The 230686-nt window shown below is 55.0% G+C and carries 212 protein-coding genes and 8 tRNA genes (1 of these 220 cut by a window edge); 110 read left to right on the top strand and 110 right to left on the bottom strand.

Annotated features, from left to right (window positions below; translation table 11 throughout):
* The 3 genes from KF784_15315 to KF784_15305 all read left to right on the top strand — a co-directional run.
* Positions 1-1133, top strand: partial view of a GAF domain-containing protein gene (locus KF784_15315; GenBank protein MBX3120428.1) — the 3' portion only. It extends 412 nt beyond the left edge of the window; the window shows 1133 of its 1545 coding nt (coding positions 413-1545); its start codon lies off the left edge, out of view; the stop codon is at positions 1131-1133.
* A complete protein-coding gene (locus KF784_15310) occupies positions 1130-2317 on the top strand; it encodes a sigma-54-dependent Fis family transcriptional regulator (protein MBX3120427.1) in 1188 nt (395 codons plus the stop codon). Before KF784_15315 ends, KF784_15310 begins: the two co-directional genes overlap by 4 nt.
* Positions 2318-2503: 186 nt before the next feature.
* The gene (locus tag KF784_15305; protein MBX3120426.1) at positions 2504-2698 is read left to right on the top strand and encodes a hypothetical protein; all 195 of its coding nucleotides are present in this window, start codon (positions 2504-2506) and stop codon (positions 2696-2698) included.
* Between the two features lie 44 nt (positions 2699-2742).
* On the opposite strand, the gene mtnA is transcribed toward KF784_15305, so the two are convergent.
* On the bottom strand, positions 2743-3714 hold the full coding sequence (gene mtnA / locus KF784_15300; GenBank protein MBX3120425.1) for an S-methyl-5-thioribose-1-phosphate isomerase: 972 nt from the start codon (positions 3712-3714) through the stop codon (positions 2743-2745).
* A 99-nt stretch (positions 3715-3813) separates the two neighbouring features.
* Here mtnA and KF784_15295 point away from each other — a divergent pair, with 99 nt between their 5' ends.
* Positions 3814-4146 carry a hypothetical protein gene (locus tag KF784_15295; GenBank protein ID MBX3120424.1) on the top strand — a complete coding sequence of 111 codons (333 nt, stop codon included), beginning with the start codon at positions 3814-3816 and terminating at the stop codon, positions 4144-4146.
* A 206-nt stretch (positions 4147-4352) separates the two neighbouring features.
* On the top strand, positions 4353-5054 hold the full coding sequence (locus KF784_15290; protein ID MBX3120423.1) for a CoA transferase subunit A: 702 nt from the start codon (positions 4353-4355) through the stop codon (positions 5052-5054).
* A gap of 2 nt (positions 5055-5056) precedes the next feature.
* Here the strand turns inward: KF784_15290 and KF784_15285 are convergent, their stop codons facing one another.
* Positions 5057-5755: a L,D-transpeptidase family protein gene (locus tag KF784_15285; GenBank protein MBX3120422.1), complete on the bottom strand. Its 699-nt coding sequence runs from the start codon at positions 5753-5755 to the stop codon at positions 5057-5059.
* A 172-nt stretch (positions 5756-5927) separates the two neighbouring features.
* Here KF784_15285 and KF784_15280 point away from each other — a divergent pair, with 172 nt between their 5' ends.
* A complete protein-coding gene (locus KF784_15280; GenBank protein ID MBX3120421.1) occupies positions 5928-6587 on the top strand; it encodes a CoA transferase subunit B in 660 nt (219 codons plus the stop codon).
* A 5-nt stretch (positions 6588-6592) separates the two neighbouring features.
* Here KF784_15280 and KF784_15275 read toward each other — a convergent pair whose 3' ends face one another.
* From KF784_15275 to KF784_15235, 9 genes are all read right to left on the bottom strand, one after another.
* Positions 6593-6958 (bottom strand): DUF3276 family protein, encoded by a 366-nt coding sequence (locus KF784_15275; protein MBX3120420.1) that lies wholly within the window; start codon positions 6956-6958, stop codon positions 6593-6595.
* 191 nt (positions 6959-7149) lie between these two features.
* On the bottom strand, positions 7150-7986 hold the full coding sequence (ispE, locus tag KF784_15270) for a 4-(cytidine 5'-diphospho)-2-C-methyl-D-erythritol kinase (GenBank protein ID MBX3120419.1): 837 nt from the start codon (positions 7984-7986) through the stop codon (positions 7150-7152).
* The gene (locus KF784_15265; GenBank protein ID MBX3120418.1) at positions 7983-8933 is read right to left on the bottom strand and encodes a hypothetical protein; all 951 of its coding nucleotides are present in this window, start codon (positions 8931-8933) and stop codon (positions 7983-7985) included. Before KF784_15265 ends, ispE begins: the two co-directional genes overlap by 4 nt.
* Positions 8934-8941: 8 nt before the next feature.
* On the bottom strand, positions 8942-10390 hold the full coding sequence (gene gatA / locus KF784_15260) for an Asp-tRNA(Asn)/Glu-tRNA(Gln) amidotransferase subunit GatA (protein MBX3120417.1): 1449 nt from the start codon (positions 10388-10390) through the stop codon (positions 8942-8944).
* A 6-nt stretch (positions 10391-10396) separates the two neighbouring features.
* On the bottom strand, positions 10397-10687 hold the full coding sequence (gene gatC, locus KF784_15255) for an Asp-tRNA(Asn)/Glu-tRNA(Gln) amidotransferase subunit GatC (GenBank protein ID MBX3120416.1): 291 nt from the start codon (positions 10685-10687) through the stop codon (positions 10397-10399).
* 339 nt (positions 10688-11026) lie between these two features.
* A complete protein-coding gene (locus KF784_15250; GenBank protein ID MBX3120415.1) occupies positions 11027-11497 on the bottom strand; it encodes a hypothetical protein in 471 nt (156 codons plus the stop codon).
* Positions 11498-11628: 131 nt separating this feature from the next.
* Positions 11629-12144, bottom strand: coding sequence for a hypothetical protein (locus KF784_15245; protein ID MBX3120414.1), 516 nt, complete (start codon positions 12142-12144; stop codon positions 11629-11631).
* Positions 12145-12608: 464 nt separating this feature from the next.
* Positions 12609-13022, bottom strand: coding sequence for a hypothetical protein (locus KF784_15240; protein ID MBX3120413.1), 414 nt, complete (start codon positions 13020-13022; stop codon positions 12609-12611).
* Positions 13019-13849 (bottom strand): hypothetical protein, encoded by an 831-nt coding sequence (locus KF784_15235; GenBank protein MBX3120412.1) that lies wholly within the window; start codon positions 13847-13849, stop codon positions 13019-13021. The genes KF784_15240 and KF784_15235 overlap by 4 nt, the downstream gene beginning before the upstream one ends.
* A 157-nt stretch (positions 13850-14006) precedes the next feature.
* On the opposite strand from KF784_15235, the gene KF784_15230 reads away from it, so the two are divergent.
* Positions 14007-15245, top strand: coding sequence for a PQQ-dependent sugar dehydrogenase (locus KF784_15230; protein MBX3120411.1), 1239 nt, complete (start codon positions 14007-14009; stop codon positions 15243-15245).
* 110 nt (positions 15246-15355) lie between these two features.
* On the opposite strand, the gene KF784_15225 is transcribed toward KF784_15230, so the two are convergent.
* The 3 genes from KF784_15225 to rmuC form a co-directional block, all read right to left on the bottom strand.
* Entirely contained in the window at positions 15356-17323 is a 1968-nt protein-coding gene (locus tag KF784_15225) for an MCP four helix bundle domain-containing protein (protein MBX3120410.1), read from the bottom strand.
* Positions 17324-17501: 178 nt separating this feature from the next.
* Positions 17502-18890 carry a hypothetical protein gene (locus KF784_15220; GenBank protein MBX3120409.1) on the bottom strand — a complete coding sequence of 463 codons (1389 nt, stop codon included), beginning with the start codon at positions 18888-18890 and terminating at the stop codon, positions 17502-17504.
* Positions 18891-19052: 162 nt separating this feature from the next.
* Positions 19053-20681 (bottom strand): DNA recombination protein RmuC, encoded by a 1629-nt coding sequence (gene rmuC, locus KF784_15215; protein MBX3120408.1) that lies wholly within the window; start codon positions 20679-20681, stop codon positions 19053-19055.
* Positions 20682-20903: 222 nt separating this feature from the next.
* On the opposite strand from rmuC, the gene KF784_15210 reads away from it, so the two are divergent.
* The 7 genes from KF784_15210 to KF784_15180 all read left to right on the top strand — a co-directional run bounded on the left by KF784_15210 (position 20904) and on the right by KF784_15180 (position 33381).
* On the top strand, positions 20904-22973 hold the full coding sequence (locus KF784_15210; GenBank protein MBX3120407.1) for a bifunctional rhamnulose-1-phosphate aldolase/short-chain dehydrogenase: 2070 nt from the start codon (positions 20904-20906) through the stop codon (positions 22971-22973).
* A gap of 247 nt (positions 22974-23220) precedes the next feature.
* Positions 23221-24723: a hypothetical protein gene (locus KF784_15205; GenBank protein MBX3120406.1), complete on the top strand. Its 1503-nt coding sequence runs from the start codon at positions 23221-23223 to the stop codon at positions 24721-24723.
* A gap of 174 nt (positions 24724-24897) precedes the next feature.
* Positions 24898-25719: a (Fe-S)-binding protein gene (locus tag KF784_15200; protein MBX3120405.1), complete on the top strand. Its 822-nt coding sequence runs from the start codon at positions 24898-24900 to the stop codon at positions 25717-25719.
* Positions 25720-25861: 142 nt separating this feature from the next.
* Positions 25862-27229: an iron-sulfur cluster-binding protein gene (locus tag KF784_15195; protein MBX3120404.1), complete on the top strand. Its 1368-nt coding sequence runs from the start codon at positions 25862-25864 to the stop codon at positions 27227-27229.
* The gene (locus KF784_15190) at positions 27216-27908 is read left to right on the top strand and encodes an LUD domain-containing protein (protein ID MBX3120403.1); all 693 of its coding nucleotides are present in this window, start codon (positions 27216-27218) and stop codon (positions 27906-27908) included. Before KF784_15195 ends, KF784_15190 begins: the two co-directional genes overlap by 14 nt.
* 80 nt (positions 27909-27988) lie before the next feature.
* A complete protein-coding gene (locus KF784_15185) occupies positions 27989-32089 on the top strand; it encodes an amidohydrolase family protein (GenBank protein MBX3120402.1) in 4101 nt (1366 codons plus the stop codon).
* 188 nt (positions 32090-32277) lie between these two features.
* On the top strand, positions 32278-33381 hold the full coding sequence (locus KF784_15180) for an aminopeptidase P family protein (protein ID MBX3120401.1): 1104 nt from the start codon (positions 32278-32280) through the stop codon (positions 33379-33381).
* A gap of 58 nt (positions 33382-33439) precedes the next feature.
* On the opposite strand, the gene KF784_15175 is transcribed toward KF784_15180, so the two are convergent.
* From KF784_15175 to KF784_15165, 3 genes are all read right to left on the bottom strand, one after another.
* Complete coding sequence (locus tag KF784_15175) at positions 33440-34096, bottom strand: PEP-CTERM sorting domain-containing protein (protein ID MBX3120400.1); 657 nt, start codon at positions 34094-34096, stop codon at positions 33440-33442.
* A gap of 260 nt (positions 34097-34356) precedes the next feature.
* A complete protein-coding gene (gene rnc / locus KF784_15170; GenBank protein MBX3120399.1) occupies positions 34357-35070 on the bottom strand; it encodes a ribonuclease III in 714 nt (237 codons plus the stop codon).
* Positions 35061-36248, bottom strand: a complete 1188-nt coding sequence (locus KF784_15165) for a pyridoxal phosphate-dependent aminotransferase (GenBank protein MBX3120398.1) — start codon at positions 36246-36248, stop codon at positions 35061-35063. Before KF784_15165 ends, rnc begins: the two co-directional genes overlap by 10 nt.
* Before the next feature lie 32 nt (positions 36249-36280).
* Between KF784_15165 and KF784_15160 the strand changes: the two genes are divergently transcribed.
* On the top strand, positions 36281-37327 hold the full coding sequence (locus KF784_15160) for an iron ABC transporter permease (protein MBX3120397.1): 1047 nt from the start codon (positions 36281-36283) through the stop codon (positions 37325-37327).
* Positions 37328-37468: 141 nt separating this feature from the next.
* Here the strand turns inward: KF784_15160 and KF784_15155 are convergent, their stop codons facing one another.
* Together KF784_15155 and KF784_15150 are read right to left on the bottom strand one after the other, a co-directional pair.
* Entirely contained in the window at positions 37469-38632 is a 1164-nt protein-coding gene (locus KF784_15155; protein ID MBX3120396.1) for a TIGR03790 family protein, read from the bottom strand.
* Between the two features lie 44 nt (positions 38633-38676).
* Entirely contained in the window at positions 38677-39765 is a 1089-nt protein-coding gene (locus tag KF784_15150) for a GNAT family N-acetyltransferase (GenBank protein ID MBX3120395.1), read from the bottom strand.
* A gap of 104 nt (positions 39766-39869) precedes the next feature.
* Between KF784_15150 and KF784_15145 the strand changes: the two genes are divergently transcribed.
* Positions 39870-40850, top strand: a complete 981-nt coding sequence (locus KF784_15145; protein ID MBX3120394.1) for a beta-propeller fold lactonase family protein — start codon at positions 39870-39872, stop codon at positions 40848-40850.
* Between the two features lie 123 nt (positions 40851-40973).
* On the opposite strand, the gene KF784_15140 is transcribed toward KF784_15145, so the two are convergent.
* The 6 genes from KF784_15140 to KF784_15115 all read right to left on the bottom strand — a co-directional run bounded on the left by KF784_15140 (position 40974) and on the right by KF784_15115 (position 42800).
* A tRNA-Pro gene (locus KF784_15140) sits at positions 40974-41050 on the bottom strand.
* 47 nt (positions 41051-41097) lie between these two features.
* Positions 41098-41172 (bottom strand) — tRNA-Thr (locus tag KF784_15135).
* Between the two features lie 4 nt (positions 41173-41176).
* Positions 41177-41262, bottom strand: a tRNA-Tyr gene (locus KF784_15130).
* Between the two features lie 135 nt (positions 41263-41397).
* Positions 41398-41736 carry a tRNA-binding protein gene (locus KF784_15125; protein MBX3120393.1) on the bottom strand — a complete coding sequence of 113 codons (339 nt, stop codon included), beginning with the start codon at positions 41734-41736 and terminating at the stop codon, positions 41398-41400.
* Between the two features lie 24 nt (positions 41737-41760).
* Positions 41761-42255, bottom strand: coding sequence for a hypothetical protein (locus KF784_15120; protein ID MBX3120392.1), 495 nt, complete (start codon positions 42253-42255; stop codon positions 41761-41763).
* A 38-nt stretch (positions 42256-42293) separates the two neighbouring features.
* Positions 42294-42800 carry a MarR family transcriptional regulator gene (locus KF784_15115; GenBank protein ID MBX3120391.1) on the bottom strand — a complete coding sequence of 169 codons (507 nt, stop codon included), beginning with the start codon at positions 42798-42800 and terminating at the stop codon, positions 42294-42296.
* Positions 42801-42980: 180 nt separating this feature from the next.
* Between KF784_15115 and KF784_15110 the strand changes: the two genes are divergently transcribed.
* Entirely contained in the window at positions 42981-43760 is a 780-nt protein-coding gene (locus tag KF784_15110) for a rhomboid family intramembrane serine protease (protein ID MBX3120390.1), read from the top strand.
* A 47-nt stretch (positions 43761-43807) separates the two neighbouring features.
* Here the strand turns inward: KF784_15110 and KF784_15105 are convergent, their stop codons facing one another.
* From KF784_15105 to KF784_15050, 12 genes are all read right to left on the bottom strand, one after another.
* Positions 43808-44638 carry a Stp1/IreP family PP2C-type Ser/Thr phosphatase gene (locus tag KF784_15105; GenBank protein ID MBX3120389.1) on the bottom strand — a complete coding sequence of 277 codons (831 nt, stop codon included), beginning with the start codon at positions 44636-44638 and terminating at the stop codon, positions 43808-43810.
* An 8-nt stretch (positions 44639-44646) separates the two neighbouring features.
* Positions 44647-45549 carry an FHA domain-containing protein gene (locus KF784_15100; GenBank protein MBX3120388.1) on the bottom strand — a complete coding sequence of 301 codons (903 nt, stop codon included), beginning with the start codon at positions 45547-45549 and terminating at the stop codon, positions 44647-44649.
* 77 nt (positions 45550-45626) lie between these two features.
* On the bottom strand, positions 45627-46454 hold the full coding sequence (locus tag KF784_15095) for a hypothetical protein (GenBank protein ID MBX3120387.1): 828 nt from the start codon (positions 46452-46454) through the stop codon (positions 45627-45629).
* A 36-nt stretch (positions 46455-46490) separates the two neighbouring features.
* Positions 46491-48338 carry a selenocysteine-specific translation elongation factor gene (gene selB / locus KF784_15090; GenBank protein MBX3120386.1) on the bottom strand — a complete coding sequence of 616 codons (1848 nt, stop codon included), beginning with the start codon at positions 48336-48338 and terminating at the stop codon, positions 46491-46493.
* A 165-nt stretch (positions 48339-48503) separates the two neighbouring features.
* Entirely contained in the window at positions 48504-49394 is an 891-nt protein-coding gene (locus KF784_15085; protein ID MBX3120385.1) for a N(4)-(beta-N-acetylglucosaminyl)-L-asparaginase, read from the bottom strand.
* Positions 49395-49422: 28 nt separating this feature from the next.
* Positions 49423-50706: an MFS transporter gene (locus KF784_15080; GenBank protein ID MBX3120384.1), complete on the bottom strand. Its 1284-nt coding sequence runs from the start codon at positions 50704-50706 to the stop codon at positions 49423-49425.
* Between the two features lie 101 nt (positions 50707-50807).
* A complete protein-coding gene (gene fabG, locus KF784_15075) occupies positions 50808-51548 on the bottom strand; it encodes a 3-oxoacyl-[acyl-carrier-protein] reductase (protein ID MBX3120383.1) in 741 nt (246 codons plus the stop codon).
* Positions 51545-52498 carry an ACP S-malonyltransferase gene (gene fabD, locus KF784_15070; GenBank protein MBX3120382.1) on the bottom strand — a complete coding sequence of 318 codons (954 nt, stop codon included), beginning with the start codon at positions 52496-52498 and terminating at the stop codon, positions 51545-51547. The genes fabG and fabD overlap by 4 nt, the downstream gene beginning before the upstream one ends.
* Before the next feature lie 62 nt (positions 52499-52560).
* Positions 52561-54243, bottom strand: coding sequence for an STAS domain-containing protein (locus tag KF784_15065; GenBank protein MBX3120381.1), 1683 nt, complete (start codon positions 54241-54243; stop codon positions 52561-52563).
* A gap of 42 nt (positions 54244-54285) precedes the next feature.
* Positions 54286-54615 (bottom strand): PilZ domain-containing protein, encoded by a 330-nt coding sequence (locus tag KF784_15060; protein MBX3120380.1) that lies wholly within the window; start codon positions 54613-54615, stop codon positions 54286-54288.
* A gap of 65 nt (positions 54616-54680) precedes the next feature.
* Complete coding sequence (locus KF784_15055; GenBank protein ID MBX3120379.1) at positions 54681-56621, bottom strand: HD domain-containing protein; 1941 nt, start codon at positions 56619-56621, stop codon at positions 54681-54683.
* A 108-nt stretch (positions 56622-56729) separates the two neighbouring features.
* Positions 56730-58127 (bottom strand): hypothetical protein, encoded by a 1398-nt coding sequence (locus KF784_15050; protein ID MBX3120378.1) that lies wholly within the window; start codon positions 58125-58127, stop codon positions 56730-56732.
* A gap of 129 nt (positions 58128-58256) precedes the next feature.
* Here KF784_15050 and KF784_15045 point away from each other — a divergent pair, with 129 nt between their 5' ends.
* The gene (locus KF784_15045) at positions 58257-59537 is read left to right on the top strand and encodes a hypothetical protein (GenBank protein MBX3120377.1); all 1281 of its coding nucleotides are present in this window, start codon (positions 58257-58259) and stop codon (positions 59535-59537) included.
* Between the two features lie 157 nt (positions 59538-59694).
* On the opposite strand, the gene KF784_15040 is transcribed toward KF784_15045, so the two are convergent.
* Together KF784_15040 and KF784_15035 are read right to left on the bottom strand one after the other, a co-directional pair.
* Positions 59695-60555 (bottom strand): DUF2231 domain-containing protein, encoded by an 861-nt coding sequence (locus tag KF784_15040; protein MBX3120376.1) that lies wholly within the window; start codon positions 60553-60555, stop codon positions 59695-59697.
* Between the two features lie 5 nt (positions 60556-60560).
* A complete protein-coding gene (locus KF784_15035) occupies positions 60561-60995 on the bottom strand; it encodes a hypothetical protein (protein MBX3120375.1) in 435 nt (144 codons plus the stop codon).
* A 74-nt stretch (positions 60996-61069) separates the two neighbouring features.
* On the opposite strand from KF784_15035, the gene prpB reads away from it, so the two are divergent.
* Complete coding sequence (gene prpB, locus KF784_15030; protein MBX3120374.1) at positions 61070-61948, top strand: methylisocitrate lyase; 879 nt, start codon at positions 61070-61072, stop codon at positions 61946-61948.
* 51 nt (positions 61949-61999) lie between these two features.
* Here the strand turns inward: prpB and KF784_15025 are convergent, their stop codons facing one another.
* The 3 genes from KF784_15025 to KF784_15015 form a co-directional block, all read right to left on the bottom strand.
* Positions 62000-62662, bottom strand: a complete 663-nt coding sequence (locus tag KF784_15025; GenBank protein MBX3120373.1) for a hypothetical protein — start codon at positions 62660-62662, stop codon at positions 62000-62002.
* Positions 62649-64016: a B12-binding domain-containing radical SAM protein gene (locus KF784_15020; protein MBX3120372.1), complete on the bottom strand. Its 1368-nt coding sequence runs from the start codon at positions 64014-64016 to the stop codon at positions 62649-62651. Before KF784_15020 ends, KF784_15025 begins: the two co-directional genes overlap by 14 nt.
* Before the next feature lie 123 nt (positions 64017-64139).
* Positions 64140-65309 carry an ATP-binding protein gene (locus KF784_15015; protein MBX3120371.1) on the bottom strand — a complete coding sequence of 390 codons (1170 nt, stop codon included), beginning with the start codon at positions 65307-65309 and terminating at the stop codon, positions 64140-64142.
* A gap of 405 nt (positions 65310-65714) precedes the next feature.
* On the opposite strand from KF784_15015, the gene KF784_15010 reads away from it, so the two are divergent.
* From KF784_15010 to KF784_14945, 14 genes are all read left to right on the top strand, one after another.
* The gene (locus KF784_15010) at positions 65715-66233 is read left to right on the top strand and encodes a hypothetical protein (protein MBX3120370.1); all 519 of its coding nucleotides are present in this window, start codon (positions 65715-65717) and stop codon (positions 66231-66233) included.
* Between the two features lie 82 nt (positions 66234-66315).
* Positions 66316-66879: a hypothetical protein gene (locus KF784_15005; GenBank protein ID MBX3120369.1), complete on the top strand. Its 564-nt coding sequence runs from the start codon at positions 66316-66318 to the stop codon at positions 66877-66879.
* Positions 66880-67129: 250 nt separating this feature from the next.
* Positions 67130-68275, top strand: a complete 1146-nt coding sequence (locus KF784_15000; GenBank protein ID MBX3120368.1) for a citrate synthase — start codon at positions 67130-67132, stop codon at positions 68273-68275.
* A gap of 219 nt (positions 68276-68494) precedes the next feature.
* Positions 68495-68686, top strand: coding sequence for a hypothetical protein (locus KF784_14995; protein MBX3120367.1), 192 nt, complete (start codon positions 68495-68497; stop codon positions 68684-68686).
* 116 nt (positions 68687-68802) lie between these two features.
* Complete coding sequence (locus tag KF784_14990) at positions 68803-69327, top strand: TlpA family protein disulfide reductase (GenBank protein ID MBX3120366.1); 525 nt, start codon at positions 68803-68805, stop codon at positions 69325-69327.
* Positions 69328-69493: 166 nt separating this feature from the next.
* Entirely contained in the window at positions 69494-70132 is a 639-nt protein-coding gene (locus tag KF784_14985; GenBank protein MBX3120365.1) for a flagellar basal body-associated FliL family protein, read from the top strand.
* Positions 70133-70557: 425 nt separating this feature from the next.
* Entirely contained in the window at positions 70558-71646 is a 1089-nt protein-coding gene (gene fliM, locus KF784_14980) for a flagellar motor switch protein FliM (GenBank protein MBX3120364.1), read from the top strand.
* Between the two features lie 9 nt (positions 71647-71655).
* Positions 71656-72570 carry a flagellar motor switch protein FliN gene (gene fliN, locus KF784_14975; GenBank protein ID MBX3120363.1) on the top strand — a complete coding sequence of 305 codons (915 nt, stop codon included), beginning with the start codon at positions 71656-71658 and terminating at the stop codon, positions 72568-72570.
* Complete coding sequence (locus KF784_14970; GenBank protein MBX3120362.1) at positions 72567-73139, top strand: hypothetical protein; 573 nt, start codon at positions 72567-72569, stop codon at positions 73137-73139. The genes fliN and KF784_14970 overlap by 4 nt, the downstream gene beginning before the upstream one ends.
* A 72-nt stretch (positions 73140-73211) precedes the next feature.
* Positions 73212-73907 carry a flagellar type III secretion system pore protein FliP gene (fliP, locus tag KF784_14965; protein ID MBX3120361.1) on the top strand — a complete coding sequence of 232 codons (696 nt, stop codon included), beginning with the start codon at positions 73212-73214 and terminating at the stop codon, positions 73905-73907.
* Complete coding sequence (locus KF784_14960) at positions 73908-74177, top strand: flagellar biosynthetic protein FliQ (GenBank protein MBX3120360.1); 270 nt, start codon at positions 73908-73910, stop codon at positions 74175-74177.
* Complete coding sequence (fliR, locus tag KF784_14955) at positions 74174-74944, top strand: flagellar biosynthetic protein FliR (protein ID MBX3120359.1); 771 nt, start codon at positions 74174-74176, stop codon at positions 74942-74944. The genes KF784_14960 and fliR overlap by 4 nt, the downstream gene beginning before the upstream one ends.
* A gap of 3 nt (positions 74945-74947) precedes the next feature.
* Positions 74948-76021, top strand: coding sequence for a flagellar biosynthesis protein FlhB (gene flhB / locus KF784_14950; protein ID MBX3120358.1), 1074 nt, complete (start codon positions 74948-74950; stop codon positions 76019-76021).
* 145 nt (positions 76022-76166) lie between these two features.
* Complete coding sequence (locus KF784_14945; protein ID MBX3120357.1) at positions 76167-77234, top strand: hypothetical protein; 1068 nt, start codon at positions 76167-76169, stop codon at positions 77232-77234.
* Positions 77235-77440: 206 nt separating this feature from the next.
* Here the strand turns inward: KF784_14945 and KF784_14940 are convergent, their stop codons facing one another.
* Positions 77441-77725 (bottom strand): hypothetical protein, encoded by a 285-nt coding sequence (locus KF784_14940; GenBank protein MBX3120356.1) that lies wholly within the window; start codon positions 77723-77725, stop codon positions 77441-77443.
* A 325-nt stretch (positions 77726-78050) separates the two neighbouring features.
* Between KF784_14940 and nrdR the strand changes: the two genes are divergently transcribed.
* Complete coding sequence (gene nrdR, locus KF784_14935) at positions 78051-78560, top strand: transcriptional regulator NrdR (protein MBX3120355.1); 510 nt, start codon at positions 78051-78053, stop codon at positions 78558-78560.
* 30 nt (positions 78561-78590) lie between these two features.
* Positions 78591-82394 (top strand): vitamin B12-dependent ribonucleotide reductase, encoded by a 3804-nt coding sequence (locus tag KF784_14930; GenBank protein ID MBX3120354.1) that lies wholly within the window; start codon positions 78591-78593, stop codon positions 82392-82394.
* Positions 82395-82578: 184 nt separating this feature from the next.
* Here the strand turns inward: KF784_14930 and KF784_14925 are convergent, their stop codons facing one another.
* Complete coding sequence (locus KF784_14925; GenBank protein ID MBX3120353.1) at positions 82579-83079, bottom strand: transposase; 501 nt, start codon at positions 83077-83079, stop codon at positions 82579-82581.
* A 303-nt stretch (positions 83080-83382) separates the two neighbouring features.
* Here KF784_14925 and KF784_14920 point away from each other — a divergent pair, with 303 nt between their 5' ends.
* Positions 83383-83733 (top strand): hypothetical protein, encoded by a 351-nt coding sequence (locus KF784_14920; GenBank protein MBX3120352.1) that lies wholly within the window; start codon positions 83383-83385, stop codon positions 83731-83733.
* Between the two features lie 5 nt (positions 83734-83738).
* Here the strand turns inward: KF784_14920 and KF784_14915 are convergent, their stop codons facing one another.
* Positions 83739-84458 (bottom strand): hypothetical protein, encoded by a 720-nt coding sequence (locus KF784_14915; GenBank protein ID MBX3120351.1) that lies wholly within the window; start codon positions 84456-84458, stop codon positions 83739-83741.
* A gap of 170 nt (positions 84459-84628) precedes the next feature.
* On the opposite strand from KF784_14915, the gene KF784_14910 reads away from it, so the two are divergent.
* From KF784_14910 to KF784_14880, 7 genes are all read left to right on the top strand, one after another.
* Complete coding sequence (locus KF784_14910) at positions 84629-85105, top strand: hypothetical protein (protein ID MBX3120350.1); 477 nt, start codon at positions 84629-84631, stop codon at positions 85103-85105.
* Positions 85105-85365 carry a hypothetical protein gene (locus tag KF784_14905; GenBank protein ID MBX3120349.1) on the top strand — a complete coding sequence of 87 codons (261 nt, stop codon included), beginning with the start codon at positions 85105-85107 and terminating at the stop codon, positions 85363-85365. Before KF784_14910 ends, KF784_14905 begins: the two co-directional genes overlap by 1 nt.
* Positions 85366-85409: 44 nt before the next feature.
* The gene (locus KF784_14900) at positions 85410-85748 is read left to right on the top strand and encodes a hypothetical protein (protein ID MBX3120348.1); all 339 of its coding nucleotides are present in this window, start codon (positions 85410-85412) and stop codon (positions 85746-85748) included.
* Between the two features lie 66 nt (positions 85749-85814).
* Positions 85815-86282: a hypothetical protein gene (locus tag KF784_14895; protein MBX3120347.1), complete on the top strand. Its 468-nt coding sequence runs from the start codon at positions 85815-85817 to the stop codon at positions 86280-86282.
* 124 nt (positions 86283-86406) lie between these two features.
* A complete protein-coding gene (locus tag KF784_14890; GenBank protein MBX3120346.1) occupies positions 86407-87213 on the top strand; it encodes an alpha/beta hydrolase in 807 nt (268 codons plus the stop codon).
* 71 nt (positions 87214-87284) lie between these two features.
* A complete protein-coding gene (locus tag KF784_14885; GenBank protein MBX3120345.1) occupies positions 87285-89036 on the top strand; it encodes a DUF885 family protein in 1752 nt (583 codons plus the stop codon).
* A gap of 9 nt (positions 89037-89045) precedes the next feature.
* Positions 89046-89453 (top strand): hypothetical protein, encoded by a 408-nt coding sequence (locus KF784_14880; GenBank protein MBX3120344.1) that lies wholly within the window; start codon positions 89046-89048, stop codon positions 89451-89453.
* Between the two features lie 22 nt (positions 89454-89475).
* Here the strand turns inward: KF784_14880 and KF784_14875 are convergent, their stop codons facing one another.
* Complete coding sequence (locus tag KF784_14875; GenBank protein ID MBX3120343.1) at positions 89476-89928, bottom strand: hypothetical protein; 453 nt, start codon at positions 89926-89928, stop codon at positions 89476-89478.
* A gap of 94 nt (positions 89929-90022) precedes the next feature.
* On the opposite strand from KF784_14875, the gene KF784_14870 reads away from it, so the two are divergent.
* From KF784_14870 to KF784_14850, 5 genes are all read left to right on the top strand, one after another.
* Positions 90023-91243 carry a D-alanyl-D-alanine carboxypeptidase gene (locus KF784_14870; protein ID MBX3120342.1) on the top strand — a complete coding sequence of 407 codons (1221 nt, stop codon included), beginning with the start codon at positions 90023-90025 and terminating at the stop codon, positions 91241-91243.
* Positions 91236-92045: an rRNA pseudouridine synthase gene (locus tag KF784_14865; protein ID MBX3120341.1), complete on the top strand. Its 810-nt coding sequence runs from the start codon at positions 91236-91238 to the stop codon at positions 92043-92045. The genes KF784_14870 and KF784_14865 overlap by 8 nt, the downstream gene beginning before the upstream one ends.
* Positions 92046-92218: 173 nt before the next feature.
* Positions 92219-93634, top strand: coding sequence for a hypothetical protein (locus tag KF784_14860; protein MBX3120340.1), 1416 nt, complete (start codon positions 92219-92221; stop codon positions 93632-93634).
* 2 nt (positions 93635-93636) lie between these two features.
* The gene (locus tag KF784_14855) at positions 93637-98400 is read left to right on the top strand and encodes a carboxypeptidase regulatory-like domain-containing protein (protein ID MBX3120339.1); all 4764 of its coding nucleotides are present in this window, start codon (positions 93637-93639) and stop codon (positions 98398-98400) included.
* Positions 98397-99131, top strand: coding sequence for a VanW family protein (locus KF784_14850; protein MBX3120338.1), 735 nt, complete (start codon positions 98397-98399; stop codon positions 99129-99131). Before KF784_14855 ends, KF784_14850 begins: the two co-directional genes overlap by 4 nt.
* Before the next feature lie 71 nt (positions 99132-99202).
* Here KF784_14850 and KF784_14845 read toward each other — a convergent pair whose 3' ends face one another.
* Together KF784_14845 and KF784_14840 are read right to left on the bottom strand one after the other, a co-directional pair.
* Positions 99203-100198 carry an NAD-dependent epimerase/dehydratase family protein gene (locus tag KF784_14845; GenBank protein ID MBX3120337.1) on the bottom strand — a complete coding sequence of 332 codons (996 nt, stop codon included), beginning with the start codon at positions 100196-100198 and terminating at the stop codon, positions 99203-99205.
* Between the two features lie 52 nt (positions 100199-100250).
* A complete protein-coding gene (locus tag KF784_14840; protein MBX3120336.1) occupies positions 100251-100922 on the bottom strand; it encodes a TIGR00266 family protein in 672 nt (223 codons plus the stop codon).
* 198 nt (positions 100923-101120) lie between these two features.
* Between KF784_14840 and KF784_14835 the strand changes: the two genes are divergently transcribed.
* Entirely contained in the window at positions 101121-102416 is a 1296-nt protein-coding gene (locus KF784_14835) for an MATE family efflux transporter (protein MBX3120335.1), read from the top strand.
* A 183-nt stretch (positions 102417-102599) separates the two neighbouring features.
* Here KF784_14835 and KF784_14830 read toward each other — a convergent pair whose 3' ends face one another.
* Both KF784_14830 and trxB read right to left on the bottom strand, forming a co-directional pair.
* Positions 102600-103706, bottom strand: a complete 1107-nt coding sequence (locus tag KF784_14830) for a hypothetical protein (GenBank protein ID MBX3120334.1) — start codon at positions 103704-103706, stop codon at positions 102600-102602.
* A 2-nt stretch (positions 103707-103708) separates the two neighbouring features.
* On the bottom strand, positions 103709-104653 hold the full coding sequence (trxB, locus tag KF784_14825; protein ID MBX3120333.1) for a thioredoxin-disulfide reductase: 945 nt from the start codon (positions 104651-104653) through the stop codon (positions 103709-103711).
* Between the two features lie 171 nt (positions 104654-104824).
* On the opposite strand from trxB, the gene KF784_14820 reads away from it, so the two are divergent.
* The 4 genes from KF784_14820 (at position 104825) to gyrA (ending at position 109265) form a co-directional block, all read left to right on the top strand.
* Positions 104825-105121: a DUF1844 domain-containing protein gene (locus tag KF784_14820; protein MBX3120332.1), complete on the top strand. Its 297-nt coding sequence runs from the start codon at positions 104825-104827 to the stop codon at positions 105119-105121.
* Positions 105118-105660, top strand: a complete 543-nt coding sequence (locus KF784_14815; protein ID MBX3120331.1) for a hypothetical protein — start codon at positions 105118-105120, stop codon at positions 105658-105660. Before KF784_14820 ends, KF784_14815 begins: the two co-directional genes overlap by 4 nt.
* Complete coding sequence (locus tag KF784_14810; protein ID MBX3120330.1) at positions 105651-106604, top strand: GNAT family N-acetyltransferase; 954 nt, start codon at positions 105651-105653, stop codon at positions 106602-106604. Before KF784_14815 ends, KF784_14810 begins: the two co-directional genes overlap by 10 nt.
* A gap of 183 nt (positions 106605-106787) precedes the next feature.
* Complete coding sequence (gyrA, locus tag KF784_14805) at positions 106788-109265, top strand: DNA gyrase subunit A (protein MBX3120329.1); 2478 nt, start codon at positions 106788-106790, stop codon at positions 109263-109265.
* A 201-nt stretch (positions 109266-109466) separates the two neighbouring features.
* Here gyrA and KF784_14800 read toward each other — a convergent pair whose 3' ends face one another.
* The 4 genes from KF784_14800 to KF784_14785 form a co-directional block, all read right to left on the bottom strand.
* Positions 109467-109868, bottom strand: coding sequence for a hypothetical protein (locus KF784_14800; GenBank protein ID MBX3120328.1), 402 nt, complete (start codon positions 109866-109868; stop codon positions 109467-109469).
* A 7-nt stretch (positions 109869-109875) separates the two neighbouring features.
* Positions 109876-109965: transfer RNA gene (locus tag KF784_14795), tRNA-Ser, on the bottom strand.
* Between the two features lie 223 nt (positions 109966-110188).
* The gene (locus tag KF784_14790) at positions 110189-111043 is read right to left on the bottom strand and encodes a DNA-processing protein DprA (protein ID MBX3120327.1); all 855 of its coding nucleotides are present in this window, start codon (positions 111041-111043) and stop codon (positions 110189-110191) included.
* 29 nt (positions 111044-111072) lie between these two features.
* A complete protein-coding gene (locus tag KF784_14785; protein MBX3120326.1) occupies positions 111073-111804 on the bottom strand; it encodes an MTAP family purine nucleoside phosphorylase in 732 nt (243 codons plus the stop codon).
* Between the two features lie 60 nt (positions 111805-111864).
* Here KF784_14785 and KF784_14780 point away from each other — a divergent pair, with 60 nt between their 5' ends.
* The 6 genes from KF784_14780 (at position 111865) to KF784_14755 (ending at position 115102) form a co-directional block, all read left to right on the top strand.
* Positions 111865-112263 (top strand): CBS domain-containing protein, encoded by a 399-nt coding sequence (locus KF784_14780; protein ID MBX3120325.1) that lies wholly within the window; start codon positions 111865-111867, stop codon positions 112261-112263.
* Positions 112264-112323: 60 nt separating this feature from the next.
* Positions 112324-112773, top strand: a complete 450-nt coding sequence (gene bcp / locus KF784_14775; GenBank protein MBX3120324.1) for a thioredoxin-dependent thiol peroxidase — start codon at positions 112324-112326, stop codon at positions 112771-112773.
* A gap of 51 nt (positions 112774-112824) precedes the next feature.
* Complete coding sequence (gene panB, locus KF784_14770) at positions 112825-113580, top strand: 3-methyl-2-oxobutanoate hydroxymethyltransferase (protein ID MBX3120323.1); 756 nt, start codon at positions 112825-112827, stop codon at positions 113578-113580.
* A 13-nt stretch (positions 113581-113593) separates the two neighbouring features.
* On the top strand, positions 113594-114424 hold the full coding sequence (panC, locus tag KF784_14765; protein ID MBX3120322.1) for a pantoate--beta-alanine ligase: 831 nt from the start codon (positions 113594-113596) through the stop codon (positions 114422-114424).
* A gap of 85 nt (positions 114425-114509) precedes the next feature.
* The gene (locus KF784_14760; GenBank protein MBX3120321.1) at positions 114510-114914 is read left to right on the top strand and encodes a hypothetical protein; all 405 of its coding nucleotides are present in this window, start codon (positions 114510-114512) and stop codon (positions 114912-114914) included.
* Between the two features lie 113 nt (positions 114915-115027).
* Positions 115028-115102, top strand: a tRNA-Thr gene (locus KF784_14755).
* Between the two features lie 20 nt (positions 115103-115122).
* Here KF784_14755 and KF784_14750 read toward each other — a convergent pair.
* Both KF784_14750 and KF784_14745 read right to left on the bottom strand, forming a co-directional pair.
* Positions 115123-117351: a hypothetical protein gene (locus KF784_14750; GenBank protein ID MBX3120320.1), complete on the bottom strand. Its 2229-nt coding sequence runs from the start codon at positions 117349-117351 to the stop codon at positions 115123-115125.
* A gap of 236 nt (positions 117352-117587) precedes the next feature.
* Entirely contained in the window at positions 117588-119366 is a 1779-nt protein-coding gene (locus KF784_14745; protein MBX3120319.1) for a hypothetical protein, read from the bottom strand.
* Positions 119367-119522: 156 nt separating this feature from the next.
* Between KF784_14745 and KF784_14740 the strand changes: the two genes are divergently transcribed.
* The 3 genes from KF784_14740 to rpmA all read left to right on the top strand — a co-directional run bounded on the left by KF784_14740 (position 119523) and on the right by rpmA (position 122340).
* Positions 119523-121466, top strand: coding sequence for a diguanylate cyclase (locus tag KF784_14740; protein MBX3120318.1), 1944 nt, complete (start codon positions 119523-119525; stop codon positions 121464-121466).
* A gap of 293 nt (positions 121467-121759) precedes the next feature.
* Complete coding sequence (gene rplU / locus KF784_14735; GenBank protein ID MBX3120317.1) at positions 121760-122077, top strand: 50S ribosomal protein L21; 318 nt, start codon at positions 121760-121762, stop codon at positions 122075-122077.
* Positions 122078-122079: 2 nt separating this feature from the next.
* Positions 122080-122340, top strand: a complete 261-nt coding sequence (gene rpmA, locus KF784_14730; protein ID MBX3120316.1) for a 50S ribosomal protein L27 — start codon at positions 122080-122082, stop codon at positions 122338-122340.
* A 57-nt stretch (positions 122341-122397) separates the two neighbouring features.
* Here the strand turns inward: rpmA and KF784_14725 are convergent, their stop codons facing one another.
* Positions 122398-123375: a DUF3187 family protein gene (locus KF784_14725; GenBank protein ID MBX3120315.1), complete on the bottom strand. Its 978-nt coding sequence runs from the start codon at positions 123373-123375 to the stop codon at positions 122398-122400.
* A gap of 118 nt (positions 123376-123493) precedes the next feature.
* Here KF784_14725 and KF784_14720 point away from each other — a divergent pair, with 118 nt between their 5' ends.
* Positions 123494-124153, top strand: coding sequence for a PilZ domain-containing protein (locus KF784_14720; protein MBX3120314.1), 660 nt, complete (start codon positions 123494-123496; stop codon positions 124151-124153).
* Positions 124154-124184: 31 nt separating this feature from the next.
* A complete protein-coding gene (locus KF784_14715) occupies positions 124185-124769 on the top strand; it encodes a PilZ domain-containing protein (GenBank protein MBX3120313.1) in 585 nt (194 codons plus the stop codon).
* Here KF784_14715 and KF784_14710 read toward each other — a convergent pair.
* Both KF784_14710 and KF784_14705 read right to left on the bottom strand, forming a co-directional pair.
* Positions 124766-125014 carry a 4Fe-4S binding protein gene (locus KF784_14710; GenBank protein ID MBX3120312.1) on the bottom strand — a complete coding sequence of 83 codons (249 nt, stop codon included), beginning with the start codon at positions 125012-125014 and terminating at the stop codon, positions 124766-124768. The genes KF784_14715 and KF784_14710 overlap by 4 nt on opposite strands.
* Positions 125015-125076: 62 nt before the next feature.
* Positions 125077-125664, bottom strand: coding sequence for a TetR/AcrR family transcriptional regulator (locus KF784_14705; protein MBX3120311.1), 588 nt, complete (start codon positions 125662-125664; stop codon positions 125077-125079).
* A 142-nt stretch (positions 125665-125806) separates the two neighbouring features.
* On the opposite strand from KF784_14705, the gene KF784_14700 reads away from it, so the two are divergent.
* Positions 125807-126190: an iron-sulfur cluster assembly accessory protein gene (locus KF784_14700; GenBank protein ID MBX3120310.1), complete on the top strand. Its 384-nt coding sequence runs from the start codon at positions 125807-125809 to the stop codon at positions 126188-126190.
* A gap of 81 nt (positions 126191-126271) precedes the next feature.
* Here KF784_14700 and KF784_14695 read toward each other — a convergent pair whose 3' ends face one another.
* The 9 genes from KF784_14695 to KF784_14655 all read right to left on the bottom strand — a co-directional run bounded on the left by KF784_14695 (position 126272) and on the right by KF784_14655 (position 135533).
* Positions 126272-127582, bottom strand: coding sequence for a S41 family peptidase (locus KF784_14695; GenBank protein ID MBX3120309.1), 1311 nt, complete (start codon positions 127580-127582; stop codon positions 126272-126274).
* Entirely contained in the window at positions 127579-128805 is a 1227-nt protein-coding gene (locus tag KF784_14690; protein MBX3120308.1) for a hypothetical protein, read from the bottom strand. The genes KF784_14695 and KF784_14690 overlap by 4 nt, the downstream gene beginning before the upstream one ends.
* A 132-nt stretch (positions 128806-128937) precedes the next feature.
* A complete protein-coding gene (locus tag KF784_14685) occupies positions 128938-131751 on the bottom strand; it encodes a HEAT repeat domain-containing protein (GenBank protein MBX3120307.1) in 2814 nt (937 codons plus the stop codon).
* Positions 131752-131756: 5 nt separating this feature from the next.
* A complete protein-coding gene (locus KF784_14680; protein MBX3120306.1) occupies positions 131757-132602 on the bottom strand; it encodes an S-methyl-5'-thioadenosine phosphorylase in 846 nt (281 codons plus the stop codon).
* 19 nt (positions 132603-132621) lie between these two features.
* Positions 132622-133485, bottom strand: coding sequence for an ABC transporter substrate-binding protein (locus KF784_14675; GenBank protein MBX3120305.1), 864 nt, complete (start codon positions 133483-133485; stop codon positions 132622-132624).
* A gap of 94 nt (positions 133486-133579) precedes the next feature.
* Positions 133580-133655, bottom strand: a tRNA-Trp gene (locus KF784_14670).
* Between the two features lie 40 nt (positions 133656-133695).
* Positions 133696-134139, bottom strand: a complete 444-nt coding sequence (locus KF784_14665) for a hypothetical protein (GenBank protein ID MBX3120304.1) — start codon at positions 134137-134139, stop codon at positions 133696-133698.
* 41 nt (positions 134140-134180) lie between these two features.
* Complete coding sequence (locus tag KF784_14660) at positions 134181-134768, bottom strand: GNAT family N-acetyltransferase (GenBank protein MBX3120303.1); 588 nt, start codon at positions 134766-134768, stop codon at positions 134181-134183.
* Between the two features lie 51 nt (positions 134769-134819).
* Entirely contained in the window at positions 134820-135533 is a 714-nt protein-coding gene (locus KF784_14655; protein MBX3120302.1) for a redoxin domain-containing protein, read from the bottom strand.
* Positions 135534-135660: 127 nt separating this feature from the next.
* On the opposite strand from KF784_14655, the gene KF784_14650 reads away from it, so the two are divergent.
* The 6 genes from KF784_14650 to KF784_14625 all read left to right on the top strand — a co-directional run bounded on the left by KF784_14650 (position 135661) and on the right by KF784_14625 (position 140375).
* Positions 135661-135734: transfer RNA gene (locus KF784_14650), tRNA-Gly, on the top strand.
* Positions 135735-135848: 114 nt separating this feature from the next.
* Entirely contained in the window at positions 135849-136424 is a 576-nt protein-coding gene (rpsR, locus tag KF784_14645; GenBank protein MBX3120301.1) for a 30S ribosomal protein S18, read from the top strand.
* A 188-nt stretch (positions 136425-136612) separates the two neighbouring features.
* Positions 136613-137302 carry a 4-hydroxy-tetrahydrodipicolinate reductase gene (gene dapB / locus KF784_14640; GenBank protein ID MBX3120300.1) on the top strand — a complete coding sequence of 230 codons (690 nt, stop codon included), beginning with the start codon at positions 136613-136615 and terminating at the stop codon, positions 137300-137302.
* 184 nt (positions 137303-137486) lie between these two features.
* Complete coding sequence (gene dapA / locus KF784_14635) at positions 137487-138368, top strand: 4-hydroxy-tetrahydrodipicolinate synthase (GenBank protein ID MBX3120299.1); 882 nt, start codon at positions 137487-137489, stop codon at positions 138366-138368.
* On the top strand, positions 138368-139195 hold the full coding sequence (locus KF784_14630; GenBank protein MBX3120298.1) for a 2,3,4,5-tetrahydropyridine-2,6-dicarboxylate N-succinyltransferase: 828 nt from the start codon (positions 138368-138370) through the stop codon (positions 139193-139195). Before dapA ends, KF784_14630 begins: the two co-directional genes overlap by 1 nt.
* 208 nt (positions 139196-139403) lie before the next feature.
* Positions 139404-140375, top strand: a complete 972-nt coding sequence (locus KF784_14625; protein MBX3120297.1) for an ADP-ribosylglycohydrolase family protein — start codon at positions 139404-139406, stop codon at positions 140373-140375.
* A 166-nt stretch (positions 140376-140541) separates the two neighbouring features.
* Here KF784_14625 and KF784_14620 read toward each other — a convergent pair whose 3' ends face one another.
* Complete coding sequence (locus KF784_14620) at positions 140542-142233, bottom strand: SdpI family protein (protein ID MBX3120296.1); 1692 nt, start codon at positions 142231-142233, stop codon at positions 140542-140544.
* On the bottom strand, positions 142230-142475 hold the full coding sequence (locus KF784_14615; GenBank protein ID MBX3120295.1) for a helix-turn-helix transcriptional regulator: 246 nt from the start codon (positions 142473-142475) through the stop codon (positions 142230-142232). Before KF784_14615 ends, KF784_14620 begins: the two co-directional genes overlap by 4 nt.
* 298 nt (positions 142476-142773) lie before the next feature.
* Between KF784_14615 and KF784_14610 the strand changes: the two genes are divergently transcribed.
* The 4 genes from KF784_14610 to KF784_14595 all read left to right on the top strand — a co-directional run bounded on the left by KF784_14610 (position 142774) and on the right by KF784_14595 (position 145827).
* Positions 142774-143073: a hypothetical protein gene (locus tag KF784_14610; protein ID MBX3120294.1), complete on the top strand. Its 300-nt coding sequence runs from the start codon at positions 142774-142776 to the stop codon at positions 143071-143073.
* Positions 143074-143117: 44 nt separating this feature from the next.
* The gene (locus KF784_14605) at positions 143118-143531 is read left to right on the top strand and encodes a four helix bundle protein (GenBank protein ID MBX3120293.1); all 414 of its coding nucleotides are present in this window, start codon (positions 143118-143120) and stop codon (positions 143529-143531) included.
* Between the two features lie 62 nt (positions 143532-143593).
* Complete coding sequence (locus KF784_14600; protein MBX3120292.1) at positions 143594-144595, top strand: isocitrate/isopropylmalate dehydrogenase family protein; 1002 nt, start codon at positions 143594-143596, stop codon at positions 144593-144595.
* A gap of 242 nt (positions 144596-144837) precedes the next feature.
* A complete protein-coding gene (locus KF784_14595) occupies positions 144838-145827 on the top strand; it encodes an HD domain-containing protein (protein ID MBX3120291.1) in 990 nt (329 codons plus the stop codon).
* Here KF784_14595 and KF784_14590 read toward each other — a convergent pair.
* From KF784_14590 to KF784_14580, 3 genes are all read right to left on the bottom strand, one after another.
* Positions 145814-147490, bottom strand: a complete 1677-nt coding sequence (locus tag KF784_14590) for a B12-binding domain-containing protein (GenBank protein MBX3120290.1) — start codon at positions 147488-147490, stop codon at positions 145814-145816. The two genes, KF784_14595 and KF784_14590, sit on opposite strands and share 14 nt — an antisense overlap.
* A 345-nt stretch (positions 147491-147835) precedes the next feature.
* A complete protein-coding gene (locus KF784_14585) occupies positions 147836-148924 on the bottom strand; it encodes a serine hydrolase (GenBank protein ID MBX3120289.1) in 1089 nt (362 codons plus the stop codon).
* A complete protein-coding gene (locus KF784_14580) occupies positions 148924-150786 on the bottom strand; it encodes a hypothetical protein (GenBank protein MBX3120288.1) in 1863 nt (620 codons plus the stop codon). Before KF784_14580 ends, KF784_14585 begins: the two co-directional genes overlap by 1 nt.
* A 508-nt stretch (positions 150787-151294) precedes the next feature.
* On the opposite strand from KF784_14580, the gene KF784_14575 reads away from it, so the two are divergent.
* The 4 genes from KF784_14575 to ubiA all read left to right on the top strand — a co-directional run bounded on the left by KF784_14575 (position 151295) and on the right by ubiA (position 155854).
* Entirely contained in the window at positions 151295-153439 is a 2145-nt protein-coding gene (locus KF784_14575; GenBank protein MBX3120287.1) for a glycoside hydrolase family 65 protein, read from the top strand.
* Between the two features lie 3 nt (positions 153440-153442).
* Complete coding sequence (locus tag KF784_14570) at positions 153443-154198, top strand: hypothetical protein (GenBank protein ID MBX3120286.1); 756 nt, start codon at positions 153443-153445, stop codon at positions 154196-154198.
* A 160-nt stretch (positions 154199-154358) separates the two neighbouring features.
* Positions 154359-154847 (top strand): hypothetical protein, encoded by a 489-nt coding sequence (locus tag KF784_14565; protein MBX3120285.1) that lies wholly within the window; start codon positions 154359-154361, stop codon positions 154845-154847.
* A gap of 122 nt (positions 154848-154969) precedes the next feature.
* Complete coding sequence (ubiA, locus tag KF784_14560) at positions 154970-155854, top strand: putative 4-hydroxybenzoate polyprenyltransferase (protein ID MBX3120284.1); 885 nt, start codon at positions 154970-154972, stop codon at positions 155852-155854.
* Between the two features lie 66 nt (positions 155855-155920).
* On the opposite strand, the gene KF784_14555 is transcribed toward ubiA, so the two are convergent.
* Together KF784_14555 and KF784_14550 are read right to left on the bottom strand one after the other, a co-directional pair.
* A complete protein-coding gene (locus KF784_14555; GenBank protein MBX3120283.1) occupies positions 155921-156661 on the bottom strand; it encodes a Bax inhibitor-1/YccA family protein in 741 nt (246 codons plus the stop codon).
* Between the two features lie 68 nt (positions 156662-156729).
* Positions 156730-157425 (bottom strand): hypothetical protein, encoded by a 696-nt coding sequence (locus KF784_14550; GenBank protein MBX3120282.1) that lies wholly within the window; start codon positions 157423-157425, stop codon positions 156730-156732.
* A 99-nt stretch (positions 157426-157524) separates the two neighbouring features.
* On the opposite strand from KF784_14550, the gene KF784_14545 reads away from it, so the two are divergent.
* On the top strand, positions 157525-159867 hold the full coding sequence (locus KF784_14545) for an endonuclease MutS2 (protein ID MBX3120281.1): 2343 nt from the start codon (positions 157525-157527) through the stop codon (positions 159865-159867).
* Positions 159868-160062: 195 nt separating this feature from the next.
* On the opposite strand, the gene KF784_14540 is transcribed toward KF784_14545, so the two are convergent.
* Genes KF784_14540 through hisS form a run of 4 tightly spaced genes read right to left on the bottom strand, consistent with a single transcriptional unit; the run spans position 160063 to position 163313 of the window.
* Positions 160063-160488 carry a J domain-containing protein gene (locus tag KF784_14540; protein MBX3120280.1) on the bottom strand — a complete coding sequence of 142 codons (426 nt, stop codon included), beginning with the start codon at positions 160486-160488 and terminating at the stop codon, positions 160063-160065.
* Entirely contained in the window at positions 160485-161180 is a 696-nt protein-coding gene (locus KF784_14535) for a hypothetical protein (protein ID MBX3120279.1), read from the bottom strand. The genes KF784_14540 and KF784_14535 overlap by 4 nt, the downstream gene beginning before the upstream one ends.
* A gap of 2 nt (positions 161181-161182) precedes the next feature.
* The gene (locus tag KF784_14530; protein MBX3120278.1) at positions 161183-162055 is read right to left on the bottom strand and encodes a hypothetical protein; all 873 of its coding nucleotides are present in this window, start codon (positions 162053-162055) and stop codon (positions 161183-161185) included.
* A gap of 1 nt (position 162056) precedes the next feature.
* Positions 162057-163313: a histidine--tRNA ligase gene (gene hisS, locus KF784_14525; GenBank protein MBX3120277.1), complete on the bottom strand. Its 1257-nt coding sequence runs from the start codon at positions 163311-163313 to the stop codon at positions 162057-162059.
* A 641-nt stretch (positions 163314-163954) separates the two neighbouring features.
* On the opposite strand from hisS, the gene KF784_14520 reads away from it, so the two are divergent.
* Complete coding sequence (locus KF784_14520; GenBank protein MBX3120276.1) at positions 163955-164668, top strand: slipin family protein; 714 nt, start codon at positions 163955-163957, stop codon at positions 164666-164668.
* Positions 164669-165056: 388 nt separating this feature from the next.
* Here KF784_14520 and KF784_14515 read toward each other — a convergent pair whose 3' ends face one another.
* The 13 genes from KF784_14515 to KF784_14455 all read right to left on the bottom strand — a co-directional run bounded on the left by KF784_14515 (position 165057) and on the right by KF784_14455 (position 180826).
* Positions 165057-165695 carry a class II aldolase/adducin family protein gene (locus KF784_14515; GenBank protein ID MBX3120275.1) on the bottom strand — a complete coding sequence of 213 codons (639 nt, stop codon included), beginning with the start codon at positions 165693-165695 and terminating at the stop codon, positions 165057-165059.
* Between the two features lie 174 nt (positions 165696-165869).
* Positions 165870-166355 (bottom strand): hypothetical protein, encoded by a 486-nt coding sequence (locus KF784_14510; GenBank protein MBX3120274.1) that lies wholly within the window; start codon positions 166353-166355, stop codon positions 165870-165872.
* Between the two features lie 47 nt (positions 166356-166402).
* Positions 166403-166870 carry a hypothetical protein gene (locus tag KF784_14505; protein MBX3120273.1) on the bottom strand — a complete coding sequence of 156 codons (468 nt, stop codon included), beginning with the start codon at positions 166868-166870 and terminating at the stop codon, positions 166403-166405.
* A 141-nt stretch (positions 166871-167011) separates the two neighbouring features.
* Positions 167012-168490, bottom strand: a complete 1479-nt coding sequence (guaB, locus tag KF784_14500; protein ID MBX3120272.1) for an IMP dehydrogenase — start codon at positions 168488-168490, stop codon at positions 167012-167014.
* A 134-nt stretch (positions 168491-168624) separates the two neighbouring features.
* The gene (locus tag KF784_14495) at positions 168625-170103 is read right to left on the bottom strand and encodes a DUF4139 domain-containing protein (GenBank protein MBX3120271.1); all 1479 of its coding nucleotides are present in this window, start codon (positions 170101-170103) and stop codon (positions 168625-168627) included.
* Positions 170104-170251: 148 nt separating this feature from the next.
* Positions 170252-170995: a hypothetical protein gene (locus KF784_14490; protein ID MBX3120270.1), complete on the bottom strand. Its 744-nt coding sequence runs from the start codon at positions 170993-170995 to the stop codon at positions 170252-170254.
* A gap of 81 nt (positions 170996-171076) precedes the next feature.
* A complete protein-coding gene (locus tag KF784_14485) occupies positions 171077-171511 on the bottom strand; it encodes a hypothetical protein (GenBank protein ID MBX3120269.1) in 435 nt (144 codons plus the stop codon).
* 36 nt (positions 171512-171547) lie between these two features.
* Positions 171548-172834 carry a hypothetical protein gene (locus KF784_14480; protein ID MBX3120268.1) on the bottom strand — a complete coding sequence of 429 codons (1287 nt, stop codon included), beginning with the start codon at positions 172832-172834 and terminating at the stop codon, positions 171548-171550.
* A gap of 101 nt (positions 172835-172935) precedes the next feature.
* On the bottom strand, positions 172936-174612 hold the full coding sequence (locus KF784_14475; protein ID MBX3120267.1) for a DUF4382 domain-containing protein: 1677 nt from the start codon (positions 174610-174612) through the stop codon (positions 172936-172938).
* Positions 174613-174776: 164 nt separating this feature from the next.
* Positions 174777-175457, bottom strand: a complete 681-nt coding sequence (gene cmk / locus KF784_14470) for a (d)CMP kinase (GenBank protein MBX3120266.1) — start codon at positions 175455-175457, stop codon at positions 174777-174779.
* Positions 175458-175596: 139 nt separating this feature from the next.
* The gene (gene aroA / locus KF784_14465; GenBank protein ID MBX3120265.1) at positions 175597-176874 is read right to left on the bottom strand and encodes a 3-phosphoshikimate 1-carboxyvinyltransferase; all 1278 of its coding nucleotides are present in this window, start codon (positions 176872-176874) and stop codon (positions 175597-175599) included.
* A 15-nt stretch (positions 176875-176889) separates the two neighbouring features.
* On the bottom strand, positions 176890-179700 hold the full coding sequence (locus KF784_14460) for a UPF0182 family protein (protein ID MBX3120264.1): 2811 nt from the start codon (positions 179698-179700) through the stop codon (positions 176890-176892).
* Positions 179701-179740: 40 nt separating this feature from the next.
* Positions 179741-180826, bottom strand: coding sequence for a hypothetical protein (locus KF784_14455; GenBank protein ID MBX3120263.1), 1086 nt, complete (start codon positions 180824-180826; stop codon positions 179741-179743).
* Positions 180827-181010: 184 nt separating this feature from the next.
* Between KF784_14455 and KF784_14450 the strand changes: the two genes are divergently transcribed.
* From KF784_14450 to KF784_14440, 3 genes are read left to right on the top strand one after another with little or no spacing between them, the layout of a single operon-like run.
* A complete protein-coding gene (locus KF784_14450; GenBank protein ID MBX3120262.1) occupies positions 181011-181982 on the top strand; it encodes a hypothetical protein in 972 nt (323 codons plus the stop codon).
* 47 nt (positions 181983-182029) lie between these two features.
* Positions 182030-183151, top strand: coding sequence for a chorismate synthase (aroC, locus tag KF784_14445; protein ID MBX3120261.1), 1122 nt, complete (start codon positions 182030-182032; stop codon positions 183149-183151).
* The gene (locus tag KF784_14440; protein MBX3120260.1) at positions 183148-183939 is read left to right on the top strand and encodes a phosphate ABC transporter ATP-binding protein; all 792 of its coding nucleotides are present in this window, start codon (positions 183148-183150) and stop codon (positions 183937-183939) included. Before aroC ends, KF784_14440 begins: the two co-directional genes overlap by 4 nt.
* 167 nt (positions 183940-184106) lie before the next feature.
* Here the strand turns inward: KF784_14440 and KF784_14435 are convergent, their stop codons facing one another.
* The gene (locus KF784_14435; GenBank protein MBX3120259.1) at positions 184107-185333 is read right to left on the bottom strand and encodes an MFS transporter; all 1227 of its coding nucleotides are present in this window, start codon (positions 185331-185333) and stop codon (positions 184107-184109) included.
* A gap of 135 nt (positions 185334-185468) precedes the next feature.
* Between KF784_14435 and KF784_14430 the strand changes: the two genes are divergently transcribed.
* From KF784_14430 to KF784_14415, 4 genes are all read left to right on the top strand, one after another.
* On the top strand, positions 185469-186557 hold the full coding sequence (locus KF784_14430; protein ID MBX3120258.1) for a glycosyltransferase family 4 protein: 1089 nt from the start codon (positions 185469-185471) through the stop codon (positions 186555-186557).
* Positions 186558-186640: 83 nt separating this feature from the next.
* Positions 186641-187000 (top strand): DUF393 domain-containing protein, encoded by a 360-nt coding sequence (locus tag KF784_14425; protein ID MBX3120257.1) that lies wholly within the window; start codon positions 186641-186643, stop codon positions 186998-187000.
* 248 nt (positions 187001-187248) lie between these two features.
* A tRNA-Cys gene (locus KF784_14420) sits at positions 187249-187324 on the top strand.
* Positions 187325-187524: 200 nt separating this feature from the next.
* The gene (locus KF784_14415; GenBank protein ID MBX3120256.1) at positions 187525-187794 is read left to right on the top strand and encodes a hypothetical protein; all 270 of its coding nucleotides are present in this window, start codon (positions 187525-187527) and stop codon (positions 187792-187794) included.
* Between the two features lie 160 nt (positions 187795-187954).
* Here KF784_14415 and KF784_14410 read toward each other — a convergent pair whose 3' ends face one another.
* Entirely contained in the window at positions 187955-188143 is a 189-nt protein-coding gene (locus KF784_14410) for a hypothetical protein (GenBank protein MBX3120255.1), read from the bottom strand.
* Between KF784_14410 and KF784_14405 the strand changes: the two genes are divergently transcribed.
* The 3 genes from KF784_14405 to KF784_14395 are packed head-to-tail and all read left to right on the top strand — an operon-like array spanning position 188126 to position 193376.
* The gene (locus KF784_14405) at positions 188126-189607 is read left to right on the top strand and encodes an amidophosphoribosyltransferase (protein MBX3120254.1); all 1482 of its coding nucleotides are present in this window, start codon (positions 188126-188128) and stop codon (positions 189605-189607) included. The two genes, KF784_14410 and KF784_14405, sit on opposite strands and share 18 nt — an antisense overlap.
* Complete coding sequence (locus KF784_14400; protein MBX3120253.1) at positions 189607-190746, top strand: hypothetical protein; 1140 nt, start codon at positions 189607-189609, stop codon at positions 190744-190746. The genes KF784_14405 and KF784_14400 overlap by 1 nt, the downstream gene beginning before the upstream one ends.
* Entirely contained in the window at positions 190716-193376 is a 2661-nt protein-coding gene (locus KF784_14395; GenBank protein MBX3120252.1) for a hypothetical protein, read from the top strand. Before KF784_14400 ends, KF784_14395 begins: the two co-directional genes overlap by 31 nt.
* A 371-nt stretch (positions 193377-193747) precedes the next feature.
* Here KF784_14395 and KF784_14390 read toward each other — a convergent pair whose 3' ends face one another.
* Positions 193748-194158 (bottom strand): response regulator transcription factor, encoded by a 411-nt coding sequence (locus KF784_14390; GenBank protein MBX3120251.1) that lies wholly within the window; start codon positions 194156-194158, stop codon positions 193748-193750.
* A gap of 46 nt (positions 194159-194204) precedes the next feature.
* Between KF784_14390 and KF784_14385 the strand changes: the two genes are divergently transcribed.
* The 4 genes from KF784_14385 (at position 194205) to KF784_14370 (ending at position 197873) form a co-directional block, all read left to right on the top strand.
* Positions 194205-194591, top strand: coding sequence for a nuclear transport factor 2 family protein (locus KF784_14385; GenBank protein MBX3120250.1), 387 nt, complete (start codon positions 194205-194207; stop codon positions 194589-194591).
* A 15-nt stretch (positions 194592-194606) separates the two neighbouring features.
* Positions 194607-195137, top strand: coding sequence for a hypothetical protein (locus KF784_14380; GenBank protein MBX3120249.1), 531 nt, complete (start codon positions 194607-194609; stop codon positions 195135-195137).
* Positions 195138-195617: 480 nt separating this feature from the next.
* Complete coding sequence (locus tag KF784_14375) at positions 195618-196505, top strand: hypothetical protein (GenBank protein ID MBX3120248.1); 888 nt, start codon at positions 195618-195620, stop codon at positions 196503-196505.
* A gap of 120 nt (positions 196506-196625) precedes the next feature.
* Entirely contained in the window at positions 196626-197873 is a 1248-nt protein-coding gene (locus KF784_14370; protein ID MBX3120247.1) for a hypothetical protein, read from the top strand.
* Between the two features lie 90 nt (positions 197874-197963).
* On the opposite strand, the gene flhA is transcribed toward KF784_14370, so the two are convergent.
* Both flhA and KF784_14360 read right to left on the bottom strand, forming a co-directional pair.
* Positions 197964-200048, bottom strand: a complete 2085-nt coding sequence (gene flhA, locus KF784_14365) for a flagellar biosynthesis protein FlhA (GenBank protein ID MBX3120246.1) — start codon at positions 200046-200048, stop codon at positions 197964-197966.
* Between the two features lie 415 nt (positions 200049-200463).
* Positions 200464-200964, bottom strand: a complete 501-nt coding sequence (locus KF784_14360) for a hypothetical protein (protein MBX3120245.1) — start codon at positions 200962-200964, stop codon at positions 200464-200466.
* A 36-nt stretch (positions 200965-201000) separates the two neighbouring features.
* Between KF784_14360 and KF784_14355 the strand changes: the two genes are divergently transcribed.
* From KF784_14355 to KF784_14345, 3 genes are all read left to right on the top strand, one after another.
* On the top strand, positions 201001-201342 hold the full coding sequence (locus KF784_14355) for a YbjQ family protein (protein MBX3120244.1): 342 nt from the start codon (positions 201001-201003) through the stop codon (positions 201340-201342).
* Between the two features lie 294 nt (positions 201343-201636).
* A complete protein-coding gene (locus KF784_14350) occupies positions 201637-202641 on the top strand; it encodes an aldo/keto reductase (GenBank protein MBX3120243.1) in 1005 nt (334 codons plus the stop codon).
* Between the two features lie 890 nt (positions 202642-203531).
* On the top strand, positions 203532-204353 hold the full coding sequence (locus KF784_14345; GenBank protein MBX3120242.1) for an N-acetylmuramoyl-L-alanine amidase: 822 nt from the start codon (positions 203532-203534) through the stop codon (positions 204351-204353).
* Here KF784_14345 and KF784_14340 read toward each other — a convergent pair.
* Positions 204350-205114: a hypothetical protein gene (locus KF784_14340; protein MBX3120241.1), complete on the bottom strand. Its 765-nt coding sequence runs from the start codon at positions 205112-205114 to the stop codon at positions 204350-204352. The genes KF784_14345 and KF784_14340 overlap by 4 nt on opposite strands.
* Positions 205115-205411: 297 nt before the next feature.
* On the opposite strand from KF784_14340, the gene KF784_14335 reads away from it, so the two are divergent.
* Complete coding sequence (locus KF784_14335; GenBank protein ID MBX3120240.1) at positions 205412-206032, top strand: hypothetical protein; 621 nt, start codon at positions 205412-205414, stop codon at positions 206030-206032.
* A 131-nt stretch (positions 206033-206163) separates the two neighbouring features.
* Here KF784_14335 and KF784_14330 read toward each other — a convergent pair whose 3' ends face one another.
* Positions 206164-206586 carry a DinB family protein gene (locus KF784_14330; GenBank protein MBX3120239.1) on the bottom strand — a complete coding sequence of 141 codons (423 nt, stop codon included), beginning with the start codon at positions 206584-206586 and terminating at the stop codon, positions 206164-206166.
* A gap of 113 nt (positions 206587-206699) precedes the next feature.
* On the opposite strand from KF784_14330, the gene aat reads away from it, so the two are divergent.
* The 3 genes from aat to sucC all read left to right on the top strand — a co-directional run bounded on the left by aat (position 206700) and on the right by sucC (position 210049).
* Positions 206700-207332 carry a leucyl/phenylalanyl-tRNA--protein transferase gene (gene aat / locus KF784_14325; GenBank protein MBX3120238.1) on the top strand — a complete coding sequence of 211 codons (633 nt, stop codon included), beginning with the start codon at positions 206700-206702 and terminating at the stop codon, positions 207330-207332.
* A gap of 28 nt (positions 207333-207360) precedes the next feature.
* The gene (locus tag KF784_14320) at positions 207361-208674 is read left to right on the top strand and encodes an MFS transporter (GenBank protein ID MBX3120237.1); all 1314 of its coding nucleotides are present in this window, start codon (positions 207361-207363) and stop codon (positions 208672-208674) included.
* 223 nt (positions 208675-208897) lie between these two features.
* A complete protein-coding gene (gene sucC, locus KF784_14315; protein ID MBX3120236.1) occupies positions 208898-210049 on the top strand; it encodes an ADP-forming succinate--CoA ligase subunit beta in 1152 nt (383 codons plus the stop codon).
* Between the two features lie 115 nt (positions 210050-210164).
* On the opposite strand, the gene KF784_14310 is transcribed toward sucC, so the two are convergent.
* The 3 genes from KF784_14310 to KF784_14300 all read right to left on the bottom strand — a co-directional run bounded on the left by KF784_14310 (position 210165) and on the right by KF784_14300 (position 213626).
* Positions 210165-211628 (bottom strand): glycogen synthase, encoded by a 1464-nt coding sequence (locus KF784_14310; GenBank protein ID MBX3120235.1) that lies wholly within the window; start codon positions 211626-211628, stop codon positions 210165-210167.
* A gap of 250 nt (positions 211629-211878) precedes the next feature.
* Positions 211879-212967, bottom strand: coding sequence for an ankyrin repeat domain-containing protein (locus KF784_14305; protein MBX3120234.1), 1089 nt, complete (start codon positions 212965-212967; stop codon positions 211879-211881).
* 188 nt (positions 212968-213155) lie between these two features.
* On the bottom strand, positions 213156-213626 hold the full coding sequence (locus KF784_14300) for a hypothetical protein (protein MBX3120233.1): 471 nt from the start codon (positions 213624-213626) through the stop codon (positions 213156-213158).
* 110 nt (positions 213627-213736) lie between these two features.
* Here KF784_14300 and KF784_14295 point away from each other — a divergent pair, with 110 nt between their 5' ends.
* Entirely contained in the window at positions 213737-215386 is a 1650-nt protein-coding gene (locus KF784_14295; protein ID MBX3120232.1) for a 5'-nucleotidase C-terminal domain-containing protein, read from the top strand.
* Here KF784_14295 and KF784_14290 read toward each other — a convergent pair.
* Together KF784_14290 and KF784_14285 are read right to left on the bottom strand one after the other, a co-directional pair.
* A complete protein-coding gene (locus KF784_14290; GenBank protein MBX3120231.1) occupies positions 215326-216096 on the bottom strand; it encodes a ribonuclease H-like domain-containing protein in 771 nt (256 codons plus the stop codon). The genes KF784_14295 and KF784_14290 overlap by 61 nt on opposite strands.
* 15 nt (positions 216097-216111) lie before the next feature.
* The gene (locus tag KF784_14285; GenBank protein ID MBX3120230.1) at positions 216112-216702 is read right to left on the bottom strand and encodes a hypothetical protein; all 591 of its coding nucleotides are present in this window, start codon (positions 216700-216702) and stop codon (positions 216112-216114) included.
* Positions 216703-216975: 273 nt separating this feature from the next.
* On the opposite strand from KF784_14285, the gene KF784_14280 reads away from it, so the two are divergent.
* From KF784_14280 to KF784_14260, 5 genes are all read left to right on the top strand, one after another.
* Complete coding sequence (locus tag KF784_14280) at positions 216976-218694, top strand: type II/IV secretion system protein (GenBank protein MBX3120229.1); 1719 nt, start codon at positions 216976-216978, stop codon at positions 218692-218694.
* Between the two features lie 63 nt (positions 218695-218757).
* The gene (locus KF784_14275) at positions 218758-219624 is read left to right on the top strand and encodes an HDOD domain-containing protein (protein ID MBX3120228.1); all 867 of its coding nucleotides are present in this window, start codon (positions 218758-218760) and stop codon (positions 219622-219624) included.
* Between the two features lie 22 nt (positions 219625-219646).
* Positions 219647-221158: a type IV pilus twitching motility protein PilT gene (locus tag KF784_14270; GenBank protein MBX3120227.1), complete on the top strand. Its 1512-nt coding sequence runs from the start codon at positions 219647-219649 to the stop codon at positions 221156-221158.
* Between the two features lie 125 nt (positions 221159-221283).
* Complete coding sequence (locus tag KF784_14265) at positions 221284-221457, top strand: hypothetical protein (protein ID MBX3120226.1); 174 nt, start codon at positions 221284-221286, stop codon at positions 221455-221457.
* 27 nt (positions 221458-221484) lie between these two features.
* Positions 221485-221847, top strand: a complete 363-nt coding sequence (locus KF784_14260) for a hypothetical protein (protein MBX3120225.1) — start codon at positions 221485-221487, stop codon at positions 221845-221847.
* 46 nt (positions 221848-221893) lie between these two features.
* Here the strand turns inward: KF784_14260 and KF784_14255 are convergent, their stop codons facing one another.
* The 6 genes from KF784_14255 to KF784_14230 form a co-directional block, all read right to left on the bottom strand.
* Positions 221894-222253, bottom strand: coding sequence for a hypothetical protein (locus tag KF784_14255; protein ID MBX3120224.1), 360 nt, complete (start codon positions 222251-222253; stop codon positions 221894-221896).
* A 60-nt stretch (positions 222254-222313) separates the two neighbouring features.
* A complete protein-coding gene (pyrE, locus tag KF784_14250) occupies positions 222314-222877 on the bottom strand; it encodes an orotate phosphoribosyltransferase (GenBank protein MBX3120223.1) in 564 nt (187 codons plus the stop codon).
* Between the two features lie 99 nt (positions 222878-222976).
* The gene (locus tag KF784_14245; protein MBX3120222.1) at positions 222977-223339 is read right to left on the bottom strand and encodes an aspartate 1-decarboxylase; all 363 of its coding nucleotides are present in this window, start codon (positions 223337-223339) and stop codon (positions 222977-222979) included.
* 5 nt (positions 223340-223344) lie between these two features.
* On the bottom strand, positions 223345-225744 hold the full coding sequence (gene ccsA, locus KF784_14240) for a cytochrome c biogenesis protein CcsA (protein MBX3120221.1): 2400 nt from the start codon (positions 225742-225744) through the stop codon (positions 223345-223347).
* A gap of 24 nt (positions 225745-225768) precedes the next feature.
* Positions 225769-226191, bottom strand: coding sequence for a cytochrome c maturation protein CcmE (locus tag KF784_14235; protein MBX3120220.1), 423 nt, complete (start codon positions 226189-226191; stop codon positions 225769-225771).
* 138 nt (positions 226192-226329) lie between these two features.
* Positions 226330-227388, bottom strand: a complete 1059-nt coding sequence (locus tag KF784_14230) for a fatty acid desaturase (GenBank protein MBX3120219.1) — start codon at positions 227386-227388, stop codon at positions 226330-226332.
* 164 nt (positions 227389-227552) lie between these two features.
* On the opposite strand from KF784_14230, the gene aspS reads away from it, so the two are divergent.
* A complete protein-coding gene (aspS, locus tag KF784_14225) occupies positions 227553-229367 on the top strand; it encodes an aspartate--tRNA ligase (protein ID MBX3120218.1) in 1815 nt (604 codons plus the stop codon).
* A gap of 142 nt (positions 229368-229509) precedes the next feature.
* Complete coding sequence (gene carA / locus KF784_14220; protein ID MBX3120217.1) at positions 229510-230619, top strand: glutamine-hydrolyzing carbamoyl-phosphate synthase small subunit; 1110 nt, start codon at positions 229510-229512, stop codon at positions 230617-230619.
* Positions 230620-230686: the final 67 nt, after the last annotated feature.

The following is a 230686-nucleotide window of genomic DNA, read 5'->3' as shown; positions in this document are numbered from 1 at the left end:
AGTGCGGGGAGGAGCCCTTTGTCCAGGAGGATTTGCGCCACGCCGAATCGGTGGCCCATTACGTTGCCTTAGCCGTCGGCAATGCCAAGCTTATCAACCGTCTCAATGAGGCGCTAGGGGAGTCGACGGCGTTGCACGAAAAACTGGAAGCGGTGGTTTCTTGCCTCGGCGTCGGTGTCATCGTCGTAAATGCGCAGGGCCGCATCGAAGAGGTGAACCCCGAAGCCCGCAGTTTGATAGGATGGTCGCCCGACGATGGAATGGAGTGGGAAGGCTATATTGCCAACGCCTCAAAAGCGCTCGCAGGCCCCCTTCAGGAATCCTTTGAAGCCGCTCTCGAAGGCCGTCGCGCGCCTCGCCGAGCTTATGACCCAGACACTCAGCGTGCTTGGTCCATCATCGCGACCCCGATGCCTTCTGGCGGCGCGGCTGTCTCGATCGAAGACGTCAGCGAGTATGACCAGACGCTCAAGGAGCTCGACCGTGTTCGGCGTCTTGCCGAGATCGGTCAGATGACCGCCGCAATTGCTCACGAGATACGGAACCCGCTCGCCAGCATCCGCGGATCGGCGCAAATGGTGCGACAGTCGGAGGAGCATGTAAAGGAGTTTGCAAACATCATCGAAGAGGAAGCGATGAAGCTGAATTCATTGTGTGATGACTTCCTCGATTTTGCCCGCCCTCTTGAGCTCAGAGAGTCCAGAATCCGACTGAATGAGCTTGCTAGCCAACTGATTGATCAACATCAAAAAGAATTTGATGACGCAAACGTACGATTGAGCCTGGAAATCTCGGCGCAAGAGCCGAAAATATGGGGTGACCCGTTCCGGCTTGAACAGGCGGTCCGCAACTTATTGTTGAATGCGCTCCAGGCATGTGAGCCAGGCGGAACAGTGGAATTGACGGTAGGGAACGGTTGGCTAAGCGTTGAAGACGACGGTTGTGGAATGACGGAAGAACAACAGTCGAAACTTTTCACACCGTTCTTTACGACGAAGCCAAAGGGAACAGGATTGGGCTTAAGCAATGTGAGAAAAGTGATCGATGCACACGGCGGCAGCATCGAAGTGAAGTCCACAGAAGGAAGCGGAACAAGGTTTACCATCCAGCTAAAACCTAGGGGAGATCGTTGAACGAACGCATTGGGATCTTAATAGTTGACGACGAGCCGCATATTCGGCGAATCCTGCAAGTAGCCTTTGAGAAAGAGGGCTACTCGGTTTGGATTGCTGAAGATGCTCATAAGGCGATGGGCGCGGTGAAGGAACACAGCCCCCACGTCGTGCTTACCGATGTCACCATGCCCGGCAAGACCGGCTATGAACTGCTTCGTGAGATTAAAGATTTTGCTCCCGATATCCAAGTCGTCATCATGACGGCCTACGGAACGATCCCTGCTGCCGTGCAATCCATCCGCGAGGGTGCGTTTGAGTACGTCACCAAGCCTTTCGACATCGAATCCCTCAAACGTGTCGTTGCCAGCGCACTCGAAGAAGCGGCTACTCCCATGTCTGCGCCAACCGCGACAAAGCGTCTGCCGAAAAAGAAGGGCAAAACCTTTATCGCCGAATCTCCTGCGATGCTGGAGATTCTGGAGACGATTGAGCAGGTCGCCGATTCCCGCGCCACAGTTCTCATTACCGGAGAAAGCGGCACTGGAAAAGAGGTGATCGCTCGTGCCCTGCATGATTTGAGCGTGCGAAAAGACCATGCCTTTGTTGCCGTTTCGTGTGCGGCTCTGCCCGAAACACTGCTTGAAAGCGAGCTGTTCGGCTATGAAAAGGGTGCGTTTACGGGCGCCAATGGATCGAAAGCAGGACGCTTTGAACTTGCGGATAACGGAACTTTGTTTATGGACGAGATCGGAGAGATTCCGCTCGCCACTCAAGTCAAACTTCTTCGCGTCTTGCAGGAACGGGAGTTCGAACGCCTGGGTGGATCAAAGCCAACTCGAGTCGACGTTCGACTGCTTGCAGCCACAAACCGCGAACTGATGGAGGCAGTGGATCAGGGCGTCTTCCGGCTTGACCTTTACTACCGACTGCAAGTCGTTGAGATTTTCATCCCACCCTTGCGCGAGCGCGAGCAGGATATCCTGCCCCTCGCTCGGCACTTCTTGGAAAAATTCTGCGCCGAGAACGAACGTACGAAGCTGGATGTGAGCATTGAGGCCGAGCGTGTTTTGACGGATTATCGCTGGCCTGGAAACGTGCGCGAGCTGGAGAATATGATGGAACGCGTGGTCGTCTTGGCCCCTCGTGAGGCCGAAGAGATTAGCCTAAAGATGCTCCCGCCTACGCTTAAAAAGGCCGCATAAACATCTGTGAGTCCTAGGGATTAAGAAATCTTAACTGGGCAAGTCGCCTTATAGCTTATGGTTGGGAAAAACCCAGCCAGTACACTCACATTTCATTGGGTTCAATGTTGAACTCCGACCATAGCGGACCTATACTCGGTCCGGCCGTGGCACGGGTAGACGTGTCGCCTTGAAAGGAGGCCAGACATGAGTATCAGAACCCAGGCACGCCCTACAGTGGGCTATCCCCTGATTACAAGAGCATCCTCTTTCATCAAGAAAGCTGTTCAGTCTTTGCAAGGAAGCAAGATTGAACGGAAGGTATCTGACGAGGGTTTCTTCCAGCAGTACGAAAGAATGTTTGCAGAAGTGGTTCGACTCACGATTCCGAAAGACTATTAAGTCTTTTGGAATGCAGACCTCCGTCGAGAAATCCTCGGCGGGGGTTATTTTGTGAAAGCAAACGGCTGTGTATAAACTCCTTCTTCGGTGATGATGCCGGAAACGATCTCTCCGGGCGTGACATCAAACCCTGGATTGTAAACCGGACAGCCTTCCGGCGCAACGGCAACACCTTCGATATGCGTCAACTCTGAAGCGTCGCGCTCTTCGATCGGGATGCCACCGCCGTCCTCTAACTCAAGGTCGAACGTCGACGACGGCGCCGCGATATAGAACGGAATGGCGTGGTGGTTTGCACAGACCGCAAGCATATAGGTGCCGATCTTGTTTGCGGTGTCGCCGTTCCGCGCAATGCGGTCGGCCCCCGCAATGACCAAATCCACTTTGCCCGCGCGCATCAGGGAAGCGGCAGCGCCGTCAGCGATGCTCTCAAAGGGAATGCCTTCCTGCACCAGTTCGTAGGCGGTCAGCCGCAGGCCCTGCTGTCGGGGGCGCGTCTCACACGAATAGACGAAGATGCCCTTGCCGTCGGCGTGGGCGGTGCGGATGACCCCAAGCGCGGTTCCGTGTCCTGCCGTTGCAAGCCCACCTGTGTTGCAAATGGTGAGGATGCGGGCATTGTTCGGTATCAGTTCGGCCCCATTGCGCCCAATCTTCAGGTTCATCTCCAGGTCTTCACGCTCGATGGATTGTGCCTCGGCAAGCACGCTGTCAAAGGAGTGGTTGGGCAGGGAGGCGATTCGGTCGAGCGCCCAAAAGAGATTCACCGCTGTTGGGCGGGAGCTTGCTAAACCCGCACGAGCTTCTTCAAAGTCCGCGCCTTGAGCCACAGCCAGCGCCATGCCATATGCGGCAGCAACGCCGATCGCAGGAGCGCCACGCACAGCCATGTCCTTAATCGCGTCGTGTACCTCCTGCCAAGTTGTCAGTTCTATCCAAACAGTCGTTTGGGGCAAGAGCCGCTGGTCGAGCATCAAAAGCTTGCCGGAATCCCAGCGCATCGGTACGACGGACATGGGGGATAGAATACTTTGTCGTGAGTCGTGAGTCGTGAGTCGTGAGTTGCAGAGAGCGATCATTGAAATCCCACGTCGAAGTAAACTTCACCTCATCTCATGCAAGTTCTCATCTTCGAAGACAACCTTATCTGGAGCGGACGCTTTACACACTCTTTGAAGGGCCTTGGACACGATCCGGTTGTTGCATCAGCCGTTCCTGAAACCACCGAAGCAAAAGTCGCCATCGTCAATCTCGGTTCCACAACTCTGTGCCCGTCCGAAATCGTCCCTCTTCTTCGCGAAAAGGGAATTTACGTGATCGGTCATGCGGGGCACAAGGAGAAAGAGCTTCATGCCCTTGGCGCGGAGATTGGCTGCGACCGCTTGGCGACCAACAGCGAGATCACTTTTAAGATCGAGACCCTGATTTCGACAGCATTTTCAAAATAACTCTCTACAGATTGGAACGTTTTCGTTTCATTTGCGTCTATATAAGTGGCTTCGTCAAGAGTAGAAGCCATTCTCTACAATCATTGAACTTATATTGGGAGCGGGATTCCGCTCCCATTTTTGCGTTTGGACCCTCCATATCTCCGAACCCACGCCCGCCCTCAAACCAAGTAGAATCTAAGGGACACCGAAGGCGGGATTCAACGATGAACAAGGTATACGGCAGCGCCACTGAAGCGCTCGATGGTTTGCTTTTTGATGGAATGACGATCATGGCAGGGGGATTTGGCCTGTGCGGAATTCCCGAGAATCTGATTCTCGCGTTGCGTGAATCGGGTGTGAAAGACATCACCGTCATCAGCAACAACTGCGGAGTGGACGATTTTGGCCTTGGCATCCTCCTGCAAACCCGCCAGATCAAGAAGATGCTTTCGAGCTATGTGGGTGAGAACGCCGAGTTTGAGCGGCAATTCCTCAGCGGGGAACTCGAGCTTGAATTCAATCCTCAGGGCACTCTTGCCGAGCGCATTCGCGCTGGAGGCGCAGGAATCCCCGCCTTCTACACCAAGACCGGCTATGGCACCATGATCGCCGAAGGCAAGGAAACCCGCCAGTTCAACGGTGAATGGTATGTGATGGAATCGGGGTTGGTTGCCGACCTGAGCATCGTCAAAGCTTGGAAAGCCGACACCACCGGAAATCTGCTCTATCGGAAGACTGCGCGAAACTTCAACCCGATGATGGCGACCGCGGGCAAAGTCACGATCGCCGAAGTAGAAGAGATCGTGGAGCCGGGAGAGTTGGGGGCTGACGACATTCATACGCCTGGTATTTTCGTTCAGCGGCTGTTAAAGGGTCCTGTCTACGAAAAGCGGATCGAGCGCGAGACGACCCGACCCCGTGAGTAGCCTTAGCCTGAACTCGGCTGTACCTTCGTGACGCGATAAGCTCCATCGGCGCTGACTGCAATCTTGGGCGGGCGCTTGGTAGCTTCAAAAGCATCGTAACCCTTTTGAAGCTGTGCCCATAGTTTGCTTAATGCCGGATCGGACACCGAGTGCTCGGCGAGTATTTTCGCATTGGCACGTGTCATTCGCATGGGATAGATATGGACTGGAATTCTTGCCTGTCCAGCTTTGCGAGCGCCATAGGCGATCAGATAGATCTCCTGGATTTTGTCATCGGTCATCGCCAGGCAACCAATACTCTTTTGATCTCCGTGGATGAAGATGTCGCCACCGGGCTTCTCCTTGTCAGAGAGCTTTTGGTCAGAGCCGTTTGGATAGTTCAGGCCGAGGGACAGTAAAAACCGGCTTTGAGGATTGAAGCGTTCGATGTGATAGAAGCCTTCAGGCACCTGCCTGTCCCCTTGCTTTCGCTTCGGTCCAAGCTCTCCCGACTGTGCGGCGATCTTGTAACTTGTGAGGAGCTTCATGGCAGCCCCTTTCTTGGGCGCGGCCCAAATCTCTAACTCGCTCTCTCCCTTGAATGCTCGAATAAGAATCTCAGGAGCAGGATAGGGGATGCCGATCTTGCGGCTCATCTCTGTAAGCTTCTTTTCTTTCGCCCTACGCGCTTCGGCAACTCGTGGAGGATCGGATGCTTGCATGGTTGAGCCATCTCCTCGGGAATTCAGGATAAGGGAAGCGATACAGAGTGCGGACCCAGTGAGCAACAGAACGAGGGTTTTACTACGCATGACATCCAATTCATCACGGTCGGGCTAAGGCTGAATACGCTATCCTTATGAGTAACGTTACGATCAACGAGGACGATTCAAAATGCCCCTGACTCGCGAGCAATTGGCACAAAGAGCGGCGAAAGAGCTGCACGACGGATTCTATGTGAACCTGGGAATCGGTATCCCCACTCTCGTGGCAAACTACATTCCCGACGGCATGGATGTGGTGTTCCAGTCGGAGAATGGGATGCTGGGTATGGGGCCGTTCCCTTATGAGGGGGAAGCCGATCCCGACCTGATCAATGCAGGCAAACAGACCATTACGGAACTTCCCGGCTCGGTTTACTTTTCCTCATCCGACTCTTTTGGAATGATCCGCGGCGGACACATCGACCTAACGATTCTTGGAGCGATGGAGGTGAGCGGCAGCGGCGACCTCGCGAACTGGATGATCCCTGGAAAGATGGTGAAGGGAATGGGCGGGGCGATGGACCTCGTCGCTGGCGTACGACGTGTGGTCGTCGTGATGGAGCATACAAACAAAGCCGGCGAGAGTAAGGTGCTTAAGGAGTGCAAACTCCCGCTCACAGGCAAAGAATGCGTCGACCTCATCATCACCGATCTTTGTGTCTTTGAGGTTGCCCGAGGAAAGGGCTTAACTTTGGTGGAGCTTGCGCCGGATGTCACGGTAGACGAGGTCAAAGCCAAAACCGAAGCGGACTTCAACGTCAGCCCGAACCTCGCCACCGTCGCCGTTTAGGAGGGTCAGGCCACGTTTGCCGTCCCGACAGAGCGGGATTGGGCGGGCGGTTGCTTCGACGTAGCCTTTCGCGAAGGGGTCTTCGCTGGCGACCGTTGCTCGACTTCCTCTAATGCGGCTTGCTCTAGTGCCATCGCCTGGCGCATCTCTTTGATCGTCGCGCACAAACCGTCGTAGAACGCGCGGGCGTGCTCGGCGGGAATGAGCACGGTGCTTCGGGTCCACGTATTCCCCTCGGGTACGAGCTGACTGATCGTGAAATACACCTCGCCGAAGCCCGACTTCTTCAAATCGAAGAAGTAACTTCGCTTTCCGGCTTGGACATATTGTGAGCTGAGCTTCACAGACTTGGTCGTAGTAACAGTAGACATGTCACTACTATATCCGGCATTTGTCCGCGTTGCAAGAGGTAAGCAGAAAAATGTCTACATTTTCTTTGGGAACGTTGACAAGTGGTTGGCAGGTAGTCGGCAAGTGGCGGGCATTGTTGTCTCTTGTGCGAGCAGGCGCGTCCTGCTTGGTACGTGACACGTATAGCCACCTCCTGCTGACAACCCACCAACTACTTGCCAACCGTTTCCAGAGCCAACGATTCCTCTCTTCCCAAGGTTCTCGCAGCCATCACAAACGAAGCTGAGCCTTCCGCCTTTAATTTCTCACAGGCCCCAAAGGCCGCCTCTGAAGACTCAACCTCCCCGAAAACCGCCGACCCCGAGCCCGTCATCATCGCCCCCGACGCTCCCAAAACCTGTAGACGCTCGCTGAGGTCCAGCGATCCGCACGGGGCGACTCGCTCAAAGTCGTTGTAAAGCTCGTCGCCTTCGGGAAACTCTCGCCACGGACGCACCTTTGCATCAAGCTGTTCATAGGCCTCTTTGGTTGAGCACCCTTCAAAGGGTCGTGCAATCACGATCCAAGTCGTTGGCTTGTCCGGCAAGGGTGTCAGTATCTCCCCATAGCCCTCCGCTTGCGCACGACCTCCAACCAGAAAGAACGGAACATCGGCTCCAACCGCAAAAGCGATGTCCTTCAGCAACGAATCCCCGATTGGATTTCCAAGCAACTCCTGGATACCTCGCAATAGCCCGGCTGCATCAGAGCTCCCCCCACCCAAGCCGCTCTCGGAGGGTATCCGCTTGGTCAGATGGATATGGAGTGGAGGCACATTGACGTACTCACGAACAAGGCTCAAGACCTTGGTCATTGTGTTCGATTCGGGCAGTTCTGACCAGTCCGATTCGATGCGTGTCGTCCCGTCAGTTGAAGGAGCAAGCAGCAACTCATCAAAGAGGGATACGGCCTGAAAGATTGTCCGGATCGGATGGTAGCCGATGGAATCCTTCGGCCCTACGGCGAGAAACGTGTTGATTTTGGCTGGGCAGAGGACCCGCAACGTCAAAGCGTTTGCTCCTCCTGATCAGAAACCGGCGGTTGGGGCGGAGGAGCCGCTTGCAATTTGGCAGCAATATCTGGCGGCAAGGGCGGAGGGGACATATTTCCGTCCGGGTGTGAATCGATGGGGCGGTGAGGGGGCGGGGCATCCAACTCCTCAATCTGCTCGGCAATGTCCGCGGGCAGGTGGGGTGGCGGCATTACAGAGATTGTTTTTGGGAACGGGGTCAACTCCAGCTCTTCGAGGGCACGGTCGATCGAATCAAGCTGCATCTTCGTTTCGGTGATTGCTTCCAGGAAGTCCTGACTCGACATCTCGGGAGCTTTGCCCACCAAGCGATACCCGATCATCTTCATACGCAAAGAATCGACCGTGGTCATGAAAACAGCCGCCTGAGCCTCCGTTCGCTCTACCCCTCCCATCACCCCCGCGTAATGGGCTCGGTATTCGGCAACATTCTTGTCGGCAATGCGATAAAGCTCCTTGGCCTGAGCGTCCAGCGCTGCGGGAGCCCACGATGTTGGGCGGCTATAAAACCCCTTCTCGGTCTTTCGAATCTCATCGCAGATCATGTCGGCCCGGCGCAGGGCCATGTAAAGGGATTGGGAGATGCGATAGATCGTGCGGGGCATCTCTTGAAGGTCGGCGACGCGCTCCTTACGGAGCTTTTTCAGCACTTCCTCAAACAGCTTCAACCGTTCCTGACATCCGTTCCATAGGATTTCATAGCGCTTGTCGATAAACCGGCGGCCCAGACTGGCGTTGTAGGAAGCGAGCCCGTGTCCTATGAAGATGGCAAAGATTCCCGCAAGCTGAAATTGAAGGGCAAAATCGGTCGCTAAACCGACAAAGAACCATGCCGCAGGCAGCAACAGAATGCTTAGAAAGATGCGCGCCGGAGACAAGAGTTCCCGCACAAACAGCTTTCGATCTTGTCTCTGGATGTCATCCATCAATACTCCTACGCCGTAGGCGGGCGCGGAGATGCGCCTAAAACTTGCTCAAAGCAGTAAGCAAGCTGGAACACTCTCTCATCTTCTAACGCGGGGCCGATGATCTGAATTCCCACGGGCAGACCTTCAGTAAGGCCACAGTTCAAAGAGATCGCCGGAAAACCGCCCATGTTTGCCGGGATGGTGCAGTAATCGAGAATCTTGAGCGCCATGGGGTCGTCGTTCATCGAACCGATCTTGAAGGCGGGTGACGGACTCGTCGGCGTGACGATGCCATCGAACCTGGCAAACTCACGATTGAACCCAGCAGTCATCATGCTGCGTACCTGCTGCGCCCTTGTGTAATAAGCATCGTAATAGCCCGCTGAGAGCGTGTAGGTGCCGATGAGGATACGCGTCTTGACCTCATGCCCAAAGCCCATGGCTCGCGTTTTTTCTGCGGTCCCCACATGCCCCACACCTTCATGCCTCGGACCGTAACGAACGCCGTCAAACCGCGCCAGGTTACTGCTGGCTTCGGCGGGGGCGATGATGTAGTAGGTGGTCACTCCCAGACGGATTTCCGGAATGCTGATCTCTTCAAACTCCGCCCCTTCCGCCTTCAGCGCGTCGATAGCTTTGTGCACACTCTCAAGCACTCCGGCGTCGATGGAAGGATCGAACATCTCTTTGGGCAGACCAAACCGTTTCCCTTTGAGGGAGCCGTCTTTAAGACCTTCTGTGCTGATGGGGGCATGGGGCAGGGATGTGCTGTCGTGATGGTCGTGCCCGCTGATCACGCTGCTGAGTAGGGCGGCGTCTTCCACCGATCGAGCGAATGGTCCGATCTGGTCGAGGCTGGAGCCAAAAGCGATAAGGCCGTACCGGGAGACGCGGCCATAAGTCGGCTTAAATCCAACCACTCCGCACAGTCCCGCGGGCTGACGTATCGACCCACCCGTATCAGAGCCGAGCGACAGCGGAGCCAAATCCCCAGCCACAGCCGCCGCCGAACCACCGGAGCTTCCCCCCGGTGAGCATTCAAGATTCCAAGGGTTGTGGGTGAACTGATAGGCGCTGGTCTCGGTGGAGCTGCCCATCGCAAACTCGTCGAGATTTGTCTTGCCGAGCATCACCATGCCAGCCTGCTCGACCTTTTCGACAACGGTCGCATTGTAAGGGGGGATGTAGCCTTCAAGAATTTTGGATGCGGCGGTGGTGGGGATGTCCAACGTGGACATGTTGTCCTTGATCGCGATGGGGACACCGGTAAGCGGTCCGCCTTCGCCCTTGGCGAGAGCCTCATCGGCCTTCGCAGCTTGGGCCATCGCTTTCTCTTCGGCAACGTGTAAGAAAGCGCCGATCTTGCCATCGTGCGCACGAATGGCTTCAAGGTGGGCTTGGGCGACTTCGACCGCCGAAACCTCTCTGGCGCGAAGTTTGGCAGCCAGTTCGGATGCAGTCAGTCGGGTGAGCAAAGCTTATTAGTCCTCAATGATCGTGGGAACGACGAAGAGGCCCGCTTTTGAAAGCGGCGCGTTGCGAAGAACGGCTTCGCGGGCAAGACCCTCGATGGGGAAGTCGTCAGCCCAAACCGAATGCAGCGCAACGGCGTGAGATTGGGGCTCGATTCCCGTGACGTCGATAGCTTGGATATCGGCAAAATGTCCGAGGAGGGCGTTCAACTCACCTTGAAGCGCAAGAACTTCCGAGTCATCCAGTTCAAGGCGGGCGAGACGAGCGACGTGCCGCACCTCATCCAACGAAATCGACATGAGTGCATTTTAGCATAGGGACAGCTTGCCGATGCAGATTCTTCGCAGGACTTTTTTGCGGGGGTTGGGGGTTGTCCTCTCGATGTTGCAGCGATGCTTGGCGGCTGTTCAGCGTGAGTCTGGGCAAGCTTCCGACCGATATCGAACATCCAGTTCCACCTGGCCTGTATAGTCCGTTTATGTCCCCCTCCCCCTCGACGGGGGAGGGACGGGGTGGGGGTGGCCCGTCTACTCGGGGATATAGCCCTTGTATGGTTGTCAATAGCTCAGGACTTTGGCTTAAGGATGCACCGTAACACGAGTCCTACGCATCCTGAGGCATCAAGATAATTCTAACAATCATATACTACTGTAACTATTTTGAACTATGGATGCAGTAATCAATCCTCCGAAAATAATCAACGCCGCAATACCCCAATGATCAAACCTTTTGGCAAAGATTTTCAGCACCACCTCAAGGCATACGATGATGGCAATGTTTAGGGCAAGCAAGTTCACCGAAAATCGATTGAAACCACAAAAGAGAAAACTAACTGATAAAGTAGACACAAACAAGCATGAAGTTACAAGCTCTATCCTTGACCTCTGGCATCTGCTTAATAGCCAAAATAGCAATCCAATGGTTGACAGTATTGCTGCACCACCAAAAGCAACGAGTTCTAACTTGAGCATATAGGTCAGTAAGGCAGACACCGCAAGCGACATGCTGCAAATTGCGCGTTGGAATAACTTTGATGCCTCAGGGTGCGAACTTCTCATCCTCGCTCCAGTCCCGGCCTGCAGCCCTGAGGCTAAGACCGCCGAATCCACGCCCTCAGTATACGATAGACAAGCCAATCAAAGATTTCAGAAAGCAGCCACGCTGTGTGTCCTGAGGCGTCAAACTGCGTGTCTGAGTGCGCGTTTTGAGGCATCAAAGCCATATGTATCCGTTATCAACTTTACCGAACCATATATGAACCGTCGGGTGACCTTACCAATGTCAACTCGTGATACAGATCAGGCTTTGCCGGAAACGGCGTAATGACGCCAAACCAGCACTGCTGAACCTCTGAGTAATAGACATGCAGCTCAAATTGTTCAACTTGTGGATGTGTTTCAATCATCCATTGGCAAGATGCGGCTGTAGCCAAGCAGTCGTCAGTGCTTGCAAACATGGAATCGCACACGGATGGATCCACAATAGTTACAATGGCTTTACCCTCGCTTTGCTTTTCGACCTCCGCCATCGGTGTCGCTGGATAGGCCCCATGGCGGTCAATGATGTTCGATAACTGTCGACACAATTTCATTTTCGTAGGATCAGACTTGTCAATAATGATCGGTGAATCAAAGATAGTTGTCTTTGAAAGTTTTAGAAACCCATCAGTAATATAACTGTGTGTTCGTATCTTCTGTGTTTGGGAGTGCGAATAATGATTTAACACTACGCTAGTGGTAATGATTACTGTTGTCATTGCAAGTAAGATTAGGATATGAGGTAGTCTCATTTTTGATGCGTCAAGGTGCGTACTCCGCCCTCCTTCTCCTGTCCCTGTCCGCAGCCCTGAGGCTGAGACTGCCGACTCCTAATTCACCCTCTCAGTATACGACGGACACGCCCGGTCAGAGATATTAGAAGGTAGCCGCGCTGCGTTTCTTGCAGTTGGCAGGCCCTGTTCTTAGCCTCAAGACTGTATGCCTGCATGGGTGGACTGAGGAGGTAAGTGCGTCCTGAGGCATCCAAGTGTCGTCATCATCTCGCCTTGGATCAGGGTGGTATTCCTTCCGGCAAGGTCATAGACCATGGTCATGGGAGCCTTGGCCTGATGCTGTTTCCCTAGGATGTTCCCAACTTCATCATGGACGAATGCGTCGCCCACGCATTCGCAATCTGCTGCCCAATCAGGCGATCCCCCAATCGTACACATAGGTGGTGAGATCAAGGTCCTTCTTGGCCGAGGTCTTCACTACTATTTTTCGCAGCTATCAGCGCTCGATAGTAGTGTATGATTATCACATGAACTATACTTACTATCATTATTATGAATAAACTATACAAAAGTCCAGCTGTGAATTTTGATCTCAAACTGATTTCAGTCAGGAATGCTGCAATAACACTAGTAATAAAATATAATAGAGGGAATGCAAGCAGCAAGGACGCTTCAGCTTTCCTTGATCGGCGGTATTTGCCCTCCATGTTGATGGATTTAGGATAGAGAATTGCATGGCCAAGGATAATAAAGGCTGTAACAAAGAGGAGTACACCACGAACATTGTTAGGCGTGCCCATGCTTGGGAGCAAAAATCCTAGCCCAATCGCCAGTAGCAACAGAACGCCGCGAAATGCCCTCATTTTGATGCCTCAGGGTGCGCACTTCTCATCCTCTCTCCGGCTACGGCCTGCAGCCCTGAGGCATCAAAAGTTGCGGCACCACACATCATTTGTTTTGAAGCAACTCCGGTAACACGGAAAAAGCTATCTAACTGAAGCGCAAAAAAAAGTCCATCGTAACATGAATATAGTATCTTGGATTGCGGATCTATTGCGACTTCGCTACTTACTTTTCTTTCTATATGCAGGGGTTTTTTACGTAGCCGTAAAACTTCCTTTGCTGTCTCTTCTTTACTATCTACAAGCAAGATGATGTAGCTCACTTCATCATCTTTCTCAATTAAGTCATCTGTTAGATAAAGTCGATAGCTACCTTCGCTGTCTCTTCGAACTTCAGGTACTTTTGATTGACCTATAGTTCGATCTTTGGTAACCCACACTGACAAGTTGTCGGTGATGCGCGAACAGCACTTGTAACGATTTTGAAACGCATAGCCTTGCCGCTCAATAAGCTTAACGCATTTTCTCTCAGGCTCACTGTATTCATTGGGTGTCAAAGCCGTCGCCATTTCAAAGTAATTTGCGACGGTGATGCGAGACAGATCGCTTTTGATAACCATGTAACCTGATGTGCTAATGTACTCTTCGCTGACAAAAGGACTCAAATTCTTAACAATTCCTATAGAAGTTCGACTATTACTTTTTTCAGAATGTGCCACATCTTGGGTAACCAAGACACCACTGAGCGAAGTTGAATATGATACGGAAGTGACTCTTGCGTCCACAACGGGAAGCTTAAATGCGTCAGATTGCAGGTAAATTAGAGAAATAATGCTAACAATTAGCACGTAGCACCTCCTTAAACAGGTCGAAGATCATCGCATATTTAACCAGATGTTTGATGCCTCAGGACGCGCATAGCTTAACGCGCATCCTGTCTCATCCTACAGTCCTGAGGCTAAGAACTCCCCCTCACAGTATACGACGGACTCCCCCAATCTCAGCTTGAAAAGTCGGCAAGCCACCGCCCACCAAACAGCCGCAACATCAAATGCCCGCACGGAGCGCCCTGCCGCAAGCGTCTGGAAATATATGGCCGCAAGACTCTATATGATCGCAGGCTTGGCGGCTGGCGTGGGAATCCTTGCCTTTGGATGCGGCGGTTCGGGAGGATCGGGCGGCACCGGATCCGTGGAGGGAACGGTCTACACCAGCAGCACAGGCCAAAAGTTTCGCCTTGAAACCATCGCCACCGGACTGAATACGATCTGGGACATCCAGCCGATGCCCGACGGGCGCATCTTCATCACCGAGCGCGCCGGAAGGCTGAGGGTGTGGCAGAGCGGACAGCTGAACACGGGCAGCTACGGCGCCTTCCCCGGCATTGCGACAGGCGGGCAGAAGGGGCTTTTCGACATTCAGCCGCACCCAAACTATGCCTCCAACAAATTCCAGTACGTCGCCTACTCAGCTTCCAAAAGCGGCAAATTCGTCACCCGGGTCGCCCGCTTTACCGACACTGGATCGGGCTTGTCGAACTACACCGTCATTTACGACGCCGACACCGACGGGCACGACAAACACTACGGCGGGCGGCTTGCCTTTGGCTCCGACGGCAAGCTTTATCTCACTCTGGGCGAGCGCGGCGAACTGACCCCAGCCCAAGACCTTGACCGCGTCGAGGGAAAATTCCTGCGCCTGAATGACGACGGAAGCATCCCTGGCGACAACCCGTTTGTGGGCGTGGGCGGGGCCAAGCCAGAGATTTTCAGCTATGGGCATCGCAACCCGCAGTCGCTGGCCTTCCACCCCATTACCGGAAAGATCTACTCCGCCGAGCACGGCCCCAGCGGCAACGACGCTCCTGGGGGAGGCGACGAAATCAACATGGTCGAAGCGGGGAAGAACTACGGCTGGCCCGTGATCCACCACGACCAGACCCAGGCCGGGATGGAATCGCCCATGATCCAGTTCACGCCGGCGACGGCCCCCGGAGGGTGTGCGTTCTACTCGGGCAACCGCTACGCCACCTGGCAAAACCACCTCTTTGTGTGCAATCTGGCAGGGCAGTCGCTCCAGCGGTTTTCGGTGAATGGAAGCCAGGTGGTGGAGTTTGAGACGCTGCTGCTTGGGAAGGTTGGGCGGCTAAGGGGGATCGGGATCGACAAGGACGGCTACCTGCTGATCGGAACGTCGGAGAGAGGGGATGGGGATAGGGTTTATCGGATCGTGCCTGTGCCCTAACTTGAGTCCGGTGTTTTAGAGAGTAATGCGATGCCGGATGTCTTTCTCGAACATCCAAAAGCAAAGGCCCCCCGATCTCTCGGAGGGCTCATTGATCTCAGCGTTGGGCATCAAGCGGCGAGCTTCGTGTCGTGCTCTGCTTGGGGATGAGCAGGAGTCGACTTCTCGATCTTGAACTGTGCAACAAGGCCCTGAAGACTTTTGGCCATTGAACTGAGGTGGGCGAGAGAGGAATTGATCTCCTCAAGGCCCGCGCTCTGCTCTTCTGTTGCAGCTGAAACATCTTGCGCCGAGGCAGAGACTTGCTGAGCGGTCGCGCTAAGCTCCTCTGCGGTCGCGGCAGATTCTTCACTCACGGACGCGGCGGCGCTGATCGCTTCTGCGGCATCGCGAGAATCCGAAACCATCGATTCGATGTGTTCCAGGTTCGCACGTCCATGCTCGCCGACGGACTCGGCGGCGGTCGTAATCTTCTTGAGCGACAAGCCAGCGCTTGCGCTCAACTCGGAGCCCTGCTTCACTTCATCGCTGCAGATCTCCATCGAACTGACGGCGCTATGAACACCGGTCTTGACGGCGTCGATAAGCTCTGAGATTTCGTGGGTTGCGGACGCAGCTCGCTCGGCAAGCTTGCGCACCTCTTCCGCGACGACGGCAAAGCCTTTGCCCTGGTCGCCGGCTCTTGCCGCTTCGATGGCAGCGTTGAGCGCGAGAAGATTTGTTTGTTGAGCGATCTCTTCAATCGTCACCACAATGGAGCCGATCTGCTCACCCTTTTGCCCAAGTTCAGCAACTGTATCGGACGAGACTTCAACCTGATGTCGGATACGGTCCATGCTCTTGACGGTCATCTCGACGGCTTTGTTGCCCTCTTGCACTGCGGCAAGAGCATCCTCGACCGCGCCCTGCTGCTTCTTTGCCCCCGATGCAACTTCGCCCGCGCCGTTTTGGAGCTTCTCCATTGAAACAGCTGCGTTTGTGGCGATGTTGGCGAGGTGCTCACTGCCTTGAGCGATCTGTGAACTGCCCTGGGCGGCGTTGTCTGATGCCGTCGCGACTTGCTGAATCGACATGGCGATGTTGTTTGCCGCCAAGGTGGCTTGCTCAGAGGATGCCGCTGCACCGGTACAACCCTCCGTAACGTTTTGCGCAGCACCGGAGACTTCGCGCACCATTGTTCGCAGGTTTTCGCTCATCTCCTTGAAGGCTACGCCGAGAGTATCTTTCTCCGACTTAGGATGAATCTGCTGGGTGAGGTCGCCCGAAGCAATCGCTTTGGCGGCATCGGCCATCTCTTGTTGGTAGGCGATAAGGTCTCGGAATGAGCGAGCCATCTGCCCAATCTCTTCTTTGGTGTCAATGTCAATGGTTTCGCTTGTGTCGCCAACAGCGCACTTGCCCATAACGTCGACCACCTTGGCGATGGGCTTGGAGAGGCTTCTGGCTGTAACCAAGGCGATGCCCACACCTGCAAGGAGGCAGCTTAGCAAACTGAAGATGACGATGCTTCGATTGCGGTCATACGTTTTGGCTGCTTCCATTGCCGAATTGACCGACTCGTCCGAGTTCATCTTGACGATGCTCTCAACGGCATCGTTGGCCTCTTCCCAATGATCGCGAGCCTTAGCCGAGTTGAGTGCGTTCGCTTCTGTGATTTTGCCCTGCTTGATGAGGGCTTTCACGCCTTCGATCTCTTTCTCATACCCTGCCCAGGCCTCTTTGAACTTTGCGAAAGCTGCCTTCTCTTGGCTGCTCGATTTCTGCTTTTCGTAGGTTGATGCGATTTGGTTGACCTCTTCTTCGGTAGAGGTTAGTTTCTTATTGATGTCGTTGATCCCTTTTTCACCAGTAGTGGTCATAGCCTGGAAAATTCTGGATCTGTGTCGAGCAACTTGGTAGCTTAGGTCTTTCGCCGTTTCGATTCCAGGAAGGACATCCTGGGTGATCAACGCGTAGTCCTGTTTCATCGAAAGCAGAGCCCGAATGGAGTTAAAACCAAGTACAGACGTAATGGTGACGACGATTGCAAACCCAAGCAAAAGCTTTTGTGAAATACGCAAGTTTCTAAATAGTTTCAAGTGGTTCTCCCGACGGCATAGGAACATGCCAAAGTGCGACTCCCCGATGACGCAAAAACAATTATTGAAACGTGAGATTCCGATCATCAGGAGGTCCTGACTTCGGAATTTGCGTATTCTTAAGCAATATATTTTAATCAGGCGCCGATTTTTGTAAATGTTTAGAGGAGCGCCTCGATCAGAACCCAGGCAGCCACTGCGCCTCGGCCTCAAACATCTTCAGCGTCATCTCTTTAATCTCTGCTGGGCAGAGGCATGCCGCCGTCAGCGGGTCCAGCATCAGTGCCTGAACGGCAAGCTCCTTCGACTTGTGGATGCACGCATCCACGCCGATATCGAAGAACCGCATATTCCAGTCGCAGATCGCTGCCATTTGTTTGGGCAAGCGTCCAAACCGCGTCGGCTGAATGCCGTTGTGGTTGACCAGACAAGCCACCTCTACACAGCCATCTTGAGGAAGGTTCTCGATGCAACCGTCGTTCGCCACGTTGCCGTGGACCATGATCGGCACGTTCTTCTCGATCGACTCGATGATCCATGCACCGTATTCATACGACCGCTCCAGCTTGATCTCCGTTTCACCGCTGATCTGCTTCAATCGTGACTCGTCTTGGCCCTTGCGCCATGTCGGCCAGTTGTTGGCGTAAAAGCTCTCTTCACCTCGATAGCCAGTGTCGGTGTACTTGTCCATCAGGTCTTTGCGCTTGCGATAGTAGGGAAGGTATTCGCTCAGGTGCCCGCTAGATTCGGTGATGAACGCGCCAAAGTGAAGCATCATGTCCGAGCGCACCGGCTCGTTCTTCGCGAACTCGCTTTCGCGGTCGCGGGCCATCTCCATCAGCTTGGGATAAAGCGATGCCCCGTCCGGACCGTTGAACTCCGTGAACCACGCCAGATGGTTGATACCCGCGCACTTCCACTGCACCTGCTCATACTCCACATCCGCATAGCGTGCCAGCATCCGCGACGTTCCTTGAACGCTGTGGCAGAGCCCGACCGTGTGGATGTTGCTGGTCCGCGCCGCCGCAAGACACATCGTGTTCATCGGGTTGGTGTAGTTCAGCAAGACGGCTTTGGGGGCCAGCTTCTCGACGTCCTTGAGAATTTCGATATAAACAGGAATCGTTCGTAAACTTTTAAATAATCCGCCAGGACCAATCGTGTCGCCGATGTTCTGACTGACGCCGTATTGAAGCGGGATGTCGTTGTCGAACCGCACACAGTCCACGCCGCTCACCTCGATCGCGTTGACGATGTAATCCGTGCCGGGAAGCAGCTCCGTCCGATCCGTGCTCGCCACAACCGACCACTTATGCGTGACCTCAAGCTTTTCCAGGGTCTTGACCATCAGCTGCCGGCTCAGTTCCAGCCGCTCACCGTCGATATCGACCAGACGCAGTTCGCCGCCTTGGTTGCCGGGAATCAGCACGACGTCCTTCAGTACGGAGGTCGTAAAGAAGCTGCCCGCGCCGATCATCATGACGTTGATCTTTCGGCGCATCTGGCCTGGCAGGCCGAGCTTTTCGTCGGGGCGAACGTGGTCGAGGTGGGAGGTTGCGGTGGACATCGCTTGAAAGGTTACCGGGCGCGGGTCGGGCAGGAAAAGGGCTGTGGAAAAGAAGATAATACTCTTCTCGCCTATCTGTCCAACCGCAATCTGAGTCGGCTTCTGAATCTCAGAGTCGCTACATGACGGTAATAAGTTCCGGCTTACCTACGCGAAAAATGCCTATCTATCCTTCTTTTCGGCAGATTTAACTTCTGATGTTTTCTCATCCCGTACGATCGCCATTGAGCCAGCCAACTCCTTTGTGACTCTATCTTTAAATTCCCTTCGTAGCGGCTCTCTAATGGGTATGTCCTTGTGTGCCGCTCCACGTTGAATACCTAGCTCACGGAGTTGCCGAGCTTTAGGTAACACGTTACCTTCAAAGCTAGCTATGACTCCATTGTACGCTTCCATGCTAGCTTCCATCCTGTCGCCAAGTGTATTTATTTTGCCAAGAATGACCCCAAGAGATTCATAAAGGGCACGTCCAGCGTCGACGATAGTTTGTGTATCTCGATTCTGTTTTTCGAGACCAAGAATGTAAGCTACAGATTTGAGGATCGGTAACAGGGAGACAGGACTTACAGTGAAAACCCGTTGCTCGAACATAGTTGCTATGAGTTGGCGATCTGACTCAATAGCTGCCATGTACATTCCTTCGTCAGGTAGAAACATTATTACAGCATCTATACCCTCCCAGTGCTTTGCATAATCTTTAATGCTAAGAGCTTTGAGAGTAGTTCGAAAGGCTCTTTGGAAGTCTAATAGACGCGCTTCACGCTGATCTTCAGGTGCATTTGCGTATTCGACGAATGGCAACAAAAGATTCTTGCTATCAATTACTAACTTCTTGCCCTGAGCCATATCCACCAATGCGTCTACAGTGCGCTGTTGGTCACCGTCCTTCACAGGTACTTGTAATTCGAAGTTCTCGCCGCGAACTAACCCGGCGGCTTCTAGAAGTGACTCAAGCTTGGTTTCAGCAAATGATCCCCGAATGACTGGCTTGTTGAGCGCATTTGCTAACTTTTCGTTGGCGCCTGCAAAATCTTTGATCTTCTCCATTAGTACAGCCTCGGCTTCGCCTCGCTTTTCATTGGTGTCCTTGACAAGCTGGTTGAGTTGATCCAAAGTCAAGCCAACAGGCTGCAGCAGTTTTTCTATCTGTTCTTTGTGGAGCTTTACATTCTGCGCCGTCGTCTCTGAGTTTTGCTCGATGACCTGCTTGGCGGCTTTCTCAAATTGTGCTGACACGTCTTTGAGCGTTTCATGTGAAAGAGCCTTAAAATGTGTTCCAAGGGTTTCACTCGCCTTATCGATGAACAGCTTCAAATTTTCAATTTGGATATCTTTGGCTTTGATCTCCTGGTCCTTTGCCAAAAGGATGTCTTGACATGCTTCTTTTTCTCTTTGGATAAGTTCTGCGCATGTCGATTTTTCACGCTCGATCGTCGTGGCGCAAGTCTCTCTTTCTGCCTGGATCTGTTGTTCAGAGTTTCTTTGTGCGCTGTCTCGTTCTGTTCGAGCGATTGAAAGCTCCTCTGTAAGTCGATTGACTTCTTCCAGAACTGTTTGTAACTTGTCGTCAATTGTTGTCCTGTCTTGCCTCACAGAGTCCAGCGTCCGATTTAACTCCTCAGCCTTGCCAACACTTTTTGCAGCCTCCGTTAGTTTGTCGTTTAGAGTGTCAATCTCTTGCTTGTGTACTTTTGCGGACTCAGTTTTCGCTTTAATGAGCCAAACAACTGTTGCACATGAGAACAGCGCGACAACTGCGAGAAGAATTGTTGTTAATGTTGTAGCGTCCAAATTACACCTTCAATTTCAAACTTCATTCGTAACGTCTGAGAGGAAAGGTGAAGAGACCAGGTCTAGCTTGCGCCTGAATCTCTACGAGATTCCCAATCATTAATATAGTACTCATCAAAGAGCGAGATTTAGCAAGATTTCATGGCGTGGCATTTTCGACCGTGTTTGAGAGAAACAGAAACTGTGCGGGCATCCCTATTCACATCCGCGCCAGAATAACGCATGGCTTCGTCGATGATCGAAAGCGTTTGGGATTCCGCCAAAGCCGCCGCGATGGACCCGGTAGAACAGCTCGTCTACGCATCCAACCTTCTCGGCTCCGACCCCCGCATCACCAACTTCGGCGGCGGCAACACCAGCGCCAAGCTCACTGCGACCGACCCCCTCACCGGCGAATCCGTTCGCGTGATGTGGGTGAAAGGCTCGGGCGGCGACCTTGGTTCGGCGAAGATGCAGAACTTCGCCTCGCTCTATCTCGACCGTGTCCTCAAGCTGGAGTACAAGCAGAAAGCCGAAGGGCTCCCCGAGGACGCCATAGTTGCGCTTTACAACCACTGCACTTTTAACCTCAATCCCACGGCTTGCAGCATCGACACTCCACTCCACGCTTTCGTCCCCGCCGACGCCGTTTCGCACATGCACAGCGACGCCGTCATCGCCATCGCCGCTTGCGAAGATTGCGAAGCGATCACCAAGGAGATTTGGGGCGACGAGATGGGCATCCTGCCGTGGAAGCGTCCCGGTTTTGATCTTGGTCTGATGCTCCGCGACCTGATCGCCTCCAACCCCAAAGCCAAGGGCGCGATCATGCAGTCGCACGGCTTTATCTGCTGGGCCGACACTTGGCAGGAGTGCTACGAACTGACCCTCCGCATGATCAACCAAGCGCAGACCTATCTAAACGAGCGCACCCGTCAACACCCCTTTGGCAACCCGGTGGTAGAGGCTCACCCCGACCCCAAAGGCGTCATGGCTGAACTCCTTCCACGACTGCGTGGACGCATCGCTTACAACGGCCAGCGGCTGATCGCCCATGTCGACGGCTCGCCCGAGGTCATGGATTTCCTTTCCCGGTCGAAAATGCCCGAACTGGCAAAGCTGGGCACAAGCTGCCCGGATCACTTTTTGCGAACGAAGATTCGCCCACTCGTTTTGACGGCAACAGATGACGACTCCCTGGATAGCGCTCTAAGTCAATTCCGGGAAGTGTACAAAGCCTACTATGAGCGGTGCAAACACTCTGATTCCCCAGCCATGCGCAACCCCAACCCGAGCGTTGTTCTGGTCCCCGGCGTGGGCATGGTGAGTTTTGGCAAGAACCCCCAAGAGGCCAAGGTCACCGGGCAGTTCTATAAAAACGCGATCGCGGTCATGCGCGGAGCCGAGGCCGTCAGCAAGTATGTGGCCCTGCCGGAGCAGGAGGCATTCAACATCGAATATTGGCTTTTGGAAGAAGCAAAGCTTAAGCGCATGCCACCGGAAAAAGAGTTTGCGCGGCAGATCGCCGTCATCACGGGTGGAGCCCAGGGCATCGGGTTTGCCACAGCAAAGCGGCTTGCCAGCGAGGGCGCGTGTGTTGTGCTGCTCGATATCAATGACGAAAAGCTGGAAGCGGCGGCGCATGACATCGACCAGACCGCTGCTAACGCTGGCTCCGTTTTGACGTGCCGTTGCGATGTGACCGACGGTAAGTCGCTAGTCGAAGCTTTTGAGAAGACGATTCGCAAGTTCGGAGGGGTAGATGTGGTTGTGGCCTGCGCCGGGAACGCCCGGCGAGGAACGATTGCCGATACCGATGACGCCAATTACGAATTCCTGAGCGATCTGCTGATGAAGGGCTACTTCTTGACCATGCGCGAAGCCGCAAGACTGATGATCAAGCAGGGCACGGGCGGGTCGTTGATCGTGGTGGGATCAAAGAATGCGGTTGCCGTGGGTCAGAACGCGGCGATCTATTCGGCGGCCAAGGCGTTCGAGCTTCACCTGATGCGAACGTCTGCTAGCGACCTTGCCAAGTATAACATTCGCTGCAACGCAGTGAACCCAGACGCGGTTCTTCAGGGCTCGGCGATTTGGCAGGGAGCTTGGCGTGAAGAGTCGGCTCGAAGTCTGGGCATCCAGCCGGACGAACTCGAAGAGCACTATCGAAAGCGCTCGATGCTGGGGGTAATTGTCAGTACCGACGACATCGCCGAGGCGATCGCATGGCTGAGCAGCGAAAAGCGCAGCAGCCGCACCACCGGGTGCGTGATACCCGTCGACGGAGGGGTCCGTGAAGCGTTCGTGCGGTAACTCGGAGGGCAACTCTTTGTCGTTGCCTGAACGGGATTTCTCACGGAGTCACAGAGAACCACAGAGGCACAGAGTTTGGGCTTTGCGTCTTTGCGCCTTTGCGAGAAACTAAAAGTACACAGTGATCGGTAATCTGTGATGCGCACGGATCGGGAGGGCAATCCTTCGCTAGTTTTAAGTTCCTCCCCCTTGATGGGGGAGGCTGTGAGCGTAGCGAACAGGGAGAGGGTGACGCATACGAAATCCTATGGTGATTCCAAAAATAAACTCTAAATCCCAAGCCGTCGCCATCGACCTTGGCGCGAGCAGCATTCGATTTGCTCATGGCTGGTTCGACGGAGAGAAGGTCGGCTTTGAGGTGGTGGAGCAGGTGCCCCACGAGCCCAAGGACCACGCCGGAAGGCTGGTCTGGGACCTCCCGCTGATCCTCTCGCTTTGCCAGAGAGCTGAAGCATACGCGCGGGCTCTTGGCCCAGAAACCACCATCGGCATCGACTCTTGGGCGGTCGATCACGGGTTTTTGGATAAGGACGGAAACCTGCTGGATGAAGTGGTCTGCTACCGCGACCCTTCGCACGTGGCTGTCTTTCACGGGTTTGGTTCGGCGGCTACCCTCCCCCTTGACGGGGGAGGGCAGGGTGGGGGTGACGAACATCACGATCCCGAAAGTGTAAAAAAAATCAAGAAAAAACTATACAAATCGACCGGCGTCCAACACCAACCCTTCAACACCATCTACCAGCTCATCGCCCGACGAGAGCAACACTCCGGTCTCATCAACCAAGCCCAAAGATGGCTTATGCTCCCCGAACTGATCGCTCATCTTCTTGGTGCAAACGCAGGCCACGAACTGACCAACGCCTCCTCCACACAACTCCTCGGCGTGGATGGCACATGGTCGAAGGAGGCTTTTGAGATCGCGGGCTGGCCTGTGCCCGCCGACCAGCCGCAACCCCCGGGCACCATCCAAGGCAAGACCCGTTTGGGCGTTCCTGTGGCACGAGTAGGCACGCACGATACGGCCTCGGCGGTTTACGGTCTGGGCCAGCTTGCCGACGATCAAGCCTTCCTCAGCGCAGGGACGTGGTCGCTGCTGGGATGCTTGCGGGACGAGGTGGACACCAGCGACGCTGCCGAAGCTGCTAACTTTACCAACGAGCGCGCCGTCGATGGTCGCATCCGATTCCTCAAGAACGTGCCGGGTTTTTTTGTCGTCAACCGCCTTCATGAAGAGCTGAAAGTCGACGCGCCCGTCTCCGTTTGGCTGAGCGAAGCGAACAAGAAGTTTGATGGCAGGATCGACCTTCTTAATGAGCGGTTCTTCAATCCTTCCTCGATGGTGGAAGCCGCGCTCGACTTCGCCATTTGCAAGCCCGAATCCAAGAAGGACTGGGCGGCTTTGGCCCTCTATTCGCTCATCGACACCACTGCCGATCAGCTTCGGCTGATGGAGAAGATCACGGGCCGAACCTTCAAATCGCTGAAGGTTGGCGGCGGCGGCGCGGCAAGCCGGGAGCTGTGCCAGGGTCTTGCCGACCGGCTCCAAATCCCCGTCATCTCCGGCCCGAAGGAGGCGACGCTTTTAGGCAATCTCGGGGCGCAGTTCTTGGCTCAAGGGGTCCTGAAGTCGTGGGATGAGGTGGCGAAGGCGCTGGAAGCGAGTACGGAATTTGTGATTAGAAATCCGAGATCTGATATCTGTCTCTCGGAAGAGAGGGCAACGATTTGTCGTTGCCGAACTCTCCGTTGAGATTTCTCACAGAGGCACTGAGAACCACAGAGGCACAGAGTTTGGGCTTTGCGTCTTTGCGCCTTGGCGAAAAATGGATTTCGGCGTCCGTTATCGGTGAATCGACTTCAGAGAACCGAGTTGCAAACTCTGATCTGTAGTCGCCCATCACCGATCTCCGATACAATGTCCCCAATGCGCGTTAGCCTCATGCTCACCTGCCTTTGCGACGCTTTCTACGGAGAGGTCGGCATCGCAACGGCGCGCATCCTGGAGCATTGCGGCTGCACCGTCGAGTTCCCCAAAGGCCAAACCTGCTGCGGACAGCCCCCGTTCAACTCGGGCGACTGGGACACTGCCCGCCCCATCGCCAGACGCACCCTCGGCACGTTTGACAAGGGCCTGCCCATCATCGTCCCCAGCGGGTCGTGCACGGCGATGCTGCGGTCGGGCTACCCGATGCTTGGCCTTGAAGCCCCCCGAGCATTCGAGCTTTCCGAATTCCTTATCGACCATCTCGGCATCGACCGCTGGCCTTTGCGCGGGTCTTGCGTGACGAGGAAGCAAAAGGTGGCATTTCATCGGTCGTGCCACATGCGGGAATTATCAGCGAGTGGGCGTGGCTTGGGCGTCTCGCCCAAGCGTTCCACGGGCGTCCCGCCCGTGGTTGCCGGAATCCATGACCGGGACGGTCATGGGACACATGGGCGAGACGCCCATGCCACGGAATCCCCCCAAGAACGCCTCCTCACCCTCATCCCCGGACTCGAACTCGTCCAGTTCGCCCAGCAAGAACAGTGTTGCGGCTTCGGCGGAGCCTTCTCCGCCACCCACGGCACCCTCAGCGCAGGCATCGGCATGGAGAAACTCCGCTGTCTGATGGATGCGGGGGTGGATACGGTCGTCAGCGGCGACATGGGTTGCCTGATGCACCTCCAAGGGTTGATCGACAAAGAGCGGCTGCCTCTCAAGACGAAGCACTATGCGCAGTTGCTTGCGGAGGTGTTGCCCGTATGACGAGACTATGGAAGTCACGGCGTAGCATGGGCGTCCCGCCCAAGCGTTCCACGGGCGTCCCGCCCGTGGTTGCCGGAATCCATGACCGAGACGGTCATGGGACACATGGGCGAGACGCTCATGCTACGAAGGTGTTGCCCGCATGAAAGGTTCACGGGTCGAGAAGTTTGCTGAAGCCTTAGATCAGGGCACCACCAAGGCTGTCCGTTCGGCCTCCGTCGCCAAAACCACGGGCCGACTCCAGACCCTGAGCGCGGTATTCGACGGCGACATCGAATCTGCCAGAGCCTACGCCGCGCAAGTCAAAGAATACGTCCTAGATGACTTATACGACCTACTCCTCGAGTTCGAGAAGAGCTGCACGGCCAACGGCATCACCGTGCATTGGGCCAAGGACGCCGAATCCGCCCGCAAGATTATCCTGGACATTGTCGAGAAGAGCACGGACAAGGAGAGCCCGATCGTCAAAGCCAAATCCATGGCGACGGAGGAGATTCACCTCAACCATGCGCTGGAAGAAGCGGGATATCACCCGATCGAAACCGACCTTGGCGAGTTCGTCGTCCAGCTCGATGGCGACACCCCCAGCCACATCGTCACGCCCATCATCCACAAGACCAAGGAACAGGTGGCGGAGACCTTCGCGCACCACCGCATCGGCCCGCCCAGTGAGAATGCCGAAGAACTCACCCTGCAAGCCCGCGACCACCTGCGGGGCAAGTTCCAGCAGGCCAAAGTCGGCATCAGCGGGGTGAACTTCGGCATTGCCAAAACCGGGCGAATCGTGCTCGTGGAGAACGAGGGCAACAATCGTCTTTCCACCACCGCGCCAGACGTTCATATCGCGCTGATGGGGATCGAGAAGCTTTTGGTCAGCGAGGACCAGCTGCCCATCTTTCTCAAGATTCTCGGCGGCTCAGCGACGGGACAGCGACTCACCACCTACGTGCATCTCATCTCTGGCCCGCGCAAAGCCGATGAACAGGACGGTCCAAAAGAGATTCACCTCGTGCTGCTCGATAACGGACGGTCCCGAATCCTCAATGGCCCGTACAAAGACATCCTCCGGTGCATCCGCTGCGGCGCATGCCTGAATGTCTGCCCTGTGTATCGGCAGGCTTCGGGGCATGGCTACGGGCACGTCTACAGCGGGCCGCTCGGGGCTGTGCTCGCTCCTGCGCTGGAAGGGGTGAAGGGCATGGGCGATCTTGCCCAAGCTTCCAGCCTTTGCGGGGCGTGCGAAGAGGTCTGTCCGGTCAAGATTCCGATCCCCCATCTGTTGCTGAAGCTTCGGCATGAAGCGGTTCAGAAGGGGGCAAAAGATTCGGGGATTCCTTGGCAGTGGTTTGGCATGGCGGCGGAGGACAGCAAGAAGTGGAAAGCGGGCTTGGCCCTGCTTCCGCTTGCAGGTGGACTGCCAAACCCGGCGACGAAGGGATGGGACGAGCACCGCTCTCGACCCGAAAAGCAGGGGCGAGACTTCAGGAGGTGGTGGCGTGGCCGAGCGTGAACAAATCCTGCAAGCCCTGAGCGCTGTCCAATCTAAAGGCAAGGCGCTTCCCGAGCCGATACGGCGGTCGTCGGAGCGATCCATCGATGAGCTGTGGGCCATCTTTGAGGAGAGGCTTAAGGCAGTCGGGGGGAAGATGGCGACCTCAGAGGACCTTCAGAGTCTCCTTAGAGGGAACATCCTCGTCGAACATGGCATCGACCTCAATGAACATGGCATCGACCTCAATACTCTCCCCTTGAGGGGGAGAGTCGGTGAGCGCAGCGAACCGGAGAGGGGTGAAGAACAGATGTCTGGCGATCACCCCCACCCTGTTCACTCCGTTCACAGCCTCCCCCATCAAGGGGGAGGCGATCCTAGTTTAGACTTGTCCGTCGTGACTGACCCCTGGACCGCCGACCTTTCTATCACCACCGCCAAGCTCGCTATTGCCGAATCCGGCACTCTGCTGCTGGAAACCGGCCCCGATAAGTCCCGCCTCGCCAGCCTTGCTCCACCCCGTCACATCGTGTTGGTCAGTAGGGAGAGCATCGTCGAGAGCCTGGAAGAGGCGATGCCGTTCGTTTCCGAGCGGAGCAGCGTCTTCATCACCGGTCCCAGCCGGACCGCCGACATCGAAGGAACGCTCGTTCACGGCGTCCACGGGCCGAGAGAGCTGTTTGTGAGTCGGGAGCTATGAGCTAGGAGCTTGCAGTCTGTAGCTCCCAGCTCCTAGCACAAGCTCTCAGCTACTTCCGCGTTTCCAGTAGAATCAATTTCATGAAGCTGAAAAGATTGCCAGTGCTCGCACTGCTGGCGACACTTCCGTTGATCGCGATCGCCCAGGACTCGCCTCGCCCCACCTATCTGCTCAAGGGCGCCCGCGTCATCGTTTCGCCCGGAAAGGTGATCGAGAAAGCCGACATCCTGGTGAAGGATGGCGTGATCGCAAAGATTGGGAACAATCTGGAGGCATCGGGAGGTGCAGAAACGATCGACTGCTCGGGCCTCTCCGTCTATCCAGGCTTGATCCACCCGCTTCTGCGAGTGACCGTCGAGGGAGTGACCCAGACGCCGACAGCAGGACAAGTCGGTCCCGGTGGGGGTGGAGGTCGCACCCAGGTTAATCGCGACGCCGACCCGTTTGGAAAGGCCGTCAACCTCTTTTCCGACAAGCGCATTGCAGAGATGGGGCAGAAGGGCGTGAGTGATTTCGAGTCGCTGGTGAAGAACGGCTATGCTGTGGCTCACACCTATGCCCGAGGCGGGTTGGTAGGACCCAAATCCGGCATCTTCAGCCTCTCATCGCCCGACATCGCTCCGGCAAACATGATGAGAGAGGGGTTGGGATTCCCGATCTCCCTTGCCGCGCCGAGAAACGGACAATACCCCGGCTCGACGATGGGTGCAATCGCCTTTATCCGACAGACGATTCTTGATGCTGGGTGGTACGGCAGGATGCAATCGTACTATGCGGCTAATCCAAACGTCGCACGCCCAGAGCGCGACCTTGCCCTGGAGCGACTCGTTGCTTTGGCAAAGGGCGAAGACTACGCGCTCTTTGACGATATGAGTGAACTATCGGCTCTTGAGGCGATGGCAATCTCGCGAGAATTCAATCTTAAGTCCATATATACGATGCGGCGCAGCGCCGGGGCAATTCTTGACCTTCTCAAAAATCCGCGCATTCAGGTCATGCTCGATGGCGATCTCATTTCAAAGCCAACCATCAGCCCGGACGACAGTCGAAACGATGTGGCCAACATCCGCGCGTATTTCAATGAACTTCAGGCTGGAGCGGAGTTAGAGAAAGCGGGGATTGAGTTCTGCTATGCTCCGTCGAGCTCCAGTAACCCGTTTGAAGGGATCCGTATGCTCGTGCGATGCGGACTCAGCCGCGATGGCGCACTTGCGGCAATGACGACTCGCCCAGCCAAGCTTCTTGGCATCGACAAGCGTGTTGGAACGGTCGAAGAAGGAAAGCTTGGGAACCTGCTTATCGTTCAAGGAGACCTACTCAGCCAATCTTCGCAGATCATGGCAGCGTTCGTCGAAGGCCAGCGAGTGGCGTTTGACATGCCCAAAAAGAAGGAGGCAGATCAGCTTGGACCGGAAGCGCCAATGAAGTTGATGCCTCCAAACTACGAGTCCTTCCCACGCCCCGCCGAAACGAAGAAGGCGTTCCGACTCTATAAGAACGCAACGATCTGGACGATGTCGCGGCAGGGCGTTCTTCAAAATGCCGACATCATCATCAAAGATGGCAAGATCGCAGCGATTGGGAAAGGGCTGACGGCTCCTGACGGGTGTGAAGTTATCGACGCCAAAGGGCTTCATATTTCGCCAGGTCTGTGGGATTGCCACAGCCACACAGCCATCACAGGCAGCGTCAACGAATCGACGAACATGATCACGGCGGAGTGCCGGATTCAGGATGTCGTGAACCACCGAGACGTGAACGTGTACAGACAGCTTGCCGGTGGTGTGGTAGGGGCGCAGCAGCTTCATGGCTCCGCGAACGTCATTGGTGGACAAGCAAACCCGGTCAAATGGAGATGGGGGCAGCGCCCCGAGGATTTCCGAATAGACTACGCACCGATGGGAGTGAAGTTTGCCCTCGGGCAAAATCCGATCCGCGAGCCTGAAGGTGGCTTCGGCGGCAATCAAGCTCCCGAGCCGTCGTGGGATAGCTTGCTTACCTGGCGTCCTCAAAGTCGTATGGGCAACGAGGATTCGATCCGTCGTGCATTCTACGCGGGCAAAGAGTACGCCCAAGCTTGGGCCGATTTCAAAGCCGGCAAAACAAAGGTTGAGCCCCGGCGAGATCTCCAGCTCGAAGCGCTAAGCATGATCGCCGATGGCACGATCAAGATTCACAGCCATGGCTATCGCCAAGATGAATTCTTGATGCTGATGCGTGTGGCGAAGGAGGTTGGGGCCGAGATTGCGACGTTCCAGCACATTCTTGAAGGCTACAAGATCGCTGATGAAATGGCGGAGCAGGGCATCGGCGGATCGACGTTTGCCGACTGGTGGGGATTCAAGCTCGAAGCGTATGATGCGATCCCTTACAATATGTCGCTGATGGCGGATCGAGGAGTGGTGACCAGCGTCAACAGCGACAGCAACAACCACGCTCGAAGACTGTACATCGAAGCGGCGAAGGCAATCCGTTATGGAGCTTCCACGCCAGAGGCGTCACTGAGTTTTGTCACCACTGGGCCGGCGAAGCAGATGGGAATCTCTGGGCGGACCGGCTCACTCGAAGCAGGCAAAGATGCCGATCTTGCGATCTGGACCGCGCCCCCGACTTCGATCTTTACCAAGTGTTTGGCAACTTATGTCGATGGCGTGAAGCTGTTTGACCTTGCCGACGATGCCAAGCAGCGCGCCGAGCGAGATGCTTTCCTCGCTACAGCAAAGCAGGTGCTTGGACAGGACGAGCCGCCCAAAGCTGCGGAGGCCGCAGCCGCAGGAGAGCTCACAGCGGGGGAGACCGCAAAGGTTTCGGGAATCGGCGAAGTAACAGGCATCCCCGGAATCGCGAAGTACCAAGCAAAGGCGTTTGCTATCGTGGGTGCCACGATCCATCCGATGATCGGCGATCCGTTTGTCGGAAATGTGGTTGTGGGTGACGACGGTCTGATTAAGGCTGTCGGGCCTCGGGCAGCGATTCCGAATGGTGTGACCCGCATCGACGGCAAGGGCAAGCACGTCTACCCTGGCCTCATCGATGCTTCTACTACCTTGGGACTCAACGAAATCGGTCAAGTCCCGGCGAGCAATGACTCTTCGGAGCGCGGCAATTTCCATCCCGACTATCGACCCGAACGCGCGGTAAATCCCGAGAGCGAGCTTCTTGGCGTCGCTCGTGCGCAGGGTGTGCTCACGGCGGTCACCCACCCGACTGGCGGGGGCATGCCCGGGCAGGCATCTCTGATTTACCTGGACGGTTACACCTGGGAGGATATGACCATCCAAGGTGGTATCGGCGTGATGCTTACGGTCGGTGGTGGAGGCGGTTTTGGCTTCGGCGAGGATGAAGATCTTTGCGGAGAAGAGCATTTCGGCGCTGGCTCAGCGGTGAAGCACAGCCATGACGAACACGAGGACGATAAAGGAGGGCAGGGCCGTCGCGGTGGTGGTGGCGGTGGCGACACAACGTCTTCACTACGCCAAGCATCGACTTGGCTCCAACAAGCTAGAGACTATATCGAAGCCCGCAATGCTTACGCCTCTGGGAAGGGACCCCTCACTCCTCGCGACGACCGAATGGAGCAGCTTGCGAAGGTTCTGGACAAAAAGTGCTCCATCCTTGCGATTGCCCATAGCGCCAGCGATATGAAGGCGACAGTTGCATGGGCCGAGAAGGAGGGAGTGAACATCCAGCTGCTTGGCTGCACCAACGCGGTCGAGATCGCGGATTGGCTTGCTGAGAAGGGCATTCCCATCATCTTTACGGCGACGATGAACCTGCCCGGCGGCAACGATTCTCATCCTCATGAGTTCTACGCTGCACCAGGGAAGCTAAGAGCTGCCGGTGTGAAGGTCGCGCTTTCGACGAACTCCGACTTTGACGTTCGTCAGCTCCGAGACCAAGCAGGATTCGCGGCCGCCTACGGGATGGACCCCGAAGACGCGATGCGATCGGTCACGCTTTGGCCGGCTGAGATCCTCGGTCTCGGCAAGCGTCTTGGCGCGATCCAAACGGGCTATGAAGGAACGCTGATCGTTACCGATGGAGACCTGCTGGAGACCTCCACGCGAGTGTTGCACGCCTGGATTCGGGGCAAGGAGACGAGCCTGGAGAACAAACAGACCCGGCTCTACAACAAGTACAACACGAAGCCGAAGCCGAACACATGGAAGAAAGCAGGATAGTCCAATTTTTGGATTTTGGATTTACGATTTTGGATTGAACGTCCTGCCTTCTGGTGAGATGTAGCCGCAGGTTTAAGACTGCGGCTACATAGGGTCTTCGATAGGCCGGAGCAATCTCTGCGCCTTTGGCTCTTGTTTACCTGTCTACATGAGCCACCTCCTTGGCGAAGACCCGATATACTTTTCCTATGTCGTCACCAGTTTACGAGTCGCGTATCGAAGCGCTGGCTGAGCAGCTTCGGCTGAACGGATGCTCGGCTTTCTTTGCCTGGACCCCGGTCGCAATGGGCTATATCCATGGATTCCACGAGGGTGGTCACGAGCGGTTCCTGGCTCTTGCCGTGACCGACGAGGGCAAAGTCAGAATGATCTGCCCGGCTTTGAGCGCGAACCAGGCGACCCGAGTGGGGATTAAGGACGTGCGGACATGGCAGGATGGCGAGGACCCGCTGCTCCACTTTCAAGAGCTGGTCCATGACTGGGGCATCGAGCGCAGCACTATCGCGGTAGACCCCGATCTGCCTGCCCACATGCTGCTTCCTATGCACATCTCAGCGCCCAACGCACGATTTGTGAACGGTCGTTTCGTGCTTTCCGCATTGATGCGAGTGAAGTCGGCAGAAGAGATTGACTTGATGCGGAAGGCCGCGCGTATCGCCGATGACGCATGGCTTCAGATACCACACATCCTTAAAGCTGGAAAAACTGAGCGCCAAGTTTCGATAGAGCTTGAGGCAGAGATGTCGAAGCGCGGAGGGCTGCCCAAGTTTTGCATCATTGCGACCGGGGCAAATGGAGCAGAACCGCATCATTTGAGCGACGACACAGTCATCCAAGACGGCGATGTGGTCATCCTCGATTTTGGCTGTGAGTTCGGCGGATACCAGAGCGACATCACGCGAACCGTAGCCTGCGGTGAGCCACGTCTGGAAGCTCACCGAGTTTACGAGATTGTGTATAAGGCACACATGGCCGCGCGGGAACATGCGAAGGTGGGATCAACCTGCGAATCGGTCGATCAAGCCGCAAGGCAAGTCATTGACCGAGCCGAGTACGGCAAGTATTTCATTCATCGAACGGGGCACGGCATTGGGATGCAAGGCCATGAAGAGCCCAATATCGTTGAGGGGAATAAATACAGGCTTGAAGTTGGCAACTGTTTCAGCGTGGAGCCGGGCATTTATATGCCAGGACGCTTTGGCGTAAGGATCGAAAACATCGTGGCGATGGAGGAACGAGGCTGTGTCAGTCTCAACGATGAACCGAGTCCCACGCTAACTGTGATTGGCTAATCAAAAAAACAGTCCGAGAAGGACTGCTTCTTGGACTGTTCGGTGTGTTTTGATTTTCTTAGGAAGATCGTTTGCGTCTTCGAACAACCAGGGTCGTTACACCGGCTGCAAGGATCGCGATCGTTGCAGGCTCCGGCACGGGCGGATTGGACCCGCCTCCGCCAACCGCTCCTACCAAACCAAGCGCGGGAAGAATCGCCCAGGGGAATCCGCCACCGCCAATGATCTGGATGTCGCTGCCGCCACCGGTTACGGTCGGAGGTGTATAGACGGCTGAAGGGATGGTTTCAACAGGGTTGTAACCCGGAGGAATCACCGATGCGACCGCCTCGCTCAGTTCACTTTGCATGGTTACTGGTACTTCGGCAATCTCCGTAGAGATCGTCGTATTCGGCTCGATGAACTCAACGATGGTCGTTTCCTTTTTCGGTCCTCGAGTCATTGGGTTTCCGCAAATGACCATCATGACGGCCGTGCCGTGAGGATCGGCAAATACGGGAGTCCCTTTCTTAAGCATTCGGGCTTTTGATCGCAGTTCGCCCGTTGCCGGAACGTTGTAAACCACATACAGCCCATCTTTGTCGAGGACAGCACGATGCAGAGTTCCGATGTAGGCAATCAACTCTTCCCGGTCCATAGCAAAGTGTCGGCTATAGCGAGAAAAAACCTCGGGGTCGGTCGTGATATGAAGAATCAAGTCATTGACCGAAGTCACCTTTCTGTTGATATAAGAATTTGTGGGTAATTGTGCGTGGGACACCGCCATACATAGGAACGCGAACATCCCCAGAAAGCTCAATTTCAAATAATTCAATCGCATAACACACCACCGACACGAACGTATGGACACCCTTCCGTGCGCAGTTACATTCAATTGGACTGCATCTCCAATGCCAATAGTCAACTTCTATCTGAAATCGGGCAACTCGGAGGCTAAATCCAGCAATTTCACTAGGTCCAACTACATTATACAGATTACGATGGATCTAGGTGGAGTTCTGCGATCTCTCTGGCGCGAACATGACGCTGGATCAGACCGATCGCGTCTTGAGCAGCGGCCTGCTCCGCTTCCTTCTTTGACCGCCCTGTCCCTTCTCCCATCACTTCGTTATCGAACAGCACTTGCACTGTAAAGCGCTTGTCGTGAGCCACACCAGCCTCACGGGCTACTTTGTAAGTTGGGGTTTTATGCCAAGTCGCCTGTGCAATCTCTTGGAGCTTTGACTTAAAGTCGTTAGGATTAACATCACCTTCACTGACCCTCATCAAGTAAGGATGCAACTGTTCAAGGATAAACCAGCGTGCCGCTTCTAACCCGGACTCTAAATAGATCGCACCGAAGATCGCCTCCAAAACATCGGCAAGAATGGAGGGGCGATTTCGTCCGCCGGTGGCCTCCTCCGACGCACTCAACTCCATGAATTCGGTGAGGCCAAGCGAGGCCGCCGCTTCCGCAAGAGGGCCTTCTTGGACAACGCTCGACTTGGCTTTGCTGAGCATTCCCTGATCCCAGTCGGGATGATTCTCATAGAGGTACTGGGCAATGACGAGCCCCAGAACGGAGTCGCCAAAAAACTCAAGTCGCTCATAACTCTCCAGCACCGGATCGGCTGCTGCAGACCTGTGCCGCATCGCGAGCAGAAACAGCTCTTCGCTTTTTAACGGTATAGCTTTAGGAATCAAACACATGCAGCGCTCAAGGCATTGGCAATTCGCTCAACCCCGCGATGAATGTCTTCTCGGCTCGTCGCGTAGCTGAGGCGAATGTGACCGGGACCGCAGAACACAGAGCCGGGCACTGTCGCCACTAATGCATTTTCCAACAAATATTCTGCCAATGCACAGTCATCGGAAAATCTTTCGCCAAGATGTTTACTGATATCGGCGAACAGATAGAATGCTCCGCGCGGTTCGGGAGCGTAAACACCCGGAATCAAGTTCATGCTGGCGGCGATCTGGTCTCTTCTCGCCCGATACTCTTCCCTCATCGCGATTACGGCGTCATCGGGCATGGTGTAGGCCGCGACGGCTCCTTTCTGGGCAAACGAGTTTGGATTGCTCGTCACCTGGTCCTGAAAGTTGGTCATCTTCTTGGCGACCTCTGCGGGTGCGACGGCATATCCGATTCGCCACCCGGTCATCGCAAAGGACTTGCTGCATCCCCCAATGGTGATGGTGCGCTCGGCAACTTCAGGGCTAAACGAGGCGATGGACGTGTGCTCGATGCCGTACACCAACTGTTCGTAGATCTCATCGGAGATGATCCAAAAGTTGTGCCTCAAGGCAAGCGTTGCAATCTCTTTGAGCGTCTCCCGCGTGTACACTGCGCCCGTAGGATTGCTCGGACTGTTGATGAGGATCGCTTTTGTTTTGGGTGTGACCTTCTCACGAATGCTTTCAAAGCTGGGCACAAAGGAGGTGGACGAATCCGTCTGGACGATGACCGGAACGCCGCCGTTGAGAACGATCTGTTCGTAGTAGGTCATCCAGTAGGGCGCGATAAGGATGACTTCATCACCAGGATCGAGCAAGACTGTCAGAGTATTGAAACAACTTTGCTTTGCGCCGCTGCTCACGACAATCTGGTTTGGTTCCGCCTTAAATGCGTTCTGCCGGAAGAGCTTTGCCGCAATCGCAGACTTGAGCTCGGGGATGCCTGACGTTGGCGTGTACCTTGTAAAGCCGGATCGAATGGCCTCTACGGCGGCATCGCACACAACGGTTGGCGTGTCAAAGTCGGGCTCACCTGCGCCGAAATTGAGCACGTCCTTGCCGTCGGCCTTCATTGCCTTCGCCTTTGCGGAGATCGAAAGCGTAGGGGAAGGGTTGAGCAAGCTGCATCGCGCAGCGAGACCTGGGTGACTCACGCGATTAGTATACCGACGGCTATAATCCCAACGTGTCGCGAGCAGAGTCTGAGGGTCCACAGAGGAAGGCGTTTCTGCCGGTGCGCACACTCGTTATCCTTTGCATCGTTGCGATTCTCGCATTCTGTATTCACATTGGGGCAGGCAGCTCAGATTCTCATCGCCTGATGCTCAGGCTCACGCCGGTTGAGGTTGTTCAGGAGATTTTGCGTGGTGACACAGACTCTGGCGAAGCGCACAACGTGATCGTTTGGAGGTTGCGCCTGCCACGTGCACTGGCTTGCGCGCTCGTAGGGGCTCTGCTTGGGATTGTGGGTTCGGCTTTTCAAGGGCTGTTTCGCAATCCACTCGCCGATCCTTACATCGTCGGCGTATCGTCGGGAGCGGCTGTTGGTGGAGCTGCAGCGCTGCTTTTAGGGATAGCAGGCTTGTGGGGAGGGCTTGCGATGATGGCCCTTGCGTTCATGGGTGGGGTGCTGACGCTCCTCCTAGTCTTTGGGCTCGCTCGCACGCGTCAAGCGGTAGACGTTCAGCGGTTGCTGCTGGCGGGAGTGGTCGTCGGGGCAATGCTTTCCGCGATCCTGACCTTAATGTTGGCTTTGGCCGGACAAGACACAAATCAGATGTTGCGCTGGTTGTTGGGAAGCATGACGCCGATGACATGGACCAAGCTCGCGATTTTATCTGGCGCGCTTGTTCTTGGGGTCGTCCCTTTGCTTGGCCAAGCGAAAGCCCTCAATGCTTTTGCGATGGGAGAAGAGACCGCCCACCGCCTTGGCGTTCCAACGAAGCGACTCAAGACAGTGGTCTTGGGTGTGGGGACCGCCATGACCGCAGTTTGTGTTGGCGCGGTTGGGATCATCGGCTTTTTGGGACTTGTTTCGCCGCATGTGGCGCGTCGCTTAGTTGGGGTGGACTGGCGCTGGTCGATGATAGCTTCGGGATTGGTCGGCGTTTTTGTTCTGTGCTTTGCCGATGTTCTGGCCCAGTGGGGTGTGCCAGGCGGTGAGCTGCCTGTTGGCGTGATTACAGCGCTGGTTGGGGCTCCCTTCCTCTTGGCCCTTTTGAAGAGGGGGTAGTAAAGGGAGAACGATGAGTGCTGAACGGGGAGGCCGAGGCATTCGCAGATTGGAGTTCGGACCGTTTGCCTTTCCCTCAGAGTCCCACTTTTGACTTCAAATCTCCGGTGGACAGCAACTCCCTAGCGCCGTTCCTAACTCCTACCCCTTTGTCGCGTACGGACTGCAAAGCGGGTCCCCGATTACCAAGTCTTTCCACTTGAGCACTTGGCTTGACATGTAAAAGCTCTCGGCAAGATTGAAGCCCTTGGTGTAACGGTCGAACAAAATCTCAGGCCGCGCAAGGGCAAACGTGTAGGGCTCGCTTACGTACCCTTTGATGCCAGTGAGCCCACCCGCAATAAGGTCGGCAACAAGGCTTTGCCCGCCGGTGGTTGGGCTAAATGTCCGCCCGCTAGTTGAAACGAATGTCTCCCCGATAGCCCCCGGTACAAACCGTAATGACTTGTACACATTGGCATCGAAGTTTCCGTCGTTACTCCCCCACGAACAATAGCCGGCAAGTGGTTTGTTGCTGCCGGTGAAGGTCATTGTCTCGTCGACACTGACGTCAAAGCCACGATCACGTAGTCCCTTCGCCGCGGTCAGCATGCCGTCCTGCATGTCTTTGTATCCGCCGCCTTTTCGCCCGGGGTCGCAATCAAAAAGGAACGGTCCTTTCTGTACTTCAGCTTTGAGCGAGTTTGTCACCAGCCGGAGGGCATCCTCAATCGTGTAACCGTCAAGCCGAGTCACTAGATAGAAATTAAACTTCTTGCTGTCGAATTTTTCGGCTTTGCCAAAGTAAGGGTTCATGCTGCTGCGAATTTGAGTCTCCTCAAGCTTCTCAATCGGCTTGATGGGCAGGTTCATGGTGGCGATGTGCCCGTCCACGCTGTACCCATTGTTGTCGCGCAGGCGGATCGGTACACCTTTGGTAAGAACGATAAAGTCGATTTGCTGCCTCAATCCCGCGATCTTCTTCCGAATGGGGTCTTCGAGAAAGGTCTTGTATTCGCTGTCCGGCACGTTGTCCGAAGTGGACATATTGACTTCGAGCAGGTTGTCCTTTGGGATCTTACGCCGGACCATATAGAACTCGGCAATTTGTCGGCTTGCTTCGCTGGCCTTGTTCATGACCACAAGAACACGTCGGGCATCGGGGCTTGCCTGCTGATAAGTGGTCGTGCTTTCGACTGGGCGATTAACGGTGAGCTCGGGAGAAGGCTGTGAACAGGATGTGATCAGACAAATCGACAGGGCAGATAACAACATAAGAATTTTCACCGACGCAACCTCACTGAGGTGGGCTTGGCGATTTGCCAAGCCTTCTCATGATAGACGAACAACTCTGGCGGTCGGAGGTTCCCTTACCGGAGGCTTTTGCCCTCAAGCCGTGCACGAATCTTAGATTCGACCTTAAAGCCTGCCGTATTCACGGCCTTCCCGATGTTTCCGCGCAACGCTTTGACGGGCATTAGAAGGCGGAGGTTATCATGGCAGTGCTGTGGCTTCCACCGTCGTTTGTACGGTTCATCTCCCCGCATAAAGTCGAACTGACCGCAGCCTTCTTCAATGGCTCTCCGGATAGTTGAGGCGACCAGGAGCGTCCCCGGTGAGATAGCCTTGTGGGCAGGATCGAATCCGCTTTGGTAGAAGTAGCATGTATCGTGCGTGCGCATGGCGTAGATCGCCCCGATGCCCTCACCCTCAACCATCAGGGCGCTTAGCCAAAGCCATCCGTTATCGACAGCTTTTTGCCCCCATTCTTGATGAAATCGTAATGTTCGCTTGCCGATAAAGGCTCCTGGAAGCCCCCTTTGCTTCCATCGCAGCTTGTGGCACTCGAAGAAGAGGTCAAGGTGATCCTGTACGTTTTCTTTCGTGCAAGGGATGATGCTTGCCTTGCCTTCGCTGAATATGGTTTTGTCCAGTTTCCTGACGTCTTGACGGAGACTCTTGCCGAGCATCTGGAGATATTCCTCGTAGGTTTTTGGCAAATCGAGAACGAGACACTTGGCCTGTGAAAGTATCCGCACGTTTTCGTCGTTTTTGGGCCAGACCTGGGCAAAAGGGTGAGACTCACGAGCCTGGTGTATATCAACGAGGTCAACACCCTCTGCACTTTCAAAGGCTCCCATCAACGTTTGAGCAACCTCTTCCGCGTATCCACTTCGCGCGAGCGGATGAAGGTAGTCAGAGGGACCACAGCCCATCGGGCGAAGAGTTCGCCAGGCCCCAAACTTGCGAACCATTGGCATCAGTCCCACAAGATCGTCGCCTTCAAAGGCGGCAAAGATCATCGGGCGTTTGGTGGTGCCGTAGTGCTTGAACCACGTCGATTGCCATTCAAATGTTTGGAAGGGCGTTGCGTCGGGGGCGTCTTGGAATAGCGCGCGCCAAGCCGGTCCAAGGGTTTCCGGCCAGTCCGGTTTGTCGAAGACCCGAACGCTCAGCACAGATGGATTATGACGGGCGGACTTGGGCGAGCGGTCAGGAGTCCCGCTGCACACCGTGCATCTCATGGAACCGACGGTGAGCAACCAAGCGTATCTGCGGGCACATGAAAGCTACTTTGATTTCCCTCTCTTTGCTCGCGCTGCTCGGCTGCATCGGTGAAAAGCCGACCGCCTCCGACCCGCTCGAATACGGGATCCCGGGCACGATGATCGCCCTCAACAAACGCGAGAACACTGCTTCGGTCATCGACATGCGCACAGGCGAAACACTCAAGAAGATCGAAAGCGGGCCGAATCCGAACGAAGTCGCCTTCTCCGACGACGGCAAGACCGCCGTCATCGCCAATCTCGGGTCGGGCAATGGACAGCAGGCAGGCAAAACGTACACGGTCGTCTCTCTGCCGGACATGAGTGTGGTCAAGCATATCGAGCTGACCCCGCATGAAGGACCGCACGGCGTTGTGTGGATCGACAAGGATCGGGTTGTGGGCACGTCCCACGCCACAAACTCCGTGATCGTCGTCAACATCACGACAGGCAAGGTCGAGAAGGCGATCTCGACCGAGCAGCAGGGAACGCACCTGGTTGTGCTTTCGCCCGACAAGAAGCAAGGATACGCCGTGAATGCGATCTCCGGCTCAGTCTCAGTGATCGACTTGGAAGCGGGCAAGCTGGTCAAGAACATTCCATGCGAAGCACGATGCGAAGGGATCGCCATCTCTCCCGATGGCAAATGGATCACGGCAGGGAATGTCGCTGCCAACACAGTTTCAATCATTGACGTTGCAAAGATGGAGGTCGTGAAGACGGTGAAGGACACGATGGGTCCCATCCGCACTTTCTGGTCGAAGGACGGCAAGACGGTACTCGTATCCTGTGCGATGGGCGGCGAGCTTGCATTGATCGATCCGCAGAAGTGGGAGATCTCCAAAAGGATCAAGCTATCCGATCAAAAGGTCAAGTTCGAGCTTGGAGGGCAGCCCGCGCCGATCCCCATGAACTATGCGATGAGCCCGGATGGAAAGTACGTCTATGTCGTGATGATCGCATCCAAAGCCGTCGCGGTTGTGGACACGACAAAGTAGGAGATTGTCGGCAAGTACGACACGGGAGAGCTGCCCGACGGAATTGCCGTCAGCCACATCACGATTGGCGGGCGGGCTTGAGAGTCGGGACACTCGATTTTCCAGATTTTCCAGGCAAAAAAATGGTCGGGATGAGAGGATTCGAACCTCCGACCTCTTCGTCCCGAACGAAGCGCTCTACCAAGCTGAGCCACATCCCGATTGCTGCCGTATTCTACTTTGTTCCAGGGGTCTCTTCGGAGAAAACTGGAGCCCTCGACGAGAATTGAACTCGTGACCTCTCCCTTACCAAGGGAGTGCTCTGCCGCTGAGCTACGAGGGCGATATGGTGGGGAGTGTAGGATTCGAACCTACGAAGGCTATCGCCGACAGATTTACAGTCTGTTCCCATTGGCCACTCGGGCAACTCCCCAGACGGAGAGGAATAATACCTCTCGCTAATTTAGGAATGCATGGTTTAGGCCCCATTGCCTTTGCCATACCTACGTTAGCAGCTCCGCTCCTATTTATGAGTTGGCAGAACGGAGTCAAATGCTCAGTAAGCACGTCAAAACAGCTTTGACCCATTTGGAACCGGCTTATCCGGACGGGCGAGCACAACATCGCCGTTTTCGTCGGCAAAACCGGTGACAAGACATTCGGAAATGAACGGTCCGATCTGCTTTGGCGGGAAGTTCACAACCGCGACAACCTGACATCCCACCAACTCCTCAAGCGTGTAATGCACGGTGATTTGGGCGCTGGAACGTCGCGTGCCGATCTCCGACCCAAAGTCTACAGTGAGCTTATAGGCGGGTTTGCGGGCCTCAGGAAACGCCTCGGCGGCGACAACCGTTCCGACGCGCAGCTCGACCTTTTCGAAGTCGGGCCAATTGATCTCTTGCATGATCCGATTGTAGACGCTGACGCCCTACATTGAGATCACAGCGTGCCAAAGGAACGAGGCAACAAGACTAATGATGCCGAAGATAAGCGCCCCAAGAGCGCTGGACTGCCTTTTCGACAGGCCGACAGCGGCTAATACAATCCCAATGATCGACATGAGAGGGCAACAGATAATGCCGATCGCGGAGAAAACCCACGCGAGCGTGGTCTCAGTGCTGCTTGTGCGCTGCGCGTAGTTTGGGTATGTAGACTGAGGAACCCCTGGGCGGGCATACCATTGCCCTGGTTGCCCCGGCTGCGGTGGCGCCATGCCTTGAACTACCGTTGGCGGTGTTAGGCTAGGCGATGCAAAAACGGACTTGAGAGCATGCAGGTCGGAAGCGCGAATCTGCTTTCCGGTCGGCGCTTCAACAAGGATCGATTCAGGACCGATGCGACGCTCAGCCGCCCACATCTGCAGGACATCCTCACTGGCAGGACCAAAGCGCTGTCCATCGGGCCAAAGTACAAAATACTGCATCGCTCATATTCGGCACGAGCGCCAAGAAATCGCCGGCGTTATCGTTTCGCGGGGGATTCTCCTGTAATGCTCGGCTCTCTCGCTGCCTCATCTGAGTTTACGTGCGCAGAGGTCGCACGTTTCAAGGCATCGCGCATTGCCTGGGCCTCTTCGTTAGGAATAAAGCGTCCGAAGTGCTCGTGAATTAGCTCCGCATAGCGCGGCCAACTCTCCTCGCGCTTCTTTAATCCTGTGGGTGTGAGAACCGCATAAAGGCTGCGCCGATCTCGGGGATGTGCGCACCGCCGGACCAAGTCCTGCTGCTCCAGACGGTCCACAAGCCGAGTAAGCCCGCTTCGGCTGAAAACCACCGCGTTTGCAAGATCGGACATGGTCAATCTTTGATCGGGAGCGTCCTCAAGCGCCAGGAGCACGTCGTAGACTTCGAGTGAGGGAAGGTCCTCCGCAAGCAGGGCCGCATCGATGGCCTTCGTCAATCGTGAATGGGCGACGAGAAAACTGCCCCATGCTTCCTTCTGTGCTTGGCCGAGCTGGACTTTGGTCATTAGCGTTAATGATAACCCAGCAGTAATTGCAATAGCAAATGTTTAATGTTCAATTGTGATTCGTCTGACAACTGTTGTGAAAGCAATCATTGTAGGCCAATCGTATCAGCCTGCGGAGAGTCATGTTTTTCGCCCGACGTCTAATGCCGATTGAGCGTAAAGACATAATGAGTAAAGCCTATGAGCGTCCTTTCCGATTTCCAATCCAACGCTCGCCGACTCGGCGCGCCCGTGACCGTAGCCCTTGTTGTCCTCATTATCGTAACTTTCTTGGCCCAGTTCGTTGCTCCGAAAAGCTTTCCAATCAGGGATTGGGCTTACTTCACTGTCGACGGAATTTCCAGGCCTTGGTCGCTGTTGTCCTATCCCTTCGCTGCGAATGAGATATTCAGCGTGCTCTTTGCGGCATTGTGGCTTTGGGGCATTGGAGCCTCGGTCGAGCGAGAGATGGGTTCGGTCCGATTCGGAATCTCATGGGCTGCGTTTTCGGTTCTTTCAGCTTTGTGTTTGTTTGTTGGAGCAAGAATCGTTGGGGTTGATGCACCGCTAGCCGGAGCATGGGTGGCTCTTGGCGCAGTCACCGTGATCTGGGGAACTCGAAATCCTGACGCCCCTCTCACGCTTTTGTTTGTGTTACCGCTGACCGGTCGTTGGATCGCGTGGCTCGCGGGGGTTTTCGCGTTCTTTAGCACCGATGCGAAGCTGGCTCTGTTTGCCGCCTTGCCCCTCATCCTCGCATATTTCTTTGCCGCGAACAAGCTGCCTTTGGCTTTCACCAAGGGTGCAGCACGACCTTTCCAGAAATCTCAAGGCGCAACGAAAGTGCGCGGCGCTGGAGTGTATAGCCAAGAGTACTTCGACGAGGTCGAAAAACGGGAACGTGAGCGGGAAGAGAAGGAACGGCTTAAGAAGCTGTTTGAAAAGAGCCTGATACAGGACCCTGACGCAAAGGAAGAGTGACGATCCTCAACACTGAATTAGGAAGTCATCTTTCCTTGTTCATTGTTTCACGATTCGCTCGGCTCTTCAAGCTCGTCAATCCGCACGATCATCACCGTCGTGTTGTCGCTTCCACCCTCCATTAACGCTCTGCCAACCAGTCGCCAGGTCGCCTCGCTCGGGCTGAAGTTCATCAAATGTTCTCGAATGAGTTCGTCTGGTACGTGGTTGAGCAATCCGTCCGAACACAGCAGGAAAAGGTCGCCGACTTCAACTTCGTGTCGACTGATGTCGCAAACGACGTTCGCCTCCGTTCCAACTGCTCGCGTGAGGACGTGTCTATACTGGTGACGTTCGGCATCCTCACGGCTCATCATGCCCGCCGACACCACGTCCTCGACCCAGGTGTGGTCAGTGGTGAGCTGGGTGAGTTCCTCTCCGCGCAGTCGATAAACCCGCGAGTCGCCAACCTGTCCAACGTAGGCCGAATCCTGGATGAGAATCATCGCGCTGAGCGTTGTTCCCATGCCACGTCGAGAGGGAACTGCATGGGCTATATCTAAGATAAATCGATTCCCGGCTCGCACAGCGTCTCGAATCGCATTTTCCGGGTCAGCGCCAAGGTGGTTCAGATAAACGTCGATAAACGTCTTACAGGCCAGTTCGCTGGCGATCTGTCCTGCCTCATGTCCGCCCATGCCGTCGCAAACAACAAAAACCATTCCTTTGGAAGCCAAGCTGGCATCGTCCTCTGGAATGAAGAACTCCATCTTGTCTTCGTTGTTCTCGCGAACGCGCCCCAGATCGGTCTTACAGGCAACTGTGACCTTGGGACGGTAGCGCAGTTCCACGGGCGCGATGAGAGACTCGGTGGCGTATTCGGCAGTAATTTCTTCCATGAGGTTCGTTATTCGGCGACTTCGGAAACCTTGACACGAAAGACGAGCGCTCCAATTTGGATCTCGTCATCCTCCGACATTTTCGTTCGCATGTTCGGGCTTAGCTTTGCTCCGCTAAGCATCGTTCCGTTGGTGCTTCCAGTGTCGGTGATATAAATCCCGTCGTCAGCAAGTTCGATGAGGCCATGTTTGCCCGAGATATAGCCGTCGGCGATCTGTACATCGTTGTCCGATTTGCGTCCAAAGGTATTGATTCCGGACTTTAGCGGCGCTTCGATGCTCTCTCCGACCAAGAACGCGGGAGGTTGCTCCACTCTTGGCGCGGCTGAGATTGCCGCCGTCTTGTTCGCCGAAACCACAGCCGTTTTGTTGGTTGCTCCCGGCATAGAAAGCTTCATCTCAAACCCGGCGATGTTGATCGAGTCGCCTGCGTTGAGAGGTTGAGCGCTGCCCTGAGAGAGCTTTGTGCCGTTTAAAGTCGTGCCGTTTGTGCTCCCCAAATCCTCAATGGTCAAGGTTTCACCGTCAAGAGTGACCTGAGCATGACGGCGGCTCGCCTTCGGCTCGTTAATCTGAATATCGCCTTCCCGTCCGATCGTGTTTTGCCCAGGCCGGATCGGATACTCACGCCCGCTCTGATCCACCAGAACTGGCAGTTGAACTGCGGGCGCGCCGAACGCATCGCCATCCAAAGACATCTCAAAAATAAGCCCACACTCGACGCAGCAGATCATCCCTGCAGGGTTGAAGGTCTTGCAGACAGGACACTGCACCGGCTTGATCGTTTGGGTTGCGTTCAAGCTGGGCGCGGTCCCCATCATGGTTTTATTGGGGTCGAGCGACGGTGCCGTTCCCATCTGGGTTCGGTTCGGGTCTGCGCTGAGCATCTGGGTTCTTCCGGGATCGTTCATGGGCCCTCACTGGGAATTCTACTTGCTATTATTGTAGGAAGGCTTTGCCGGTTCCTTCGGTTCACCGGGCAAGAATATTATTTGTCTTCAAGCCTAAGGTGATTTTCGTCCAGCTCGGCTTCGGCTTGCTGGAGGGCGCGAAGTTCGGCGAGGGTACTGTCGATGCTGGTCTCACGCGCGAGCTGTTCGCGAAGAGTTGAACTTTCTCGCACCCTTTGAAGGACAGATTCGAGTTCGTGGGCGAGTATGTCCGTCTTTTTTGCCATGTCTATGGCAGAAGCAAACTCGGAAGGGAGAGTGATTTCCGGCGTACCTGAAGGTTCTGAAAGACTCTCAAGCGACATCTCGTAGAGGTAGAACCAATCAGCCTTTGACATCTGCTCGAGCGGTAGGTCTGTAAGCATGATCGTGAGGTCTTCGATGGCTCGATTCATCGATGCCTCAGCATTGTCGCGAGCTTCTTTCCAGTGTGTAGAGAGCTGATCGTTCTTCCAGATCGGATCGGCAAGGCTCTTCATCACCCGAGCCCATTGCTTCGAGGTGTACTCAAGAATCGCGGCGGCATGTGGATCAAGGATCTTGCGCAGAGTTCCGCTTCGAGATCGCTCTGTGAGCTCTTCAATTGCTTTGTCCAGAGACTGTAAGCGTTTCTGATCCTCATTTTTAGGTCTGGTGATCAGATTGGTGAGCCAGTGGAGAGTAAAGCCAGTGACGATCAAGGACAGGAAGAAACCAAAAAAAGCTGCTGCAGAACCAGCTGTGATGAAGAAAAGATAGCTTCCGACGACGCTCAATCCCAGAGTCGCCATGCACCCAAAACTCTCGGCAGCGCTCAGCGAAGGAGATTTCCCTTTCCTTTCCCGCAGGTACTCGTTTAAATTGGGCAGTTGTCTCGGTCTCGCCATCGATAAGTACCTTTTCAGGAAGGGCCGTTACTTTGTTCAGGGCATGTTTATGACCCGATTGTCGCCCATTCGCGTCGTAAATCGCTGGGCGTCGAAATACTCCAATAAAGGGATCACGTATTTTCGACTGGTCTGGAAAGTGTCACGAAACTCCGATGCTGGGAAAGGCTTGTTGCCAAACGTTGTCGCCATCCTCGCCTTGATCTCTTCAAGTTGGGCTGGTGTATAAAACACGCCGTCAGCGATACGAACAACCTCACCAGCTTGGATTCCAAGCTTCATAATCTCCTCTGCTGCCTGAGGAGGTATGTTTATGTTTAAGCCAATATCATGTACATTTGGAGTACTCAATCCTGACTCTGTAAGCAGATCCGTGACACGGTCAAGCAAGGCTCGTTGTCTTGGTGAAAGCTGAACACGGAACTCAGGGTGGCGGATCATAGTCCCCTGGACGATGACTCTCCCTTGCGAAGAGAGGTGAGCAAGAATACGGTCGAGCGGTTTGCCTGCCCACTTTAACTTCGCGCTCTCGGAGATACGTTCGCGAGGGAGCATCGCTTGAGTCGGCGTTTTCTGATGAAAGAAGAGAAGCGTCTCGAAGTACTTTTCGGCGGCCGTTTCAAACGCTGAGGGCTCATACCATAGCCCGGCAAATCCCAGCAGTTTGCCCTCTTGCAAGAGCTTTTCAAAAGATATTCCGAGCGTCTGTGGTGTCTTGCCAAGTCGCCGACAAATCTCGTCGGTCGTCACGCCGGTGATCTGATCTTCGAGGACGGAAAGAATGGCCTCTTCGTCGGTCCCCTTTTGTTCAACAATCACGGCTTTCTCACTTTTTCGACGAGGCTTACTTTGAGGAATGACTACTCGCCCGCCCCCCAGCAGATCGGGTGGGCTGTAGCGGCGAATGATCAACGGCTGGTCCATCGCGCAGGCGATCGGTGCATCTAGTCTGAATTGGGCGATTTCGGGGTCCTTGTCGTTCAAAAATAGCTTGGCGATGGCCTCTTCGGAGCCGATGGAAATCCGCACGCGCATGCCGTGTTTGACAGGAGCGATCCAGGTCACCTTGGCGTCGAAAACCCAGGTCTCAAATAGAGCTCCCGGCTCGCCGACGGCCATACCGCGCTCGACATCTTCGAGTTTGATGCCGCTCAGGTTGAGCGCCGTGCGCTGGCCCTTTTCGGCTTGCTCAAAGGGCACATTATGGCTTCGGATTCCCCGTACGCGAACCTCGGTATCGCCAGGAACAAGAACCGCTTTGTCACCCGTTTTGACTCTTCCCTGAGAGAGCGTGCCGGTCACAACGACCCCATGTCCCTTGACAGTGAAGGCACGATCAACCGGCAAGTACCATGGCCCTGTAATCGGCTTATCGGGCGTGTTTAGGCTATCCCTAAGGGCGAGCTTAAGCTGATCAATCCCTTCGCCGGTAAAGGCAGAAACTGGGATTGTGGGGGCTACACCAAAGCGGGTTTTGGCAACGGCCTCCTGGACATCGAGAAGGGCGATCTCGCGAGTTTCGGCATCGGCAAGGTCGGCTCGGGTGAGCGCGATCACCAACTTATCGACGGGCAAGAGCTCAAGAATCTGCAAATGCTCGCGCGTTTGAGGCATCACGGCCTCATCGGCAGAAACACAAAGGAGGGCGACATCCACCCCCTGTGCGCCAACGAGCATGTTGTGGATGAACTTCTCATGGCCCGGGACATCGACGATGGACACGCGCCCAATCTCGGGCAGGTCGATGAACGCAAACCCGATGTCGATGGTCATGCCCCGTCGCTTCTCTTCGGGCAAACGGTCAGCATCAATCCCAGTCAACGCCCGAATGAGAGTTGTCTTTCCGTGATCCACGTGTCCAGCTGTGCCAATGAGTTTTGCCATTTTTCTTTGCGATGTGCGATCTATTGTCAGTGATCGGTCAGACGATCCTGCTAGTAAGTTCCTTGTTTAGATGTTGTCGTCAGTCGGACGTTCTGATTCTGCCAGATATCCACTAGCCGAGCCGATAGCCGATCGCCGATCGCTGATCATGGATTACGGATCACCTTACTGCCCCGACAGTCCTTTAAACACCTTGCATTCCATCACGCCGTCCCGGCAAATCCACAGCGGGAATTCTCCCATCGTGGTGGCTGCCCCGAAGTCGCCATCTTTGCGCAGCGCGAGCACGACACAGGCCATCTCGGTGGACTTTGGTTGTCGGCGGATCATGTGGCGTATCGTCTTCTCACAGGCCTCCTGAGCGCTCATTCCTTGCTCCATCGACTGAGTCGTTCGGAACGATGCCGAAGCCTTCCAAAGCTCTTCACCCCAGCCTGTTGCTCCTGCACAGCCAACCTCGTCATCGGCGTAGATCCCCGCTCCGATGATCGGGGAGTCGCCGACCCGTCCCGCGAGTTTGAACGCGAGGCCGCTGGTCGCACTTGCGGCGACGCAGTGGGGACCGTCTTCAAGGGCGAGCATCGTAACCGTGTCTCCGTGAAGTTCTTCCACGGCATGCACATACTCACGCTCGATCCTTGCGGGGTCCGTCCTCCACTCTTCGTACCGAGCAATGTTTTCGGTTGTCATGAGGTTTTGGGGTCGGTAGCCATTGTTCAGGGCAAAGCGACGGGCTTGCTCTCCTGCAAGCATGACGTGAGGTGTGTCCTCCATGACCCGGCGGGCCACACCGATGACTGGGACAATTCCTCGGACGGCACAAACAGCGCCTGCGGAGAGATCACGTCCGTCCATCATAGCTGCGTCGAGTTCGAGCTCTCCGTCGGCATTCGGTAGTGAACCGAGTCCGATAGCCACAAGGCTAGGGTCAAGCTCGGCGGCAGCGAGGCCCTTTTCGAGGGTCGTGCGGAGGTCAGCTCCAGAAGAGCGAGCGGCCCATGCAGTGTCGATGGCGACTCGGCCCGGCTCTTTCCAGGTTGCAAGTATGGTGGTCATGCCGGGCGAAAGGGTACCTGTCTGATCCCTACTCTGTGGCGAACTCTGGGCTGGATGTCATGGCGGCCTTAACTTCGGGCATCAAGAGGGCGACTCCAAAACCAGCGATGTAGAGAAAGCCCGTGTACCACAGGATGTTCAGAGGGGTGGGTGCGTCGGGGCGTGAAAGCATAAGGGGCAGCACCAACGTTCCCACACCGGCGATTACGCGCCCAAAGTTATAGGAGAAGCCCGAACCCGTGGTGCGCAGCAGAGTAGGGAAGAGCTTTGGAATGTACAGTGGGAAGATGGCAAAAACTCCCGTGCCGAAGAACATGACGATGTTGTAGTAGAGCGTGAGACCGCCAAGATCGCGCGGCTGCCCAAAGCCCACGTAGAACGTTATGAAAGAAGCCGCCATAAAGAATGCAAAGGTGAACCGGATACTGGTGAGCTTGGCCATGTATGTCGCGGCAAAGTTTCCGACGATGTTCCAAAGCGTAAAGATGATCACAACATTCGAGACAAGCAGCGTTGCCGAACTTGGGTCCATCGCCTTAACTTCGGGGAGCGATCGAAGGACGGGCGTACTGTAGAAAAGGAACGCCCAGATGGTGGTAAGGCAGATCCCGCAGAACGTGAGCGAGAGTAAAGTGTTCTTGAGGATCGCGCCCTGAAAGAGCGCAGAGACCTTCGGAATCTCACGGGTTTTGCGCTCTTCCTGCCACTCTTTTGGCTCATGGATCGACTTCCGAATCCAAACCGTTAGAAGCGCAGGAAGAACCCCAATCACAAACACCCATCGAACGGGCAACTCAGCCATGAATCTGACCGTGAGCGCGGCGAGGATCATGCCCGTCATGTAGCCGCTCTGCAGCAACGCGCTCGCCCATGAGCGGTGTTTGTCGTGCAGCGTCTCACTCACCAGCGCTGACCCGGCCGCCCACTCTCCACCTATCCCAAGAGCCGCGATAAACCGAAAAATGAGCAGATGCCACCAGGCTTGCGACAGCGCACAAAAACCTGTGAACAAAGCATAAGTGAGGATGGTGATGGTGAGCGTCTTGGTGCGCCCTATCTTATCGCCGATCCGCCCAAAAAAGGCACCGCCGAACGCCCAGCCAAAGAGGAATACGGCCTGAATAACTCCGGCATACTTTGCCACGACGTCGGGCTGCGTGCCGGGCCCCATGAGCTCCGTGACGAACTTGACAGCGACGAGAGCGTAGAGGAACCCATCAAGGCCGTCGAATGCCCAGCCAAGCCAGGCAGCGATAAACGCCTTCCTCTGTTCAGGCGTTACTTTCTCGGAAGTCGCGGGTACCGCTGACATGTTGGTGATTAGGATTCGGTGGAAAAATCCGGAAATCCTCCCTAAAAAAGAGATCAGAAATCTGATATCTGATATCAGATTTCAGATATCTGATCTCCACGCTAAATCGTCAACCCACCGTCAACCGTCAAGGTCTGTCCCGTGATATAGCCCGCTTCTTGGCTCGCCAAGAACACAACAGCAGCGGCGATATCTGCCGGACTGCCGAGTCGCCCGGCAGGAGCGTTCTTGGCGACATGTTCTCGAAACTCCTCGGGGAGATCGGATGTCATGTCCGTCTCGATAAATCCGGGCGCGACGGCATTGCATGTGATGCCCCGACTTCCAAACTCCTTCGCCACGGTCATTGTCAGACCGACTAAGCCTGCTTTCGCTGCGGCATAGTTCGCCTGGCCGCTTGCTCCATGAAGCCCGACAATGCTCGTGATGTTGACGATCCGTCCGTACCGTGCCTTCATCATCAACTTGCTTGCCGCACGAATGGTAAGGAACGCTCCTTTGAGATTGACTTCAAGCACCTGGTCCCAATCGTCATCCTTCATCCGCAGCATTAGCGTGTCGCGGGTGATGCCGGCGTTGTTCACAAGGACCGCTGGCGTCCCCATTTTTTCGGCAACGCTCGCCATAAGGGCATCAACTTGTTCCGAGTCGGCGATATTGCAGGCAAAGGCTTCGGCTTTGCCTCCGGCTGCTGTGATTGCGCTAGCGGTCTTCGCCGCCCCTTCTACGCTGGTCGCGATACAAGCCACGTTCGCGCCCTTTGCGGCGAACTGCATCGCGATTTCACGCCCGATTCCTCGGGAAGCCCCCGTAACGACAACAACCTGTCCTTCAAAGTTCAAGATTTCACTCCGTTCAATGCTTCCACCGTGGCGTCCAGTGATGCAGGGTCGCCTACATTAAGTGTGCGAACCTCTTTGCTTGTCCGCTTTATCAGCCCGCACAAGACCTCACCCGAGCCGCACTCGACAAACGTATCAACCTCTTCTTTCATCATGTTTTGAATCGTTTCGGTCCACCGCACAGGGCTCTTAAGTTGCGTTTCAAGCAAGACAGGCCACGATGATGCAAGGTCGGAGGGCTCTGAAGTGACGTTGCTGAAGACGGGTATCTGACCCAAGAAACCATTGAACGACGCAAGCTTGAGCGCTTCGAGCATTGCCATCGATGCCTCTTCCATCAGCGGGCTATGGAATGCGCCGCTGACGTTGATTGGCAACACGCGCTTCGCGCCCTGTTCAGAAGCCATCGCTGAGGCACGCTGAACCGCATCAACATCACCGCTAATCACAAGCTGTCCCGGGCAGTTGTCGTTCGCGATGACGACGACGCTGTTTGGTTGGGAGGACGCCTTGCAGATATCATGGAGAGCCTTCTTTTCCAGACCAAGTACGGCGGCCATGGTTCCAGGTCGAAGTTTGCCAGATCGTGCCATCAGGTCACCCCGACGCAGGACAAGTCTTGCTCCGTCTTCAATGCTCAAGAATCCAGCGGCCGTCAGCGCAGCGTATTCGCCGACACTGTGACCTGCGAAGGCGCCGGGTTGGGTCTCGCCAAGGCGCTCCTGAAGACAGGAATAGGCTGCCACCCCGACCGTATACAGAGCCATCTGTGCGTTCTGCGTTTGACGAAGGGTTTCCTCGTCGGTTTCAAAGCATAGGCGGGCAGCATCGACATGGGCAGCATCCGAGACCGTTTGAAAAACCGCTTTAGCAGCATCGTAAGCGTCGAAAAGCTCTTTTCCCATGCCTGGCTTTTGCGATCCCTGTCCGGGGAAAACCACGGCAAACATGCTAAGGACTGTACCCCGCACAGCGGGAGGGCAGTGCTTAGCAGGATCACAACAGCTAAGCCCTACCGCCCCAATATTTCATTCGCCCGGTCGATAGCAGCTGAGACGTGCCTGCAGACGTTCTCCGGCCCGATATGCTCGGCAAAGCCTGACCGTTCTAGGAACTGTCTCGGCTGGTCCCTCATTCCGCAGACGATCATCGTCCGCCCGCTCTCTTTCACCAGGGTGTGAAACTCCTCGATCGCCTGCATTCCCGTGCCGTCGATAGCCGTCATGTTGCGCAACCGTAAAATGACAACGGGCGGGAGCGTGCTAATCCTGTCGGCGATCTCCTGCAGCTTGTCGGTCGAGCCGAACAGGAACGGCCCGTGAATACGGAAGATGGCGACCTCCTTCGGAATATCTTTGTCCTGAAGGGAATGCTCCTGCCCCGATGTAATGTAGCTTTCATCGACGATTGTCACCGTCGTCGTCGAAGTCACTCGAGTGATATAGAGCAGCGCGGCAAGGATCATCCCCACCTCCACTGCCACCGTCAGATCGGCAAAGACCGTCAGCAAGAAGGTCGCCGCCCAGACGGCGGTATCAGCCTTGGAGAGGCGCAGAATCTGCGGAATCTCCTTCCACTCTCCCATGTTGTAGGCCACAACAAAAAGGATCGCCGAGAGGACGCAGAGCGGGATGTACTTGGCAAGCGGGGCCGCGAACATGACGATAGCAAGAAGCGTCAGTGCGTGGATTATCGCCGAGACGGGCGTCTTCGCACCGCTCCGAATGTTTGTTGCCGTTCGCGCGATGGCCCCGGTACTGGGAAGCCCTCCGGCAAGCGGAGACAGGATGTTCGCCACTCCGTGAGCCATCAACTCGACGTTTGGGTTGTGCTTGTCCTTCGACATCCGGTCCGCCACAACCGCCGACATCAGCGATTCGATAGCCCCGAGCATCGCGATGGTGAGAGCCGGAGAGATCAGCGTTGCCAGCATCCCCGCTTCAAACTTAGGCGTGTGCAGCGAGGGCAGTCCGCTGGGAATCCCGCCGAATCGGCTTTGGATCGTTTCGACGTTCAGGTGCAGCAAGAACGCCAGCACGGTGCCGCCAAGGAGCGCGACGATGGTTCCTGGCACGCGCTTGATGAAGCGCATGAACAGCACAATCACCGCGATGCACCCAAAGCCGAGAAGCGTGCTCTGCATCGAGAGCGTGTCCCAATGCGCCATGATAGACTTCATGCGGTCGAGAAAGAGGCTGGGGACTTTGGGAATGTCCAGCCCGAAGAAGTCTTTGATCTGGGTCGAGGCGATCAGCAGCGCGATGCCGTTGGTAAAGCCGATGACGACTGGACGTGGGATGAACTTGACCGCGCTCCCAAGACCGGTGAGACCGAGGATGACCAGAATCACTCCCGCCATCATCGTACACATAAACAAGCCGCTAATGCCGTAGGTGTGGACGATGCCCGCGACGACCACCACGAACGCACCGGTTGGACCACTGACCTGGGTCTTCGACCCGCCAAGCAGAGCGGTAATAAACCCGGCGATGATGGCGCAATAAAGCCCTGCTTCGGGCTTGACGCCCGAGCTGATGGCAAATGCCATGGCAAGCGGAAGGGCGACAAGACCGACGGTGACTCCGGCGATCAGATCAGAGCTGAAGGTGGAGAGTCGGTAGCTATGCAAGCACTCGAACAGCTTGGGCAGAGAGTCGAGCTTGTTGCGTGGAAGAGGCGACGTCGGCGAGGCCACATGGGCCTTTTCGACGTGATGAAGATTCTTCCTGCTTTGGTCTTAGGACTGAGCGTTCGCCATGTCTGAAACCATCATCTTGTCGGCGCCTGTTCGGAAGGCGTCGTGCACGTAGTGAACGATAGCCACTCTTTGATCGTGCGTTTTTGGCAGGAATCGCGCTCCGCAAAGAAAGAACTGGCTTCCTTCGACTACTGTCGAGTGTCTTACCTCAGCCTCGACTGTAACAGCGTCGCCGCGCTCTTGTGCAATCTGAATCTCAATCGTCTCGCCGCCTGTGAAGTTGTGTTCTGAGCGGAGGAGCAGTCCGCCGAGACTGACGTCAATGACGAGAGCTCGAAATGGATGGCCCTTAGGCGCGCTCCGAACCATAGCGTAGTCTAGAACCGGTATCCGTTCGTATCTGCGGCCATCACTTAAAGAACTCATTTCATTTCCTATGCGGCGTCTTGACGTGGCGGTTGCCACAAAACGCCCTGCTCATTTACAATTTCGGCAAGAATCTCCACGATCTTAGGCTCAAGTGCCCCTTTTTCAGCATCTTTGCGCAGATTTTCAAGTGCGATAGAGGCTGAAAGACTGGCACGGTACGCCCTTGTTGAGGTCATCGCGTCGAACATATCGGCGACTGTCGAGATCTTGACCAAGAGCGGTATCTCATCTCCACATAGTCCGTCGGGATAGCCGGAGCCATCCATCTTTTCGTGGTGCCAGAGAACAATCGGCGCACACTCCTGAAAAAGCGGGATGCTCGAAATCATCCGATAGCCAATATCCGGATGCGACTTGACCACCTCGAACTCTTCGTTGCTGAGTCTGCTCGGCTTGATTAGAATCGAGTCGGGAATTCCGATCTTGCCAATGTCGTGGATTAGCGTCCCCATTTCCAAAACGCGCAAGTCATGCTCGGAGAGCCCCATTCGACGGCCTATTGCTGTGCTGTATTGCATGACTCTTTCGGAGTGTCCTGCAGTATAAAGGTCCTTCGCCTCCACGGCCTTGACCCAAGCCTGAACCATGGCTTCAAAGTTGTCCTGCAGGTCTTCGAGTGCACGAGTGAGCACAATATTGGTGGCTTCTATCTCGGCGTTTTTGATTCCGACTTCCTCGTGAAGTCGACTCGCTTCCTGAGCGGTACGTGCCAGTTGGTCTTGCTGCACTGTCGCCGCCCGCACAAGCACAAGAGAACCTAAGGCGAGCATTGCGGCAACGATGAAGAGGACGTTAAAAGTCTCATGGTGGGCAACAAGCTGCGACCCCAACTCTGTCTGTCGGGAATTGAGGTCAGCCGTTCGACTTCGAATGTCATCGCCAACGCGTTCCATCTCATCACGCCACAATGCTTTGCCTTGACGGTAGTTTGTTTGAGCGGTCTTCACACGCAGTTGTAGAGTAGCGAGTTCAGGCGTTGATAGACCGGCCATGATGGAAGCGAAGGTCTCGGACACTGGAACCGCTGTATCCAGCAGGCTGTCAATCTCAAACTGTAATCGGAACAGCCGCTCCATGCTTTTGCCAGACGCTTGATACTCTTGCTTTTCGAGTCGCGATGCTGCTCTGCCATAGAGACCGAGCGCTATACACGCGATGACAGCAGCGGCGAGTCCGATCTGAAGAATGGTTGTTCGGTTTCCAGAGCGTGCTATCGCCCCTCCTATCTGATCTCGCGTTGATGTGGCGGATCGCGCGATATGCGTTGCGAGGTAGTAGGAAACGCTGCCTCCCAGGACAAGCGTAAAGATGAAGGCAGCGAGGAAGACAAGCGCCAACTGCTTTTCTTGCGTCATGACCTGGCTAGCTTCAATGTCAATCCCAAGCACCGCAACGGTTTGTCCGTGCTCGTCTTTTATGGGTGCATAACCACTCAGAAACGTCCCCCATTGATCGGTTTCGAGTTGGCCCGTCGCTACGGATCGTCCCGTCTTGAACACTTCATAAACGGGATAAGGCTCGGACTCGTAAGGGTCCATGAGACACGACTTGTCGTCAATCTGGTCATTGTCGTGATCTCCTGGCGGGGTTGGGTCTAGGATAAAGAACAACTTTCCATCGATCCGCCGGATTGTGTAGATGTAGCGGATAGTGCTGATCTGTTCCTGAACTCGGCCGAGACGCTCAATCTGCCGTGTGTAGAGAGGAGTCTCCATTGCAGATGGGTCATTGAGTTGTTGATGTTCGGCAGGATCGACTTGCAGAGCGCCAAGCTTTGCCAGCGCTTCGAGTTCGTTTCGAAGGTTCGACTGATGGAGTTCGAGTGCGCCTAAAAACGCGAAGTAGCATGCGCCTCCGCCGACAACGGCGAACGCGGTAAAGAGCAAAAGCCAGTGCTTGATGCTTCGCTTTACTGCTTCCTTTGTCTTGTCACCTTTCTTGAACAAACGAAAAAACTCCCTATCTGCATTGTTGGCAGGTATCGCTGGATAATCCAGGCAAAAAAGAAGGCGCTCCGGGTAATCGGAGCGCCTTCTCAACGGGAGTTGCGAAGTTTACTTTTTAACTGAGGTGATGACGACGTGTCCCGTCTTGGGGTCGTAATCCACATCAACGTTAAGCACGTCTCGAATGAAGCTCAAAGGAACGATTGTCCGACCCTTTTCAAGGAACGGAGCCAGTTCCATCTCAATGGTCATATCATTGACTTTCGCGAGTCTGTCGCCGATGCGAATATAGACTTCACGGCCGTCCGTCTTGGCATTGAGTGACTTCGTGGCGTTTGTCCAATTCACTTCACCACCGGCCTCTTCAAGAAGATGTCGGAGTGGAGTGAGCGGCACGCCATCTTGAACGCGCGGCTGAACGTCGAAGTTCACGATTCGCGAATTCAAAATAATGGCAAAAGTGCCGATGTTGGGCAACTTCTGTCCCTTCTGGATGCTGATCACGCTTGCTGCTGTAGCAACACTGTTCACACCCGTCGGAACGGTTTGGATCTTTGTGTTGATCGGGGCCTTGTTAATTCCCGGAGTCACCGCACGAGCGCCTGCAGTTGCAGGGTTCGGGGTGAAAGCGGGCTTAACGCTGCTGGCCTGACCAACCGTAGCCGCCGTCACGATAGTGATTGCTGCAGAAAGGCTGCTTGCTTTGGGTGGTGTTGCAATGGTCGTCGCCGCCGCAACCGAGTTTGTCGTGTTCGCGACCTTGATCGGCACCGAGCCAGTTGTGTTCACTTTTGGCGGAGAGGTGACAGGAGTCGAGCCGGGGAGGCGTCGATTGGTTTCACCACCGGGGTTGTTCACAAAGAGCCGATAGGTTTGTGACTTGAAGGTCATGCTGGAATCGTCAACGACCCATGCCTCAACGTCGTGCCAGCCGTTGGCTTCGCGAGTTGTGTCCCACGAGAACGCAAACGGTGCGTAGTTGGTCATGCCCTTGAACTCTTTATTAATAAAGAAGCTCACGTACACGTTTCGCAATTCGCGACCAAAGCCAACCTTGATATCAACCGTTCCCATCACGGTTTGCCCATTCTTGAGGCTGGACAAACGGACAACGGAAGTGTCCTGAGTGTCGGCGAGAATTCTTGTCTTCTCGGTGCCCACGAGCTTGCCGCTCTTGTCAAAAAGGCGAACTTCGATCTCGTTGTCGGCTGCTGAGAGCGACGTCAGATCGATGTTAAAGTTGGTTTCGCCGCTGGTCTGCGATGCATTCACGCTTCGCGTACCGATGCTTACGCCGTTCACCCTAAGTTCGACGGTGGCAGCATGTGTGCCGCTATAGCGAACCGTAAACGTCGGGCTATTGATCGCTCGATCAATCAAAATCTTCGTATCGTAATAGAAGGCTTGCGATGCCGTGACGACGAGCAATGCCCCAGCTACCGCACTCCACTTCTTCCAGAACTTCATATCCACCTGCCAGGTCAGTCGGTTGTTCCGTTGACTCAACTTTCCTATTTTCGCAGTTTTGTCACCAGAAGTCAACCCAGCAGTACGACGGGAAGTGTTAAGGGATCGTTCTCAATCTCTATCAAGTTCATAACTTGAAGGGAAAGGTATCGTAAAACTATGCTCGGCATGCTCGCATTGTCTCTAACCGCACTTACAACAAATGTGCCGCCTCAGCAAGCGTTTTATGACTATTTGGCCTTAAAGGACGAAAGTTTTCGCTTTGAGGTGGAGAAGGTTACCGACCGCCGAGCCGACATCAAGATGACGAGCTTGACCTGGCAAGGCGTACCGTGGAGGCATACGGTGGCGGTTTTGGAACCGCGGACCGTAGCAGCAAAAGGGACTGCGATTCTTTATATCACGGGTGGTGAACCCAACATGGCGGACTTGGCACAAGCGCAGATCGTCGCCGAAATGTCCGGTTTGCCGATCGCGATCCTCTTCAATATCCCCAATCAGCCGATCTGGGACATGAAAGAGGATGATCTGATTGCTCACACTTTCGAGAAGTACCTTGAAACGAAAGATCCAACCTGGCCGCTCCTTTTTCCCATGACAAAGAGCGCGATACGCGCGATGGACGCCGTCCAATCAACGACCAAACAATCGGTCAATCCCATCTCGAAGTTCGTCGTCACTGGCTTTAGCAAGCGTGGCTGGACGACGTGGTTTGTTGGCGCGGCAAAAGACAAGCGAGTTGTCGGTATCGCCCCTTGTGTGATCGACAACCTTAATGTCGGCAAACAGATGAGGCACCAGATCGAGAGTTGGGGAGAGTACAGCGCACAGATTCAGGATTACACAAGGCGCGGGCTGCAAGCAAAACTTGATACGGCTGACGGAAAGTTCCTCTCGCAAATGATCGATCCCTATACCTACCGTGCCGCAATCAAAGCCCCCACGCTGATCGTCAATGGCGGGAACGACCCGTACTGGACGGTCGATGCCCTCAGCAACTATGTGGGCGATCTCAAGCAGCCAACGTGGACCTTGATCGTCCCCAATGCAGGGCATGGACTCGGTGACTTGCGCATGACTGTGGAAGCGATAAGGGCGTTTGCAAAGTCTTGTGCTGGCGAGTTTCAAATGCCGAAGGTCGCTTTACAGATCAAGGCGGATCCCAGGCGACCCGATACTGCCATCGCAAGCATTGAAGCCCCGTCTGAGAATTTAAGGGTTTTGAGAACCTGGTTGGTCGCTTCAGAAACGCTCGACTTTCGACCCCAGAAGTGGGAGATCGTTGAGACGGTCACCCCTGAAAAGGCCCAAACGAGTCGCACGAAGATGAGCTTGGATGTCCACCTTGCAAAGGGGAAAAACTATGCCGTCATGGTTGAGGCACGATTGGTTGCGGGTGGAACAGAATTTAGCCTAACGAGTCCGGCAAAAGTGTTTAAAAGGCGGTAGCCCAGTCTCCCCACAACTGGGCACCAGCCTTTGTTCTCCTCCCCACTGCAGAACGTTCACCGGTACTTCTATTTTTGGGGCGATGTCAAATCTGTTCCTGGCAAACGTTGCGGGATGTCCCACAAGATTCGTTGCCGTGCGAACCATTTCACTATTCTCAAAGACGAAGCCCGACAAAGGCCAAGGTCTCTGGATTGAAAACCATCGTCGCCCCAAGGTGCCCACCGACAGCAATCGCCAGACAAGTAAGCGCAAGAACGGTCCAGTAAGCAGCTGTATCGGGCATGTCTTTTCGCCGCCACAACGCGATCACCACCATAAGAACCGCGGCCGCTCCAGCAATGATGAGGTGAAGTAGAGCGATGCCTGAGAAGCTAAGCCCTAACCTGAAAATCGCGATGAGCCCTGTGACTGCTCCAAGAACTCCAAAGATCGCGCCGAATCCAAGATTCCAGAGTGCGAATTCTCGAAGCTTTGATTCACCCCGACGCTTTCCAAGCACTTCAAGAAACGCCCCAAACAGAAAAAGCCCAATTGGAAAATGGACAATCAATGGGTGAAAGGTGTGCTTGGGATTGATCTGCTCCTCCCAATCGATTCCCGAAGGTGACTCTGTTGCCGGAGTCGCACTGGCTCCTTGACCCTCCGATCCTGTTGTCGCTGGTCCCACGGGTTTGCTTGCAGGATCGCCGGGGAGCGTGTCGGCCTTGATTTCGTCGGCATTGGAAAATCCATCTCCATCGGAATCCTTGGAACCGACGCTGTCGAGCATGGCAGCTGTGAGTTGTCCCCCTGGGCTTGCCTCATACTCGTGCTCAATATCCTTGCCGAACGGGTTGCGGCGAGGGGGTTGAGTATGGCAGTTGGTGCAGCTTGCATCACCGAGTTTCGTGCCGTCCTTCAATCCGTAATGTGCACGATAGACTTCTAAGAATTCAGGTTTTGCTTGGGCAATACACGCAATGCAACTAACAAGGGTCAAGCCCAGACACAGTCGGGCTGCAGAGGCGAATCTCATATTGCCTAAGACGTACGAGATCGACGCGCTGACACACCAAAGACGGCAATGCCAAGAATTCCTGCCAAGGGAAGCGTATAAATCGGATCAATTCCATCCTTCTTCGCCGGTTTGCTTTCAGCGTCGCCGGGAAGCGTCCCCGCCTTGATCTCTTCGCCGTTCTTGGTACCGTCCTTGTCGGAATCCAGGTCTTCGACGGCTTTGAACACATCCGGCATCCGCTGTCCTGGCTTTGCGTTTCGGTAGGCCGTGCGAATGGACCGCCCGTAGTCATTGCGTTGCGGTGGACGGGCTGTGTGACAGGTCTGGCATTTGGTTATGAAGATTGTCGAATCTTCCTTAATGCTGTAGTGCTTGACGAACTCGTCCCAAAAGTCAGGGCGGGCATAGGCTGAAGCAGCTACGACAGATAGGGCAACGACGGCAACGCAAAACTTCATTGAAGGTTCCAGACGATGGATCCGTCCCGTGGTTCACCTATCGTTCGCAAACCGCGCGGGTACGCTCACATTATATGGTGCATCCACCCCTTAAGTCTCCGGGTCAGACGTTGCGCGATCTGATGAAGCAGGATATCGTCGTGATGCCGGGTGCTTTCAGCGCGCTGTCAGCTTTGGCGGCCTATAAGCAGGGAGCGAAGGCGGCTTATCTGAGCGGAGGCGCGATCACGAACAATCTGCTGGGGATGCCCGACATCGCTTTGACGACTTTGAACGAAATGTCGGGCGTCGCCGCGCAAGCCTGCGCGGCAGCGCCGGTGCCGATGATCTGCGACGCGGATACGGCTTTCGGGGATGTATGGAACGCTGTTCGTACGGTGATCGAGATGGAGCGGGCCGGACTTGCCGGAATCCATATTGAGGACCAGTTCAGCCCGAAGCGGTGCGGGCACCTTGACGGCAAAGAAGTTATCCCGGTGGGAGAGATGGTGAGCAAGCTAAGGGCTGCCGTTTCGGCGAAGCGCGACCCGTCGTTTATGATTATCGCGCGTACGGACGCGCGCGGGGTAGAGGGCTTGGACTCTGCAATCGAACGGGCAAAGGCTTATGTGGATGCTGGTGCTGATGCAATTTTCCCGGAGGGGCTTGCCAACGAGGCCGAGTTTGAGACCTTTCGGATAGGGGTGAAAGCGCCGCTGTTGGCGAACATGACGGAGTTTGGGAAGACCCCTCTCATTCCGGCTTCTCGGTTCAAAGAGCTTGGCTATGAGATGGTGATCTTCCCGGTCACGGCTCTTCGTGTGATGCTCAAAGCCATTGAGGAGTTTTACGCAGAGTTGCTGGCGACGGGGACACAGGCTGGGTGGATGGATAAGATGCGCACCCGGGCCGAGCTTTATGACACCATCGACTATCCGTCGTATACGGAGCAGGATATGAAATGGAGCGAGTAATGCCAGCTAGCATCGTCTCTATTGAAGACTTGAGCCACGCTATATCAAAAGCTATTGTGCATCTCGCCAGGCCTTTATGTAACTGAATCCGAACACAGGTAACAACACAATTGCTCCACATCCGATTGTGAAAATCGCTTCCCCAAAGCCGGCGAATTCAGAAGAGTGAATCTCTCGGATGTTGCTCATCACGTTGGCAATTGCGTTCATTAGGCCCGTCGCAAACAATATGGACAACATCGCTGTGATCGGAAGTCCAATCACCGATGCCGCCGCCCAAACTCCAATACTGTGAATCTTGCACAAGTACCAGAGCATCAATGCCACGCGATATATGGCAACGATCCCCAGAAACGTATAGTTGATTGAGCCTGCCGTATGCAGGTCTGTAAAGCGTTCGACAGGAATGGCATACAAAGCCGCAGGGGGCGCAGTGAGCCCTATGAAGCCCACCATTTGAATCCACTTGGAGTTCTCTCTGAAAATGGGTCTGCAGAAAAGCCACAGGACCGTTCCAAGAACAAAGATGTAAATGACCGAGCCAGCTCCTGACTTTTGGGTCGGCAGAGCTTCGGGATCGTCCCACCATCTTCCCATCCCAACGAGCCAAGTCATGACCACTCCCAGCAAAAGATGGGCTGGGCCGATCTTGCTTAACTCCTCCTTCGTCGCACGAAACGACAGGACCTTGACAGCAAGCTTAAGGACTTCCATGATTGATGGTCTCCTGGACTCTGCGCTTTGACTTTCGCAGACTACTATGAAAGGACTGTTTTCTTTGAGCAGTGGCATCATCTGAATAGATTTCTCCGGCAAGACGGCGGAAGCCGTCTCGCAAGTCATCAGGCGACATCTTTTGTGGCCTGTAGGTCACATCGAAAAGGGTGCATTCATCCCAGTAAATGGGCTTCAAAAGACGGCCCTCGTCACGAAGCCGGTTTGTAAGGGCAGTGCCTGGGAAAGGAGTGAGTATCGTGATTTGTACTTCAGAGAGATTCAGTCTCTCGACGAACTCTCGCGTGCGGTCAAAGACGCCAACGTCGTCATGATCGAAACCCAGGATAAAGCACCCGTTCACCGAAATTCCGGCGGATTGAATGCGGTCAATCTTCTCCGCGTAAAACTCAAGCTGCTTTCGTTTCCAGCCGCCTCGGTCGGTTTCGGAAAGGGACTCTGGCGCAGACGACTCCAACCCGATAAGAACCTGCGCACATCCGGACTTGGCAAGAGCATCAAGAAGTTCGGGGTCGTCGGCAAGTCGAATGTCGGTTTCGGTAAACCAGCGAACTGGATATTCACCGATCATTTGCACCAGTTCGAGGGACCACTTTCGATGGATGAATGTGTTGTCGTCGGCAAGCTCTATAAAAGGCTTCGGCCAACGGTCAAGAATGGCTTCGATCTCCCGCCGAATGCGAGGAATCGGCTTTCGTTTGTAGCTGCTGATCATTCGGGAAGCCGCACAAAAGGAGCAGTCGAGAGGGCACCCGCGTGTGGTTTGGATTGTGATTCTGTTGTAGCGGTTTATGTCGAGAAGGTCGAAGCGGGGAAGTGGGGAGTCTGCAAAGGAATAGCGTTGTTCCGTCGTGCCGAGAGTCGTGTATCTTTGTTGGAGCTTTCCTGCTTCAAAGTCGGCAAGAACTTGCTTCCACACGGACTCGCCCTCCCCAACCACCACGGAGTCGGCATGGTTTGCCGCTTCAGATGGCATGACAGACGCATGCAATCCCCCAAGCACGACGGTCATCCCCTCCGACCTCAATTGATCGGCAATAGAATAGGCATCAAGGATACGGGCTGTGAGCGAAGAGATCGCAACAACATCAAACCGCTCTCGAAGTATCGCTTGAACCGTCTCTTCGATCTCGGCGTCAACTTCTCGATACTCGACCCGCCAGTGTTCCGGGGTGAGCGCAGCAAGAGTAAGGAGTCCAAGGCTTGGCAGGGAAGCGATGACTTTGCCCCGCTCCACGAATCCAGGGAGGGTCATGCCAAATTCGAGAAGTTCCTTGTCCTTGATCCTAACCCCGCTCATCGCAAGAAAGAGGATCGAGCGTTCTTTGGACATTGAAAGTAGCTTACAAGTTCTACTCGCGAAACGTACGGTTAGTGTCTGAAAGGGACTACGTTTTTGGTACTGAGTTGGTGCAGTTGTAAACCCCAGCCTTTGCGGATGCAAAGGCTGCAAGGCTTAGAGCATTACCGGTTCCGGCAATTCCGCGATGATTGAGGGGACACTGTCCTCACCCTGCAATCGCAGAAGCTCGTAAAGTTCAGCAAGCGAGAAATCGGATCGATTTCTAAATCCGATTGTCTTGCCAGCCGCCGATTCTAAGCGATTCAGGTCAAGACCATTTTTCCTTGCCCAATCAATCGCTTCCTCGGGCGTCAATCGACCAAAGTCGATAGACCTCAAGCACCGTCCGGGTCTGGCAAAGGCCTCGTTGACCTCTGACGGCTCCATATTCGCCGAAAAGAGCATCAGGATGTTCAAGCCCTGACCAATCATTCCATCGAGCAGGTTCAATACCCGCGCGACTTCTCGACCGTAGCGCTCCTTCGATGTCGCCGAGATGTACTCGTCCGCGTCCTCGATGATGAAGAGCACCCACTTCGCGGGTGTCTTCTCTTCGTCGGTCGTCTCGGTATCGTCGTCGTCATCATCGTCGTTGCTTTCAGTGTCAGTAAGCAGTTCCATCATGTACGCAGGCGCCCCAAAGAACCTTTCGGGATCGAGCACGTACACGCCCTTGCACCACCCGTACCAAGCTTTCGCCAGGGCTCTAGCCGCCGTGGTCTTGCCTGTTCCAGGAGGTCCAGTGAATAGGATCAGCCTTCCGCCTGTGGGCTTCGCCTTCGAAGTCAGGTCGTCCAGCTCTTCCTGTGCAGAGAGCGGGTAGTTCGTCTTGATCGATTCCCAGTAGGGAGCTTCGATCTCACGGCTGTTTCTGGCAACGCCGCACTGTCCCGCATAGCAGAACTCGATCGTTACCTTCTTGTCGCTTGGTTCTTTCACGACAAAGTGTTTAGCCGTTTCTTCAGCAAGCTGCAAGGCGAAATCTTTCGTCATTGCAGCGATAGACAGTATGTTCGAGCTTAGCGACAAAATTGCGTCGTCAAATTCATAAACGTATCCCTTTGACGACCACGAATGCCGCTCAAGTAAAAGTCGCCCTCCCAAAGCCACCAAGGCTTCAGAAAGCGCTGTGTCGTTGAGCTTTCCAGGCAAGTGTCGTGTCACTTGGAAAGCGCCGCGCCGGTTCAGCATCCACGTGCTATGGAGGACATCTTCGTAGCCCGTCCATATAGACATGTCCACCGTATCGGCGACCGGAATCATCTTTAAGTTTTCTGTGTTCATTTGTTGTTTTTTCGGTATGCCGAGGCATGGTCGCAGGCTCAGGCACGAATGCCTGTACCAAAAGTGATAAAGGGTAAGCAGACGGAGGTTCCGCTAACGAGTGGTCAGCCCAAAGGGCGTAAATGACGGACTGACATTGTAGCCAACGGTTTCCTGATTTGAAACAAACTGGGTCGATTGGCTTTTAACTCCTGTCTCAAGTCCTAGCATTTGGATATGTAAGCTCGCCAACAATGTGCCAGTTAGTACAGATTATTGTTGAGATTGGCAATCTACTTTTGGAGTCTTCGTGTTAGGATAGAGATGAGATGAATGAGGACAATCTATTGTCAGTGAACGGTAGACCTCATTCATCCTCCGCTACACGAAAATTTGTCAGACAGTAAGAACGATTTGGGGCATGTCATGAGCGACGACTTTCAGAAGGTTCTCAAGCAGATTCTCAAGTACGAAGGCGGCTATGTGAACGATCCAGTTGACCCTGGTGGAGCCACAAATATGGGCATCATCCAAAAGGTGTACGACTCTTACCGCGTTTCAAAAGGGCTGGCAAAGCAACCCGTGAAGGTCATCACAAAGGATGAAGTCGCAGATATCTATGAGGAAAGGTACTGGAAAACCTCGCGAGCTGTTTACCTAAAATGGCCCCTCAGCCTTGCCGTCTTCGATACCGCCGTCAACTTTGGCGTCGGACGCTCCAATCAGTTTGTAGCCCAAGCGCTTGGGCTTACCGGAACCACAGCTTGGAATCCAAAGGCTTCCGAACTTATCCACACGGCTGACCCAAAGACAGTAGCTCTCAAGATCGTCGACCTACGCATCGCGTATCGACACGCGCGGGTTGCTAAAGCTCCCAGCCAGAAGAAGTTTCTGAAGGGATGGCTAAACCGCGACAACGATCTCAAAAAACAGATTGAAGCGTAACAGCATGTTAGATTCCCAAAGACCGAAGTGTTATGGCTCTCTGTGAAGGAAGATTTCCGCTGCGCAGTAAGAGGAAAACAAGATGGCAATACTTCCACCTTCTCGCCCCAAGGCTACAAGAGACAAGATCGAAAGCATCATTGCTCAAAAGGGTGTCCAAGCTAAAGTTGTCCTAGTCGGTGTCCGTGGCTACTATCAAGACACGATGGGAGCTGTCGGGAAAAATGACATCGGCATATACGACGATGCGCTGTTTATCGTGACTGCAGGTGGGTTTTGGTCGTTTAATGGCAATACCGATCCCTCAATCCATCGTCAGTCCATCGCAACCTTGAAGATTGGCACTTACAAGTACAAGCCCGGAATGCATGGAGTGACTTTCAATAAGCCTGGATACCCCTATCCTGCCTTTGTTCAGGCCGAACAAGTGACCGTCAAAAGAGATGGCTCGGATAAAGACTTTACTGGCTGGTTTGGCATTAACATCCACAAAGGAAGCAACACGAAGACCAGCTCCGAAGGATGCCAAACGGTACCGCCTCCGCAATGGGAGGAGTTTAGGAATCGTTTGAACGCAGAGTTGAAGGCCGCTTCCGCTACGAGCTTCCCGTACATTCTTGTCAATGCAAAGGACGTTGGCCTGTAGTAGCTTAGGCATTCATCAAGCTAAGTGGAATCCGGTGTGCGCTAACCATTCCCTAATCCATGGCTGCTGAGCAGGGTGGAGAATTGAAGGCCAAATGCTGGCCCCAGGCATTCCTTGTCCGATTGGATCGTTCTAAGGTAAAATCAGGGTCAAAGTCACAGGTCGCGATCGGTCGTTTCCAACGGTTCTGAGCGGCTCGGCGACCGCCGAAAACACACGCCGTACCGGTGGGTGTAAGGTTGAATCAAACATGAGCGCTACAACGACGTACCCCAACTATAGCCCCGGCCTCGAAGGCGTCATCGGCGGCTTAACATCAATTTCCGAGATTATCAGCGAGACCAGCACACTGGTTTATCGAGGCTACAACGTACACGATTTGGCCTCGCAAGGCTCGTTTGAAGAGACGGCCTATCTGCTTCTCTTTGGCAAACTCCCCAATCGAGCCGAACTCGACAGCTTCAAGAAGACTCTTGCCGACGAGAGAGAGGTTCCTGAACAGGTCTACACGGCGCTCAAGCAGCTTCCGAAAGACTGCCATCCGATGGACATTGCCAAGGTCGGCTATGCTGTCTACGGTCCGTTTGACCCTGACTATGCTGCACCCGCGACCGACCACGAAGCCAACCGGCGCAAGGCCGTTCGCATCCTTGCCAAAGGCAGCACCATCGTTGGAAACGGACACCGCATTCGCAACGGCCTTGAGCCGCTCAAGCCGAAGGCCGAGCACAGCATCGCTCAGAACTTCCTTTATCTGATGAGCGGACAAGAGCCGGACACGAAGACGGCCCACGTTCTCGATAGCTCGCTGACGCTCTATGCAGAGCACGGCTTTAACGCATCCACATTCGCTTGCCGCGTCACCGTCGCCACACTCAGCGACCTCTACAGCGGAATCGTCTCCGGTATCGGCACCCTAAAAGGCCCCCTCCACGGCGGAGCCAACGAGGAAGCCATGAGGATGCTTGAGGAGATCGGTACTCCCGCAAATGCAGACGCTTGGATTCGAGACGCTCTTGCCAACAAGAAGAAGATCATGGGCTTTGGCCACCGCGAGTACAAGAAGAGAGACCCGCGTGCGATCTATCTCACCAAGGTTGCCAAGGAGCTCTCAGCTGAAAAGAACATGACCCAGTGGTCGGAGATTGCCGACATCCTGGAAAACGTCATGGAGACTGAGAAGAATATCTTCCCGAACGTTGACTTCCCAGCCGCCTACGCATACTTCGCTTTGGGCATCCCGGTTGATCTCTACACACCGATCTTCGTGATCGCTCGTGTGTCGGGCTGGTCAGCGCACGCGCTTGAGCAGCTGGAGAACAACCGACTCATTCGTCCGGGCGCTATCTACGAAGGACCGCATTCGGCTGACTTTGTTCCGGTCGATCAACGGTAACAAGCAGCGCTCGGCTATCAGCGATCAGCTTTCTGCCCTTCTGGGCATGGATAGCTGATCGCTTTTTGCTAACAACCGGTAGCCGATGGCTGATAGCTGACAGCTGATAGCTGATCTGGTACCAAAAACACAGTCCCTATCAAGCGCCGATTTGGTACCTCTGGACGATTGCAGATCGGGTCTTGCTGAACGATGATAGTGGTGTTCGAGGAGAACATCATGAATCGAAAAGCAGTCCGCGAATTCGTCATCGCTCTAACCGTCGCCATATGTGCGATCTGGGTGGGATCGGCGTTCATGCCGGGGCAAGTGTCGCCGCAGAAACGGGAGTCGGGGCTTCTTAGAAAGCTCGACGCTCAGCTATCGCAAGGCATGGAAAACGGTGTGCGCAACATGTACGGTTTGCCATAAAAGTCCCGGGTCCAGATTCAAAAGAAGGGAACAAGTCCCCTGCTTCGCACGTTTAGAACTCCGTATACTAAGCAACGGCAGCGCGGTGCGCAGCTTCCCTTAGAGGATGAATGATGATGAAAACACGAACTATAGCAGCGATTTTGGCAGTAGCCGTCATGGCAGTCTTACTTGGGGCGGGGCAAGCTCAGAAAGACCCGGCAGCCGAGTTGAAAAAGTGGGTAGGCAAGCCGCTTCCCAAGTTTTCTATGAAGACAACCGATGGCAAAACTGTCACGAACGCAAGCTATAAGAATAAAGTTGTTCTCATCGACTTCTGGGCAACCTGGTGTGGCCCCTGCAAAGAAGCTTCCCCCGCCGTCGATGCTCTCGCCAAGAAGTACAAATCGAAGGGACTGGAAGTGATCGGAGCAACTTTCCAGGATGAATCCGGCAAGGCCAAAGAGTACAAAGCCAAGCACAAATATAGCTACACGTTCGTAGATTCTGCCGACGACCTTGGAAAGTCGATTGGAATTCAGGGAATTCCTGTGTTCATCTTGGTTGACAAGAAGGGCGTCATCCGTCACACCTTCTTTGGATACAGCAAAGGTAAGTCGGACAAAGAGTTTGAGAAGGCAATCGCAAGCTTAGTGAAGTAAGAATTACACCAAATTCTTGCAGGCCGTTGAGGACAACTTTGTCCTCAACGGCCTGTTTGCTTGAAGGTCTGCGGTATTTTTCCCTACCCTGGCAAATCTATGTGAAATCCCCGTGCATATGCGGAATACATTTCATGTGGTTCTTCGCGCCACGGAGGGATGTTGAATGTCAGATGCAAAAGAGGTTAAAGAGGGAACGGACGCAGCGCCAAAGAAAAAGAGCAAGCTTCCGATAATCCTCGTTCTCGTGCTTGTGATCGCAGGTGGCGGCTTCTTCATGATGAAGGGCAAAGGCCCCAAGAAGAAGGAAGAGATCAAGCTTGGGAAAGAGATTATCCAAACAACCGAGATTCTGACGAACCTCAAATCACAGGGCTCCTATGCCCGCATCGTTCTGGGCCTCCATCTTAAAGAGGGCGCCAAGAAAGAAGAAGTTGAGGCGATGATGCCTGCAATTCGCGATGCAGTACAGCTGATCATCTCCAGCCAAACGTCAGCCGACCTCTTTAGTGAAGTGAACAGACCCATGCTTCGAGCCAGAATCGCTCAGGCTATCAATGAGATTCTGGAAGCTAACGCTCCTCACAAGGAGGGCGAAGAGGCTGCAGGCGACGCGAAGGACGGCAAGGACGAAAAGGCACCCAAGGAAGGCGAAGCCAAGCCCACAGAGGATAGTCATGCTAAGAAGCCTGATGATGCTCATGCTAAGAAGGGCCCACCTGTCCTTTCCGAGCTTCCCAACGGTTGGGACTCGAAAGAGGGACCGGTGCTCAAGGTGTACTTCAACGATTTAGCCACCCAGTAAGACTTGAAACGGGCGAAGGGTAGGAAGGAAACAGGGGCCTCACGCATGAAGCGGGGGCTCCTATCCTTTTTAGAAGGTGCAAATCTCGGTTTCTATGACACTAGCCTTACGGGACGATTTTGTCCCCTAAGGCCAGTGCGATGTAGATCTCAATCCAGCTATCCCGCACCCCCCATCGCGCCGTTCAAATCAAAAACCTCAAGTAATTCCTCAACTTTTTTCCCGACAGAGCTAAAGAACATCACCGGGGCGCCGATAAACACACTGATGACCCACAAAGCGTCTGAAAGACCGAGCACCCCGCGCGTCGTCCGAGCTGTCGTTACAGCCCGGCCGCTTCACGGTGTCGTCCGTCGAGCCATGTTTGGATCGCACCCCGCCCCAACCAAGCCCGACACCAATAACCAAACCAAAGGGAAGTAGCGTTGTCAGAGATCCTTTCGCAATCCGAAATTGAAGCGCTTCTCGCCTCGTTGAACGATGGCGGGCCTGCTGATCTGCCCGCAGCAGAAGACGCTGGCGCACCCGGCGCTGCGCCCGCAGCGGGCGGACAGCCCGCGGCCGCTACCGGTAAGCCCGGCACAAAGCCGACAAGCCTCTCTGGATTCGCCCCGCCTGCTCGACAATCGGCCCGAACCGCGATCTCGTACGAAGTTTATGACTTCCGCAGACCCGACAAGTTCAGCAAAGACCAACTGCGAACGTTGCAGATGCTGCACGAGACCTTCGCCAGAATGGCAGGCTCAGCGCTATCCGCATTCTTAAGAACTCCCGTCAACATCGACTTAATCTCGCTTGAGCAGGTGCCCTATGAAGAGTATCTGCGGAGTATCAACCAATCGGTCTTTACCGTCATGTCGCTGCCACCGTTGAGTGGACAAGCCGTTCTTGAAGTTGAATTCTCGCTGATCTTCTCAATGATCGACCGATTGCTCGGTGGCCCCGGAAAGGCGATTCATCGGACTGTGCTTACCGACATTGAAAGACCGCTGGTGCGGCAGAACATCGAGAGGATGTTCTCAGCGCTGAAGTCGGCTTGGGAAGGAATCGTCGTGGTCAATCCCAGCATCGAAGGGCTTGAGACAAGCGCACAGTTTGTCCAGATCGCGCCACCGAACGACATCGTAGTCACGATCCTGTTTGAAGTGAAGCTGGGCACTCAGCGTGGTGCAATGAGCCTGTGTATTCCTTATCTCTTGCTCAAGCCCATCACAACAAAGCTCAGCGCACAAAAGTGGTTTGCGACAGGCAGCCGTAAGGTCAGCCAAACGACGCGAAGAATGCTTTCGGCACAAGTCAGCCAAGCGAACGTCGATTGCATGATCTCGTTGGGCGGTTGCCGATTGAATATCAAAGATTTTCTTAAGCTGCAGCCCGGCGACGTTTTGCGGCTTGGACAAAAGACAAGAGATGACCTGAACCTGTATGTTGGCGGCATTCCCAAATATGAAGGGAAGCCAGCGTTGCAGGGCAAGAAACTCGTTTTTACCGTTTCTGGAGTGAAAGAGGACTAAGGAACATTTATGGCGACCATCCGACCCGAGATTATCAGCCAATTTGGCGACGTACAGAATCAAATCTGGCAGACCGTCACGCTTACCGTAAGTGAGGCAAGCAATACAGCGATCACATTTACGCCCGACAAAACTGTCGCCGCCCGGCCTACTGAGATTCAGCCTGAGGCCGGCTCGCCAATGCTTGTCGTGCAGTACTCGTTCGCAAACTTGCCAGAGAGCGTTCAGGTTGTGCTCATCCCGCAGGACACGTTCGTCGAGTTTGCCGGGACGATCAAGAACGAGAACATCGAAGAAGTGGACGACGGGCTCGTTTCCGACTGTCGCCCCTCTATCGAAGCCATCGTCCAGGGCATCTGCATGTCGGTAGGCAACCTCAAGAATGAAGCCATCGTTGCCAGCGGTTTGAGCATTCGTTATCAGATGTTCACGATGCCGGTAAACCTTCAGAAGTCTGACGAACTTGTCCGTGTTGAACTGGCTCTCTCCGGTGGAGATCAGAGCTTCCCGGCTATCTGGCTGCTCGACGACGAAGCGGCGATGATGATTCTGGGCATCGATACAACAAGCGACGACGATTCCAGCAGCCCCTTTGCTCAGGTTTCGGCAGAGCAGGCAGGACCGGGTCTTGCCCGCCCTCAACCGGCTTACGAAGACACAGGGCTTGAACTTCTTCTCGACATTCCGCTCGAAATCAGTGTTGAACTGGGACGCGTGCGGATGATGGTCAAAGAGGTTGTCGAGCTAGGAACCGGCTCTATCGTTGAGATCGACAAGGCCGCCGGTGAACCCGTTGATGTGATGGTCAATGGTCGACTCGTCGCCAAAGGTGAAGTCGTAGTCATCGAAGACAATTTCGGAGTTCGCATCACTGAGATCCTTACGCCGCAAGAGCGGCTGGCACGGCTTGGTGAAGTGGCATGAGAATCTGGGCTACGCTCACCTATATCGGTCTGCTAGCCTCGGCTGCGCTCGCGCAGGGTGACGCCAACAGTATTTACTCCGCAACAAAGAACGACGTTGTTTCAGGAGTCACCAAGTCCAGCGATGGAGGAGCAAGCCTTATGCCGCTCATCCAAATGGCGTTGGCTGTGACTGTAGTTGTCTTTCTTTTAAAGGGTTTGCTGCCAAAAATCGCCGTAAAGTTGAACAAATCGCTTTCGACGAAGACGGGCGGCGCAATCAAAATCGAAGAGTCTGCCACGTTTGCGGGTGGCACTCTCTATATCGTCAATGCAAAAGCTAAAACGCTGTTGATCAGTGTCAACGGTACGGGAGTGAACTGTCTCGCCGATATCACGGACGAGAATCCCAAGCCGGTAGCCCCTACATTTATGGAGATTCTCGAAGAGAGAACCACCGAGCCGCAAAAGGCTGAACCTAAAGCAGTCGCTTACCTCAGCGACGAGTTTGTACCTGCCGAGGAAACTCAATCAGAGCCCTCAGAAGACTTTGCCATCGCGCTTGAGCGCTTAAATCGGATTGCCAAGTAAATGAATTCCAAGAGATTCCTGCTACTCATAGCGACGCGTGTTATCCCAGTATTTCTGCTGGGTGTAGCGGCAATGGCTGCATTCGGTCAAGATGCCCTGACGGTGCCGAAGGTCAGCCTCGAAATTGGCAAGTCCGGCTCTGAGGGTGAGGTCAGCAGTTCGCTTCAGATCCTGGCGCTCCTCACGGTTCTCAGCCTTGCACCCGCGCTGATGATTCTGACGACGGCGTTCACCCGCATCGTCATCATCTTTAGCTTTCTCCGCAATGCGATGGGCACCCCGACGATTCCGCCGAACCAGGTGGTCATTGGTCTAAGCCTTTTTCTCACCTTCTTTGTGATGGCTCCGACTTACGAGACGATCAACGAAACCGCGCTCCAGCCATACATGAAGAAGCAGATATCGTTTGACCAAGCTGTCACCAATGCTCAGAAACCGGTCCGAGAGTTCATGCTGAAGAACACTTACAGCAAAGACCTGCGCATGTTCCTCGATATCCGGCAAGAGAACGCTACCGCCGAGGACGTATCGCTCGTCAGCCTGATCCCAGCGTTTGTGATCAGCGAACTGAAGACCGCGTTTATCATCGGCTTCTATATCTTTGTACCGTTCCTCATCATCGATCTTGTCGTCGCAAGCGGCCTGATGAGCATGGGCATGATGATGCTTCCACCAACGGTCGTATCCTTGCCCGCCAAGCTGCTTATCTTTGTTCTCGCCGACGGGTGGAGCATGCTCGTGAACGCCATATTGCAGGGGTACAGGTAGATGAATGCCAGAGGAGCGCTCGATATCGCCCAGATGGGAATACAGATCGCGATCATGGTATCGCTCCCCACGCTGATTGTCACCCTGTTTATCGGCCTCGCCGTCAGTATCTTCCAAGCCATGACGCAGGTCCACGAGATGACGTTGACCTACGTGCCAAAGCTTCTTGGCGTTGCGGTTGTGTTGGGCTTCACCGGCAACTGGATTCTCCAGAAGCTAGTTGGATTCATGATTCTCTGCTTTGAGAACATCTCCCGAGTGTCCCAATGAGTATCGACGCCGCGCTGTTTTGGGCATTCATCGTCGTATTTATTCGATGCTCTGCGATGCTCCTGGTCTCGCCCGTTTTGGGAGGGCAGCAAACACCGGCAAACATTCGTGTGATGATTAGCATGGCGCTATCGGCAGCGCTTGTTTTTGTGATCCAGCCGACCGTCGGAAATGTTCCGCAGGACATCTACACGATGGTCATCGCGATTGCCCAAGAGGCCGTTGTGGGCTTGATGATTGGGATGTTCATCTCCATGGCCTTCGCCGCTTTTCAGATTGCGGGGTCGTTTCTGGATATGCAGGTCGGTCTTAGCTCTAGCCAGGTTATGAACCCGGTGAGCGGTATCCCATCAACGCTGTTGTCCCAGTTCAAATATATGCTGGCGATGGCGATCTTCCTGTCCATTGGCGGGCACCAACTCCTTATCCGAGCGTTCATCAAGAGCTACGACGTGATGCCCTCGATGGGTGCATTGCATATGAACGCCATCGAATCGAACGTCTTGCAGCTGCTCGGGCAGGTGTTGCTGCTTGGCATTCAGATAGCCGCTCCTGTCGCCGCAGTTGGTTTCATCATCGACGCCGCTTTGGGCTTCATCAACAAGGCGGTCCCTCAGTTCCCCGCGATGATCGTGGGAATGCCCGCAAAGATCATTATGGGTCTGCTCACCCTGAGTATCGCTCTGCCGGCAATTGTAGGCGGTGTACAGGTCAGCGTGGACCTTGCCACCGATGCGCTCTGGAACGCCTTACGGGGGGTGAAATAGCCGATGTCGGAAACGATGGGTCAGGAAAGAACAGAGGAGGCGACTCCAAAGCGTCGTACCGACGCACGTAAAAAGGGAACCGTTGCCAAGTCCAGCGACACAACGAATGCCATCGTTCTGATCGCCTTTGTGATTGTGCTCCCCTTTACAGTCGCCCGAATTGGCCAGGCCCTGATGTTCAGCATGAACCGGTCGATTGGGAACATCCCCTCGGATGTCCATGCGTCAACGCTCTGGGGTTATCTTTGGGATTCGGCACAGCCAGCCGTCGTGGCGATGGCTCCTTTCTTGCTCACCGCGATTGTTGCCGGTCTCGTTGCAAATTTTGCTCAAGTCGGGTTCGTCATCAGCCCAGAGGCGATGAAGCCTAACTTTTCGAAGATCAGCCCCATGAAAGGGGCCAAGCGGCTCTTTTCACGCACCATCGTTATGGAAGGGCTGAAGGCGACGGCAAAGTGCTCGGTCTTTGGCTATATCGCCTACACTGCTATCGCATCACAATGGCCCCGACTCGTATCGATTTCATCGTTGCCACCCGCTGGTGCACTCGGGGTTGTCGGAGAAGTTCTGAAGATGATGCTCATTCGCATCACGATGGTCTGGCTTGTCTTGGGTGCGATCGACTACTTCTTCCAGCGCAAGCAGGTCAACAAGCAGCTCATGATGACTAAGGAAGAGCTAAAGCAGGAGTATCGAGAGATGGAGTCTTCCCCCGAAATGCGGGGAGCAAGAATGCAGCGAATGCGAAAGCTCGCCAAAAGCCGAATGAAGCAGTCGGTGGCAACCGCAGATGCGATCATTACGAACCCAACTCACTTTTCTATCGCAATCAAGTACGAGCCGGGGAAGATGCACGCCCCACAAGTAGTCGCAAAAGGCCAAGACTATCTTGCCTTGAAGATTCGAGAGATCGCCGCCGAGAACAAGGTGCCGATCATCCCCAACCCTCCGCTTGCGCGTCAACTCTACAAAAAGTGTGAAGTAGGCGACTTCGTTCCGCGCGACCTCTTCAACGCTGTCGCAGAAGTGCTGGCTTATGTGTATCGAACGATCGGAGACGTGAGGAAGAAGCAGTAAGGACGGCGAATTGGCCGCTATAGCTTTGGGCCACCGAGCAAGGGGTTAGGTCGCGAGCTTCGCATTCTCCCCGCAATATCCACCAATCTACCAACGACTCAGCGCCTAAAGCTCCGACACTGCTCCACACAGTAAACTTCTCTCCATGCCACGCATGCGCTCAGAGTCTGAATCTTGGCGCGTGATGGTGCTCAAGTCGATGCCCCCACCTGCCTGGCTCGACGCCGAAGCGCCACAAACCGATGTCATTCTAAGCTCGCGCGTTCGCCTTATGCGCAATCTGCAAGGACATTTTTTTCCGAATCATGCCGACCCCGACGAACTTAAGGCGATTCAGAAAGAGCTCACGGACGCATTAAGAAAGGTCACTGCTCCCACGCCCAAGTGGGAAGATGAGCCCAACTATGCCGCCTCTGCATTCGAAGTCATGAAGGATCTCAGCCCGGCGGAGAGGGAATATCTCGTCGGCTGTCGGCTTGTGTCTCCAGAATTCCACTGGCGCGAGCCCGGACGCGCGGTTCTCCTCGATCCCCGTCGCATGGTCAGCATCATGGTCAATGAAGAGGACCACCTTCGGTTACAGGCGCTGACTCCCGGCTGGACGTTTGAATATGCCTACGCGGCGGCGCATCAATTGCTGGCGGCAATGGAAACGAAGCTGACATTTGCTTGGTCTCCCAAGTTTGGGTTCTTGAGCACGAGCCCGTTCAACTGTGGAATGGGAGTGCGTGTATCGTCGATGTTTCACCTGATCGGGCTCGCCCAAAACAAGGAGTTGCCACAAATACTTCGGGCGATGGCCGAGAATGGGGTTGTCGTTCGTGGCCTCTTTGGAGAGTCGAGCCGAGCCGTCGGGGCATTTGTGCAGATTTCAACGACGAGCGACCGCCTCCCCGAATATGAAGGGGCTATCGCTTATCTTGCAGAGAAGGAGCGGCAGGCCCGAGTTGCGATCAGCCACGAAGAGCTCTACAACAAAGCAAGCGCGGCAGCAAAGTTTGCCGTGACTTCGCAGCGGCTCACGCTTGCCCACGCGCTTCGCGTCTTAACCTGGGTTCGCTGGGCGGCGGCGGAGGGTTTGCCCGGATTCCCAGGGTCGCACCGCGAGGTCGATAGCTGGCTGACGACTCTTGAATTACGAGGGAAGACCTCAGAAGAAGACGCTCAGCGCGATCGGGCAGAGTTCTTTCGAGACAGATTGGCTGTTCTGTAATCGTCTCTCCCTCAAGGGAGAGGAACTGTGAGCGAAGCGAACAGAGGTGAGGGTGCGAGTCCCCTCCTTGCCTCGACGAAGTCGTGGTGGGGAGGGGATTAGGGGTGGGGTATTTCCATGATCCCTGCTAGTTACTTCGGCATTGCGCCTATCTGACCGAGAGGGCAGGCGGGTGTGGTTAAAGCGATAGGGCCTGTAATTCGCCCTTACAAGTCGATCAAATCGATGCGCCTTCGCTTGCCTCGGCGAACCTGCACGGCCTGATAGATCAGAATGCTTCCCAGTATCGGCGTCAGGATCAAAGCGACGCTGAGGATCAGCCCAGCGCAGGTTGCCAATGTTAACCCGAAGTGCGCCCAGAAGGGAGCATCCGGTATCCGCTCGGTCCAAAAGAAGAAGATTGAGACTGTGACTACATAAAAGGTGAACTTCACGATGATTTTCACCCATCGTGGTGCCCTCCCCTTCTGCAAAGCCTCACTAACAGACATCACTGACTATTCTAACTGAGATTGTGAAGACGTGATTCATTTCTTCCATGGCGTCGGGTATGCGTTGAAAGAACCTTGCGACCTGGGGTGGCTGACATTGCCCGATTACTGCCGAGGTCCTTTTGCCCTTCGTCTCCTTACCTTCATTCCTCATCACAGCCCTTACCCATCAGTGTGCAAAACCCCCACATTCAACTCAAATCCGTTGTGCAAAACCTGTGGAAATCTAATAGACGGAATTCTTGTTAACAAAACGTTGACATCCTGTATCTTGTGTGTTACAATTCTCTTTGCCCCAAGATGTGGGGTTGGGATGTAGACAAGAGTGAAGTGTCCGTTTTGCGGCAATGCCGACCAGAAAGTGCTTGATTCCAGACCGGCAAGGGACGGAGAAGCGATCCGTCGCCGACGTGAGTGCACTTTGTGCGAACGTAGATTCACGACGTTCGAAGCCCCCGAAATGCCGCGCCTTTTTGTGGTGAAGCGCGATAAAACGCGCGAAGAGTTCCAACGCGAAAAGGTGCTCAACGGAATGGCCATCGCCGCAGGCAAGCGCCCTGTCAGCGCCGAAGCCATCCGTGCCGCTGCCGAGCGGGTCGAACGCGACCTCTTCCAAGAGTTTGAAGACGAAGTGTCTTCCGAAGAGGTAGGCGAGCGCGTCATGGCCGAGCTAGAAAGGCTCGACACCGTGGCGTACATCCGTTTCGCCAGCGTTTATCGAAAGTTTGATACCGTCGATGACTTCAAGCGGATTGTGTCGCACATGGACCGCGCGGAGCCGACAGGCGGAAAACAGCCGCGCACCGAGCTGGTGGAACAGGTGCACAAAAACTAGGAAACCTAATAAAAGAGGGTCAGGAAGACTATGAAGATTGCGCGTTACTATACAAAAGCTGGGCAAAGCCCCTATTCTGGGATTAAGTTTGAACCGCGAAAAAGCGAGATAAAGAACACCGACGGAAGCACCGTATTCCTTATGGAAAAGGTTATGGTGCCGTCCCATTGGTCGCAGGTTGCCACCGACATCCTTGCTCAAAAATACTTCCGCAAAGCAGGGTTGAAAGAGGGCGATAAAACACTAGCCAACCTAAGCGAATGGACAAAAGAGGACGCCGACTGCGAGACAGATTCGCGTGAAGTTTTCCACCGGCTGGCAGGGTGCTGGCGGTATTGGGGGCAAAAGTACAACTATTTCGATACCGACGAGGACGCGCAAGCGTTTTACGATGAGCTGAGCTACATGCTCGCCATGCAATATGCCGCCCCGAATAGCCCGCAATGGTTCAACACCGGCCTGCACTTTGCTTACGGCATCACCGGCAACGCACAGGGACACCAATACGTCGATCCCGATTCCAAAAAGCTCATGAAAAGCGCAAACGCTTATGAGCGGCCTCAGCCCCACGCCTGCTTTATCCTCAGCGTGAAAGACGACCTCGTGAACGAGGGCGGAATCATGGACCTCTGGACCCGTGAAGCCCGAATCTTCAAGTACGGCTCGGGAGTCGGCACGAATTTTTCCAAGATTCGCGGCGAGAACGAAAAGCTCAGCGGTGGTGGAAAATCCAGCGGTCTGATGAGCTTCCTCAAGGTCGGCGACCGCAGCGCCGGAGCCATCAAATCCGGCGGAACCACCCGTCGCGCGGCGAAGATGGTTTGTCTGGACATGGACCATCCAGATATCGACACGTTCATCAACTGGAAGGTGAAAGAAGAGCAAAAAGTCGCCGCTTTGGTCACCGGTTCGCAGCTCAATAACCTGCACCTGAATGCAATCATGAAGGCGTGCCATTCGGCGTCAGGCGTTGAGGCACCTGGACGTTCAGGAGAAGGGAACGAAGCAGATAAATTCAACCCTCGCAAGAACGCCGACCTTCGCAAAGCTATCGCCGAAGCCAAACTTTACGGCGTCAGCGTCAACTACATTCAGCGCGTTATCCAACTCGCCGAGATGGGATTCACCGGCATCGACTTCCCAACCTTCGACACTGGCTACGAAAGCGAAGCGTACATCACCGTGAGCGGACAGAATTCGAACAACTCCGTTCGGGTGCCTAACGAATTCTTTTTCGCCGTTGAAAACAACACCGATTGGGAACTGAAGCGCCGAGTAGACGGCAAGGTTCACAAAACTGTCAGCGCGCGCGAGCTTTGGGACGACATCTGCTTCTCGGCATGGTCCTGCGCCGACCCTGGCCTGCAGTACGACAGCACCATCAACGAGTGGCACACATGCCCGGCTGACGGTCGCATCAACGCTAGCAACCCGTGCAGCGAGTATATGTTCCTCGACGACACGGCCTGCAACCTCGCCTCCATGAACCTCACCCGATTCTACGACCCAGAAAAGGGCGAGTTCGACATGAACGGTTACATCCACGCAACCCGACTTTGGACGATGGTGCTGGAGATTTCCGTCCTCATGGCGCAGTTCCCGTCGAAGTCGATCGCTGAACTCAGCTACGAGTTCCGAACGCTTGGCCTGGGTTATGCAAACATCGGCGCATTGCTCATGCAGATGGGCATCGCTTACGACAGCCCACAAGGCCGCGCGATCTGCGGAGCGCTGACGGCGGTGATGGGCGGCGAGTCCTACGCCACGAGCGCCGAAATGGCGGCCGAAGTCGGCACATTCCGGGGCTACTCGCGAAACAAGGAGCACATGCTCCGCGTCATGCGCAACCACAGAAGAGCCGCCTACAACGCGCCCAAAGACGAATACGAAGGCCTCACGATCACCCCAGTTGGGATCGACCCGGACGAGTGCCCCGTCGATATGCTTAGGGCGGCTAGGAATGCGTGGGACCGTGCGGTTGAGCTTGGCGAAGCCCACGGATACCGAAACGCCCAGGTCACCGTTCTCGCCCCCACAGGCACGATCGGCCTCATCATGGACTGCGACACGACCGGAGTCGAACCGGACTTCGCCCTCGTCAAATTCAAGAAGCTTGCCGGTGGCGGTTATTTCAAGATCATTAACCAGTCGCTCCCCGTCGCGCTCAAGAATCTGGGCTACACAAAGGAGCAAGGTGAGGAGATTATCGCCTACTGCCTCGGCCGCAAAACGCTTAAGGGCGCACCCGTCATCAATCACGAAACGCTCACCGCCAAGGGCTTCACTCCCGAGGTCATCGAGAAGCTGGAAGAAGCCTTGGAGAACGCGTTTGAACTCAAATTCGTCTTCAACAAGTTCACCCTCGGCGAAGACTTCTGCCGTGATGCGCTGGGCTTTACCGATGCTCAGCTCAATGACTGGAGCTTCGACATGCTCACCGAATTGGGCTTTAGCAAAGAAGAGGTCGAGGCGGCAAACGAGTACGTTTGCGGCGCGATGACCATTGAGGGCGCTCCGCACCTGAAGGTGGAGCACTATCCGGTCTTCGACTGCGCAAACAAGTGCGGCAAGAAGGGCAAGCGCTACATCAGCGCCGAAGGCCATATTCGCATGATGGGCGCATCTCAGCCATTCCTCAGCGGGGCTATCTCCAAGACCATCAACCTCCCTGGCGACGCCACCATCGAAGACGTCAGCAATGCCTATTGGCTGTCTTGGCAGCTCTGCCTCAAGGCCAACGCGCTGTATCGCGACGGCAGCAAGCTCAGCCAACCGCTGAACGCAAGTACCGACGATGCCGCCGCGGCCATTTTAGAAGCCTCAATCGACGGTTCAGGCGAGCTTGAGAACGAGAGCGAAGAGATTTCTCAACACGAGATCATCCGTCAGACCGCGCAAAAGCTGGTCTACCGATACATCGCCAAGCGTCGTCCGTTGCCTTCTCGAAGGCGGGGCTACACGCAAAAGGCGAGGGTCGGCGGGCACAAGGTCTACCTGAGAACGGGCGAATATGAAGACGGCGCACTGGGTGAAATCTTCATCGATATGCACCGCGAGGGCGCCGCTTTCCGGTCGCTCATGAACTGCTTCGCTATCGCAATCTCGCTGGGCTTGCAGTACGGTGTGCCGCTGGAAGAGTATGCCGAGGCGTTCGTCTTCACCCGCTTCGAGCCGAACGGTTCAGTGCAGGGCCACGAGAATATCAAGATGAGCACGTCGGTGATCGACTACATCTTCCGCGAACTCGCCTTTAGCTATCTGGGACGGAACGATCTGGTCCAAGTGAAGCCGGAAGACCTGCGCGGCGACACAGTCGGGCGACCGGACAACGATCCTGACTTTGATGACGAAGAGGATGGTGGTGATGTGGAAGGGCACGTGCCCGGCATCACGCGAGAGTCGCACGATTCGGCAGGCTTTGACCGTGGCGAATCGAACGGTTCTGAACCCTCCGCTCAAAGCATTGAAGATCGAGGTTCCTCTTCCTCAGTGGGAGAGGCCCGTGAGGGTGCTGCCTCCTCAACTCAAGGTCATTCGTCACCCTCCCCGTCGACGGGGGAGGGAAGGGGTGGGGGTGGAGATAATAGCGCCACGGTCGCCCGCTCTGCCATCGTCACCAGCACCGCTGCCCAGCCAGAAACGGTCTCAATCTCTCAACTGACGGCAGTCCAACCGACGGCTCAACCCCAATCGGGCGTCGCCGACAAGATCCGGGAGGCTCGCCTGAAAGGGTACGAAGGCGACCCGTGCAACGAATGCGGGGCCTTTACTTTGGTCCGGAACGGCGTGTGTCTAAAGTGTATGAGTTGTGGAAGCACGAGTGGGTGTAGCTAGGTACTACCTGCAGGATGATCCCTCCATAACTGCTGTTATGGAGGGTAATTATTGCAAGTGTATGTTGCCCACACTTGGGGCTCAATCAAAGAGTTAGTACCCTCCACATCGGCAGATGTGGAGGGATCGTTTATTCAGTAATCTGGGTTAGACTGATCACTGTTATGGAGGGTACTAAATGAGATCAGTCGAGAGAGACAATAGGCAACGAGTCCATCAACCCTCGTTCCTCCGACCATTTCCCTTCACAAAGCAATCGCGAGCTTGACCAGTGATATTCCTCAGGCAAGGCGACCAGTTCAGCCCGAACAGGATTCGTGTGAATGTAGCTCATTTTCTGACGGTGCGTCGTCTCACTAAGAATAACTACACTTCGGAAACTTCTTTGCCATAGCTTACGATTGTCCAGCCCGGACTGCCTGGAGAGTAGTTGGACTTCCCGAGGCGTCAAAGTGGGCAGCACCCGCCGTGAACAATCTATCTTCAGTCGCTGAACGAATCGGCTTACAGAGATCTCTTCCGGTAAACGAGTCAGAAGGTGAATGTGATTGGACATCACAACGTAGGCATCAAGAATCGCGTTCCGGATCTGGTGCTGGCGAATAATCGATTCCAGGACGATCTGCTTCGTTTCTGGTCTGACAAAGACCTCTCCGAAGTCAAGAGTGGTACTGGTTATGAACACGCAAGAGCCACCTTGTCCCCAGTTCTTCCAATGTCGGTATTCACTTCGATAACCACGATCACCCACTGAAGGGAGATATACCCGCCATAACTGCAGTTATGGAGGGACCGACGAAGCTCCCAAAGAGGAATGGGCAATCGTCGCCCATGAAACCTATAAGCTCACGATGACGTACGAGAACCAATCTGTGGTAAAGGCCCCCATCCATTTTTCGCCGGACACCATGCCGTGAACTTCGAGTTTTCCGACGTGATCGTCACCATCCGCAATCAACCCTCTCGTTCGCGGTAAAAACATCAACAGATGCCATCAAATCTTCTCTGTATGCGCTGTAATGTCGAGCTCCAACGTTTTGGTACGGTCGACATCACTCCGCTTGGCGTATCTGAGAAGCCACCGTCCCACTACAAGGCGTTCATGACCGACTATGCTCACCGTTTTATCTGCCCAGAATGCGGACACATCGAGCTGTTTCACCCTCGCATCGGTCAGGAAGAAAGGTACGGATACAAGGTCTTTGAGCCAGAAAAGACAATAGAGGAAATGGGAGGATGGGTGTGCTCATGCGGATTCGTGAACGAAGCCGCCGCAACCACATGCACGAACTGCTCAGAACCATGGGACCCGGATAGAGCGGGCAGTTTCGACCCCTGATCGCCCTACCCAACCACTGGCCTTTCCAGCAGCATCCTTGCCACCGTAATTGCCCCATCCAGCAACTCCTCAAGCTTATCTTCCGATAGTTGCCCAACACGCACCATTGTCAGCCTTCTCCCGGTCGACATCCACCGCACCGCTCCCGTTTTCACAACCTCCATAAAGAACTCGTGCGTTAGGCTGTTCAGGGCAAGTGTGTTGTCGGGAGCCTCCAAAACCAGCGATTGCCCAAGGCCGGGAAAGTCGATCAACCGCTCTTCCCCCTTTTTTACTCCAAGCTGCTGATGCCACGCCATCTTGGGGCGTAGCGTGAAACTCGGGATGAGCATCGGCACCTCAAGGACGATCACGCTGTAGGGCAGGGGCGTACTCGCGTTTGGTTTGACCACATAGTCGAAGAGGGTGAAGCGAAACTCGTTGCGCTGGCCCTGCACAACGTCGAAGGCTCTGCCGGGAGCCACTTTCATGGGCGCTAACCTTGCGTAGTCCTTGATGAAGGTCTTGCTCACCCCGTACCTTGAGGCGATCAGGGGGGAGGCTCGACGGTTCACCGGATCGGCCATCTCGTATCCGTTCTGTTCCGCCCACTCTTGGCGAAGTCTTTTCCGTTCCTGGTTTGCCCGAAACTTCTTTGTTCCGGCGATGTGACCAACAAGAAGGAGCACCAATACGATTATCAGGATGAGCATAAGGTCGGCGATCTCCAACTTGGCGGCGAACACCAACTATGATAGTCGCACACCAAGGAAATACTGCGTACACCGGTCCGGGGTTGCCTGGCCTGAGATCGGGCCGACCGCTGATCTGCAAAGGTCGTATTCCATCCGGCTTAGGGGCAGTTAAGCGTACATGAAACCCTGCCGGTCGTAAAACCAGTATTCTCAGTCAAGCCATGGCCTTTGACTTTCAGTGCATGAAGTGCGGGCACCAAGGATTCACGCTTTCGGAGATGCGCGGACCCAGCGGCGGCATGTCTGCCTACCTCAACATCGACTCGCAGATTGTCACCCTGCTCAGTTGCAACGCGTGCCGATTCACCGAGGTGTACTTCATGCGCCTTGAGCACTTCAAGCAGGTCCAAGGAATTGAGGGTGACCACTATCCGGCGGGATACATCGAAGCGGGAGGGCTCGGGCCACGCTGGGAGTGCGATTGTGGCTATTCCAACGACCCAACGCTGGACATCTGCGCCTCCTGCAACCAGTCAAGAAAGCCTCCGAAAATCGTATCCATCGACCCAGCAGATCAACCCGATCCCATGGCAGAGTGGACTTGTGGTTGTGGATTTGTCAACGCGCCAGATGCCATTTCATGCAAAGGTTGCGGAGAGGTCCGGCATCCCACAGCAAGGGAGTACTTCGATCCGTGATGGCCCGACCATTGAAGAAGCCTGCGGCATTGCCTCAAGAGTGGGTTGCCCTCCTCTTCACTCTGATGGTCTCATTCCTGTGGCTTTGCATGCCAAAGATATCAAGGATTTGGCACCCCACCCTGTACTGCCTTGCGCTGGTCAGCGTAGCCGCTGTCTACATCAGTTTCAAACACTTTCGACGAAATCGGATGCTCACATTGATCGGCATTAGCGCCCTTGTGCTTGCCGCCGCCGACTTCATTTCGTGGGCTTGGTGAAGTGTCGGCTAAGGACTTGTCGAGGTCTGGGCTACAATATCAGCATGGAAAGCGCAAGGAAGCCGCTTCAATTCAAAGGCCAGGACTACTCCGCCTATTGGCCAGCCGTACTCATGAGTGAGCGGGCTGAAGCCAAATGCAAGGAGATGGAGATCCTCTATGCAGGGTTTATCCGCTCCCTCACCCGCACGTTAACGACAACCATGGAAGAGCTCCGAACCCAAGGATCGGGTGAGGACAAGATCCGCGTCGCTGAACTGGTGGCTGACGACGATGTGCCCGCAGGCATCCGTCTGAGCTACAAACTGATGGAGGAGGGTCTGCTGATTTGCGATCTGTGGACACCCGCCCAACCTCAGCTGTATGGCGTTAGCAGTAAGTAGAGCCAGGTCTTAACTCGGTTCTGAACTTCGAACGTTGAAACATCTTGCCTTCGTCCAACCATTGCGATGTACGACGATGCAAAGGATGCAAGGCGTTATCTCGCCTATTTGCTTGCCGCAATCGCAGGCCTCTTCCTGTTGCACGAATTCCTTCGAGAATTGAATCCCTTAAGCGGCTTTTGGATCGTTGCATCGGGAGTCGATCAGGACGGTCACGCAGTCGATATGGATGGGAGCCGCATTTTCCTCGATATTGACGACGGCTACGCCTCTATTGCTTCTTATTGGACTTGCGGTGCAAAGCGGGATCACTTTGCAGAAGGCGTGATGGAGGTCCGAAACGATGAGATCACGCTTTGGAACGAGAGTTTCATAACCCACGAGCGTGACACAGTTCCAACGGGGAAGCTGAAGCGATTGCCGGGCGGTCGACTCAGCTATACCGTGTACTACGAGAAAGGTGAATCTTTGCAGATAGAGTTCGAACGTGAAGCGAACGCTGAATCTGTTTTTGACTTGCTCTGCTGGCGATAACTCTTCTTCTGTGCCTTGTTCGTTAGTTTGGTCTCCGTTCGCCGCTTAAGAAAGCAGCGAGAGCTCAGATTTCCTCACTGATCTTTTCTGTGTTCCCCTCGTCTTAGCGCACATGTTTGGGCGTATGACCACCATTTTCGTTTGCTATCTGGGGATCATGGGCGGGCTCGCATCGAGTTCCCCGCATCAGCCCCAAGATCGGGCAACCCAATCCACACCGATCATCACTCGGGATGTTGAATTCACCAAGGCCAAGGTTGAAGGCGGCGAGAAGTCGCTCAAGCTGGACGTTTATCAGCCAGCGGGAGAAGGACCTTTCCCGGCAATGGTGATTATTCATGGCGGTGGCTTCGTCGGTGGCAATAAGGGTGGAATGATGGGTCAGCTGGGGCGCTACTTTGCCGGGCGCGGTATCACCTGTTTCGACATCCAATACCGCCTACAGGGCGATAACCCTCCCACCAAGGGCGCTGTCCCCATCCAGCGTGCCATCGCCGCAGCCGTAGAAGATGCGGATACCGCGCTGCACTGGGTCGTGAGCAACGCCAAGACCTATAAAGTCGACCCCAAGCGCATCGCTATCGGGGGATCGTCGGCGGGGAGCATCACCGCATTGCTGGTGACGTACGGGGAAACCCGTTCGACCGTGCCCGTGAAGTGCGTGGTCAACCTCTGGGGGAGTATGTATCAGCAGGTCGGCAGCTTAAAGAAAGGCGACGTCCCGTTCCTCCTCGTCCACGGTGCAGATGACAAGATCGTCCCATTCAGTTACGGCGAGCAACTCATGAAGCAAGCCGACAAGGTGGGCGTGCGCTACGAGAAGTTCGTATTGGAAGGTGGTGGGCACGGGATGGCCCTGTCGACGAAGGTAGGGGACATAACGCTGGACGAATTCATCTATCGATTTTTGAAGAAAGAGTTGGGCGGTTAGATTCAAATCTCACCGTGCAAAGCGGCGCGAATGCGCCGCACTCCCACGCCCTGCTCGGATATGCTTGAGCGATGCAATCGTTCAATGCTAAAGGGGCGCTAATCGCGGCGGTATGCTTGGCGCTATGCCTGGGCTTGTGCGGCTCAGCCGCCTCTCAAACTGCCATGGACAGCGAACTCGCCCCCCGAATCCGCAATTTTTCCGCCGATCGTTCTTCACTCAGCCGTAAGTATCCGATCGCGCTATCCGAAGAGCGTGAGAAGAGATTCAAGGCTTTCTATGACGAAGCATTGAAGGATTTGAAAAAGGTTGCCTTTGTGGGCCTAAGCAAGGATGGGCAGGTGGACTACATCCTCTTGCGAAATGAGCTTGAACACGCCCTCAAGCAGATCGACCTTGACGCCAAAAAGCGCAAAGAGATCGCCCCGTTGATGCCGTTCGCCAAGACGATTCTGGATATGGCTGAGGCAAGATTGCGGTTTGAAGACATCGATTCAGAGAAAGCAGCCGTTGTCCTAAACGATCTCAAGAAAGCAGTCGATGAGGCAAAGAAGGCCATCGAGGACCCTAAAAAACTTCCCGACAAGCTGAAGATGAGCAAGGCGGCTGGATACCGAGGGGCGAATGCGATAGGTAGCTTGCGCAGCACACTGTCGGACTGGTTCAAGTTCTACAACGGCTACGATCCGATCTTCTCATGGTGGTGCAAAGAGCCGCATAAGGCCGTCGATGATGCACTCAAAAGCTACGAATCCACGGTTCGGGAGAACCTTGCTGGACTAAAAGAGGGCGACACCAAGACGATCATCGGCGACCCGATCGGGGCCGACGGCTTGCAGGCCGAGCTCGATTACGAGATGATCCCGTACACGCCGGACCAGCTTGTCGTCATTGCCAATAAGGAGTTTGCCTGGTGCGAAGCCGAGATGAAGAAGGCTTCGCGGGAGATGGGCTTTGGCGACGATTGGATGAAGGCGCTTGAGAAGGTCAAGCAAGACCACGTTGAACCTGGCAAGCAGCCGGCGATGATCCGTGAGATGGCGCTGGAAGCGATTGACTTTGTCAAGACCCGCGACCTCGTCACCGTGCCCAAACTCTGCGAAGAGACTTGGCGCATGGAGATGATGTCGGCGGAGCGGCAAAAGGCGAGCCCGTTTTTCTTGGGCGGAGAGACGATCCTGGTCTCTTTCCCAACCGATACGATGTCCCAAGAAGAGAAGATGATGAGTTTGCGGGGCAACAATCGGCACTTCTGCCGAGCCGTCGTCCACCACGAGCTCATCCCCGGACATCACCTGCAAGGGTTTATCCAGGACCGCTACCGGTCGTATCGGCAGGAGTTCAACACGCCGTTCTGGGTAGAGGGCTGGGCGCTGCACTGGGAGTTCTTGCTGTGGGAACTGGGCTTCCCCAAGACTCCGGAAAACCGCGTGGGAATGCTCTTTTGGCGCATGCATCGATGCGCGCGAATCATCTTCTCCCTGAGCTTCCATCTGGGCAAAATGACACCGCAAGAGTGCATCGACTTCTTGGTTGACCGTGTCGGGCATGAGCGGGAGAACGCCACCGCCGAAGTGCGGCGAAGCTTCCGAGGAGATTACGGCCCGCTTTATCAAGCGGCGTATATGCTCGGGGCGCTGCAGATCAACTCAATGTATGACGACCTTGTAAAAACCAAGAAAATGACACCGAAGGCGTTTCACGATTTTGTGATTCAACAGAACAGCATCCCGATCGAGATGGTCAGAGCGGCAATGACGGATCAGAAGCTGACGCCTGACTTTAGGACGTCTTGGAAGTTCTACGGAGAGATCAAGGGTTAGGTTCAGATTATGCTTTCTGGGGCACTCATGGGGTTAGTCGGCGGGACCGCGGTTTGGGCGGTCTGTTTTGTCAAGGCCAACGCAGCAACGGCAGGTAAAACAGTCACTCGGAAGCCATCGCTGTCCGAGAAGTTTGAGTGTCCTCTGCCACCCGAAGAGGTCTTGAACCGCTTACGACAGTTTATGGATAGCAGCGTCTACAAAGTTGATACGACTTTCAATGTTGAGAACGCTGTCTGCCTGACAAGCATGCCCGATTGGAAATCCTACGGCTGGTTCCATCCGGTTTATGTCTCTGCAAAGGGGAGCGGGAGCTTGGTAGAGGTGGGGACTACTCCACGATATGGTCCGGGGGGACTGCCGACGAAGAAGTTCCACGAGAAGGGCGTGGCGTTTGTGCGGAGTTTGCTCGAATAGTTGCAAAGCACATGAGTGCTTACTATTTCTTTGGCTTCGTCAGAACAATAAACGTCGGCGCGAAGTTGCTGGCGACCTGGAGCTTCACGGTCTTGCCCGTCTGGACCACGATCATCTCTTGATCCTTTCGCTTCTCTTTAGGGATCGGTTTGCCCAAGACCTCGGTATCCACCAAGGTCAGTTTCTTACCGTCAAGCGCCCAGGTCCCCTTTGTCTTGTTCCCGACCTTTGCGCCTGCCGTCACCACCGATTCATAAGTCTTATCCTTCCTAAACTCAAAGCTATAGCGTCGGGTTTTCACGATCTCTTTCATCTGCGCAATCTCTTGGGGCATGCGTGTTGACGACACTTTATTGAAGTCAATCTCGAATTTGCCGTCCCATTTGCCGATCAGATCGGAAGCCTGAACCTGCTTCGCCTGAGCAACGACCAAGAGTGAAAGCAGCGCCGCAAACAAAATGAAAAAACTTCGCATGATCTATAGACGCATCATACGCCATGGACGTGCAGACTCGCGTAGGACTCCCGCTTAAGGCGATCCATCCGGCTCAATCCGGTAGACTGACCACTTGCCGGTTATGCGAAATTGCAGATTCGCTCCCCTCATCGCCCTGACTTGCTTGGCTTTACAGGCTCCCGCGTCCGAATCGGGCGGGGCCGGGCTTCAGGTCCAAGCGAAAAGCGCCCTCATCATCGACGAGAAATCAGGCTGTGTCCTTTTCTCGAAGGAAGCCAACGCCAAGCGCTTCCCAGCAAGTTGTACAAAGATCCTGACGACGCTGATACTTCTTGAAAAGACTTTGCCGACCGATAAGATCGTTGCTCCCTGGGATATTGAAACGATCCCTGAATCCAGCCTGCACCTCAAGCCGGGCGAAGTCATGACGGCGGAGGAGTTGGCCTATGCCATGATGCTGCGCAGTGCAAACGATGCGTGCTGTGCCGTGGCGGTTCACATCAGCGGCAGTGTTCCGGCATTTGCTGCCGAACTGAACAAGCGGGCGAAAGAGATCGGTTGCACAAGCACAAACTTCGTCACCCCGAACGGCCTGCACGATCCCAATCACTACACTACGGCAAGCGATCTTGCGAAGATCGCGCGTGAAGCGATGAAGAACCCAGCGTTCCGAAAGATCGTGGATACCCCCAAACGCCAAACTGTCCGCAGCATCAATCAAGAAGATCTGTGGCTCATCAGCAAGAACAAATTCCTGACGTGGGACCCCACCCACGACGGCATCAAAACAGGATACACAAGGCCGGCGGGTAGCTGTTTTGTCGGCAGTGCAACGCGAAACGGGTTTCGAGTCATCACCGTAATACTGGCGAGTGAGGATTGGAAAGCAGACGAGAAAGCGATGATGGACTGGGCGTTCAAAAACTTTGAGAGACAGATCGCCTTTGCCAAGGACACACGTGTCGGCGAAGCTCCCATTAAAGAGGGGGTGCTGGCCACTGTGCCGCTAAAGATCGCAGAGCCCGTGTACTACGCGCTGAAGAAAGGCTCAAAACCGGATATTAAGCAGGAGCTCAAGCTGAAATCAGATCTAGTGGCACCGGTCGAGGCCGGAGCCAAGGTGGGCACTGTCGTCTTCAAGGATGGCAACGGCTGGGTCCAGGAGCTGCCGGTCTTTGCCGTTGATGCTGTCGAGAAACAGCCGCCTCTTGCGGCGCGTGTGGCAAGCTGGCCGTTTCTCATCATTGGCGGAGTGCTCGTTGGTGGAACGCTTGTGTTAAAGAAAAGACAATCAAAGTTTTACAAATCAGCGGCAGGGAGACGGCGTGCGTAAAGTTTCAAATTCAGCAAAGAATCTATTGAAAGAGGTCCAGAAGTCGAGTCACGGACAGATCGGTCGGACCGACGGCATGGAGCGTCTGCACAAGCGAATCGCTCATGCTGGGCTTTGCAGCCGACGCACCGCCGAGAAGTGGATCGTCGATGGGCGCGTGATGGTCAACGGGGCGGTCGTCACCGAACTCGGCGTGTCGGTTGCCCCGGGTGATGAGATCAAGGTCGACGGGAAGTCGATCGCGGCCCAGCGACTGGCTTATATCGCGATGCACAAGCCCGCTGGATACGTGACAACCATGAGCGATCCGCAACATCGCAAGACGGTTGCCGACCTGATGCCCGAAATGGATGTGCTCGTCAAGCCGGTCGGAAGGCTGGATATGGAGACGGAAGGTCTGTTGGTCTTTACGAACGATGGTCCGCTTGCCCAGCGTTTGACACATCCAAGCTTCGGCATTGAGAAAGAGTACATCGTCACCGTCAGCGGCATGCCCGATGACAAGGCCCTCGAACGCATAGAGAAGGGGATGCGCATCGATGGTGTGAAGACCGCTCCGGCAAGGGTCAGTCAGGTCTACCCCGACACAAAACGGGGACAAACAACCTTTACATTGGTCATTCACGAAGGCCGCAACCGACAGGTGCGCAAGATGTGCGATGCGATCGGAACCCCGGTCGTACGGCTTCGACGAGTGAGATTGGGCCCGGTAAGCCTAGGCAAACTTCCAAAGGGAGCTTGCCGAGTTCTTGCAAAGACAGAAGTCGATGCCCTCAAAAAACTCGCGGGAATTCCTTTGTAGATCACAGTTTTTGAACCTGAGCCAAAAAGTTTTCCACATTTTTTGTTCGAGTTCAATTCCTTGCAGGAATCTTGGTGCAGACCCCGAAGGAAGCCTTGATAGCTCATGAACATCATTGGGCTGTCCCAACGGACAGGAAGTCCACATACCGCTATACACAAGGAGTTTGATCAGTGGCCATCTCTTGGTTACCTTGGGCTGTGATCGCCATCGGCGTCGCATCCCTTTTTGTTCGCAGCCGAACCGATTCGGAGGACTCTTCGCGAGCTAATCCGCTCGGATTAGTCATCGTTTCGCTCGCGCTTCTCGCCGCCGTCTTCGGTTTGACCCGCCTGAATTCAGAGCTTATTCTGACCCTATACGGAGCCGCTGTTGGTTGTGCAGTTGGCATCCTGATGGCGACGGTCTTGGATCGACTGTTGCAAAGAGCTGTCTCTTCTGTTGGATTTGCCATAGGCGCGCTCGTCGTCGCGGCAGTCTCCTTCGCAACGGTCACCACCGTCCAGCCGGACCACATGCCCCTACTCTTGTTTGGTGTCGCGCTTGGATTGGGTGGCATCGCCTGGGCATCTTCAGGTTGTGCGGCATCTGTATCCGTCAGTCATGCCACGCTTGCTTGTGTTGCCGTATCGGCAGCAGATCAGCTCGGACGCATTGGCCCCGGAAACTATGCAAAGTTCTCGGGACAAGCGTTTGGCCTCGTCGCCGCGATTTGCGCCGTGTTGGTGCTGGGCGTAGTTGAAGGACATCCCAAGCGGCGCAGTTTCGCACCGATTCTGATCGCGATCCTGATGACGGGTGCGGGATGGCTGATCACCCAACGCGTACTGGAGCTTCAGTCGATTTGGACAGTGCTAGGGGGCAGCGCGGTTGCTGCTTGCGTTGTGCACTATCTTCTCCCCGAAGACGACAAGGGCTCCTTTGGCTTTATGCTTGCCACCCTGATATGGCTGGGTGTTGCAACTCTCGCTTTTGGCGTGGCGAAGGGCTTCGGTATGTCTGTTGCCGCTCTCGGCGGTCTCGCGATCTGTGTTTCCATGAGGAACGGGCGCGCGCTCCTCAGCATGAGTCCGTTGTTGGCGCTTGTGCTCTATCGCATGTTCCGCGAGCTCTTTAGCGATAGTGGGCGGGCTCTCGACATCGCCCAACACTATGGCCTCGTCGGCATCTTGATTGGCGCGGCAGTCCCAATCCTCGCGTGGGAGTGGTGGCTAACGGCGCATCATCGCGTAGGTATCAAGCGAGACATCGCCGCTGGCCTCTGGTGCATCTTAATGGTTTCGGTGCCGATGCTGGTAACGGTGCTGCTCTCCTCGAAGGGCTATGTCGGCTGGCTCGCCGGTCTGGGCATCTCGTCCGTGATCCTTGGATTAAAGGGTGAAAAGTCCTCTACTCCGATGGCTTTGGCGATGGGTTTTGCCGCGCTATCCTCAATCTGCTTCATGGCCTTCAAAGACTATATCAACCTAGTCCGTGAGACCAAGGTCATCGTTTTAGGTTGGGCATTCGGCATTTTCATCGTTGTAGCGATACTCATTTGGTTCTTATCCGTTCGATCAGAAGGAGCCCCCACAAAGGAGGGGCAGTAACGATGTCTTCAAAAATCGCTGTTAGTCGATTGCTTGCAATTGCCGTCGCCATTGCGGCCTGCTTTGTACTCCTTGCCCACGGCATCACTCGAGAAGTCCCTTACGGCGGACTGACCGGCACAGTTCGGATGGCGGAGAACGGAAAACTATTGCCGAACGCAGTGGTGTACTTGCGTGCGGACATCGACTGGGATCGATATTGGCGCGGCGACTTGCACCTCGAAGAAGAGCCGGTGACCTACTCGGCGGCGACAAATGAAGAGGGTCGATACTATCTCGGGAGCGTCAAGGCTGGGCGTTATCTTTTGGATGTCCGGGGTGATGTCCATAAGATTCAAGATGTTCGGGTCGAGGTAAAGGAAGGAAAGCCTGAAGCCGTCGATGTCGAACTTGAACCCACCGATCCCTACCTCGAAGTCTATGCGAGCCAGCACGTTTTCACGCCCGGACAGGCGATTGAGTTTAACTTGCACGGATTCAGTAAGAAAGAAACCTCTGAAATCCGGATCTATGAACTTCCTTTTGCCAGCGTCGTCGCAAAGGAAGGCCTGCAAACCCTTCTGCAGAGTTTTCGACAATCCTGGAAACCCAAAGGTTTAGACCCTTCTCAAGCAGGGAAGTTGGTTTCCAAGATCGAAAAGCCCAACTCGGGGAGAGACGTAGAGGGCGTATTCCGAATGCCCGTTCATGTCGATAAGCTTAACGAAGGCCTCTATTGGTTGGAGTGCAGCACCGATGGCATGATGCGCGGCACCTGGTTTGTCGTATCCAAAATTGGTCTGGTAACCAAGATCGCGCGCAACGATGCAGCATGCTACGTCGTTGACCTCGTTTCAGGCAAACCGATAGCCGGGGCAACCATCTCCTCGGGCCAAAGCGGGAAAGCCGTCAAGAAGGGGCAGACAGACGCTGATGGAACGTTCTCCTATAAGATTCAACGCAGCGGCTCTCGAAAGCGCGAGGTCGTGCTGGCCCAGCACGGCAACTCTTGGGCGGTAGCGGATAGCTACTTGGACAGTCAGTCGGAAGGTAGCCAGGTCACAACCTACATGTACAGTGACCGTCCCATTTATCGTCCAGGGGACACCGTCGAATTTAAAGGAATCACGCGCATTTTGCGAGGCAGTACTTATGAGGTGGCCGCCAACAAACCGGTGTCGATCGAGGTGCGAGACGAAGACTCCAATCTGCTCGCTGAGTCCGAGACAACCACCAGCGACATGGGCTCATTCACGGGACAATTTGTTACCAACAAGGAGATGGCGCCTGGTGATTACTACGTCGAGGCGGTTGTTGCGGGACGCACAGAGTCGATGGTGGTGACACTTGCCGCCTATCGCAAACCAACTTATCAGATTAAGGTAACGCCGGAGAAACCGACCTACATCATGGGCGAGAAGGCTCGCTTTATCGTGGAAGCTCAGTACTACTTTGGGGGACCGGTTGTTGGGGCCGAGGTGATCGCGTATGTGGATCGACAAGCCTTGTGGACCTACGGCGACGGAGAACAGGACGACGAATACGGATACAGTTACGGCGGCGAATACTTCAATGAGTACAAGGCCGTCACCGACTCCAATGGAAGGGCGGTTATCGAATTCGACACAAAGCGGGAGAGTGATTTTGACCGCCCTGTCACCACCACCGACTACACCTACAATCTCACCGCAAGCGTATCCGATCCAGGCGGAAAGTACTTCGATGGCACAGGATCGGTGAAGGTTGCTCGTGGGCAGTTCGACATACACGTCGAGAATGACCAATACGTCGTCGAAAAAGGTACGCCCGTCAGCTACAAGATCACTGCAACCGATAGTCTTACCGGCAAACCGATGTCTGGCCTACCGATTAAGGCGAGGTTTGGCAGGGAGTTCTGGAACGGAAAGGATTACGAATTCCAGGTCCAGGAATCTCGATCGTTGGTAACGGATGCATCGGGTGTCGTCCGTGCTCAATTCACGCCAAAGACCGCCGGAGATTATCAGTTTCGAGCCGAGGCCACCGACGACAAGCGCAACTTGGTGCAAGGGAGTGACTACGTCTGGGTAGCTGCGCGCGGCTTCGATTTTGAGGGTGTCAAGCCCGAAGAGAACCTTTCTCTCAAGCTCGATAAGAAGCAATACAAACCGGGAGAGACCGCCAAAGTTGTGGTTCGCACGTCAATGACGGGCTCATGGGCCTGGCTGACGATAGAAGCAGATAGCATCTACATGTCCAAGGTTGTGCGGCTCGACGATCCGGTGATGACTCTTGAAGTGCCGGTGACTCAGGCTTTAACCCCGAATGCCTATGTTTCCGTTTGCCTTATCAAAGACAAAAGCTTTAGATCCCGGTCGCGTCGTATTGCCGTGGATCTCGGCGCAAAGAAGCTGAACGTTTCCATCGCGAGCGATAAGTCTGTTTACTTGCCGGGAGAGATCGCAAGCTACACGGTGACGACGAAGAAGACAGACGGTTCACCCGTGCCTGCTGACGTTTCTCTCGGAGTCGTCGACGAGTCGATTTACGCCCTCGCATCCGACCGCACAGATATCGCCGCCGGGTTCTTCCCCACACGCTACAACAACGTCGATACGAGCTACTCCTTCCCCGAGGTTTACCTGGACGGTGGCGATAAGGCCCCATCGAGCATCACGGTTCGAAGGGTTTTCCGAGACACCGCTTTTTGGGCGCCGTTCGTTCGCACCGGGGCAGACGGAACCGCGAGTGTGAGCTTTAAGCTTCCCGACAACCTCACGAGTTGGCGAGCGACGGCTGTTGGCATCACAGCAAATACAGAGGTTGGTCAAGCGACTCAAAATGTTCGAGCAAGAAGACCCCTGATGGTGCGCTTGGAAGCCCCATCATTCTGGGTGCAATCGGATAAGCAAAGGCTAATCGCAGCGGTCACCAACGACAGCGGAAGGGACGCCGATGTCAACCTTGAACTGACCGTCGAAGGAGCCAAAGTCGAAGGAGATCTTCGTCAAAAGCAGCGCATACGCAACGGCGAAACCAAAGCGTTCGAGTGGACAGCAGAGGCGACCACCAGCGGCTCTGCTGTGTTTGTCGCCAAAACTTGGATCGACGCCAACACAACGGACGGTGTGGAGCTTCGTGTGCCCATCCTGCCACACGCTCGACAGTTTGTCGACTATAGCGCCGGCATCCTAAACGCGAACGCCAGTATGAAGTTTACGCTTCGACAGGGGTTCGACCCGAGCATTGGCGGAGCTGAGGTTTCCCTTACACCTTCGTTAGGCACGACTATTTATCAGGCCATAGACGAGTTGGTGAGATTCCCTTACGGCTGCGTTGAGCAAACGCTTAGCCGTTTTGTACCGTGCCTCGTAGCATCAAAAATGACTGCGGCGAAGGGCCTCAATCGCCCGGCCAGGTTCAGCGAGGCTGAACAATGGGTTAACGAGGGCCTTTCACGGCTTAGCGCGCTTCAGCACAGCGACGGTTCATGGGGATGGTGGGAATACGACACCGGCGATCCATTCATGACGGCGATGGTCATCGAAGCTCTCAGTACCGCTAAACGAGCTGGATACAACGTAAGCGAAAACTCCCTCAGTCGTGGCTTGGAGTGGGCAGCCGCTCATATCAAAACTCCGATGCCCGAGATCGAGAAGAATAAGTTCGGAACGATCTTAAACCAGTACGAGTTTGACGAAGAACTCCGTGGTCGAATCTATCTTTGCTATGGGCTGACCCTTCATGGAGCAAGGGCGGTTGCCGAGGGATTCCTCACGAACCTGGATCTGTCTAAGCTTGGCTCGATTGACTCGGCTAACGCGGCGCTTGCATTCAACAACATGGGTGCAAACTTTGTGAAACTGCGCGATACCGCCCTCAACCGGATGCTTGCCCTGGGCAGTGAAACTCCCAACTTGATGACTTGGAAAGAGGATTGTTGGGGCTATGAAACAACGGGCAAAGCGTTGATGACTTTGAGCACGATACGCCCCGCAGACCCCCGACTGGACAAAATCGTCGTTGGGCTGATGCTTGCTCGGCGAGGGGCGACTTGGTACTCCACACGAGATACCAACTTCATTTTGATGGGCATGATGAACGTGTGGCAGCGCCAGACCGAAGTGGCACCAAACCTTTCGGTCTCTATTCGTGTGAACGGCAAAGAGGCAGGCAAGCTTACGCTCAATCAGACCTATTGGTCCACGCCTCTCCAGTCGGTTACGATTCCAACTTCGAAGATGAGGCAGGGAGAAAACACGGTCGAGCTTGTGCCTTCCGGACAGGGCTCCTGCTACTACACCGTCACCATGAAGCAGTTCGTCTATCAAAAGGCGCTTGGCTCGTTAAACACGGACTCCGGCTTCACCGTCACGCGCAACTACTATCGAATCGTTCCCCGAAAGATGGAAGATGGGTCCTACCAACTCAAGCCGGATAAGGATCCGGTCGAATCCTTAAAGCGTGGTGACACGATTTACTGCGTGGTCAAGGTGAAAACAAACGACTATCGGCAGTACGTCATCGTAGAAGACCCACTGCCAAGCAATTGTATCGTCACCGAACGTGACGTTGTCGAAGACCCCGAGGAATGGCGTACGTGGGCTTGGTACGACAAACTGGTCATTCGCAGCGACAGAGTCGCCTTCTTTACGCGATGGATGGAAGCGGGCGAGCACACCTTTACGTACTCTTTGAGGGCCGAAAATCCGGGTGTGGCAAGTGCGCTTCCGACCGTTGCCTACAACATGTACGACACCGATAAACGCGCATCGTCAGCCGAAAACAGGATCGAGGTGCGAAGATGAAGGCAGGTCTTCTTCTAGGCGCGATTGGCTTGACAGCAGTAGGCGGCGCGTCCTTCCTGGCGACAATGCCAGCAGAAGTGAACTGCATCGCAAAGTTTACGACTTCGCTGGATGGACGAACCCCCAACCAACGCCACAATGCACAACTGGCTTTGCGGTCTCTGAATGGCGCGGTCGTGAAACCGGGTGAAACCTTCTCGTTCTGCAAACGGGTTGGCACGTGGTCAAGAGACACGGGCTATCGTAAGGCCCCAGTGAGCTATAACGGCCAACTCGTCGATAGTTGGGGAGGCGGAGTTTGCCAAGCCTCGACGACACTTTACAACGCTGCGTTGGTGGGTGGCATGGACGTAACCCAGCGGTCGAAGCACAGGTTTTGGCCCAGCTATGCACCCCCAGGGCGCGACGCCGCAGTGGCCTACCAAAACATCGACCTAAAGTTCAAAAATCCGTATGATTTCCCAATCACGATCCGGGGCCAGATTCTCGGAGATCGTCTTGAGATCGGACTTTATGGGAGAGGCGAGGCAGTGCCTTGTACTGTCGTATCGGAAGTACATGAGAAGATCGAGCCCTCTACTTACCGACTCCCGGGAAAACAGACAAGGGTTCGGAATTCAGGCAAACCAGGATTTGAGGTGACGACGCTGCGCAAGTTTAAGGACCGAACCGAGTTCATCAGCAGCGATACCTATCCGCCCATGAATCGGGTCGAAGAGTTTGGATCATAAGTAGCGGTAAGTGAGTAGCACACAGACCCGATCACCTCGCTCCCAGCTACTCACTTCCAGCTCAAAGCGACTCACGACCACCACTGCTCCAACAGCTCTAACTCGCGGTCAGCCGCAAGACCCGCTTTCAGGGGAACCTCAGCCCGGTGCTCTCTTGCCCAATTTGCGGTGTCGCGGACCGTCTCGGCAAGTGGTCGGAACGTTAATCCTGTTTTGATAGCCCGACTGTGGTTTAGCTGCATCATCCCCAGCCCCTCGCTCCCAACATAGAGCGGTAGATCGCTCCAGGGCTTCACCTCGTGCTGAGCAAGGAATTCGTCCGTAACCCAGTAGACCTTCGCCTCGGGTCTTAGCTCGGCGCAGCAAGTATCCACGACCTCACCGATAGAGATTGAATCGTGCGGGCCGACAACGTGAACGATTCGGTCTTGCAGGTTGCCCGCCGCAAGAGCCGAGAGACGCTGAACACAGTAAGCGGCTAAATCTCGAACATCGACAAACTGTGTGGGCTGATCTTTCCCCGCCGCCAAGACGTTTTCGCCGCGCTCAATTCGAGTGGGCCAATAGGTGAAGCGGTCGGTCGGGTCCCACGGCCCCACGATGAGGCCCGGCCTCACAAGCAAGAATCGGTCTGGATAAACCTCTTGAACAGCTTGCTCACACAAGACCTTCAGATATCCGTAAGTCTCCCCATTCACCTCGGTCGCGTTTGGATCTTTGATCGGGGCAAGCGCGGCGCCCTCATCCGAACCGGGCTCGGGGTCATCGTAAACGCTGATCGTGGAGATGAAGAGGTATGCCCCAACGCTATCTTTAAGCGCTTCAGCCGACTGCCTTACAACCCCAGGAAGGTACCCACAGGTATCGATCGCGATATCCCACTTCTGCCCAGCAAGTCGGTCAAGGTCCTTCGTGCGGTCCCCAAGAATCCTTTCCACTTGCCCAGAAAATAGATCGCCACCACGCTCTCCTCGATGGAAAAGCGTCACTTCATGCCCGTCAGCAAGAGCCGCCTCCACAATGTGACGCCCCAGGAAAACGGTGCCTCCAAGTACCAATAACCGCATATCAGTATTGTGCACGGTCGACCTGAGACGTCACCGCAGAAATCGAGCTGGCTTACGACCTTGTTGGGATAAAGCGGCTGAGCCAAGCTCCTGTCGATTGCGGAGATCGCGACTGCGTGAAGAGCGTGCCGGGACCACTGAACGTTGCGACATAACCCTCGCCCGATGTAAACGACCCGATCAAGCTCTTCGTTGCCGCATGAACTTGGTAACCCATCGTTTCAGAAAAAGCAACGATATGCCCCGTGTCTACGATGTAGCTTTCACCGTGGGCTAGATCGATGCGGCGAATCGCCCCAAACGAACTCAAAAAGAGCTGACCTGTCCCGGCGATGCGCATGATAAAAAGTCCCTCTCCCGCGAAGAACGCCTTCACATTTGCTCGGGTCTCAATCTCAAGATGGGGGCTTCCAGCAAGATAGGAACCGCTTGTGACCATCCAGCCCTCTCCCTGCAATTGGATTGGCATGATATCCCCGATAGCAGCTGGAGCAAGCACTAGCTCGCCGGGGCCATGGGTGGCGTGGAAGAAAGTTTGAAAGAAACTTTCTCCTCCAAGCAATCGGCCAAAGGCCTTCCCCAGCCCTCCTTGAGCTTTGGAATCAAGAGTGATCGTTGGCGACATGCTAACCATGGCGCCAGCTTCCGCTCGAATGGATTCACCCATATCAAGCAAAAGTCTTACAACAGAAAACGCGGGCTGAAATGATATCTCGTACTGCAATTGCAACTCCTTGTCCCGTAGGTTTACCCGTCCTATCCCTCGTTGTACAACGTGGGTAGTCTTTGTTGAACCTTGTCGCAATCTGCAACAACCTTGGAGCCGGACTCATCCCCCGAACATAAAGAGTCGTCTCCCCAACATGAGAATTCCGCACGCATTGTCTGGGCCCTTGCTTGGCCCGCCGTTGCGCTTAATCTCATGCAGACGGTCAATGCACTGCTCGACAGCGCGTTTATCGGACACCTGGCCCCAACCGCTTTGACGGCTTACGGTGGCGCGACCCCCATCGTCTTCACCCTTTTCTCGCTGTGCATGGCGCTTGCCATGCCCGGCACTGCGCTCGTAAGCCGAGCCTTTGGCGCAAAGAACCCCGAAGAGTATAAGAAGGCTTGTCGGCAGGTGCTGAGCGTCGGCCTGATCCTAAGTCTCATCATCGGGGTGATTTCGCTCGCGTTCTCCGGGCATATCGCGGCAGCCCTCTTGCCCCCCGATTCGGCAGTAGCCCAGGAGCTGATGTCACGCTACCTGCACACCTACGCTTTCGGCCTCCCGGCCTTCATGGTCATTCAGTGCCTGGCAGGGGCGCTTCGAGGGATTGGCGATACCAAGAGCCCGATGGTGATTTCGGGCATTCAAATCTTTCTTCACATCCTGCTCAACTACATGTTGATCTTTCCTCCGGGGGTCTTCCTTGGCATACACATCCCCGGCGCAAACATGGGGTTAATGGGAGCAAGTACGGCCTTGGTGATCAGCGCTTGGCTAGCTGCAATCGCCTATCTCATCTACACGGTCCGCACACCTTTGGGAGCTTCATGGCGGATTCAGATGCCCGAGCGAGACTGGGTGGTACGCATTCTCCGAATTGCGAATCCTTCGGTCGCGATGTCGCTCCTGAGAACGGGTTCATTCACGCTTTTCACGGCGATCCTCGGCAATCTCCCCGCTGGAGCAATCGCCGTCGGCGCCATGCGCCCTGCGTTTGCCATCGAATCGGCGATGTTTATGCCTGGTTTTGGCCTATCGATGGCTGCGGCGGCGTTAGTAGGGCAGAGCCTCGGGATGCGCCGCCCCGACCGTGCCGAACGACTCGGCTGGGTTGCCGGACATCATGCCGCGATGGTGACGTTTGCCATCTGTGTCCCGATCTTTATCTTTGCCCCGAATATCACATCGGCGATGATTGTCCACAGTAAGGAGATGGCTAACCAGGCCGCCTATTTGCTGCGAGCCCTGGCAGTTACTGAGATTTGGTTTGTCTATGCCATCGTCTTCTCGGGTGCGATGCAAGGAGCTGGCGATACCGTCCGTCCGATGTGGATCACCTTAGTTGGGCAATGGCTCTTGCGTTTGCCATTGGTTTACATCCTGGCATTCCCCTTGGGTCTCGGAGCCATTGGGGCGTGGGTGGCGATGAGCGCATCCCAAGCCGTCCAAGGCGGAATGGCGATCTGGATGTGGAAGATTGGACGATGGAAGTCCGTGAAGGTGTAGGGGATCTAGTAGCTGGGGGTCAGTAGCTAGGAGTGAGTAGCTGAGACTTGGAGCTGGGTGCTGCGAGGGAGCAACTGGGGTGAGTGGCTGAGGACCCGCAGGCCGACAACGGCGAACCGAACAGTACTCGGTTTTCTCCCGCTCCAAGCTACTCACTCATAGCTATTAGCTCCCAGCTATGAGCTACTCCTTCGGCGGCAACACGCTGATCGAACCGATCCCCGGCTTGATCAACGCCCAGCCCTTATCCCGTTTAAGGATCGTCGCGTTGGCAACCCGTCCATTCTCTCCGGTGGGAACCCACACGTCCTTCTCTTTGTAGCGGTCAGGAATGGTCAGGAGCAGCCGCTTGTCGGCTTCGACCTGTGTCTCCACGGCAAGGGCTATCGCGGCTGGATAATCCTCAGCCTTGAGCGATGCGTTCAGCCCCAACGACCGCCCAAAAATCTTGCTCGGCAACAACGACTCAGCGTACAAGGCCAGGCCCATATAGCCATCCATGCCGATCTGCCCTTCACTTCGCATCAGGTTGGTATCAATCCCTTTGAGCGCGATGGCGTCCATCAGCGGATCGACCTCTCTCTTCACAAATGCCTCTATGTCTTTGGCGGTTGCATTCATCGCATCGACAGGCTTTAAGCGGTTAGCCTGCAGCTCTTTTAGCATCCAGCGCATATAGAGCTTTTCGCCAAGATAGCCGTTCGCCCAGTCTTCCGGTGTTTTGAAGCCGCCGACCGGAGGAAGCGTCGCGTGCCCATACTCATGGGCAACCTCGCGCAGCATCTCAACCGGCACGGTAAAAGTCGGTAGGGAATAGATGTAGATCGTATTGACCCTTTTGGGGATGTTGTCCTCGATGTCCTCCGTGAACATCTGCTCTCCACCCGGCTTGCCACCATAGCAAAGATAGACGTGAATCGCGCCTTGATCGAAGATCGGGGCGTGGTCGAAGCCCAGTTTCCGAACGTTGAAGTCCCACAGCCTCAGCAACAGCCGCGTCGTCATCATCGCCGGGTCGTCGTTCTCTTTGCGCAACTGGCAAAAGACGCGAAAACGAAGATAGTAGTTGTCGGTCTCGGCCTGCCTACCAAGACCCGCCGTCACCCATTCAAAGATCCATTGATGCTTTGGGGAAACCTTGGGAGGGTCTAGCCGCTCGTCATTGATGCTCAGGAGCAGCCTTTCGAACGAATTCTCGGGCCCTTTTAGATGCATCATACGCCCTGCATCTTGCGAAGCATTAAAAGAAGTGCTTGCGAGGGTGAGAGCGATTGCGGCTAATTGCAACATATTTAGTGTCCTTCTGCTTCTAAGAACCGCTCGGCGTCAATGGCTGCCATGCAGCCGGTCCCCGCAGCGGTTACGGCTTGCCTATAGATGCTGTCGGCGACGTCCCCACAGGCAAATACTCCCGGGATGTTCGTTTTTGTGCTGCGTGGTTCCGTAATCAAATATCCAAGCTCGTCCATATCGAGGACGCCTTTCACGAGGTCTGAGTTCGGTTTATGCCCGATGGCGATGAACACACCGCTGATGGGCATCTCCCAGGTCTTGTCATCTACAGTGCTCTTAAGGCGTGCTCCAGTGACCTTCTTGACCGGCTCGTGCTGCCCCAAAATCTCCTCGACCGCAGCATTCCAAATGACCTCGATCTTTGGGTTGTTGAGGACCCGGTCCTGCATGATCTTGCTGGCCCGAAACTCGTTGCGTCGGTGCACCAGATAGACCTTTGAGCAATGCCGAGTGAGGTAGTTGGCCTCCTCCATCGCTGTATCTCCACCACCTACCACGATGACCTCTTTGTTTCGGAAAAACGCGCCATCGCAGGTAGCGCAGGCGCTCACGCCGTAGCCTCCGAACGTCACCTCCGACTCCAGCCCAAGCCATTTGGCTTCGGCTCCAGTAGAGATAATGACAGTCTGAGCAAGGTGCATTTCGTCCTCGATATACACCTTAAACGGGCGTTCGCTAAAATCGACACGGCTAACGTGCTTATATTCCACCCGAGTGCCGAATCGTTCCACCTGGGTGCGGAAAAGCTCCATCATCTCAGGACCCATGATGCCGTTGGGAAACCCAGGATAATTCTCCACGTCGGTGGTGATCATCAGCTGCCCACCCGGCTGAATACCGGCAAAGACAATCGGTTCAAGATTTGCGCGTGCGGTGTAAAGGGCGGCAGTATAGCCTGCCGGCCCGGAGCCGATGATGATAACCTTCTCAATGTTCGTGGACATATTGATCCTGTAAATCGCTTTTGCGGGGGTGAGTTCCACACCGCCTAGGCTCGCGGGATCGCCGACGGAGGAACTGCGAGAGGATACCCCGGAGGCAAAGATCGGTTATTGCGGAGAAACTGCCGAAAAACCACAAATCGATTCCGGCGGCTCTTACGTCAGTATCCGTGAATGTCGACTGAAGGCAATCAATCCCCGCACGAACCGCTGAGTGTTTACACAGTGATCATGGCCATGACCGAACAAATGGCCACCCTGGCTTGGCAAAAACTGGGCCTGCAGCCCGACATGATGACGGGCAAGGTTCAAGCGGATTTTGAAGAAGCAAAGGTCGCCATCGACATTACAACGCAGCTCGCGAGCTTCATCGAGCCAAAACTTGATGAGAACGACAAGCGTGAGATACACAACCTCATTCGCGACCTGCGGATGAACTACGTCCAGAAAGTTAAGGAGAAGCAGACATGACGAGAATCGATGCCGTACGCTCCGTTACAAGAGGCGCCCAGGGCGCCTGGAATTGGGTCGCGCGAATCCCGAATATCGTCAGGTCACGACTCCTCGACCGGCAGCAAGCCGCCGAAAGCCTCGCCATGACGCGTCGGCTGCCGACCGCGAAAGAGCGCCACGAAGAGTTGATCGTTTTTTACCGCCGATACGAGCAGCTTGTGGAGCTCCTCTGTGATTCCGCCCAATACGGACCTGATACAAAACAAGAATCCCGCTATCAGGACTTGCGAGTTTGGATGCAGACAAACTATCCCGGCCTCAGAAAGTTCATCGTCGCTTACCTACAGTACGACCCAGCGGACGTGGTGCTGTCCACCGACCCATACGGCACCTACAGCGATGCCTTTGAGGCCCTCTTTGCTGCTCCGACACTCGCTGAATTCCTACGCACAGACGACGGCCATACGATCGACCGCATCATGAGGACCCGGCAAGCCCTGACACTTTATAGCGAACATCTGCGACAATTAACGGCAAGAGAAGCCGAATGCGCGTAGCCTTCCACACCGTTTATCCAACAGCCGCCGCCGAACTCTGGAATCGAAACCACCCGGCAAAGTATGCGATCTGCCCGGAATTGATCCGGTTGAACACTGTCGATTCCGGACTTTACGATCCGGGGGCGTCCGTCGCCGAGCTCGATGACGACGGAAGATTGATCGGCTATATCGTGGTCAAGCGCAGCGCATCCTGCTTGTACAAGGGGCCAGACCCCGACGTCGCCCATCTAAGCGCAGCCGTCTTTGATGATCCGACAGTGGGGATTGACCTGTTTGCCCACGCCAAAAAGATGCTCCTCAATCGTGGGCTGTATCAAGTCAGTTTCGGTCAGGATGTGCGCCACTTTTGGCCCGGTTGCCCGGCTGACTGCGCGGCGCTGAACTCATTTTTAACGGTCTCTGGCTTCCAAGCGGAGAGTGAGGCCGTCGATTTAGAGCGAGACTTGAGCGACTACAGTCCGCCTACGTCCTGCCTGAAGGCCCTCGAAAAGGGAACATCGGTTCGACCCTTATCGATGGAAGATCTTGGCGAGCTGTCTACCTTTCTCGAAGCAACTTTCCCGGGCCGCTGGAAGGCCGACACCCTCTGGAAGATCAACGCGGAGAACCGCGCCGATTTTGTCTACGGTCTGTTCGTCGAGGGCAAGATCAAGGGCTTTGCTGTGACGCAGGACTGGACTCACCACTCGCCGATCGGGGGTGGAGTTTGGAGGATAGATCTTGGGGAGAATTGGGGCGCACTTGGACCGATTGGGATTGCTCCAGAGCAGCGCGGGAGTGGACTTGGGGGTGCCTTGCTGGGATCGGCGCTTCAAGGATTGAAGGATCGAGGAGCCCGAAAGACGATCATCGACTGGACCACCCTGACCGAATTCTACGGCAAGCATGGCTTTGAAGTGACCCGTCGATACACGCCCTATTCGCGCCGGATCGACGAATAATTTCGGGCTATCTTTGGCGCTTTGTCGCGCCAAAGAGATATTCCTGTAGAGAACTCTCAAATTCTGGCTTTACAGGTCGGCAAAAGGCTCGTGCGACCTACCGTTTCCAGGTATACTTTTGGACTCAAAACCGCTTCTTACCCGCTTCAAAAAGCTAACCCGAAGCGTCCTGGAAATTGACTGGTGGCAGAACACGATCAGAACCTTCTTAGCGTCAACATTGACGACGAGTTATCGCGCTCGTATGTGAACTATGCGATGTCCGTTATTATCGCTCGCGCCCTACCGGACGTGCGAGACGGACTCAAGCCAGTACAGCGGCGCATCCTCTATGCGATGCGGCAGCTCAACCTGGCGCCAGACAGCGGCTATCAGAAGTGCGCAAAGGTCTGCGGACAGACCTCCGGTGACTACCACCCGCACGGCGAGGCGATCATCTATCCAACGCTCGTACGTTTGGCACAGCCTTTCAATATGCGCTATCCGCTGATCGACGGGCAGGGCAACTTTGGCTCCATCGACGGCGACTCCCCCGCTGCGATGCGATATACAGAATGCCGGCTCATGCCCCTTGCGATGGAAATGCTTGAGGACCTCGACCGAGAAACCGTCGATTGGATCCCGAACTATTCCAACACGCTTCAAGAGCCGACCGTACTCCCCGGCAAATTCCCGAATCTGCTTTGCAACGGAACTTCCGGAATCGCCGTCGGCATGGCAACCAACATGCCCCCGCACAACCTCACCGAGGTTTGCAGCGCGATCCTCCACCGGATTGATAACCCCGAGTGTTCGCTTGAGGAACTGATGGAGATCATGCCCGGGCCGGACTTCCCGACCTACGGCATCATCATGGGCTCCAAGGGAATCCGCTCGGCCTACGAAACGGGACGCGGCTCCATTATCATGCAAGCCAAGACGATGATTGAGCAAGGCGACATGGGCAAGTCGCTGATTGTCGTTACCGAACTGCCTTATCAAGTCAACAAAGAGAACCTCATCAAGGCCATCGCTCTCATCGCAAAAGATCGAAAGTTCGATGGCATCCTGCGCGTTGATGACTTCTCAGACAAGCGCGGTATGCGCATCGAGATTGAGATTCGGCGTGATGTGAACCCGAACAAGGCGCTCAACTATCTCTTAAAGCACACCGCATTGAGAACGACTTTTGGCGCGATTATGCTTTCGCTCGTTGAAAGCGCACCAAGGGTTGCCCCGCTTGTGCGATTGCTTGACGAGTACATCAAGCACCGCCGAATCGTTATCGCGCGAAGAACGCGATACGAACTCTATCGTGCGCTCGAAGAAGTCCACATCAACGAGGGCTACCAGATCGCTCGTCGATTCCTCGATGAGATTATCGCTTTGATCCGAACCTCGGACGACCCCAATACTGCCCGAATCCGACTCGTTCGCGAGTTCAACATGTCGCCGATGCAAGCGAACGCGATCCTAGCGATGCAGCTTCGCCGACTCACACGGCTATCACAGCAAGAGCTCGAAAACGACTACAAAGCCGCATTGCTCAAGGTCCAAAACCTCCTCGACATTCTCAACGATGAAGAGCGATTGACGGCTGTCTTGCAGGACGAGATCATTCACTTGCGAGACAAACACGGCGACGACCGCCGAACCAAGGTCATCGCTCGCGAAGCTGGAGAATTCACCGAAGAGGACTTGATCCCCGAAGAAGAGGCGATCATTTCCATCTCACGCGACGGCTATATCAAGCGTGTGAGCATTGACGCCTACCGGCAGCAGAAGCGCGGAGGCAAGGGCCTGAAAAACGTCCAGAAAGAGGACGACGAACCGGCGCACCTCTTCCAGGTGAACACCCACCACTTCATCCTTTTCTTCACCGACAAGGGACGCGTGTTCCGGCTCCGTGCTTACGACATCCCCGAATCGGGCCGCTACGCCAAGGGTATGCCGGTCATCAACTACATCGCCATCGACAGCGGCGAAAGAGTGACGGCAACCGTCAGCGTGAAGGACATCAAGGGTGAAGGCTTCCTCACGATGGTCACCCACATGGGTGAGATCAAGCGCACCGAGATGGCGGCTTTCCAAAACATCCGCGCAAACGGCATCCGCGCGTTCAACATCGAAGAGGGCGACGAGCTTGGCTGGGTGCTAAAGACGCAGGGCAACCAGGACGTGATCTTGGTCACTCGGCGAGGACAGTCCATCCGATTTAACGAGACGCAGGCCCGAGGCCGTGGACGCGCCGCTGGTGGCGTTCGTGCCATGACCCTGCGACCAGGAGATGTGATTATGTCCGCCAACATCGTTCGGCCTGAGACTACGCTGCTCGTCGTTGGCGAAAACGGATTTGGCAAGCGGACCGATCTTGAGGAATACCGTGTACAAGGCCGCGGAGGCAGCGGCATCCTCACCATGAACGTCACCGAAAAGACGGGTGAGATCGTTGGCGCCGAGGTTGTGGACGACGAAGACAAGCTTTTGGTGATGACCACAAACGGTAAGGGCATCCGCATCAAGGTTAAGGAGATTCGGCTGGTTGGGCGTGTGGCCCAAGGCGTGAAGCTCATCAACCTTGCTGGTGGCGATGCCGTCCGCACGATCTCAAGGATCGTCCAGGACGCCGACGACGGTGATCTGGATATCGAAGATCAAGAGGTCGACGGCGAAGAAGAATAAGGGTGGGGTGCGGCGCTTTGGTGTGCGCGTCTTTTGCACCGCACATCAAACCCTCTATAACGACCTCACCATCCCTCCGTAACTGCGTAACGGAGGGTACTTTTTAGTATTCGGCCCCGATCTCTGGAGGGACATTGTTCTCAATGTCCGATGCTTTGGGAGCCGACAAGACCTTGCAGGGACTCAATGTCCCAATGCCAACTAGGCGTTCACATTCGCCACAACATCGTCATGCCCGACATAAAAATGCTGCGACTGCTCCCCCGGCTTAAACCAAACCAGCGCGGGAGGCACACCGTCTAGTACAAACGAGGCCACAGCTTGTCCCTCTTCGGGAGTTAATGAAGTGAGGTTAGCTCGGGTCACCATCAGGTGCAGCAAGTCCTCTTCGCCCTCAAACTGATACACAAACTCTCCCATACGCCCGCGAAAGTCGTTCTCCTCAAACCCAACGCTCAGCAGGGCAAAGCGGTCGTTCGGACGGGCCGTTTCAGGGTTGTAAGCCGGGAGCTTGATCGTGGTGCCCGCTTGTGTGTATTCGACAACTCGCCGAATGATGGCGATACACTGGGCGCGTTCTTCGTTGGTCGGATCGAAGGTCATAAGATTCTGGCGGAGTAGGTGGGATTCGAACCCACGACCCGTTTGCACGAGTACGAGCTTTCCAGGCCCGCTCCTTCGACCACTCGGACACCACTCCGCAGGTTTCAGATTATGGCGCGAAAAGCTGGGGTCTGCAAGGGGAGGGGGCCATTAGGAGACGTCGGCAAGTTGTTGGCAAGTTTCTATGCAGCACAGCTCCCACCACTTGCCGACCACCTGCCGACCACCTGCCAACAACCTGCAAACAACTTGCAAACAACTTGCGACTACCTGTCAACCACTTGCCAACGCCTACCTTCCCTCAATCCAAAATCCAAAATCTAAATCCCAAAATCCAACACCTCCGCCCCTAACTCCCGATACTGCCGATACTTAAGGCTCAAATCCGAAACCCTGACTTGACGTCCTGCTTTCAGTCCAGCGCGAGCAAGCTTGTCCATATTCCCGCCAGGATTGACCAGAACAAAATCCATTCGATCGCTCAGCGCCGCGACCAAGCGATCCCGTACTTGGTTATTCACTCCCGCAAAGCCCGCATTCGGACGGAACGGAGACACAACCAGATCGGTACTCTTGTCAAATTGGAAACGCCACAGCCGCGCTGTTCGGAACGGCTCCACGGATAGATCATCGCCCAGCGCGGCAAACATACCCCGGTCCAAACACAGAATCCTTGGAGAACCCCACCTCAAAGGCACAACAGCCGAACGTTGATACTCGGGCCGGTCATGCCCAGAAACCAACACTTCCCCTTTCAAGACCCCCTGTTCCGCCAACTTTTCGATCATCTCCAAACCCTTGGGTGGGGTGCTCCGAGAGCTAAGGATGCAAAAGGTCTTCGTCTCCAGTAACTTCTGATTGCCATACAAGAAGAGCGCGGGAGGTGGATCAAGGTCAATTCCGTCAAGCCGAGCAGGGAAGTGCGCATCAGCTGCCGTGACAAGATGGACACCTAGGCTCTCTAGCTTTTGTTCAAGCTCTGAGAGTTCGCTGACAAGGCGGTCCATGCTGCCCGAGACTTGCCCTGCAAGTTTGTTGGGCAGGCCATAGTCCTCCTTGAGCGCTTCTGGAGAAAGGGCAAAGAACTCGTACGGGCTTTGCCCCATGAGATCACAGCGCGCAAGGATACGAACAAGCGTCCGACCCCCAATTCCCGGAGTGAGGGCGAGCAGCATCGCAAACCTTCGGCGAGTGACGTCAAGTTTCAGATTGGCAACCTCTCAATGGCTTTAAGAAGAATCTTAACCGCAGTCTCCCCAGACTTCGTCATCTCTTCTACGACTTCAGCATGATTCAGCTGCTGGCCAGCTAACCCTGCCGCAAGATTGGTCACAACCGTCAAACATCCGTAGTCAATCCCAAGCTCTCGCATCGCAATCGCCTCGGATGCCGCGGTCATGCCAACTACATGACCACCCATCCGCCGGTACAACTGAATCTCGTATGGCGTCTCATAGCGCGGCCCATTCCCATTGACATAGATGCACGTGTCATGAACGTCAATACCTAACTCCGAAGCCGCCCTCAGCAGCGAGGCGCGAGCACCAGAACCGAACGGCTCCGTGAAATCGGTATGGACGACAGCACGGTCAAAATGTGTAAGATTGCGTCCTGTAGCATCTATAAAATCGGAACACACTGCCATAGTGCCGACGGGCCAATCGTCGATCAAGCCCCCGGTGGCAGCCGTCGAAAAGCAGAACTTTGCGCCGAGGTGTTGCACGGCAAGAGACATCCCAAGATAGTTCACGTTGTGGGGAGCCACCTTGTGCCCAGCCGAATGTCGTGATAGCAGCAATACTCGACGCCCGCTATGTTCAAAGGATCGCCCTCGGATCATTCCCTTGGAGGTCGGAATGTGCACAGCCTCACCACCCAACTCCAAGAGGCGGTCGCCGATGCCGGTTCCCCCGATCACTGCCACATCGATCTGCATTAGCCGGATTATACGGCTCCAAACGAAGCGAAAGCCAATCTGCTGAGTAGACTTATCGACATGACCTTACGCGAGGTCCTCCACGCCCATATCCCATACCTCACTGCCGACAGCACGATTCGTGATGCCGTCGACAAAATGGATATCTATCAGTTCCCCGCGCTGGTCATCGTTGACGACGATCACGCCCCCATTGGGGTGATAACAGAGGGTGATGTTTGCCGTGCCGTTCAGATGAAGGACAGCATGACCTCCATGTCGGAGGACCCTGCGCTCGTTTACGCCACCAAGGAGCCAACAGTGATGAGCTCCGATACTGAGATAGGCGACGCTTTTCACCGTATGCTAATGAGCGGACTCACGATTCTGCCCGTCGTCGAAGACAACCGTTTAAGCGGAGTGGTCCTGCGTGTAGATTTGATGCAGGCGATGATGATGGACGCAGCAGGGAAGTCGTAGCCCGAGTTTGCATGCGTGCCCGGTTCACAAAGACGACTTTCAAGTAGTCTGTGTAGAGATATGATCGACGTTGGCTCCCCCTTTCCCGACTTTGTCCTCCAAGATCAGGATGGAAAAACTTGGACGAAGAACGATCTGTACGGCTCCAAGACCATCGTGTACTTCTACCCAAAGGACGATACTGCGGGGTGCACCACCGAAGCATGCGAATTCCGCGATCTCCTTCCCGAGTTCTCGGGTGCCAAGGTCTATGGCGTGAGCCCCGACCCCGTCAAGAAGCACAGGAAGTTCGCCGACAAGTTCGAACTCAACTTTCCACTCCTCGCCGATACCGATAAATTCCTTTGCGACACTTTGGGGATCTGGGTTAAAAAGACGCTTTATGGCAAGAAGTATATGGGCATTGAACGGACCACTTATCTTCTCGATGAGAAGGGTGTGATCGAGAAAGTTTGGCGCCAAGTGAAGATCGAAGGCCATGCCGCAGAAGTCCTATCGGCTTTGAGCTAAGCATCGCGACCAAGCCACTGATGAAGATTGGACGGTACAATCCGGGCCAATATGTCCTCAAAGATCACCGCTCCGGCAGTGAGGGCTATGAAGGCCCAGGGGAGAAAAATCGTGAGCATCACCGCTTACGATGCTCCTACCGGAGCCATCGCCGACCAAGCTGGCGTCGATATTGTCCTTGTCGGTGACAGTGTAGGCAACGTATCTCTAGGTTTTAAGAACACGCTTCCGGTAACGATGGAGCACATGCTTCATCACACCGAAGCCACCGCTCGCGGCGTCAAGAACGCCCTTCTTATTGCGGACATGCCCTTCGGCTCCTACCAAATCGGCATAGCCGATGCTGTCGATTCGGCAGTGGCTTTAATGAAGATTGGTGCCGAAGGTGTCAAGCTTGAAGGAGCATATATAGATGAGATAAAGGCCATCGTGAAGGCTGGAATCCCCTGCATGGGGCATGTCGGCATGACCCCACAATCCTATCACAGCTTTGGTGGACACAGAATTCAGGGGAAGGGGGACGATGGAGAGCGAGTCATGAGCGAAGCGCTTGCGATCGAGCAGGCCGGGGCATTCGCGATCGTCCTTGAATTGATCCCTGTAGAGCTATCGGCGGAGATCACAAAGCGGTTGCATATCCCAACAATTGGCATTGGCGCGGGACCCCATTGTGATGGTCAAATCCAGGTATTTCACGATGTCGTTGGATTAACTGAACTTCATCTAAAGCATGCAAAGCGCCACGCCGAAGGCTGGACCATCTTTAAAGAGGCGATTGAGGCGTATTCGAAAGGAACGCGCGATTAGCTGACATAAGTCTATGAGAATCGCACGCCATCCAAATGAGATCACACTAGACAGCACCCAAACGATCGGCTTTGTCCCAACTATGGGGTCGCTTCATGAAGGCCACATGGCGCTAATAGCCGAGTCCGTTCGGGAATGCGATCAGACGGCAGTTTCAATCTTTGTCAATCCTAAACAGTTTGGACCCAAAGAAGATTATGCAAATTATCCTCGTGATGAAGAGCGTGATCTTAGGATGTGCGAAAGTGCGGGAGTAGACGTCGTGTTTGTTCCCACAGTAGAAACAATCTACCCGTACAACAATATATCAATATCAATAGGTGGAGTGTCCCAACTATGGGATGGGAAGTCGCGCCCTGGGCATTTTGATGGTGTTGCGACTATTGTAGCAATATTGTTCAACATTGTTAAGCCAAACATTGCATATTTCGGGCTGAAAGATTTTCAGCAATGCGCGGTCATCGACAGGCTTGTGCATGGTTTACACCTTGGAATCGCGCTAAGATTTGTCGAAACCGTGCGCGAGCCCGATGGTCTTGCAAAGTCAAGTAGAAATGCATATCTGACGCCGCAAGAAAGAATCATCGCACCATTATTGTATCGAACACTTCACTCCGTCAAAGCGAAGTTGCTTGATGGCGTTGCCTCGGTACCTGAATCCGATGTGATTATAGAGGAAGCGAGGCAAAGCCTCGTGGAATCAGGATTTGATGTGGACTACATCGCACTGGTTGATGAGAAGTTATTGGAACCGGTATCGGTACTTAAGGGATCGGCCCGACTCATCGTTGCAGCCAAGATCGGAAGCACCAGACTTATTGACAACATTGGCATACTCTTATAGACTTTTTGTGCAGACCGCTACGATCTGTACAAAGCATTCGTCATAACAAATGGGGTTTAATAAACTTCACGTTTAGGAGAACGTCATGAGCAAAACAGTCCAGAATGTCAAGAACTCGCTGAAGTTCAAAGCACAGGTGAAAGAGGGATTACTTTCTGTAAGAGTCGGGGTCAAGAAATACACCCTCCCAACATCTGTCCGAATTCTCAGCAACGGAAGTCACATCTTCCTTTCGTTTACAGCTACTTCGGAGCTATTCAAGGTCACCAACGGTGCCCTCGAAGCCATGTCCCCGAAGGAAGATGCCACCGAGGCCTTTAATGCCCTGAATCCGGGCAAGCGACGAGGCCGACGGCGCGCACAAGCCGATGTGCCCAAGGAGCTTTCAGATGCCCTCAAGCACATTCCCACGGGTTACAAACTTGTTATCGACAAGGACGGTACACCACGGTTGGCAAAGCGACGACATCGCAAGCCACGTGCTAAGTAACTCAACGCTACAAGGAGATTTTAGAGACGGGCTGGTCCCGTCTCTTCCTACTTTTGGTCCATCAAAAATTCCGTCTCGGGTATAACTCGTAGGCTAAAATAACAACCCCGAAAGCCGGATTAGCTCAGTGGTAGAGCGCCCGCCTTGTAAGCGGATGGTCAGGAGTTCGAGTCTCCTATCCGGCTCCAGAATCCTCGGTGATCTCCCCTCAAGGCCTTAACTCGTTAAAGATTTCTGCACCCGTACGACTAGGCCAGTCGATATCTTTCGGTTCTGCACAAAGCGACCAGCGCTCCCCGACCCCTGCGTGCGACAAGGAAGCGCGAATCGCAACAGCCGCCACATCCCATCCGGACAGATCGAGTTCATACACGCAATCTCTTCTATTGGGTCCAAGCTTAAATGCTGATTCGCTCTTTTGTATCACCTGTGAATCTGCGATGCACAGAACTTCAACCGACAGTGTGTCATGAACCGTTTCTTGGCTATCGTTAATCACAAAGAAGCGGCACAGACTTTCCGCCATTTCAGCGGCAATCAATATCGGCGCGTATAGCCTTTGCAGCTCCCAGCCCGCAAGCTTCATTTCGCGTGCGTAGTCCTGCACCGCCCAGCTTTGAACCGGCCAACAGTCGTTGAATTGCCAGATCAAAGTCCCTTTACAGAATTCGGACCTTCTATAGTGCTCAATCGCAAAGCGCAAGGCGTCGCGCTGATTGAGCTGGCTGGTATGAATCCATTCCTTGAGAGTGTCCGAAGTAGGGTAGTGAAGCTCTACAAAGCCCTTGAAAGTCTCCCAAGGCTTACGAGTACGGTCGTGCCAACGTACCGCAGGATGGTCAGGCGAGGTCTCCTCAACGTCCACGCCAGCGATCTTCCAGGCTTTCGCTGAACAGGAGCTGGCAAAACCGAATTCCGAACTAAAGCGCGCAGTAGAATCGCCGTAATATTTCCAATCGCCACGCCCGTGCCACGCATCCCAATAATGCTGGTCCCCATGGCTTCCGTCATTCACGGTGCCTTTCTCGTCAGACGGATTCTGCCCTGTCGGGCTCGTCGGAATGTATGGCTGTCCAGGCGCAAATTGAGCAATCAGTGAGGGAAGCAGGTCTTCATAAAGCGCCTGACCGTAGTAGCGCGGCGGGATCTTATCGTCGTCACCCCAACGGGTTTGCCACATCCACTCGTTCTCATTGTTGCCGCACCAAAGCGCGAGACAAGTGCGGTCGCGCAGTCGGCATATCTGATAGCTAGCCTCAACCCGTAGCGTTTCTTGAAACTCCTTGTTATCCGGGTAGTAGCTGCAAGCGAAAGGAAAGTCTTGCCACACAAGGATGCCGTTCGCATCACAGGCATCATAGAACGCCTCCGACTCGTACAGACCCCCTCCCCAAACGCGCAGCATGTTCATGTTCAACTGTGAACAAGCCTTCACCTGTGACTCGTAATCGCCAGCGGAAATGCGAGAAGGGAAGGCGTCATTCGGAATCCAGTTTGCCCCTCTTGCCCAAATCTCTTGACCGTTCACAACAAATGTGAAGGACTCACCAAAACGGTCGGGCTCGCGTCTAAGTTCGATCGTGCGCAAACCTATTTTTCGAGTCATGGCATGATCCTTCCCAAGCGAGACGGAAACTTCATAGAGGTGCGGTTCTCCGTATCCGTTCGGCTGCCAAAGGATCGGGTCGTCGAGGATAACGTCCAAGTCTCCTGTGAACACGCCGAATCCAGAAAGTTGCGTGGTGTAAGAAGCCTCCCCTTCAATCTGAGTAGTTGTCCAAATCCTAAACTTGCCATCGGCAAGTTGTTCCTGCTGAACTCGAAACTCCGTAACCCGCTCTGAATACTCCAAGAGCTTAACCGGCTTCCAAATCCCGCAAGAAACCAGCCTTGGCCCCCAATCCCAACCGGACATACATTGGACTTTTCGTACAAACGCTCGCTCGTCGAAGAAGGTGGTGTCGTGCCGCAGCCCCTCTTTCTGGAAGTAGGCGCTCCTGCGCTCATCGCCCACCCGTACAGCCGATTCGAACTCGACCTGAAGGACATTATCGCCCTCGCGCAAGGCCGCCGAAACATCAACCTCAAGCGGCACAAACATGTTGTCGTGCGCGGCAATCAGGTCGTCGTTAAGGTAGATTTTGCAAACGGTATCAAGACCCTCAAAGAGCAGCTTGCGATTCGGCTTTGTCGGGTCTGGCGACCATTCGAAAGTTGTCCGGTAAGACCAATTCGCTTGATCGACCCACTGGCAACCCGCTTCCGCTTCGCCGATAAACGGATCCACGATCATTCCTTGCCGAACAAGGTCAAGATGGACATGTCCAGGAACAACTGCGTCGCGCCAAAGATTATCGGGATGGTGTGGCCTGTAATATCCAGGTCCAGCATCCTTTGTTCTGAACAGCCAGCCCTGATTCAGCTCGGTAACACGCATAGGCAGCGACAGGTTACCGATACCTGGCAACTTTTTTGGCGGTAATTCGACCCGCTTTTGCGCGCAAACGATGACCCTGGTACTTCAGCCTGACTGGCCGCACGTTAGAACGCGGAAGAACAACAACGTCGATGAATTAAACAGACCAAAGAAAGCCAGAGAGGACTTGATCGACTTAATCCTCCACACCCTCCAGCCCTACGGGCCGACCTCGCCAGTCGGCCCTTTTTTTACAGCTATGGAGCCACTTGAAGCCAATCATCCCAGAGCGTTGTTTGAGCAAACAGCAATTGAGCGTAATCGGACTGAAGTGTGTTGAACAGCGACGAAGACGAAAAGTCGATAGAGAGGCCCTGACTATTCGGCGAGTTGATGTTATGCCCTTCCCAAGCCAACGCCGCTTGTAGCTTCGCCTTCACATTGAGTGCAGCGTTCTGAACCGAAGGGATGGCGATCTGCGCGTTGATAAGGTCACACAGATGACCGATGTCCCTGAACACACGGAATGACGTCGGGCTATAGGCCTGAGCGGTGCTCCGAATGTTCTGGATTTGTGTGCCGATCGTGCCTTCATTCGCAATCAACTGCGCGGCAAGGCCATCCAAAGCCGTGGCAAGGTCACCAAGCTTCGCCGTCTCGATGGAGCTTTGTGTGATCTTCCGATTCACATAGGACGGATTATTAAGCATCCCGTCCACGAAGGCTTTGGTAAGTTGCCTTGTCGAGGCGTCTGGATTGTCTCGGAATTGAGCAAAGATCGCATCGTAGGGATAGCCCTCACCAGGGGGACTCTCCTCGCTGCCCACAACATACTGAGCCCGATCCTTGATCTCAAAAGCGACCTCCATCATCTGCATAAGGCTCGCATCCCAGGCAACGATGTCGAGCACATTGTTGCCAATGGATTGCGACAGTTCCCAAGTCTGAATGGCATTGCCCGTCTCGTCGTCGAAGCTCACCGCGCGGGATAAAGCCGGTGTCCGTTTCCATCCGCTTCCGTGATTCCAAATGATCAGGCAATAGCGGTCAGCAGGATAGAACGTCTTGCCCCAGTTGATGAAGTTGAGGAGGGTACTCGCTTGCCCCATGTCCACGTCGGTCCCCATGTCCTGAATCAGTTCACTGGCAATCTGGTTCGAGAGGTCCGGCTTCACCAGGTACCGACGTGTGCCGTTAAACGTGGACGACGGCCACGCATTTGTCGATTGCTTCCATTGCAGAACAAAGCGAACGTCGGGATTGCTTGCGACCTTCTCCATCTGATTCACGTTGAGCGTGCTGAATGGGGCGAGGTCGTTTGCCGCGTTGATGAAAACAAGAATGGTCCACTTGGTGGTTGTTGTTGTGAACGGGTTCACATGCAGGAGCCCGCTGCCCTGAGTGCTCGTCGCCAAATGCTGAGCGCGAACGCTTCCATCGCCTTGCGAAGTCCCCAAAACCAGACCGGTTGTGTTAACAGAGGCCACACCACCGAGGGTTGTCCACGTCATACTGCCGGGTTCCGTAAAGACGGCTCGATTCGATCCGTTGTAACCGCAGGCATAGAACTGCCGACTTTGCTGGACTGTCAGGTTCGCATTTGAGGGCGAAACTTTAACGCTCGTCGGGTCCTCACCAACAGCCGAAAGGAACTGCGTTTTGCCCTGGATGTTCACCAACGTATCGATGACACCCGTCTTGACACCCGCTAAGTCTCTCTGAGAGAACAGCTCGATCAGAAGGCGATAAGAGCCTGATGACGCCACCTGGATATCGGTTGCTTGGAGTCCGTTTTCGTCCTGATTCATCACCGAAGTGGAGACCAAAACGCCGTTCAAATTGTAAAGGGCAATCCTCTGTGAAAGGCCCGTAACGGCCCGACTTCGATTTGTCCAGTCGGATCGATAAGCCAAGCTGGGGCTCTGCCCGCCACCGGAGCCACCGCACGAGACAAGGATGTGGGATAGCCCGATCACCAGGACCAGCAGGCCAAACAGCCTAAATCTTGAGGAACGAATAGGAGTGCTTTCTGACATGGTTTTGACAACTGTTAGACGGGTTCGGAGCCGATACGTTCGTTCGATTCTCGAAAGTTCGCTCCTGACGCTGTGGAGGGTCTACCCGAAAATGGGGAAAACAGCGGGAATACCAGGTACGGGTTGAGCCTATTTTGAGCCGATAATCCGAATAAGTTGTCCGAATCTTCGCAATTTCAAAAGCTGATCGAGCTACTGCATCATTTTGGTGTTCACACCGTCCAGGATCGCAAAGGGGAGTTTGACACCGGATTTCCAGTGTACTTGCCCCTACAGGACGGTGGCTCGCTGCTGCTTGACTTGCCCGAGCCTGGGCTCATTTCAAGTCTCGATCCAGATTCGGTCGGCGTTGCCGTCATCGATCTCCTTGGCTATCCGAGGGCAGTGTGGGGGCTTGCACGTCGTGTACGATTCTTCAAAGGAACCGATAACGTTCTTTACACCGATATTGGTGCCCTCGTAAAGGCAGCGATGGATGGCGTGAGCGGCTCGTTGTACCTCGATGGAATGCGTTTTCATGTAGGGGGAATCGATCCACGATCTGCGACCGATTTGGTTGTGCTCGTCACCAACGCAAACGAAGAACGCAGTGCACGAAGGCAAGCCTCAAAAAGCTCACGAGAAGCCGAGGCGCTCAAGAGGCTCGGACGCGTCCTCAGCATGAACCAGCAGCTCACACCATTGGCGATAGCCGCTGTCCACGAGATCACATCTGCAACAGAGCTTGCTGCTGTGCTGCTCTGGGTTGCAAACCACGAGACGCAAACCTTGTCCCTCACCGCAAGCACAGGCGCAAACCGCTCAGGAACCAGCGCATTGCAATCGCTTGATTTGCGCGGCGGTGGCACTTGCATCGCCGAATTGGTCGCGATGAGTAAGCAAGGATTTAGCATTCCAAACGTAGCCGACCACCTTCTCACCGCTGACCTTGAAGCGAAATTCTGCTACCTCAAACCCGGGCCAATGAGCGTCCACCCGCTGGAAATTGGTGATACTTTAATCGGAGTTCTTGAACTTATCGGAAGAGAAGGCGAGGCAAACTTCCCTGAGAATCTTGAGCTATTTGAGGTGATGGCAGAGCATCTGGCGCTTGCGCTGAACAACTCGCTGCTCTTCGAAAAGCTGGAAAAGCAGGCAAGCCACGACCCCCTAACCGGCATTGCCAACCACCGAACGCTGCACGAGTTTCTGAAAGGCCGGATCGCTGAGACCCAGCGCACTGGACAAGAGTTGAGCGCAGTCATGATCGACGTCGATCATTTCCGCAGCTTCAATGAGGAGGAGGGCCACGAAGCCGGCGACACCGTTCTGAAGATGGTTGCCGACACCCTCAAAGCCGCGTTGCGTCCTTACGACCTTTGTGCGCGCTATGGAGGCGAGGAATTCACTTTGGTACTTCCAGGCTCAAATGCCGAAGCCGCGCTGATCGTCGCGGAGCGAGTCCGAAAGCGCATCGAAAGCGTGCCGTTCATTACGAGAACCGGAAGGATGCGCCATGTCACGGCAAGCATGGGTTTAGCCGTTTACCCCGAGTCCGCCCAGGACGGGGTCAACCTATTGCGCGCTGCCGACCAAGCGCTCTTTGAGGCCAAAAGAACCGGCAGAAACCGAATCGTGGTTTTTGAAGGTGAGCTTGGCGAAGTCCAGACCGACGATTTTGACGTGTCGAGTCTCTGGAAGTTCGTCACGGCCAAGTCAAGAAAGAAGGTCGAGGAGAAGCTGGACAAGCTGGAAGTTCATATGCACCTGCTCGAAGTCTCGCTTGGACTCACCAAGTCTCAGAGGCAGATGCTACGTGGCCTTGCCATGCTGCAGGACGTTTATCGCCGCGCCAAAAAGAGCACACGAACAGGCATGTTGGAGAAACTCGAAACCGCGCCTGAACTTCGTGCGCTTCTCCCTAGCCTTCAGGCTCTCGAAGAAAGATACGACGGGCGAGGTCCCTTGGGTCAGGCAGGGAACCGAGTGCCGTTGCTCTCGCGAGTTTTGTCCGTGTGCAACGCCCTTGTTGAAGATAGCGGAAAATCGCTCCTGGAGCCGCCTGGCAAATATGACCCGGAGATTGTAGCCATCGTTGCTCGAATGGAGGACGCGGCCTAGGGGATTGGAGATTGGAGATTGTAGATTGTAGATTGTAGATAGGAGATAGGAGATAGGAGATAGGAGATAGGAGATTGTAGATAGGAGATTGTAGTTTGGAGGTCACGGATTACGGATCACGAATCACGAATCACGATCACTCCCTTCTCCCAGAATCCAAAATCGCAAATACTCCTGGTCTTTGGTCCCCTTTCTCCGCCCCCAACTGAGCTGAGCCTATGACCTCATTGACGGAGGAAGGTTGCTTGTGCCATTATTTACGTTCGCGCCCGCAGGGTGTTAGAGGTTTCGAAATGTACGTAATCGTCCAGACTGGTGGAAAGCAGTTCCGCGCTGAAAAAGGCGAAGTTCTGATCGTCGAAAAGCTTGAAGGCGAGGTCGGCGCAAAGCTTGAACTCGCTGATGTTCTGGCCGTTTGCGACGGCGGTGATGTCAAGCTGGGTTCTCCCTACGTGAAGGGTGCCCGAGTTCGATGTGAGATCATTCGCCACGGAAAGGCAAAGAAGATTAACGCCTTTAACTATAAGGCCAAAAAGAACGAGCGAAAGCGCTGGGGACACCGCCAGCCGCAGACGCACATCCGTGTTACGGAGATCGTTGCAGGGAGCTAACGATGGCACATAAAAAAGGTCAAGGTTCAACAAGAAACGGTCGCGATTCAAACTCGCAGCGCCTCGGCGTCAAAAAGTACGGCGGTGAGATCGTCAAGTCTGGCACCATCATCATTCGCCAGCGCGGCACCCAATTCCACCCCGGCACAAACGTCGGCATGGGCAAGGATCACACCCTGTTCGCCACGATTGCTGGTCAGGTGAAGTTTGAGGGCCCAAGGGACAAGCGCCGAATCAGTGTTTACCCAGAACAAGCAGAGTAGTTTTTAGGAACAAAGTTTTGAGAAAGAGCCTGAGCAAATGCTCAGGCTCTTCTTATTTCAGAACCTCTTAGCCCAGCGAATTCCAAACGTAAAATCCGGCCCGATGCTAACGATTTGGGGAGCGCCGCCGTTCAACAGATCGCGATCTTCTGTAAAGAACATCTCTAAATCCTCGACCTCGGACATTCGTCTGCGAATCCCAAAAGTCAGCGTTCGCTGAGTCTGGTCAGAGCGCGATACCCCTAGCTCTAGCGCCGACGCTTCGCCTTGCCATTGGAGGACGTAAGTATCCCGAGTATTGGCATGATAGCCAAAGCTCAGAAGCTCTTGGTGAACCAATCGACGGGCCGGACTCAGCTCGTCCGAAACTCCTTGATAATCCACTCCAAGCTGAGCGGTGGCGGTCCACTTGCGCGGTAAGGTCCACCGCTTTGCCAGAGCAATTCCCGCATCCCAAGCTCCACTCCCAAAAAGTTTGTCAGCCTCACCGGTCGGAGCCTTGAATCCTATACTGGCAACCATCCCGTTTGGCAGCTCTTTCTGGAAAGTCGCCGACACATCGCCTATCCCCGAACCCGAGCCAAAGATTCGAGAGTCGGTAAATCGAACGACAGATCTTCCAAAGGGTCGTTTGTTTCGAAATGGATCGGACCACTGCAGAAAGTTCTCATGCCACCAGTCGATCATCGGGTCCATGAACCCACCGCCCCGGCTGAGGTAAGGCAGCGAGAGCGAGACATCCCACCCCTTGCCAAGCCCACGCCGATAGCTCATCTGCAGCACCTGTGTTTCTGCATCTTCGATGGAGAACTTTCCCGAGGACATGATGAGCTCGCGAAAGTCGTTTGCATTCGTGTATGCAAACGACCATTCGGTCTTTCTCAGCTCTAAGACCTTGCTGGGCACGGGCGTTCGATAGAAGGGAAGGGAGTAAAGCCGATGGTTGCGGGTATGGATGACGTCGTAATCGGATCCATGCGCAGCACATCCAAAGGAGAGGGCAACCAAAGGGACAAAAAACTGAGGAGTTCTCACCTACGTAAAATTACCGGATTTGAGTCCGAACGAGTATGAATCTGGAGATTCCAGATGGGTTGTCTGCATCGAAATACCGATTTATTAAGGTTAGACGCTAAGCGTCAATTGATAAGTTATGGCTGCTAGTTCACCGCGAGATTTTAATGGAGTCCGCACTCGGTATCAAAGGCTCGGCGATTGTCGATTCTTTACCGGCTGGGTGCAGAACTTTATGGGCAACAACATTGTCGTCCAGAGTTCTACGGACGTAGTGCTTACACCAGGACAAGAGTTCCTGTTTCAGATTTTTGGCGCTAATGCGATGGCGATTTTTACGGCTCGGCTGCGTGCTGTAGATTCCATCGATATGGTCAAGAATGCAGAGTTTGTCTTTGTGGAGGGCACTAACGCGCAGGTGATGTCTGTCACCGAGATGGACTTTGACTTTGAGATTACGAGCCAGATTCGCTATTCACGGGCAACCGAATCTGTGCGCAGGCTTGTGACCACCACATGCGCGACGATCACCATCGAGGATCAATCTCCTATCGAAGTCATGGTCGCAGATGTTGCGTATGAGGGCATCGGATTTCTAAGCGGCGAAAAATTCGAACCAGGCGCTAAATGCACAGTCGAGATCTTTTCGGAATACGGCGTGATTTCGGCGGAAGGTGAAATTCGATACAGCCGCCCCGACCCTCGAAACCTACAGACTTTTAGGACAGGAATTCAGTTCGCAGAGATGAGCCGGATCGACGAAGCCAAGTGGCGACGGCTCATGCCAAGGGCGGCATAAAGACTTGAAATGCAAATGAAGGGGATAAAGCATGGAAGCTTCCAGTTTTCTTAGAACCAGAGCGCGGCTACAAAGGCTGAAGGATTATAAGCTTCTGTCGGGTTGGGTGACGATGGTCTCAAAGTACGAGGTCGTTATTCGACTCAACGGGGAGAACATACTTGACGCCGAGGACGCCGTTTTTGTGCAGGCTTTCGGAGACAAGGTTACGGGGCAGTTCACAGGGAAAGTATTGTCTTCCCGAGGGCAGAGCTCTACGATCGCCTTTACCACCGAAGTGAAGTGCGTCACCGCGATAGAGGAACTGCGGCTCAAGACCGATCTCGTACTGGGTGAGCTCGACGCCGGGGGCTTCAAAATGGAGTTTCAAGTCGTGGACGTCTCGCCGAGCGGAGTTGGGATTCTCACAAAATTACCGCTGACACGTGGTGCAACCATTCAAATGAGAATGGATGAAGGGGCGGCTAGGGTTGACTGCGAGGCGGAGGTGCGCTACTGCCGCTCTTTGGGCGAAGGGGATTTGCCGTTTCGATCTGGCCTAAAGCTTGGCCCGTTGGATCGGCTTAACCAGGCACGGTGGAACCAGTTCGTCGAGTCGCTGATGGAAGCGGCCTAACCGCCCGTCAGCTCTTGCGACTTCTGACGGTTCTTTTCGATGTAGTCGCGCCACTGGGAGGGCACATCGGTATCCACAAAGATGGCGTTCACCGGGCATTCCGGTTCGCAAAGACCACAGTCGATGCACTCATCGGGGTGAATGTAGACCATATCCGGTCCTTCATAAATGCAGTTCACGGGACAAACGTCCATGCAGGACTTGTCCTTTACGCCGATGCAGGGTTCTGTGACGATGTAAGGCAACTCTTCAACTCTCCTGGAATACGCCTAATTTTGGCATATCGGATGCCCTTCACGCGGGTTCCTTAGGCATTGGCGCGGATGAACTTCTGCACCCACCAGGTCGAGTCTTCTGTCGTCGGAGTGCCTGGAAGGCCAAGTTGGGGGTTAAGCGAGAGCGCACCGACGATGAACAAAGTCGCGTTTCTGCCAATCGGTTCAGGATGGATTACACCGTTCTGGCTTGCCTTAAGCAGCCCTTGGCATACCGGCTCAAAAACGTTCTCAAGGTAGAGCTGAACGATCTTTTCCCGTCCCTGTGCAGACTCCATTAGTTGCTGGTCACGAAGCGTTGTGAGGATGTCTATCCGGTGGGTTTGGGAAAGAGTCCTCGCCATCGACCGCAGCATAAGATATGGATCACTCTGAGCATGAAGAGAGTCCTGCAGGTCTTGTCCAAGCTCCGTAAAGGCAATCTCCGCCCATGCAATATACAGATCTTCTTTGTCCTTGAAGTGATAGTAAAGGGAGGGTGGCTTAAGCCCCGCAATCCCCAAAATCTCCGCTACCGAAACCTGCGCATACGACTGCTTGCCGAAAAGCTGCGACGCAGCCTGAAGCAGGCGCGTCTTGCCATCGGTAGCAACAGCATCAACGATTTCGGAGGACGACATATTCTTCTCTACGTTGGTTCATATCGGCGTATCTGCCTTGCTTTTTTTCTGTCTTCTTGCCTGTTTTTGGCTGAGTAACGGGGCGATGTGACAAAATTAGCCGTATAACCCTATTGAAGGCAATAGTAAGGAGCTTGAATAATTGGCGATAACACTGACCCCCCGTGCCGTTACAGAACTGAAAGATCTTATCTCGACCCAGGAAAAAACTGACGCAGCTTTGCGAGTTTGGGTGGCCGGTGGCGGCTGCTCAGGACTGAGCTATGGCATGGCGCTCGATTCCGAGACGCCCGATGCCGAAGATCAAGTCTTCGAGCAGGACGGCATCAAAATCTTTATTGACGCCCTAAGCCTGAACTATATGGACGGTGCGTCGGTGGACTACGTCGACGAGCAGCTTGGCGGTGGATTCAAGATTGAGAATCCAAACGCTGTGTCGAGCTGTGGCTGTGGTTCATCCTTCAAGACCGAAGATTCCGAAGGCGCTGCCGCTGGTGGTTGCGGAAGCTGCGGCTGCAAGAGCTAACCCGCATATCGAATTAGGAAAGGCGGCTCCACGAGTATCGTGGAGCCGCTTTTTGCTTTGTGTCAGAAGTGTAGCGAGTTTCTAAGCCACCCGCGTGGTTGGCTCAAGCACCTCGGCGCTATTACGAAAAACCGACACTCCACCTAGTCGCTTTTGGATGACATCAACCGCCTTCTGCAACTGGCTGTCGGTTTTGAGGTTGCCATAGGTGGGATTCAGCTTGAGATCCAACGGCACTTCATAATCGGGCTGTAATCCACCCGAGATGTACTGCCCATCCTCGTCGAGCTTCCGTGCGATCTCGGCTTTGCCGGGAAGGATGTATTTCGCGATGGTGACTTTCGCACTGGAACCATCAGCAAGCGGGAAGACATTTTGCACCGAGGCTTTGCCGTATGTGTGCTCGCCAACAAGCGTGCCGAGCCGATAGTCTCGCAACACACCTGCGAAAATCTCAGCGGCGCTTGCCGAGTCTTCGTTGATCAGCACAACGATCGGATAGCGAATCGTATGCGCCTGACCGCTGAAGCTGCGCACAAGCTCTTCGCCGCCACCGCGCATTCGCACCGTAACCACAGGCTTGCTGCTGATGAAGTTGGAAAGGATCGCACGCACACTCTCGAGGAGTCCGCCCGGATTATCTCGTACATCCACGACCAAACCCTTAATATTAGATCGTTCAAGCTTGCTCAGCACAGTATTGAACTGCGCGCTTGTGGGCTCCGAGAACATGCTGATCGACATATAGCCAATCTCTGTCCCTGGCAGCACTTGACCCTCGACCGTCGGGGCGATCACCTGTCCGCGAGTTATTCGAATGGTAAGCGGCTTTTCCGTGCCCGTTCGCACCACTGTCAAGGTCACCACAGTTCCGATCTCTCCCCGAACGATCTGCACGACTTCATCAACCGGCATACCGTTAATCGGCTTTCCATCAACGTGCGTGATCAAGTCGTTCTGCTTCAGCCCAGCCCGTTTGGCAGGACCATCTTCAAAAACGCTCGGTACTTTCGCGCCCATCGGGTCAGGACCAAGTCTTGCCCCAATACCCCCAAACGCCCCTTTGGTGTCCTCGGCGAAATCCTTCGCCATCACCGGCTCCATGAAAACGGTATGCGGATCGCCAAGAGCGCTCATAAGGCCCGACATCCCAGCAAACTTCAGCTCCTTGGGGTCCACCTTGTGATAGAAATTCGCCAAGATGTGATCGTAACTGTCCTTGAAAACGTAAGCCGGACTCCCCGCTCCCGTGTTGCTGTCCATCCCAATGAGGCGAGCCAACGCATTTGAAGAAGGCAGCTCACGCGATTTGATGTCACGCCACGAATAGCCAAAGAGAAAGAGGACGAGGAAAAGCGCGAGCGCTCCAATGATCGTGCCGACAACTTTCACTTGCTCTCCCCCTTCGCGTTATAGCGGCCTATCGCCAGCGTGTACCCGCTACCGACCGGCAGCCTGATGACCTCGGTCGCAACGGGGTTGTTGCCCGTCGTACCCTCGATTGTTGCCTTGCCGCTGTTCTTCAACGCAAGAGCAAAAATTTCGGCGACGCCCTGAGTGCCCGCATCCACAAGTATCTTGAGCTTGGGCGGAGACTCCGTCCCCTCCTTAACGGTGAGCGCGATAGCGTCGGGCTCACCCTCTTTACTCAGAAAACCGTACGAGCCCTTCCCGCCGACAACTTCCAAGCATTTGCGCATTGTAGGGTAGTCGCCAGTGGCAACTCCGCGCAGGTCAAGTGTGGCCTCCGTCTTCCCATTGAGCGCTTCCCGAAGGTCTTTGTCCGTTCCGGGAACGAACCGAATCGCAATCGATCCGTCACTCCTTTGTTCAAAATTAGGCCTTGAACTTGTCGATTTTTGAATGGAAAGCGTCTCCGTGCCTCCGGGCGTCCGCCACAAAACTTTGATGGATCCCGTCGTTCCAGTGGTCAGTTTCTCACGAGCCCGCAACGGCGGCATGTTTGTATCAAGCTTGGTTCTGATCTCCTCTCTCAATTCGTTGAGTGACTCGGGGGGCATTTTCTTTTTGTTCACAAGGTCACGCGCTTCGTTCACCTTGTCTTGCAGACTTGGGTTCATCACCCAGATGTCATTGATACTATCGACCCAATAGCCCTGCTTCACTCCTGCGCGGTCGGCTGGACCTCCCGGCACCACACTCGAAACCATCAGTTTGGGGATTCCACCCTCGACCAATTCGCCGGTCTTCTCCGACTTCACCTGCTCGCGCACAAAGACAAGATCGACTCCGATGCCTTCATATTGACCCTTCAATTCGTTCAGATAGACGGGGAAGGTTTTCTCGTCGTAATAAACAGAATTCGTATCTCCCAATGAGCCGACCATGCCGCGGACTGCACCCGCAGCCAGCTTCATATCATCGTTCACCTTATCGACGTATTCACGCTTAATAAGATCGGTAAGCCGTGTGAAGTACTGCTCAGCCGGGATATCTGGCGAGTCCTCGCGAGAGACCAACGCTCCACTTCCGGCAAGGGTTGGGCGTGCAAAACCAAGGTCAAGCCGGTCACGCGTATGGATGCCAAAGATGACGGCTCCCGCACCGATGCAAACACCGAGGGTGACAAGCAGATTCTTTTGGTTTTCGGTCATAGGGTATCGATTCCCGATCTGGCGACGAGTGTGCCTGGTTCCATTGTCGGACATTTAAGACAACGTTCAGTATTCTATTCTACGTTCCAAAGACGCCCATACTGGGCTCTTCATCGCCGTTGTGCGGTGTAATTAGGCAAGTCCGCGCGCTTTTAACAGGCGCTGATAGGCAGCCTTAACCCGGGGATCGGTATCCGTGCTTGCGCTCTGCACGTCCTCAATTCGGAACGGATCGGGCATCTTAATGAACGCATCAAGCGCGGCTGCTCGCACTTCTGGGTCCACATCCGCGATGGCAAGGCGTAGGGCATCCCGTGCGGCCTCGATCGGGTGCTTCTCGATGTATTGAACCAGTCGCAAGCGAACGATGCGGCTGTCGTCACGAACGCCTTTATAGCCTTCGCTCATCTCCTTGGGCTTGCCAAATCGAATGAGTCCAATATTGCTCCACAGTCGAACCATATCGCTTGAATCGTTCACCGCGTTCCAAAGCAAACGTCGCATGATAACGTCCAGTGGAAGGGTTACACCCCGAACTACTGCCAGCCTCACCGATGGGTCCTCCTCTTGCAGAAACGCCATCGCTGCTACTGCCGGTTCGTTGTTCGGGAGCGATTGCAGCGCCTCAACCCCGGCCCGTCGCACCCTCCAGTCGTTGCTGGCATAAAGACGGTTGATGGTGCCCGCGAGCTTGGGGTCCTTCCGAGTGGCGAGCATCTTTGCCGCCGAGGCCTTGGTGAACTCAAACGGGCCATTCTCCAAAGCGCTGCCCAAGATCAGCCAAGCTTCTGGCGTATTCTGGAACGCAAGCGCCTTGATGGCAACATCGGCAATGCGAGTGCTGATAGAGCGAACCGCCTTGCCTAACGTGGCCTCTGACCCCGCTAACGTAAACCTTGTAAACACATTGCAGGCGTTAAGCCGCACCGTGTCATCGGTGTCCTCAAGGAGCTTGAGAAGGTTGGCTTGGGCCGTCGCGTCCGTCCAGTTTCGCGTCCGCAGGATGTAGGACAGCCGTGCAAGTGGGTTCGCATCCGTCGCGTTTGGATCGGGCAGTCCTGGCACGGCTTGAAGATCGTTTGCCGTAGCAGAAGCGCTCAGCGTGGGTTTTGCGATTCTCAGTGTTGCAGCAGGCTGGATCGGCTCGAAGCAAGACGTTCGAGGATCGGTTTCAATACGAATCTGAGTTATCCGGGAAAGGGTAGTCGCGTCGAGAATCTGGCGCAGGTCGATGCTGACCTTATTCCAATCGGTCTTGACCATCCCGGGCACGTACTTGGTGGGAATCCGTTCCGATCCGGCGGTTTCAACCGGTTCGGGCAGCGCCATAAACAGGGAGATCCTGGCCGATGGCCTGCTCGCCCCTTGTGTATAGAGTCCTATCGTCCACGGCTCAACCTCAGTTGCCCTCAAAGCCAAGTTCAGGAATGGATTGGCAACCAGGTCAATCTTTGCCCCAGCAGGAACCAGGTCGAGACGTGCGATCCATGGGTTCGGCTTAAGGTCAAGACGCCATACATCCCCATGTTCTGCGTCCTTCTCACGACTGGCGATTACGTTGCCAATCACCGGAACCTCAGCGGGTGGAGCCGCCACGACGTCGGGTCCAAAGCTGAACCCTGGCAGAGTGAGCAAGCTTACTTCGGGGAGGTTGTCACCGAACTTTGCCGTCTTAAAGACAACGTAGATGCGCTTGAAAACAGGATCGCCATAAAGGGCGAGCACACGAGCCTTCGCCGCGCTGGCAAAGTGGCTCCCGAAAAGGTCCGCAAAAGGAAGATCGACAAAAACGTACTGATCGGAGCCGTGCCCGAGCGTAAAGCTGGCTTGAGTATAGGGTTTCACGCCTACCTCATTCGACCAAGCCGAAGACAATCCGAGTGTACGGTTCAACTCAACGCGCCCCTGCAACCAAGGCAGATGGTCCAAAGGAGATGTTCGCACATCTGCCCAAGCTTTGCCCTCTGCTTGGTAAGTCTTAGTGGCGTGGGCAGCGTAATCGGCGGACTTGGGTTCTACTCGGCTCGTCAGCTTCCCCCATCCCCCAGGAGGCATAGCGTAGATCATCGCAGGAACGGGAGCCATCCCACGAACTCTCAGGGATTCCTCCGGGCCAAGAAAATCTGCGTCGGTGGGAGTCGCGTATCCATGCTTGGATAGCGCCGAAAGGACATCGCGGTTCCACAGGCTAAAGAGGTAAGCCGCCATCTCCTGCGCAGTCCCGCCACAGTCTGGACTGTAATAGGGGAGCGACCAGCTTGGAGAGTCGTTGACAACGGCCCTCGCCGTGTCTTGAACGAGCCCAGAGTGGATCACAAAAATCGAATCATACGGACCACGGTAAGCCCGATCTTCGGCGATGTATCCAGCGCCGTTGATCCTCGCCTCCAAATACTCTGTTAGAAAGGCCGAGCCGTAAGGCTTCGAGCCCGCATAGGCGTTCTCGGGGGCGGAATCGGCGTCGATCTGCAACTCAATCTGCGGTCGAAGGGCGCCATCGGTGGTCGTTTCAATCAAAGCCGCCAGGAGAGAAAGGGCAGAAAGGGTTCGCTGAAGCTGGGGGCTTTCCAAGCTTCCCTGACGTGCGCGCAGCATCCCATCGGCGTGCGTCTCCAAGAGGTCAGATCGTGTAAGAACAAATGCCTTGATGCGCCAAGCCGGATTAGAGGGCGATTGTCTTGCCTTTGCTTTTTGAGCGCGCTCGGCAAAGTCGGACCAAGAACCGTTGCCACGAACCCGAGCAACCACTCGCCCCTGCCCATCCACGACGTATGTGTCCTCGCCAAACTTCACGCTCGTGCCCAGGAGTTCCGTCTTCGAAGTCGGAATCACTTCGGCAGCAACCGCTCTCGACGCTCCGATGTCGTAAAACCCAAGTCCTATCGGGGCAGCGGTGTCTTGCCCGAGGGCAGCAAGTGAAAGCGTCGCAAGGACGGCAGTAAGCATAAGCGTTAATCCAGCAGTTCGTAGAGTCGAATGTCGTCGTCGGTGGCGGCGTGGCCGTCGCCCCGGCTGTAGGTTAGGCCATCGCGCGCCCCTAATCCTGAAAGGTCGGCAGGCATCTTCTGAATCAAGGTCATCACCACCTGCTTGGCCTTCTCCGCGTTCGACTTAAAGACCTCAAGTACGTCATGCGCGGTTACGGCCTCATGGCCCGTGAACGCCCCGCTGTCGTAGTCGGTGATGAGTGCGATGTTCACAACCGCCATTCCAAGCTCTCGGCAGAGGTAAGCCTCGGGATACTGGGTCATGTTAATGACCTGCCATCCGGCATCGTGGAACCAGCGGCTTTCGGCCTTGGTGGAGAATCTCGGGCCCTGGATCACCACAACCGTGCCCGACTCATGACACTTGATCCCATGCTGCTTGATCGACTCAATAGCAAGCTTGCGAAGGACAGGGTCATAGGTTTCGGCCGGCGATATGTGCGTGACGATGGGGCCATCGTAAAAGGTGTCGATTCGGCCCGTCGTTCGGTCGACGAACTGATCGCAGACGACAAAGCTTCCTGGTGCCACATTAGGCTGAAGCGAACCAGCCGCACAAGGGCTGATGATGGCCTGCACTCCCAAAGACCGCATCGCCCAAACGTTTGCGCGGTAGTTGATCTTATGGGGGGGAATGGTGTGGCTTCTTCCATGCCGGGGCAAGAAAGCCACTTTGCGACCATGAACTGTCGCCAGCATCAAAGAATCACTGGGAGGACCATAAGGGGTATCCACCTTAGCCTCACGAACATCCTCAAGCAGGCTATAAAAGCCAGACCCACCAAAAACACCAATCTCCGCTTTACTCATTCTTCCTCCATTCAACGTCTCAGTTCGATGTCTGTTTTCGCATCATGTCGATCATCTCGCCCATCACTCGATCGACACGGCCTCCCCGCCGAACAATAACGTCTGCATTGAACGAGAAAACGCGCTTGTTCTTGATCGCCGAAATACTTTGTAGCCGTGGGTCCTTCGTCAGGGCCGTGGCGTCACCACCCGAAAAGATCACATCGGGGTTGAGCGAAACAAGCTCTTCGATATTTGCCGGCATGAAGGCTGTGCCTTTCGGACCAACGACGTCGGCTCCGCAGTTTCTCACCATGTCCGCCTGGAAGGATTCACTCCCCGCCACAAAGTGCTCCGACCCTTGCCCCGGCAATATGATTGCTGCCTTAGGCTTAGGCTCGATAGGCACGCGTCCGCGCTCCTGTGCGCGCTGCATGGCGATCACATAATCGTTCGCGTGCGACTCCGAGCTTGTCATGGAGGCGAGCTTATACAACTCGGTATAGAAATCCTCCAGCGTATTCGCCTTAAACCCAAAGGTGCGGATATTCAGATCGCTAAACTTCTGAATGTCTTGATCGGAAAACAGGGCGGCGTCATAAACAACCAGGTCAGGCCGCAGACTTGCGATGGCCTCGTAGTTGGGCTTGATGCCGTTCATCACCATCATAGGAGGTGGAATCATCTGCTTGATGCTCGGAGGCCAGTTGCAACTCTCCGTCACGCCGATCATCGTGACGTTGATCAGCTTTGCGCCTGTAATCTCCGTCGTGCTCGGGCTCAGACTGACGATCTGCTTCGCCGGGCTTTCATTCGGCTTTCCGCCAATGATCGGATCGTTTGAACCGCAGCCTGCGATTAGCGCGAAAAGAGGGACAGCCAACAACCAACGGGTGAACCGCATGCCCCTAATTTTGGCGCATCGCGAAGTAAGAATGCTCAGTGTCATAAAGCGTGGCAACGCTGAAAACCAAGCGGGAAGTTCCGAAAAAGGGAAGTGGCAGGGGCGACAGGATTCGAACCCGCGACCTATGGTTTTGGAGACCATTGCTCTACCAGCTGAGCTACACCCCTGCGAGGGTGACCGATTTTACCTCACCGACCTCTGAGCGTCCTAGTCTCGTGGCCCTTCTTGAATCGGATTCTGGCGAAGATGCACAATCAACGTCTCGCCCCCAAGAATCTCCTCGCCACTCTCACGGTGAAGCACCACATCAAAACGGTAGACCCCGTGTCGCTCAAAAAGGATGGGTCGATCCCACGGTACGTTCAGCGACACAAAGGTACGGTAAGGGATCGGGTCCCGCGAAGGCGGAAGCTCCAGCATCAAGACGTTCTGCGCAAGTACGCGTCCATCCTCGTCGATCAGCCTTACGTCCAGACGGTAGTCATTGCCATGCTCAATCGGGTCGCTTTCAAGCTCCAGAGCCAGAAATGAGGGATCGAGACCTGTCGGGAAGCTGACGGTCTCCATATGGCTGAAAATCCCGACAAGTACCGGACTCCCGCTGGCAAGGCGGTCGGCGAATTGGCACAGCTTACAGAGCGTCAGGCGCATGATTGCAGTTTACAGCGAGCGCTGGCAAACCCAAGTCGGCACTATCGCTCCAAGAATCCTAGCAGACGCTCTTTAACCGATGGCCAATCCTGATTGGTGATCGCAAACATCGCCGTGTTGCGAACAAAACCGTCATGCCGCGTTTGATAGTTCCGCAGAATCCCCTCAAACTGTGCCCCGATCCTCAAGATCGCCGTACGCGATGGCTGATTGCGCTCATCCGTCTTCAATTCCACACGGACAGCCCCAAGCTCTTCAAAAGCATGCTGCAAGAGCATCAGCTTGCACTCGGTGTTCAGCGCCGTTCGACGGTGATCTTTGGCGTACCATGTCCAACCAATTTCCAACCCCCTTTCGGCATGACGAATACTCATGTATCTCGTGGCTCCCACAACCTTGCCCGTATCGCGAAGCTGGACCACAAAGGGGACTTGGTGTCCCTCGGCTTGTGCCTTCAACGCCGTCCGAACGATGCTCTCCATTTCGCCCACGGTTTCCGGCTGTTTGACAAGCATCCATCGCCAGATCGCCTCATCCTGAGCAATCTCAAAGAGCGCGTCGGTGTGGTCAAGGTCAAGAGGGGCCAAGATCGCCGTCTGGCCTTTGAGGGTAACGGGTAGCGGCTTCATGGGTTTGGGTCTGTGATCGATAAGGTCATCACGGCGGAGTTTCAATCAGCGTCAGTTCGATAATTCAGGGTCTAGCTTTTTGACCTCTTCGGTCGCTTCGCCAAAATAGATGTTGCATCCAGAACTGTATTTCACAGGAGCATAAGCCGCGTCAAAAGGCGTGCCTGCAAAGCCCGTCAGCTCCGAAAGCTTGCTGTCCAATTCCATCAGCATCGCCTGAGAGTAGCCAGGCCAAATCTTCTCAATCGTCTTGTCAGACCGCAAAAGGACCGTATAAACCGAATTCTCAAGTCCGTACGCTTTGCACACCTTGCCATCTTCATCGACCAGAATCGGAAACTTCACCGAGTGATCCTTTGTCCATTGGTCTATGCGAGCCGGCCCTTGCGTAAACAGTCCAACGAAGTTCGCTTTTCCGTCAAACTTTTTCGCCATTGCATTGAAGAGGGGCTGAGAGTCGGTCGTACATGGGCAGCCTTCGAGCACGGCAATCAGGACGGTAGGTCCGCTCTTCGTAAGGCTATCCAGCGAATACTCAACACCGGCAACGTCCTTGAGCTTGAAGTCGGGAGCGGCTTTGCGAGTGTATTCTTCGCTGACCTTCACCATCTTCTCGGTTACAGGGTGGCGTGGTGTGGACTCGGCGAGCGTCGTTTCGGCGATCTCTTCCTTCGGTACGCGCTTGATCGTTCCCGTGGTAACGAGAAATAGCGTGACTGCGCCGATGGCGAAGACCGCAAAGGCCAAGAGTTTGGCGACCTTCATAAACTTGAGTGTATTCAGATTTGCGAAGCTCGTGCAGGTGACCTACCATAAGCTAGGGCCTATGTCCAGGTGAATTCTTTGGGCATGAACTTCCCAATTCCTGCCTGGTATAATCTGCTTCGCGTTTGCGGGCATAGCTTAGTGGTAAAGCTCCAGCCTTCCAAGCTGATTATGCGGGTTCGATTCCCGCTGCCCGCTCCAGAAAACCCTTCCGGCTCCCTGGACCGGAACATCGCGACGAGCCGAAAACGACGGCGGCGTAGCGAATACAAGAGGTTTTGAACGAATATGAGCGAATATACATCCGACGCGGGTATGGACCGCGATAAGGACCTTGGCGCTGGTGGCGGAGAGCCAAAAGCCCGCGGCAAAAAGCGCCGAAAGGTCAGCATTCTCACTCGCGAGAAGATTTATGATGTCGACTACAAGGACATCGCGCTGCTTCGCCGCTTCCTGAATGATCGCGGCAAGATTCTTCCGATGCGCCAAACCGGCACAACCGCCAAGCAGCAGCGCATGATCGCTTCGGCAATCCGACGCGCTCGCGAACTGGCTCTCCTGCCCTACATCATGGCGGACATGACTCCTGGTCGAGACATGGGTTACCGACGAGATCGGCGAGATCGTGGCGACCGAGGAGATAGGGGCGGAGATCGCGGAGATCGTGGCGAAAATCGCGATCCGAATGCAGAGCGAGCACAAAAGCTCGAAGCTGTAGCCAAGACGGCTGAAGCCGCCGCGCCCGCAGAAGCAGCAGCTCCCGCATCCGAAGCAGAGGCTCCGGCAAAGGAAGCCAAGCCCAAGAAGGCTAAGGCTGCTCCCGCTGAGGAAGCTCCGGCAGCTGAGGCGCCCGCCGCAGAAGCGCCTGCTGCAACCGAATCCGCAGAGTAATTTCAATTGCGAAACGCTAACGGCGATCGGCTATCTTCGGACAGCCGGTCGCCGATTGCTTTCTAGAGATCAGAAATCGGAAATCGGAAATCGGATTTCTTGCGTTTGTGATGCAGAGTGGCGGATCATTCTTTCTCTGATCTCTGATCTCTGATCACACATCCCCTTTCTCTGATAAACTCCACCGCATGCGCATTGCCATCATCGGCTACGGCCGCATGGGCCAAATGATTGAGAAACACGCCACTGCGCGTGGGCATGAGATCACCCTCAAGCTCGATCATCACAACAACGCAAATCAAAGCGGCATCACGCCCGCCTCCTTTGCCAACGTGGACGTCGCCATCGACTTCTCCCTGCCCGACCAGGCGCTGGCGAATATCCAAGCCGTCGCTGCAACGGGCAAACCATTGGTAGTGGGGACCACTGGTTGGCTAGAGAGCCTAGCCGAAGTGAAGGGTATCGTCGAACGGTCCGGGATTGGATTCGTATGGAGCCCTAATTTTTCTATCGGCGTCCAAGCGTTCTTCAGGATCGTCAGCGAAGCGGCAAAACTGATGTCTCAGCAGCCCGAATACGAAGCCTGGGCGTACGAAATTCACCACTCAAAAAAGCTCGATGCCCCCTCAGGGACCCTGCTGAAACTCATCGACGCAATGAAGGAATCGGGCTACAGCTCTAAAATTGACGTCTCATCGAATAGGGCCGGGAATATCCCCGGAACCCACGAGATCGGCTTTGATTCGTTAGCCGACACAATCACCCTCAAGCACCAAGCTCGCAGTCGCGATGGCTTTGCACTCGGAGCCGTTCATGCCGCCGAGTGGGTTGTCGGTAAGTCCGGGTTTTATGAATTCGGCGAGACGCTTTGGAAGTGAGGCATTGGATGTCGGGCCTGTCGCATGTTTTCTGTGTGACAATACAGGTCCGATAAGTCCTATATGTCCAATGATCCATATCCAGGACTGACGCCCAACGCCCTAACGCATCAGCGCCCAAAGTGTAAACTCCTTTTGAGCCCCAAACCGAACCTTCGGTCCAAGGTCAACCCAGGAGAAGAAAATGACTAAATTTCGCGGCTGTGCAAGCGCTATCGTTACACCGTTCCGAGCCGACGGCTCGCTCGACGAAGCCACCCTGCGCAAGCTCGTAAAACGTCAGATTGACTCCGGGATGGATTTCGTCGTCCCCTGCGGCACCACCGGCGAAAGCCCGACCCTCACCCACCAAGAGCACCTTCGAGTCGTCGAAATCACGGTAGAGGAGTGCAACGGGAAGGTTCCAGTACTCGGGGGAGCAGGCGGCTACAACACCGCCGAAGTGATCAGCCTTGCCAATGAGCTGAAGAGAATTGGAGTGGACGGCATTCTTTCTGTCACCCCCTACTACAACAAGCCGACCCAGGAAGGTCTCTACGCCCACTATAAAGCGATTGCCGAGGGTGTCGATCTTCCCATCGTGCTCTACAGCGTCCAGTCCCGAACGGGCGTGAACATTGAAGCCCCGACCGTGCTTAAGCTCGCCGAGATTCCAAACATCGTCGCGATCAAGGAGGCTTCCGCAAACATCGGGCAAATCGCCACCATTTGCGCCGAGCGGCCCGAAGGTTTCGGCGTTCTTTCTGGCGATGACGCAATCACGCTGGCGATGATCGGTCACGGCGCGGAAGGACTCGTCTCGGTGGCTGGCAACGAGATTCCTAAGGAGATGGCAGACCTCGTTCACCTCGCGCTTGCCGGAGACTTTGCCGGAGCAAGAGCCATCCAGAAGAAGTTCATCTTGCTTATGAACGTGAACTTTGCCGAAGCCAGCCCTGGCCCGGTCAAGTACGTGATGTCGAAGATGGGTCTGCTGGAGCCTGTTATCCGGCTCCCGCTCGTTCTGCCTCGGCCCGATACTCGGGCCAAGCTCGATGCGGTGATGGCGCAGGTGGGAATCGGCTGATGCAGACTGAGATCGAATCGCTTTTCGACAATCCGCCGTCGGCCTATACCGCCGAGCATCGTGCCCTCTTTGATGCCTTCCTCGCCGAACTTAACGCGGGCAAAGTGCGCTCGGCTGAGCCGGATGCAGGTTCGCCGACCGGATGGAAGGTCAATGCTTGGGTGAAGAAGGGGATCCTTTGCGGGTTTCGTATGGGCGGACTCGTCGCCTTCGACGTTCCCGGACAGCCTTTCTTCGACAAAGACACCTATCCGCTCAAGCCTCTGACCGTCGAAGATCGAGTGCGCGTGGTTCCCGGCGGGTCGAGCATCCGCACGGGCTCCTACGTCGCCCCCAGCGTGACCTGCATGCCGCCGATGTATGTGAACGTCGGCGCGTACGTGGACGAGGGCACGATGATCGACAGCCACGCGCTGGTGGGAAGCTGTGCCCAGATCGGCAGACGTGTCCACCTCTCGGCTGCCGCCCAGATCGGGGGAGTATTGGAGCCAATTGGCGCATTGCCCGTAATCATTGAGGACGACGTCCTTGTCGGGGGCAACTGCGGCGTGTACGAAGGGACCGTTGTGAAGCGGGGGGCCGTGCTGGGCACGGGCACGATCCTGAACCAATCGACGCCGGTTTACGACCTGGTGAACGAGACCGTGATCTCGGCCAAAGAGGGTCCGTTGGTTATCCCAGAGAATGCCGTCGTGGTCGCCGGTTCACGGGCGATTCAACGAGGAATTGGTAAGGATTGGGGCTTGAGCTTATACACACCGGTCATCGTGAAATACAAAGACGAGAAGACGGCAGGGAAGATTCAGCTGGAAGATTTACTTCGTTAACTTTGGGAGTGCGCGAATTTATTCGCGCACTCCCAATGCTCCAAACGCGCAGTCGAAGGCTTCAATTGTCATCCCCCGTCGCTTGCGATGGAGGGTCTTGCAGAGAGCTTCCGCTCCTGTATCAAGCTCTCACACTGAGGTTGAATTGAGAGAGGCAACACCCCGCGCCTGAACCCTTTGACAGTAGCTACCGTCCACTCTCACAACCGTGACCGAGGCCACAACCCACCAAATCCGAATCCTGAATTGCCTCCTCGGAACAGCCATCGGAGATTCGCTCGGGCTTCCGTTCGAAGGCCTCTCCCCTATCCGGGCTGCCAAGCTCTTCAAGGGTCCTCTGCGCCACAGACTGTACTTGAACAGGGGCATGGTCAGCGACGATACCGAGCACGCGCTCATCACTTATGTCGCCTTGCGCGACTCCGATGGCGACGTCGAGGAGTTCGAAAGACTGCTTGCCAAGGGATTGAGAGGGTGGTTCCTGGCGATCCCACCGGGCATTGGCATCAGCACGGCTAAGGCGTGCCTGAGGCTTTGCTTCGGGATTTCGCAGAAGCGATCGGGAGTCTATTCCGCGGGGAATGGCCCGCTCATGCGAGCCCCGATCATTGGCGCGTTCTTTGCCGATGACGCAGACAAGGCCATGGCCTTTGCCAAGGCTTCGGCAAGAATCACGCACACCCATCCCCTTGCTGAGCAGGGTGCCGCCCTCGTCGCCCTCGCAACGTTTGGCTCCGCCCAAAGTGATCCCATTAGGTTCAAAAAACTCGTGAAGGATCTACCACTTGATCCCATTTGGGGAGACCCCCTCCAGCCTCCTAAAGTCCATCCCAAAGGAGTCGGACGATTTGTGGTTGACACTGCCAAGGCTGCGCTCAGCGTCTGGCAGGAGCACCCGTCCGATCTCGACAGTGCGATTGATCAAGCGATAAGAATGGGAGGCGATTCCGACACCACGGCAGCAGTCGTGGGTGGCATTGTCGGCGCACATCCGCAAGGAAAGGTCAATGAGCAATGGCTGAAGGCACTAAGGGATTGGTCAGGCAGGCCGGCAAGACTCCAACGGATCGTGATTGAAGGCGGGCGAACCATCTCGTACCCGGCCCAACTCCTGCGCAACGGCCTGTTGTTGGGATTGGCCTTGGGACACGGATTCAGGCGGATGCTCCCACCATACTAATTGTTTGATTGCCTCCAAACGCACAGTCGAAGGCCTCGATTGTCATCCCTCCGTCGCTTGCGATGGAGGGTCTTGCCGGAGAGATCCGGGACCTTCATACTCCCAGAACGAAGGCTTAATCCGACGCAAAAAAGCCTCCAGACGACGCATCAAGAGACAGCGCACTCTAACCCCGAATATGCCCCTCCAACCACTTCGTCATCGCATTTAGAGCCTCCTGAACAACTGGGCCCGTCGTCGAGTTATCCGTTAGACCCGTGACTTGTTTGTACATGTGGCTTGCCTTCGGCACGATGAAGAGTTCGCAAGTACCCTTGGTGCGCTTGTTGTAGGCTTCTACCAACAGCTGCGCGTCCTTAGTGGGAGAGATTTGGGAATCGAACTCTCCGTTCATGACGAACACATCGCCGTCGTACGCAGCGGCAAACGATGTGGGCTCAATTGTAAAGTACGAACGAAGAAGCTTCACGGTAGCCCGATTAAAGAGGGTATCAAGGCCAGGTGGTGCATTGTCGGCTGGCAGCGTCCCGTCTTTGCGAATCTGAGCAATGGCTCTTCGCGAGTAGTCGAGATACTGCTCGCGCGTGGCAAGGTCAGGAATCTGAAGCCCGAGTTGCAATTCCAACTGGTCCATCATCGCAATATCAATCCTGCGCCCTGGGCCCGCGAGTAGCATAATGCCTTTTGGCGCCTCTTGGGTCTTGGCAAGATCGTGAGCGATCTGGGCCGTGATCAAGCCGCCTTCACTATGCCCAGCGATAACAACTCTGCTTGTGTCCACACCCTCTTGCTTCCGAAGCAGCCGATATCCCTCGATCGCATCGCCGATGAAGTTCTCCCACACCATTAGATCGGCCATGCCTTCAACCGTCTTTGGATATTGAGACGCATAGCTCGATGGGACTGAGCGCTTGTCGAACCGGAATACGGCATACCCTTGCTGGACAAGGTGAACAGCGATCTCTTTATACGTGTTGGTGACGTACGCAGTGCCCACGTTGCCATCACGGTCCGGCGCTCCTGAGCCCGGCAACAGCAAGACTGCAGCAACCTTCTTCTCGCCACTAACCTTGGGCATAAAGAGCGTGCCTTTGAGTTCGAATCCACCTGCTCCCTTAAAGCTCAGCTCTTTCGATTCGTAGCTTGGAGTCTGAGAATGCGCTTGCACCGATAGCCCAGCGCATAGCAGCAAAACAACAGCTGTCATCGTGGACTTGTTAGGTGGGTTCATTTGGCGATAAATGATGAGCGAGTACAGAACGGGATACAAAGCCGCCGTGATCATGATCGCAAAGACCAACGCTAAGCTGACGCCAGAAAGGGCCAAGACTGTGGAGATCGCACCGACAGCCGTCCACAACCGGCCTGCAAATCGGTGAGTCTTGTTCCAAACCTCATCGCTGGCTAGGGTCCAGGGCGTGCGCACACCCACCCAGAAGTTCTTTCTGATCTTGCCCATCCAGTTGCCGATAATCGCAAAAAACAGCATCAGCCCCCCGATCAGATAGCGGCCAAAGTCAACCTTCGGATTGAGCCCAGCTTGGAGCATCGCGATGGTGAGATAGCCCGCGAGGGCCATGACGCTGATCGTGATAATGTTCAACGTTTTTCGCCAGGAATCAACTTCATATCCTTTCGGAGATAAGAAGCTAAGCACCTGTAGAAGAAGTGGAATGCCCACCATCATGCCCAGCATAAAAAGGCACGCTTGCCCTTTTTCAGACCAGTCGTCTGGCTGGCCCGTGATCCCCCAATGAGTAGGAATCTCCGCAGGCAATTTAGGAAAAACGACGGCTGTATATGCCCCCACTCCAGCAAAGAGCAGAGCAGCCAGAATCCAGGCAGTACGATTGTTCATTCGATTACGGTCTCCTGAGTAGTGTCCAATTGTTCTGTATCAAACTTAAATATATCCATGAATACTGTCATGAGGTCTTGAAAGGCAGTGGTGTTCAGCGAGTACAAAATTTGCTGACCGTTCCGTCTAGTGAAAACGAGGTCGGCCTCCTTCAAGATATTAAAGTGATGCGACATTGATGGCGCCGTGATATCAAAATGCTTGGCGATGTCGCCAGCGGTCATTTCGTTGCCGTTCAGCATCCGGAGGATCTTTCTCCGGGTGGGATCGGCCAGCGCTTTGAATGCTCCTTCTTTCAAATTCCCTCTTTAGATATTTAGACAAATATCTAAATATATATTAGCCGGATTTTCTCCTAGGCATAGGACTTTTTGTAAAAACAGCGAGTTCTTGATCTCTTGACGTGGCGTGGGTGGTCCCGCCCATGCCACCCACAAAGCCGAACGCAGAGACGCCTCAGCATCAAAACAGGCCCGTCCTTCATAATTCAACTGGATTTCCCCCCGGACGCTTTGATGCCGGGGAAGAAGGACACAACCTATGAACCTCCACGGAGTCGACATCTATATATGGAGTTCGGATATGCCGGACGTGCCGAAGGAATTCGGCAGCTTTAAACTTACGATGATCACCGACCGCGGCACCCGAGTGTGGCCGCCCCCTGCCCCGGAGATCGCCCCGTCTGATTGGCCGCGCTGCCGTTACGAAAGCGATGCCGAAGCGACCGATGCCGACGTTGACGCGTTGGTGAAAAAGGTCAGCGAGCTTGGATTGGTCTGGACAAAATGCCAGAAGCTGTACAGGCAGGACGGGAACAACCTGTATTCGGCGGCCTATTAAGAGGGAGCGATCGGCTATCAGCAATCTGCAATCGGGAACGGGCTATGGCTAAGACTTTTCGTGAACTCAAGGTTTGGCAATTGGCAGTGCAGTTTGCATCGTCGATCTACGAACTGAGTCGGACGTTTCCAAAGGACGAGTCTTTTGGAATGACTTCACAGATTCGCCGTGCAGCCGTTTCCGTTTCATCAAACATTGCCGAGGGCTGGGGCAGAAACAGGAGCACAGAGTTTGCGCGATTTCTTGAGATCGCTCTTGGCTCCTTACGCGAGTGCGAGAGTCTTCTTGAAGTCGCGCTTGAAGTTGGAATCACAACGCATGAGTCGGTTGAGTCACTGAAGAAGCAGGCCGATGACCTCGGACGTGCACTCTACATGCTTCACAAAGAAACGAGCCTGCAGGCAGCAAACCGAATCGTTCGCGAAGAAATCGCTGAATATGGATCAAACGAAAGCTAATAGATCGCCGATGGCTGATCGCTGTAGCAACATTTAACCAACGAAATCTAAGGAATTGAATAATGTCACACAAAGTTTGTTTAGTACGCGGAGATGGCACTGGACCAGAGCTGGTCGCTGCCGTGGAGAAGATTATCGCTACTGCCGGAGTAGATATCGACTGGATCGATGTCGAAGCCGGCCTAAAATGCGTTGAGGCTGGGAAGCCGATCGTCCCTGAAGAGACGATCAACAAGATCAAAGAGGTTGGGATCGCCCTCAAGGGCCCGATGACCACCCCGATCGGAAAGGGAAGCGTCAGCCCGAACGTCACACTCCGCAAGAGGCTCGACCTCTATGCCTGTGTACGTCCTGTTCGCGTCCTTCCCGGTGTGAATACGCCGTTCGAAGGGCTGGATCTTGTGATCTTCCGTGAGAACACCGAAGACCTGTACGCACAGATCGAATACATGGCAACCCCCCACGTCGCCCACTCGGTGAAGATCATCTCCGACGCAGGGACCGAGCGCATCGCTCGAGCTGCGTTTGAGTACGCAAGAAAGCACGGACGCAAGAAGGTTACGGCGGTCCATAAAGCCAATATCATGAAGGTCGCTGATGGACTCTTCCTGAGAACGTGCGAGGCCGTGGCAAAGGATTATCCAGACATCGAGTTCAGCGACGTGATTGTCGATAACATGTGCATGCAGCTCGTCACCCGCTGGAAGAACTACGACGTACTGGTCACCCTAAACCTGTATGGCGATATCATCAGCGACCTTTGTGCAGGCATGATGGGCGGGCTCGGCGTTGCTCCTGGCGCGAACTACGGCACAGGGTGCTCTCTGTTCGAGGCTGTTCATGGCTCGGCGCCAAAGTACGCGGGCATGGATAAGGTCAACCCTACTGCGCTGCTCCTTAGCGCAACCATGATGCTTGATGCATTGGGCGAATCCAAAGCCCGTCAAGATATCGAAGGCGCGCTTGAAGCAACCCTTAAAAAGGGAATCAAGACTTACGACATCGGCGGAAGTGCAAAGCTTTCTGAATTTGCCGATGCTCTTTGCAGCGAGCTAAGGGCATAACAGCCACCTTCTGCAACCACTAAAATCCTGGCTTGACCCTTCCAGGATTTTAGTGTCCTTTCCTATAAGAATCCGTCTCTATTTGGCTATCTGACTGGCTCAGCATGCCTAAATCCCCAGCAATTCTCCAAGGAATCAACGAAATCTTGCGCAAATTTTGCGCCTAGGTTGGTCAAACGGCAAAATTGCTTGTACGATGATTGAACTTGTAGTGGTTACCGCCCATTGGGGAGAGATGGTTTATGGCGGCATTAGTTAAAGAAGACCAGATAAGGAAGAGACGGCAGTACCGTGACGCGATCCGGCCGATGGTCGTCAAGCAGGCCATTGTTTTCGTGGTCGTGCTTCTCGTTTTTCAGCAGATGCTCAATGCTGGTGGACCCCAGTGGAAAGCCAGTGTCGTAGCAGATCTCGTGACAGCTACGGTAGCCGCGATCATAGGTGCATTCGTGCTCTACCGCGTAGCTGTGGGCTCGTTCAAGCAATATACAACGGCTGTTAGTCAGCTTGAAGTTGCCGAGATAGACATCGTTGAGCGCCTTGCGAAGGCAGCAGAATTTCGTGACGACGCAACTGGTGGTCACGTTCAGCGGATGAGCAATTACTGCGGGTTGCTTGCCAAACTAGCCAACTTCTCCGAAAGAGATGTTGACCTCCTGATCCTTGCCAGCCAGATGCATGATATCGGGAAGATCGGAATTCCCGACCAAATCCTTCTCAAAGAAGGAAAGCTAACTCCGGAAGAACGTTTAATCATCGAATCTCACGTCGATATCGGAGCCAAGGTCCTCAAACACGGTGATACTCCGCTCGTGCAAATGGCGTACGAAGTCGTCCTTACTCATCACGAAAAATGGGACGGCACAGGTTATCCGAATCGACTTAAGGGCCTGGAGATTCCGATCACAGGTCGAATCGCCGCATTATGCGATGTCTTTGAGGCGCTCACATGCTCGAGGCCTTACAAGAGAGCCTGGTCGTTCCATGAGGCGACCAGGGAAATCGCTCAACAAAGCGGAAGGCATTTTGATCCACAACTCGTTGACATCTTCATGAACAATCTTGATCAGTTCAAAGAGATGTATGATAGGCACCTTCCTGATACCGAGCCCTGGAAAGCTGTTGTGACCGTTGAACAGACTGATGTGCCCGCAAGAGTTGCGGAGAACAAATTGAATGAGACGCTCGTTCTACACGATTTTAGCGATAAGGCACACGCTATCGAATATTAAAATACTTGGCTTCGGGGTGGTGTACGATAATCGCTGAAGTGGATTGCTCAGGGATCAGCATATACTCTTCACTTAGTTCAATGCCGATATCTTGAGGGTTAAGTAAATCCATCAAGATGCGCTGATCCTCAAGATTAGGACAAGCTGGGTATCCGAATGAGTACCGCGCTCCATGATATTTAGCCGAAAAGAGTAATCGTTTTTTGTCTGGCTCTTGGTCGTCGATGCCCATCTCTTTTCGTATCTGTTCATGCCAATACTCCGCCAGCGCCTCGGCAGTTTCAACTCCCATCCCATGAACATAAAGGTACTCCTGAAAATCGCCCTTTGCAAACAACTCGCGCTCATACTCCGAGACCTCCGAGCCCACCGTGACAATGTGAAAGCCAACAACATCCATCACGCCTGAATCGGTCGACTTGAAAAAGTCAGAAAGGCATTGGCGCCGGTCGATGGATTGACGCGGGAACCTAAATCGAGCTCGCTCACCCCTCTGATCTTCATCATAAATGATGAGGTCGTTCCCCTCCGATTGGCACCAGAAATATCCCCACTTGACCTTCGGCTTAATAATCCGAGCCAAGTCTCGCTGGAGCCTCTCAAAGGTGGGTTGAACATTGGCATCAAGCCATGCAGTAAATTCAGGATTCGCCATACCATCAGGCCGTTTAAACTGCCACTGGCCCCGGAATAAGGCAATAGGATTAATGTATTTGTAAAGTTCGAACATATCGAACTTTTCAAACTTTCGAGCGCCGTAAAATGGAAGCGAAGGGGGGATGATGTCGGTGGATACTTCACTCTTTACGCCATCAAAGACATAGAATCGCGCTTCTTGATCGGGTAGTCGATGAGACTTTACTCGTGGGATAAAGTCAGCATCTTCACTTGTTGACAACTCTGGAATCGGCGCATCTTGAATAGTCTCCATAAGGTGAAGACCTTCAAAAGCATCCTTAGCATAGTAAACGTTGCCCTGATAGATCGACCGTAAATCCTCTTCAACATACGCTCGGGTAAGCGCCGCACCCCCCAAGATCACAGGAATCCTGGTTAGCTTGCGCTCGTTCATTTCGATGAGGTTGTCCCGCATCACGAGCGTACTCTTGACGAGCAATCCGCTCAGTCCAATCACTTCACAGTTGTTGTCTTGGGCCTGTTGTAGGATGGTGTTGATCGGCTGCTTGATCCCAATGTTCACAACCCGGTAGCCATTGTTCGACAGGATGATATCGACAAGATTCTTGCCGATATCATGCACATCTCCGGCAACGGTGGCAAGCAGAATAGAGCCCTTCTCGCTCCCTTCCACACGCTCCATCAAGGGTTCCAGGTAGCGCACCGAGGCCTTCATCACTTCTGCGCTTTGCAAGACAAACGGGAGCTGCATCTTGCCTGCGCCAAAGAGTTCGCCGACAGTCTTCATGCCGTCGAGCAGGATGTTGTTGATGATATCCAGCGGCGTGTAGCTTTCCAATGCGTCGGCCAGGTGAGCCTCAAGGTTCTTCTTGATGCCGTCAACAATATGCTTTTTGAGCACGTCTTCGACGCTAAGGCCTTCAAACGGATCGACCGACGTATCGGTTGCCTTGACGTTCTCAAATCGAGCCATGAGCTCGATCAATGGGTCATAGCTGCACGTTCGATCGTTGGGTGTGTCCATACAGTGGTTTCGCCGAGATCAGAAATCAAATTTCCGAGATTTGATCTCAGCTCCCAAGAATTATATCGGTTTGGAGTTTGAACTTACCGTAAGCCAAAGGAAAGCAGGCCGGAGGGCTGTAAAAGCTAAGGATGTGCGTCGGATTGCGTATATGCCAGAAGTCATTTTGAAGACGCCGATATGTAATCCTTCTCTCCCTTGAGGGAGAGGCCTGTGAACGCAGTGAACTGGGTGAGGGTGAAGAAATCTCTGATAGAAGCTAGACCATCGCTCCCTTCAGGGAACCTTACGAGCGGGGAAAGGACCACTCCAACCGAGAGTTCTGCGGCCCCGTCCCAGCTTGGTTTATGCACCACAAACGACGTGCATCACGCAATCGTGAAATACACCCCGAAAGTCCAGCAGCTTCGTGTTTTCCGAAGTCGGATGCACTCGATTGCTCAACAGCACGGCAAACATCTCTGCCTCCGGGTCAATCCAGATCGACGTGCCAGTGTAGCCCGTATGCCCATAAGCTGTCGCATGCATCAGGGACCCCGCTGAAGCCACAACCTCCGCTTTCGTATCCCATCCCAAAGCCCTCGTGCTCTCAACCGATTGTCGCATCGTCCAGCTCTCAACCGTTGAAGGGCGAATCAGCTGCCTTCCGTTCATCTCCCCTCGGTTCAGCATCATCCGGGCAAACTCGGCAACATCCCGTACATGCCCAAACAGCCCTGCATTCCCAGATACTCCCCCAAGCATAAACGCCATCGGGTCGTGAACCCGCCCCTGAATGAACTCATCATGGTCGTTCTCATCCGGGTTCGGCCACCAAGACTTGCGCCAGTCGGGCGTGGTCTCGGTGGGGGCACAGAGCTCACGGTGCAGGGGTCGAAAGGTGAGGGAAGTCAGGCCTGCCGGTTCAAACAGATTCTTGAAGATGAAAGCATCCAACGACTCCACAGAAATCCTTTCGATTACCGATTGCAGCACCACAAACCCAAGGCAGATATAGACCGTCTCCGATCCAGGCTTCTTTTGAAGCGGAGCAGAAAGAACTACATTTCGCGCTTCGGCACTTGGGGAAAGAACCTCCTGATACGGCAAAGAGAGCGGCAGCCCAGAGTTATGAAGCAGGAGATGCTTCACCGAAACATCCTCCTTGCCCTCTCCACGAAACTCCGGCACGATCTCTGTGACGGGTTGGTCGAGGTCCAGCAAGCCTTGATCGAAAAGGATCATCGCCGCAGTCGTCGTAGCCATGACCTTTGTGAGCGAAGCAAGATCATAGACAGTCTCTTCCGTTACAAGAGGAGCATCGGGCCAGTAGCGCACGCGCCCGACTGTGCGTACTTCAAAGCCCGACGGATCGCCAACCGCGAACGCGCAGCCAGGAAATGTACCCCCGGCAGCTGCCCGCTCACAAAGTTCGACAACGGGAAGCAGACTCACTAATCGGCAACCTCAGCCTTAATGAGCTTGTGAGAGTCGTCCAGCGGCACAAAAAGCAGGCTGAGCAATCCTGGGATTGACATGAAGATCACTCCTATAAAGACGCCCGTATAGCCAAAGTTTGCTTGCAAGACCCCGCTGAGCACACCCGCAACGGCGATGCAAAGCGCCCCCATCCCAGTCCCGATGGCATAGTGGCTGGTCACATACTTGCCACGCTGGGCAACCCACATCAGATAGATCATATATCCGGCAAAACCGAAACCGTATCCAAACTGGTCGAGGAAAAGGGTCCCCCCGACGACGATGTTCAATGGCCCTATCCAAGGCACCTCGACGGAAGGCATCGGCAGCCAGCGGTAACTCAACGCGAGGTAAAGCAGATTCGGCACGTGCATCGCCAAAGCTAACGGAAGGAAAGACTTTCTTAGCCCGAGCTTGGAGACGGTGAGACCGCCGATGATGCCACCTAAGATGATTCCTCCAACGCCCAAAAGCCCGTTTAAGATGCCGAGCTGCTCGTTGGTGATGGCAAGCCCACCCTTGTCAATGGCATCTTTCAGGAAAAGTGGCGTGATCTTGGAGACCAACGCCTCGCCGAATCGATAGAAAAGGATGAAGAAGAAGATCGCCCCAAAGCCGGGCTGGGCGATGAAACTTCCAAGCGTCTTGCTAACCTCAGTCCCGGAAATGAGTCGCTTCCACGCATAAAGCCCACCAAGAAAGATAAAGCCACAGACGCAGAGTTGCGCCAGTTCCACGCTAACAGCGTTGAAGGGCAGTTGCTGCCCAATCACAAGGTTGTCCTGAGGGAGCATCCATCCCTTCTGCGGTCCGTTAGGGTCAGAGCCCGTAAGCGCCCACAACCCGTGCGCCGACAGCCGAACGACCGCGTTCAACAGAAAGTAACCACTCAGCCCCAGCCCGAGCATGTTGACCGTTCGGAGCGCATGGCGAGCGGTCTCAGCTGTATCGGAGCGATGCTCGATATCGGCAGCAGGGCGGGGAACCCGGAATCGGCAATAGATGTGCCCCAGCAGATAAACGCCATAGCCAATAAAAAGAACGAGGGTCCAGGCCGATGCAGGGTCGGTGCCTTTCACGGGTGGTGACTCGGTGCCGTCGGTAGGAAGGTTTCCGATAACGGTGCGCTCTTTCAGAGTCGTGGCGATCACGTCGCCCTTGCCATCAACCTCTAATTGGAAGGCACCAGCAGGAACGGTGATCGCAGGCTCGAACGGACCTCTTTCTTTGTCTGCAAGGACTCCGTCCCGAACCACCACTTTGGACTGGATGACGGGAGCGCTCTTATCGGGCCACCAAGCCACTGGCAACTCAGGCAGTCGCATCATTAAGCCAGCAACGAACACCAGAAGCGCCGCGCAGAACAGCCTGCCCAGCCTATAAAAGGTGCTCATAAACCCAGCCATTTGCGCTTGCTGAGTCCGGTTCATCGCCAAGAGCGAGAACCCATCCGTGGCGATGTTGGTGAGGGCCGACATCACAGCCGACAGCCCAAGGATTACGAGCGCGACAGAGAAAGCATTCGGAGTTTTGAGCACCAACGCAGTGCCGATCAAACCAACCGTGATGATCGCCTGACCGTTGAGAATCCAGGATCGTTTCGTGAAGTTCAGATCAACAAGCGGCCCGAAGAGCATCTGCATCGCCCACGGCAAAGCGATCAGTGAGGTCCAGCGGGTGATCGGCTCATTCGCCACGCCGAGGTCCTTAAAAATTACGGTGCTGACGTCTTGGACAATGGCAACCGGAATCGCCTGCAAGAAGTAAAGGACGGGGATAAACACCCAAGGGTTAAGCCGTGGCTGCGTCGGTTGGGTGGTTGCGAGCGGTTCGGACATGGCGCTGACATAAGACAGAATGGCGAAGTTTCTTCACCCCTCTGGCATGAAGCGCCTACTTTCTGCGTTAATTAAGGACGTGCGAAGACGTATTCACGGTGCTGAAAGCACAATCTCCAACCCCACGCCCGATCTTGCCCTCAACCGCGATCATGGTTTAACCAATGGTTCGGATTCTCAGCAGAACTTGAATAGAACTCCCCTCCCTTGTCAACTCTGGGGAGTTGATTCCGTATCTCAACAGTTTGTGTACAGCACCCCCCTCCCTCGTCAACTCCGAAGGATTGATGAGGGAGGGGCAGGGGAGGGAGATAAAACAAGCTCTATCCACCTCCTCCACACTAAGTCTTCGACGTCAGCCAGGAATGCGGAACGTCTAGCGAAGTTCAATCCCCAATCCCCAATCCAAAACCCAAAATCCAAAATCCAAATTCCCTCGCGCCTTCGCGAGAACTCTAGCCCGATCAATCCAAAATCCAAAATCCAAAATCCAAAATCCTTTCCGTCTTTGCGTCTTTGCGAGAAACTCTTCGTCATTTCGACTCTTTTGCTGGTTGTCGGCTGTAGCTCCAAGCAACCCTCCTCAGTGGTCGTTGACCCCAGCCAACCCAAACAAGTGGTTCAAGAAGGCGACGGCTGGACTCTCGCCACATCTGACGCAACGCACACGACTCCCGTGCTCCTTTCAAACGGCTTGATCGGGATCAGGCTGAACCGCTCAATGGACTCCTCCGGCGAGAAAGGGCGTCCACTCGACGCATTCCGCGACGACTTCTATGACCTTAACGGGGAAGAAAAGCTGCTCCCAGTCGATAACCCCATGATGCTGGATATCCGCGTGGAGGGGGAGAAGCTCGTTGCCGAAAGGGGGAAGAACTACCACCAAAGCCTGGATATGAAGACGGGAGTGCTTAGGTCAAGTTGGGAACAGCAGGTAGGGGGCAAGCTGATAAAAGTGACAATTTTGACAGTCATACACCCGACCGAACGCGTCATTGCGCAGTCCTTAAGCGTCGAAGCAAGCCGGGATACGAAGGGTGAGATCGCTTTCTGGGCACCCAACATCAAGAGCGCTGAAGACTCCCACACAGAAGCGTTCGATTGCGGCGTTAGTAAAGCCCGCATCGTTTGGAAGTTGTCGAACGGTGACCTGACTTCAAGCTGGACGACGGTGCCAATCGGTCCAAGGTGGTCGGGGTCGATAGACACTGACCCCGCTTTAACCTTCGAGCGCGTAATCTCGTTTGGGCGGAGCGAGCGTGCAGTTGAGATGCAGGAGAAGCTGATGATGGCAGACATCCAGCCGAAAGTGGAGCTCTTCGATCCACCACAGTTCGACACCTTCGACACAGTCAAGAAAGCAGCAGCCGACTACTTTGCCACCCAGTTTTGGAACACTGACATTGAAATCGACGGCCCCGTCGACGACCAGCAAGCCGTCCGCTCGATGCTCTACTACATACGCTCAGGCATCAGCCCCAACGCCCAAATCGCCCCCGGACCCTTCGGCCTGGCCAACCAAACCTACAACGGACACGTCTTCTGGGACGCCGACGTCTGGATGTTCCCAGCCCTCGCCCTCATCGACCCCGAGCGCGCAAAGGTGATCCCCGACTACCGCATCCGTATGGCAAAGGCTGCCGAAAAGAACTTTCGCGAGGCTCGGTCTTGGGCAAAGAACAAGCCGGACGAGAAGGAACTCGCCAAGATCGACGCTCTCCAGTACCCATGGGAATCGAGCGTGACAGGGCTGGAAGTCTCCCCGACTGAGACAAAGCAGCAGCACCACATCACTGCAACCGTACTCTTCGGGCTGGACCATGCTGCCGCGCTCGGATTGGCTGACGAGGAGGCCGTTAAAAAGATTGGGCAGAAGGCCGCGAAGTTCTATGACTGGAGGTCCGTGTGGTTTCGACAACGCCCAGGAGGCCCCCCGGTAAACAGCGCGATTCAGAGGACAATCGAAGATACGATTAGCCCCGACGAGAGTTTTTGGGGGCATGACGATCTTTATACGAACTGCGTGGCAGAGTGGCTTATGGAGAAATACGCTCCGAAGTCTGAAGTGGCAAACGCCTACTGGTTCTATCGTCCAAGAGACCACGAAAGCTTCCTCAACTACACCGGCGACCGCCTCAAAGGCTACAAGCAGGCCGCGGGCATCCTTGCCATCTATCCGCTCCAAGACCCTCAGGTTGAAAAGCAGGCCGCCAAAATGATGGACCGCTTTGCCGACAAAGTCATCGCCAACGGCCCCGCGATGTCAGATTCGGTAAATGCACTGGTATGGGCCAGACTCGGGCAAACCGACAAAGCTTATGAGACGTGGCGGAAGAGCTGGAGAGAATTCACAAATCACCCCCTCATGCTTTTCAGTGAGAAGCGTAGGAAAGAGGAGACGTATTTTTTAACCGGAGCGGGCGGAAGCCTGCAGACGGTGCTGTACGGTTTTCTGGGATTTCGTATAGACTTACAAAAGGCATCGAGTGCGGCGTGGTCCATTCAACTCAAAGATGGCCGGTGGCTCTCGGTGACACCCAATCTCCCGAAGGGGTGGAAGAAGGTAACCTTGAAGAACTTCACGGTTTTGGGTAAGAAATACACACTCATCGCAACCCACGACCAAGTGCGCGTTACGTCAGGAGATAATTGAAATATGCCAAATGTTGTTCTCACGATCGACTGTGAGGGCGCACACCACGACCGGTGTTTCGCCAAAGATTACATTGATGTCCTCGAAGAATCCTTCATCCCCGCGTCATGGCTCATCCATGTCTCGCTCAAGGATCCGAGCGCGAATACAGACCTGTACTATCATGAATTCATTCACAAGATTCCGAACTGGCATGAAGTCGGAATGAAGGTCAATTTCGAGGATGACAGAGGCTACGTCGAAGACGAAAGAGAACGTGGCAACATCATCCGCGTCGCAAAAGACACCCTAAAATCTCACCGCATCAAAACAACCAGCTTCCGAGCCGGATGCTTTGCCCTCATGCCCTCCGACATCAAGTATCTCGAGGACGTCGGAATCATCGTCGATTCCAGCGTCGTGCCGGACGCCGACTACAAAATGTTTGTGGATTGGGCAGGAGCTCCGCGCAATCCTTATCACAGCTCCGCCGACGATCTAAAGAAGGAAGGAGCAAACCGGATTCTTCACGTACCAATCAGCACACACAACGGTGTCCACGGCTACCTCGACCAGGGCTTCGACGTCCTGGAATCGCTCTTCGAAGCGAACCTGAACAGCGAAGTGATCTGTCTCGGTATGCGCGACTACCAGGACTCCATCGAGGACCTGCGCAAGACCATCGCCTACTTCCGTGCAAAAGGTGCCCACTTCACGACGTTGACGCAGGCGGCCAGCGAGCATTACGAGCACCACGAAGCGCTCGCAGCTGCCCGATAAATCTAAGCGAGTAGCCAAAGCCCCTCATAACACACGTTATGAGGGGCTTTTTTGTGCATGCTCGACCGATGCTTCATTGCGCAAAATCGGACTATTCTGCCCCAGCCGCTGAATCTTCGTTTTTTCAAGCCAATAATTTTTTTGCAAACGAGGCGTTGGCATGGCTGCCGTCCCGAACTACTACCGTGAGTTACCAAGAGAGATCGTCACGCGATTGCATGATCAGTTTTCGCGTGAGGATTGGGGCTGCACCTACGTCGTTACCCTCAACTACGACGGAGTAGTGCTGCCAACTCCGGTCATGTATGAAGTTGATGAAGCCGCCGTCCTGCAGCACAACCGAACGATGCTTATACTCATCGGCTGCGTCTTGCCAGACAAACTCCATCTCCTCCTGCGTGCCGGTTCGCTCACCCCCGGTCGGTTCAAGCGGTTTGAGGAGGCTTTGCGCGACCTCAAAGATGCAACGTCGGCAAGCACAGTGCGGCTCTTGAAGCGCCCCGGACACCTTTACGCCGACCGCAACTTCATACGCCCGGTGGAGTCGGAGGAGGAGATGTATCAGTTCGCTCTCCAAATCTATAAGTCTCCGCTCGCCGATGATCTATGCACGAACCCGATGCGATATCCTCATCTGCTCCTTCCCTGAACGGCCCACTTCCTTACAGCCGCCCGCCCGCAATGTTAACAACTTGCCGACCACCTGCCGACTACCTGCCAACCACCTGCCAACCACCTGCCAACGCATCCCCCTCAAGTAAACTCTAACGAATGGCCACCGCTGTCAGAGGCTTTCACGCAGTTCGCGTCTACCTTGAGATGATCAAGATCGAGCACTCGGTCTTTGCCCTGCCATTCGCGATGATCGGGATGATGTGGGGGGCGCTGTCCACGGGCGACTCGGCGTGGCCTGGCTGGCGGATTTTTGTCTGGATCGTCGTGGCAATGGTCTCTTGCCGCAGCGCGGCAATGGCCTTCAACCGCATCGCCGACCGAGACATTGACGCCAAAAACCCACGCACCAAGATACGGGCTCTCCCGGCTGGACTGCTGCAACTCCGCCAAGCAAACCTCTACTTTGCCCTCTCGTGTGTGATCTTCTTTGTGTCGGCTTGGATGCTGAACCCTCTCGCGCTCATGCTAAGTCCTGTCGCGCTGGGTGTCACCCTCCTCTACAGCGTCACAAAGCGCTTCACGCCGCTCTGCCACTTCGTGCTCGGGCTCAGCTTGGGAATCGCCCCCGCCGCGGCATGGATCGCCGTAACCGGCGCTCTAAGCTGGCCTATCGTCGCCATCACCGCTGCTGTCACGTTTTGGACCGCCGGGTTCGACATCATCTACTCCCTCCAAGACGAGGAGTTCGATAAGGAGAATCATCTGCGCTCTTTGCCACAGACGGTAGGGAAGTCGAAGGCGCTGTTTATCAGTCGGTGCTGCCACTTGATCGCGGTTTCCGCGTTGGTGATGGGCGGGCTGATGACCACCCGGGGAGTATGGTGGTTTGTGGGTGCCGCAGGGGCAGCGGCGCTGTTGATCTACGAGCAAAGCTTGGTTAAGCCCGACGACCTCAGCAAGGTCAACATGGCGTTCTTCACTCTCAACGGATTCGTCTCACTCGGACTGCTCGTCTTTGCGATTCTCGACGTGGCGCTGTAGCGTCGTGAGTTGTAGCAACGGGTCCGGGAGGAAATCCCCCGGACCAGTCTGTATATGAGAGGTGAACTACCGACGACCGGCGAGTTTCATGAACAACTTCAGAAACTCCCAGTACAGCCAGACCATCGTCACCAAAATCGCGAAGCCGCAGTACCACTCCATGTATTTGGGTGCCCCTCGCTTGATGCCTGTTTCAACCAGGTGGAAGTCCAGCGCAAAGTTCAGCGCGGCGAGGATAATCACGAAAACGCTAAATCCGATCCCGATCGCGCCGCTCTTGAAGATCACCATTTCGCTCATGCCGGGGATGATCCAAGTGAGGAGATAGGTTGCCATGATGGCAAGCGTGGCGCCAGCAACAACCATGATGAAGGTCTGCGTGACTTTGATGATGCGGCTGGCATACAGCCCAAGCATTATCCCTAGCGTCGCCATGGTTCCAAGCACTGCCAGGGGTACGGCGTTGGCATATTTTGTGTCTGCAAGCTGCACCGTTACCACCTTGGAAAGTGTCCCCATAGCCAGACCCATAAAGATGGAGTAGACCGGGGCTAAGAATGCCGACCATTGGGGCTTAAACGCGAGAGTAATCCCCACGGCAAGGGTGGCGACAACTCCCGCAACTAGAAAGGCATAACTGGGGGTTTGCCAGCCAAGGAAGGCAAACGCCACGAGAATGGCAAGCAATATGACAGTCTTGCTGATCATCCCGCTCAAAGTCATCGGCGTTGCGTTTACACCTTCGATGGGGCCAAATTTGTCAAAGGTTTCTTCGTTTAGTGTTGGATTCGAGGTTCGAAAACTCATAGACCACCTGTCGATAAATGATAGGGCGCAACATTTGCGCCAGATCCTTCCTATACTTTACGCTCTATTCAAAGACGCGTTGCTAAAGGAATTTGTACCGTATCGCCTTCAAATGTCAGCCTCAAAACCGGCCTAACTTTTGCGTCGTCCTTGTTGTCCTTCGAGTAGAACTTGTAGATGCTTGACTGCCCGCCCTCAGAGGGGTCGATCATCGAAGTCAACGCGAGACAGAGCGTCTTATCTTTGCTCGCAATCCCTTTGGCAAGATAGTCTGCGAATTTGCTTTCCTTCTTGAAAAGATCAATGCTGACCGTAAAAGGTCGATCCGCCGGAATCTCGGTTGGAGCGGCCTCACCAAAAACGTCTTCCTTTTTCGCGCTGGGAACGATCTTCATCCCCAATTCATAGCTCCATGCCTTCTCCGTGAACGTCCCGATAAGCGCTCGAACTTGAATAGGCGACTTCTTCGCGGCTTCTAAGCTATATCCCGGGTTGGCGTTATGCGTCAAGATCAGTTCCGCCGCTTCAAGCTTCTTGTCAGTTGGGCAGCGCTCAATATCAAAGCGAAGGTAGGAGAACGAGTAATTGTCGCGGTCGTTCATGTCGGCGGGGACGGCAGCCCCGGCTTGACCCCAAACCCTTAGAAAGCCATCCGACTGCGGATCGCTGGCATGAGGATAGACCCAAGCATCGTCAATCGGGTTCATATCAATGACTTCATGCGCTCCTGTAAGCGCCATGGCGGCAAGAATCGTGGTGATCATGAATCTATCTTGGCTGATTTGCTTGCACGTTCGTTTATCCCATCCAACGAACGCAGTCCCTATTTGATGCAAGCTCACCCTGCCAAAATGCACCTGACGATGCATGCATTGAAGGTGCTTGAATACGGCGCGATCTTGGAGCGGCTGGCGCAGCAATGCCAGACGCCACTCGCCGCCGAGTATGCCGGGCAGCTTCAACCCAGCTTCAAGGCCGACGAAGTTTGGGAAGACCTCGCCCTAACTGCCGAGGCTTTCGATCTCATTGGAGAAGACTCCCCGCCTTCGCTTTCTGCGGTTAAGGACCTCAAGCGAGAGTTCATCAAAGCCGCCAAAGGCGGCGTGATCGGAGGAGTGGAGCTCTACCAATGCGGCGAAACATTGCGGGCAATGCGCCAGATGAAGGCGTTCCTCAAGCCTCGGGCGGCGGCGATGCCCCGGCTCTGGAAGTTTGCCGAGCACATGCCCGAAGCCCAATCTGTCGAGATGGAAGTCTTCAACGCCTTGGAATCCGACGGAAACGTATTGAGCTCGGCAAGCGAAACACTGGCGTCCATCCGCAAGCGCAAAGCTGGCATGGGTAGCCGGATCATCGAGAAGATTCAAAGCTATGTATCCGGCCGAACCCGCGATCTCCTATCCGACCCCCTCTACACCGTCCGCGACGGACGCTACGTCATCCCCCTCAAAGCTGAAAATCGCGGCAAGATCAAGGGAATCGTCCACGACACTAGCTCCACGGGTCAGACGGTCTATGTAGAGCCCGACGACGTGCTCCAACTGGGCAACCAACTGCGCGAGCTTGAAGCGGCCGAACGTGCCGAAATCGGGCGCATTCTCGCCTCGCTCTCCGCAAAAGTTGGCACAACGATGACCCAAGCGGTGGACGGCATCGACAAGGCGGCATGGCTAGATTTCGCAATCTCCAAAGCACGTCTTGGACAAGCGATGCGCGGCGTGTTACCTAAGCGGCTGGCTGAGCCGGGCGTGGAGATATTCTCAGGCAGACACCCACTGTTGGACTCTACAACGGTTGTTCCCGTCACGGTCAGCGTTGGAGGAGATCATCCCGGGTTGTTGATCACAGGTCCGAACACCGGTGGAAAAACCGTCGCCATCAAAACTGTCGGGCTCTTTGCTCTCATGGCCCAATCGGGGTTATTGCTGCCTGCAGAAGAGGTCCGCCTTGGGCCCTTGAGCCAAGTTTGGGCCGATATCGGCGACGAGCAAAGCATCCAACAATCGCTTTCAACCTTCAGCGGACACATCAAAAACATCTCCACTGCGTTAAGAGATATGAAGCCGGGCGCCCTCGTTCTCCTCGACGAGATCGGGGCTGGCACCGACCCGACCGAGGGAGCAGCCCTGGCCAAGAGCATCCTCCTGGAGATGCGGAAGAAGGGTGCTCTCATCATCGCCAGCACCCACTACGGCGAGCTCAAGGCGTTCGCCTACAACAACCCAGGATTCCAAAACGCGGCCATGGAATTCGACGCGAAATCCCTCGCCCCCACCTACCGGCTCATTATGGGAGCCCCCGGAGCCAGCCACGCCCTGAAAATCGCCGAACGATACGGCATTCCCAAAGAAACGGTCGACCTTGCAAGAAGTTCGCTGACTTCGGAAACCCAAGATGTCACTCTGATGCTGGAGAAGCTCGAACAGGCCCAACGGCAAGCCCGCATCGCCCAAAGTGAAGCCGACCGCCGATCCACCGAGCTTAGAAAAGCCGAAGAACTCGCCCGGCTCAAGATCGAAGAGGCCGAAGAGATACGCCGCCGGGCAAACCGAAACGCTACCGAGGCGATCGAATCAACACTCCGCGAACTCCGACTAGAAGCCGCCGACATCTTTGAGCAGCTAAAGTCGGAAGGCGTCTCCCAAAAGAGCATCGACCGCGCCCGCACAAAACTCAAAGACCTTCAGGTCACCGGGCAATCTCTCGCCGAAGACGTACGTCCCGAAAAATTCGACGACGATACCGTCCGGGGCAATGTAGCTAAGGGGATGCAGGTTCGCGCCGAGGACTATTCGCAGATTGGGATGGTCATAGAAGAGCCGAAAAACGGGACTGCCCTTGTGCAGATGGGGGCGCTAAAGATGACACTCCCCCTATCCAAGCTCACCGCCTTCGACAAGCCGCCCCCACCAAAGATCACCCGAAAAGTCCGCGAGAGCACGATGCTCGACAAGGCGGCAAACATCTCCACCGAACTGCACCTCCGCGCCCTCCGAGCGGAAGAGGCCGAACATGAACTGCAGCTGTTCATCGACGAAGCCGTCCTTTCCGGCATCTCAAAGATCAGAATTGTCCACGGCAAAGGCGAGGGCATCCTACGTAAAGTGACTCAAGATGTGCTGAAGAAACGGAAAGAGGTCACCGGATTTCGTGATGGCGAGCCCGCCGAAGGCGGGCAAGGCGTCACGATTGTGAACTTTGATTGACTATATGGGAGTGCGCTTGTGGGAGTGCGCGAATTTATTCGCGCTTTGCAATCCTGTCGTATATTTGGGAGTGCGCGAATTCATTCGCGCTGTGAACTGCGGCGATTAATCGCCACCAAGCCTTATACTCAAGCCTTACTTCACCGCGAAATGAGGATACGCAAGCATAGAAGTTGAAGAAAATGGCAAAAACCTCTACAATTCCAAACTCTTGAAGCGCTTCTCGGTTACGTCTAAGTTTTCCGTCAAAACTTGATAAGCCCAGTACACTTTCCGGTTGATTTCAACGGCCTGATTCTGCTCTTCCGATCCTTCCGGAAAGTTAGCTGGATCGCTGCGTTTGCTAAGCCGGTCAAAAGAAGCTTTAATCTCTTCAAAGCTCGCGCCAGCCGCAATTCCCAGCAGTTTTCTGGCGGTACGGTCTCGCACCTTGGCCCGCTCAATCTCCTCTTCGGGCGACAAGGTTTGGATGGGCGGGGGCTCCGATTCTGTCTTGGGCTTGTAGCTATAGACTTCGGTCAGTTCGCGCTCTGCCATGTCCCGCTCCATGCCCTTGATCCGGTCAAATTCGCGGCCGATAAAAGCCCGTCCGATATCGTATGCCCGTCGAAACTCGCTCATGATCTTAAATCGCTTTCCATCTCCAGCGCCTCCGTGAGGCTGCCCTCAAGACTCCGAAGTCTCATTATGGACTCTCGGAAGTCCTCGTCATAGCTGCTCGGTCCGTCCGTGCCCAAAGCCGCCGCATTCAGTCGCGACTTCATCAGCTCCAACGCCGCCTCCGCTTCCTTCATCCCTGCGTCGATCCGATCTAAAGCCTCACGCGCCTTTCCCGCTTGGGCAGAAGTAATCTCGTAAGCCGCCGCCGCCGACTCCAAACTCCGCTTCTCCTCTTCCGACTGTGCCGATTCGGCTCGCGAGCGAAGCTGGCTGGATGCGTCGGCAAGGTTCGGATCAAACGCCCCCGACTTCAAAATCCTATCCCGATGCCCAAGCATCTTCACGCACTGATTCAGGATAAGATCAGCTTCCGAGATCGTTTCACCACCGATCACCTTAACCGCCGCATTAGTCTGGTTTTTTGCAACTATAGAAGAAATATCTTCATATATCCGCTTGACGGGGGCAATCCTCGCACGGTTGTTGTTGCTCACCCTATCAAGAATATTGCTCGTCGCCGTTACGGTTGGGGCGCGCCGCATACCAAAGAAAAAAGCCCCCGCAACGACAATAAGAATAACCCCCACAACCCATTCGACCACGGCAAAAGGTGGCAGAAGTTGGTGGACCGTATCGAGGTTGAATCCATTCATAACTACAAGCGGATGTGGAAGGCGACGCTAAAGTCAAAGACCTGCCCCTTTTTAAGACGAATAAGGGGCTCCACCCAAGCGTTCCCCGTCACCAAAAAACGCCCCTGGGCTCGCAAGGTGTTTTCGTTGTCGGTCCAGTTTCTTGTCCATCCAAAAGTAATGCCCCGATATTTGGAGGGATCGAACGACAGTTCAATGTCGGAAATGTTGAGGTCGTCATCACCGGCATGGTGCCCATCTCGGAACGCGATGAATTCGGCTTTTGCATCCAGCAACCCGATTTTTCGACCTAAATCAAGCGCAAACGCCTGACGAAATCCGCGTCCCTTACCTGGGGCGTCCTCCATATCCCGCATGACGGCCAAAGTCGTGGGGGAAATCCCAAAATGCTCACCCACGGCAAAGCTGAACCCTATCCTTGTGCCAATCCTCCCGATCAAGCCGCGCTGACGCCCGCCTTTAGCGTCGCACCATGCGATGGAAAGGGGAAGGGCATCGCTGCCCAGCGTTGTGTTTACCCTTGCCGCCGAGACCGATTCTCGAAAGAGCCGCTGCTGCCCAAAGGGCAAATACTGCTTGCCAAACCGCCAATATCCAGGGTCCTCGACGTAGTATTCGTCCAGCATCTCCGGGTCACCGCCGGTCGGCAGTCGCTGTAGGCGCTCGGAAAAGAGAACTGTAAAACCAGGCTCAAGGGTGAAGGTAAGCGCGACGGTGCTCAAATTGCCAAGGCTGTCATACCAGCGGAGCGTTGATCGCCCTTCAGGAATGGTGCGGTAATTGATCCGGGCGTCCAGCTTGACAAAAACATCGGGAGTCTGTGCGGCTGCAAGCGAAGTCACGCCCAGTGCAATAGCTATCAAAACCCGCCGCATGTTAACCTTCTACCCGAATCATCGCCTCAAGGTTGCCGACCGGGGTCTCAATCTGTTCGCTCGTATCCAGGTTTCTCAGGGAAACGGCTCCGTTCGCCCACTCGTCCGGCCCGACAACGATCGCAAACCGGGCCTTTGTGCGGTCCGCCATCTTCATCTGTGACTTCATGCTGCGCCCATCAAGATCGAGCCCGCAAGCAAAACCCTTCTCACGAAGCTGAGCCGCAAGCGTCACCACTTGATCGCGCATCTCCGGGGTCACCGCCACGATAAAGGCATCAGGACGAGGAGCATCCCAGTTCTTCTCCAGAGTCTCCAGCAATAGCAGCAGGCGCTCAATCCCCGACCCAAACCCAACGCTCGGCACATCCGCCCCGCCAAGGCTCTTCACAAGGTTGTCATACCGCCCGCCTGCAAGCAATGTACTTTGCGCGCCGAGCTTATCAGTGATGATCTCGAAAACCGTCTCAGTGTAGTAATCCAGTCCCCGTACGATCTTGGGATCAAGCTGGAATCGGATTCCCGCAATCTTCAGCAGTCTCTGAACCTCGTCTAGCCGCTCTTTCGACTCGGGTTCTAAATAGTCCAAGATCGAAGGGGCATTCTTCATCGCTTCTTGAGCTGCCGGGTCTTTCCAGTCCAGCATCCTGAGCGGGTTCTTGCGGCCTCGCTCCTGAACCTCCGGCGATTGCGTCACCAGATAATCCTTTGCCGTCTCCAAGATCGCCTCGGCATAAGCAGCACGGCAGGTCTCGCGCCCGATCGAGTTCAGCGAAACGGTAAGATCGTCAAGGCCGATCCGCTCCAAGAACCGCATCCCGATCTCAATCACTTCAGCATCCGCCGCAGCCGATGGGCTCCCAACAAGCTCTAAACCGCACTGGTGGTGCTCGCGCAGGCGGCCCTTTTGAGGTTGCTCATAGCGGTAGTGAGCGGCGATGTAATACATCCGCTCCACCACTCCCGGCGGGCAAAGGTTGTGGTCAATCAGCGCCCGCATGGCAGGCGCAGTGCTCTCCGGCTTGAGCGCGATATTACGTCCACCCTTGTCGACAAAGTCGTACATCTGCTTGGTGACGACCTCGCTTGTATCGCCCGAAGATCGGGTGAAAAGCTCGGTCTCTTCAAACACCGGCGTACGGATTTCGCGGTAGCCGTAGAGCCGGCAAACCTCCCGAAAGGCGCCCTCAAGATGCTGCCAGAGGTGAGATTGGTCTGGCAGAACGTCTTTGGTGCCCTTCGGCGCTTGAAATCGCATAGCATCCTATTTTGGCGAATAGCGGTTGTGAGGCGGGCGGTGGGCCTAAGAACAACCGCAGATTGCCTCCAGATTCGTGATATGAAGGCGTTTTTCCCGGCAATCCGCTTCAGGCCCAGCCATCTGCGATCACCACGATGTTACGAATAAAAGTCTCCCTCCCCCTTGACGGGGGAGGGCTGGGGTGGGGGTGGCAATCGCACAAGCCGCGATCTACAAATGAGGTCACCTTCCCCCTCGACGGTTGCTCTGACCGAGCGAAGCGAGGGTGGAAAAGGAGGATGAGGAAGACTTGCGAGCAGGCTGAATGTTGATAGCATTCGACCTGACCTGCTAGTTCAATCCGCGCTTCCAAACCCTGCAATGCCCGTCAGAAATATCAAATAGACCTATACCTATCGAATCCACTCATGCTATCATTCTCGCCCCAGCGGGTTCTGGTGCGCAGGATGCAGCGTTGCCTCATTCCAAGTTCGCGGTTAGTCTGCTGGGGGTGTATAGGAACACAACTCTAAGCGCTGGCAGCTGAGCCGTCGCCCTCGGGCAAAGACGATCAAGGCCCTGCAAGCTAAGACTTCCGCCAAGACCGTTGACGGTCGCGGCTGTCGGCACAAGAAGACTATGAAAGAGAGGTAATTGAAATGTTTGGCAGACGGACGTTTATCGTCATGGAACATCAGGAAGCATTGCTCTTCCACAACGGAAAGCTTGTCGAGGTTTTAAACCCTGGCAAGCACGCCCGCTGGGGAAAGCACTGGCACGCTACGCCTTATGACAAGCGCATACAGGCGGTGACTCTCGGCGGTCAGGAACTGATGTGTGCCGACGGTATCTCCGTCCGTGCGAGCGCTCGCGCCGAGTTTCGCATTGCCGACGTGGCGGCTTTCTACCGGAGCTTCAGCGAGCCGTACGGCCTGTTGTATGCTCAGTTGCAGGAGGCTTTGAGGGAGGTGTTCGGTCCGCTGACGGTGGAAGACCTGATGGCGAGCCGCGCTGCGCTCAACGAGCCCATCCTGGCAAAGATGCGCGAAGCTTCGGAAACGACGGGAGTCGAGTTTCTGAGTGCGACGGTGCGCGACCTGAACATCTCAGGCGAGATCAAGCGTGCCTACGGTCAAACGCTGATCGCTCAGAAGGAAGCTCAGGCCGCCCTTGAGCGGGCTCGCGGCGAAACCGCCGCCCTACGAAGCCTCGCCAACGCGGCCAAGATGATGGAGTCGAATCCGAACTTGTTGCAGCTGCGGTGGATTCACGCCGTTTCGCAGGCCAAGGGATCGACCATTGTCGTCTCGGCAAGCGGGATGGGCGCGAATGCGGGCGAAGGCATGGTCATTCCGACTGGCCCAGCGCAGTAGGCATGGGGCTGACGGCTGTAGCCGTTCAGCACCCCCCATACTTCTGACTGTCGTCCTCCCCTCAACCTATGAACTGATGTCTCCCTCCCCCTTGACGGGGGAGGGCCGGGGAGGGGGTGGCACATGGCTATCACTTCAGTACCGCGCCTATCGCAACCCACACCTCAGGGTAACTGAAGTCGACGACGAATCGTCGTCGGGCGGATGCTGCTGGCGCAAGCAATAGCCAGTTTGGTCGGCATGCGTCTATTGAACACCTGTGGCTTGCGCCCATGCCACCCCCATCCCCACCTCTTCCATCCTCGCGATGCTCGGTCGGAGCCACCGCCGAGGGGGAAGGGGACCTCGATTCTTAAATCCAAAATCCAAAGTCCAAAATCGAAAATCCTCAGAGTTTCCCGTTCAAAGACTCCGCCAATAGCTTCTGAAAAGCATAATCCGGCATTGACCGCGCGCCGCCCGACATGTTCGCCACCATCACGATCTTCGCAATCCGCTCAAGCGTCTCCATCCGGTTGTAGGCATCCCAAACGTCGCTGCCCATCACCACGGCGCCGTGGTGACTCATTAAGAAAGTCTTGTGGTCGTCAAGCAACGGCTCGATCGCGTCGGGAACCTCATCGGTTCCGGGGTAGGCAAAAGGCACCGTTGCCACACTGCCAAGCACAACTGCCGACTCGGGCAGAAGGTTGTCGGGAATCGTTTCTCCTGCCAGCGCCAGCCCGGTCGCGGTGGGCGGATGGGCGTGGACCACCGCCATGCAATCCTTGCGCTTGTCGTACATGCGCAGATGCAGCTTGATCTCGCTGCTTGGCATCGCCCCTTCCTTCGAAGGCTTGCCTTTGTTGTCGATGACGATGAGGTCATCCGGGCGCAGGTGTCCCTTGCTGAGGCCGGTGGGCGTACAGAGAAGCTGGCGGGCGCTTAGGCGGACGCTGATGTTGCCCTCAGTCGCACCGATGAGCCCGCGCTGCCAAAGTCTGCGGCCCACCTCACAGATCGCCGCTCGAAGCTGGAGTTCCGACATGTGGGTTGATTATGGCAGGATAGCTAATAGCGTTGACAGGTGGTCGGCAAGTGGTCGGCAAGTTGCGAACAACGAAGTGTTCCCCCTCCTCGTGAACGGCGAAGCCTTAATGAGGAGGGGGTTAGGGGGTGGAGATCCGTGATTTCTAGCTCGCGGGACGATAACTCCCAGCATCTACTGCTGCCGAGCAGGTGGAGGCGGCCCGCGCTTCACGACCTTCGAAGCCGTTGCAATCTGTGACGGCGAGGCTCCCAAGAACCCAATCGTGAATCCCACTTGCCGCAGCGATGAGGAGACTTGCCCGCTCAAAGCGACGATCACAATGAGATACACAATGGGAATAAACAGCCCGATCAAGAAGCCGAGAATGTACCCCCAGCCAGACTTGGGGAAAGCCGTGATCGCAAGAAACGACGAGACAACGAGCAAGCCAATCCCGATGACAATTCCCGGAATCATATAGGGGCTCGACGTGATCGAACGGCCCGAATCAAATCCACCTTGGCTGAAGAAGAGATAGGCCATAAATGCCGTCACCGCCAGGTAGACGAGCATAGTCAGCATCATCGCATATTGCAGTTTTGCCACGAGCACCATACGGACGAGCTGTTGATAGTCCGCACGGGTTTCAATGATTGTGTTTGGACCTCGAAAATACATACCGGCATTATGCCGGACCAGGGGTCAATCCTCAACAAGTTTTTTGCCTATCTTTGATCTCCTCGATAATTTCGAACCAGCGTTCGCGCATGCTCAATTTCTGTTACCCTCACAGTCAACCCGGACATCGCAAATCCTTCGTTGGCCAGGGCACGACGAACTGACATCAGCATGCAGCCTGAGACAACCAATAACAACGGTGCGACCAGCGTAAATGCTGCGGAGATTAACAGCAAAAGTATCCAACCCAGCCAGTTCGGATAGGCTTGGATCGAAAGATAGATCATGAAACAAAGCAAAACAAATCCGGAGAAAACGATAGCCCAAAAGCAAGCCATACCTCTGTCAAAGTCTTGTGACAGAAACGCAATCGGGAAGCAGAACACACAAACCAGTAAGTGCAAGATGCAGGGTCCAATCGCTAACCGATGCGCCGTGGCAATCTTCGAGAAGTGATCAATCCTTGCGCAGTCTTGATGATTCTCGATAACCGTGTTCTCACCTTCATAGAGCACGATTTATTATAGGGAGCGTCAGCAGGCAGTTGACGACTTATTTCCAAGTTGTCTCCAGATGACCTCGATGTGGATGTCGTTTTAACTGAATAGGTCGAAAACACGAACAACTTGCCGACCATTTGCCAACGCCCAAAAAAGCTACTCCGATTCACTACCTGCAAACGGACTCGAATAGTTCGGCGGCTCTTTGGTAATCCACACGTCGTGAGGATGGCTCTCTCGCAGGCCCGCGCCTGTGATCTTCAAGAACTCCGCATTCTCCCTCAGTTCGGAGAGGTTCGCTGCGCCAACATAGCCCATGCCCGACCGCAAGCCTCCGATCAGCTGGACCATCGTATCGTTTAGTTGGCCCTTGAACGGCACGCGGCCTTCGACGCCCTCAGGCACGATCGCCGCGCCCTTGGCCTTGAGCTGCATATAGCGGTCGGAAGAGCCCAGCCGCATCGCGCCGATGCTGCCCATGCCGCGATAAACCTTGTAGGCGCGGTTTCGGTAAATCTCGATCTCGCCAGGGCTTTCTTCGCAACCGGCGAACATGTTGCCCATCATCACGCAGTTAGCACCTGCGGCGAGCGATTTCACGATATCGCCAGAGGTTCGGATACCGCCGTCGGCAATAGTGGGGATGCCAAGCTTCATGGCCTCTTCACAACAGTCCATGACCGCTGTGAACTGGGGAACGCCAACACCGGCCACCACTCGTGTCGTACAGATCGAGCCAGCGCCAATTCCAAGTCTCAATCCATCTGCGCCGAGTGCATGCAGGTCGCGCACGGCCTCTTTTGTGGCGGCGTTTCCGGCAATAACCATGAGGTCCGGGAGCTTTTCTTTGAGCATCTTCACACAGGCCATCACGCCCTTGCTATGCCCATGAGCGGCATCAATCACGATGAAATCGACGCCTGCATCCATCAGCGCTTTCGCCCTTTCGTAAGACTGTACAAGCGAGCCGATAGCCGCCCCAACAACAAGCCGTCCCTTGGTGTCTTTTGTGGAGTTCGGATGCTGCTTGACCTTAAGGATGTCCTTGATCGTGATGAGGCCTTGGAGTTTGTTGTGCTCATCGACGATGGGGAGCTTTTCGATGCGGTGGTCTGCAAGCATCTCTTCCGCTCTTTCCAGATCGGTGCCCACGGGAGCTGTGACCAGGTCTTTGCTAGTCATTCGGCTGCTGATCACCTTGGTGAAATCGGTCTCAAATCGGATATCGCGGTTGGTGAGAATGCCGACAAGAGTCCCTTCTTGGTTGACGATAGGTACGCCGCTGATGTGGAATCGCTCCATGAGGTTGACGGCTTCTTGTATCGTCTTCTCGGGCTCAAGCTTGATCGGGTCCCAAATGACGCCGTGCTCCGATCGCTTAACGCGGTCGACCGCCTCAGCTTGATCGTCGATGCTCATGTTGCGGTGAATCACGCCCACTCCACCCTCTCGGGCGATGGCTATAGCGAGACGAGCGTCGGTGACCGTGTCCATTGGGGCAGACACAATCGGGACCTTCAGGGTGATTCCGGGGAGAAGCTCGGTCGAAAGGTCGACCTCAGTGGGGAGAACCTCGCTCTTTTTGGGAACGAGGAGAACGTCGTCAAATGAAAGTCCTTCGCGAAAAACCGGCATAGTGCTCCTTGGCTTTTCAACCTATTATGGCGCGTTGGAGGGGGGTGCCCGCAGGGACTGATTGGGACGTGGGGGAGAGCTTAGGCAGGCCCTATAGGACTTATAAGTCGTATAGGAACTAAAAGCACAATCTCTCACCAACTCGTTCGAACCGTATAGGTGAGCTTCACCACCTCTCCGGCCTTCAAATTCACCGTGTACTGGCTGGTGTGCGAGTCCAGCTTTTCGCTCTTGATACTCTCGTTCATGATCTCCCAATTGGCCAAACGGCGCTCCAAAACATAAACGGTCTCTGCCACTTCCTTACGGTTACGGACCTCAATCTCAAAGGTCTCTTCAACCGAACTGGAGTTAAGACGTCGGAAGTTTGTGCGCTTTCGTGAGGACACGACATCGAATGACCGGCCCACGACCAACGAAAGTTTTTCATCCTTGGGCGTGTGCTGAATGCGGTCCTCGCCAAGCATCTGCACCGAACCGGATTTATCGCGTTGATATACCTTGACGTTGCCTGCCGGAAGCGGCATGCCGAGCTTGTTTTCCTTGGTGTTCAAGAACTCCAGTCGAACCTGAGGCTTGATGTCGCCGGTGCCGACTTCGCTTTCGCTGGGAAAGTAAATGCCGTAGTTCATCATCGCGTCGATGATCAGCTTTTTGGTGACCTTGATGCCCGAACCCTCAAGCAAAGAAAGCTGTTTGCTCTCACGGTTTCGGATAGTTGCGGGTCGCTGCAGCGTATAGAGGTGATATTCAAAGAGCGATTCCTCTTGGAAGCCAGCATCTCGCTTCGCCATTTCGTTGGCAGCTCCGCCACGTCCACCGCCGAAAGAAGCCGGGGGCGCAGGGCGGTTGACTTCTCCGGCAAGCAGCTTCAGCTTGGCGTTCTCAAAGGTCGCGCCAGAGTTATTGTTCAGCGTGACCCAACCCTTGAGGTCAGCCGAGCCGAGGCCGTCGATGGTAAGCACGTAGTCCGAAGTCCAGCTCATTCCACGAGTGAGATAGCTCAGCTCAATCGTCTGCTGTCCGGCTCGATCTGCGTCGATCATCCAAAGCAGCGTAGGCTTGCTGATGAGGCCTTCGGGGATTGAGGAGACCTCAACCTCACCGCTCGGGTTGAGCAAGATACGTCCGTCATCGGTTTTCACGACCATGCCGTTGTAGGTGTATCCGCCACCGCTATCCGGCGCATTCACAACCGCTGTCGGAGAGCTGACCAGCGTCCCCTCAAGCACCTCTTTTTGACCGTTTGGTAGTACGCGGTTAAACCGTACGCGTTTGCCAACAGCCTTATTCAAGATAGCCTGAACGCTGATCAAGTCGTACTGATAGTTTTGCTCCAAAACCTGGAAGGAGCCGGGGTTGGAAACCGACCGGATGCCCACGCTGTTGGTTTCGATAAGCTGGGCGACGTCCTCTACTGCGACGTTCTGAATGCCCTGTTTCAACGTCATCATTCGCAACTCTTTCACCAAGGCGAAGCCCTGGTTGTAGATGGTGACTTCGTTCTGGCTGGGCGCTTCGGAGCCCTGTCCGAGATTCGTAAGGTCGTTTGTATGCAGTGCCGAGCCAGCCATTTGAGCCATGACAACACCAAGCGCGAGTTTGAAAAACATAAAGGTAAGCCTCCTGACAGTGAATTCAACTATTTTGACGGTTCGCCCGAGTTGATGTTGCGGTAGAGGTTGGGAGCCCTGATGATTTTGGATTGCGGATTACCGATTACCAATTACCAATGAATAAGGTGCTGCTCGGGCTCAAATCCTATTCACCCCCCCAAACGATGTCGCCCTTGGAGCTGTCCTGAACAACGTTGTAGTTCTTCCCTGAGCCCGAGACCACAAAAATCGGTGAGGCATGATCGTCAACTCCATCAGGGCCAATGCTGTAAAGCTGAAAGGCGTTCTTTGCAGGAATGTACTTAAGCGGCTTCCCTTCATTGAACGGATCGCCGGGAACGCGTTTCAAGATTGCCGGAGAGAGCTGCTCCAAGTTCTCAGGATAACCCCCATGAATGCTGCGATACTCCTCAAGTCCCAGGTATGCGAGCAACATTGAATTGCTTGCACGATCCCTAGCAAACCAGAGCATCGTTTCGGCGACTGTATCTTCTGAGAACAGTCCGGCTGCCATCTCGCCAGTCGGGCCAAGGTCAGTGAAAGAGATCGGGCTGCGGGAATAGAACCTCGGCATAAGTTTCTCTGCCTCAGCACGTCGCGAGAGCCCCTTGTCGATGAAGTCCCGCTTCTTAACAATGCCTCCTTTTAGTTTCTCTATAAACGTAGGTTCAGGCATCGGATACTCACTGGGCTCGTCCGGGGCGAGCCAGTCGCTATCTTTCATCTTGGTCAGCCATCGTGAAACAAACTCGTCGCGCTCGCGCCGAATCAGGGCATTCAAATCCGGCGTTGTGTCGAAGTGACTCTCAATCAGTGGGATGTATCTCTGTGGGTGCGTTGGCGGGCCTTGCTCAGTGCATTGAATGATGTAGTTCCTCGCCCTGCTCATGATCGAAACAGCAACAAGCGTCTCGATCTCGAATGCCCCCAAGAGATACCAATTGGCGCCTAGCTGCCACGAGGCAAAGCACTATCCGTAGCCTTCTTCGGTATTCCCATCAATAAGTTCAAGAATTCCTTTGGCTCCAAGATGGACACCGGCAGACTTCGCTTTGCCGCTTGTTTCGGTTGTTGGGTGTCGTGTGAGGAGGGGAGCGTCAAACGGTTTCTCGATAATCTCTCTGAGCCTCAGCAGCGATTCGGTTTGCAGGCTGACAAATGCACGTCCCACTTTGATGCTTTCTGCGTTTCTACTCCGCGCATTGAGAAACTGCACTTCATCCATTGAGTAAGCCCCAATGTGCTGAATCTCTTCCCTCAACGCTTTATAGTTTTCAACGTATTTGACTTCCCGCACGGGCATGGGAACGTCCGGCATTGGGTCGTAAAATCGCCAGAAGGTGACACCACCTACGGCAATTAGCAGCGTCCCGAACACAATCTTCAACGTACGTTTCGTCTTCACCGAATAGACCTTACATATATCTGGCCAGAGAAGTTGCTACGGCTTTCTGATCGGCCAAGTGATGTCTCCCAACATTTCAAGTTTCGTGCTGCCAAAGACCATATATGAGCCATCAGGCAATTCTAGGAAAGAGCCCCCATTGTCGATTCCATCGGGGCCGACGCTGAAGAGAACGAACTTGTCTCCGTCGCGCCGATAGGCAAGTGGCTTGCCCAAACCGAACGGATCGGCATACCCGATTTTCAAGATTTCGGGCGTAAGTTCAGAGAGTTTTGCGGGATATTCACCGTGCTCGCGTTTGTAAAGCTCAAGGGCCAGGATGTGTACGAGGAGCAGGTCGTAGGCGCGATCAAACTCCCATTGCCCCCAAGTATAGGAGAAGAGCAAATCTGAGCATGAATCACCAGCAATCTCGTGCGCGTCGGTAGTCGTGGTCATGATATGCACAGGCTGGTGAAATGGTTCATTTGCGTACTGCAAAGCCTCTTGTCTCCGTTCTAGTCCGGCCAGATAGTAGGATTCACGACTGATTCTTCTGTATAAAGTCTTCTGGCTCTCGGTCATCTGAGAAGGAGACAACGGTGCGATCAGTCGGGTTCTCCAATCTGGTCCGTTTAGTTCTTTTTCGCACAGGTTTTGGAATTCGGCAATTTCGCGGATCATTACTGTTCGAAAGTTTGAGCGTGCTTGAAGGCTTTCTTCCAGCATCGCCAGAAAAGGAGCCACGTTGCTCGGTGGCTTTGTCAGAAGGAGCACGTCAATCTCTCGCCTTGCCACACCTTTGATAACCTGACCGGTGATTTGATCGCCTCCCATTGCATCAGTGGTTGCCCAAAGATCACCTAGCTTCCAAGCCAGAAAGAGGGAATGGTATGCGTCATCTATTCGTCCGCGCTCGCGATCGACAAAGGCTCTGGCGCAGAGCACTTTTCCGACGCTTGCTGCTGCATGCATCCTCTCTAAGTTCTCAGCCGCAAGTGGATACGGCGCTTGGAAAGGCTGATCTAATACCGTCTCAATCTTTGCCAGGTCCAACTGAAACTTAGCCACCTCAGCCTCTGAATCTGGCAAAGCTCTTTTGGGGTCGTCGTTGTTCGGGCGGGAACGGTAGATTGGGAATCGTGAAAGTACGACCTTTGGAAATCGGTCGAGCTCTGCAATGAGTTGGTCGTAGCCGTTTGGATTCGGAAGCGCTAGCGGTGGGGCATGGACAGCAAAGTGTTCATCCTTGGGCTCTTGCATCGCCAAATAAAAAGCCGCACCCACCACAGGAATTCCAATGAAGGCAAGCAAGCCAATCCACTTTTTCTTTTGAGGCTCCATGTGCTCGTGTCCAAATCAAGATTAGCTCAAACCCATTAGAACAAAAAACGCCCTCCCAAATTCGGGAAGGCGTCTTGAATTACCTTTTGCGACAAGGCTGATCAATCATCGTCCAACTTTGCCTTTGTCGCCGTCATCACACCCAGGCTGTAGTGGCCTTCCACCTCAACCTTCGACCCGTTCGACAGCGCCGCATAGAACTGCGTCGAGTTGATCGTGTTGCCATCGTCGTCGCGGTAGGTCGCGCCATTGGTGTTTACCGTGATCACCTGCCCCAGCAGACCGCCGAATCCCGACCAGCCGGTGAGAGAAAGCTTAAAGCTCTGCCCAACCGAATTGATGTCGGAGACCGATCCTTCGGCCTCGGCATTGCCGCCTCCGCCAGAGTTCTGACTTCGCAATCGGGCTTGTTTCGCCAAGATCACGTTTCCTTCCAGATACCCTTCAACCTTGACGTGGAAGCCGGGCATCGAAGCAAAGAATTGAGTCTTGGTGATCGTTTCCCCGTTCTGATCGCGGAACTTTGTGCTGCCGTTGGTCTCCACTCCGATGACCATTCCGTTCGAGCCGTTAAAGCCTTCCCACTCGGTCAGCGTAAGGTTAAAAGTTCCGGCGATGGAGTTTTGAGCGCTCGGGGCTCCTCTTGCCTCAACTTCATCATCATCGTCATCGTCATCTTCGATCTTGGCTTTGAACGCTGAGAAGTTTGCCCCGTCGTACGTTCCTTCTACTTCAACGTAGCGCCGGTTGCTGGGCAACGCATCAAGCGCCGCGTAGAATTCGGCTCTCGTCAATGCCAGTCCACGGTGGGAGAACAATCGAGCATTTTCTGTCAGCGTGACAGTCGTTGTCGTTCCAGAAGGTATGAAGCCTTCGGTCTGGCTAAACGTGAGGGTGAAAGTTCTCGCTCCAAGATTGAGGTCCGAGGCTAATCCCTTCGCTTCGTCCTCATCATCGTTGTTGTTGTCGTCGTCAATCTTGATGGTCATCGCGGCGAGCTTGCCCGTGCTGGGATTAAAGACTCCACGCACTTCAACCTTCTTGCCATTGGCAAGCGTAGGATTCGGGGCGCCGCTTTCGTTGTAAATATTCGTGCCGCTATCAAAGGTCACCTCAAGCTGTCCGCGAGGTCTGTTGAGCTTGAAACTGCCCGCCGCAAGCGCGCTGATCGTGCCTTTATAGTCCTTGTCGTGGTGGTTATTCCCGTTTGTGAAGGCTGGGTTTGTGGCGGGGAAGTCGTCAAGCCCACTGCCCGAAACATCGACGTTGCCACCATTCTCCGACCATGTGTCCAACTTGAAGTCGAGAACTTGATAGGTCAGGCCAATTCCAAACGTCTTCGCAACCGAGAAGTTGTGTGTAAGAACCTTCTTGCTGTTGCCGTTCAGGCCAGAAAAGACACGGGCATTACCCGTCGCGCTGCCGGTAGGGAAGATCGTCAACGCGTCGTCCATCGTCACTCGAATCCCCGTGTAAGACCCCTGTGGGATGGAGTGTCGGTTCGCAAAGAAAAACTTGTTGGTTCCGCTGTCGTTCAGAGCGCGTAGATCGAGGGCCGTACCCGCCGAATCTTCAAAAACTGTGACAGAACCGCTCGAAGACAGCAATTCAACTTTTTCGACCTTGACCCAAACATGGTCGTAGCCCGCGTTCAGATCATCCGTAAAAAACAGCCCAACATTCGAGCCGGCGCCACCGCTGCTGCCGCTGCCTCCACCACCGCAACCGGCGATGATCAGCGCCATCAGAAGCGCAATGTAACCCAATAGTTTTTTCATACTTTCCCTCGTTTCTTCACCTTGTCGTCATCGGAAGGAGGTCGGGTGTGTGCTTTCATACATGACGTGAATGGGCACAGGCCGCACGCCGACAAAACTCCCTTTCGATTACAAGAGCGCCGCCTCTCAAAGTTTGATTCATCGATTAGGACCAAAAGTTCAATTTATTCTATTTTTGCGCGAATAATCGCTCGAATTTGGTTCACCACGTCAGAAACGGCCAGTCCAAAAGATTCAAGAATGATCGCATCCTCGGCGAGGGTCAGTGGGCTTTCGTCGCGAGAATAATCGCGATGATCGCGCTGTACAACATCTTTTACGACCTCTTGCAGCGTACTGTTCTGATCATTTCGCGAACGCATCTCCAGCCACCTTCGGCGCGCTCGCTCTTCAATGCTGGCGGTCAGGAAAATCTTCACTTCGGCATTCGGGGCGACAACCGTCGTGACATCCCTCCCCTCAAGGATATATCCACCGTGAGCGATGATCTCTTGCTGACGTTTGACCAGTTCGGCTCTCAGTGGCCCGTACGTGCTGAGCGCGCTCGCAAGCTGCCCAATCTCCAAAGTCCGGATGGCATCGGTGACGTCTTCGCCATCCAAGATCACCCGCTGCGGCTCCCCTTCTTGAAACTCAATATTGGAGTTCTTGGCGAGGTCGGTGGCTGGACCCTTATCCTCCGCCGACAGACCAAGCCTTTGTGCTTTAAGGGCAATGCACCTATACATCGCACCCGTATCAAGCAACCGCATCCCAAGCTCGGCGCAAAGCGCCTTGGCGACGGTGCTCTTGCCTGCTCCAGCAGGACCGTCAATGGCGATGGTGATGTTAGTGAAGTCAGTCATAGCTTGTCTTCATGGGAGGACATCGCTCCGTTGATGCCACGCAGATTGGGGATTGATGATTGTAGATTGGAGATTGGAGATTGGAGATTGACAGGGCACCGCAACACCGCAACACCGTAGCACCGTAACACCGTATCCCCTACAAAACACACAACCCCCACAGATCCTTCTCAAAATCAGGATAGCTCGTCGCGATTGCCTCCGCTCCTTTGATTGTTGTCGTCCCTTCCGCGATCAACCCCGCCACCGCAAAGGCCATCGCAATCCGGTGGTCCCCATGCGCATCAATCACGGTACCTGTCAGCTGCGTCGGACCGCTGATATCCATCCCGTCTTCGTGCGTCTCCACCTCGGCTCCCATCGCCCGCAGTCCTGCGGCAACCAGTTCGATGCGGTCGCTCTCCTTCACCCTTAGCTCACGGGCATCGCGGATGCGAGAGACCCCATCAAGCTGTGTCGCCAAAACGGCGAGGACTGGAATCTCGTCGATGAGCCGGGGCACCAATGCCCCAGAAATCTCAAACGGCCTCCCAACATCCACTGCACGAACATCGATATCCCCAACGGGCTCGCCCGCTTCTTCATGCTCGTTCTCCACAAAGTACGGGATCATCGCCTGGTCAAACACGTCCAGAATGCCAGTTCGAGTGGGGTTGACCCCAACATCCCAAAGCCTTAGATTCGCTTCAGGGATGATTGCCGCCGCGACCATAAAGAACGCCGCGCTGGAGATGTCAGCCGGGACGCTGAATTCAAAACCTTCCGGCTTTTGCCCACCCCTCAAACCGACCTTCAGATCATCCTCAAGCAAAGTCACACCCATCGCCCTAAGCATCCTCTCGGTATGGTCGCGGCTCTTGCTCGGCTCCATGACGGTAGTTGTGCCTTCTGCCCGTAGTCCGGCAAGCAGCACGCACGACTTAATCTGAGCGCTCGCAACGGGGCTGGTGTAATCGATGGGCTGCAAGGCATCCGAGCCGATAATGTGCAGAGGTGGCGTATCGCCCTCGACCGTCGCACCCATCAACCTCAGTGGCTCCGCGATTCGCTTCATTGGCCTACGTGAAAGCGAAGCATCTCCAATGAGCGTAACGTCCAAGCTCCGCGAAGCCAAGAGCCCGCTCAACAGACGCATGGTCGTACCGCTGTTGCCACAATCGAGCGGAGCGGTGGGTTGGGTCCAGTGCTCAGCGGGCGTCAAATGAACTTCGTGGTTGGAGACCCAGTCTGTGGCTAAACCCAGCTGTCTCAAGCAAGCGAGTGTTGCTTCGCAATCCTCTCCACGCAGGGGATGCTTCACCACCGACGGACTGTCGGCAATCGCCGCGAACATGTAGGCCCGGTGAGTAAGGGACTTATCCGATGGAACGCGTAGCTCCCCACGCAGGGAAGCAACACGCCCAACTTTTAGCTCCAATCTACTGTCTCCAAATCACCTGACCATCTTCTCAAGCGTTTCCAGCGCCTTCTTTTGCATCTCGCCGTATTTTGCCCAATCGCCAGCCCGCTGAGCTGTTTCAGCTTGCCGCAGATAGTCAAGCGCTTGGCGCAAGAGGGTTTGGTCTGCCGATGTCGAAGGTTCATTTCCAGCTGCAGGCTTCGTGCCAACTTCCGGTGGCTTCTGAGTCCTTGCTTGCCCGTTTGTGGTGCCCAGCAGTTGGTTCAAGGCCTGCTGATAGGTATCCGCGACGACCACGTTATCGTTCGTCGAAAGGATGACCTTGCGCAGTTCGGGAATCGCGGCGATGGAGCTTTGGATAAAGAGTGGTTTGACATAAAGGATGCTTTGTCCAAGAGGGACAATCAGCAGGTTTCCAGGGACAATCTTGCTCTGTTCGCTATTCAGCAGCTTGTTCAGATTAGCAATCTCATTGTCCTGATTGAACTTCGATTCGATCTGAGCAGGGCCCGGAATGTTAGACCCCTTGGGATACTTATTGAGAGAGAGCTTGCCATAGTTCTCAGGATCGCAGGGCGCGGCCAGCCACCCCGCCATATTGTTCTTTTGCCTCGGCGTAAACGGCAGAATCAGAATGAATTCGTCCTTAGGCGAATTCGGAAGCTGCATCTGCACATAGTAGGGCTGCATCGGTGCGCGCTGCCCCTCAAGCCCGATCTCGTGCGGCATCTCCCACGCATCCTCATTGTTCAAGAACGCAATCGGATTCGTGACGTGATACTGGACTAACTGGATCGCCTGAGCCAAGAACATGTCTTCGGGATAACGGAAGTGCTCCTCCAATCCCTTCGGCAAGCTGCCGATGTCCTTCACGAGGTTCGGATAGATCTTGCGGTAAGCCTTCAGAATCGGCTCGTCCGGTTCAATCGCATATGCCGTGGTTTCGCCCGAATATGCGTCAACTGTGACCTTCACCGAGTTGCGGATGTAATTGATTCTCCTGCCGCCATCGATGAGTTGATCGGAATAAGGGACGCTGCCGGAAGTCGTGTAGCCGTCCAGAATCCAGTAGAACTTGCCACCGAAAACCACCACATAGGGGTCCTCATCGAACCTCAAGAACGGATAGATCTTCTCGCATCTCTCCGTCACATTGCGGCGGTAAAGGATCCTCGAATCGGCAACGATGTTCGGCGAAACCAGCAGATTGCCATCGGAGAACAAGATCGAGAACGCTAGCTTAGCTAACAACCCACCGACCGGAACGCCCCGGTCGCCGGTCCACTTGTAAGTCTTCGATCCGGATTCGGTCTCAGTCGGGTAATCAAACTCGGGGACCTTGGTTTTCACCAAAGCGTAGGGGTCGACCTGGCCGCCTCCTGCATCTCTAAAGTCGCTGAAGTAGATTCGCGGCTGCTCGATAGGAATGTCAGGGATGCTAACAACTGGAAGGTCCTTGGCGATGAACGACGGTTGTCCAATCCTTGTCGCCGTGTTTGTGGGTGCCATCGCCACGCCGTAGCCATGTGTGTATTGCAAGCGCTGGTTGACCCAGTTCTGGGCTTGCGACTGCAAACCTTCGATCCGAACGTCGCGAGCCGCCACCATCACTTGCTGCTGCTTGCCGTTGATCACGTAGCGGTCAACGTCCACGTCATTGAAAGAATAATAAGTGCGGAAGCCTTGGAGGCTGTCGATAGAGCGTCGCAAGACTTCGGGGTCCCACAGCCTCATCTGATCCAGAGTCGGCTGAGATGCGGCGACCTCTTCGTCGGTCGGGCCAACTCGGACATTGGTCTCCGAGACCGCGATTGTGTCCAGGCCATACGCCCACCTCGTCATTTCGATAGCCCGCGTAGCATAAGGCGCCTCGACGTTCAGCTTGTTCGGATCGACTTTGAAGCGCTGCACCACCGAAGGCCAAACCGCAACTCCCAAGAACCAAACTCCAGCAAGCCCGCTCGCGATCCAAATTGCTCGTCGGAGACTGTCGGTCGACTTCATCATCAGCCAAGCGGCGATGCCCCCAACTGCGGTCAGCCCGCTCATCACCGTCACCATCTGAAGTTGCTGTGTGGCGGCGTATCCTGCGCCAAAGAACTGGGCGCTTTGTGTGACGGTGAATCCATAGCGGCTTAGCCAGAACTTGCCGGCCAGAGCCATCAGGGAAAGACCGATCAGGAACATGGTGTGGGCGTTCGATTGCCGCTGATCCAGCTTGATGTTGCCCGCCTTTGCGAGCGCGGCCAGCCCATAAGAGATCACAGCCGATAGGACAGTTGTGAGAATGATGATGCCAAACAGGAGTCCAAGCATCGCCTCCCAAAACGGCAGTCGAAAGACGTAAAAACTTAGATCAAGTCCAAACAGAGGGTCCGTCTTGCCAAAGGGAACGCTGTTCTTCCAAAGGAGATAGCTCTGCCACTCTCCCGCAAAGGCCGAAGCGTAACTGAAGCCAAAGACAAGAGCGATCACTTTCGGAGCCCAAGTTCGAGTTTGCACCCAGTCGAATATCTGAACAAGCGCTTGTTCGGTTGGTGATTCTGGAATTCGATTGAAAACGGGGGCGATCTTTAGCGCACGGCTTAAGTTCGCATAGATGAACAACACGCCAAACACGAAGGCGATAGAGAAGAGAAGCCCTTTCGTGGCATATCCGATCGTGAAGACTTCCGGGTGGCGCGCGTCGTGCGAGAACCAAAGGAAGTCGGTGTAGGGTCGCACAATGCTCATTCCAATAACAAGCAGCACGATCGCGGTGAGGCAACCAATGCCCGCCTTGGATGCTTTTCTTACGGCCTGCTGATCTGCAGGACTCTCAAACCTAAATCGTGTTTCGTCCATAAATCGTATCCCTGTGCTGCGTCCCTTGGGGCGCGTGCCATTATGCCTTACGGAGTTCGGGCAGCTGGCGTTCGGAAATCCACCCAACTACTTGCTCGGCATGGGCTAAACCCTGCCCAGCAGGACCGGGAGCGATGGAATCGAAGAAAGTTGGCATCCCCCACTCTTCCGCTAACTGCTCTGGAATTCGATCCTCGAATTCGATCCCGCCCAGGGTTAAGCAAGCAGCCGCCCACATTCGCGGCACTGTCCCTAGGTTGTACCCACCTCCGCCGACCGCAACAGTTGGTAGACCCAGAGCCTTCACTCTTCTCACGGCGCTCACCCAGTCCTGCGCCGTGGCTTGAATGTGAGCGAGTGGGTCGAGAAAATGTGCATCCGTTCCCATCTGCAGCACAACGGCCTCCGGATTGAACGCCTCAACCGCAGGAAGTATGCCCTGCACAAACGCCCACAGCCACACGTCGCCTGTTGTCCTTGGCATCAACGGAACATTGACCGATGTCCAGGTTGGCCCAACCTCGTCCACCGCACCCGTACCCGGATAGAGCGTGCGCGGGTCTTGGTGGATGCTGCAGGTGAGCACTCTCGGATCATCCCAAAACAGAACCTGCACACCGTCGCCGTGGTGAACGTCGATGTCGATATAGACAACTCTGGAATACTTCTCAAGAAGAATCGACACGGCTATCGCCGGGTCATTAAGAATGCAAAAGCCGCTGGCATGATCTCTCTGTGCATGGTGAAGGCCACCGGCGATGTTGAAGGCGAGCACGCTTCCGTCCCTCACGTTTTCGGCAGCGCGTACCGTTCCCCCAAGGTAAGCAAGCGAAGCTGTGTACATATCTTCAAAGATGGGATTGTCAGCTGTCCCAAACCCTGCCGCCGAAACAACCTCAGAGGGTAAGCGCTCGCCAGAGCTTAGCTTCGAAACGATGTCCAGATAACTCTCGGAATGAACCCGAAGGGCATCTTGACGGGTGGCCAAACCGGGGTCAAGAACGGGTGTAACGCCGAGAGTTTCAAGTAATAATAGGGTGCGGCGCAATCTTTCGGGCTGCAAGGGGTGTTGCCCGCCAAAATCGTAGCCGAGCATTCGAGGGTGGTAATAGAAGTTTTCAAGCACGGGTTTGAAGGATTGTCTAGATATCTTCGGGTGACGCTAGCAAAATTGCGCCATTTTAGGAAAATACACAAAAAATACAATACGGATGCATAGAGTCGGTGTTATGATGCTTGGTAACCGGGGGCTGGTGGCGTCTTCACTATGGCATCCCGTGGTTAGACCTGTCTAAGCAAGTTGAACGGTCATGGAACGTTGGATTGGCCCATATCGGTCTGTTGGGGAGCATTGGCTTCCTTCTGCCGAAGTCTTGGAACTACGGCGGCGTGCTCGCAAATATGTGATGCTCGGTCGCGTAGTGTTGTGTGCCGCGTTCCTGCTCATGTTCGCTTGGGCTCTGGTCTCGTTGTACGCACTCGTCTTCCATCAAAGTCTCTGGTATGAGCAGCGCACCCTCGTATTGTTTTGGATCGTTGGCGGCATTCTCGCTCTTGTCGCAACGGCGTGGGGTGGATACAGGCTTGTCAAGATCGGGCAAGGGAACAGATGCGAAGCTCTGGTCGGGATGTTCGAGCGTTTCGTTTTGACGGTTGACATTGAGAGCGTTCGGCAGACTTTTGGAATCGACGAAAGTTCGATTCGAGAAGGTATCCCTCAGGACGCCCAGTCCGATCTCTACATCGACGTCTATCCTATTTCACAACGCATTCGCACCATCAACGGCGCGATTGTCAACGGCTACCAAAAAGCCAATATCCGCACAGTCGCTCCAGCTCGCAGACGCGATGGCGAAGGATTCCCAGCCCACCTCGCTGCCGAAGCTGGCCCGATGTTCCTGCCGAAGTTCACACGCTATCTCAACGTGTACGAACGCTCCGAACTGCGCGCTATCGTTTTCCGTTTCCTCAGAGCAAAAGTCGCGCCTTGGGCTATCGCCGGTCTGATGTGCGGCGCGCTAACCGGCCTTGGTTTGGCTTGGATGCCCGCCGTGGTCGATACCTTGGCCTACGTCGCACTCATCATCACTTGGACCTGTTTCACAACCGTCGTCTATCGCAGTTACCAACTCGTTCGCGATCTGCGTTCGAGCGTGGTTGTGGAAGTCGCCGCCAATGAGAAAACAGGCGCCGGAAGAAACGACGATCCGCTCGAAGTGCTTCCACATACGCAGTGGGTTTGGACACGCGATGGTCAGCCCGCACCGTGGCGAAAGTCTTAGGGAAATCCCTTCCCAGGCCACAAACCCGCAGGTAGACTCCAACCTTCATGGGCAGCAGCTTCGGCACCATTTTCCGCATCACCACATTCGGCGAATCGCATGGTGGCGGCGTTGGCGTCGTCATCGACGGTTGCCCGTCGCTCCTTCCAATCACCGAAGCCGAAATCCAGTTCGAACTCGACCGACGTAAACCCGGACAGAGCAAGATCGTCACCCAACGAAAAGAAACGGACACCGTCGAGATCTTGAGCGGCATCGAAAATGGAGTAACGCTCGGCACCCCAATAGCCCTGCTCGTCCGCAATGAGGACGCCCGCAGTCGCGACTATGACGAGATGCGTGACAAGTTTCGCCCCAGCCACGCCGACTTCACCTACGACGAAAAATACGGCATCCGTGCCTGGTCGGGGGGCGGCCGTGCCTCTGCTCGAGAGACCATTGGGCGCGTCGCCGCAGGGGCCATCGCCAAAAAGCTGCTGAGATTGGGGTGGGGGGTTGAAGTCCTCGGTTGGGTCTCAAGAGTCTCCGACATTGAGGCCAGCGTAGACGAATCCAGCGTGACCCTAGAACAGGTCGAGAGCAACATCGTTCGCTGCCCCGATACCGCAACTGCCGAACGCATGATCGCCAAAATCGAGGAGACCCGTAAGGAAGGGAATTCTCTCGGAGGCGTCGTCCGGTGCATCGCCCGAGGAGTCCCCGCCGGATGGGGAGAACCCGTTTTCGACAAACTCGAAGCCGACCTCGCCAAAGCCGTGATGTCCCTGCCTGCATGCAAGGGCTTTGAAGTGGGTTCTGGCTTCAACGGAACTTACTTAACCGGGAAGGATCACAACGATGAGTTTTACGCCGACGATGACAAGCACGTCTACACGCCGACAAACCGAAGCGGAGGCATTCAAGGCGGAATCTCAAACGGTGAAACAATCACTCTGAATGCCGCATTCAAGCCCACTGCGACCATCCTTCACGAACAGCACACCGTGAACGTTCAAAGAGAGAATACAACGCTCGCAGGGAGGGGTCGGCATGATCCATGCGTCCTGCCAAGGGCTGTCCCGATGGTCGAAGCTATGGTAGCCTTGACTTTAATCGACCACGCCTTGCGCCAAGAGGCGGTGCGTTTACAATTCCTTAACCGAGACAACTCAGAATCAAGAGGAAAATGACCTTGCAAGCTGTGGCCGAACGTCCGATTATCACGGAGCCGAAAATTGTCGCCGAAGGCGTAAATTTTTATTACGGGAGTTTTCACGCGCTAAAAGGGATCGACATTCAGGTTCCCGAGCGCAAAGTCACCGCTCTTATCGGACCCTCGGGCTGCGGAAAATCCACCTTCCTTCGATGCATGAACCGGATGAACGACTTCATCGACGGCGCACGCCTCGACGGAAAAATCACGATTGACGGGTCGGACATCTACGACGCCAGCGTCGATCCCGTCGCCTTGCGCAAAAGCGTCGGGATGGTTTTCCAAAAACCCAACCCATTCCCAAAATCTATCTGGGAAAACATCGCTTATGGCCCCCGAATCCACGGCATTCGCAACAAGTCAACGCTGGATGACATCGTCGAACACTGCCTAAGAAAAGCAGCTCTGTGGGAAGAGGTCGAAGAGAAGCTGACCCAAAGCGCGCTTGCTCTCTCAGGCGGTCAACAACAAAGGCTCTGCATCGCCCGAACGCTCGCTGTTGATCCTGAAATTATCCTCATGGACGAGCCGTGCTCCGCGCTTGACCCCATCGCCACATCCCGCATCGAAGACCTGATCTTCGAGCTAAAGGATCAGTACACGATTGTGATCGTGACCCACAACATGCAGCAAGCTCAGCGGGCGAGCGACCTCACCGGGTTCTTTATGCTCGGCGAATTGGTGGAGTTCAACACCACACAAGAGCTGTTCTTGAACCCGAGGATGAAGCAGACCGAAGACTACATTTCGGGAAGATTTGGATAGCCGATAGCATCGGCGATTTTAGATTTTAGATTTTGGATTTGGGATTTGGGATTGCTATTCGTCACCCTAATGCTCCGCTTGTCCTGCGCTCTTTCATGGTCGAGTTCTGATCGCTGATAGCTGGTAGCTGATCTCCGATAGCCGATCCCCGATCTCCGATCCCTCCCCTATCCCCTCGCCACCGATCTTACGAGTGAGGCATGCACTTCGTTAAAGACCCTTACCCGCGTCCATCCCCAAACCGCGCCACCCAACACCACAGTACCGGCAATGACAAAGGCCACCGGAATGGAGACAACTTGGGCTACATAACCAAGAACAAGCGTTCCAAAAGGCGACATGCCCGAAAGAGCCCATAAATGCATCGCCAGCACACGTCCGCGCAGACGATCCGGGGCAATGATTTGGAAAAGCGTGTTCGTGATGTTGAACTGCATAATCGCCGAGAACCCAAGAATGGCGAATGCAGGGAAGGCCACTAAAGGGGACCGCGCTAAGGCCATCACCAACAAGCCCACCGCAAAGGAGGTCATCGCCACGCGCACCATCATCGCACGCCCAAACCGATCTCCAAACAGGCTCACGACAAACAATCCGACGACAGCGCCCACCCCGACCATCGTGTAGCAATGTCCCAAGCCTTGCTCGTCCAAGTGCAGCATCTTCTTGGCAATCGCTGGCATCTGCGCGATATAGAACAGACCGAAGCTGCTCACGATCGCTTCCATGATGAAGAGAGTGCGAAGCTTGCGGTCTCGCCAGGTGAAGTGCATGCCCTCTGTCACAAGGTCACGGATCGGCTGCGGCTCTCGGGGCGAGGCATGAAGATCGGCACGGATGGCGAGGACGCCAAAGATGAGGGCAAGATAGCTGATGCCGTTGATGCCGTAACACATTGAGGGCCCAAACTTGGCGAGCAAGAGCCCACCGATACTTGGGCCAATCAAGCGAGCTGTGTTAAACGTCATCGCCTGCAAGGGGATGGCCGAGGACAAATCTTCGGGCGGCACCGTCCGACTGACGATGGACTGCCGCGTCGGCATCTCCAGAGTGCTCGTAAGGCCGTTGATGAGGGCAATCGCCAAAATATGCCAGTACTGGACAAACCCGTAATTGGTAGCAAAAGCCAGATAGATGGCGCTAAAGGAGTATATGAGCTGGCAAGCGATCAGAATCTTTCGCTTGTCGAACATGTCGGAGATAGCGCCAGCGGCAGGTCCGAGCACAGAAACGGGCACACTTTGAAAAAAGGTAACCAGCGCGAGCATCGACTCTTGACCAGTCAGCTCGTAAACAAGCCACCCTTGGGCGACATTTTGAATCCATGAGCCCATGAAGGACAGGAATGCGCCTGTCCAGAGGAGTCGAAAATCGCGATGCCTAAAGGCCCGCATGACCTTGGTTTACCTGATGTAAAGGTCATTCTTTAGTAGGCGGTCCTTTATCCTCAACCGATAAGAGGCTTAGTAGAGGGCTTAATCGTCCTTCTGGTAGACTTGCCAGCACATTCAGGCTAGGGAAGGGAGACATTGAGCGCGGAAAAGCCGCTTCGAATATTGCAAGTCGTGTCGAGTTCGGCGACGTCCGGTGCCGAACGGCATGTTATTAATCTTTCCGACCTTCTACGCCGGAATGGGCATCACGTTGAGGTTGTATGCCCACCAGGTTGGTTGCCTGGGTACCTCGAAGCCCACGGTATTCCCGCCCACGTATCCCACATGAGAGGCCAGGGATGGTTCCGCACGCTCGGCTTGGTGATGCGGAAAATCCGTGAGTCGGAGATCGACGTCGTGCATTCCCACCTCACGCGGGCAACTTACTTTGGAGCCATCGGTGGTGTGCTTCGCAAGACCCCTGTCGTTGCCTCTGTTCACATCGGAAATCACGACCAGATTTACAAGCGGATGTGCCACGGCAAGAACCGCCTCGTTGCCGTCAGCAACTACGTGCGCGGTCTTCTGCACGGTCGCGGCATCCACGACCGTTTTATCGACACCGTCTACAACGGAACCGACTTCGTTGACATCGCCCCCGCCTCCGCACTTGAAGTTCGCTCGGAGTTCGGCCTTCAGCCCGACCGCAAAGTCGTCGGCCTGATCGGACGGGTTTGCCGAGAGAAGGGGCACCTCATCATGGTGGACGCGATGCAGCAGCTTCGGGATAGCTATCCCGACGCCCACGTGATGTTTGTAGGCCGGGTGGAGCAGCAGTTTGAAACCGAAGTCCGCGCAGCGATCCGCGATGCAAACCTTCAAGACCGCATCACGATGACTGGGGTACGACACGACGTTCCTCGTCTCCTCGATGCTGTTGATTTCACCGCGATGCCCAGCGAACGAGAGACTTTTGGAATCGCCGCAATAGAGGCGATGGCGCGAGCCAAGCCGGTTGTGGCGAGCAGAGTTGGCGGTTTGATGGAGGTTGTGAGGCATCAGCAAACCGGACTTTTGGTTGACCTGCGCCCCGAAGCCCTTGCCGAGGCGATGGCTTATCTTCTGGAGCACGACAAGGAGCGCGAGAAGATGGGCGAAATGGGCCGTAAGCTGGTTCAGGAGAAGTTCACCCTCCAGCGAATGTTGGAAAGTCTGGAAACGGTGTACAACAAAGCGACGGAGTAGCTTGTTGTGCCCCTTCCAAGACGACCTATTCGACCTATAACATACACGACATATCGTCGTATCACCGTAGAATAAAGGCGAGCATGACTTGGAAGCTCTTTTATGACGGCGGATGCAACCTTTGCCACGTGAGCAGGCTTCGCGTGGAGAAGTGGGCAGAGCGCGCCAAGCAACCTATGGTTGTGGAAGTTTTGCAGGGCGATGAAGCGCTCCAAAAAGGCTACAGCGAGCATATGATCGTCGAAGCAGATCGCGTGTATCAGGGCTGGGAAGCCTGGTTCCTGCTTCTTACCATCACCCCTTGGTATCTGCGCTGGATGTCCTGGCTCGCAAAGTTTCCACTGACGAGGCCGTTTATGAGGTGGACTTATAAGCAGGTCGTCAAATACCGTTATAAGTGGTTTGGCACACGCGAGTGTCAGATTCCGCAGAAGAAAGCGTAAGGGTTTTGGATTGAACCTGATTGAGGATAACGGTTCAAATCGGACTTTAGATTCTTGGGTTTGGAGTCGGTCGAGTCGGAGTTCACCAGGTCGGCGCTGCGTCGTGACTCCCAAGGAAACCACATCCGTTCGATCCGGCAGCCAACGAACCTAATAATCCAATCCAAAATCCAAAATCTAAAATCCAAATTCGACTGTCCCAAGCGTCCTGAATTGTTGCTTGCCGTAAGGTATCCTCTGTCCTCAATGGCGTCGTGCCCAAGTGGTTAAGGGGTCGGTCTGCAAAACCGTTATTCGCCGGTTCGAATCCGGCCGACGCCTCCAAGTTTTTAGCAAGCCATCAGCGATCTGCGATCAGCCATCAAGTATCAGCACGCCGATAGCCGATAGCCGATAGCTGATAGCTGATAGCTGATCGCTGATTGGTCTCAAAAATAGGACTCCTTGCGGTGGGTAGCCGAGTTCCGGTATCCTTTCAAGTCGCGCCTCACGGAGTCTGAGGAAAGCAAAAAGAGGTTTTTATCATGGCAAGGGTCTGTCAAGTCAGTGGAAAGAAGGCGAACAACGCAAAGCACATTCGGCACCGTCACTCGGGCCAATGGAAATTCCGAGCGCCGAAGAAGAATCGCCTCCAACTTCCGAATCTTCAGACCGTTCGCATCAAGACTCCGAACGGCACCGTCAAGCTTCAAGTTGCGACTTCGGTTATCAAGAGCGCCGAGTTTCAGGCCGTCGTGGCAGGCGTCAAGCCCATGCCGAAGCGATGGCTCCGCAAGCCGGGTTACGACAACTAAGCTAACCTGACGGCAGATTAAGATCGGACATCAGTATCTGATGTCCGATCTTTTTTTGTGGGCTTAGGTATAGCTATCGGAAGTCGGCAATCGGCTATCGGCTATCGGCTATCAGCTATCAGCTATCGTAAATTGTAATCACGGCGCTTGCTTCTCAGATTCAGAGTGTCGGATCATTCACTCGCTGATCGCTGATCGCTGATCGCTGATCGCTGATCGCTGATCGCTGATCGCTGATCGCTGATCGCTGATCGCCGCCCGCTGCCCGGCGATCCCCGCCAACAGTCCAGCCAGATTGTCCTAAACCTCGCTGAACGAATATACTGGCGGTGTGGACCCGATCGATCACGATGATCGCCTTAAAGAGGAGTGCGGGGTTGTCGGCATCTATTCACCGGAACAGGATGCGGCACGTGTAGCTTTCTTCGGGCTTTTTGCACTCCAACATCGGGGCCAAGAGTCGGCAGGAATTGCCGTCAGCGACGAATCGGTCGTTCGTATGCACCGTGGCGTCGGACTTGTGAGTCAGGTTTTCGACGAACCCAATCTTGCCGGCCTGCCGGGGCATATCGCCATCGGCCACACCCGCTACTCTACAACGGGGGCGAGCGTGCTCCGCAATGCTCAGCCTGTCTATTGCCAATCCCTTGTCGGTGACATCGCCGTAGCCCACAACGGCAACCTGATCAACGCCATCGAGCTTCGGCGAGAAATGGAGGCCGAGGGCGAGATGTTTGACAGCACGAGCGATACCGAAGTGATCGCCCGCCTGCTGGTGAGGCACCTCGACAAGGGACCAGAGGCTGCGGTTCGAGTGCTTCTTGAAAAGGCGAGAGGGGCTTATAGCTGCACGGTGCTCCTCAAAAACATGCTGATCGGTTTTCGCGACCCCCACGGTATTCGCCCTTTGAGCGCGGGCATTTTGGGTGACGGTGGCTATATGGTCGCCAGCGAAACGTGTGCATTCAGCCCGATTGGCGGGGTGCCGACCCAAGAGCTTGAACCTGGAGAGATGGTGCTTATCGACAAAGACGGGATGCAGTTCATTCAAGTTGTCGAGCCGGAAGCCCACGCCATGTGTATGTTCGAGTTCATCTACTTTGCCCGCCCCGACAGCGAGATGTACAACACGCTCTTGTACACTGCCCGCGAGAGAATGGGCGAGGGCTTGGCGAGGGAGCATCCGGTGGAGGCCGATATCGTTATTCCTGTCCCAGATAGCGGGGTGCCCGCCGCGTTGGGCTATAGCAGGGCCACGGGAATCCCCTACCGCGAAGGGATGATGAAGAGCCGCTATATCCACCGTACCTTCATCCAACCTGACCAGAAAATGCGCGAGATGGGTGTGCGAATGAAGCTCACGCCCCTTGAGGATCACATTAGGGGCAAGAGAATCGTGCTCGTAGACGACTCCATCGTTCGTGCGACAACCACCCGCCAAATCGTCAAGATCCTCTTCGACCAAGGCGCCGCTGAGGTCCATGTCCGCATCACCGCGCCACCCATCAAATGGCCCTGTTTCTACGGCATCGACATGGCGAGCAAGGGCGAGCTCGCGGCTGCCGTCATGACAGTTCAGGAAATTAAGGACCACATAGGAGCGACTTCGCTGGGCTATCTCTCAATTCCTGGGGCGGTGCGCGCCGTTGGCAAGAAGAGCGACAAGTTCTGTTTGGCTTGCTTTAGCGGGGAGTACCCCATTCCTGTGCCTGAAAAAGTCCGTAAAGATGCCTTCGAGCATCCACCCGAAGTTGGCGAATTTGCGACGGTGGCAAGCGGACAGCCGAGGCTCATCGACGTTGAGCACGAGTAATGCGTCGAGTCATTCTCATCGTTCCAGACTGGCTCTCTGAGCCCGATGGGGAGTCGGTTTTGCGCCAGCCGTTGCCTGCGCTCGATCGTCTTGCAGAGATTGGGCAGATCAGCAAGATCTCGCCGCTGCAAGAAGCCAGCGTTCCGGAAGCGGCGTACTTGGGGATGAACCCCTACAACGTCCATTTGGCACAAGGGCCTCTCACGGTCAGTGCGTTAGGGTATGACCCACCATCAAAATCATTGCATTTTGATATCATTTTGATGTCATTTGTGGAAGGCGGAATTCTAAAGAAGATCACGCATCAGTTACCGACCGATCTGCCCACCGAAATCATCACACTTCTTAAAAAGTTGGACACCCGAAAGCTCACTTTGCTTGAGGGGTTTGACACCAATCATGCCTTGGTCTGGGAGGACGCTTCGAATGATCTGCACTGCCATGCTCCCGAGCAGGCAAATGGAAAGCCCATGTCATCCGTGCTACCAGAGGGTGATGGCGATGTGGTTTTGCGTCGATTCATCGACGATTCAATCAATATTCTATCCGAGCAGGATTTCAATTTACGACGTATTGATGAGGGGCTTGAGCCCATTAATGTAGCATGGCCTTGGGGGCTCGGATACCGATATCCGGTGCCGAATCTTTTGCTCAATACCGGCCCCGTACAGGTTGAGAGTCCAAGTTTGAGAATGGCGGGGCTTGCACGCCTTGCCCGATATAAGCATGGAGATGTCCGAGGATTTGGGCAGGGAACTGCGGTTCGGCTGGAAAGCACTCTCGAAACGACACGAAAGCACGGCTGCTCCATCGTTATGCTGCCAAACATCGCGGCGTTTAGGGCTGCGGGCAAGCTGGAAGAGATGGACTGGCTCACGCGTGAGTTTGATCGCAGGTTCTTGATGCCGCTCGTGGAGGAGCTGAAGGAGAGCGAACTGCGAATCAGTTTGCTCGCACCTTCAACGAATCCGAGCGTACATCCCGGCCTAATGATCGCCGCCGAGTCCCATCGCCATGGTGAAAACGTCTATCCTTTCGATGAGAGGTCGCTCGACGAACGGTTGATCCCAACCAAAGACGTCTGGCAGGCTGTGGAGGATGGAATACGATGGGTGGTTGGATACGAAGGACAGGGATAGTTATTGCACTTGCGAGTTTTGCATCCGCCACGACGATCCAGACTTCAGACACTCAAAAGGCCCTCGATGACGCCCTGTTTGTGGCGAATGCGAGTCGAGAAAACCTGCGCTATCCACGAGTCAATCCAGCCGATAAAGAGACCCTCCCTTTTGTTGCTGCCGTTATGCACGACCCGCTCGCTGGCATCGACACGCTGACGGGGCTGCATCAAAGGGCATCGCGACCCATCTCGCAATTGTTGCTGCTGACTCGGCGCGAAGTTCTGGGAGACGCCTCTGACTCTCCTCCGGCCACGATTTTCATCGACGATGCCGTACCGGATGCCGTCCCAACTGAATTCCGGGCCTCGATGCAGCGTCTTGCCGGTGCGATACAGGCCTCGAATACGGCGGTAAACAGCGCTCTTTCCAAACTCTCCAGCGAAGAGCAACGATCTCTGATTGAGTCTTTGCCCCAATGGGCGGCTGGTGAAGACGTGAAGTTTGACTTTGTCAAGCAGAAGCCACTCTCGATGCAAGCTATGAGGAATCTGCTTGGGCGAGTCGACTTACCGCTTTTACGGCGCACGGCTGAGAGTCTTGCGGCCGTTGTCGAACGAGAGATCGGCACTCTGAAGCAGTCTGCCGGTTCCACGCGATTCTTGGGCCGGGTCGAGGGCAGGATAGGCAATATCCCGTTTGTTCTTGCGGGGAAAGGCGACAACGTTCACAACGAACGCGGGGCGATGCTGACCGTTGACCTTGGTGGCAATGACCGCTACATCGGACGTCATGGAGCAGGCATTGGGTATGCGTCAGTTTTTATCGACCTGGACGGGGACGACACCTACGATGTGCCCGACGCCAGCGCGGGGGCAGGGTTGCTTGGGATTGGGCTGGCCTACGATTACGGTGGGAATGACACATGCCGTGGCAAGAGCCTCTGTTTTGGGGCGGGGCTTGCCGGAGTGGGGGCTTGGTACAAGGTTGGCGGTGGTGACGAGTATCGCTCCGACTCGCTATCTCAGGGATTTGGTTACTTTGGAATCGGAATCTGCGAGGATAGTGGGGGCGTCGATGTGTATACGGCGCAGACTCATTCGCAGGGGTCGGCGCGGACGAGGGGCGTGGGTTGGCTGATCGACGCGGGCGGCGACGATGTTTACCGGGCGCTCGGTCGGGAAAGCAACAGTCAGGGCGCGTCGAGCGGGTTCTATGGCTGGGCTCCCGAGGCGGCTGGAGGCGTTGGATTGCTGACCGACCTGAAGGGTTCCGACGACTACCGTGCCAGCGACAATGCTCAGGGCAGCGGCACCGAGCGCGGGCTTGGATCGCTTTACGACGCCGAGGGCAACGACACCTATTCGGGTGGCACTTGGTGCCAAGCTTCGGGAAATCGCACCGGCGCGGGCTATCTCTTCGATTCCACTGGCGATGACCTGTATGCAAGCTTGGGCGGATCTTGCGCGTTTGCGGGTGAGGAGAGTGTTGCCGTGCTAGAGGATCGAGCCGGAGCGGATCGCTATTCCAGCCTTGGGCCGAGCATTGTTTCTGCTTTGCCATCGGGGACGGCGCTCTTGATCGACGGGGGCGGTGTCGATGTATTTGCCGCAACCGCTGGGAATACCTCGGGCTCAGGATTTGCGCTGTTAATCGACCTTGGCACGGCCTACCGCTTGGCGAGTGAGTTTGGCGGTCCCCGGGCGTCGAGCTTGGCGGGAGGGCTGCACTATTCGGTGCCCGGTGGAGCCGCTGAAGACGATACGCAGTCTATTCCCCGAATCACAGCCCAGGCCAACTCCCTTCCGATGCCATTGACGGGGGAGATGGAGCTGATTTTCTCAAGGGCGACACAGCGGGCTAAACCGGAAAACCTACTAACCATCGGGGAGGCGCGAAACCGGCTGGTTGGCATCGGCAAGAATGGCGTGGTTTGGATGGTTGAGCGTAAGCTTGCTGGGGCATCGGAGGCGGAGCTGCAGGTGATCGGCCTGGTCGCACGGACGAGCGGGACGGAGGCGATCAACGCCGTTGTTCTTGCGGTGAACAGCTCCGATGATGCCGTCGCGGTTGGTGCGCTGCGAGTTTCGGCAGCCTATAGGTTTAGCGATGCGGGGGCGTTGCTCAAGTCGGCGCTTGAACGTCCGGCACTGCAATCAGAGGCGATTCGGACCGCTCGCCGATTAAGAGCCATTGGCGTTGCGCCCGAGTTGATGATTCTCACAGCCAACCAAAATCGCTGGCTTGCGCGCATTGCTGCCGATGCGTTGGCGGAGATCGCTGACCCAGGCAGCGTCGGCACAGCGCAGGCATTGTTGAGTTCACCGGAGTGGCCAATCCGGGCGGCTGCCCATCAAGTTCTTTCTCAAAACGCGGCAGTCGCTTTTCCGATCGCCCGGGCGATGGCATCGAGCGGGCTTGAGAAAGAGGCGAGACTTGGCCTGGAACTACTTGGACGGATTGGGTCGGCGGAGTCTCTTGCTGAGGCGGCAAAGGGGTTGAAGGATCAGCGTCCCGGTGTGCGGGTGCAGGCTCTGCTTGCGTTGAATGGACGGTTTCCGAAGGATGCGTTGCCGCAGCTTGCGGTGTTGCGCGAGGATGGAGATTTGCGGGTGCGGCTGGTCGCGCAGAGCGTGGAAGTGGGGCGGTAGGGCAAGTCGATTTTGGATTTTAGATTTTGGATTTTGGATTTGGTGAGGTGTGAGGCGTGGGGTGTGGGGCGTAGGGCGTAGGGCGCTTAATGATAGGTCGTATAGGTCTTGTAGGTCCTATAGGCCATATTTTCAATGGGGTGCCAACCTCCTGCCGGCCACTTGCCGACCACCTGTCGACCACCTGCCGACAACGTGCCAACCTCCTCCGACCACTTGCGACGACTTGTCGACCACCTGTCGACCACCTGCCGACCACCTGTCAACCACCTCCCAACCACCTGCCAACGCTCCCCAGACAACCCCCATCCAAAGATGGATACCATTCCGCGTGGAAAAAGCGTAACTTATCGCTAAGAGCTAACAAGCGCCTATTTTGGAAAGGCCGCTGCGATGGCAGCGCGGTTTGAAAATCCCGTCTTTTCCAAGATACGGTGGACGTGATCCTTGACTGTACCGAGGCTGATGCCGAGGCGGACAGCGATCTCCTTGTTGGCAAGGCCTTCGGCCACGAGCTTGGAAATTTCAAGCTCGCGGGGCGATAGGAGGGACTTTAGCGCAGGGTTAGGACCGGCAGAAGAACTATCAAAAACGACAAGGGGATGCCCAAGTTTCTCTTGAGCTCGAAAGTCGATCGTGACATGACCGTCAAGGTTCATTCCACGAACGATATCGACAAGTTCAGATTGGGGAAGCTGGGTAGAACCTGATAAATTCACGATGCTGACCGCATCGCGCAGTTTTGATAGGGTTTCGTCAGAAAGTTTGCGGTCTTTATCCATTCGCTGTCCCAGACGTTTATTATAGGCGGGAAGGAAACAACCAACCATGAGTGTGTCACCGATTCAGAGACAGAAGATTCAAGATGTGTTCGACGCGATGGAGGCAGGAGTTGCCGGAGAGGCAAAGATTCTCGGCGCCTTTACGCAAGATGCCGTGATGATTGAGCCATTCAGCGGGGAGGGCGTTCCGGCAAAGGTAGAGGGCCTGGACGCGATCCGAGGGTGGTTCATGCACTCGGCTGAGGGCGGCGGTCCCCAAGACCTCAAACTCACCATCGACCGGATTGATATTGCCGGAGATGGTTTCCGTGTGGATTGGACCTGCGATTCGGCGTCGTTCCCGACGAAGATGGAGGGCCACGATATCTTTAAGTTTGACGGTGATAGGGTCAACTACTTTGAGATCGTCGTGACCAAGTGGCCGGGGCATTAAGGGGAGATTCAGATCATGATGATGAAGACAAAGATATTCGCGGCTGTTCTCGGGATTGCGCTCATTGGCAGCTCTTTCGTGTTTGCACGCGCCGACGAATCGGTTCAGGCTAAGGCAACGATGGCAAAAGTTGACGATTTGAAGTGGATGACGGGGAACTGGTCCTGTGAAATCTGGGGCGGCATTTTTGAAGAGTATTGGATTTCACCCGCTGGGGGCTCCATGCAGGGCACGGGTCGATTGGTAGCCGACGGCAAGGTCCAGTTTATGGAGTACATGTCGGTGGAGACCGGAGCTGACGGAAAGCTGACGATGTATATGCTTTTGGGCGCGCCCAGCAAGGGTGACAAGAAGCCGTCGCCGTTTGTGCTCACGAATGTGAAGGACGGAGCGTATACGTTTGAGAATGCCCAGAACGACTTTCCGACCCGGATTATCTATGCGAACAAAAAGGACGCTCAAGGGGCGTTGATGTACGTTCGGCTGGAGGGGAAGCAGGACGGGAAGGATTCGGTTGAGGAGTTTAACTTCCGGAAGATGAAGTGATCCCCTTTGGGGATGGCGGGCTTGTGTTGGTAGTCCTCTCCCAAGAAGGGGGAGGAGACTCTCTGGTCTATAGTTGGGGGATCGACGCTCGGAGCGGCAGACCTGTGAGTTTCGTCACCCTCACCCCTGCCCCTCTCCCATCAAGGGAGAGGGACATTCGCGAGTTTGTGCCGGGGTTGAGGTGTAGCCTCCACCCTTTGGGAGAGTGGAGGCATGGAAGACGGTCACTGAGGACAGTGACCCTCCAGTCGTGTTTCCGAATCGCGGGGCGGCTAAGGCTAAGGAAGCGGTTGTCGTCACCCTCACCCCTCTCCCATCAAGGGAGAGGGGATTCCTAGACCAGAGTTGAGGAATGGCGGTTTGGGAACGACAGCTTTGGCGGTATTCGTCACCCTCTCCCCATGCCGCTCTCCCATCAAGGGAGAGCGGATTCCCAGGTCCCGGAACCCCTTGCTGCGTGAAACGTTAGAATGATTTGACATGCGGCGAATGTGGATTTTCGGCATTTTGGCAGGGGTTGTCCTTGTGTCTGGCTGTGGCAGCGGCTCCTCGGCGAAGGCGGAGACGCCGGAGGCGGCAAAATCGAGAGCGGTTGAAGTGACCCTCACGAAGGGCCAGCCTGTACAACTCATGCTTGCCAAGCGGCTGGACGCGGGAAGCTGCAAGCAAGGTGATTACGTGCCTCTGCTGGTTGCGGAAGATCTCCAAGATGCGGCTGGGAATATCGTTTTCCCCCGTGGATCGGTGGTGGACGGGGAAGTAACGTGGTCGCGAAGTGAAGGAACTCTGAGCGGGGTGATGGGCCAGCCAGCAAGGCTTGAGATCAAGCTCAAGGGGCTGAAATTAGACTCTAACCATTTTGTTGCGCTCTGCGCCGACGCTGACGACAGTGAAAAGGCTTACGCCTTTAACCGCTCGAATACAGGAGTGGCGGGCACAGAGAGCACTCGGTTGGAGCAGCTTCTTCAAGAAGAGGTCAGTCGGCAAACCTTGGAGAAGGTGTCGATGATGTTCAACGGAGAAGATGTTGACCTCGATTCTGAGGAGAGCAAGGCCGCCCTTGATAGGATTGCGCAGGAGCTTGGCTTGAACCAAACCAAGCGCACAGTGGAATCGGGACGCTCGGGCATCTCGGGTGTGAACGACTCGATCCGCCAATTGCAGAAAGGCAACTTGCTCACGCTTGCCAATGGTGAAGGCGCGCTTGCGCTCGGAGCGGTGATGGAGCTCGCGAATTTGGCGGGACAGGTCGGCGGGAAGCTCTCGGCGAGTTTGAAGGGTCGCACGATTAGGGCTTATCCGGGTACGAGGCTAACGGCTTATGTGACGGAGGATTCTAAGGTGACGATCTTTGTGCCGCAGTCGTAACTTTGTGGCTAACTAAGCGAAGTCATGTCAAGGAATTGTTAAGCTCGCTTCCACGAATACCCAGACTCGTGCTTTCTCGCGCCGATAGGGCCGGTTGGGACGTCTTATTACCATCCACGGATGGGAAATAAGAGTTCGTCGCTACTGTATGGTTTGTGTTTCGGCGGCGGGGCCGCGCTGTTGGTCCTTGCGTTCTTGCGGCTGTTTGGCGTTGGGGCTGGCTACAGTCTGGGTTCTTCGGCGTTTGCGGCGGGGCTGATTCTCATTGTTGGTGGGGTGATAGCTAAGCGGACTTTGGAGCGCGTCCAGCATCGCCTTGCCCAATCGAACAAGGAGTTGGACGGGACAAAATCTCAGCTTGATCAGCAGCGTCGTGCCATCGACGCGCTTGCCGACGGTCTGGAAACCGGCATTTTGATTTGCGATCAACGAGCTCAGATTCTGTATGCCAATCGCACCGCAAGTGAGCTTTTTCAGTTTGTAAATCCGGTGCGGAAGTCGATTCTGCAGGTTTCGCTGTCGTACGATTTGGAGCAGTTTATTTTGCAGATCGCAGCGGAGAAGCAGGACGGACGGCAAGAGTTTGCTCTGAGTTATCCGAAAGACCGGATCGTGATTGTGAATGCTTGGCCCGACCCGAATGAGGACCGTGTGTTTGTGTCGATCTACGACATCACCGATCTTCGGAGGCTTGAGAGGATTCGGCAAGACTTTGTGGCGAACGTTTCTCACGAGCTTAGGACACCGCTGGCGAGCATTCGCGCTATGGCAGAGACATTGCTTGATGAGCCGGATGCAGAGCTTGAAAAGCGCGACCGCTATTTGGAGAAGATGATCGCCGAGATAGATCGGCTGACGCAGCTTTCCAGCGAGCTTCTTATTCTCAGCGCGGCGGAGTCGAACCCCGTGCGGAAGCAGGCTGCCGACCTCGCCCAGATTGTGAATTCGGTGGTACAGCAGTTGGAGCCTAAGGCGACCGCAAAAGGGATTCAGCTGAGTTGGGAAGGGCCAAGTTCGCTGGTGATTGAGGCGAACACCTCGCAGCTGACGCAGATCGCGATTAATTTGATTGAGAATGCGATCAACTATACGAATGAAGGGACCGTTCACGTGGAGCTTTCTGAAGAGGGCGGGAACGCGGTTCTCAAAGTTACGGATACGGGAATTGGGATTGCGACGGAGCATCTGCCCAGGATTTTTGAGCGTTTCTATCGGGTGGATAAGGGGCGCTCAAGGACTGTTGGAGGAACGGGTTTGGGCCTGAGCATTGTGCGTCACTTGGCAGAATCGCACGGCGGGCGGGTGACTTTGGACAGCACGCTTGGGCAGGGGTCGGTGTTTACAGTTGAGCTGCCCGTTGGGGAGTAGCCGGAAGCGAGAACGATGTTTGATTTTGGGTTTTAGATTTTGGATTTTGGATTCTGATGGCCGATAGCTGATAGCTGATAGCCCAGTTCGCTACGCGGCGCGGACTTGGCCGACAAACTCGACGTCGGCCTTCTCGCTGATTTCGGTATAGGCAAGAACGCTGAGGCCTTGCACGTACTTGTCGACGACTCGCTTGAGGGGAAGGCGAAGCTGGTTGCTGCAGAGCAGAACTGCTTGATAGCCGTTCGTCATGGCTCGGTCCACTTCCGACTTCAGATTGTCAACAATGGTCTTTTGCTCGCCGGGTTCGAGAACGAGCACTGAGCCGTACGTGGTGACATTCACCTTTTCGGCGAGATCGCGTTCAAGTGATGGCTCAAGCGTGATGCAGTAAAGCCGGTTGCTATCGTCGAGGAACTGGCGGGTGATCGTTCTGGCGATTGCAGAGCGTACAAGTTCGCCAAGCTGGTCGGGGTCTTTGACGCGCCCGCCAAAGTCGGCCATCGTTTCCAGAATCGTGACCATATCACGGATCGGCACTTTCTCGCGAAGTAGGTGCTGGAGCACCTTTTGAATGTCGCCAACCTGCAGGACGTTCGGGACGAGTTCGGTAACTACCGTTTCATTCTGCGCCTTCGCATTTTCGAGAAGTTGCTGGACGTCTTGTCGGGTCAAAAGCTCTGCGGAGTGGGATTTGACGACTTCGCTGAGGTGCGTTGATAGGACCGCGCACGGTTGGATGACGGTGTAACCGGCGCGCTCCGCCATCTCGGCCTGACCCTTGTCGATCCACAATGCATCGAGTCCAAAGACGGGGTCTTTGGTTGTGTTTCCGTGGATCGGGAAGAGCACGTCGCCGCTGTTGACGGCAAGGCACATTTCGGGATGGACTTCCGATCGAGCGACCTCTTCGCCACGGACCTTGAGAACATATTCGCTGGGCTTGAGGTGGATGCTGTCGCGGATTCGTACGGTGGGCATGACAATGCCGAGTTCGATGGCAAGCTGCTTTCGGGTGGACGTGACGCGGTCGGGCAAGTCTCCCCCAACCCGGGGGTCGGCGAGCTTGGTGAGGTTGTAGCCGATTTCAAGTTCGAGCGGGTCAACGGTGAGGAGCGGTAGGACTGCCTCGGGTCCCGCGGGCACGGCGGGAACGTTTGCGGCTTTGGTCGCAGCGTCCTGCTTGGCTTTGGTTTCTGGGCTGTCGAAGGCTTGAATGGCATTCGGGTTCTTCTTCATGAACTGGGCCAAGGCGATGAGTCCGCCCCCCATGAGAAAGAAGATCGTGGCCGGGAATCCGGGGACGAGCCCCATTAGCGAGAGTGCGATGCCGGAAAACTGAAGCGCTTTTGGCTGGGCAAGAATCTGACTGGCAAGCTCGCCACCCATGCTGCGCTCTTGTCCGGCACGTGTGACGAGAAGACCGCTTGCAGTGGAGATGAGCAACGCAGGAAGCTGAGCGACAAGGCCTTCGCCAACGCTGAGAAGGGCGTAGGTCTTTAGGATCGTCATCGCGTCGCCGCCACCTCGCATAAAGCCTACGGCGAACCCACCGATGATGTTGATCAAGATGATCAGGATGGCGGCGATGGCGTCGCCCTTGACGAACTTGGAAGCGCCGTCCATCGCGCCGTAAAAGTCGGCTTCCTTTTTAATCTGCTTTCGACGGTCGCGAGCTTCGTGCTCGTCGATCATTCCTGCGGCAAGGTCGGCGTCGATAGCCATCTGACGTCCGGGCATGGCGTCCAAGGTGAATCGGGCGGCAACTTCGGAGACGCGGCCCGCACCGTTTGTGATGACGACAAATTGAACGATGACCAAGATCAAGAACGCGACGAATCCGACCACGAAGTCGCCGCCCATGATGAGGCTGCCAAACGTTTCGATCACGCGTCCGGCTTCGCCAGTGCCTAGGATTGCTTTGGTTGCGGCGATGCTGAGAGCCAGACGCAAGAGCGTGGTCATCAGCAACATGCTGGGAAAAACGCTGAACTGGATCGGGTCGGTGGCGTTGACCGCCGACATGAGGATGAGCACTGAGGCCGCGATGCCGATGACCAGACCGAGGTCGATGGTCCAGTGGGGGAGCGGCAGGATGAGCATCGCCACGATGGTGATGAGGCCTATTCCCAGGAGTAGGTCGGTATGTTTGAGAATCTTGGCGATTGAATTCATATCCAGCCGTTGAGGCAGAAATGGGCCTCATTGGTTGTATCGGCACATTTGCCGGGGTTTGGAGGGAATCGCGACTTTGGATTTTAAATCGTGAATCGTGAATCGTGATGCGTGATGAGCGGGGAGCGGGGAGCTGGGAGCTGGGAGTGGGGAGTGGGGAGTGGGGAGTGGGGAGTGGGGAGCTATCTGAACATCCCAGTCGGCATTGTGTGCTTTGCGAGAAAGGGGCATCCGAGTGGTTTTCTTGTTTCACGCAGAGTGCGCAGAGAGTGACCTAAGTGATGCGTGATCGGTGATCCGTGATCCGTAATCCGTAATCCGCGGGCCACCTTCTGTAGCCACAGCTCGCGTCGCGTTTGCGAATTCTGCGAGAAGAGGGTGATCCGTGATCGGTAGTCTATCATCCACGGTCCGCCTACACCTCAAACTCAGGCATGGGCGCATGCTCCTTCCAGTACAGCGCGATCTGCTCTTCGCACCAGGGAACGAGCTTTCTCTTATAGTGCGGGTGATCCCAGCTGCATCTCTCAAGAAGGTCTTCCAGATACAGCGCTTCCTCGCGAAGCTCGCTCTGTTCTTGCCCATAGCTTGCCGAGGCAAACGAGCGGGTCGCCTGCCAAACATCGATCTCTCCGCAAGCGACCTTCCATGCAAGCTTGTCTCGTGTGCGACTGAGTGCCGTCGGAGAGTCTATCTTGGGCGCGTTGAACTCCTCGCATAGTCGCTGCAGATAAGGTTCGATCTCCGCTCTGTTCATCTCTCGATGGGTAGCCAGATGGTACAGCGTCGGTGTTTCATAGCCCATGCACAGGAGGCGGTTGGCGACCTCATACACGTCAGCGGCCATGCCGCCTCTGATCCTGAGTTCGATCAGCTCCTCTAGTATGGGATTCTTCAGCTTCGGCGGGGTGCTCATGCAGGACTCCTTTGGAAAAGGAGAGAACTCTACCCTATGGCAGACATTCACCAGTGGGTCACCACGGCGAACCATTTCGACGGCTATCGGGTCAAGCAGACCCTCGGCGTGGTGCGCGGGGTTACGGTGCGCTCTCGATCCGTGATCGGGAACTTCGGTGCGTCGATCCAGACGATCTTCGGCGGCAACATCACGCTCTATACCGAGCTTGCCGAGCATACGCGCAAGGAAGCCTACGAGATCATGATCCGGCACGCGCAGGCGGTCGGGGCGAACGCGGTTCTGGCGATGCGTTATGACGCGACGGAGATTGCTCATGGGGTGACCGAGGTGATCGCATACGGTACGGCGGTGGTGCTGGAGCCGGTTGGGGGATAGCGTTGGCAAGTGGTCGGCAGGTGGTTGGCAGGTGGTTGGCAAGTGGTCGGCAAGTTGTCGGCAAGTAGTTCCTAAAGTGAGGAACGATGAATTTTGAGTGATGAATTGGGATCACGCTAATACCTAGTTGAATCTACTGTCAGTGGCTGTTTAGTCATTTCGTGCGTTGCTAACCGGGGAACCGGTTTCCTCCACTGTAAGCGGTGAGGGCAAGGGAAGGAACAACACGTTAAGTCGGTGCCCCTGAAAGCGCGAATAAATTCGCGCACTCCCAAAAAGGGGCAGAATAGAACCATGGAATACCGCTCGCTCGGGCGCACTGGCGTCCAAGTTTCCGTTGCTTGCCTTGGAACGATGACCTTTGGCTGGGAGCCGCAGGATTGGGGCTCGACCGAAGAAGAGTCGATGAAGGTGATGAAGAAGGCCTTCGACATCGGCATCAACTTCTTCGACTGTGCCGACGTTTACGCTCGCGGCACCAGTGAAACGATCCTCGGCAAGGCGTTGAAAGGGAAGCGGGACGGCGTGGTGCTCGCCACCAAATGTCACGGCAAGATGTCGGACACCGACCCCAACGCATGGGGCAACTCGCGCCGGCATGTTGTGGAGGCTTGCGAGGCTTCGCTGAAGCGGCTGAACACCGACTACATCGACCTTTATCAGATCCACCGACCGCAGCCGGACATCCCCATCGACGAAACGCTGAGGGGGATGGAGGACCTGGTCAGGGCTGGGAAGATTCGGTATGCGGGGTGCTCCACTTATGCGGCGTGGCAGGTGTGCGAGGCGCACTATGTGGCGAGGATTCTGGGCACGGCGGGCTTTGTCTCCGAACAGCCGCCCTATAATCTGCTGGACCGCCGGATCGAGCGGGAGCTTTTGCCGTTTTGCCGCACCTATAACTATGCCGTCCTGCCGTGGTCGCCGCTGGCAGGTGGGCAGTTGAGCGGGAAGTACCTTGAAGCAAAGCCCAAAGAGGGTCGATACTCGACCTCCGATCCGATGAATCGCGTGAGCAAGCAGTCCACAGATGTGGTGCGTCGGCTGAAGCGGATCGCTGACCGAAACAACATCTCGCTGACGACGCTGAGCCTTGCCTGGGTGGCGGGGCAGCCGGGGATCACTAGCCCGATCATCGGGGCGAAGAGTCCGAAGCAGCTGGAGGAGTCGGCTGCCGCGCTAGAGGTGAAGCTGTCGGAGAAGACGATGAAGCAGATTGACGAAGTGGTGGCGCCAGGGACAAACGTGCTGGCGTATTACGAGGCGAAGTTCGGGCCGAATGCGAGGCCGGGAGTCTGAGACAGCGATCGGCTGGCGGCTATCGGAGACCAGAAACAGGATAACTCCCTCTCCCTTGATGGGAGAGGGTGACGAAGAACGCGGTTGGTGCTTGGGGCTGCAGTTGTCGTGCAGGATGCTCTGAGCGGTTGGTCGCAAACGAGTGCTTTAGCTGAGGGAGTGGTTCCAAGCTTAGGCTGCGCTGTCCAACCACCCCCTCCTTTGATTCCTCCCCCATCAAGGGGGAGGAGTGTCTTGAAGCCTTGGACTGCGATACTCAGACAAGGTCGCTCTGTCTGATCACCCCCTCCTTTGATTCCTCCCCCATCAAGGGGGAGGAGGGTCCTGAACCCTGGACTGCGGTGCTCAGACAAGGCTGCGCTGTCCAATCACTCCCTCCTTTGGTTCCTCCCCCATCAAGGGGGAGGAGGGTCTTCAACGTTGGATTGCTGTACTCAGACAAGGTCGCGCTGTCCAATCACCCCCTCCTTTGATTCCTCCCCCATCAAGGGGGAGGAGGGTCTCCAACCTTGGATTGTGGTACTCAGACAAGGCCGCGATGTCCAATCACCCCCACCCCGTTCGCTTCGCTCCCGGACCTTTCCACCTTCGCGTTGCTCAGTCGGAGCCACCATCAAGGGGGAGGAGACTTCGTTCCGAAGAACGGGAGTCCCCTCCACGTCAATGGGAAAGGTATATCCAGACTACACATTACAATAAGCGCTTAACCTATTGACAAACCCTATCCCTTAGATTTACGCTAGATATCTCAACGGAAGCTGTTTCAAGAATGCACAAAACCCATGTCAGCGCGACCCGAACCCTGTGCGCTGAGCGGTGAAGGCGCCTTCAAGTGAGGGCAAACTACGTGTTCGTACTTGAGAGAGTTATCTGTGTAGGGGAGGAAACGAATGGCACATCTCAAACCCGAGTGGCTGCAAGACTGTAAGATGTCGCGCGTGATCGCGCACTGGACCGCGGGGGCGCACAAAGCTTCGAGCTTGGACAAGGCTCATTACCACTTCATTGTCGAAGAAGACGGCAAGGTCATCAAGGGTGATCACGACGTCAAGGACAACGTCAACACGGGCGATGGCGATTACGCTGCCCATACGAAAGGCACGAACACTGGCTCGATAGGGGTTTCGGTTGCCTGCATGGCTGGGGCACGGCAGAGCCCATTTTCGGCGGGGAGCTTCCCGATGACGCGCACTCAGTGGCTGGTGATGGCGGAGGTTGTTGCCGAACTGTGCGCGTTCTATAAGATCAAAGTGACGCCCACTACTGTGCTTGGACATGGCGAGGTGGAGCGCAACTTAGGCCGTCCGCAAGCTGGAAAGTGGGACCCTATGGTTTTGCCGTGGGATACGACCATGCGCCCCAATGAGGTTGGAGACACTTTCCGCAGTATCGTGCAGGCCAAGCTCGACGGCGCTGATGCTCAGGCCGACCCACCGATCAACGTGACTTTTCGAATCTCTGGACACAATTTTGACGCGTTGATGATGAATGAGAGCGTGTATGTGCCGTTCCGAAAGGTTGCTACCGCGATGGCTTGGGTGATTCCGTTTGCGGATGGCTCGAAGATTCGCTTTGTGGCTGACGGGGCCGAGCATGAAGTGGAGTCGATCCTTCATCAGGGGTCGGGGTTTGTCTCGGTAAGGGACCTTGCCAATGCTATTGGGAAGGCGATCACTTGGGACGGGCCGACGAAGACGGCGGAGATTGGCTAGGCGAGCGAAGATTCGTCGATCTCTTCGACTGGGGTCTGATCGGCTGTGGGCTGCGCAAGGTTTTCGCGCAAGTTGGATTCTGTGTGCGTATAGGCTGCCTCTTCGAGACGGTTAAAAAGTTTGCGCATCTTGGCTTTATCTCGTCGGTAGGCATTGCCTGCAAAGCCGCGAAGAATCTGTAGCCAAACTCCCACGCTTGCCAGGGCAAGCATAACTTTGCCAGCAATCGGCAAGGCCGCTATCGAAAACACGCCGATTGCGGTTAGCAGCGCGGTAAAGCAAGTAATGATTAAGCCAACTGCAACCCCGTCGTCTATATGAGATTTCAGTCTCAGCAGCGTCTTTCCGCCCTGCTTTTGCGCGAGCACATGCACATAGCCAAGGCCGTGTTTATGCCGCCAGCTATAAGTGTTTCCGCTGATATTGCCGCCGTTCTGTTCAGAGAATTGGGCATTCATCTCCCCCACCATCGCTTGCCATGACTCTTCGGAGAGTTCGACGTCAAGCATCCGCTCGATCTCGTACTCTTCTGGCGCGCCAAGCCACCGTTCTTGGGTAGTGATCATGTCCAGTTCTTGATACTGGCGAATGGCCTCCTCGACGTTCTTGGGCTCAATCCCGACCTCTGACGCGACACGGGCAAGGTCGTCTCGGGTGAGGCCGTCGGGATGCGAAATCTCCCCTTTGGACGATTCGATCTCCATCGCCCGTCGCAGAATCGCGCTGGCCTCCTTGTCGGTGAATCTATCGTTCTCCCTCATCGCTCGTTTTAGTTTACGACACGGAAAAGTTTAGGTTCCAAGAGGGTGCATTGACTGCTGCAGGTCCTGAGAGCTTGCTAAGCACATGAAGCAACTCACGCGATCTGCGGCAAATTCGGGTACAAATCGTAGGCTTGCGGCGGGCTGGACTTTTGGTTGTCGGTGGGCCTTGGTCTTGTCTGTGGTCCTGGGAGAGGCAATCCTTCTGCCGCATTTGATCGTCTGACAATTATTAGCTTCCTTCGGAGCCTGCGTTATGGTGCGGGTTTTGACTCAGTTGGAGAGATTTTTATGAATATGATGAAGCGCTTTTGGCCGGTCGTAATGGCTGGGATACTCTTGACTGCGGCTGCGGCTGCCCAGGTTGACACGAAGAACTGGACACGGTTCTCAACCAAAGACGGCAGTCTTTCTTTGATGTTGCCGCAGGGTTGGGGCATGGCTGACGCGAACGATCCCAAGCTAAAGGAGACGATGGCAAAGCTGACCAAGGAGAACCCGAAGCTCGTTGCGATGATGAAGCAGAACGAGGGGAACTCGGATATTCAGCTTATGTCTTACGACTTCAGCGACGGGAACCTTGAGGACGGCATGGACAACATGAACGTCATTGTCAAGGCGAATCCGGGGATCACCGAGAAGGACTATAACGACGTTGGTAAAGAGGTTCTTGGGCAAATCCCGTTCACGGGCAAGAGCGAAATGAAGATCGTGAATCTTCCGGTGGGTAAAACGCTGACCTACTGGGGAACGATGGAGCTTTCGATGGACGGCTCAAAGCTCTCGATGGACATCCTTGGCGCGTTCTTTGTGAAGGGCGACAAGATGTATATCATCACGCTCACCGTTGGGAAAGACGGGCTGAAGAATCAGCGAGAGAAGCTGGATCAGATTTTGAAGACGATTAAGGTTTCGTGAGTAGCTGGTAGCTGGTAGCTGGAAGCTAGGAGTGAGTAGCGGGTGAGTTAGCAACGGGTGAAGTTGCCGTTGTGCGTTCTACTTGTCAGGTCTGAATCACACGCTCCTAGCCGCTCACTCCCAGCACTCAGCTACTCAGACCCGTAGATCTCGTATGCGTTCCAGTCGGGATTGAGCTTTAGCCGTAGCTGCACGATTTGGCCGACGTGATATGCGTCGTGAAGCGCGATGTAATTGAAACCGTACATCGCCGCGTGTTCGTCGTCCTCATTAAGCGCGGCTTCGACAGCTTGGGCTCGCATAGCGTCTCTTTGTTTCAGCAGGTTGGCAAAGGACTTATCGGCGATTGAGAACGACCCCCAGTCGTGCTTGCCGCCTTCGGTGTCTGTGAGCACTGCCTGATAACATTCGCAAAGATGCTCAAGCGTTTCGCGTGGGCTCATGGCTCCGTCGTGAAGTTTCGCGTCGAGATCTGCTTCGGGGAAGCCCTCAAAAACCTTTTCAATCTGCATTTTTGTTTGGTCAAGAGCGTATTTAAGATGTTCGTGACTCATAGCTGGGATGATTGTACACATTAAATAGAAAGATGTCCACTATTTTCAGTTGAAATGCCGATGTTTCACAATTGTCTTATGATTGTGCTTTTGGGGAAGGAGAGGGCCGTGAGATGAGCGCTCCGCCCTTGGGTACGCCGGGGCATGAGCTCTCGCCTTGGATGATCCGATACGCCTACTCGCGTGGCGTTTTCCCAATGGCAGAGAGCGACGGCACCGTGTTTTGGTACGAGCCAGCGGTTCGAGCGCTGTTCCCGATTGATGGGGTTCACGTTTCGCGCTCCTTGCGCAAGAGGATCAATCGTGGCGACCTCCAGATCACCTTTGACGAGATGTTCGAGCAGGTGATGCGGTGCTGCCTGCGCCCCTCGGACAACTGGATCAGCGAGGACATCATTCGGGTGTACACCCAGATTCATGCGGAGGGTTGGGGGCACTCTTGCGAGGTCTGGTGCGATAGCGAACTGGTGGGTGGAATCTACGGCATTGCTCTGGGAAACTGCTTTAGCGCGGAGTCGATGTTTCATCGTCGCACTGATATGAGCAAGGTAGCGCTTTGGGCGATGGTGGAGAAATGCAGAAGCTTGGGTTTTACGATCTTTGATGCCGAGCTTATGAATCCCCATCTGGCTTCGATGGGCGCGTATGAGATCACGCAGTTTGAGTACTTAGAGCTCTTAGAAGTCGCTAGTCGGCAGGATAATCCTTGGGACCGGGGTTCGTTCCGAGACCGCAAGGACATTTGAGCGGGTATGGTTACGCAGGTCCGACCCCATGCAGATCGACGCCACCTCAGAACCGGGTTCGAACCCCGTCTTTAAAGATCGTCTCTCTTGGTATTTCGGCGTGTCCGCCTACTGGTTTGCCACGAGTTTCAAGTGGTTCATGATTCTGGGCACCCTGGTTTCGGGGCAGCTCTTTTCCATCATCCCGAAGGGTAAGGACAACGCGGCTTGGGGGATGGTCTTTACCATCGGTGCGATTTGGGCGCTGTTTGGCCCAGCGTTTTTTGGCTCGGTGAGCGACCGGTTCTTGTCTAAATATGGGAGAAGGAAGCCTTTTCTCGTTTACGGCACTGTTGCGACGGTCATCGCGCTTGCCATTCTTGCCAACTCCACCCAGTTCTGGATGTTCATCGTAGGCTATCTGATCCTTCAGATTGCCGACGATATTGGCACGGGGCCGTACGCGGCGCTTATTCCCGAGATCATTCCCGAGTCACATCGCGGGCGGGCAAGCAGCGTCCTTGCTTTGCTGCGGCTGGTTTCCAACATCTGCGGCGGTGTGACGGCGATGGCGCTGACCCACGTTGGCTACACGTACACTTTGATCGGCGCTCTACAAGTCGTGTGCGTGGGCTTGGTGCTTTGGCAGCTCAGAGATTTTCGAGACGGCAAGTCCACAGCCAAAGTTACAGACAAAGCGAAGTTTGACCTGCGGGGATTCTTTAGAGGCTGGGTAGAGCCTTGGCGGCGCTACGACTTTCGGATGGTGTGGTTCCTCACCTTCACGGTGACGCTGGGCTTTTACCTGGTCCAGCCGTACTTAAAAAACTACCTTCGCGACAGTGTGGTTGTGTTCAACGCATTCGGATATCTGATTAGCGATGCCGATCCGGAGAGCGCAGCGCAGAAGGCTTACGGCTTGCTTGCGTTGGTCGTGTCTGTGTTCGGGGCGCTTGGCTCGGTTTGGGCTTACCGTTTGTCGGACAAGAAGGGCCGCAAGTGGGTGATGAAGATTGCCGGGCCGATCACCTTTCTTCCCCTGATCCCGTTTGCGCTCGTGCCGAATTATTCGGCGATGTTGGTGTTTGCGCCGTTCTTTGGATTTGGCTATGGAGTGTTTTTGTCGGCTAGCTGGGCGCTTGCCAGCGACATCGTCGCACAGGGTGAAGAACAGGGTCGGGACATGGGTTTGTGGCAGGCCAGTTGGTCCTCCACACAGATCGTGGCTGGACTGTTTGGGTGGGTGATCGACGGGCTGAACAGGTTTCACAAGGGTTGGGGTTATTCGGCGGTGATTTTGGTTGCGGCGGCGCTGTTTGGGGTGGGGAGCGCGTTGGTGCAGCGGGTGAAGGGGGCGAGGTGAGGGGGATGGGCGTTGGGCGTTGGGCGTTGGGCGTTAGGGCATTGGGGCGTTTGGGTGTTAGGGCGGTCAGGCGTTCGGGTGTTGGGGCGTTTGGGTGTTAGGGCGTTGGGCGTTCGGGGGATAGGTAATCGTAATTCGTAAATCGTAAATTGAGTATCCGTGTTTGGTCTGGCCCCAAAAGCTCAGTGGCTGGCGCGCAGAAACGGTATCCTCTCAGAGTCCTATGAAGCTCCACGAGTATCAGTCGAAAGACCTTCTCGCCAAGTACGGCGTACCTGTCCCCAAGGGCGATGTGACCAGTGACCCTGAAGAGGCGCGCCGCATGGCTGCCGAGATCGGCAGTAGGGTCGTTGTGAAGGCACAGGTGCTGATGGGAGGACGCGGCAAAGCGGGTGGCGTCAAGCTGATGGACACGCCCGACGAGGTTGCCGCTTTCACAAAGGAATTGATCGGCAAGAAGCTTGTCAGCATCCAAAATCCGGCTGGCATGGTTGTGGAGAAGGTGCTTGTCGCGGAGGCGATCGATATCGACAAGGAGTTTTACGTTTCGGTGCTCCTCGACCGTGACGAGCAGAAGAACGTCGTCATGATCTCTGCCAAGGGCGGGATGGACATCGAGGAGGTCGCTGCGACGGACCCGGGCGCGATTGTGAGGTTGCACGTTGACCCGGCTTGGGGACTGTGCGACTATGAACTTCGAGACGCATTGGCAGAGGCACAAATTCCAGCCGCAGCGCGAAACCAGCTAGGCTCCCTTATCAAAAAGCTTGTGAAGGCTTTCCGCGAAAATGACGCCGATCTCATCGAGATCAACCCTTGCGCCGTGACCACAGACGGCAAAGTCATTGCGGCGGATGCGAAGGTTTCTATCGACGAGAATGCTCTTTTCCGACTGCCCGAATACAAGGAGACCGCTGAGGATGCGGCTGAGGACCCGATCGAAGGGGAAGCATCGCGTCGTGGCATCGCCTACGTTCGACTCGGCGGCGATATCGGCATTATTGGCAACGGCGCTGGCTTGGTGATGTGCTCGATGGACGAGGTGAAGGCAGCGGGTGGCAATCCGGCTGACTTCCTGGATGTGGGTGGCGGCGCTCAGGCCGAGAGGGTCAAGAGCTGCGTCGAGCTGATCATGATGGACAAGAACGTCAAGGGTCTGCTTATCAACATCTTTGGCGGCATCACCCGATGCGACGAAGTGGCCAAAGGCCTTCTATCGGCGTTTGCCGAACTGAACGTGACGATGCCGGTTGTTGCACGAATTGAAGGCACAGCTGCCGAAGAAGGCAAGAAGATCCTTGAGGGCAGCCAAATCGTCCCGGCTACAACGATGCAGGAAGCGGCTCAGAAGATTGTTGAGCTGGCGTATGCGTAGCTAGGGGCGTTGGCAAGTTGTCGGCAAGTTGTTGGCAGGTGGTCGGCATGTTGTCGGCAGGTTGTTGGCAAGTGGTTGGCAGGTTGTTAGTAAGTGGTTGGCCAACGATTGCGTATCACGCGGTCCTCTTCTCTCCAACACGTTGCCGACTTAGGATAGCCTTCTCATAGAGTTCGACATAGCTCTCGGCGCGCTTGGTCCAACTGTTGTCTTCTTGCATACCGGCTAGCTGAATCCTTCGATACAGGTCACCTTCGCGGTAAGCCTCGGCTGCGCGTTTGAGGGCATCAAAGAGCGCATTGGGTGAACTCTCCTTGAACGCAAAGCCGTTCACTCCCTCATGGACCGTGTCGACGAGTCCACCCGTCGAACGGACGATGGGCACCGTTCCGTATCGCATGGCAAAAAGCTGCCCCAGACCGCAGGGCTCGAACGCGCTTGGCATGAGGAACATGTCGGCTCCGCCATATACCTTTTGGGCAAGCGTCGCGTCGAATGCCTCGAAGAATCGGAAGCTCTCGGGCCTTCGCTTCTGCGCGGCGCGAAACTGCTCGGCAAGCCACGGGTCGCCCAGACCCTGAACGACGATGCGCATGGGGAGGTCTTGCACGTCATCCAAGATCGCCAGCAGCAGGTCCATCCCCTTTTGGTTGCTGAGGCGAGTGACGGCGGCGACAATCGGTGCGTCTAAGTCGTTCGGAAAGCCGCAGAGCTTGGCAAGAGCCTTGCGGCACTTGGCCTTTCCACGGAGATCGTCAGCGGAGTAATGAGCGGGCAGATGGGGGTCCGTTGCAGGATCCCAGCGCTCGGTATCAATTCCGTTGACGATCCCACTCAGCTTGTTCTGGTTCGCCAGATGAACCATGAGGCCTTCGAGCTGACAGCCGAACTCTGGCGTTTGAATCTCTTTGGCGTAGTTCTTACTGACGGTATTGACCTGGTCGGCATAGACCATTCCTGCCTTCAAAAAGTTGAACATTCCGTATGTTTCGAGCTGGTCCATGTTGAAGAGCGACCAGTCTAAGCCAAGTTCGGGAACAGTGCTGGGCTCAAACTCGCCCTGATACGCAAGGTTATGGATGGTAAAGATGGATGCGGTTTCGGACCAGAGCGGGGCGTGCACCCCTTCGCGCATGAGTACGGGAATGAGGGCAGCGTGCCAATCGTTGGCGTGAACGACGTCGGGCTGCCATTCGAGCATTCCACATGCTTTGAGTACAGCTTGGGCAAAAAACATGTACTGTTCCTTGCCGGGCAAGTAGACCGTGGTGCTGTCGGTGGCCTCGGTGAACCATTGGTCGGTGCCGACGAGATAGACGGTTACGCCGTCGTGGAGCGCCTCTTTGACATATGCGATCTTGGTGAGCCCAGGTCCGACCTCAACGGTGAACTCTGCGATTGTGGTTTGAAATCCCCACTTCGGATCCTCTTCGACGAAGCGGTACGCGGGCATAAAGATGCGGCAATCGTGCCCCTGCGCGTTTAGCGCTTTTGGGAGCGATCCGGCAACGTCGGCGAGCCCACCGACCTTTGCGAACGGCTCCACTTCTACGGATGCGAAAAGTATTTGCAACGGCATTCCACTCAATCCCCGGTTACGGACGATCCAAAAATGCGGAAAGCGCCGCGCGAGTCTCAAGAAACCCGTCGCGACGCCCCTCGCTGGTATGTCACTTAATTTTGCAGCGTCTCAATCTCTTCTTAGCTGCCCACAATGTTCAATGTGGTCTTTCCTCACCTGGCAACCCACCGGGCTGTTAGTGTTACCGGGTTTGGGGATAACGTGCCTCAAAGCGGCTTCCCAGCAAGCTTGCGGGTGGTTAGCCACCTTAAGGGACGCTGCGTAAGTAGTCGGCGACCTCCGGTTGATTGCAATAAGCCGCCCAGTCTAGCGGTGTGCCATTGTGATGGATGTCCTTGATGTCGAGCTTTGCTCCGTGCTCGACGAAGACACGCACGACCTCCAGGTGCCCGGCATAAGCCGCCTGATGGAGCGGTGTGCTGTGTGAATGAAGGCCGACAGGATTGTATCGGTTTGGGTCGATGCCCGCTTTGAGGAGCAGCTTGACGATCTCGGTGTGTCCGAACATCGCAGCAAGAGGCAACGCGAGGTTTCTGTCGCTCTCGCTGGCTTGGGGAAGGAGCTTGCGGGCAGAGTCCTCCTGCCCGAGCGCTGCGGCAACATAGAGCGTTACGGTTGCGCCCGACTCAATCAGCGCCTTGGCGGCTTCAAACTCTCCGTGCGCAAGCGCGGGCAGCAACGCGCCGTCGGGGGCGGCTCCGTATTTACAAAGAAGGTTGATGAGTGGGCCTTGCACATTCATCTCTCGCACGACCATTCCCGAACACGCCAACGAGAGCGTGTAGCTAAGGTCTTCAACGTCGTCTCTAGCTCCGGCGTCGAGGATGATCTTGGCGATGTCTACAATGTTCGGCGGGAGCTTCCCGTGCCGGATAGGATTCTCGGCGATGAACTGAAGCAGGCTTGGGTTGTCGAAGTAGTTGCCCCCTTCGAATGTCACGTGCTGACGGACGAGGTCGGGATATTGAAGCAGGTGCTGGGTAAGGCCCTTGGCATCACCTGCGTCCAGAAGGTCTACCGCCTTGCGGAAGATTGGGTCTTCGATCCGCTCGTGGTGGGGGACTTCGTAGCCTGGGGGCTTTCCTTTTTCCACTTGGGCTTTGAGTTTCGCCCAACTTTGAAATCCGTATTCACGGGCTATCGCCAGTTGAGCGTCGGATAGAGTGAACCTTGACGCAGCAATCCTGGCGTCATCCGACTTGGCGTGATGGGGATGAAACTCACGGATGCGTTGGAGAGCGTCAGGAGTTTGGGCCGCGTGGGCGGCGAGGAGGTCTCTGGCCTGGTGCTTGAGATGATCCAGGCTCGGACTGTTTGGGAGTTGTTTTGTTGGCATAGTGAACTTCCTCTCGCGTTGTGCCTGGCGTCCGCAATGGCAGGCTGAAAGTAAGTTCCTGATTGTCGTGTGAAGTGTTGGGTGGACTTCTGTCCTTTCCGCGGACTGGATGCGCCCCGAGCGCTCCCTAGTGTTACCGCGAATCCGCTAGGGAAATCAACCTTTGGGCTTGGAGCAGTCTCTGCAGACTAGAGCCGCAGCGGAACTTTGACGCTCGGAAACTTCTGCGATTCGGCTTCCATACTTCCGGCGAAGGTTCGGAAGACTTCCCAGTAGATGCTGGGTCGTTCGAGCTCGTGCCACAAATACTCTGAGTGGTTTGCCATCCGAACGTAGTATCCAAACATGTAGTGGGCGATCTCGGGCCGGATCAGTTGGGAGTTCATCATCAGCGCGATCTCTTCGAGGAAACCGATAAAGTTTCGGCGTTGCTGGTGAGGGATTTGGGTGAGCCTTGGGTCATCGGTGCGGAGCAGTTCGAGGATTTGTTGGTATTCGACGGTTTCAAGAAAGCGTCGGCGCATGTTTACGAACTGGACAGCTCGGCGTTCACGACCCTGGTGGGCGTATTCACGAACACCACGGATCAGCGTGATGAGCGCGACGGCCCCGGCGACGATGATCGAAAGGTCCTTGATTTCTTGTATCAGCGGATCCATGGCTTTTTTGATTATCACAGACCCACAGAGAGGTGACCAGTCGTTAAGACCCTGTGAAGCTGCAAAGACCCAACACCACTGGGACGATTGGCACAAGGTATATCTTTGAAATGGCCCGTACTCTGCTCTTTCGGATGCTCGCTCCTTGCCTCGCCTTGGGGGTCTGCTCCGTTGCGGTGGCCCAACAGCCGATCACTATCACCATCTTGCACACCAATGACATGCACGCGCGGGTGGAGGGGACTAAGATTGCAGGGAAGAGTTATGGCGGCTATGCCAGGCTTGCGACGCTCATTCAGAGATACAAGAAGTCGGACCCGAATCCGATTTTGCTGAACGCGGGCGATACCTTCCAGGGGACGATGTACTTCAACGTTTATGAAGGACTCGCCGACCTTGCGTTTATGAATTATGTAGGGTTTCAGGCGATGGTGGTTGGGAATCACGAATTCGACAAGGGCCCTGCGCCACTCGCGACGTTTGCAAAGCAAGCAAGCTTTCCGCTCTTGGCGGCGAACATCGACGTATCGAACAGCCGCGCGCTGGATGGTCTCATCCGACCATCGACCGTGATTGATGTTGGGGGAGCGAAGGTTGGGATCGTAGGCGCGGTAACGGCAGATTTGCACGAGATTTCAAGCCCGGGAGAGGATGTTCGCATGCTTGATCTGAATACTTCGGTTCAGCGAGCGGTCGATGGTCTTACCCAAGCTGGGATCAACAAGATCATCCTACTGACGCATGTGGGATATGAAGCTGATCTTCGGCTTGCGGCGCAGATCAAGGGAGTCGATGTGGTGGTCGGTGGACATTCGCATACACCTCTTGGCACTCCAAAGCTCGATGGCTTTCCCGAGCCGGTGGCGGCTTATCCGATGGAGGTCAAGGGAGCCGAAGGTCAGAAGGTGCTTGTCGTGCAGGGTTGGGATTGGGGCAAGGTGCTTGGGCGACTGCGCGTACGCTTTGATCGGTCGGGAAAGATTGAGACCTATATGGCGGATCGTCCGATTGTGGTGGATGAATCTGTTCCCGAAGACCCCACGATGAGGAGCATCGTTGCTGCCTTTCAGAAGCCGCTGGCGGCGAAGATGAACGAGGTGATCGGCGAGGCTTCAAGCGTTATTGGACGAAGCGATAACGAGGCTTCGGGCGATCATCCGATGGGGCGACTGGTGGCTGACGCGATGCTGGCACGGCTTGAGAAGCTTGGCGTTGTCGTGACCTTTGCGAACGCTGGCGGTGTTCGAGCTGGGCTTGAATCGGGGCCGATTACCTATGGCGCGGCGGTGGGTGTGCAGCCCTTCGGCAATTCGATGGTGACCTTAGAGTTGACGGGTACAGAACTCCTCGCTGCGCTCGAGCAGTGTGCGGCGGGGCTTCCCGAAAAGTCGGGGGGAGTGCTCTTTCCCTCTCGGGGGTCAAGCTATACGATTGACTCGACAAAGGCGCCTGGACAACGTATCTCCAATGTCATGATCGCAGGGCAAGCCCTAGATCAAAATCGGAAGTACCGTATTGGATTGAACGCGTTCACGGCGCAAGGGGGCGACGGCTTGACGGTTTTTAAGGACGCCAAAGGCTCACGCGTGGACACTGGGGAGATGGACATTGACGTCTTTATGGCTTATATCAAGGCCAACTCTCCGATCAAACCGATCATGGATCGCCGTGTGCAGATTATCCGTCCGCCGTTTGCAGACTACAACAACGGCAGGGTGGCGGCGACGTTGTCGAAAGTGTTTGCCTTCAGCTTGCGATAGGTGAACTCGGCGAGACGCTCCAGATTGACGACGTCTTCCCGGTTGTAGGCGATCAGCGTCTCTAAAGAGGACTCGTTGCCTCGGATGTATTCTCGCCAGAGCCGGACGGCGTCGAGTCCGGTAAGGCCCTGCGCGTCCTCAACTCGGGCGATGCCTAGCTGCTTCTCAATGTTCTTCAACCCGCCACGATATCCGAGCTTCTTAAGGGTCGGACACAGGTCGAGGTGGATGTGATCGAACGGGACGTTGCGGAACTTCTTCTGAAGCATTGGGATGTCGAAACCAGACCCGAAGAAGGTAACGATCATGGAGTAGTGCGAGATGATATCGGGGAATTCGGCAAGGTCTTCGCCCTTGGTAAGCGCCCGGAACGATTCGCCGTCGTAGAGCCCCACCATCGTGATGGACTCGCCGCTCTGCCCGCCATCAGTTTCGATATCGAGGTAGACGCAACTTTTACGAAACTCGGGCCAAGCCCTCCAAGCTTCACCGATACCCAGGACGGGAGCAAAAAACTGATGGCGCATCTCGTTAAGCGCGAGAGTGGAGGCCTCAAGTGTCGTGCGCGTGTCCTCTACATCTGCGGTGCCGAGAGGAGCCTCTTGAAGGCGTTCGAGGAGGATGTCCCAAGATGAGAACCCTTTCTCCCACAACGCCCGTTCGGTTGTTCGTCCGACTCCGGGGATGTGCAGAAAGGTGTTACGGAGCAAACTATGACACCTTGCTTAGCCGCCGCTTTTGGTGATCGTCGGCTTTTGTGATCCAGCCGCGTGGGGCGGTGGCAAGTTGACGCTGGTGCCATACGGGCTCCAGTATTGGACCGTCGGTTCCGTAGCGAAGTGGTAGCTTCCCGTATTGAGATCGTTGTCGAATTCGCCGTAAAGCCTTGCGAGGCCATGGCCTTGCCATGTCGTAGACATGTCTCGTCCAAACCATTGGATGGCGCGGAAGCCTCCGTCCACAACAATCGTGCCGGTACCAAACCAGAGTTCGCGGCCTGACTTTGCTTCTTCGGCGTTTCTTGGAAACTCTTTCTGAACGTTCCCTGATACGGTGCGCACACCGTTTAGCTGGCTGATGAGAACGGTGCCCGTGAACTTGATTTCGACCCTGCCTGCTCCGTTGATCAGACGGAAGCTTCCAAGTTTCGTTTGCAGATACATCGTATCGATTTCGCTTGGATCAAGGGTCGAGAGCATCCCCTTCTTTGCCCCGACCTCAGGCGAAGGGGCTTGCCCAGATTGGGCCATGAGGCCGATCGTCGTTCCGATAGCCAATGTGCTCGCGATTGTGGATAGGATTGCTCTACGGGTCAATGGGTTCTCCAAGGAAAGCTGTTAGATTGATTTTAGCCGATTTTGGCCTGCCCGTCGCAGGGCTTACCAGTCAGTCTCAACGCTAACTTGGCAAGAATAGTGCCCAAGGAGCCGCCTCAAAGTTGCCGATCATTTCATCAGGAAGATGTACCGGCAGGTATTTATGACGGCATTGCCCCAGCCCTGCCATTGTTACCAGCCCGCATTGTATGGGGTGATGGAATGTCTTGATTGGCGGCCTGACACGCGTTAGGCAATGGTGGTTGAGGGTTCATGCTGAGTGGCGACGTATTTGTAAATGAGGGATTAATCTCCGAAGAGCAGCTTCATCTTGCATCAGAGAAGCAGAAAGAGCTCGGCGGGATGGAACCTATTGCACGCGTCCTCGTCAACATGGGTTTCATTCAGGAGCGCGACCGTGTTCGGCTTCTTGGAAAGGTCTGGGGCATCCCTTACGTCGAGATTGGTGAGCGTCAGCCACCTCACGAGGTCATCCAGCTCATCTCTCCCCAGAGCGCCAAGCGATTTAAATCGGTCCCCATCGAGATCAAGGACACGACCTTGGTCGTCGCCATGGCGAACCCGCTCGATGTCTTCGTGATCGACGAGCTTCGGCTGATCACGAGGATGGAGATCGAGCCGGTTATCGCTGGCGAGGATGATCTCAACAACGCCCTATCCAACCTTTATAAGATCGATGTCAATGTCAATGATGCTCTCGCTGGCGTGATGCGAGATTTTGACGGAGATATTGAGGTCACTGAGTCTGGCGACGAGGACCTCAGCGAAGCCGAATTGCGCGAGATGGGCGAAGACGCCCCCGTCATTCGTCTTGCAAATCTCATTGTCAGCCAGGCTATTCAGGACAAAGCCAGTGACATCCACATCGAGCCGATGAAGGACGGTGTGCGCGTCCGGTACCGAATCGACGGCGTGATGATTGATGGAATGCGCGTTCCGCGCAAAGTCCTTGCACCGTTGACCTCGCGCTTTAAGATCATGGCGAACATGGACATCGCAGAGAAGCGAGTCCCGCAGGATAACCGCATCAGCATCAACATGAACAGCAAGGATTACGACCTGCGTGTGTCGACCCTTCCTGTTGTCTATGGCGAAAAGATCGTTATGCGTGTGCTTGATAAGGGCGGAATTACGGTCGGCCTGAACAAGCTCGGTTTCCTTCCTAACAACCTTCGAATCATCGAGGATATGTGCTCCAAGACCTATGGGATTATCCTCGTCACAGGACCCACGGGTTCGGGTAAATCGACCACGCTTTACTCGATTCTGAACAAGGTCAACGACGGTTCTTCAAACATCATCACCATCGAAGACCCGGTCGAATACGAACTGTCGGGAATCAACCAGTGCAGCGTGAACAACCGAGCGGGAATGACTTTCGCCGCTGGTCTGAAAGCGATGCTTCGTCAAGACCCCGACATCATCATGGTCGGTGAAATGCGCGATACCGAAACGGCGACCATCGCGATGGAAGCGGCGCTTACCGGACACTTGGTTTTGAGCACGCTGCACACGAACGACGCTTCATCGGCCCCGACTCGACTGATTGACATGGAGGTTGAGCCGTTCTTGATCTCCTCATCCATCATCGGCGTTCTGGCCCAGCGGCTTGTTCGGCAGAACTGTGCGCACTGTAAAGAGGCTTACACAGGCACTCGCGAGAGCCTTGTACGATTCGGCTTCCCAGTCCCGGATGACCTTGGAGCCGAGACGGGCGGCGAGATTACGCTCTTCCGAGGAACGGGGTGCGAGCACTGCAAAGGCACTGGCTATAAGGGCCGAACCGGAGTTCACGAGTTGATGGTTATGACCGATGACATCAAGGACAAGATCCTTGAAAAGTCGCCGGCTCACGTTTTGCGGCAGCTTGCCATGAAGAACGGCATGAAGATGCTGCAGGACGATTCTGTGCAAAAGATTCTCATGGGAATCACGAGCGTTGATGAGGTTTTGAGGGTGATTTACGCTTAAAGCGTAGTGTATTTACCACAACCTTCCGATAATTTTTTGAGTACAAACGAGGAATCACAAACGATGTCAGCGGCCCCGATTTCGTATAACGAAGATAACGACAGCACCCAGACGATACTCGACAAGGTGAACGAACTTGCCGTCCTTCCGCAGGTCGTCTACAAGGTCGTCGAGCTATCGGCTTCGACCGATACGGCGGCTTCGGAGATTGAGCGTGCGATTGTCGTTGACCCCGGATTCAGCACCAAGCTGTTGACCGCCGCAAACTCCGCTTACTACGGCCTGCCGAAAAAGGTCACCTCGGTGAAGGAAGCCATCATGTTTCTTGGCTTCAAAACCGTTCGGCAGATTGCGATGACGGTTGGTATTTACGACATGTTCGTCGGCAAGAACGACAAGGAATCTCTCCGACGTCGCGCTTGGTGGAGACACTCTATCGACACGGCGGTTTGTGCTCGATGGCTTGCCAAGGAGACCAAAAGCATCAACCCAGACAACGCTTACACCTGTGGGTTGCTGCATTACATCGGCAAGACTCTGCTGGATCGATTTGGCGAAGAGGATTACGAACTGACAAAGCCGATGATCGAAGCCGGAATGACTGAGATCGAGGCGGAGTTGGAGTTATTTGGTGTTGATCACGTTCACATTGCAAAGGCAGCTGCTCAAAAATGGGGATTCCCTGAGGAGTTGATTGCCGGTATCGATTACCACACGCCGACCGCAGCGGACAGTGATTTTCCGAAGCACGGCGCTTGCATCGCGCTTGCGTCGGCGATAGCATTTCGCGCGCTTGAAGGTTTGCACGACCCGGATCACTGGATGCCATCGTGGGCGGCTGAGCGGCTTGGCATCGGTCCAGAAAGCTATGAGAGCATTAGCGAAGAGGGAAGTCGAGTGATTGCGCACGCGGCGAGCTTACAGATTTAATTGATAGAAAGGAGCCAGAAAAATGAGCGAACAGGCATTTGATTGGAACAAAGTACTTAAGAAGGATGAGGAGTCGGAGACTCCCAATCTTGAAGCGGTAGATGGAGCCCAAGCCGGGACCGCTCCAGAATCGACTAATGCTTCGGAGAGCGCACCGGCTGGCGGACTTAAGTTCTCTATCGCAGATAACGATGCGATGGCTGATGCGGAACAGGACATTGCTGACATCGTTAATAAGATGGAAGGCAAATCCAAGCCGACCGCGAATTTTGAACTGGTTGTGAACAACGGCGCCGATGGGGAGCCCGTTGCGGAAGCTCCTCAGGAGGAGTACAAACACTATAAGCCGGCGGCGTTGCCCGACGATCTCTATACCCGTCCGCTCAAGGAAACGAGCGACATCTATATTGGGATGGAGCACGCCGAGGTTAAGGCCGGAACAGAGGTTGCCAGCGACGCGAAGAGCGTCAAAGATGTCCATATCGACGAGATCTTGCGATCGGCTATCGAGCGCAAAGCCAGTGATATCCACTTCACGACGGGCCTTCCTCCGATGGCAAGAATCGACGGTGAGCTGCAGCCGTTGCCTTATCAGATTATCGACCCAGAAGACAGCCAGCGAATGATTTACGAAGTGCTTAGCGACGAACAAATCCAGAAGGTTGAGCAGTCGCACGAGCTGGACTTTGGTTATGGCGTAAAGGGACTTGGCCGTTTCCGATTTAATGTCTACTTCCAGAAAGGGGCGATGGCGGCAGCTTTGCGCGCTATTCCTACCCGTATTCCGGCGTTTGAGGAGCTTGGCTTACCGCCGGTTCTTCGCGAGATGTCGAAGCGGGTTTCTGGGCTTGTTCTTGTTACGGGTCCGACGGGTTCTGGTAAATCCACGACCATCGCTTCGATGATCGACGATATCAACGAATCCCGGACGTCGCACATTCTCACCATCGAAGACCCCATCGAGTACTTGCATTCTCACAAGAAGTGCATGGTGAACCAAAGAGAGCTTCACGCCGATACCTACACGTTCCATAACGCGTTGCGTGCGGTTTTGCGTGAGGACCCCGACATCATTCTCGTTGGTGAGCTTCGCGACCTTGAGACCATCGAAGCCGCGTTGACGCTTGCGGAGACGGGTCACCTTGTCTTTGGAACGCTGCACACACGAAATGCCCCTTCGACGATTGACCGTATCGTTGACGTCTTTTCGGCGGACCAGCAGGAGCAGATTCGTGTTCTTCTTGGCAACACGCTTGAGGGTGTTATCTCTCAGCAGTTGATCCCAAGGCTGGGCGGTGGACGGTCGGCAGCGCTGGAGATCATGCAGGGAACGCCTGCCATTAAGAATCTCATCCGTGAGGGTAAGACACACCAGATGTATTCGATCATTGAGACGAATGCACAGCACGGTATGCAGACGATGGACCGCTCACTGGCTGATCTCTTTAAGAACGGCTACTGCACTTACGAAGAGTGTTTGATGCGAGCCGTGGACAAAGAAAGCTTTGCTCGACTTGCCAAAGGCACCAGTTAGAAACCGACTTTAAACTTCCGTGTGTTCTCGCTTGGGCCCGGCAACGGGCCCTCGTTTTCTTTTGCATACGTGCTGGGCGGCAACAAAGTCCTTCCGTCTAGCGTAAGGTAACCTAAAGTAAGCCCATGATCGCTGCGATTGCCCTTTTCAGCGTCCTTGCTACCGCCCAGAATCAGACCGGCGGAGCAAAAGATGTTGCCCAGATTCCTAAGGGGATGATCGACGGCGCGAAGCTGAAAGCGGACTTCAACGCTGACCGTGAAAAGGTTCGGTTGATGTTCATCTTCTCCCCCAGCTGAATACCTTGCCTCGATGGCGCCCGTGAGGTGCAAAGTCAAATATTCCCGCAGCTAAAGGATGATGATATCAGCGCATATGTCATCTGGACGCCGTCGTATGGCACCGACAATGCAACCCTCGCGGAAGAGGGTTTTGGCTACTTCAAAGACAAGCGCGTGAAGCAGTATTGGGATACGAAGCAGAACATCGCGCTGGCTTACGGAGCCAAGATTAAACTGCCGAGGGATGCTCCCCTTGCTTACGACGTTTACTTCATTTTCCCCAAGGGGCAGGAGTGGGGAGAGCAAGTACCGATTCCGAAGCACTATATGCACCAGGTGATTGACGGGCCTTTGTGGTTCGACCCCAAGAAGTTCCTCCAGTGGATCAGAGACCTAGAGAAGGCATAAAAAAAGACCGCTCGGGTGAGCGGTCTTTTCCTTGGTTTGGAGTGGATCAGTCAACAAATGCGACGTAAAGTGGCACAAAGAATCCGATACATGGCACAAGCTGCAGCAGCGATATCCAGCCGGGTTTGCCGCGTTCTTCACAGATCAGCCACCAAGCGTAGAGGACGACCAGCCATCCCACGCATGGGATGAGCATTATGAGGATGTACCACCAGTCGAGGCCAGCGATGCTCAGCATGAGCAGGACGTTCAGAATGGGAATCCACGCCATCCACGAGTTTTCTGTGCCTGTCTTGTTCGCGATGGTCATTAGCGCTACTGCTTGCACTACGTAGACCAGAATGAACAAGCCGAACCACATGCCGACGCTCATAATCGCAAAGACGGAACCGCTGTCGTTATCCATGAACTATCTACCTCTATGGATACGAGACGTAGGGGAGCATTGATTGGATGCAGTGTGAGCTTACTGGACTCGTGTCCCAGGCTTTTGAATCGGCACGGCAGCGAGCCAATCGGGCACCTCTTCGGGTGCATAGCTTACGGCTTCCACCTTGTAGGCGGCGAACTGGGGACAACCAAAATCGAGCGGGCTTTGCGCACGGTCAATAAGAACGCCAACTCCAGATGGAACCCCACCCGCGTCTTTCACGACCTGGATTGTTTCGACAACCGATCTGCCGGTTGTGAGCACGTCGTCCACGATCAGAGTCTTCGCGCCTGGTGCTATTGAGGCTCCGCGGCGGAGGGTTTTGACCCCATTCTCTGTTTCCACGTAAATCGACGGCAAGCCCATTTGGCGGGCGACCTCGAAGGCGATGATAATCCCGCCGGTTGTGGGTCCGGCAACCAGTTCGATTCCTGAATCGCGGAAATGTTCGGCGATCTCGGTGCAAAGAGCCGAGAGGACGTCGGGGCGCTCAAGAACTCGAAACTTCTCGAAGTAGACGTCGGAATGACGTCCGCTGGTGAGAAGGAAATGCCCGCGCAGAATCGCGCCGGAAGATTCGAGCAAAGATTGCAGATTCATGGCATTGGGCGTTGAAGAGAACGATGAGTTATGAACGATGAATGATGAATGGGGAGGGTAGTGATAAATCCCCTTACGACCCTTACACCTTACCCCTTACTACCCTACAACGCTAAACGGCGTCATGTCCCGGAGGACTTCGTTGTTTTCACCCAGCCAAAGCATCTTGGGAATGATTTCTTCGTCCGTCCAGGTGAATGCAGCGATGACGAGGCGATCACCCGGTTTGAAGAAGTGAGCCGCGCCACCGTTCAGACCGATCACACCCTTCGGTCCGGCGAATGCGTAAGTCTCGATTCGCGATGTGTGATCGACTGCCCAGATATAGACGTGTTCGCCGTCTTGGATGCCGATCCGCTCCATCAGATCGCGGTCGATCTCGATGCTGCCGACATACTCGGGATTGGCGTAGGTCACGCGAGCGTGGTGCAGCTTTGCCTTAAGCAGGTGATTTAGACGCATCTTCTTTATTGTTGGGGTGAAGTCCCCGTTTCTTCCTTCGTCTGATCCTCGGTTGGCGTTGCGCGCCGGGACTTTCGGTTCCAGGCTGCAAAGAGCCCGGCGAGGGCCATGATACCAGTGCCCAACCAGACAAGCCCGACAAACGGCTTATAGTAAAGCTTGATGGGCCATAGCGGCTCCATGAAGTGCAGTTGAACCCAGGCTGCCTTGGTGCCGGCGTCCAGTCGCTGGATTGTTATGAAGTAGTCGGTGCCGATGAAATCTGGATCGAACGTAGGACCGGAGTCTGTGATCCTCATCTTCGGGGTGACGACGTACTCCTCACCGGTGTCGGAAACGAACTTCAGTTTCGCTCCGAACTCGGTGCCGACCTGTCCAGGGTTGCCCGTGCGTATCATCTCAAGGTAAGTGACCTTGAAGCTATCCATGACAATGGTTTCGTCTGGCTTGATCGAAACTAAGTCGGTGGCATTCAGCTGCATTGCCCCGAGGGTGAAATAGACGTCGTTAAGCAGCCCCCTGTGGATGTAGGGCCAAGCGAATGGCTCAAGCTGGGTTTGACCGGTTTCGGGGTCTCTTTGCTCACGGTAGTACAGTGAGGGGCGTGCCGTGAACGAACCTCCATCGCCGATCATTTGGAATTCGACACGGTTCGTGCGGTCGCGATAATCCTTGGTGGGTCCGATGAAGTTGACGGCGTATCCAAGCCCCGGCGATGGCTTACCCTTTTGTGTGATGAGTTCTTGCTCCGTCTCAAGCCCCCGAGAGATCACCAAGCCAGCCAGAGTGATGCCCAGGCCAACGTGCGACATGAAACCGGCAACACTGGGGCGGTTCTTTCGATAGAGCTCGATGGCTTTCCAAAGGTGAGCAACAACCACGAAGATACAGAGCCCGGCAAGGATCAATGTCCAGACATAGGCCGGGAGATGCCTGCCGAACGGCATCGCTATGTTGTGGCTCAAATCGGCTTCAAACTTAACCGATGACGTCTTAATGACAATGCCTAGGATGCCGACGGTGAAGATGGTCACGCAAAGGATCAGATAGAGCTTGTTCAGCAGCTCCTTCCAACTTGTCCCTCGCCAACTCACAAAGGGAGCCGCTGCCATGAGCAGCATGATGGGGATGAAGGGCCAGACCAGTATGTTGTGATAAAGTCCTTCTTCAACGACCTTCTGGGGTTGGTGGAAGATGCCTTGAATGAATGGAACACTCATTCCAACTGCGGTTGAGATGGCAAAAAATGTGAGAGCGTAGCTGCCAAGCAGATACATCTTTTCTCGGGCAACACCGCTCGTTTCAGGTGTGGCTTGGGGTGCAAACTCCTTGCGGATATGTCTGCCTCGCCAGATTGCAAGTCCGATAAACCCGATGACAAAGATGCTGCACATTCCGACAAGAAGCTTGAGCGCCTTGTTGTCCATCTGCGCAAAGCTATGAACGCTCGTGTTGCCAAGCATCCCCGACCTCGTCAGAAACGTGCCGTAAAGAAACATGAGGAAGGGGAGCCCGGCAAAAACCAAGTTGGAGACGTACCACCTCTTTTTAGCCTGCTGAATGAGGAATCCGTGTATGAGGATGGCTAAGAACACCCAAGGGACGAAGCTTGTGTTCTCGACCGGGTCCCACGCCCAGAACCCGCCCCATCCGAGCGTTTCATACGCCCAAAAGCCACCCATACAGAGTCCGACTCCAAGGAAGGTTAGGGAGACGATCGCCCAAGGGCGAGCCCTTGGAACCCATTCGACAGGGTTCTTCTCGATAAACGCGGCGACTGCGTAGGCAAAGAGCACCGTCAAGGAGCCAAAACCAAGGAAGATCGTGGGGGGGTGGATGACGATCCAGTAGTTCAGCAGGGAGGGTGAGAGCCCCGCGCCTTCGATAGGCACCAAGGTCTTGCCGTGCATAGAATCGACAAGACGAAACGCCGATTCGTACGACATGACGCCGCAGAGCCCACCCAAGAACAGCGCGTAGACTACAGTGAACCACCGTCGATAAGGACCGGTCCCTCGGACGGTTAACAGTCCGAATATCGCAGCAGCGACGGCCCACAGCATGAAGCTGCCTTCCTGTCCGGACCAGATCGCGGCGATCTTGTATTGCAGGGAGTTCAGCGTGTCGGAGTGCGACCAAACGTAGTAGTACTCAAAGCGGTTGTTGATGAAGAGGATGGCGAGCGTTACGAAAGCCCCGAAGATCGTGGCGCTCCCGTGCGTAAATGCCATGCGTCCGATCTTCTCATATCGCGGGTTCCGTGGGGATAGAATCCATGCCACCGCGCTCAGGAGGAACAGGGCAAATCCGGCGAGAATGAGCCAACGTCCGAATCCATTGCCAAGAAGGACAGACCATTGGGGGGCTTCAGAAAACTGGCTTAAATCGAGCGTCTGTTCTTCCAAGGGATTTTGACTTTCCTGTAAGGTCTATCGGGTTACCGATGCGGCCTGAGCAACGCTGGGTGTGCCTGCACTGTAATCCGGCTTTGCTTCTCCCTTGTACTTTGTCGGGCACTTTACGAGGAGCTTCCTTGCGTGGAACACCTCGCCGCTCATCTTGCCAATCGCCACTACTTTGGTGGCACTGCCCATGTTTGCTGGCACCTCTTGCGAAATGACGGTGACTCGATCTCCCTTTTCATCGATGATGTCGAAGGTCGCGGTTTGATCCTTCACGTTCTGTTGGAAGGTCTCCTTCACGATGTCTCCGGGGACGTGGAGGCTGTCACCTTGAGTGCTGCGGGCCTCAGCGATCGTGACGTAGGGGCTTGCTTGGCTGAGGAAGGCGAATACCATTCCACCCATTGCAAGCGTGCCCAGGATGATCGAAACGATGGCTCCTTTGTTCATGGCTCAAAGCTATTGTAGCGAGTTCTGCGCTGAACTCGCTGGGTCGATTTGCCGGTCTGTGCTTCGTCGGTCAGTCTTGAGCGCCGAAGCATAAACCGGACCGTTCTGTCTTTTGAATACTGAGATTCTGTCGAACGCTTATTTCTTGAGACCGTGGCCGAGGGTTTTGTGGCGTTCCTCGCGGTGGGGGTCGAGCAGCGTCGTTTTGTCCTCATAAACCCAAGGCGTCTTCCACAGGAGTTGCAAGGCTCGGAAGATCGTCATCGAGTGGTAGCGATCGGGCCAAAGCTCTTCGATCTTCTCTTCAATTTTGCGCGTGTACTTCGTCGGCGCTTGGGGGAAGAGGTGGTGGGCGACGTGCGCTCCGAAGTGCTGATGCCAAGGATCGAGGAAGCGGCACCACTTGGGAAGAGTGACCGTCAGCGACGTGGCGAGGACGTCGTTCTCATCGGCAAGCGGATTCAAAAAGTGGTTCGTCGCGATATAGCTGATGGCAATCGAGTTGGCGACGAGGAGCGGGATGAAGTAGCCCCACCAGAAAACTTGTGTTCCTAAGAACAGCGTCAGCGCTACCCAGAAGCTCACTTGAGCAAGCGTTTGCGTGAACATGATCCACTTGGTTCGCTTTGCGGTCTTTGGGTCCTTGAGGTAGTGGATCAGCATTCGCAAAGTCTGCTGATTCATCCGGTAGGTAAAGGACGAAAAGATAACGATGTTTCGGGCCAGTGGCGACATCTTGTAGAGCCCACGCAGGATCGGGTTGTTCTTGTAGTCCTCAATCGTGAAGAGGTGGTCGGGGTCGATGCCTTCAACTTGAGTGTTGTTGTGGTGGTCGGAGTTGTGCCATTGCCGCCACAGCAGCGGACTGATGTAAAACGGCGAGAATCCGATTCCGCTGAAGATGTCGCGGACGCGAAGGTTGGTGATGGCAGCGCCATGGCCGATCTCGTGCGACAGGAATCCGAGACAGCCGAAAGAGTGCCCAATGATTAACGAAAGGATTGGGGCGAGCCACCATGAAAAGTGCGCCGTTAGGAGCCAAAGGCTGGTGCCGATAATCGCGGTATGGGGGACAAACCACCATAGCTGGGCAGGCTGGGGTTTGAAATACTCATCGGGCAGGGCCTTGCGGACTTGCTGACGGTAGTTGGGGATCGTGCGATCAGGTCTGACGGGGGGCGTGGCGATGGTGGACATGGGAGCTTTCTCAAGGGTACCCGCGAGGCGACGAGCATCGGCACCGCAACGGGAGAATTTGGGCCAAGTTTTGGAATCAATAATAGGTACGCCAATTCCCCCAATAAGTTGTCGTGGACTAGGCCCTGGTCCGGTTAGATACCGAAGGTATCCTTCATCCCTTCATGAGCTTTTTGCAACGGACTCATTCTTGCGGCACTCTCCGACCCGAGCACGACGGTTCCCAAGTGGTACTGAACGGGTGGGTGCATCGCATCCGCGACCTTGGCGGGCTGTACTTTATCGACCTGCGTGACCGTACGGGTTTGATTCAGCTCTTCCTTGATCCGCAGAAGTTTCCGAAGCTCGCTGAGATTAAGACGGAGTTCTGTCTGAGCGTTCAGGGCGAAGTTCGCATGCGAAGCGAAGAGACCAAGAACCCTCGGATGGCTACCGGCGAGATCGAAGTGCTTGTGTCGGGCTATCAGGTCCTGAGTGTGTCGAAGCTTCTGCCTTTCCCGATCAGCGACGAGGAGCAGATGAAGAACGTTAACGAGGAACTGCGCATTAAGCATCGCTATCTCGACCTTCGACGCCCGGCGATGTACCGAAAGATGGCGCTGCGCGCCGCTGCGATTGGGAAGATACGCCGATTTTTGGATGAGCGAGATTTTGTTGAGGTGGAGACACCGATCCTCACCAAATCCACGCCTGAGGGCGCTCGTGACTATCTTGTGCCTTACCGACTCGACCCTGGCCAGTTTTACGCGCTCCCGCAAAGTCCGCAGCAGTACAAGCAGCTTTTGATGGTGGGCGGCATGGAGCGCTATTACCAGATCGCCAAATGTTTCCGCGACGAAGCTCAGCGCGCAGACCGCCAGCCCGAATTCACCCAGCTCGACCTTGAGATGTCGTTTGTCACACAGGAAGATGTGCTGAACATCTGCGAAGAGATGACGATCAAGGTCTGCAACGAATTGATCAAGGAGTTTGGGCTTGAAAAGGACCTGGTCGAATCGTTTGAGCGGTTGAGCTACGACGAAGCGATCCGGTTCTATGGCACGGACAAGCCGGACCTACGTTTTGACCTCCGACTTTTTGACATCACCGATGCGGTGAAGGACTCCGGCTTTGGCGTGTTTAAGAGCACGGTTGAGAATGGCGGAATGGTTCGTGGCGTCCGCTACCCCGGTGGGGCGGGACTCTCGCGAAAAGAGATTGGCGAGCTTGAAACATTCTGTAAGGAGTTTGGTGCGAAGGGCATGGCTTCGCTTATCATCGGGGACGGCGAGGGTGCGCTGCGCACCACGAGTGGCCTGCCGGTTCGAGGATCAATCGCCAAGTTCTTTTCGCAGGACGAGCTCGATAAGATCACGGAGACTGCCAAGGCCGAAGAGGGCGATCTGCTCTGCTTTATCGCCGATGAGTATATGCCCGGCAATAACGTGCTGAGCCGCTTGCGGAATGAGATCGGCGAGCGTTGCAAGCTCGATGATCCTCGAAAACTCAAATTCATCTGGGTGCTGGATTTTCCGTTGGTGGAGTGGAACCCTGACCACAACCGATGGGATTCGGTGCACCACCCGTTCACCAGCCCCAAGCACGAGGACCTCATCTTCTTGGAATCTGACCCCGGGCGGATGCGGGCCGACTGTTATGACGTTGTTTGCAACGGCTATGAATGGTGTTCGGGTTCGATCCGAATTCACAGGTCGGACGTTCAGGCACGGATATTCACCTTGCTCGGCATTGATGAGACCACACAGCAGGAGCGGTTTGGGCATATTCTTGAGGCTTTCCAATACGGTGCGCCCCCGCATGGCGGGCTGGCTCCCGGCATCGACCGCTTGATTATGCTGCTGCTGAACGAGGACAACATTCGCGAAGTGATGGCGTTTCCGAAGATCGGCAACGGTTACGATCCGCTGATGGATGCGCCGAGTGCGATTGATTCTATTCAGTGGGTTGAAACGGGTCTGCAGCTTGCTCCGGGATCGTAGTTCCTGGAAAGCTTTTTGATTTTGCCAGCGCGCATTTTTTGCGCGTTCGTTCGGCCTAAAGTTAGGCCTCGATGCTGGGGCGCTCTGGTATATTCCGTAAGGTCCGTTGCGGTTTTCGACACCCGGGCCAGAAGGATCGAAATTGGCGACTTACCTGGTTCTTAGCGACGGCAGCATCTACGAAGGCAACCCCCTTGGCGCGCAGGCCGACACCGTCGGCGAGGTCGTGTTCAACACTGGGATGACCGGGTACCAAGAGATTCTTACCGACCCCAGTTATGCGGGCCAAATGGTGATGCTCACCTATCCGCTGATCGGGAACTACGGCATCAACGAAGACGACTTTGAGTCTGACCGCGTGCAGCCCACCGGCTTCATCGTGAAGGAAGCCTGCGACTCGCCTTCGAACTGGCGCAGCACCAAAACCCTCGATCAGTTTTTGAAAGAGCGGGAAATCACCGCCATTCAGGGCTTAGACACGCGCGCGATCACCCAGCACATCCGTAGCGGTGGCGTGGAGATGGGGATGATTACGAACGGCTCCCCCGATGAAGCCCTGAAGAAGCTCCAGCAAGCGAAGAACTACGACGAGATGGATTTTGTGTACTCCGTCACGACCAAGGCGCCCTACAAATGGGGGCCGGTTGGGAAGGAGTCGATAGAGATACCGGACGATCCCTCGCGATTGCGGCTTGTGGTGATCGACTGCGGCCTAAAATATAACATCCTGAGGCGGTTTTACAACGCGGGATGCCAGCCGATCGTGCTGCCAGCAACGCGTACGGCTGAGGAGATTTTGGAGTGGCGACCGGATGGGATTTTGCTATCCCCTGGCCCAGGCGACCCAGCGCGGCTTGGTCCTGTGGTTGAGACGGTGCGTAATCTCCTTGGGAAGAGGCCGATGTTTGGGATTTGCCTTGGGAACCAGCTGCTCTGCCAGGCGGTCGGCGGCAAGACGTTCAAGCTGAAATTCGGACATCGGGGGTCGAACCACCCGGTCAAGGATTTGCTCACGGGGAAGGTGACGATCACCTCACAGAATCACGGATACGCGGTTGATCCAGACTCTCTCTCTGGCACCGGGGCTGAGGTCACTCAACTTAACTTGAACGATGAGACGGTGGAAGGGATTCGGGTGAAGTCGGAGATGGCGTCGTCGATCCAGTACCACCCTGAGGCGGCACCGGGGCCGTGGGATAGTCGGCCTTATTTCCCTGAGTTTGTGGAGTTGATGGCGGGGGCGAAGGTTTAGTAGAGCGGCAACGACGAAGCGTTGCCTTCTTTGTGTTGCAGTTTTTGCGTTCTTTGCGGGATATCTG

It is taken from the genome of Fimbriimonadaceae bacterium (assembly GCA_019638775.1).
GTDB lineage: Bacteria > Armatimonadota > Fimbriimonadia > Fimbriimonadales > Fimbriimonadaceae > JAHBTD01.
This window is presented reverse-complemented; position numbering and strand designations above follow the sequence as displayed.

Bases quoted from the DNA above. Each gene is read 5' to 3' on its own strand.
- KF784_15305 (MBX3120426.1), top strand. From the start codon at position 2,504: ATGAGTATCAGAACCCAGGCACGCCCTACAGTGGGCTATCCCCTGATT.
- mtnA (MBX3120425.1), bottom strand. From the start codon at position 3,714: ATGTCCGTCGTACCGATGCGCTGGGATTCCGGCAAGCTTTTGATGCTC.
- KF784_15295 (MBX3120424.1), top strand. From the start codon at position 3,814: ATGCAAGTTCTCATCTTCGAAGACAACCTTATCTGGAGCGGACGCTTT.
- KF784_15290 (MBX3120423.1), top strand. From the start codon at position 4,353: ATGAACAAGGTATACGGCAGCGCCACTGAAGCGCTCGATGGTTTGCTT.
- KF784_15285 (MBX3120422.1), bottom strand. From the start codon at position 5,755: ATGCAAGCATCCGATCCTCCACGAGTTGCCGAAGCGCGTAGGGCGAAA.
- KF784_15280 (MBX3120421.1), top strand. From the start codon at position 5,928: ATGCCCCTGACTCGCGAGCAATTGGCACAAAGAGCGGCGAAAGAGCTG.
- KF784_15275 (MBX3120420.1), bottom strand. From the start codon at position 6,958: ATGTCTACTGTTACTACGACCAAGTCTGTGAAGCTCAGCTCACAATAT.
- KF784_15265 (MBX3120418.1), bottom strand. From the start codon at position 8,933: ATGGATGACATCCAGAGACAAGATCGAAAGCTGTTTGTGCGGGAACTC.
- gatC (MBX3120416.1), bottom strand. From the start codon at position 10,687: ATGTCGATTTCGTTGGATGAGGTGCGGCACGTCGCTCGTCTCGCCCGC.
- KF784_15245 (MBX3120414.1), bottom strand. From the start codon at position 12,144: ATGACAACAGTAATCATTACCACTAGCGTAGTGTTAAATCATTATTCG.
- KF784_15240 (MBX3120413.1), bottom strand. From the start codon at position 13,022: ATGAGGGCATTTCGCGGCGTTCTGTTGCTACTGGCGATTGGGCTAGGA.
- KF784_15220 (MBX3120409.1), bottom strand. From the start codon at position 18,890: ATGTCCACCGCAACCTCCCACCTCGACCACGTTCGCCCCGACGAAAAG.
- KF784_15210 (MBX3120407.1), top strand. From the start codon at position 20,904: ATGGCTTCGTCGATGATCGAAAGCGTTTGGGATTCCGCCAAAGCCGCC.
- KF784_15205 (MBX3120406.1), top strand. From the start codon at position 23,221: ATGGTGATTCCAAAAATAAACTCTAAATCCCAAGCCGTCGCCATCGAC.
- KF784_15200 (MBX3120405.1), top strand. From the start codon at position 24,898: ATGCGCGTTAGCCTCATGCTCACCTGCCTTTGCGACGCTTTCTACGGA.
- KF784_15195 (MBX3120404.1), top strand. From the start codon at position 25,862: ATGAAAGGTTCACGGGTCGAGAAGTTTGCTGAAGCCTTAGATCAGGGC.
- KF784_15185 (MBX3120402.1), top strand. From the start codon at position 27,989: ATGAAGCTGAAAAGATTGCCAGTGCTCGCACTGCTGGCGACACTTCCG.
- KF784_15180 (MBX3120401.1), top strand. From the start codon at position 32,278: ATGTCGTCACCAGTTTACGAGTCGCGTATCGAAGCGCTGGCTGAGCAG.
- rnc (MBX3120399.1), bottom strand. From the start codon at position 35,070: ATGTGTTTGATTCCTAAAGCTATACCGTTAAAAAGCGAAGAGCTGTTT.
- KF784_15145 (MBX3120394.1), top strand. From the start codon at position 39,870: ATGAAAGCTACTTTGATTTCCCTCTCTTTGCTCGCGCTGCTCGGCTGC.
- KF784_15125 (MBX3120393.1), bottom strand. From the start codon at position 41,736: ATGCAAGAGATCAATTGGCCCGACTTCGAAAAGGTCGAGCTGCGCGTC.
- KF784_15120 (MBX3120392.1), bottom strand. From the start codon at position 42,255: ATGCAGTATTTTGTACTTTGGCCCGATGGACAGCGCTTTGGTCCTGCC.
- KF784_15115 (MBX3120391.1), bottom strand. From the start codon at position 42,800: ATGACCAAAGTCCAGCTCGGCCAAGCACAGAAGGAAGCATGGGGCAGT.
- KF784_15110 (MBX3120390.1), top strand. From the start codon at position 42,981: ATGAGCGTCCTTTCCGATTTCCAATCCAACGCTCGCCGACTCGGCGCG.
- KF784_15105 (MBX3120389.1), bottom strand. From the start codon at position 44,638: ATGGAAGAAATTACTGCCGAATACGCCACCGAGTCTCTCATCGCGCCC.
- KF784_15100 (MBX3120388.1), bottom strand. From the start codon at position 45,549: ATGAACGATCCCGGAAGAACCCAGATGCTCAGCGCAGACCCGAACCGA.
- KF784_15095 (MBX3120387.1), bottom strand. From the start codon at position 46,454: ATGGCGAGACCGAGACAACTGCCCAATTTAAACGAGTACCTGCGGGAA.
- selB (MBX3120386.1), bottom strand. From the start codon at position 48,338: ATGGCAAAACTCATTGGCACAGCTGGACACGTGGATCACGGAAAGACA.
- KF784_15085 (MBX3120385.1), bottom strand. From the start codon at position 49,394: ATGACCACCATACTTGCAACCTGGAAAGAGCCGGGCCGAGTCGCCATC.
- KF784_15080 (MBX3120384.1), bottom strand. From the start codon at position 50,706: ATGTCAGCGGTACCCGCGACTTCCGAGAAAGTAACGCCTGAACAGAGG.
- fabD (MBX3120382.1), bottom strand. From the start codon at position 52,498: ATGTTTGCCGTGGTTTTCCCCGGACAGGGATCGCAAAAGCCAGGCATG.
- KF784_15060 (MBX3120380.1), bottom strand. From the start codon at position 54,615: ATGGTTCGGAGCGCGCCTAAGGGCCATCCATTTCGAGCTCTCGTCATT.
- KF784_15045 (MBX3120377.1), top strand. From the start codon at position 58,257: ATGCTCGCATTGTCTCTAACCGCACTTACAACAAATGTGCCGCCTCAG.
- KF784_15040 (MBX3120376.1), bottom strand. From the start codon at position 60,555: ATGAGATTCGCCTCTGCAGCCCGACTGTGTCTGGGCTTGACCCTTGTT.
- KF784_15035 (MBX3120375.1), bottom strand. From the start codon at position 60,995: ATGAAGTTTTGCGTTGCCGTCGTTGCCCTATCTGTCGTAGCTGCTTCA.
- prpB (MBX3120374.1), top strand. From the start codon at position 61,070: ATGGTGCATCCACCCCTTAAGTCTCCGGGTCAGACGTTGCGCGATCTG.
- KF784_15025 (MBX3120373.1), bottom strand. From the start codon at position 62,662: ATGGAAGTCCTTAAGCTTGCTGTCAAGGTCCTGTCGTTTCGTGCGACG.
- KF784_15020 (MBX3120372.1), bottom strand. From the start codon at position 64,016: ATGTCCAAAGAACGCTCGATCCTCTTTCTTGCGATGAGCGGGGTTAGG.
- KF784_15015 (MBX3120371.1), bottom strand. From the start codon at position 65,309: ATGAACACAGAAAACTTAAAGATGATTCCGGTCGCCGATACGGTGGAC.
- KF784_15010 (MBX3120370.1), top strand. From the start codon at position 65,715: ATGAGCGACGACTTTCAGAAGGTTCTCAAGCAGATTCTCAAGTACGAA.
- KF784_15005 (MBX3120369.1), top strand. From the start codon at position 66,316: ATGGCAATACTTCCACCTTCTCGCCCCAAGGCTACAAGAGACAAGATC.
- KF784_15000 (MBX3120368.1), top strand. From the start codon at position 67,130: ATGAGCGCTACAACGACGTACCCCAACTATAGCCCCGGCCTCGAAGGC.
- KF784_14995 (MBX3120367.1), top strand. From the start codon at position 68,495: ATGAATCGAAAAGCAGTCCGCGAATTCGTCATCGCTCTAACCGTCGCC.
- KF784_14990 (MBX3120366.1), top strand. From the start codon at position 68,803: ATGAAAACACGAACTATAGCAGCGATTTTGGCAGTAGCCGTCATGGCA.
- KF784_14985 (MBX3120365.1), top strand. From the start codon at position 69,494: ATGTCAGATGCAAAAGAGGTTAAAGAGGGAACGGACGCAGCGCCAAAG.
- fliN (MBX3120363.1), top strand. From the start codon at position 71,656: ATGGCGACCATCCGACCCGAGATTATCAGCCAATTTGGCGACGTACAG.
- KF784_14970 (MBX3120362.1), top strand. From the start codon at position 72,567: ATGAGAATCTGGGCTACGCTCACCTATATCGGTCTGCTAGCCTCGGCT.
- fliP (MBX3120361.1), top strand. From the start codon at position 73,212: ATGGCTGCATTCGGTCAAGATGCCCTGACGGTGCCGAAGGTCAGCCTC.
- KF784_14960 (MBX3120360.1), top strand. From the start codon at position 73,908: ATGAATGCCAGAGGAGCGCTCGATATCGCCCAGATGGGAATACAGATC.
- fliR (MBX3120359.1), top strand. From the start codon at position 74,174: ATGAGTATCGACGCCGCGCTGTTTTGGGCATTCATCGTCGTATTTATT.
- flhB (MBX3120358.1), top strand. From the start codon at position 74,948: ATGTCGGAAACGATGGGTCAGGAAAGAACAGAGGAGGCGACTCCAAAG.
- KF784_14945 (MBX3120357.1), top strand. From the start codon at position 76,167: ATGCCACGCATGCGCTCAGAGTCTGAATCTTGGCGCGTGATGGTGCTC.
- KF784_14940 (MBX3120356.1), bottom strand. From the start codon at position 77,725: ATGTCTGTTAGTGAGGCTTTGCAGAAGGGGAGGGCACCACGATGGGTG.
- KF784_14930 (MBX3120354.1), top strand. From the start codon at position 78,591: ATGAAGATTGCGCGTTACTATACAAAAGCTGGGCAAAGCCCCTATTCT.
- KF784_14920 (MBX3120352.1), top strand. From the start codon at position 83,383: ATGCCATCAAATCTTCTCTGTATGCGCTGTAATGTCGAGCTCCAACGT.
- KF784_14910 (MBX3120350.1), top strand. From the start codon at position 84,629: ATGGCCTTTGACTTTCAGTGCATGAAGTGCGGGCACCAAGGATTCACG.
- KF784_14905 (MBX3120349.1), top strand. From the start codon at position 85,105: ATGGCCCGACCATTGAAGAAGCCTGCGGCATTGCCTCAAGAGTGGGTT.
- KF784_14900 (MBX3120348.1), top strand. From the start codon at position 85,410: ATGGAAAGCGCAAGGAAGCCGCTTCAATTCAAAGGCCAGGACTACTCC.
- KF784_14895 (MBX3120347.1), top strand. From the start codon at position 85,815: ATGTACGACGATGCAAAGGATGCAAGGCGTTATCTCGCCTATTTGCTT.
- KF784_14890 (MBX3120346.1), top strand. From the start codon at position 86,407: ATGACCACCATTTTCGTTTGCTATCTGGGGATCATGGGCGGGCTCGCA.
- KF784_14885 (MBX3120345.1), top strand. From the start codon at position 87,285: ATGCAATCGTTCAATGCTAAAGGGGCGCTAATCGCGGCGGTATGCTTG.
- KF784_14880 (MBX3120344.1), top strand. From the start codon at position 89,046: ATGCTTTCTGGGGCACTCATGGGGTTAGTCGGCGGGACCGCGGTTTGG.
- KF784_14875 (MBX3120343.1), bottom strand. From the start codon at position 89,928: ATGCGAAGTTTTTTCATTTTGTTTGCGGCGCTGCTTTCACTCTTGGTC.
- KF784_14855 (MBX3120339.1), top strand. From the start codon at position 93,637: ATGTCTTCAAAAATCGCTGTTAGTCGATTGCTTGCAATTGCCGTCGCC.
- KF784_14850 (MBX3120338.1), top strand. From the start codon at position 98,397: ATGAAGGCAGGTCTTCTTCTAGGCGCGATTGGCTTGACAGCAGTAGGC.
- KF784_14845 (MBX3120337.1), bottom strand. From the start codon at position 100,198: ATGCGGTTATTGGTACTTGGAGGCACCGTTTTCCTGGGGCGTCACATT.
- KF784_14835 (MBX3120335.1), top strand. From the start codon at position 101,121: ATGCAGACGGTCAATGCACTGCTCGACAGCGCGTTTATCGGACACCTG.
- KF784_14830 (MBX3120334.1), bottom strand. From the start codon at position 103,706: ATGTTGCAATTAGCCGCAATCGCTCTCACCCTCGCAAGCACTTCTTTT.
- trxB (MBX3120333.1), bottom strand. From the start codon at position 104,653: ATGTCCACGAACATTGAGAAGGTTATCATCATCGGCTCCGGGCCGGCA.
- KF784_14820 (MBX3120332.1), top strand. From the start codon at position 104,825: ATGTCGACTGAAGGCAATCAATCCCCGCACGAACCGCTGAGTGTTTAC.
- KF784_14815 (MBX3120331.1), top strand. From the start codon at position 105,118: ATGACGAGAATCGATGCCGTACGCTCCGTTACAAGAGGCGCCCAGGGC.
- KF784_14810 (MBX3120330.1), top strand. From the start codon at position 105,651: ATGCGCGTAGCCTTCCACACCGTTTATCCAACAGCCGCCGCCGAACTC.
- KF784_14800 (MBX3120328.1), bottom strand. From the start codon at position 109,868: ATGACCTTCGATCCGACCAACGAAGAACGCGCCCAGTGTATCGCCATC.
- KF784_14790 (MBX3120327.1), bottom strand. From the start codon at position 111,043: ATGCTGCTCGCCCTCACTCCGGGAATTGGGGGTCGGACGCTTGTTCGT.
- KF784_14785 (MBX3120326.1), bottom strand. From the start codon at position 111,804: ATGCAGATCGATGTGGCAGTGATCGGGGGAACCGGCATCGGCGACCGC.
- KF784_14780 (MBX3120325.1), top strand. From the start codon at position 111,865: ATGACCTTACGCGAGGTCCTCCACGCCCATATCCCATACCTCACTGCC.
- bcp (MBX3120324.1), top strand. From the start codon at position 112,324: ATGATCGACGTTGGCTCCCCCTTTCCCGACTTTGTCCTCCAAGATCAG.
- panB (MBX3120323.1), top strand. From the start codon at position 112,825: ATGTCCTCAAAGATCACCGCTCCGGCAGTGAGGGCTATGAAGGCCCAG.
- panC (MBX3120322.1), top strand. From the start codon at position 113,594: ATGAGAATCGCACGCCATCCAAATGAGATCACACTAGACAGCACCCAA.
- KF784_14760 (MBX3120321.1), top strand. From the start codon at position 114,510: ATGAGCAAAACAGTCCAGAATGTCAAGAACTCGCTGAAGTTCAAAGCA.
- KF784_14750 (MBX3120320.1), bottom strand. From the start codon at position 117,351: ATGCGTGTTACCGAGCTGAATCAGGGCTGGCTGTTCAGAACAAAGGAT.
- KF784_14745 (MBX3120319.1), bottom strand. From the start codon at position 119,366: ATGTCAGAAAGCACTCCTATTCGTTCCTCAAGATTTAGGCTGTTTGGC.
- rplU (MBX3120317.1), top strand. From the start codon at position 121,760: ATGTACGTAATCGTCCAGACTGGTGGAAAGCAGTTCCGCGCTGAAAAA.
- rpmA (MBX3120316.1), top strand. From the start codon at position 122,080: ATGGCACATAAAAAAGGTCAAGGTTCAACAAGAAACGGTCGCGATTCA.
- KF784_14720 (MBX3120314.1), top strand. From the start codon at position 123,494: ATGGCTGCTAGTTCACCGCGAGATTTTAATGGAGTCCGCACTCGGTAT.
- KF784_14715 (MBX3120313.1), top strand. From the start codon at position 124,185: ATGGAAGCTTCCAGTTTTCTTAGAACCAGAGCGCGGCTACAAAGGCTG.
- KF784_14705 (MBX3120311.1), bottom strand. From the start codon at position 125,664: ATGTCGTCCTCCGAAATCGTTGATGCTGTTGCTACCGATGGCAAGACG.
- KF784_14690 (MBX3120308.1), bottom strand. From the start codon at position 128,805: ATGACCGAAAACCAAAAGAATCTGCTTGTCACCCTCGGTGTTTGCATC.
- KF784_14685 (MBX3120307.1), bottom strand. From the start codon at position 131,751: ATGCTTACTGCCGTCCTTGCGACGCTTTCACTTGCTGCCCTCGGGCAA.
- KF784_14680 (MBX3120306.1), bottom strand. From the start codon at position 132,602: ATGAGTAAAGCGGAGATTGGTGTTTTTGGTGGGTCTGGCTTTTATAGC.
- KF784_14675 (MBX3120305.1), bottom strand. From the start codon at position 133,485: ATGCGGTTCACCCGTTGGTTGTTGGCTGTCCCTCTTTTCGCGCTAATC.
- KF784_14665 (MBX3120304.1), bottom strand. From the start codon at position 134,139: ATGCGCCTGACGCTCTGTAAGCTGTGCCAATTCGCCGACCGCCTTGCC.
- KF784_14660 (MBX3120303.1), bottom strand. From the start codon at position 134,768: ATGAAGCCGCTACCCGTTACCCTCAAAGGCCAGACGGCGATCTTGGCC.
- KF784_14655 (MBX3120302.1), bottom strand. From the start codon at position 135,533: ATGAAGGTCGCCAAACTCTTGGCCTTTGCGGTCTTCGCCATCGGCGCA.
- rpsR (MBX3120301.1), top strand. From the start codon at position 135,849: ATGGACCGCGATAAGGACCTTGGCGCTGGTGGCGGAGAGCCAAAAGCC.
- dapB (MBX3120300.1), top strand. From the start codon at position 136,613: ATGCGCATTGCCATCATCGGCTACGGCCGCATGGGCCAAATGATTGAG.
- dapA (MBX3120299.1), top strand. From the start codon at position 137,487: ATGACTAAATTTCGCGGCTGTGCAAGCGCTATCGTTACACCGTTCCGA.
- KF784_14630 (MBX3120298.1), top strand. From the start codon at position 138,368: ATGCAGACTGAGATCGAATCGCTTTTCGACAATCCGCCGTCGGCCTAT.
- KF784_14620 (MBX3120296.1), bottom strand. From the start codon at position 142,233: ATGAACAATCGTACTGCCTGGATTCTGGCTGCTCTGCTCTTTGCTGGA.
- KF784_14615 (MBX3120295.1), bottom strand. From the start codon at position 142,475: ATGCTGAACGGCAACGAAATGACCGCTGGCGACATCGCCAAGCATTTT.
- KF784_14610 (MBX3120294.1), top strand. From the start codon at position 142,774: ATGAACCTCCACGGAGTCGACATCTATATATGGAGTTCGGATATGCCG.
- KF784_14605 (MBX3120293.1), top strand. From the start codon at position 143,118: ATGGCTAAGACTTTTCGTGAACTCAAGGTTTGGCAATTGGCAGTGCAG.
- KF784_14600 (MBX3120292.1), top strand. From the start codon at position 143,594: ATGTCACACAAAGTTTGTTTAGTACGCGGAGATGGCACTGGACCAGAG.
- KF784_14595 (MBX3120291.1), top strand. From the start codon at position 144,838: ATGGCGGCATTAGTTAAAGAAGACCAGATAAGGAAGAGACGGCAGTAC.
- KF784_14590 (MBX3120290.1), bottom strand. From the start codon at position 147,490: ATGGACACACCCAACGATCGAACGTGCAGCTATGACCCATTGATCGAG.
- KF784_14580 (MBX3120288.1), bottom strand. From the start codon at position 150,786: ATGTCCGAACCGCTCGCAACCACCCAACCGACGCAGCCACGGCTTAAC.
- KF784_14570 (MBX3120286.1), top strand. From the start codon at position 153,443: ATGCCAAATGTTGTTCTCACGATCGACTGTGAGGGCGCACACCACGAC.
- KF784_14565 (MBX3120285.1), top strand. From the start codon at position 154,359: ATGGCTGCCGTCCCGAACTACTACCGTGAGTTACCAAGAGAGATCGTC.
- ubiA (MBX3120284.1), top strand. From the start codon at position 154,970: ATGGCCACCGCTGTCAGAGGCTTTCACGCAGTTCGCGTCTACCTTGAG.
- KF784_14555 (MBX3120283.1), bottom strand. From the start codon at position 156,661: ATGAGTTTTCGAACCTCGAATCCAACACTAAACGAAGAAACCTTTGAC.
- KF784_14550 (MBX3120282.1), bottom strand. From the start codon at position 157,425: ATGATCACCACGATTCTTGCCGCCATGGCGCTTACAGGAGCGCATGAA.
- KF784_14545 (MBX3120281.1), top strand. From the start codon at position 157,525: ATGCATGCATTGAAGGTGCTTGAATACGGCGCGATCTTGGAGCGGCTG.
- KF784_14540 (MBX3120280.1), bottom strand. From the start codon at position 160,488: ATGAGCGAGTTTCGACGGGCATACGATATCGGACGGGCTTTTATCGGC.
- KF784_14535 (MBX3120279.1), bottom strand. From the start codon at position 161,180: ATGAATGGATTCAACCTCGATACGGTCCACCAACTTCTGCCACCTTTT.
- KF784_14530 (MBX3120278.1), bottom strand. From the start codon at position 162,055: ATGCGGCGGGTTTTGATAGCTATTGCACTGGGCGTGACTTCGCTTGCA.
- hisS (MBX3120277.1), bottom strand. From the start codon at position 163,313: ATGCGATTTCAAGCGCCGAAGGGCACCAAAGACGTTCTGCCAGACCAA.
- KF784_14520 (MBX3120276.1), top strand. From the start codon at position 163,955: ATGTTTGGCAGACGGACGTTTATCGTCATGGAACATCAGGAAGCATTG.
- KF784_14515 (MBX3120275.1), bottom strand. From the start codon at position 165,695: ATGTCGGAACTCCAGCTTCGAGCGGCGATCTGTGAGGTGGGCCGCAGA.
- KF784_14510 (MBX3120274.1), bottom strand. From the start codon at position 166,355: ATGTATTTTCGAGGTCCAAACACAATCATTGAAACCCGTGCGGACTAT.
- guaB (MBX3120272.1), bottom strand. From the start codon at position 168,490: ATGCCGGTTTTTCGCGAAGGACTTTCATTTGACGACGTTCTCCTCGTT.
- KF784_14495 (MBX3120271.1), bottom strand. From the start codon at position 170,103: ATGTTTTTCAAACTCGCGCTTGGTGTTGTCATGGCTCAAATGGCTGGC.
- KF784_14490 (MBX3120270.1), bottom strand. From the start codon at position 170,995: ATGAGCAGGGCGAGGAACTACATCATTCAATGCACTGAGCAAGGCCCG.
- KF784_14480 (MBX3120268.1), bottom strand. From the start codon at position 172,834: ATGGAGCCTCAAAAGAAAAAGTGGATTGGCTTGCTTGCCTTCATTGGA.
- KF784_14475 (MBX3120267.1), bottom strand. From the start codon at position 174,612: ATGAAAAAACTATTGGGTTACATTGCGCTTCTGATGGCGCTGATCATC.
- cmk (MBX3120266.1), bottom strand. From the start codon at position 175,457: ATGACTGACTTCACTAACATCACCATCGCCATTGACGGTCCTGCTGGA.
- KF784_14460 (MBX3120264.1), bottom strand. From the start codon at position 179,700: ATGGACGAAACACGATTTAGGTTTGAGAGTCCTGCAGATCAGCAGGCC.
- KF784_14450 (MBX3120262.1), top strand. From the start codon at position 181,011: ATGGAACGTTGGATTGGCCCATATCGGTCTGTTGGGGAGCATTGGCTT.
- aroC (MBX3120261.1), top strand. From the start codon at position 182,030: ATGGGCAGCAGCTTCGGCACCATTTTCCGCATCACCACATTCGGCGAA.
- KF784_14440 (MBX3120260.1), top strand. From the start codon at position 183,148: ATGACCTTGCAAGCTGTGGCCGAACGTCCGATTATCACGGAGCCGAAA.
- KF784_14435 (MBX3120259.1), bottom strand. From the start codon at position 185,333: ATGCGGGCCTTTAGGCATCGCGATTTTCGACTCCTCTGGACAGGCGCA.
- KF784_14425 (MBX3120257.1), top strand. From the start codon at position 186,641: ATGACTTGGAAGCTCTTTTATGACGGCGGATGCAACCTTTGCCACGTG.
- KF784_14415 (MBX3120256.1), top strand. From the start codon at position 187,525: ATGGCAAGGGTCTGTCAAGTCAGTGGAAAGAAGGCGAACAACGCAAAG.
- KF784_14400 (MBX3120253.1), top strand. From the start codon at position 189,607: ATGCGTCGAGTCATTCTCATCGTTCCAGACTGGCTCTCTGAGCCCGAT.
- KF784_14395 (MBX3120252.1), top strand. From the start codon at position 190,716: ATGGGTGGTTGGATACGAAGGACAGGGATAGTTATTGCACTTGCGAGT.
- KF784_14390 (MBX3120251.1), bottom strand. From the start codon at position 194,158: ATGGATAAAGACCGCAAACTTTCTGACGAAACCCTATCAAAACTGCGC.
- KF784_14385 (MBX3120250.1), top strand. From the start codon at position 194,205: ATGAGTGTGTCACCGATTCAGAGACAGAAGATTCAAGATGTGTTCGAC.
- KF784_14380 (MBX3120249.1), top strand. From the start codon at position 194,607: ATGATGATGAAGACAAAGATATTCGCGGCTGTTCTCGGGATTGCGCTC.
- KF784_14375 (MBX3120248.1), top strand. From the start codon at position 195,618: ATGCGGCGAATGTGGATTTTCGGCATTTTGGCAGGGGTTGTCCTTGTG.
- KF784_14370 (MBX3120247.1), top strand. From the start codon at position 196,626: ATGGGAAATAAGAGTTCGTCGCTACTGTATGGTTTGTGTTTCGGCGGC.
- flhA (MBX3120246.1), bottom strand. From the start codon at position 200,048: ATGAATTCAATCGCCAAGATTCTCAAACATACCGACCTACTCCTGGGA.
- KF784_14360 (MBX3120245.1), bottom strand. From the start codon at position 200,964: ATGAGCACCCCGCCGAAGCTGAAGAATCCCATACTAGAGGAGCTGATC.
- KF784_14355 (MBX3120244.1), top strand. From the start codon at position 201,001: ATGGCAGACATTCACCAGTGGGTCACCACGGCGAACCATTTCGACGGC.
- KF784_14350 (MBX3120243.1), top strand. From the start codon at position 201,637: ATGGAATACCGCTCGCTCGGGCGCACTGGCGTCCAAGTTTCCGTTGCT.
- KF784_14345 (MBX3120242.1), top strand. From the start codon at position 203,532: ATGGCACATCTCAAACCCGAGTGGCTGCAAGACTGTAAGATGTCGCGC.
- KF784_14340 (MBX3120241.1), bottom strand. From the start codon at position 205,114: ATGAGGGAGAACGATAGATTCACCGACAAGGAGGCCAGCGCGATTCTG.
- KF784_14335 (MBX3120240.1), top strand. From the start codon at position 205,412: ATGATGAAGCGCTTTTGGCCGGTCGTAATGGCTGGGATACTCTTGACT.
- KF784_14330 (MBX3120239.1), bottom strand. From the start codon at position 206,586: ATGAGTCACGAACATCTTAAATACGCTCTTGACCAAACAAAAATGCAG.
- aat (MBX3120238.1), top strand. From the start codon at position 206,700: ATGAGCGCTCCGCCCTTGGGTACGCCGGGGCATGAGCTCTCGCCTTGG.
- KF784_14320 (MBX3120237.1), top strand. From the start codon at position 207,361: ATGCAGATCGACGCCACCTCAGAACCGGGTTCGAACCCCGTCTTTAAA.
- sucC (MBX3120236.1), top strand. From the start codon at position 208,898: ATGAAGCTCCACGAGTATCAGTCGAAAGACCTTCTCGCCAAGTACGGC.
- KF784_14310 (MBX3120235.1), bottom strand. From the start codon at position 211,628: ATGCCGTTGCAAATACTTTTCGCATCCGTAGAAGTGGAGCCGTTCGCA.
- KF784_14305 (MBX3120234.1), bottom strand. From the start codon at position 212,967: ATGCCAACAAAACAACTCCCAAACAGTCCGAGCCTGGATCATCTCAAG.
- KF784_14300 (MBX3120233.1), bottom strand. From the start codon at position 213,626: ATGGATCCGCTGATACAAGAAATCAAGGACCTTTCGATCATCGTCGCC.
- KF784_14295 (MBX3120232.1), top strand. From the start codon at position 213,737: ATGGCCCGTACTCTGCTCTTTCGGATGCTCGCTCCTTGCCTCGCCTTG.
- KF784_14280 (MBX3120229.1), top strand. From the start codon at position 216,976: ATGCTGAGTGGCGACGTATTTGTAAATGAGGGATTAATCTCCGAAGAG.
- KF784_14275 (MBX3120228.1), top strand. From the start codon at position 218,758: ATGTCAGCGGCCCCGATTTCGTATAACGAAGATAACGACAGCACCCAG.
- KF784_14270 (MBX3120227.1), top strand. From the start codon at position 219,647: ATGAGCGAACAGGCATTTGATTGGAACAAAGTACTTAAGAAGGATGAG.
- KF784_14265 (MBX3120226.1), top strand. From the start codon at position 221,284: ATGATCGCTGCGATTGCCCTTTTCAGCGTCCTTGCTACCGCCCAGAAT.
- KF784_14255 (MBX3120224.1), bottom strand. From the start codon at position 222,253: ATGGATAACGACAGCGGTTCCGTCTTTGCGATTATGAGCGTCGGCATG.
- pyrE (MBX3120223.1), bottom strand. From the start codon at position 222,877: ATGAATCTGCAATCTTTGCTCGAATCTTCCGGCGCGATTCTGCGCGGG.
- KF784_14245 (MBX3120222.1), bottom strand. From the start codon at position 223,339: ATGCGTCTAAATCACCTGCTTAAGGCAAAGCTGCACCACGCTCGCGTG.
- KF784_14235 (MBX3120220.1), bottom strand. From the start codon at position 226,191: ATGAACAAAGGAGCCATCGTTTCGATCATCCTGGGCACGCTTGCAATG.
- KF784_14230 (MBX3120219.1), bottom strand. From the start codon at position 227,388: ATGTCCACCATCGCCACGCCCCCCGTCAGACCTGATCGCACGATCCCC.
- aspS (MBX3120218.1), top strand. From the start codon at position 227,553: ATGAGCTTTTTGCAACGGACTCATTCTTGCGGCACTCTCCGACCCGAG.